Source organism: Citrobacter meridianamericanus, assembly GCF_041320245.1.
Classification (GTDB): domain Bacteria; phylum Pseudomonadota; class Gammaproteobacteria; order Enterobacterales; family Enterobacteriaceae; genus Citrobacter; species Citrobacter meridianamericanus.
This window is the reverse complement of the sequence record NZ_CP101036.1, coordinates 4,417,250-4,647,935: the sequence shown is the minus strand read 5'-3', so window position 1 is coordinate 4,647,935 and position 230,686 is coordinate 4,417,250. Positions and strand designations below refer to the sequence as shown.

200 protein-coding genes, 4 tRNA genes, 7 pseudogenes, 1 riboswitch and 1 other annotated feature (2 of these 213 cut by a window edge) are annotated in these 230,686 nt (G+C 52.1%); of the genes and pseudogenes, 119 read left to right on the top strand and 92 right to left on the bottom strand.

What is annotated here, in order from left to right; translation table 11 throughout:
• From idnT to idnD, 3 genes are all read right to left on the bottom strand, one after another.
• Nucleotides 1-1,189, bottom strand: partial view of a gnt-II system L-idonate transporter gene (idnT, locus tag NMD08_RS22610; protein WP_370619123.1) — the 5' portion only. 131 nt of this gene lie to the left of the window's left edge; only the first 1,189 of its 1,320 coding nucleotides appear in the window; its start codon is at nt 1,187-1,189; the stop codon falls past the left edge of the window.
• 76 nt (nt 1,190-1,265) lie between these two features.
• Nucleotides 1,266-2,030: a gluconate 5-dehydrogenase gene (idnO, locus tag NMD08_RS22605; RefSeq protein WP_151217473.1), complete on the bottom strand. Its 765-nt coding sequence runs from the start codon at nt 2,028-2,030 to the stop codon at nt 1,266-1,268.
• A gap of 11 nt (nt 2,031-2,041) precedes the next feature.
• Entirely contained in the window at nt 2,042-3,085 is a 1,044-nt protein-coding gene (idnD, locus tag NMD08_RS22600) for an L-idonate 5-dehydrogenase (RefSeq protein ID WP_286540878.1), read from the bottom strand.
• A 217-nt stretch (nt 3,086-3,302) separates the two neighbouring features.
• On the opposite strand from idnD, the gene idnK reads away from it, so the two are divergent.
• Entirely contained in the window at nt 3,303-3,824 is a 522-nt protein-coding gene (idnK, locus tag NMD08_RS22595; protein ID WP_151217477.1) for a gluconokinase, read from the top strand.
• 30 nt (nt 3,825-3,854) lie between these two features.
• Here the strand turns inward: idnK and NMD08_RS22590 are convergent, their stop codons facing one another.
• Nucleotides 3,855-4,874, bottom strand: coding sequence for an NAD(P)-dependent alcohol dehydrogenase (locus NMD08_RS22590; RefSeq protein ID WP_370619121.1), 1,020 nt, complete (start codon nt 4,872-4,874; stop codon nt 3,855-3,857).
• A 220-nt stretch (nt 4,875-5,094) separates the two neighbouring features.
• Between NMD08_RS22590 and NMD08_RS22585 the strand changes: the two genes are divergently transcribed.
• Together NMD08_RS22585 and NMD08_RS22580 are read left to right on the top strand one after the other, a co-directional pair.
• A tRNA-Leu gene (locus NMD08_RS22585) sits at nt 5,095-5,179 on the top strand.
• Nucleotides 5,180-5,377: 198 nt separating this feature from the next.
• Nucleotides 5,378-6,643, top strand: coding sequence for a tyrosine-type recombinase/integrase (locus NMD08_RS22580; protein ID WP_370619119.1), 1,266 nt, complete (start codon nt 5,378-5,380; stop codon nt 6,641-6,643).
• Nucleotides 6,644-6,912: 269 nt separating this feature from the next.
• Here NMD08_RS22580 and NMD08_RS22575 read toward each other — a convergent pair whose 3' ends face one another.
• The 8 genes from NMD08_RS22575 to NMD08_RS22540 form a co-directional block, all read right to left on the bottom strand.
• Nucleotides 6,913-8,004 (bottom strand): hypothetical protein, encoded by a 1,092-nt coding sequence (locus tag NMD08_RS22575; RefSeq protein WP_370619117.1) that lies wholly within the window; start codon nt 8,002-8,004, stop codon nt 6,913-6,915.
• 38 nt (nt 8,005-8,042) lie between these two features.
• Nucleotides 8,043-10,127, bottom strand: coding sequence for a protease Lon-related BREX system protein BrxL (brxL, locus tag NMD08_RS22570; protein ID WP_370619115.1), 2,085 nt, complete (start codon nt 10,125-10,127; stop codon nt 8,043-8,045).
• A 10-nt stretch (nt 10,128-10,137) separates the two neighbouring features.
• Nucleotides 10,138-12,735 (bottom strand): BREX-1 system phosphatase PglZ type A, encoded by a 2,598-nt coding sequence (pglZ, locus tag NMD08_RS22565; protein ID WP_370620222.1) that lies wholly within the window; start codon nt 12,733-12,735, stop codon nt 10,138-10,140.
• A gap of 190 nt (nt 12,736-12,925) precedes the next feature.
• On the bottom strand, nt 12,926-16,576 hold the full coding sequence (gene pglX, locus NMD08_RS22560; protein ID WP_370619113.1) for a BREX-1 system adenine-specific DNA-methyltransferase PglX: 3,651 nt from the start codon (nt 16,574-16,576) through the stop codon (nt 12,926-12,928).
• 45 nt (nt 16,577-16,621) lie between these two features.
• The gene (gene brxC / locus NMD08_RS22555; protein ID WP_370619111.1) at nt 16,622-20,263 is read right to left on the bottom strand and encodes a BREX system P-loop protein BrxC; all 3,642 of its coding nucleotides are present in this window, start codon (nt 20,261-20,263) and stop codon (nt 16,622-16,624) included.
• Nucleotides 20,264-20,274: 11 nt separating this feature from the next.
• On the bottom strand, nt 20,275-20,877 hold the full coding sequence (locus NMD08_RS22550) for a DUF1788 domain-containing protein (protein ID WP_014837242.1): 603 nt from the start codon (nt 20,875-20,877) through the stop codon (nt 20,275-20,277).
• On the bottom strand, nt 20,874-21,476 hold the full coding sequence (locus NMD08_RS22545; protein ID WP_370620221.1) for a DUF1819 family protein: 603 nt from the start codon (nt 21,474-21,476) through the stop codon (nt 20,874-20,876). The genes NMD08_RS22550 and NMD08_RS22545 overlap by 4 nt, the downstream gene beginning before the upstream one ends.
• A 378-nt stretch (nt 21,477-21,854) precedes the next feature.
• Complete coding sequence (locus NMD08_RS22540) at nt 21,855-22,850, bottom strand: hypothetical protein (RefSeq protein WP_370619109.1); 996 nt, start codon at nt 22,848-22,850, stop codon at nt 21,855-21,857.
• A gap of 252 nt (nt 22,851-23,102) precedes the next feature.
• Here NMD08_RS22540 and NMD08_RS22535 point away from each other — a divergent pair.
• Nucleotides 23,103-23,327 (top strand): annotated as a pseudogene (locus NMD08_RS22535) (FosA family fosfomycin resistance glutathione transferase); the annotation flags it as partial.
• 133 nt (nt 23,328-23,460) lie between these two features.
• Here the strand turns inward: NMD08_RS22535 and NMD08_RS22530 are convergent.
• Entirely contained in the window at nt 23,461-24,333 is an 873-nt protein-coding gene (locus NMD08_RS22530; protein ID WP_370619107.1) for a phosphorothioated DNA-binding restriction endonuclease, read from the bottom strand.
• 196 nt (nt 24,334-24,529) lie between these two features.
• On the opposite strand from NMD08_RS22530, the gene NMD08_RS22525 reads away from it, so the two are divergent.
• Nucleotides 24,530-24,856: a DUF1493 family protein gene (locus NMD08_RS22525; RefSeq protein ID WP_370619105.1), complete on the top strand. Its 327-nt coding sequence runs from the start codon at nt 24,530-24,532 to the stop codon at nt 24,854-24,856.
• A 232-nt stretch (nt 24,857-25,088) separates the two neighbouring features.
• Here the strand turns inward: NMD08_RS22525 and NMD08_RS22520 are convergent.
• From NMD08_RS22520 to NMD08_RS22505, 4 genes and pseudogenes are all read right to left on the bottom strand, one after another.
• Nucleotides 25,089-25,433 (bottom strand): annotated as a pseudogene (locus NMD08_RS22520) (Hcp family type VI secretion system effector); the annotation flags it as partial.
• A gap of 2 nt (nt 25,434-25,435) precedes the next feature.
• Nucleotides 25,436-25,783 (bottom strand): hypothetical protein, encoded by a 348-nt coding sequence (locus NMD08_RS22515; protein ID WP_370619103.1) that lies wholly within the window; start codon nt 25,781-25,783, stop codon nt 25,436-25,438.
• Nucleotide 25,784: 1 nt separating this feature from the next.
• The gene (locus NMD08_RS22510) at nt 25,785-25,958 is read right to left on the bottom strand and encodes a hypothetical protein (protein WP_370619101.1); all 174 of its coding nucleotides are present in this window, start codon (nt 25,956-25,958) and stop codon (nt 25,785-25,787) included.
• Nucleotides 25,959-26,200: 242 nt separating this feature from the next.
• Nucleotides 26,201-26,426 (bottom strand): annotated as a pseudogene (locus NMD08_RS22505) (hypothetical protein).
• A 778-nt stretch (nt 26,427-27,204) separates the two neighbouring features.
• Here NMD08_RS22505 and NMD08_RS22500 point away from each other — a divergent pair.
• The 3 genes from NMD08_RS22500 to NMD08_RS22490 all read left to right on the top strand — a co-directional run bounded on the left by NMD08_RS22500 (nt 27,205) and on the right by NMD08_RS22490 (nt 30,177).
• The gene (locus NMD08_RS22500) at nt 27,205-28,575 is read left to right on the top strand and encodes a tyrosine phenol-lyase (RefSeq protein WP_151216629.1); all 1,371 of its coding nucleotides are present in this window, start codon (nt 27,205-27,207) and stop codon (nt 28,573-28,575) included.
• 189 nt (nt 28,576-28,764) lie between these two features.
• Nucleotides 28,765-30,030, top strand: a complete 1,266-nt coding sequence (locus tag NMD08_RS22495) for an aromatic amino acid transporter (RefSeq protein WP_370619099.1) — start codon at nt 28,765-28,767, stop codon at nt 30,028-30,030.
• 12 nt (nt 30,031-30,042) lie between these two features.
• Nucleotides 30,043-30,177, top strand: a complete 135-nt coding sequence (locus tag NMD08_RS22490; protein ID WP_256484194.1) for a hypothetical protein — start codon at nt 30,043-30,045, stop codon at nt 30,175-30,177.
• Between the two features lie 250 nt (nt 30,178-30,427).
• Here NMD08_RS22490 and NMD08_RS22485 read toward each other — a convergent pair whose 3' ends face one another.
• A complete protein-coding gene (locus tag NMD08_RS22485) occupies nt 30,428-31,981 on the bottom strand; it encodes an L-lactate permease (protein WP_151224503.1) in 1,554 nt (517 codons plus the stop codon).
• Nucleotides 31,982-32,537: 556 nt separating this feature from the next.
• Here NMD08_RS22485 and NMD08_RS22480 point away from each other — a divergent pair.
• Genes NMD08_RS22480 through NMD08_RS22470 form a run of 3 tightly spaced genes read left to right on the top strand, consistent with a single transcriptional unit; the run spans nt 32,538 to nt 35,380 of the window.
• Complete coding sequence (locus tag NMD08_RS22480; protein ID WP_151216632.1) at nt 32,538-33,257, top strand: (Fe-S)-binding protein; 720 nt, start codon at nt 32,538-32,540, stop codon at nt 33,255-33,257.
• Nucleotides 33,258-33,267: 10 nt separating this feature from the next.
• Nucleotides 33,268-34,695, top strand: a complete 1,428-nt coding sequence (locus NMD08_RS22475; RefSeq protein WP_187259159.1) for a LutB/LldF family L-lactate oxidation iron-sulfur protein — start codon at nt 33,268-33,270, stop codon at nt 34,693-34,695.
• Nucleotides 34,688-35,380: a lactate utilization protein C gene (locus NMD08_RS22470; RefSeq protein WP_151216633.1), complete on the top strand. Its 693-nt coding sequence runs from the start codon at nt 34,688-34,690 to the stop codon at nt 35,378-35,380. Before NMD08_RS22475 ends, NMD08_RS22470 begins: the two co-directional genes overlap by 8 nt.
• A gap of 49 nt (nt 35,381-35,429) precedes the next feature.
• Here the strand turns inward: NMD08_RS22470 and NMD08_RS22465 are convergent.
• Nucleotides 35,430-36,028, bottom strand: a pseudogene (locus NMD08_RS22465) (gluconate permease); the annotation flags it as partial.
• Between the two features lie 243 nt (nt 36,029-36,271).
• Here NMD08_RS22465 and uxuA point away from each other — a divergent pair.
• The 4 genes from uxuA to NMD08_RS22445 all read left to right on the top strand — a co-directional run bounded on the left by uxuA (nt 36,272) and on the right by NMD08_RS22445 (nt 40,769).
• On the top strand, nt 36,272-37,456 hold the full coding sequence (gene uxuA / locus NMD08_RS22460) for a mannonate dehydratase (protein ID WP_370619097.1): 1,185 nt from the start codon (nt 36,272-36,274) through the stop codon (nt 37,454-37,456).
• 78 nt (nt 37,457-37,534) lie between these two features.
• Entirely contained in the window at nt 37,535-39,010 is a 1,476-nt protein-coding gene (locus NMD08_RS22455) for a fructuronate reductase (RefSeq protein WP_370619095.1), read from the top strand.
• A 132-nt stretch (nt 39,011-39,142) separates the two neighbouring features.
• Nucleotides 39,143-39,916, top strand: a complete 774-nt coding sequence (gene uxuR / locus NMD08_RS22450; protein WP_003033268.1) for a Uxu operon transcriptional regulator — start codon at nt 39,143-39,145, stop codon at nt 39,914-39,916.
• 649 nt (nt 39,917-40,565) lie between these two features.
• Entirely contained in the window at nt 40,566-40,769 is a 204-nt protein-coding gene (locus tag NMD08_RS22445) for a hypothetical protein (protein WP_151216636.1), read from the top strand.
• 206 nt (nt 40,770-40,975) lie between these two features.
• Here NMD08_RS22445 and NMD08_RS22440 read toward each other — a convergent pair whose 3' ends face one another.
• The 3 genes from NMD08_RS22440 to NMD08_RS22430 all read right to left on the bottom strand — a co-directional run bounded on the left by NMD08_RS22440 (nt 40,976) and on the right by NMD08_RS22430 (nt 44,545).
• The gene (locus NMD08_RS22440) at nt 40,976-42,163 is read right to left on the bottom strand and encodes an MFS transporter (protein WP_370619093.1); all 1,188 of its coding nucleotides are present in this window, start codon (nt 42,161-42,163) and stop codon (nt 40,976-40,978) included.
• Between the two features lie 99 nt (nt 42,164-42,262).
• The gene (locus NMD08_RS22435; RefSeq protein ID WP_151216638.1) at nt 42,263-43,543 is read right to left on the bottom strand and encodes a DUF445 domain-containing protein; all 1,281 of its coding nucleotides are present in this window, start codon (nt 43,541-43,543) and stop codon (nt 42,263-42,265) included.
• Between the two features lie 75 nt (nt 43,544-43,618).
• Nucleotides 43,619-44,545: a LysR family transcriptional regulator gene (locus NMD08_RS22430; RefSeq protein WP_370619091.1), complete on the bottom strand. Its 927-nt coding sequence runs from the start codon at nt 44,543-44,545 to the stop codon at nt 43,619-43,621.
• Nucleotides 44,546-44,764: 219 nt separating this feature from the next.
• Here NMD08_RS22430 and NMD08_RS22425 point away from each other — a divergent pair, with 219 nt between their 5' ends.
• Complete coding sequence (locus NMD08_RS22425; protein WP_151216639.1) at nt 44,765-45,997, top strand: dicarboxylate/amino acid:cation symporter; 1,233 nt, start codon at nt 44,765-44,767, stop codon at nt 45,995-45,997.
• A 31-nt stretch (nt 45,998-46,028) separates the two neighbouring features.
• On the top strand, nt 46,029-47,219 hold the full coding sequence (gene metC / locus NMD08_RS22420; RefSeq protein WP_210904392.1) for a cystathionine beta-lyase: 1,191 nt from the start codon (nt 46,029-46,031) through the stop codon (nt 47,217-47,219).
• Nucleotides 47,220-47,311: 92 nt separating this feature from the next.
• On the opposite strand, the gene mdtM is transcribed toward metC, so the two are convergent.
• The 3 genes from mdtM to NMD08_RS22405 all read right to left on the bottom strand — a co-directional run bounded on the left by mdtM (nt 47,312) and on the right by NMD08_RS22405 (nt 50,391).
• Entirely contained in the window at nt 47,312-48,553 is a 1,242-nt protein-coding gene (gene mdtM, locus NMD08_RS22415; RefSeq protein WP_370619088.1) for a multidrug efflux MFS transporter MdtM, read from the bottom strand.
• A 323-nt stretch (nt 48,554-48,876) separates the two neighbouring features.
• The gene (locus NMD08_RS22410; protein WP_370619086.1) at nt 48,877-49,527 is read right to left on the bottom strand and encodes a LysE family translocator; all 651 of its coding nucleotides are present in this window, start codon (nt 49,525-49,527) and stop codon (nt 48,877-48,879) included.
• Nucleotides 49,528-49,575: 48 nt separating this feature from the next.
• Entirely contained in the window at nt 49,576-50,391 is an 816-nt protein-coding gene (locus NMD08_RS22405) for an AraC family transcriptional regulator (protein ID WP_187253677.1), read from the bottom strand.
• 231 nt (nt 50,392-50,622) lie between these two features.
• On the opposite strand from NMD08_RS22405, the pseudogene NMD08_RS22400 reads away from it, so the two are divergent.
• Nucleotides 50,623-51,585, top strand: a pseudogene (locus NMD08_RS22400) (Rpn family recombination-promoting nuclease/putative transposase).
• Between the two features lie 26 nt (nt 51,586-51,611).
• Here the strand turns inward: NMD08_RS22400 and NMD08_RS22395 are convergent.
• Complete coding sequence (locus NMD08_RS22395) at nt 51,612-53,024, bottom strand: PLP-dependent aminotransferase family protein (RefSeq protein ID WP_187253678.1); 1,413 nt, start codon at nt 53,022-53,024, stop codon at nt 51,612-51,614.
• Nucleotides 53,025-53,201: 177 nt separating this feature from the next.
• Here NMD08_RS22395 and NMD08_RS22390 point away from each other — a divergent pair, with 177 nt between their 5' ends.
• From NMD08_RS22390 to NMD08_RS22355, 8 genes are all read left to right on the top strand, one after another.
• Nucleotides 53,202-53,366, top strand: coding sequence for a DUF1127 domain-containing protein (locus tag NMD08_RS22390; RefSeq protein ID WP_151224510.1), 165 nt, complete (start codon nt 53,202-53,204; stop codon nt 53,364-53,366).
• 146 nt (nt 53,367-53,512) lie between these two features.
• The gene (locus NMD08_RS22385) at nt 53,513-53,977 is read left to right on the top strand and encodes a MarR family winged helix-turn-helix transcriptional regulator (protein ID WP_151224511.1); all 465 of its coding nucleotides are present in this window, start codon (nt 53,513-53,515) and stop codon (nt 53,975-53,977) included.
• 6 nt (nt 53,978-53,983) lie between these two features.
• Nucleotides 53,984-55,051 carry an HlyD family secretion protein gene (locus NMD08_RS22380; protein WP_151216647.1) on the top strand — a complete coding sequence of 356 codons (1,068 nt, stop codon included), beginning with the start codon at nt 53,984-53,986 and terminating at the stop codon, nt 55,049-55,051.
• Nucleotides 55,041-56,105, top strand: coding sequence for a DUF2955 domain-containing protein (locus tag NMD08_RS22375; RefSeq protein WP_370619084.1), 1,065 nt, complete (start codon nt 55,041-55,043; stop codon nt 56,103-56,105). Before NMD08_RS22380 ends, NMD08_RS22375 begins: the two co-directional genes overlap by 11 nt.
• Before the next feature lie 257 nt (nt 56,106-56,362).
• Nucleotides 56,363-56,725, top strand: a complete 363-nt coding sequence (locus NMD08_RS22370) for a tlde1 domain-containing protein (protein WP_061067169.1) — start codon at nt 56,363-56,365, stop codon at nt 56,723-56,725.
• Nucleotides 56,725-57,231, top strand: a complete 507-nt coding sequence (locus NMD08_RS22365; protein ID WP_370619082.1) for a hypothetical protein — start codon at nt 56,725-56,727, stop codon at nt 57,229-57,231. The genes NMD08_RS22370 and NMD08_RS22365 overlap by 1 nt, the downstream gene beginning before the upstream one ends.
• A complete protein-coding gene (gene tssD, locus NMD08_RS22360) occupies nt 57,232-57,723 on the top strand; it encodes a type VI secretion system tube protein TssD (RefSeq protein WP_370619080.1) in 492 nt (163 codons plus the stop codon).
• A gap of 676 nt (nt 57,724-58,399) precedes the next feature.
• Complete coding sequence (locus NMD08_RS22355) at nt 58,400-58,702, top strand: BrnA antitoxin family protein (RefSeq protein ID WP_252838438.1); 303 nt, start codon at nt 58,400-58,402, stop codon at nt 58,700-58,702.
• Nucleotides 58,703-58,765: 63 nt separating this feature from the next.
• On the opposite strand, the gene yjiA is transcribed toward NMD08_RS22355, so the two are convergent.
• From yjiA to NMD08_RS22335, 4 genes are all read right to left on the bottom strand, one after another.
• On the bottom strand, nt 58,766-59,722 hold the full coding sequence (yjiA, locus tag NMD08_RS22350) for a GTPase (RefSeq protein ID WP_116360619.1): 957 nt from the start codon (nt 59,720-59,722) through the stop codon (nt 58,766-58,768).
• Nucleotides 59,723-59,734: 12 nt separating this feature from the next.
• A complete protein-coding gene (locus NMD08_RS22345) occupies nt 59,735-59,929 on the bottom strand; it encodes a YbdD/YjiX family protein (RefSeq protein ID WP_003830038.1) in 195 nt (64 codons plus the stop codon).
• Between the two features lie 50 nt (nt 59,930-59,979).
• Complete coding sequence (gene btsT, locus NMD08_RS22340) at nt 59,980-62,130, bottom strand: pyruvate/proton symporter BtsT (protein WP_151216653.1); 2,151 nt, start codon at nt 62,128-62,130, stop codon at nt 59,980-59,982.
• 289 nt (nt 62,131-62,419) lie between these two features.
• Nucleotides 62,420-62,962 carry a hypothetical protein gene (locus NMD08_RS22335; RefSeq protein ID WP_370619077.1) on the bottom strand — a complete coding sequence of 181 codons (543 nt, stop codon included), beginning with the start codon at nt 62,960-62,962 and terminating at the stop codon, nt 62,420-62,422.
• A 191-nt stretch (nt 62,963-63,153) separates the two neighbouring features.
• Here NMD08_RS22335 and tsr point away from each other — a divergent pair, with 191 nt between their 5' ends.
• Nucleotides 63,154-64,815 (top strand): methyl-accepting chemotaxis protein, encoded by a 1,662-nt coding sequence (gene tsr, locus NMD08_RS22330; RefSeq protein ID WP_187253681.1) that lies wholly within the window; start codon nt 63,154-63,156, stop codon nt 64,813-64,815.
• On the opposite strand, the gene NMD08_RS22325 is transcribed toward tsr, so the two are convergent.
• From NMD08_RS22325 to NMD08_RS22315, 3 genes are all read right to left on the bottom strand, one after another.
• Complete coding sequence (locus NMD08_RS22325; protein WP_370619075.1) at nt 64,812-65,327, bottom strand: GNAT family N-acetyltransferase; 516 nt, start codon at nt 65,325-65,327, stop codon at nt 64,812-64,814. The two genes, tsr and NMD08_RS22325, sit on opposite strands and share 4 nt — an antisense overlap.
• A gap of 52 nt (nt 65,328-65,379) precedes the next feature.
• Entirely contained in the window at nt 65,380-66,741 is a 1,362-nt protein-coding gene (locus tag NMD08_RS22320; protein WP_151216654.1) for an MFS transporter, read from the bottom strand.
• 213 nt (nt 66,742-66,954) lie between these two features.
• Nucleotides 66,955-67,869: a GntR family transcriptional regulator gene (locus NMD08_RS22315; protein WP_086550806.1), complete on the bottom strand. Its 915-nt coding sequence runs from the start codon at nt 67,867-67,869 to the stop codon at nt 66,955-66,957.
• Nucleotides 67,870-68,006: 137 nt separating this feature from the next.
• On the opposite strand from NMD08_RS22315, the gene NMD08_RS22310 reads away from it, so the two are divergent.
• Nucleotides 68,007-69,029 carry a zinc-binding alcohol dehydrogenase family protein gene (locus NMD08_RS22310; protein ID WP_370619073.1) on the top strand — a complete coding sequence of 341 codons (1,023 nt, stop codon included), beginning with the start codon at nt 68,007-68,009 and terminating at the stop codon, nt 69,027-69,029.
• A 13-nt stretch (nt 69,030-69,042) separates the two neighbouring features.
• Entirely contained in the window at nt 69,043-70,488 is a 1,446-nt protein-coding gene (locus NMD08_RS22305; protein WP_370619071.1) for a tagaturonate reductase, read from the top strand.
• Nucleotides 70,489-70,530: 42 nt separating this feature from the next.
• Here the strand turns inward: NMD08_RS22305 and opgB are convergent, their stop codons facing one another.
• The 6 genes from opgB to NMD08_RS22275 form a co-directional block, all read right to left on the bottom strand.
• The gene (opgB, locus tag NMD08_RS22300; protein ID WP_187259137.1) at nt 70,531-72,822 is read right to left on the bottom strand and encodes a phosphatidylglycerol--membrane-oligosaccharide glycerophosphotransferase; all 2,292 of its coding nucleotides are present in this window, start codon (nt 72,820-72,822) and stop codon (nt 70,531-70,533) included.
• A 229-nt stretch (nt 72,823-73,051) separates the two neighbouring features.
• Nucleotides 73,052-73,543 (bottom strand): DUF2501 domain-containing protein, encoded by a 492-nt coding sequence (locus NMD08_RS22295; protein ID WP_151216658.1) that lies wholly within the window; start codon nt 73,541-73,543, stop codon nt 73,052-73,054.
• A 69-nt stretch (nt 73,544-73,612) separates the two neighbouring features.
• Nucleotides 73,613-74,350, bottom strand: coding sequence for a DNA replication protein DnaC (gene dnaC, locus NMD08_RS22290; RefSeq protein WP_061067183.1), 738 nt, complete (start codon nt 74,348-74,350; stop codon nt 73,613-73,615).
• A gap of 2 nt (nt 74,351-74,352) precedes the next feature.
• Nucleotides 74,353-74,892 carry a primosomal protein DnaT gene (gene dnaT / locus NMD08_RS22285; protein ID WP_151216660.1) on the bottom strand — a complete coding sequence of 180 codons (540 nt, stop codon included), beginning with the start codon at nt 74,890-74,892 and terminating at the stop codon, nt 74,353-74,355.
• A 103-nt stretch (nt 74,893-74,995) separates the two neighbouring features.
• Nucleotides 74,996-75,469, bottom strand: coding sequence for a threonine/serine exporter (locus NMD08_RS22280; protein ID WP_151216661.1), 474 nt, complete (start codon nt 75,467-75,469; stop codon nt 74,996-74,998).
• Nucleotides 75,460-76,236 carry a threonine/serine exporter ThrE family protein gene (locus NMD08_RS22275; protein WP_187253686.1) on the bottom strand — a complete coding sequence of 259 codons (777 nt, stop codon included), beginning with the start codon at nt 76,234-76,236 and terminating at the stop codon, nt 75,460-75,462. The genes NMD08_RS22280 and NMD08_RS22275 overlap by 10 nt, the downstream gene beginning before the upstream one ends.
• A gap of 464 nt (nt 76,237-76,700) precedes the next feature.
• Here NMD08_RS22275 and NMD08_RS22270 point away from each other — a divergent pair, with 464 nt between their 5' ends.
• Complete coding sequence (locus NMD08_RS22270; RefSeq protein WP_151216662.1) at nt 76,701-77,426, top strand: response regulator transcription factor; 726 nt, start codon at nt 76,701-76,703, stop codon at nt 77,424-77,426.
• A complete protein-coding gene (gene bglJ, locus NMD08_RS22265) occupies nt 77,387-78,064 on the top strand; it encodes a DNA-binding transcriptional activator BglJ (protein ID WP_151216663.1) in 678 nt (225 codons plus the stop codon). The genes NMD08_RS22270 and bglJ overlap by 40 nt, the downstream gene beginning before the upstream one ends.
• Before the next feature lie 44 nt (nt 78,065-78,108).
• On the opposite strand, the gene NMD08_RS22260 is transcribed toward bglJ, so the two are convergent.
• On the bottom strand, nt 78,109-78,567 hold the full coding sequence (locus tag NMD08_RS22260; RefSeq protein WP_151216664.1) for a YbaK/EbsC family protein: 459 nt from the start codon (nt 78,565-78,567) through the stop codon (nt 78,109-78,111).
• A 365-nt stretch (nt 78,568-78,932) separates the two neighbouring features.
• Here NMD08_RS22260 and NMD08_RS22255 point away from each other — a divergent pair, with 365 nt between their 5' ends.
• Nucleotides 78,933-80,276: a PTS sugar transporter subunit IIC gene (locus tag NMD08_RS22255; protein ID WP_151216665.1), complete on the top strand. Its 1,344-nt coding sequence runs from the start codon at nt 78,933-78,935 to the stop codon at nt 80,274-80,276.
• Nucleotides 80,277-80,305: 29 nt separating this feature from the next.
• Here NMD08_RS22255 and fhuF read toward each other — a convergent pair whose 3' ends face one another.
• Nucleotides 80,306-81,094, bottom strand: a complete 789-nt coding sequence (gene fhuF, locus NMD08_RS22250; protein ID WP_151216666.1) for a siderophore-iron reductase FhuF — start codon at nt 81,092-81,094, stop codon at nt 80,306-80,308.
• A gap of 108 nt (nt 81,095-81,202) precedes the next feature.
• Nucleotides 81,203-82,279 (bottom strand): diguanylate cyclase, encoded by a 1,077-nt coding sequence (locus NMD08_RS22245; protein ID WP_151216667.1) that lies wholly within the window; start codon nt 82,277-82,279, stop codon nt 81,203-81,205.
• A 255-nt stretch (nt 82,280-82,534) separates the two neighbouring features.
• On the opposite strand from NMD08_RS22245, the gene NMD08_RS22240 reads away from it, so the two are divergent.
• A complete protein-coding gene (locus NMD08_RS22240; RefSeq protein WP_151216668.1) occupies nt 82,535-82,771 on the top strand; it encodes a DUF1435 domain-containing protein in 237 nt (78 codons plus the stop codon).
• 39 nt (nt 82,772-82,810) lie between these two features.
• Here the strand turns inward: NMD08_RS22240 and NMD08_RS22235 are convergent.
• From NMD08_RS22235 to rsmC, 4 genes are all read right to left on the bottom strand, one after another.
• A tRNA-Leu gene (locus tag NMD08_RS22235) sits at nt 82,811-82,896 on the bottom strand.
• Between the two features lie 31 nt (nt 82,897-82,927).
• Nucleotides 82,928-83,011, bottom strand: a tRNA-Leu gene (locus NMD08_RS22230).
• 28 nt (nt 83,012-83,039) lie between these two features.
• A tRNA-Leu gene (locus tag NMD08_RS22225) sits at nt 83,040-83,126 on the bottom strand.
• A gap of 139 nt (nt 83,127-83,265) precedes the next feature.
• A complete protein-coding gene (gene rsmC, locus NMD08_RS22220) occupies nt 83,266-84,297 on the bottom strand; it encodes a 16S rRNA (guanine(1207)-N(2))-methyltransferase RsmC (protein WP_370619069.1) in 1,032 nt (343 codons plus the stop codon).
• A gap of 102 nt (nt 84,298-84,399) precedes the next feature.
• Between rsmC and holD the strand changes: the two genes are divergently transcribed.
• The 8 genes from holD to NMD08_RS22180 all read left to right on the top strand — a co-directional run bounded on the left by holD (nt 84,400) and on the right by NMD08_RS22180 (nt 90,799).
• Nucleotides 84,400-84,813, top strand: a complete 414-nt coding sequence (holD, locus tag NMD08_RS22215) for a DNA polymerase III subunit psi (protein WP_005123886.1) — start codon at nt 84,400-84,402, stop codon at nt 84,811-84,813.
• Nucleotides 84,782-85,228 (top strand): ribosomal protein S18-alanine N-acetyltransferase, encoded by a 447-nt coding sequence (gene rimI / locus NMD08_RS22210; RefSeq protein WP_151216670.1) that lies wholly within the window; start codon nt 84,782-84,784, stop codon nt 85,226-85,228. Before holD ends, rimI begins: the two co-directional genes overlap by 32 nt.
• Nucleotides 85,229-85,242: 14 nt before the next feature.
• Nucleotides 85,243-85,923 carry a pyrimidine 5'-nucleotidase gene (yjjG, locus tag NMD08_RS22205; RefSeq protein WP_061067189.1) on the top strand — a complete coding sequence of 227 codons (681 nt, stop codon included), beginning with the start codon at nt 85,243-85,245 and terminating at the stop codon, nt 85,921-85,923.
• Nucleotides 85,924-86,015: 92 nt separating this feature from the next.
• Nucleotides 86,016-87,605, top strand: a complete 1,590-nt coding sequence (prfC, locus tag NMD08_RS22200) for a peptide chain release factor 3 (protein WP_191234222.1) — start codon at nt 86,016-86,018, stop codon at nt 87,603-87,605.
• A 307-nt stretch (nt 87,606-87,912) separates the two neighbouring features.
• Nucleotides 87,913-88,530, top strand: a complete 618-nt coding sequence (gene osmY / locus NMD08_RS22195; RefSeq protein ID WP_151216671.1) for a molecular chaperone OsmY — start codon at nt 87,913-87,915, stop codon at nt 88,528-88,530.
• 127 nt (nt 88,531-88,657) lie between these two features.
• Entirely contained in the window at nt 88,658-88,819 is a 162-nt protein-coding gene (locus tag NMD08_RS22190; RefSeq protein WP_003019081.1) for a DUF1328 domain-containing protein, read from the top strand.
• 133 nt (nt 88,820-88,952) lie between these two features.
• Nucleotides 88,953-90,026 (top strand): patatin family protein, encoded by a 1,074-nt coding sequence (locus tag NMD08_RS22185; RefSeq protein WP_187259132.1) that lies wholly within the window; start codon nt 88,953-88,955, stop codon nt 90,024-90,026.
• On the top strand, nt 90,023-90,799 hold the full coding sequence (locus NMD08_RS22180) for a metal-dependent hydrolase (protein WP_252838433.1): 777 nt from the start codon (nt 90,023-90,025) through the stop codon (nt 90,797-90,799). The genes NMD08_RS22185 and NMD08_RS22180 overlap by 4 nt, the downstream gene beginning before the upstream one ends.
• 37 nt (nt 90,800-90,836) lie before the next feature.
• Here the strand turns inward: NMD08_RS22180 and NMD08_RS22175 are convergent, their stop codons facing one another.
• Together NMD08_RS22175 and NMD08_RS22170 are read right to left on the bottom strand one after the other, a co-directional pair.
• Nucleotides 90,837-91,700, bottom strand: coding sequence for a YjjW family glycine radical enzyme activase (locus NMD08_RS22175; RefSeq protein WP_151224524.1), 864 nt, complete (start codon nt 91,698-91,700; stop codon nt 90,837-90,839).
• Complete coding sequence (locus NMD08_RS22170; RefSeq protein ID WP_187253695.1) at nt 91,672-93,222, bottom strand: YjjI family glycine radical enzyme; 1,551 nt, start codon at nt 93,220-93,222, stop codon at nt 91,672-91,674. Before NMD08_RS22170 ends, NMD08_RS22175 begins: the two co-directional genes overlap by 29 nt.
• Nucleotides 93,223-93,483: 261 nt before the next feature.
• On the opposite strand from NMD08_RS22170, the gene deoC reads away from it, so the two are divergent.
• The 4 genes from deoC to deoD all read left to right on the top strand — a co-directional run bounded on the left by deoC (nt 93,484) and on the right by deoD (nt 97,841).
• Entirely contained in the window at nt 93,484-94,263 is a 780-nt protein-coding gene (gene deoC, locus NMD08_RS22165) for a deoxyribose-phosphate aldolase (protein ID WP_137376109.1), read from the top strand.
• 107 nt (nt 94,264-94,370) lie between these two features.
• On the top strand, nt 94,371-95,693 hold the full coding sequence (deoA, locus tag NMD08_RS22160) for a thymidine phosphorylase (RefSeq protein ID WP_187253697.1): 1,323 nt from the start codon (nt 94,371-94,373) through the stop codon (nt 95,691-95,693).
• Between the two features lie 51 nt (nt 95,694-95,744).
• Nucleotides 95,745-96,968, top strand: a complete 1,224-nt coding sequence (gene deoB, locus NMD08_RS22155; RefSeq protein ID WP_003019037.1) for a phosphopentomutase — start codon at nt 95,745-95,747, stop codon at nt 96,966-96,968.
• 153 nt (nt 96,969-97,121) lie between these two features.
• Nucleotides 97,122-97,841, top strand: a complete 720-nt coding sequence (gene deoD / locus NMD08_RS22150) for a purine-nucleoside phosphorylase (RefSeq protein WP_000224864.1) — start codon at nt 97,122-97,124, stop codon at nt 97,839-97,841.
• Nucleotides 97,842-97,939: 98 nt separating this feature from the next.
• On the opposite strand, the gene lplA is transcribed toward deoD, so the two are convergent.
• Both lplA and NMD08_RS22140 read right to left on the bottom strand, forming a co-directional pair.
• A complete protein-coding gene (gene lplA / locus NMD08_RS22145; RefSeq protein ID WP_151216675.1) occupies nt 97,940-98,956 on the bottom strand; it encodes a lipoate--protein ligase LplA in 1,017 nt (338 codons plus the stop codon).
• A gap of 18 nt (nt 98,957-98,974) precedes the next feature.
• Nucleotides 98,975-99,607, bottom strand: coding sequence for a YtjB family periplasmic protein (locus NMD08_RS22140; protein ID WP_151216676.1), 633 nt, complete (start codon nt 99,605-99,607; stop codon nt 98,975-98,977).
• A 115-nt stretch (nt 99,608-99,722) separates the two neighbouring features.
• On the opposite strand from NMD08_RS22140, the gene serB reads away from it, so the two are divergent.
• The 3 genes from serB (at nt 99,723) to nadR (ending at nt 103,380) form a co-directional block, all read left to right on the top strand.
• Nucleotides 99,723-100,691 (top strand): phosphoserine phosphatase, encoded by a 969-nt coding sequence (serB, locus tag NMD08_RS22135; RefSeq protein WP_003019027.1) that lies wholly within the window; start codon nt 99,723-99,725, stop codon nt 100,689-100,691.
• An 11-nt stretch (nt 100,692-100,702) separates the two neighbouring features.
• Nucleotides 100,703-102,085 (top strand): DNA repair protein RadA, encoded by a 1,383-nt coding sequence (radA, locus tag NMD08_RS22130; RefSeq protein WP_001728171.1) that lies wholly within the window; start codon nt 100,703-100,705, stop codon nt 102,083-102,085.
• A gap of 65 nt (nt 102,086-102,150) precedes the next feature.
• A complete protein-coding gene (gene nadR / locus NMD08_RS22125) occupies nt 102,151-103,380 on the top strand; it encodes a multifunctional transcriptional regulator/nicotinamide-nucleotide adenylyltransferase/ribosylnicotinamide kinase NadR (RefSeq protein ID WP_126319332.1) in 1,230 nt (409 codons plus the stop codon).
• Between the two features lie 99 nt (nt 103,381-103,479).
• Here the strand turns inward: nadR and ettA are convergent, their stop codons facing one another.
• Nucleotides 103,480-105,147 (bottom strand): energy-dependent translational throttle protein EttA, encoded by a 1,668-nt coding sequence (gene ettA / locus NMD08_RS22120; RefSeq protein WP_003019019.1) that lies wholly within the window; start codon nt 105,145-105,147, stop codon nt 103,480-103,482.
• A gap of 331 nt (nt 105,148-105,478) precedes the next feature.
• Here ettA and sltY point away from each other — a divergent pair, with 331 nt between their 5' ends.
• Together sltY and trpR are read left to right on the top strand one after the other, a co-directional pair.
• The gene (gene sltY / locus NMD08_RS22115; RefSeq protein WP_187259128.1) at nt 105,479-107,416 is read left to right on the top strand and encodes a murein transglycosylase; all 1,938 of its coding nucleotides are present in this window, start codon (nt 105,479-105,481) and stop codon (nt 107,414-107,416) included.
• Nucleotides 107,417-107,505: 89 nt separating this feature from the next.
• Nucleotides 107,506-107,832: a trp operon repressor gene (gene trpR / locus NMD08_RS22110; protein ID WP_005123945.1), complete on the top strand. Its 327-nt coding sequence runs from the start codon at nt 107,506-107,508 to the stop codon at nt 107,830-107,832.
• A 55-nt stretch (nt 107,833-107,887) separates the two neighbouring features.
• Here trpR and yjjX read toward each other — a convergent pair whose 3' ends face one another.
• The gene (yjjX, locus tag NMD08_RS22105; RefSeq protein ID WP_038637026.1) at nt 107,888-108,403 is read right to left on the bottom strand and encodes an inosine/xanthosine triphosphatase; all 516 of its coding nucleotides are present in this window, start codon (nt 108,401-108,403) and stop codon (nt 107,888-107,890) included.
• Nucleotides 108,404-108,455: 52 nt separating this feature from the next.
• On the opposite strand from yjjX, the gene gpmB reads away from it, so the two are divergent.
• Nucleotides 108,456-109,103, top strand: a complete 648-nt coding sequence (gpmB, locus tag NMD08_RS22100) for a 2,3-diphosphoglycerate-dependent phosphoglycerate mutase GpmB (protein WP_151216678.1) — start codon at nt 108,456-108,458, stop codon at nt 109,101-109,103.
• On the opposite strand, the gene robA is transcribed toward gpmB, so the two are convergent.
• A complete protein-coding gene (gene robA / locus NMD08_RS22095) occupies nt 109,100-109,969 on the bottom strand; it encodes an MDR efflux pump AcrAB transcriptional activator RobA (protein ID WP_151216679.1) in 870 nt (289 codons plus the stop codon). The two genes, gpmB and robA, sit on opposite strands and share 4 nt — an antisense overlap.
• A 211-nt stretch (nt 109,970-110,180) precedes the next feature.
• Here robA and creA point away from each other — a divergent pair, with 211 nt between their 5' ends.
• The 4 genes from creA to creD are packed head-to-tail and all read left to right on the top strand — an operon-like array spanning nt 110,181 to nt 114,202.
• Nucleotides 110,181-110,654, top strand: coding sequence for a protein CreA (gene creA, locus NMD08_RS22090; RefSeq protein ID WP_151216680.1), 474 nt, complete (start codon nt 110,181-110,183; stop codon nt 110,652-110,654).
• A gap of 12 nt (nt 110,655-110,666) precedes the next feature.
• Nucleotides 110,667-111,356, top strand: coding sequence for a two-component system response regulator CreB (creB, locus tag NMD08_RS22085; protein WP_151216681.1), 690 nt, complete (start codon nt 110,667-110,669; stop codon nt 111,354-111,356).
• Complete coding sequence (creC, locus tag NMD08_RS22080) at nt 111,356-112,780, top strand: two-component system sensor histidine kinase CreC (protein WP_151216682.1); 1,425 nt, start codon at nt 111,356-111,358, stop codon at nt 112,778-112,780. Before creB ends, creC begins: the two co-directional genes overlap by 1 nt.
• Nucleotides 112,781-112,837: 57 nt before the next feature.
• Nucleotides 112,838-114,202 (top strand): cell envelope integrity protein CreD, encoded by a 1,365-nt coding sequence (gene creD, locus NMD08_RS22075; RefSeq protein WP_151216683.1) that lies wholly within the window; start codon nt 112,838-112,840, stop codon nt 114,200-114,202.
• A 67-nt stretch (nt 114,203-114,269) separates the two neighbouring features.
• On the opposite strand, the gene arcA is transcribed toward creD, so the two are convergent.
• The gene (arcA, locus tag NMD08_RS22070; protein ID WP_001194359.1) at nt 114,270-114,986 is read right to left on the bottom strand and encodes a two-component system response regulator ArcA; all 717 of its coding nucleotides are present in this window, start codon (nt 114,984-114,986) and stop codon (nt 114,270-114,272) included.
• A 95-nt stretch (nt 114,987-115,081) separates the two neighbouring features.
• Here arcA and yjjY point away from each other — a divergent pair, with 95 nt between their 5' ends.
• From yjjY to thrC, 6 genes are all read left to right on the top strand, one after another.
• Entirely contained in the window at nt 115,082-115,222 is a 141-nt protein-coding gene (gene yjjY / locus NMD08_RS22065; RefSeq protein ID WP_042998021.1) for a protein YjjY, read from the top strand.
• A 398-nt stretch (nt 115,223-115,620) separates the two neighbouring features.
• The gene (locus NMD08_RS22060) at nt 115,621-116,307 is read left to right on the top strand and encodes a tRNA/rRNA methyltransferase (protein ID WP_151224530.1); all 687 of its coding nucleotides are present in this window, start codon (nt 115,621-115,623) and stop codon (nt 116,305-116,307) included.
• A 206-nt stretch (nt 116,308-116,513) separates the two neighbouring features.
• Nucleotides 116,514-116,640, top strand: a sequence feature (Thr leader region).
• On the top strand, nt 116,519-116,584 hold the full coding sequence (gene thrL, locus NMD08_RS22055; protein WP_032337689.1) for a thr operon leader peptide: 66 nt from the start codon (nt 116,519-116,521) through the stop codon (nt 116,582-116,584). It overlaps the preceding feature by 66 nt.
• A gap of 23 nt (nt 116,641-116,663) precedes the next feature.
• The gene (thrA, locus tag NMD08_RS22050) at nt 116,664-119,126 is read left to right on the top strand and encodes a bifunctional aspartate kinase/homoserine dehydrogenase I (protein WP_187259125.1); all 2,463 of its coding nucleotides are present in this window, start codon (nt 116,664-116,666) and stop codon (nt 119,124-119,126) included.
• A 1-nt stretch (nt 119,127) separates the two neighbouring features.
• Nucleotides 119,128-120,057 carry a homoserine kinase gene (thrB, locus tag NMD08_RS22045; RefSeq protein ID WP_370619065.1) on the top strand — a complete coding sequence of 310 codons (930 nt, stop codon included), beginning with the start codon at nt 119,128-119,130 and terminating at the stop codon, nt 120,055-120,057.
• Nucleotides 120,058-120,060: 3 nt separating this feature from the next.
• Complete coding sequence (gene thrC, locus NMD08_RS22040) at nt 120,061-121,347, top strand: threonine synthase (protein ID WP_151224531.1); 1,287 nt, start codon at nt 120,061-120,063, stop codon at nt 121,345-121,347.
• 43 nt (nt 121,348-121,390) lie between these two features.
• On the opposite strand, the gene yaaA is transcribed toward thrC, so the two are convergent.
• Both yaaA and NMD08_RS22030 read right to left on the bottom strand, forming a co-directional pair.
• Complete coding sequence (yaaA, locus tag NMD08_RS22035; RefSeq protein ID WP_370619063.1) at nt 121,391-122,164, bottom strand: peroxide stress protein YaaA; 774 nt, start codon at nt 122,162-122,164, stop codon at nt 121,391-121,393.
• Between the two features lie 77 nt (nt 122,165-122,241).
• Nucleotides 122,242-123,672, bottom strand: a complete 1,431-nt coding sequence (locus NMD08_RS22030; protein WP_151216686.1) for a sodium:alanine symporter family protein — start codon at nt 123,670-123,672, stop codon at nt 122,242-122,244.
• Nucleotides 123,673-123,946: 274 nt separating this feature from the next.
• Here NMD08_RS22030 and tal point away from each other — a divergent pair, with 274 nt between their 5' ends.
• The 3 genes from tal (at nt 123,947) to NMD08_RS22015 (ending at nt 127,030) form a co-directional block, all read left to right on the top strand.
• Complete coding sequence (gene tal, locus NMD08_RS22025; protein WP_370619061.1) at nt 123,947-124,900, top strand: transaldolase; 954 nt, start codon at nt 123,947-123,949, stop codon at nt 124,898-124,900.
• A 110-nt stretch (nt 124,901-125,010) separates the two neighbouring features.
• On the top strand, nt 125,011-125,598 hold the full coding sequence (mog, locus tag NMD08_RS22020) for a molybdopterin adenylyltransferase (RefSeq protein ID WP_278238272.1): 588 nt from the start codon (nt 125,011-125,013) through the stop codon (nt 125,596-125,598).
• Between the two features lie 124 nt (nt 125,599-125,722).
• Nucleotides 125,723-127,030 carry an MFS transporter gene (locus NMD08_RS22015; RefSeq protein WP_370619059.1) on the top strand — a complete coding sequence of 436 codons (1,308 nt, stop codon included), beginning with the start codon at nt 125,723-125,725 and terminating at the stop codon, nt 127,028-127,030.
• Between the two features lie 34 nt (nt 127,031-127,064).
• On the opposite strand, the gene satP is transcribed toward NMD08_RS22015, so the two are convergent.
• The 3 genes and pseudogenes from satP to NMD08_RS22000 all read right to left on the bottom strand — a co-directional run bounded on the left by satP (nt 127,065) and on the right by NMD08_RS22000 (nt 128,443).
• Entirely contained in the window at nt 127,065-127,631 is a 567-nt protein-coding gene (gene satP / locus NMD08_RS22010; RefSeq protein ID WP_187253704.1) for an acetate uptake transporter, read from the bottom strand.
• A 148-nt stretch (nt 127,632-127,779) separates the two neighbouring features.
• Nucleotides 127,780-127,966, bottom strand: a pseudogene (locus tag NMD08_RS22005) (hypothetical protein); the annotation flags it as partial.
• A gap of 72 nt (nt 127,967-128,038) precedes the next feature.
• The gene (locus NMD08_RS22000; protein ID WP_151216691.1) at nt 128,039-128,443 is read right to left on the bottom strand and encodes a DUF2541 family protein; all 405 of its coding nucleotides are present in this window, start codon (nt 128,441-128,443) and stop codon (nt 128,039-128,041) included.
• 383 nt (nt 128,444-128,826) lie between these two features.
• Here NMD08_RS22000 and dnaK point away from each other — a divergent pair, with 383 nt between their 5' ends.
• The 8 genes from dnaK (at nt 128,827) to nhaR (ending at nt 139,507) form a co-directional block, all read left to right on the top strand.
• On the top strand, nt 128,827-130,749 hold the full coding sequence (dnaK, locus tag NMD08_RS21995; RefSeq protein ID WP_151216692.1) for a molecular chaperone DnaK: 1,923 nt from the start codon (nt 128,827-128,829) through the stop codon (nt 130,747-130,749).
• An 87-nt stretch (nt 130,750-130,836) separates the two neighbouring features.
• On the top strand, nt 130,837-131,970 hold the full coding sequence (dnaJ, locus tag NMD08_RS21990) for a molecular chaperone DnaJ (RefSeq protein ID WP_008786151.1): 1,134 nt from the start codon (nt 130,837-130,839) through the stop codon (nt 131,968-131,970).
• A gap of 442 nt (nt 131,971-132,412) precedes the next feature.
• Nucleotides 132,413-133,177: an outer membrane protein OmpK gene (locus tag NMD08_RS21985; protein ID WP_370619057.1), complete on the top strand. Its 765-nt coding sequence runs from the start codon at nt 132,413-132,415 to the stop codon at nt 133,175-133,177.
• A gap of 20 nt (nt 133,178-133,197) precedes the next feature.
• Nucleotides 133,198-134,691, top strand: a complete 1,494-nt coding sequence (locus NMD08_RS21980; protein ID WP_187259121.1) for a sulfatase-like hydrolase/transferase — start codon at nt 133,198-133,200, stop codon at nt 134,689-134,691.
• Nucleotides 134,692-134,794: 103 nt separating this feature from the next.
• Nucleotides 134,795-135,991 (top strand): anaerobic sulfatase maturase, encoded by a 1,197-nt coding sequence (locus NMD08_RS21975; RefSeq protein WP_370619055.1) that lies wholly within the window; start codon nt 134,795-134,797, stop codon nt 135,989-135,991.
• Between the two features lie 26 nt (nt 135,992-136,017).
• Nucleotides 136,018-137,277 carry an IS1 family transposase gene (locus NMD08_RS21970; protein WP_187259119.1) on the top strand — a complete coding sequence of 420 codons (1,260 nt, stop codon included), beginning with the start codon at nt 136,018-136,020 and terminating at the stop codon, nt 137,275-137,277.
• Nucleotides 137,278-137,410: 133 nt separating this feature from the next.
• Complete coding sequence (gene nhaA, locus NMD08_RS21965; RefSeq protein WP_187253705.1) at nt 137,411-138,577, top strand: Na+/H+ antiporter NhaA; 1,167 nt, start codon at nt 137,411-137,413, stop codon at nt 138,575-138,577.
• A gap of 36 nt (nt 138,578-138,613) precedes the next feature.
• Complete coding sequence (gene nhaR, locus NMD08_RS21960) at nt 138,614-139,507, top strand: transcriptional activator NhaR (RefSeq protein WP_151216694.1); 894 nt, start codon at nt 138,614-138,616, stop codon at nt 139,505-139,507.
• 159 nt (nt 139,508-139,666) lie between these two features.
• Here nhaR and rpsT read toward each other — a convergent pair whose 3' ends face one another.
• On the bottom strand, nt 139,667-139,930 hold the full coding sequence (gene rpsT / locus NMD08_RS21955; protein WP_038637070.1) for a 30S ribosomal protein S20: 264 nt from the start codon (nt 139,928-139,930) through the stop codon (nt 139,667-139,669).
• 117 nt (nt 139,931-140,047) lie between these two features.
• Between rpsT and NMD08_RS21950 the strand changes: the two are divergent.
• From NMD08_RS21950 to NMD08_RS21910, 9 genes and pseudogenes are all read left to right on the top strand, one after another.
• Nucleotides 140,048-140,251 (top strand): annotated as a pseudogene (locus NMD08_RS21950) (DUF2575 domain-containing protein).
• A 7-nt stretch (nt 140,252-140,258) separates the two neighbouring features.
• Nucleotides 140,259-141,197: a bifunctional riboflavin kinase/FAD synthetase gene (gene ribF, locus NMD08_RS21945; RefSeq protein WP_151216695.1), complete on the top strand. Its 939-nt coding sequence runs from the start codon at nt 140,259-140,261 to the stop codon at nt 141,195-141,197.
• Nucleotides 141,198-141,234: 37 nt separating this feature from the next.
• On the top strand, nt 141,235-144,051 hold the full coding sequence (gene ileS, locus NMD08_RS21940) for an isoleucine--tRNA ligase (protein ID WP_370619053.1): 2,817 nt from the start codon (nt 141,235-141,237) through the stop codon (nt 144,049-144,051).
• Nucleotides 144,051-144,548: a signal peptidase II gene (gene lspA / locus NMD08_RS21935; protein WP_003018932.1), complete on the top strand. Its 498-nt coding sequence runs from the start codon at nt 144,051-144,053 to the stop codon at nt 144,546-144,548. The genes ileS and lspA overlap by 1 nt, the downstream gene beginning before the upstream one ends.
• Nucleotides 144,549-144,665: 117 nt before the next feature.
• Nucleotides 144,666-145,115: an FKBP-type peptidyl-prolyl cis-trans isomerase gene (fkpB, locus tag NMD08_RS21930; protein ID WP_003018929.1), complete on the top strand. Its 450-nt coding sequence runs from the start codon at nt 144,666-144,668 to the stop codon at nt 145,113-145,115.
• A 1-nt stretch (nt 145,116) separates the two neighbouring features.
• The gene (gene ispH / locus NMD08_RS21925; protein ID WP_151216696.1) at nt 145,117-146,067 is read left to right on the top strand and encodes a 4-hydroxy-3-methylbut-2-enyl diphosphate reductase; all 951 of its coding nucleotides are present in this window, start codon (nt 145,117-145,119) and stop codon (nt 146,065-146,067) included.
• Between the two features lie 66 nt (nt 146,068-146,133).
• Nucleotides 146,134-147,048: a ribonucleoside hydrolase RihC gene (gene rihC / locus NMD08_RS21920; protein WP_151216697.1), complete on the top strand. Its 915-nt coding sequence runs from the start codon at nt 146,134-146,136 to the stop codon at nt 147,046-147,048.
• A gap of 97 nt (nt 147,049-147,145) precedes the next feature.
• Nucleotides 147,146-147,709 carry a glucose-6-phosphate isomerase family protein gene (locus tag NMD08_RS21915; RefSeq protein WP_187253707.1) on the top strand — a complete coding sequence of 188 codons (564 nt, stop codon included), beginning with the start codon at nt 147,146-147,148 and terminating at the stop codon, nt 147,707-147,709.
• A complete protein-coding gene (locus NMD08_RS21910; RefSeq protein WP_151216699.1) occupies nt 147,702-148,484 on the top strand; it encodes a glucose-6-phosphate isomerase family protein in 783 nt (260 codons plus the stop codon). The genes NMD08_RS21915 and NMD08_RS21910 overlap by 8 nt, the downstream gene beginning before the upstream one ends.
• 40 nt (nt 148,485-148,524) lie before the next feature.
• Here NMD08_RS21910 and NMD08_RS21905 read toward each other — a convergent pair whose 3' ends face one another.
• Genes NMD08_RS21905 through NMD08_RS21885 form a run of 5 tightly spaced genes read right to left on the bottom strand, consistent with a single transcriptional unit; the run spans nt 148,525 to nt 152,838 of the window.
• Nucleotides 148,525-149,343 carry a PTS system mannose/fructose/sorbose family transporter subunit IID gene (locus NMD08_RS21905; RefSeq protein WP_151216700.1) on the bottom strand — a complete coding sequence of 273 codons (819 nt, stop codon included), beginning with the start codon at nt 149,341-149,343 and terminating at the stop codon, nt 148,525-148,527.
• Nucleotides 149,343-150,143, bottom strand: a complete 801-nt coding sequence (locus NMD08_RS21900; RefSeq protein WP_370619050.1) for a PTS mannose/fructose/sorbose/N-acetylgalactosamine transporter subunit IIC — start codon at nt 150,141-150,143, stop codon at nt 149,343-149,345. Before NMD08_RS21900 ends, NMD08_RS21905 begins: the two co-directional genes overlap by 1 nt.
• 10 nt (nt 150,144-150,153) lie before the next feature.
• Nucleotides 150,154-150,648, bottom strand: a complete 495-nt coding sequence (locus tag NMD08_RS21895; protein WP_151216702.1) for a PTS sugar transporter subunit IIB — start codon at nt 150,646-150,648, stop codon at nt 150,154-150,156.
• Between the two features lie 11 nt (nt 150,649-150,659).
• The gene (locus NMD08_RS21890) at nt 150,660-151,088 is read right to left on the bottom strand and encodes a PTS sugar transporter subunit IIA (protein WP_151216703.1); all 429 of its coding nucleotides are present in this window, start codon (nt 151,086-151,088) and stop codon (nt 150,660-150,662) included.
• 4 nt (nt 151,089-151,092) lie between these two features.
• Complete coding sequence (locus tag NMD08_RS21885) at nt 151,093-152,838, bottom strand: class I mannose-6-phosphate isomerase (protein WP_151216704.1); 1,746 nt, start codon at nt 152,836-152,838, stop codon at nt 151,093-151,095.
• A 187-nt stretch (nt 152,839-153,025) separates the two neighbouring features.
• Between NMD08_RS21885 and NMD08_RS21880 the strand changes: the two genes are divergently transcribed.
• The 5 genes from NMD08_RS21880 to caiF all read left to right on the top strand — a co-directional run bounded on the left by NMD08_RS21880 (nt 153,026) and on the right by caiF (nt 160,505).
• Entirely contained in the window at nt 153,026-154,033 is a 1,008-nt protein-coding gene (locus NMD08_RS21880; RefSeq protein ID WP_151216705.1) for a LacI family DNA-binding transcriptional regulator, read from the top strand.
• A 133-nt stretch (nt 154,034-154,166) separates the two neighbouring features.
• A complete protein-coding gene (gene dapB, locus NMD08_RS21875; protein WP_151224536.1) occupies nt 154,167-154,988 on the top strand; it encodes a 4-hydroxy-tetrahydrodipicolinate reductase in 822 nt (273 codons plus the stop codon).
• Nucleotides 154,989-155,443: 455 nt separating this feature from the next.
• Nucleotides 155,444-156,592 (top strand): glutamine-hydrolyzing carbamoyl-phosphate synthase small subunit, encoded by a 1,149-nt coding sequence (gene carA / locus NMD08_RS21870; RefSeq protein WP_370619048.1) that lies wholly within the window; start codon nt 155,444-155,446, stop codon nt 156,590-156,592.
• Between the two features lie 17 nt (nt 156,593-156,609).
• Nucleotides 156,610-159,837, top strand: coding sequence for a carbamoyl-phosphate synthase large subunit (gene carB, locus NMD08_RS21865; protein ID WP_151216707.1), 3,228 nt, complete (start codon nt 156,610-156,612; stop codon nt 159,835-159,837).
• 272 nt (nt 159,838-160,109) lie between these two features.
• The gene (caiF, locus tag NMD08_RS21860) at nt 160,110-160,505 is read left to right on the top strand and encodes a carnitine metabolism transcriptional regulator CaiF (protein ID WP_151216708.1); all 396 of its coding nucleotides are present in this window, start codon (nt 160,110-160,112) and stop codon (nt 160,503-160,505) included.
• A gap of 76 nt (nt 160,506-160,581) precedes the next feature.
• Here the strand turns inward: caiF and caiE are convergent, their stop codons facing one another.
• From caiE to caiT, 6 genes are all read right to left on the bottom strand, one after another.
• Nucleotides 160,582-161,178, bottom strand: coding sequence for a carnitine operon protein CaiE (caiE, locus tag NMD08_RS21855; RefSeq protein WP_151216709.1), 597 nt, complete (start codon nt 161,176-161,178; stop codon nt 160,582-160,584).
• A 6-nt stretch (nt 161,179-161,184) separates the two neighbouring features.
• A complete protein-coding gene (gene caiD, locus NMD08_RS21850; RefSeq protein WP_116360653.1) occupies nt 161,185-161,970 on the bottom strand; it encodes a crotonobetainyl-CoA hydratase in 786 nt (261 codons plus the stop codon).
• 54 nt (nt 161,971-162,024) lie between these two features.
• A complete protein-coding gene (caiC, locus tag NMD08_RS21845; protein ID WP_370619046.1) occupies nt 162,025-163,578 on the bottom strand; it encodes a crotonobetaine/carnitine-CoA ligase in 1,554 nt (517 codons plus the stop codon).
• A gap of 62 nt (nt 163,579-163,640) precedes the next feature.
• Complete coding sequence (gene caiB / locus NMD08_RS21840; protein ID WP_370619044.1) at nt 163,641-164,858, bottom strand: L-carnitine CoA-transferase; 1,218 nt, start codon at nt 164,856-164,858, stop codon at nt 163,641-163,643.
• Between the two features lie 105 nt (nt 164,859-164,963).
• The gene (caiA, locus tag NMD08_RS21835; protein WP_005124373.1) at nt 164,964-166,106 is read right to left on the bottom strand and encodes a crotonobetainyl-CoA dehydrogenase; all 1,143 of its coding nucleotides are present in this window, start codon (nt 166,104-166,106) and stop codon (nt 164,964-164,966) included.
• A gap of 34 nt (nt 166,107-166,140) precedes the next feature.
• Nucleotides 166,141-167,658, bottom strand: coding sequence for an L-carnitine/gamma-butyrobetaine antiporter (gene caiT / locus NMD08_RS21830; protein ID WP_151216712.1), 1,518 nt, complete (start codon nt 167,656-167,658; stop codon nt 166,141-166,143).
• 481 nt (nt 167,659-168,139) lie between these two features.
• Here caiT and NMD08_RS21825 point away from each other — a divergent pair, with 481 nt between their 5' ends.
• The 9 genes from NMD08_RS21825 to folA all read left to right on the top strand — a co-directional run bounded on the left by NMD08_RS21825 (nt 168,140) and on the right by folA (nt 176,426).
• Nucleotides 168,140-168,910 (top strand): electron transfer flavoprotein FixA, encoded by a 771-nt coding sequence (locus NMD08_RS21825; RefSeq protein ID WP_151216713.1) that lies wholly within the window; start codon nt 168,140-168,142, stop codon nt 168,908-168,910.
• 15 nt (nt 168,911-168,925) lie between these two features.
• Nucleotides 168,926-169,867: an electron transfer flavoprotein subunit alpha/FixB family protein gene (locus tag NMD08_RS21820; protein WP_151216714.1), complete on the top strand. Its 942-nt coding sequence runs from the start codon at nt 168,926-168,928 to the stop codon at nt 169,865-169,867.
• Nucleotides 169,868-169,916: 49 nt separating this feature from the next.
• Nucleotides 169,917-171,203, top strand: a complete 1,287-nt coding sequence (locus tag NMD08_RS21815) for an FAD-dependent oxidoreductase (protein ID WP_286541071.1) — start codon at nt 169,917-169,919, stop codon at nt 171,201-171,203.
• Entirely contained in the window at nt 171,200-171,487 is a 288-nt protein-coding gene (fixX, locus tag NMD08_RS21810) for a ferredoxin-like protein FixX (RefSeq protein ID WP_000203736.1), read from the top strand. Before NMD08_RS21815 ends, fixX begins: the two co-directional genes overlap by 4 nt.
• Before the next feature lie 104 nt (nt 171,488-171,591).
• Nucleotides 171,592-172,935 (top strand): MFS transporter, encoded by a 1,344-nt coding sequence (locus NMD08_RS21805; RefSeq protein ID WP_151216715.1) that lies wholly within the window; start codon nt 171,592-171,594, stop codon nt 172,933-172,935.
• A 90-nt stretch (nt 172,936-173,025) separates the two neighbouring features.
• The gene (locus NMD08_RS21800; RefSeq protein ID WP_003018880.1) at nt 173,026-173,259 is read left to right on the top strand and encodes a YgdI/YgdR family lipoprotein; all 234 of its coding nucleotides are present in this window, start codon (nt 173,026-173,028) and stop codon (nt 173,257-173,259) included.
• 103 nt (nt 173,260-173,362) lie between these two features.
• Nucleotides 173,363-173,893: a glutathione-regulated potassium-efflux system oxidoreductase KefF gene (kefF, locus tag NMD08_RS21795; RefSeq protein ID WP_370619042.1), complete on the top strand. Its 531-nt coding sequence runs from the start codon at nt 173,363-173,365 to the stop codon at nt 173,891-173,893.
• Entirely contained in the window at nt 173,886-175,748 is a 1,863-nt protein-coding gene (gene kefC / locus NMD08_RS21790; RefSeq protein WP_151216717.1) for a glutathione-regulated potassium-efflux system protein KefC, read from the top strand. The genes kefF and kefC overlap by 8 nt, the downstream gene beginning before the upstream one ends.
• 198 nt (nt 175,749-175,946) lie before the next feature.
• Nucleotides 175,947-176,426 (top strand): type 3 dihydrofolate reductase, encoded by a 480-nt coding sequence (gene folA, locus NMD08_RS21785; protein ID WP_003018873.1) that lies wholly within the window; start codon nt 175,947-175,949, stop codon nt 176,424-176,426.
• Nucleotides 176,427-176,496: 70 nt separating this feature from the next.
• On the opposite strand, the gene apaH is transcribed toward folA, so the two are convergent.
• Genes apaH through lptD form a run of 6 tightly spaced genes read right to left on the bottom strand, consistent with a single transcriptional unit; the run spans nt 176,497 to nt 183,243 of the window.
• The gene (apaH, locus tag NMD08_RS21780) at nt 176,497-177,345 is read right to left on the bottom strand and encodes a bis(5'-nucleosyl)-tetraphosphatase (symmetrical) ApaH (RefSeq protein ID WP_151216718.1); all 849 of its coding nucleotides are present in this window, start codon (nt 177,343-177,345) and stop codon (nt 176,497-176,499) included.
• Between the two features lie 10 nt (nt 177,346-177,355).
• On the bottom strand, nt 177,356-177,733 hold the full coding sequence (gene apaG / locus NMD08_RS21775; RefSeq protein WP_003018867.1) for a Co2+/Mg2+ efflux protein ApaG: 378 nt from the start codon (nt 177,731-177,733) through the stop codon (nt 177,356-177,358).
• Nucleotides 177,734-177,735: 2 nt separating this feature from the next.
• Complete coding sequence (gene rsmA, locus NMD08_RS21770; protein ID WP_187253710.1) at nt 177,736-178,557, bottom strand: 16S rRNA (adenine(1518)-N(6)/adenine(1519)-N(6))-dimethyltransferase RsmA; 822 nt, start codon at nt 178,555-178,557, stop codon at nt 177,736-177,738.
• On the bottom strand, nt 178,550-179,542 hold the full coding sequence (pdxA, locus tag NMD08_RS21765; protein WP_370619040.1) for a 4-hydroxythreonine-4-phosphate dehydrogenase PdxA: 993 nt from the start codon (nt 179,540-179,542) through the stop codon (nt 178,550-178,552). Before pdxA ends, rsmA begins: the two co-directional genes overlap by 8 nt.
• The gene (gene surA, locus NMD08_RS21760) at nt 179,542-180,828 is read right to left on the bottom strand and encodes a peptidylprolyl isomerase SurA (RefSeq protein WP_187253711.1); all 1,287 of its coding nucleotides are present in this window, start codon (nt 180,826-180,828) and stop codon (nt 179,542-179,544) included. The genes pdxA and surA overlap by 1 nt, the downstream gene beginning before the upstream one ends.
• A gap of 54 nt (nt 180,829-180,882) precedes the next feature.
• Nucleotides 180,883-183,243 (bottom strand): LPS assembly protein LptD, encoded by a 2,361-nt coding sequence (gene lptD / locus NMD08_RS21755; RefSeq protein ID WP_370619038.1) that lies wholly within the window; start codon nt 183,241-183,243, stop codon nt 180,883-180,885.
• A 254-nt stretch (nt 183,244-183,497) separates the two neighbouring features.
• On the opposite strand from lptD, the gene djlA reads away from it, so the two are divergent.
• Entirely contained in the window at nt 183,498-184,313 is an 816-nt protein-coding gene (djlA, locus tag NMD08_RS21750) for a co-chaperone DjlA (protein WP_005124510.1), read from the top strand.
• Between the two features lie 159 nt (nt 184,314-184,472).
• Here djlA and rluA read toward each other — a convergent pair whose 3' ends face one another.
• The 6 genes from rluA to araB all read right to left on the bottom strand — a co-directional run bounded on the left by rluA (nt 184,473) and on the right by araB (nt 194,640).
• Complete coding sequence (rluA, locus tag NMD08_RS21745; protein ID WP_370619036.1) at nt 184,473-185,132, bottom strand: bifunctional tRNA pseudouridine(32) synthase/23S rRNA pseudouridine(746) synthase RluA; 660 nt, start codon at nt 185,130-185,132, stop codon at nt 184,473-184,475.
• A gap of 11 nt (nt 185,133-185,143) precedes the next feature.
• Nucleotides 185,144-188,050, bottom strand: a complete 2,907-nt coding sequence (gene rapA / locus NMD08_RS21740) for an RNA polymerase-associated protein RapA (protein ID WP_151224541.1) — start codon at nt 188,048-188,050, stop codon at nt 185,144-185,146.
• A gap of 131 nt (nt 188,051-188,181) precedes the next feature.
• Nucleotides 188,182-190,533, bottom strand: coding sequence for a DNA polymerase II (gene polB / locus NMD08_RS21735; RefSeq protein WP_286541062.1), 2,352 nt, complete (start codon nt 190,531-190,533; stop codon nt 188,182-188,184).
• A 91-nt stretch (nt 190,534-190,624) separates the two neighbouring features.
• Nucleotides 190,625-191,320, bottom strand: coding sequence for an L-ribulose-5-phosphate 4-epimerase (araD, locus tag NMD08_RS21730; protein WP_151216723.1), 696 nt, complete (start codon nt 191,318-191,320; stop codon nt 190,625-190,627).
• A gap of 97 nt (nt 191,321-191,417) precedes the next feature.
• Nucleotides 191,418-192,920, bottom strand: a complete 1,503-nt coding sequence (gene araA / locus NMD08_RS21725) for an L-arabinose isomerase (RefSeq protein WP_151224542.1) — start codon at nt 192,918-192,920, stop codon at nt 191,418-191,420.
• Nucleotides 192,921-192,930: 10 nt separating this feature from the next.
• The gene (araB, locus tag NMD08_RS21720) at nt 192,931-194,640 is read right to left on the bottom strand and encodes a ribulokinase (RefSeq protein ID WP_187253714.1); all 1,710 of its coding nucleotides are present in this window, start codon (nt 194,638-194,640) and stop codon (nt 192,931-192,933) included.
• A gap of 340 nt (nt 194,641-194,980) precedes the next feature.
• Here araB and araC point away from each other — a divergent pair, with 340 nt between their 5' ends.
• Together araC and NMD08_RS21710 are read left to right on the top strand one after the other, a co-directional pair.
• Nucleotides 194,981-195,826, top strand: a complete 846-nt coding sequence (araC, locus tag NMD08_RS21715) for an arabinose operon transcriptional regulator AraC (protein WP_151216725.1) — start codon at nt 194,981-194,983, stop codon at nt 195,824-195,826.
• A 119-nt stretch (nt 195,827-195,945) separates the two neighbouring features.
• On the top strand, nt 195,946-196,713 hold the full coding sequence (locus NMD08_RS21710; RefSeq protein WP_151224543.1) for a DedA family protein: 768 nt from the start codon (nt 195,946-195,948) through the stop codon (nt 196,711-196,713).
• 57 nt (nt 196,714-196,770) lie between these two features.
• On the opposite strand, the gene thiQ is transcribed toward NMD08_RS21710, so the two are convergent.
• From thiQ to sgrR, 4 genes are all read right to left on the bottom strand, one after another.
• Nucleotides 196,771-197,472 carry a thiamine ABC transporter ATP-binding protein ThiQ gene (gene thiQ, locus NMD08_RS21705; protein ID WP_286541058.1) on the bottom strand — a complete coding sequence of 234 codons (702 nt, stop codon included), beginning with the start codon at nt 197,470-197,472 and terminating at the stop codon, nt 196,771-196,773.
• Nucleotides 197,456-199,066: a thiamine/thiamine pyrophosphate ABC transporter permease ThiP gene (gene thiP / locus NMD08_RS21700; protein ID WP_370619033.1), complete on the bottom strand. Its 1,611-nt coding sequence runs from the start codon at nt 199,064-199,066 to the stop codon at nt 197,456-197,458. The genes thiQ and thiP overlap by 17 nt, the downstream gene beginning before the upstream one ends.
• Nucleotides 199,042-200,025, bottom strand: coding sequence for a thiamine ABC transporter substrate binding subunit (gene thiB / locus NMD08_RS21695; RefSeq protein WP_151216729.1), 984 nt, complete (start codon nt 200,023-200,025; stop codon nt 199,042-199,044). The genes thiP and thiB overlap by 25 nt, the downstream gene beginning before the upstream one ends.
• A gap of 30 nt (nt 200,026-200,055) precedes the next feature.
• A riboswitch (TPP riboswitch) is annotated at nt 200,056-200,179 on the bottom strand.
• Between the two features lie 33 nt (nt 200,180-200,212).
• Nucleotides 200,213-201,868 (bottom strand): HTH-type transcriptional regulator SgrR, encoded by a 1,656-nt coding sequence (sgrR, locus tag NMD08_RS21690; protein ID WP_151224546.1) that lies wholly within the window; start codon nt 201,866-201,868, stop codon nt 200,213-200,215.
• Nucleotides 201,869-201,967: 99 nt separating this feature from the next.
• On the opposite strand from sgrR, the gene sgrT reads away from it, so the two are divergent.
• Both sgrT and NMD08_RS21680 read left to right on the top strand, forming a co-directional pair.
• Nucleotides 201,968-202,096 carry a glucose uptake inhibitor SgrT gene (gene sgrT, locus NMD08_RS21685; protein ID WP_003018817.1) on the top strand — a complete coding sequence of 43 codons (129 nt, stop codon included), beginning with the start codon at nt 201,968-201,970 and terminating at the stop codon, nt 202,094-202,096.
• A 108-nt stretch (nt 202,097-202,204) separates the two neighbouring features.
• Nucleotides 202,205-203,383, top strand: coding sequence for a sugar efflux transporter (locus NMD08_RS21680; RefSeq protein WP_252838418.1), 1,179 nt, complete (start codon nt 202,205-202,207; stop codon nt 203,381-203,383).
• 42 nt (nt 203,384-203,425) lie between these two features.
• Here NMD08_RS21680 and leuD read toward each other — a convergent pair whose 3' ends face one another.
• From leuD to leuL, 5 genes are all read right to left on the bottom strand, one after another.
• Nucleotides 203,426-204,031 (bottom strand): 3-isopropylmalate dehydratase small subunit, encoded by a 606-nt coding sequence (gene leuD / locus NMD08_RS21675; RefSeq protein ID WP_151224548.1) that lies wholly within the window; start codon nt 204,029-204,031, stop codon nt 203,426-203,428.
• Between the two features lie 10 nt (nt 204,032-204,041).
• Nucleotides 204,042-205,442 (bottom strand): 3-isopropylmalate dehydratase large subunit, encoded by a 1,401-nt coding sequence (gene leuC / locus NMD08_RS21670; protein ID WP_370619030.1) that lies wholly within the window; start codon nt 205,440-205,442, stop codon nt 204,042-204,044.
• A 2-nt stretch (nt 205,443-205,444) separates the two neighbouring features.
• Nucleotides 205,445-206,536: a 3-isopropylmalate dehydrogenase gene (leuB, locus tag NMD08_RS21665; RefSeq protein ID WP_003845728.1), complete on the bottom strand. Its 1,092-nt coding sequence runs from the start codon at nt 206,534-206,536 to the stop codon at nt 205,445-205,447.
• Nucleotides 206,536-208,107, bottom strand: coding sequence for a 2-isopropylmalate synthase (gene leuA, locus NMD08_RS21660; protein ID WP_048212702.1), 1,572 nt, complete (start codon nt 208,105-208,107; stop codon nt 206,536-206,538). Before leuA ends, leuB begins: the two co-directional genes overlap by 1 nt.
• Before the next feature lie 89 nt (nt 208,108-208,196).
• Complete coding sequence (gene leuL / locus NMD08_RS21655; protein WP_048998978.1) at nt 208,197-208,283, bottom strand: leu operon leader peptide; 87 nt, start codon at nt 208,281-208,283, stop codon at nt 208,197-208,199.
• Between the two features lie 657 nt (nt 208,284-208,940).
• On the opposite strand from leuL, the gene leuO reads away from it, so the two are divergent.
• The 19 genes from leuO to ftsZ all read left to right on the top strand — a co-directional run.
• A complete protein-coding gene (gene leuO, locus NMD08_RS21650) occupies nt 208,941-209,888 on the top strand; it encodes a transcriptional regulator LeuO (protein WP_151216734.1) in 948 nt (315 codons plus the stop codon).
• Between the two features lie 318 nt (nt 209,889-210,206).
• Complete coding sequence (ilvI, locus tag NMD08_RS21645; RefSeq protein WP_370619028.1) at nt 210,207-211,931, top strand: acetolactate synthase 3 large subunit; 1,725 nt, start codon at nt 210,207-210,209, stop codon at nt 211,929-211,931.
• Nucleotides 211,932-211,933: 2 nt separating this feature from the next.
• Nucleotides 211,934-212,425, top strand: coding sequence for an acetolactate synthase small subunit (gene ilvN, locus NMD08_RS21640; protein ID WP_003829566.1), 492 nt, complete (start codon nt 211,934-211,936; stop codon nt 212,423-212,425).
• 180 nt (nt 212,426-212,605) lie between these two features.
• Nucleotides 212,606-213,610, top strand: coding sequence for a catabolite repressor/activator (gene cra, locus NMD08_RS21635; RefSeq protein WP_003018794.1), 1,005 nt, complete (start codon nt 212,606-212,608; stop codon nt 213,608-213,610).
• A 610-nt stretch (nt 213,611-214,220) separates the two neighbouring features.
• Nucleotides 214,221-214,679 carry a division/cell wall cluster transcriptional repressor MraZ gene (gene mraZ / locus NMD08_RS21630; protein ID WP_005124560.1) on the top strand — a complete coding sequence of 153 codons (459 nt, stop codon included), beginning with the start codon at nt 214,221-214,223 and terminating at the stop codon, nt 214,677-214,679.
• A gap of 1 nt (nt 214,680) precedes the next feature.
• Nucleotides 214,681-215,622, top strand: coding sequence for a 16S rRNA (cytosine(1402)-N(4))-methyltransferase RsmH (gene rsmH / locus NMD08_RS21625; RefSeq protein WP_042312345.1), 942 nt, complete (start codon nt 214,681-214,683; stop codon nt 215,620-215,622).
• On the top strand, nt 215,619-215,984 hold the full coding sequence (ftsL, locus tag NMD08_RS21620; protein ID WP_370619026.1) for a cell division protein FtsL: 366 nt from the start codon (nt 215,619-215,621) through the stop codon (nt 215,982-215,984). The genes rsmH and ftsL overlap by 4 nt, the downstream gene beginning before the upstream one ends.
• A 15-nt stretch (nt 215,985-215,999) precedes the next feature.
• Nucleotides 216,000-217,766 carry a peptidoglycan glycosyltransferase FtsI gene (ftsI, locus tag NMD08_RS21615; protein ID WP_370619024.1) on the top strand — a complete coding sequence of 589 codons (1,767 nt, stop codon included), beginning with the start codon at nt 216,000-216,002 and terminating at the stop codon, nt 217,764-217,766.
• Nucleotides 217,753-219,240, top strand: coding sequence for a UDP-N-acetylmuramoyl-L-alanyl-D-glutamate--2,6-diaminopimelate ligase (murE, locus tag NMD08_RS21610; RefSeq protein ID WP_151216737.1), 1,488 nt, complete (start codon nt 217,753-217,755; stop codon nt 219,238-219,240). The genes ftsI and murE overlap by 14 nt, the downstream gene beginning before the upstream one ends.
• Nucleotides 219,237-220,595, top strand: a complete 1,359-nt coding sequence (murF, locus tag NMD08_RS21605) for a UDP-N-acetylmuramoyl-tripeptide--D-alanyl-D-alanine ligase (protein ID WP_187259103.1) — start codon at nt 219,237-219,239, stop codon at nt 220,593-220,595. The genes murE and murF overlap by 4 nt, the downstream gene beginning before the upstream one ends.
• The gene (gene mraY / locus NMD08_RS21600; protein ID WP_045439803.1) at nt 220,589-221,671 is read left to right on the top strand and encodes a phospho-N-acetylmuramoyl-pentapeptide-transferase; all 1,083 of its coding nucleotides are present in this window, start codon (nt 220,589-220,591) and stop codon (nt 221,669-221,671) included. Before murF ends, mraY begins: the two co-directional genes overlap by 7 nt.
• A 2-nt stretch (nt 221,672-221,673) precedes the next feature.
• Nucleotides 221,674-222,990 carry a UDP-N-acetylmuramoyl-L-alanine--D-glutamate ligase gene (gene murD / locus NMD08_RS21595; protein WP_151216738.1) on the top strand — a complete coding sequence of 439 codons (1,317 nt, stop codon included), beginning with the start codon at nt 221,674-221,676 and terminating at the stop codon, nt 222,988-222,990.
• The gene (gene ftsW, locus NMD08_RS21590) at nt 222,990-224,234 is read left to right on the top strand and encodes a cell division protein FtsW (protein ID WP_149691212.1); all 1,245 of its coding nucleotides are present in this window, start codon (nt 222,990-222,992) and stop codon (nt 224,232-224,234) included. The genes murD and ftsW overlap by 1 nt, the downstream gene beginning before the upstream one ends.
• Nucleotides 224,231-225,298, top strand: a complete 1,068-nt coding sequence (gene murG, locus NMD08_RS21585) for an undecaprenyldiphospho-muramoylpentapeptide beta-N-acetylglucosaminyltransferase (RefSeq protein ID WP_278238263.1) — start codon at nt 224,231-224,233, stop codon at nt 225,296-225,298. The genes ftsW and murG overlap by 4 nt, the downstream gene beginning before the upstream one ends.
• 51 nt (nt 225,299-225,349) lie before the next feature.
• A complete protein-coding gene (gene murC, locus NMD08_RS21580) occupies nt 225,350-226,825 on the top strand; it encodes a UDP-N-acetylmuramate--L-alanine ligase (protein WP_151216741.1) in 1,476 nt (491 codons plus the stop codon).
• A complete protein-coding gene (locus NMD08_RS21575; RefSeq protein WP_210904431.1) occupies nt 226,818-227,738 on the top strand; it encodes a D-alanine--D-alanine ligase in 921 nt (306 codons plus the stop codon). Before murC ends, NMD08_RS21575 begins: the two co-directional genes overlap by 8 nt.
• 1 nt (nt 227,739) lies before the next feature.
• Nucleotides 227,740-228,573: a cell division protein FtsQ gene (ftsQ, locus tag NMD08_RS21570; protein ID WP_003018758.1), complete on the top strand. Its 834-nt coding sequence runs from the start codon at nt 227,740-227,742 to the stop codon at nt 228,571-228,573.
• Nucleotides 228,570-229,832 carry a cell division protein FtsA gene (gene ftsA, locus NMD08_RS21565; protein WP_003018755.1) on the top strand — a complete coding sequence of 421 codons (1,263 nt, stop codon included), beginning with the start codon at nt 228,570-228,572 and terminating at the stop codon, nt 229,830-229,832. Before ftsQ ends, ftsA begins: the two co-directional genes overlap by 4 nt.
• Nucleotides 229,833-229,894: 62 nt before the next feature.
• Nucleotides 229,895-230,686, top strand: partial view of a cell division protein FtsZ gene (gene ftsZ, locus NMD08_RS21560; RefSeq protein ID WP_003018753.1) — the 5' portion only. Its footprint extends 360 nt past the window's final position; only the first 792 of its 1,152 coding nucleotides appear in the window; the start codon lies at nt 229,895-229,897; its stop codon lies off the right edge, out of view.

Sequence of the window (230,686 nt, the reverse complement as noted above, 5' to 3'; positions counted from 1 at the left end):
CCGGATCGTTAACGTGGGAGGCAATCACACTGCCCGCGCCGGTAGCCAGCACCATCAGCGCCGGGTCGGCATGAGTGACGTTGATAATCGGCAGTACCACACCTGCGGTAGTGATAGCCGCCACGGTGGCTGAACCGAGCGCGATGCGCAGCAAAGCGGCAACCGTCCAGCACATCAGCAACGGAGAAAGCGACGTGCCGGTCATCAGGTGTGAGATATATTGTCCCACGCCGCTGTCGACCAGAACCTGCTTAAATGCACCGCCCCCGGCGATGATAAACACAATCATCGCGATCGCGCCGATAGAGTCACCAATGATATCCATAATTTGCTCGGTCGTACGTCCGTTACGTCGACCAAGGGTAAAAATGGCGAGCACGATAGCAATAAATAACGCGACCGCAGGGTTACCGATAAACTCAAAGAACACCCGCACGCTGTTGGTCTTTGGCAGTGTAATTTCGCACACCGCGGCGACCGCCATCAGTATGACCGGGATTACCGCCGCAAAGATACTGTTCCAGAACGACGGCATCTCTTCTTCGGTGAACAGATGCGGGTTGAACAACCCTTCCGGCGGTGCTTTCTCAAAGCGGGTCAGCAGCTTAGAAAACAGCGGCCCGGCGACAATCACCGTCGGGATAGTAATAATAAATCCGTACAGCAGAGTGGTACCGAGATTGGCCTCGAAAATGGTGGCAATCGCGGTGGGTCCCGGATGCGGCGGCAGAAAACAGTGGGTCACGGACAGCGCGGCGACCATCGGTACGCCGACATACAGCAGCGGCAGGCCGGACGAGGCCACCACCGTAAATACCAGCGGCAGCAGCAGAACAAAGCCGACTTCGAAGAACATCGCCAGACCGACGACCAGACCGGTGATCACCAACGCCCACTGCACGCGTTTCTTACCAAACGTGCCAATCAGCGTGGTGGCGATGCGCTGAGCCGCACCGGTATCGGAAATCAGCTTACCGAGCATTGCGCCGAAGCCGAGGATCATCGCCAGCCCGCCGAGCGTGCCGCCGATCCCATTTTGTATTGAGTGCAGAACGGCCTGGGCATCCATCCCTTCGGCAAAACCAACGACCGCCGCCACCAGGACCAGAGCAATAAAGCCGTTAACTTTAAAGCCAATCATCAGGACCAGGAGCAGCGCGACGCCTGCCGCAATTATTATTAATGGCATAATCGTTTCTCTTTAAATTATTTAGAGTGGTGTGCCAAAAATGCAGCGCCTGGGCGCTGCGTGATGTTGCGTTGTATCAGACGGCGACGAGCATGCCGCCATCGACAAACAACAGGTGCCCGTTAACAAAATCGGATGCTTTAGAAGAGAGGAATACCGCCGCGCCGATCAGCTCCTGCGGATCGCCCCAGCGTGCGGCTGGCGTACGTTTGCACAGCCAGGAAGTGAAGGCTTCATCCTCGACCAGCGCTTTGGTCATTTCGGTTTTAAAGTAGCCCGGGGCGATACCGTTGACCTGGATATTATGGCGCGCCAGCTCAACGCACATTCCGCGGGTGAGCATTTTTACCGCGCCTTTAGAGGCGGCGTACGGCGTGATGGTGTCGCGGCCCAGCTCGCTCTGCATGGAGCAGATGTTGATGACCTTCCCGGCCTGACGTTCCACCATGCGACGCGTTACCGCCTGCGAGACCAGGAATACCGCCGTCTGGTTAACGGCAATCACATCGTTCCAGTCCTGTTCCGGGAATTCGGTAAACGGATGGCGACGCTGGATACCGGCGTTATTCACCAGCACATCAATTTGGCCAATGTCTTTTTCGATATGCTCGATGGCGACATCAATGTCCTGTTTATGCGTAACATTGAACGGCGCGGCAACGGCGCGGATCCCTTCCTGCTGCAGTTTAGTGACGGCGGCTTCCGCGCGCTCCGGTGTAATATCATTGACGATAATCTGCGCGCCATATTTACCCAGACCGGTCGCCAGTAAATAACCAATGCCCTGAGCCGAACCGGTGATCAGAATGTTTTTGCCGTCCAGTGAAAAAAGATCGTTCATCATGCTATTCCTTATTTTATGTCTTCGAAAACAAGCTGGACTTTCGCTGCCTGGGTTTTGTCCCCGGCGAAGTTCAGCGCCTGTTCAAGCTCGGTAAACGGATATTCGGCGCTGAGTAACGGCAGTGGATCGATAACATTATTCGCCAGCCACGACACCGCGGTGTTGAACTCGGTGGTAAAGCGGAACGAACCTTTGAGCGCGATCTCTTTGCCGATCAACATCATCATCGGGAAGTCCGGCACCGCGCCGCCCATGCCGACCTGCACCATCACGCCTTTCGCGCGGGTCACTTCCAGACAGGTGGTGATTGAGGACGGATGGCCGGAGACCTCGAAGCTGACGTCGAAGTAGCCTTTCTCTTTTTTCCACTCGTCGAGCGAGTCCTGCTGCGGGTTAATCAGCGTGTCGGCTCCCATTTGTTGCGCCAGCGAGAGCGAACGTGAGCTGATATCCGCACAGACAATCTCTGCCGCGCCGAGCGTTTTCACCGCGCTGACAATCAGACAGCCGATAGGCCCAACGCCGGAGATAAACACGCGCTTGCCCTGCAGGTCGCCCGCTTCATGTGCGGCGTGGATCGCGACCGCCAACGGTTCGGCAAAGGCCATGACTTTTTCATCCGCCTCTTGAGGGTAGGGGACGCACTGCGCAGTATCGACGGTTTTATACTGAGTAAAGCCGCCGTCGACGTGGGGAAAATACATGGCGCTGCCAAAAAAGCGCATTTCCGTACACTGGTTTTCTTCATGCTGAAGACAGTATTTACAGTGGCCGCAGGGCTTCGACGGATTAATCGCCACTGACTGATCTTCAGGTAATTCTTTTGAATCGCTGTGCACTACTTTACCAATAACTTCATGGCCTAAAATCATCGGCGCTTTAACGGTAAAATTACCGACTTTTCCTTCCTGATAATAATGTAAATCGGAACCACAAATACCGCCTCGGGTAATTTTTACCAGCGTCCCTTTATTATTCCATTCTATATTTTGGTCGGTAATGGCAACAGTTTTCTTCCCCGCGACAACGCAGGATTGGGTTTTGACTTGCATAAATGCCTCACTGGTCAGGTAGTAACCTCGGCAGCATTTAAACGGTTTTAATTGTTATTATTTGTGATGCAGGTCACGCTGAGAAATTGTTACACTACAATGTTACGCATAACGTGATGCGCCCTGTAAATCTGTTCAGTCGCGGCGAAAAAAGGTGAATTCTGCAATGTGGAAGGCGTAGTATCGCGCCATGGAATATGAATCAGGAGTTTTTTCAATGGCCGGGGAAAGTTATATTTTGATGGGCGTTTCGGGTAGCGGTAAATCTTTAATTGGTAGCAAAATTGCCGCAGTGTTATCGGCTAAATTTATTGATGGTGACGATCTCCATCCGGCTAAAAATATTGATAAAATGTCTGAAGGTATTCCATTAACCGATGAAGACCGATTGCCGTGGCTAGCGCGATTAAATGACGCCTCATACAGTTTATATAAAAAGAACGAGACCGGGTTTATTGTCTGCTCGTCATTAAAAAAACAGTATCGCGATATATTGCGTCAGGGGAGCCCGAATGTGCATTTTTTGTGGCTGGACGGCGACTACGAGACTATTCTGGCGCGTATGCAGCGTCGGGCAGGGCATTTTATGCCGGTGGGATTACTCAAAAGTCAGTTCGACGCGCTGGAGTGCCCACAGGACGATGAGAAAGATATTGCCCGCATCGATGTAAACCATGACATCGAGCATGTGACGGAACAGTGCCGCCAGGCGGTGCTCGCGTTTCGTCACGGGCAATAAGCCCAGCTCCTTGCGGGACTGAGCCCTGCATCAGAAGTCGGCTTTCAGCACCACGCGATAGCGGGCCTTGCCATCACGCACGTGCTGGATAGCTGCGTTAATTTGCGACATCGGGTACAGCTCGGTGGTAGGCGACACCTTGCTGCGCCCGGCAAACTTCATCAGCTTGCGCAGCTCAAATGGCGTCCCGGTCGCCGAACCGGAGATGCTGCGATCCCCGGCAATTAAGGTAAATGCCGGCACCGGCAGCGGCTTCAGCACTGCGCCGACGGTATGGAAGTTACCGCCGTAGGCCAGCGCTTCAAAATAGGGCTGCCAGTCGAGATCGACGTTAACCGTGTTAATGATGAGATCGAACTGGCCCGCCAGCGCTTTTAGCGCATCCGGATCGCGGCTGTTGACCACTTTATCCGCCCCCATCGCCAGCACTTCCTGTTCTTTCGCCGGATTGGAGCTGAATGCGGTCACTTCACAACCCATCGCGTGTAACAGCTTAATGGCGATATGTCCCAGGCCGCCGATGCCGATCACCCCAACGCGGCTGGTGGCAGTGATATGGTGCATCAGCAGCGGTTTGAACACCGTGATGCCGCCACACAGCAAGGGACCAGCTGCCGCCAGGTCGATGCTCTCCGGCAAGGGGATCACCCACTGCCAGTCGGCTCGCAGCTTCTCGGCAAAGCCGCCGCGATTGAGAATAGTGGGAACGGACCCTTCCAGGCAGTTGATCTGATTGCCGCTGATACAGGCGTCACAATGTCCGCAACTGCGCGCCGTCCAGCCAATCCCAACGCGCTGACCAACCTTCAGACCCTTATCCTGCGCCGCACTGCCGAGCGCTGCCACGCGACCAATCACCTCATGCCCGGCAACCAGCGGATACTGAGAGAATCCCCATTCGTTGTCGATCATCGACAAATCGGAATGGCAGATACCGCAGTAATCGACCTGGACTTCGACATCTTCCGGCTTGAGCTCGCCCGCATCATATTCATAGAGTTCGAGTTCGCTGCCCGCCGCTTTTGCGGCGTAGCTTTTTATCATCGACATCGTGTTTCCCTCAGTGTGGTGTTGAACTGGAAGTGTAGAGCATGGGGAAACGGGACGCTTCGCAGAAGGGGGGATTAAGAAGAGGGCAAACTGTGATGAGGGTTGCAGGTGGGAAAGGTAATGCTGAAATTTTCAACACTTAGCAGGCCAGATACACGCTGGCGCTTGCATGGTGGCGCACGACAGGTATAATTCACAACGTTTTCCGCATCCCTTCCGTGCCGGAGTGGCGAAATCGGTAGACGCAGTTGATTCAAAATCAACCGTAGAAATACGTGCCGGTTCGAGTCCGGCCTTCGGCACCATCGGAACATCAATAGACGTCAACGGACGTCTTTTTTTGTGCCTGAAATCCAGTATCCGCAAGGCTTTCCTCGCTTTTTCACTCAACCTAAGTCAACCTGATTCAATCTACATCAACTTACTGATGCGGGTACAACTGCGGGTATATCCCGGTTCGATAATGTTTGTACCCACACAGAACCCTTGAAAGGATACTTATCATGGCTCTGAGTGATGTGAAGGTTCGTTCGGCAAAGCCTGAAGAAAAAGCCTATAAACTAACTGACGGTGATGGCATGGTTTTGCTGGTTCACCCTAACGGCTCCAAATACTGGCGACTGCGTTATCGCTTTGGCGGTAAGGAGAAGATGCTGGCGCTGGGGAAATATCCTGAAGTGTCGCTGGCGGATGCCCGGGCACGCCGGGATGAAGCCCGTAAGCTGTTAGCTAATGGCGTCGATCCCAGTGAGAACAAGAAAGCCGTTAAGGTAGAGCAGGAGCAAGAGGCGATAACGTTTGAAGTAGTTGCCAGAGACTGGCATGCCAGTAATCAGAAATGGTCTTCAACGCATAGCGCTCGTGTATTAAAAAGCCTTGAGGATAATCTCTTTACTGTTATCGGTAAGCGGAACATTGCTGAACTGAAAACTCGGGATCTGCTTGTCCCCATCAAAGCTGTGGAATCATCCGGACGACTCGAAGTCGCCGCCCGTTTACAGCAGCGGACTACCGCGATTATGCGCTTTGCCGTTCAGAGCGGCTTAATCGACTACAACCCCGCGCAGGAGATCGCTGGAGCGGTTGCTACAGCAAAGCGGCAACATCGCGCTGCGTTAGAACTTAATCGCATTCCTGAATTACTTCATCGCATTGATCATTACTCCGGCAGGCCGTTAACTAGGTTGGCCGTGGAGCTCACCTTGTTAGTTTTCATCCGATCTAGTGAGCTACGCTTTGCTCGCTGGTCAGAAGTTGATTTCGAAACTGCTATGTGGACGATTCCAGGTGAGCGTGAACCGCTGGGAGGTGTTAAACATTCTCAGCGTGGTTCGAAGATGCGGACTCCACATCTTGTTCCTTTGTCGCGGCAGGCTCTGGCTATTTTGGAAAAGATCAAAAGCATGAATGGGAACCTTGACCTGATCTTCGTAGGAGATCACGATCCGCGTAAACCCATGAGTGAGAACACGGTGAACAAGGCTCTACGAGTGATGGGCTATGACACGAAAACGGAAGTCTGTGGGCATGGTTTCAGGACAATGGCCTGTAGCTCATTGATTGAATCGGGTCTATGGTCGAGGGATGCCGTAGAGCGGCAGATGAGCCATCAGGAGCGTAGCTCTGTTAGGGCTGCCTACATCCATAAAGCGGAACATCTGGGGGAGCGCAGGTTGATGCTGCAGTGGTGGGCGGATTATCTGGATGCGAATCGGGAGAAGGGGGTGAGTCCTTTTGAATTTGGGAAAGGGGAGTTCTCCAGAGATTAACTGGCTGAGTTAGTATGACTTTGTGATGCAGGCTTAAGTATTCCGTTAGGGTCTGTCAGTTTGTTGTGGCAAACTGACAGACCGAATTTAGTGACCTACGATAGTAAGGCTTACAACATGCGAATGGTGAGACATGGTTTTCCCACGCGATGAGTGCCATCCTGCATCCGTAGCCTATGTTAGACCAAGATTAAGATACAATTCTGAAAATCACCTGGTCGCTTAAAGCTAAGAAGGAACTGAAACGTATTATTTCGATAATGATAACTTTAGGTGTCTTTTGTTAAAAAATAATTATGTAAATCATTTTCGATTTTTTCTACAGCCAAATCAATCAAATTGGTAATATTAGGATTTGGTTTCTTTTTTGAATGTTTACGGGATAAAAGTACAGATTGTGAAATACTATCAACAAATTCCCAGTATTGAAATGCAGTCATCTCATCTTCTCTACAGGAACTCAACGCCTTCATCGTTGAACCCTCATAGTAAATATGATGAATATCTTGTGAGATATAATATAATTTTTTGTCGTTTGTTCCAACCCAATGTTCAGTCTCAAACTTTACACCATTTATAGTGATGAAGGAACCTATATCTTCTGAAAAATTAGCTCCCGTAAGCCAGTGTAAATCCATCGCTGCATCAAATGCATACCATCGACATTTATCAAGATTGCTTCCGTTCTTATAAAAATTCTCTTTTATATATTTTCGACGCGTATGTATACTCTCTGGCAGCTGATTAATGGTGTTTGAGTCAAGATCCCAAAAAGCATATTTTGCTATTTCTAAATCATACGCACTAATCATGTCAATGAAGCTTATCATGCTATAAAGATATACTTCGAATCTTTTTTCAGGCGTGAGATGAGAATAGTTTAATTTTATATTTTGAATTTGAAGCATAGATATATAATGAAGACCATATACCGTCCTTGCTTCAACGGAAAGTTCCTGAAAATTAATTTTCTTTTTTTCAGAGTCTGGGGTGTATTCCCTGAAAGTCGCCTCGGGATCGTCAATATGACCAGGCCAGAATCGGTGGCAAAAGTTCTGATAGGCCGTCATTGATTTCTCAACCCATATATCAGGCATTTCATTAACACCAATTGCGGTTAAACATACATTTCCTGATTGTAATAGATTTACTAACGGCAATAGGCCAACTCGTTTTACATCCTCCAGAGTTGATGTCGATGATAATTCCTCCATTCTTTGTAAAGAGCAATTATCTAAGTTTATCTGAACCACTTTTTTCTGCGTCAAACACTGCAAAGCATAAGCTGGGGTCAATACCTTATTATTTTCATATATGGAGAGGCAAGGTCTTATGAATTTAATTTCAGAGCGTTTTCCCATTTGTAGCCTCTTCAATTTTTAAAAAATTGGTTTTAATTCTAATTGACACCCAGCGCCTTATACACCGCATCTACAGGTTCAGAGTAAAAACTGACCTGGAATTTGGTAAACAACTCGGCTGGTACAGTCGGAATATCTACCGCAGAAGACATCGGCAGAAGGACCTTCTTCGCGCCGCTATCGAAAGCAAGTTGTAAGCTAGCCGCCAGATCCTGAACAGGGTTGATTACACCACCGAGCGTCATGCTACCTAACACGACCATTTGTTCCTGAACGGGTTTCGCCAGTAAAACGGAACACAGGGCAATAAGTGCCGCAAGGCTAGTCGCAGTACTTGGTCCGGTATTGTACAATTCGACTACGTGCAGGTGGTACTCATGTTCAGAAAATTTCGCTGTTGCGCTAACGCGGTTGAGGTTGCCTTTGAAATAGTCAAATCCAACCCGGATAGCTTCCTTAGCAGAGGTACTTGATCCCAGACCAGAAACGCTATGCTTACCATTACCAGCGGTCATCTGAGTTTCGAAGCGGTACAGACCCGTCATGCCACTTTCCGCTTGCGTAACCAAATGCACTACGCCTGGCTTTGGCATGCCAGCAGGAATTAATTCGCTGCCGCCCTGTTCTGGCACGCTGACGAAGAATTCTTCCAGCGTCTCGTTATCGATGTAGCTGAAATTCACATCGAAGAACTCCAGACCGCCCAGCTTTTTAAGCTGTTCTTTGACTCGACGACGGGCTTCCATGGCGTAGGTCAGGCAAACACGGACGTCCTCTTTGCTGTAACAGCCATTGGGATGAAGAAGTTTCAATAGACCAGAAACCGTGCGCCTTACCGCGATAACATCTCGCTGGTTGAGGTTATTACCCAGCTTATAGAACTTATCAATCGCATCGGAGAAGCTGCGTTTGCGCATTTCCCGCATGTATTCGGCGAGATAATCTGTGATAAGGCCGTAGCGGTTGGTAAAGAATTCCGGGCGCATTTTCGGGATTTCCCAGCCGGGTATATAGGCATGGAAGCGGTCGAAAAACGCCGTGTCGATCATCGCGGCAGGGAAGGGGGCTAACAGATGGCTGGTTTTGACTAACGTCTCAACGCTCTGATTGATGTTGCCGACGAACACCATCGACGCTTTGCCTTCAATCGAATCTCTGCCGCGTGAAAACGAGCCAGACGCCATGTAATCCTTCATGATTTGCACGCCGTCTTTGTCTTTGAAAGTGATCCCTGCCACTTCATCAAACGCGACCACATCCCACATGCCGACCAGGCCAATCTGGCGGCTGGCCATGTTGTAAAACAGGTTTGCTACCGTGGTTTGTCCGCCGGAAACTAGCAGCGAGTTTGGCGAACATTCTTTATAGACGTGGCTTTTACCGGTACCGCGTGGGCCCAGTTCGCAGACGTTATAGTTATTTTCCACGAAAGGGATCATGCGGGTGATCAGGTGCCATTTAGTTCGCTGCTCAATGTTGGCAGGTTCCATACCCACGGAACGTAGCAGGACATCAATCCACTGGTCGCGGTTGAAGTGCGTACGTGCGGTAAATACCTCTTCCATGTCCATATTGGGCATCTGGATAGGTTTAAGCGTCATCAGAGAAAAGGGGGACGTTTTCTGTCCTTCCTCAAAGAAGTAGTTCACGGTGATCATGCACCAGATGCCACCGGTCAACAGCTTCTCGTTGTCCTTGACCATCTGCGGTGGAACCAATGCATCTTTAATACCGAGGTTGGAGAGCTGAGCTTCGTAAACGTCTTTCTTCTGATTGAGCTTGACCGACACTTTATCGATGATCTTGTAGGATCCTCGCTCACGAATGAGCGATTTCACCTTCTCTGCTTCATCAGGGCGGACGTAGTTATCAGCCAGAATACGCTTAACGTTCTGCAACCCTTGCTCGACGATCTGGTCATCGTCGGAAGCGCAGTACATACCGAGCAGATACTCCAGCACATAGACCGGGACGTTAGCCCCTTCCTTGAGCTGCTTGGTAAGATCTTTACGCACCACCCGACCGCGAAAATGCTGATTCAGTAAGGCGTCCAGATCGTAACCTTCTGCGACGAGTTCCCCTTCGGAGACGGCTGGAACGGGTAAGTCATGATGGGTTTGCATATCGCCTCACTTAAAAGAAATCATCCTGAAATGCCAGATCGATAATCACAGGGTACTTCTGGTAACCCGTTTCCGTTTGTGCATCTTCCAGTATCAGCCAGTACTCATTACGGCGATTGAAATTCGCGCCAATCAGCTTCAGCGTAACGTCACGCACGCGTTTTTCCATTGTGTTGTTATCGCTGTCAAAGCAGATTCGCTCTTTACCGGATACCACATTATTGGCGTTGTCGACGATGAAGATATTCAGGGTACGCGGTTCGTATAACTCACCTACCGGATGGGTTTGCAGCAGGCTGACTTTATCAATGTTATTGACGAGTTTGATCAGCGGATGGTAATTCACGATGTCTACCGGACGACGCTGAGGTTGCTTCTCGGCAGCGGTTTTCTGCAGCGCTTTCACCTGCAATACGGGAACGCAGACCTCCTGTAGCATGGCACCACCATGCACAAATCGCGCGCCGCCCGAGAAATGGAAACGCTGGATCCCTTTCGGAATCAGGAACTCGCTGTTATCGCTGACGCCTGCGGTATCCGCCACTTTTCCTTTCCAACAAAAATCATCGGCAGGAAGCTGGTGGCCGATAATAAAGCGTTTATGGTTTTTAATCGTATTGTCCGGCTTGATCTGCAGCGTAGTTTTATCCTGCCCGGAAAGGGGCTGCTGCTGGAACAAGAAACCGTGGTCCGCCGTGACGATAATGCGTGTACCATGCAGACGGTTAATCACACGGGTCACTAAATCCTTCAGTTCAACCACCGCGTTGCGACACGCTTCGAAGGTCTTCTCCTCCGTAGATGCGCTGTCACCCATGGCATCAATGGTGTTATGCCAAATATAGATGACTTCGTAATCGCGAATAAGATCCCGTCCTTGCTGATTTTTCCATTTCAGAAGATCGTCCGATTTTACTGCCATCCCTTTATATTTCTTCAGAATGGTATCGCGGTTAGGCGTACCTGAGGTGGATAACCCGTCCGCATAAACGATGTCACCACTACCCGATTGGTAGCATATCTTGTCATGTGGCAGCAATGCCGCCATTCCCAGCTGGGTATAGCTGGGTAACACGCCCAACTGGGAACGCAGTTCGGCAGTAAAGCGTTTCTCGGTATTGATCTGGTTGCCCAGCTCTTCTGCCACTTCATAACGCAGCGCATCGGAGATAATCACGAACACACGCTTGATTTGTGGATTGTTAAACTGTGGCTTAACCACATCATTGTAGAAGTTCTGCTGCCGTGGAACGCCCGCAATATGCCACTCCTGCATACGGTTTTCGGCTTCCAGAACCTTATTCCAGCTCCGGCTTAATTCTGCCAGGTACCAGTTGGAATACAGCGCTTCGATATAGTCATCCAGGCTTTTCAGGATCATTGCGCCTTTGCTATGAACCAACAGCGCGTATTCGTTAAACAAGCGGTAGGCCTGGTCAAAGCGGAACAGCTCTTCGCAGTAAGCTTTCCAGAACGTTGCGCTGTCCTGATAGTGGAAACCGTCAACATGACGATTACGCAGATTCAGCAGTCGTTCAGCCTGACGCAGCGCGTCATAGATGGCGTAGTATTCCTGACGCGTCTGACACCAGTATTTGCTCTGGCGTTCAGACAGAAGCTTTTTGAAGGCTTCACGGTCAAGCGTGGTGCTCTCTTCCAGAAGCTGCGTCACTAGCGCATGAATAATGGTCTGTTCAATGCTCAGCGTGGTTTCGCACTCGTGCAGATCATACGGCGAGCTGAGGCGGTACTGATCTTCTGGTCGCAGCGCATCCTGCATCTGTTGTGCGCAATAATCATAAGCGTCTTTGTAGCGACGGTCGGTACGCCAGGTGACCATAAAGGCCAGCGCGGATGCTCTTCCTGAAGCTGTGGTCAGTACGTTTTTTTCCAGCCATTCGCGTTTCTGCGGGTTAGCTTGCGCGGAGAGATCGGTACAGAACAGCTTGAGGATCAGGTTTTCCAGGGTCGGATGTTCGGCCTGATAGCCCATTTCCTGATTCAGAATGTCCCACAACACACCTTCCAGATCGTGGCGTTTCAGCATCGTCAGCGTGTTTTCCAGGTCGCTGTCATCATCTTTCTGTTGATTAACGTATTGGGTAATCAGGCTGAACAGAATCTCTTCCGTTTTTGCTGTTTTCACGCCAGCGATGACCGCAACCATCTTCTTATCAAGGGAGGCTTCGTTTTCCTGTTCAGTCACCAGGCCTTTTAAGGCAGCAAGACGTTTAGTGCTGAAAAATGCCTTCCGGCGTTGGATATGCTCGCGTAGGCCAAGCTGCGGAATGCCTAACGTATTCAACGTGATGGCGGCGAAATCGGCGTGGAACTCCGTACTATAAAGACGAATATCCAGCAGCCAGTCGAACTCTTTGGGGGGCACATCGTGGGGGAACCACAGCAAAAACTGCTGTTCAGGCTCATCAATTTCAATACGCTTTTTAACCGCCAACTGCGACTGATCGGTCATGTCGAGCAGCGTGATATTCTCCAGTTCGAGATTACCCAGCTCTTCGAGGAAACGCTTATCGGGATCGTGCCAGAAAATGATGCGATGTTCGGCGAATTTTGCTTTAAGGCCGGCAATAAATTCCTGATTTTGCAAGGTCACAATCCCATGTTGGTTCTGTAAATTCGAAGATGCCTGAACGCCTGGAAACCATGTTCCGCGTTCTGACATAAAGCCGCATTTTATCATGAACTGGAGGTGACGGATGCCTGAATAAGGCAGGTTTCCCGTATTGAGATCACCACCGGGCTGAAGCCCGGTGGGGTGGGAAGGTATGTTATCTGACTTACATCACCTCAGGCGCACTGCCGGTAATGGCTTTCACATCCGCCAGCAGATCGCCAAACTTACCGTAGTTAACCTTAACGCCGTCGTCGAGATCAATACTGATTCTCATATCAGCATAGTGGCGTAAGCGATCGTCGAAGCTGCGCAGCTCATTGAATTTTTTGCTCAGATTGTCGCGATCGCGCTTCAGACGGGTGGCTTCGCCGCCGGAGGCAGCATCGACCTGTTCGTTCAAGCGATCGATATTGGCCTGGTAGCGCGCCAGCAGCGGCACCACATATTCGGTACGCATTCTCGCCAGCGTCGCGTCGTTGTAGCGATGCAGATAGACCAGACACTCAAACGCTTTCTCTTTACCGGAGCTGAACAGCCAGTAGATCGGGCGCTTTTTATACATCTTCAGATGATCTTTCCAGAACTGGTTGGAAAGATAGCGACGGATGGTATCCAGCGCAGATTCGGCTTTTTTAGGCTTGACCGCGTATAAACAGAGACTTTCGGCGATAAATTCGAGATTTTCCTGCAAATGTTCTTCGCCCCAGACGGTGCGGACAAACTCTTTGACGCGAGAGGTGACGTCATCGTCAAACCACTCGTCATCCATCAGCGGCAGGATACCGTCATTGTCCGCAGGGAAGGTTTTGTACGCGCCTTCGGTGACTAGTTCTGTGAAGCCTTTATTACCTTCGTGAGCGTAGACGAGGCCTTCGCGATCGAGTGAGTAGCGGCCCATCATGCAGCCGATGGAATAGGAAAGTAATTCAGAAAATGAATCGGATTTAAGTCTATTATGCGAATTTTCTGACGTTAGCTCACCGTAACGATAAACGGGGTTTCCATAAAGCGTTATTTCTTTTAAAGGGTGCTCGATAGTTAATTCGTCACTAATGCTAAATAGATTAATGAAATATTTATTTATTTCAGATTCAATGGATATCATTTCCGAAATTTTTACATTCCAGTAATCTAAGAGAATATGTAAAGATTGTTTTATACGTGATGCATTTCCATTTGCTAATTTATTGGATTTGAAATCAACAGATGTTTCTTGCGAATCCCAGTTCTCTTTTGATATTTCTATAGCAGAGGATACTATTCTTACAATATGCTCTTTATCATTTTGTGAAATAATAGGTAATGGCAATGATGCAATATTGCCTACTTGGAAATTTAGTGTCGGGTTGATTTTTTTTACCAAGTAAGTTGCAACTTTCGAACACAAGAAACCAAGCACAACCCTATTGTTCTCAATATTATTGGAAAATACAGCAGGACTCCCAGAATCAAAAAGAACGTTATCTGGAAGATATCTTACACCAAAATAGCTGCTAGATAACTTGGACCAAGTTACACCTTCAGAGAAATAGTTCTTCTTTCCCTGAAAGCCCGAACTTGGATGTTGAGCTATAATATCACCATTACCTTCCCAATTTATAACATAATCTATGTTGCCGTACCATCTTCTGTACTCTCCACCTTTATGGTAAAGAACCCATTTTTTACCGCCATTTACCTTGTGGTTAGTTTTACTATAGGATACCTCTGTCCAAGATCTTAGAAACATTTCATTATCACCTGTTTTTACACCCTCGGTGACATCTGAAATGTCAGAGATTGAATTTTTATTTCTAAATATTGAAATGAGATTTTCATTAAGAGAAAATAGAAAAGCATAATTAGGAAAAACTTCAAAGATAGATGTCTTTCTTTCTGATTTTTGTTTGTGTTCTTTTTTGTTTATAATTTCAAGAAGGTTTGGTGCTTGGATAGATGCTCCGTAATAAGGTGCAAGATCTATAAAAACGCCATAACTATCTGTTGAACTTGCTCTAAGACTAAATGCGCAGATAGGAACGTAAGCTGACTCGAAAAAAGAATGATACTCTGGTTGAACTAACGATATGATTTCGGAGTTATCACAGATAAACTTTCTTAATTTGTCAAAAGATTTAATCGTTAACCAAGTAAATGGTGTCATCAATGATATTATACTGTTTTTATTTGTGAAGCTAAAGCATCGTAACATAAAAATAGAATATAGATCTGCCTTGCCAATACTAAAATTAACATTAGCTATCTCTTTGATTATGCTAGGAATGTATGAGTTCCCCATATATGGCGGATTCGCCACTACCGCATCATATCGTTGTGCCAGTATCCACGCCTGCTGAATATACGGAATAAACGCTTTCGTGGCAGTCTTCTGCTGGAAATCGCCTTCCTGCTCCAGGCGATACAGCGCGCCGAGAAACGCCTTCAGTTCCGCTTCTTCTTCCTGCGGCACCTGAATCAGCGAGCCCAGCGTTTTGGCATTCACAAAGCGCTTCAGCGTGCGCATCAGCAGCTGATATTCGGCACTGTCGGTATGCGCTAATGCTGTATTTTCGGCAAACATATCGCCCATGCTGCCGGTCTGGTTCTGCTGGTGGAAGTTCAGCTGTTGCCACAGCTTAGCAATATCCAGATGCAGGCTCTCCTGCAGGGAGACAATATTCAGGCGCACGTCGCGGGTGAATATCCGGCGGTCATCCTGTCTAGCCATCATTAATAAGGCAAAGCCGGAAAGCTGTGCGGCACGGTCATCGATGTCGAGACCAAAAATATTATTTTCCAGAATCAGCTGTGGAATATCGCGGGCGCGATAGCCACGCTCTTCGTAGATATTTTTCAGCACGTTATAGGCTTCAATCAGAATATGGCCGGAGCCGCAGGCCGGGTCGAGAACCTTGATGCTTTCCGGTTCAATGCTGGCAGGCGTAATGGCTGCCAGTTGCGCCTGCACTTCTGGCGTCTGTTCGGCTGGCTCAATGTAATAGTCCATTTTGCCTTTCAGCGGCGAATCCGGGTAGGTCTGCAACCACTGGCGACCGACGGAGTTCTGCACCAAATACTGCACTATCCAATTTGGGGTGAACAACTGGGTGGCGGCAGGAATATCTTCGCTCTTTACCACCTTGCCGATAACGGCATCTTTTTTCTCAGAGATATAGAACTGATACAGCCAGCCGATAACTTCAACGTCTTCCCAGTCTTCAGGCGGAATGCCGTCTACCAGACCGCGTAGAATAGAGTCAGTACGGGTCAGGTTATCCGGCAGCAGCAGTTCAGCTTCATCATCGACTGCTTCAAACAGGAACGGCATCGCGCGGTGCAGGGCGTGGCACTGCGCTAGCAGTAGTTCACGGTATAGCGTTTCGTCCTTGTTACCGGACAGCTTCATTTCAACCAGCTGTGCCTTTTTCTCCGGCAGCAGCGCTTCCGCCACTTCCGGCACATGGTCCAGCACTTCAAAGCCGGTTGGGTTATCCGGGTGCGAGAGCATGCGGAAACCGTGGTCAAGATAACCCTGGATCTCCATATAGCGAATGGCGCACAGGCGGTTGAACCAGGTATAGGCACAGTGCTCAACCAGCACGTCAAAGCCCTGCTCGCGGGCGCGTTTTACCAGGCGATCGCGGCGGGTGAGGGTGGACTTGGGGTAGTCAAACTGACCATAGCGCACGGTTTCGCCGACGATCTCGGCATCAGCAATCTGCAAAGTGCCTTTTTTATCGACGGAAATCCCCAACGTGGTCAGCTTCTGGATCACCGCATCGCGGAACTGGTTACGGGCCTGTGGAGCGTATTTTTTGATGTTATTGGTATTCATAGAAAATCCTGCAAAGGGCAGCAGAGCGCTGCCCTGAAATGGGGGTTACTGAAGACGAATCCGGTCACCTGCCTCAATGGCTGTCAGTAGCGCAGAGCGAAGCTTATCAAGCGCTTTTTCCACCTGCTCGGCGGTTTCCAGCACTTCACTACCGGTGGCTTTGCGCATCTCGCTGGCGACATTCACCAGATGCGTTTTTTTCGGTACCGGTTGGATTACGGGCTTTTCTACCACAACATAGGTCTGTTGTGACTCTGCCGCATGTTTAGCTTCACTCGTTGCCCGAAGTTGGGCTTCCTGTTTTTTACGCAGCTCGTCGATCCACTGGTTAATCTTCTTCTCGGCATCCGTTTGCAGCGCCATTGTCTCTTGCTGTTCCGCCAGAATTTCCGGGATCGACTGGCTGACCTCGGCACGTTTTCTGGCTTTTTGCATCGGCAGCAGAACGCTGTTTTGCAGCTCTGACGTGGAGTGCGCTTCCTGCAAGCGTTGGCGACTCTCTTCGATACGGGCGTCAATACGCTCCAGGGCGTGCTGGCGGTGTTGTTCGACTAACTGATGGTTGACGTTTTGGACCTGTTCAATCAGCGGCGTGATGCGATTGAGGTGCTTATAAGGCTCCGGCATCTGCCAGATGCTTTCCAGCTCACCCAGCGCTTTTACCGCCACGGCGTCTTTTTCCAGCGCGCTGCGGTTGGATTTAAAGCTGCCATTCAGCGCAGCCCCCAGCTTTTGCCAGGTGGCGAACTGCTTGCGGTAGAAATCGACCAAATCTTCACGATCTTCACTGAAATCCAGAAGCTCATTGGCCTGACTGGTGACTTTCTCAATCAGGGCAAAATCTTCTTTTTCGCTGAGAATGGAATTCAGCAGGCGCAGGCCTGACTCAATCTCTTCTTTTCCTGGATTGTTTCCACCTTCCGCTTTCGCTCTGAAGACATTCAGCTCTTGCTTCCAGTCGTCGAAGACCTGACGGATATGTTCGACCAGTGCGGGTTCTTCACGTTCGCTAAACGGCTGTTGGGCAATCTCCGCCATGGTTTGTGCGGCTTTGCGAATTTGTGATTCGTCGTGACGACGAATTTTGTGCAGACGTAGCTCGCTGTGGCGACGGCTGTTATTGAACAGCTCCCAAACTTGCTTACGCTCGATATTGTTATTCTGCTGGCTAAAGCTGAATTTGCCTTTACGTGCCAGGCGAGCAACCAACAGCTTCACTTCTTCTTCTGGCCATCCATAAGGTCGACGAGCAAAGTGGTTCAGGACATCGCGTAAATAGACCGGTTTATTGTACTCGATGTTCATACTGACCCAGGTTTCCACTTCCCGCATCGCCTCGGGATTAGATTCCTCCAGCTCGCCAAGATCCAGCTCTGTATCATTCTCTACTGTAAGCAGCGCATGGATTTCACGTGCGATATCGCCGTTGAACGGCTTCAGCATTTTTAGCTTGGCAAACGTGTTTTCAATCACATAGCGGCAGGCTTCATCCACGATGCTGGACGGCGTCGAAGATTTCTTCGGTAAACGCTCGCCAATCGCCCAGACGTCTGCTTCGGCAATAAGCGACTCTAGCTGGACGCGCAGCATTTTTTCGCGAACGCTGTTCTCGCGGGCTTTTTCTGAAAGTAGGCTGGCCTGTTCCGGGCGTTGTCCGGCGTTGTCCTTGAGGAATTTTTCGGTCTGAACGACTAAATCAATGTCGGTCCAGGTGCGCCCCTCCTCTGGGAGGCGAATCAAAATACAGCCATCACCTTCCGAAGTATAAGGACGGCAGGCGGCATCGCTGTTATAGAACGTATAGGTCGGATCTTTGGGGGTAAGAATTTTTACCACCAGATCGTTAAGCATTGCGCCGTCTAACGGGTGTCCGTTCAGGAAGCGGCTGATGTCGAAGTCCTGCTTATTTGCCGGATAGCGATATTTGCGGTTTTTCAGAATGTCATCAAAGATGATCGAAGCCAGTTTTTTGTTGATCGCAGAGAAGTCGACTTCAACATTGCGGATCTCGTTCTCGATCTCTTTTTCTTCGTTGGTCAGGAACACGTATTTGTCTTCGACACGTGCAATCAACATTTCCCGTTCCAGCTTGTTCAAGCTTGTTTCAACGCGACGGCGCAGATCGACTTTATCAGCATCGATTTTATCAATGGAAAGGGTGACCAGATTATCGAGTGTACTTTTCAGCACATCGACATAGCGGATCAGGAACAGCGTTTTCAATAAGTTGCCATCGAACTCATCAAGAATGCCATTCTGACAGGCCTGAGTGATGGTGCGGCTGACGGCCGGTTCCAGGAAGCTCTCAATCGCGGCATAAAAACGCCAGAACGGCACCAGAGAATCCAGACCTTGCGGGGCGATTTGCTGTGCCGCAGTCTGGAATGCTTCTAACTGCGAGCGTTCACCCATGGCTAACTGTTTACCGGCGGCACCTTTGGTCCGGATAGACTCAAAAACCTTCTGCAGAATCTGGTAGTGCCACGGGACAAACGGGTAGTTATCAATAAATTCTTCTTCACTGGTGTAGGGGCGCAAAGAAGCGGTGGTTGTAGGATCAAAAGCGAGCTGGTTACGCAGAATGTCGCCTTTTTCCTGCCAGACTTTAGCCAGCGTGGGTTTTGCAGCATCGGTTTTCACCAGCAAACGTTTTTGGATAACTTCGGATGTGTTGGAGCTTGAAAGCTGCAGGCGAGTTGAAAAGCGGCCCTGGATTTTAGAGAAGTCTTGTCCATCGCGGCTGCTCATCCCACCAATGGCCGCATTGATATCTGCCTGGGAGGTAACAATAACCCATGCGCGTCCACCGCAGATCACACCCAGGTTTTCAGTGATAGTCTGTAGCTTCAACATCATCTGCGTATTTTTACCGATGAACTGACCGACCTCATCCACCATGAAGAGGATGTTTTTGCCGTTTTCATCCAGCCACTCTTTGATCCACTGGCAAAAATTATTGATATCTAATGGGAAGTTCTTATCCAGCTGTTCCACCCATTGACGCGAGGCGTCAACGCTTTGACCTGTGGCCTGACTTAGGGCTTCTGCCATTTCATCGCTGATGAAATAGTAGGAATCGCGCTCTTTTTCCCAGCTTGAACCAGTGATAGTGGAGAATGCGGTCTTAAACGCGTCGTATTGGCCGCGTTTAGCCAGTTCACGCTCCAGATGGGCAATGTGTGGAAAATCAGCACAGTAGCCAACCCGTTCGTTAAACACCTTCAGGAAGACTTTAAGGATGGCGTCTTCTTTGTCATCAACATTAGCACGAGAATCAATATTGAACAGAATCACTTCCGTCGGATGATGGACCGCTTTGTTGATATCAGCGAGGAACAGAGCATCTTTGATTTTGTCTTCAAAGAAGGAGTATGCATTACGTTCCGTACCGTTATGGCTGACTTTGCGGTTAGACAATAGATACGACAGAATCTTGATAAAGTGCGACTTACCAGAGCCAAAGAACCCAGACACCCATACGCCAATTTTGTTTTCCATGCGTAAACGCTCCGGACCGGTTGCCGGAACATAAGATTCGAAGAAATGGCGAAGATGTCCTTCCAGTTCCCGGGTGATGACGTATTCATCAAGCTCAATCCAGGCACTGGCATCGTCCGTCTGTTCGGCTTTCACAACGCCATTGATGTTTCGGTCCAGACGTTTCTCAAAGATCTGTTCAATATTCATTGCTGTGCTCTTTAACGAGGATTCAATGTCGCCGCAGGCCCGCTTTCTGGTACCAGCCTGAAGGCGCGATAATAATTTCGGGAATCAATACCCGCCAGGGGAGAGAGATCGTGTCCGCTATATGTTCCCGGATAAAACATCAACAGAGGGGTAAAACCCATCACGTCCTGCAAGGCGCTCATCAGCTCATGGCCACGAACCAGCGGCCAGGCATTACCCATGCCTGTCAGGATGACAAATTCTTGATTCTGAAGATCGACTTTTTTTGCTATGTAATCCGCGATCTTTTTCTGATTCAACAAGCCAACGAGTTGTTTTTTCAGCGCTTCGGTACCGACTTTCACTTCCTGCTGACAGACGCGCTCAAATAGCCCACGTTCGGTGAGCATGTCGATAATGATCTGAAAGATGTTGAGGTGCGCGAACTTGTGGTCCTTTTCCAGGTTACGGAACAGATATTTCAGATGTTCACGCACCTGCAGCTCATTCTGAGCGGGATAATCAAAAATCCAGAACCCAATCTCATTACCGGAGCCGTTATTTTTGAGGAAGCGTTCTTCGCTAATGCGGCTCTGAACTTGTGACAGGCGGTATTCAAGCACGGGATCGATCACCGTTGCCCCTCCAGAATAGAAACCAGTTCTTGTTGTCCAAGGCGCTGCAAGGTTGCTTGGGTTTCTGGTAAAAGAAAGACTGACTGTAGATTGCGTCGGCGAGGCGTATCCAGATAACCCGCTTCAGCCAGCGCTTTGACCAGGTTGTTACCCATTTTTTTGATGGATGAATCTGAGTAACTGGTGAGTACGGGCTGCTGGCGAAGATGGCTGGTTACAAATTCATCCCAGCTATCCATAGGGAGCTTTTCTTTAAACTGTCGGCGCAGATCGTTTACCACTTCAGCCAGAAAGTCTTTAACAACCGGTGAATGGAGTACCAGAGCGACAAATAGCAATTGCTGACGCTCGCGCTCGCTCCCTTCCGCAATAAGTGACCACGCGGCTTTATCAAGCGTATTCAGGCGTAGTTTTATCGTTGTGGCATAGCGCTTTGCAGTATTGGCAGAGGAAGCTTGGAGAATGTTATGACCCACGATCTGCTCTTGCCAGGTCTGTTCATCGGGAGCGGTAAGCATGAGCTCAGCGATGATTCGACTTTCCCTGCTCATCAGCGGCCCGCCTAGCAGGTCTCCAATCCATGCCTTGCCGTTTTTCATCGTCATATCTACCCTCTGAAGACTGCTATGCAGCTCGCAAAAAAACAAACGATGATTGTAATGGGGGAAGGGGCCGGATGCCATGAGAAATGGCAATTTGTGAGAGGGTAAGGCTTGAAGGATTCTCATGAGCCCGAGCATTGATGCTTACCATCGCCTGAGTAGCCAGTTTGAAACCGCTTATTAGAGATTTAATACTCATTTTACTAGTATTATTCTTACGGTCAGCCACAACATTCTGAGTCAGATGAGATTCAAGTTCCATAGAAAGACATGCTTAAGTTAAATGTTTGATTAAATATATTAAGATCCTGTCTTAATACTTCCTGATTACCTATAAAAAGGCGGTGCATACCGCTTAATATCATCAGTCAAATTTTATTTTCCCATTTTAATAACATTACCAAGTATGTTAGTTTCTGTAACGCCATCGCTTAAGGTAAAGAAACCAAGTCTCTCCTCTTCATCAGATAAATTAAATGCAGCAATATGATGATAACGGGATTTAATTTTATCAGAATATAATCTGAAAGGTGATGGGCTCAATTCGATTTCTACTGATAAACCAGAAAAATCGAGCGCAAAACAACCTGAAAGTATCTTCTGATCTGAAGCAGGAAAACTTTCTTTATAAATGGCATTATATTTAGGTTGGAAATATCTTATTAACCCTGCCTCGGCTAAGCAAATTACTTCTTTTTGGGATAAATGATTGTCTATTATGCTTTTGAGACGAATATTGTCTTCTTCACCGGTAATACTAGTTTTGTCTCGTCCATCGAAAGAAGTTAAAAGTATATAATCATCGTATACCAAATTAAAAATAAATACTTGGTCATCTGGATAGTCACTCATAGTTTCAGCAAGAATTTTCTGAAGTGTAGAATGACTTTTTAACCGGTCAATTGCAGTTCTCTTTCCTTCAGCAAATGCTTGACCTACATATAAAACCTCAAAGTTACGATAAATATCATTTCCAGTATATAAAGCCAATACGTCGCTCGGCCAATATCTTTCCCATAAGCCATCAGACTTGTACGTCTGAATTTTTTTATGTGGGTAATCTGCTACATTCAAACTAACCTCATTATCTTCAAATTCAAATGGAAAAGTATATTCAGAAACTATTTCTTTACCTTTGACCCGACTAGACACTTTACCGGAAACAAGGCCATTGTGGATTATAGGTTGCTCGTTACAACATGTTGCTTTTGGCTTTTTACAGATGAGATATATATGGCTATTGTCAGCAACTTCTTGGAGCTCATCATTCATCTTACCATCAGCATGCAGCTGATCAGGAGTGAACATCAGCCATCCTTTAGAAGTAATGCTCACTGAAAATTCAGATACGAATTTTCTTTTACCAACCATGATTTCCCCCAAAATTCATTCTAGGCATCAAGCAAATACTGCTTGATATGTTATGAAACAATCCCATACCTATTCTAATGACATATCTCCGAAAAATATTGCACTTTTGCAGTAGTTTATTTCTCCGCATATGAGTGCGGTAGCAACTATTTGTGCATTAATTTTTTGCCTTATCCTCCACCATGTCTTACTAATCACCCTGTACACAGTTTACTCATGTCTTACCATAGAACGGCAGTTTAGCGACTTCACCACTGCGCATTCAACATCGCGCCAGAAGATTTTGAGCCGTTCTCATATAAGCTGAAACTGGCGGGAGTGACGGTCTGGAAAGACAATAAAAGCGAAGGGCAATCTTTCTATTTTCTTGACCCGGATGGCCACAAGCTGGAGCTGCATGTGGGAGATTTAGCATCCCGACTGGCGCAATGCCGTGAGAAGCCTTACTCTGGAATGCGTTTCGGTACTGGAAAATAATCACCCAACTTTGTGATCTTCCACGCAGTATTCAATTTTTTGTCCCATTCTGGGGCCAAATCCCCAAAGTAAAACCTCACAACTCATTTATTTTCAACAAATTAAACCAAAAGGCGAGTCCGGCCTTCCGCACTCACCCTCTAAACACCTCCTTCCTGTGCCACTCCATAAACCCTTCTTTTGGGTAATTCTCGCGCATCATCGGTAGCGCTATCGATTTACCGTCGAAATCCCAGAACAGTCTGCCCACTATGCTGCTGCCATTCACTGCGGGAGATACCTGAATCCGCATACGCTCATCCAGCCCAATCGAACCTTTATCAAAGGCTTTATGGTGAATTGCACACAACGCCAGTCCGTTTGAAATTTCGCACGGGCCGCCGTGCTGTTTCCATTTGATATGGGCGGCTTCCAGGGCGACTGAGGTGCTGTCGTGGCGCATATTGAAGCCACAAATGGCGCATTCATAGTTATAGGCACGCAGAACCTGCTGGCGGAACAATGGGTCCCGCTGTTTACGGATTTGCAGGATATCAAATCCCAGTTCATCCGCGATCTCTTCCTGAATGCTTTCGGTGAAGTGCGCCTCGAGCATTTGCTGGGCCAGGGAATTAATGAGGTTTTTGTTCTTTTTCAGCAGGGAAAAATGTTGTTCATCAAAACCTCCGGCAACGTTGTGCGTTACCAGTTCCCCGGCAGGGGGCTGTTTGCTGCTGCCGGATGTTGAACAGTGCTCGGCGTTTTGTAGCTCCCAGAACCCATCTCCCTGTAAGCGCCAGAAGGGCATATCCGGGCGGTATTGCGCGCGCTGTGGTCCAAATCGCTCCAGCAGACTATGCAACGGGTCGCGAACTTCCGAACCGTAGTCAAACAGGCGACCGTGACCCTGCTGATAACCCGCCAGCACATGAAGCAGCAGCAGAGGCTTGTGCGGAGCACGCTGCTCGCCTTTACGCCAGATGGTGATGTCGGCAATTGCCTGTTGCAGGTTTTTACTGGAAGTCATTGATTTCATTATCAGGTAAATAATTGCGATGATGCTCGCAAAATATCACCTGATCAAGCAAAGACGGGTTGATGCGCTACCAACATCACTTTTATGTTTTCTGAAAAACACATACGCCATGGCGGTTACCGTCCCCCAAACTGGAGACGCAGGAGTACAATAAGTAAGCAAATTATTGCATATCGAAGGATCTTTGATGGTGAAGGATAACGAGGTATTAGAATTTTTTCGGGGAGAGTTATCTCTCGCGGTAACGTTTACTTTCAAGCCTATCCCGATTGAACTTGATACTCCGCTGCAAGGTTACGCTGAATGGGATGAATTACCGTATGCCATTGAAGATTTTGGAGAGAAATATAACGTTGATGTTTCAGTAATTGATTTTGAGGCCTATTACCCGTGGGAAAGAGAAGCGATCTATCGAAAGTGGTTTACGAAAGAACCCATCAAACAAGTGTCAAAACCGCTTACTGTGCGTATGTTCGCAGAATCAGCCAGAGCAGGTTACTGGTTATATGATTGACTGTATGCTTACAGAGGATACTGACGCAATTAGATGTTGATTGCATCGACAAAATCTGGGAAATAATTGTACGAAGAATCATGGCAGTATCAGTTTACTCAAAAGTTTTGGTGGTGTATCTCGCTGTTTATTAGAGAGGAATGACCTCGTTTGTTCATAAAACGTATGCTTTCACCACCAGCACATTCTTTCTGTGCTGGTGAAATACTCAATGGCAGTTACGAAATTACTCTGTGATTCCTGTCACTTTTACATTTTCTAAAATGATATTAAAATATTCACTTTCAATACCAACCTCCAGAATTTGATACATTTTTATTGTGGCTGATTTTAATGTCTGGCTTTCACTTAACGCTTTATACAAAAGGGGCATTGTTTTATTAAACTCCTTCTGTATTGCAATCGGCGCGTGCACACGCGTTCCTGTCAGTCTACCTGTATTTCCATCTACAGGGACAGACAGGTGATGAGTGACTGCTTTCAGTTCAATAGCACCAATGCGTCCAGCAACTTGTGAGCTTCCCATTACGGGGGAGCCATTTACATCGGTTAACCACAGATAGGCTGGGTTTGACATGATTAGTCCTTATCTATATTTATACGGGAAGGGAAATAAAGCATGATGAGAATCCAAACTAATGTTCCAATAATTTTTACGGGCCAGGGTTCAAGAAAAGCGAAACAAGCGAGGCCTCCTGCGATTAGTAATGGACCGGATAATAGATCAAGAACTCCCCCCATCAGGTGTATCTTTGTTGGCAAGAACCTGTTGGCTATAAAGGCGATAATATAAGCGCTTCCAACGATGATAATAATGGCAAGGATTTTATCCTGCCATGAATCGAATTCGATGAGAGAAATTAAACAAAGGGTGGCAACATACCCGCAAAACAATGAGTTTATTATTAGTGTGATAAGTTTTTTCATGTTACCAGTCCTTAGACTTACCGTTTAAATGTTCTCCCACTAACTCAATTGTTTTTATAAAAAAAGGCTTGTCTTCTGTATGTCCAGTATGTATAGAATCAACAAAAGATTGTACTGTATCAGGTGGAATGATAATGTTATAGATCCTTCTTGCAATGCCTTCTGTCTCGGCCATGGCAATCCTTTAATAAAGTAAGATAGCTAGAAATGAGAGCATGTAAATAACAAAAATTGATGGTGAAATAGTTGACTTGAGTAACAGTTTCTCAAATGACATTAAGAATATCGATATGGATTATTAATTAGAGGTATTTATTCTTGAAATAAATATTCTGGTGGTAATATAAAAAATCACATGAAAATTCGTCACCAATAAAGGCGCCCGCAGGCGCCTCAATTACAATGACAATCACACACTCACCCCTTCAATGCTTTCCCCGCAATCCCCCCGATAAACTCCAGCACCTGCTTTTGCTTGCGCGCGGAGAGCTTTTCCACGGCGCGCAGGGATTTCATTAGTTCTGACTCTTCGGGTTCGGCTGTAATCAGGATAACGGCTCGCATAACCCACCTTCAGGCGACGGTTATCTGCGGCGTGGACTTCTGGATCAAATGAAACTGCAATACAATGCGTATCAGTCATGGTGACTATTCTCCTATAATAGTTACTGCGATCAGCGATGCGGAGGTGTTGGCGCACCTTCACATCGCGCTAGTAAAACCCCTGTAAATTACGCCAGTATCCTGGGGGAAGTCCAGATGTAAATAAGATGAAATAAGCGCGAATTGCACGCTTTCGGAATAAATAGAAAACCTCTCTATCCCAATAAATCCGGTATTATTCACCGTATAAATTCATTCTCATTCAATCCACCAGATACCTACCATTTCCAGAAAACAACGCCCCTCTGTATCAGGCCAAAAATGCGATCTCACTCACTGAAGCAAATAGCAAACTCTGAAACAACACCGTTTTGTACACTTTACTTTACACTTTTGGTGATGTGAATCACAAATATAACCCCGTGAAGTGATCCGACTCTCACAAAATGGGGTGTACTCATTCACGAATACATTATGCGCACAGCCTGGAAAGTTAAGTTTTCAGTATTTCCCCCCTCAGTGGGCGCACTACCGCGAATGGCAAATCAATACGCAAAAAAAAACTTGTTGAATATGAACGGGTAAAAAAACGACGTGTGATTTACATCACTCACATTTACAGCTTTTTAAATTATTGCCAGTGATTAATGTTGACCGGACTATTTCCATAATCAATTAAATCTTGCATAGTGCCTCCACATTATTTCTCCCCCTGGCCCAGGAGGCGAATAGTTATATTTCATCAGACTTTATTGATGAACCCGATATGCTTTACGTCACATTAATACGTACATGACCACTGTTACTGGAGAAACAAAATGAATTATCCGGCAGAACCCTTCCGTATTAAAAGCGTTGAAACTGTATCTATGATCCCGCGTGATGAACGCCTGATAAAAATGCAAGAAGCGGGTTACAATACTTTCCTGTTAAATTCGAAAGATATCTATATTGATCTGCTGACAGACAGCGGCACCAACGCCATGAGCGACAAGCAGTGGGCCGGAATGATGATGGGTGATGAAGCGTACGCGGGCAGCGAAAACTTCTATCATCTGGAAAGAACCGTGCAGGAACTGTTTGGCTTTAAACATATTGTTCCGACTCACCAGGGGCGCGGCGCAGAAAACCTGTTATCTCAGCTGGCAATTAAACCCGGGCAATATGTTGCCGGGAATATGTATTTCACCACCACTCGTTATCACCAGGAAAAGAATGGTGCAGTGTTTGTCGATATCGTTCGTGACGAAGCACACGACGCCGGTCTGAATATTGCGTTTAAAGGTGATATTGATCTTAAAAAATTACAAAAGCTGATTGATGAAAAAGGCGCAGAAAATATTGCCTATATCTGCCTGGCTGTGACGGTTAACCTCGCGGGCGGCCAGCCGGTCTCGATGGCGAACATGCGTGCGGTGCGTGAACTGACACAAGCGCACGGCATTAAAGTGTTCTACGACGCCACCCGCTGCGTTGAAAACGCCTACTTTATCAAAGAGCAAGAGCAGGGCTTTGAGAACAAGAGCATCGCCGAGATCGTGCATGAGATGTTCAGCTATGCCGACGGTTGTACCATGAGCGGTAAAAAAGACTGTCTGGTGAATATCGGCGGCTTCCTGTGCATGAATGATGACGAAATGTTCTCTGCCGCCAAAGAGTTAGTCGTGGTGTACGAAGGCATGCCATCCTACGGCGGCCTGGCCGGACGCGACATGGAAGCGATGGCGATTGGCCTGCGCGAAGCCATGCAGTATGAGTACATTGAGCACCGCGTGAAGCAGGTTCGCTACCTGGGCGACAAGCTGAAGGCCGCTGGTGTACCGATTGTTGAACCGGTAGGTGGTCACGCGGTATTCCTCGATGCGCGTCGCTTCTGCGAGCATCTGACGCAGGACGAGTTCCCGGCGCAAAGCCTGGCGGCGAGCATTTATGTGGAAACAGGCGTGCGCAGTATGGAACGCGGAATAATCTCTGCAGGCCGTAATAACGTGACCGGTGAACACCACCGACCGAAACTGGAAACCGTGCGTCTGACTATTCCACGCCGCGTTTATACCTACGCGCATATGGATGTCGTGGCTGACGGCATTATTAAACTTTACCAGCACAAAGAAGATATTCGCGGGCTGAAGTTTATTTACGAGCCGAAGCAGTTGCGTTTCTTTACTGCGCGCTTTGATTATATCTAAATAATCATTATGGCCCCATCTCAGGATGGGGCTTTTTTGTATTCCTTTTCTATGAACAGGAAGCCTTTGCGGTGCCCGTTACCGTGGCATAACTAAAAAAAGTAAACCCTGACTCCGACATTTTTATTATCCGCATGATGTACAAATGACAGCTGTAATTATAACGAATAGTCTACAGGAACATTTATCATGGATATTAATGCCATTGAGCGACAGAGTTGTACCCCCGGACTGATTAGCGGAACCATGTTGGTTATCGCAACCGTAGTGGGTGGCGGGATGTTTTCCCTGCCGATTGCGATGGCCGGCGTATGGTTTCCCGGTGCCTCTGTTATTCTTCTGTTTATCGCCATCATGATGTTATTAACCGGTCTGATGCTGGTCGAAGTTAACCTGCATTATGGTGCCGGTGCCAGTTTTAATACCTTTACTCAGGATTTATTAGGCCGAAAGTGGAATATCGTGGTCGGTATCGCTTTCGGCTTTGTGCTGTATATTCTGACCTATGCCTATATCTCCGGTTCGTCGGCGGTGATGGCGCAAACCGTGTTCAAATACAGCGGCGTGCGCTTTCCGGCGAATATTTCGGTGGTGATCGTCAGTATGTTGGTAGGGGCGATTGCCTGGTACAGCTCCCTGCTGGTTGGACGCATCACTACCGTGCTGATTATCGGTAAGTTTGTGGCGTTCTTTGCCACGTTCTCCGGGCTGATTGGCCATATCGAAGTGGCAAAACTTATCGACAGCGTGGCGGTGGCGTTGCCCAATTCGCAGTATTTGCCCTATATCCTGATGACGCTGCCGTTCTGCATCATCTCGTTTGGTTTTCACGGTAACGTACCGAGCCTGGTCAAGCTGTATGGCACGAGGGGGATCTCGAATATTACGCGTTCGATTATCATCGGCACGCTGTTTGCCCTGCTGTTATATATTTTCTGGCTGGGTGTGACGATGGGTAATATCAGCCGTGCCTCATTCCCGCCGATTATCGCCAAAGGCGGCAATATCGACGTGTTTGTCGAGGCTATCAGCGGGCTGTTCACCAGCCGTTATATGGATCTGATCCTGACCTTCTTCGGCAACTTCGCGGTAGCCAGCTCACTGCTGGCGGCAACGCTTGGTCTGTTCGATTATATCGCCGACCTGTTCCACTTCCCGGATGACGGTATAGGCCGTCTGAAAACCGCGCTGGTGACCTATTTCCCACCTGCTGCTGTGTGCTTCTTCTTCCCGAATGGTTTCGTGCATGCGATTGGCTATGCCGGTCTGGCCTTTACCATCTGGAGCGTGATCCTGCCGCCGTTCCTGGTGAAAGCCGCGCGAAAACGTTTTCCGACTGCCAGCTATACCGCGCCGTGTAATAACACCGTGCTCAATCTGGTAATAATCTGCGGGGCGATTGTCTATCTGACGGTTGTTCTGGATGTATTTGGTCTGCTGCCAACGTTTCGTTAGTGCGGGGGAGTTATGTTTCTGACATTGCTACGATTTCAGCATCCGCTGGTTTATCGCTTTGCGTGGCTGCGCTTGCGGGTGGTGGTGTTAAGAACGTGCGGGCTGCGTAAGAAAAAAGCGGGAAATAAGACTCAGGCCTGTCGCTGACAGGCCTGCCTGGCATTACACCCGGAAGTAGCGTGGTGGGATCAACGCGGAAAAGGCGTCGAACTTCTTCACCATCTTTTTCCAGAACAACATAACAACAATCCTCGATTTGAAACATTGGCGCTATTGTAGTCAGCGCCGACAAATCGTAAAGCCAGTGACATCGTTCCGATTCCGGGGCGGTGTAAACCTTTTAGTTCACCATTGCGTCAAATACGATTGCCGCGAATTTGACGGGGTTGACAATGGGTTACGCCATAAACCAGTAATAAAAGAGACCGACTTTCAGGCCGAGGATTACGATGTAGGCACAGCAGTATTTCATGGTGCCAGACATAATCTGGTTGGCCTGGCCGTCCATTTTAGTGGCTGAAACCGCAATGGCGATACTCTGCGGCGAAATCATTTTCCCTCCTGTTGCGCCAGAGGTGTTGGCCGCCGCCAGCCAGTTGGGATCGATATGCAGTTTACTGGCGGCAATGGTTTGCAGTTTGCCGAACAGAATGTTCGAATTGGTATCGCTGCCGGTAACGAACGTACCCAGCGCACCAATCACCGGGGCGAGGAAGACGTACGAGCTGCCGGTCAGATCGACAATCGACTGGGCCAACGTGGAGATAATCCCGCTGAGATCCATCACCGTGGCCAGTGCGACGATCGCCATAATCGCCACAATGGAATTTTTAAGCTGGAAAATGGTTTTGATAAACACTTCCAGCATCCCGCGCGCGGACGCCCCCTGAATAAAACCGCCGATAATGGTCGCAAAGATGATCAGCATCCCCGGCGTGGTCACCCATTCAACCTTGAGCGCCAGCGTTTTGCCGTCAGCAAGCGTGAAATGCAGCACCGAGGCCAGTTGTGAGGCTGCGCCTTTTATCGTCGGGAATAGCGGCGAACACAACAGGATAAAGACAAATATGAACAGATAGATAGAACCCACGCGGAACAATACTTTTGCCGAACGCGGCGTGGTTTCGCGGTTATGGCTGACTTCAATTCGCCACTCGGGATCGGTTTTCCCATTGCGCAGACGGCTAACCATCGCCACGGCAAACAGGCTGACCAGGCTACCGGCAAAGGCGGGTAATTCAGCACCGAGATGAATAGCGACAAAATACTGCGGAACCAGCGTGGTAATACCGCAAATCAGCGTAATTAAAAATACGCCGCGAATGGCTCTCAGGCCGCCGCCAATAATGCAGATAATCACAAATGGCAGCAGGATATTAAACAGCGCAAGCTGCAGAATAATGGTTCCGCCCAGGGTATAAACCGGCAGGTTAACCTGTTCCGCCAGAATAGAAACTGGGATCCCGACTGCGCCGAATGCGGTGGGAACGGTATTTGCCACCAGAGAGGCTATTGCCGCCTTCAGTGGGTTGAAACCCAGTGCGATAAGTATACCGATCGGAATGGCGACCGCTGTACCATAACCCGCCGCGGCTTCAAGAAATCCACCAAAGCACCATGAAATCAGCAGCACCTGAATACGCTTATCTTCACTAATGCTGGCGAGGATATCGCGCAGAATATCCAGCGCTTTGGTTGCCTGCATGACGTTATAACTGAAGATAGCGCCGAGGATCACAATCACAATCGGCCATAATCCCTTCAGCGCACCATAGCCTATCGCGGCTTTGAGATTCTGTACGGGCATCTCCCAGAACAGAGCCGATAGCGCAGCAGTGAATACTAAAGAGATCAGTACGGAATAATGGATAGGCATTTTCAATTTTAATATTAAAAATACCATCAGTAGTAAAGGAGAAAGTGCCAGGGCAAACATAAAATATTCGTTCATTGCTATTCCTGATTGGTTTATTAAACCTGATTTATATTTATGTCGGGAAGGCTATATTGCTGTATAAATAAAAGATGCAAACTGAATCGCTTCAGTGAATAAAGTAATTATGATTAATGGTTTTGTAACTATTGTAATCTTTTAATTAAAATTCAATGCCAGGTAAATATACTAAAGAGCAAGTTGAATACCTATAAATAGTTATTTGATAACTCTTTTAATAATGGTAGTGACAGGAATAATTATCACCTGAAACTATTTTTAACCGACTCATAACACGGTGATTTTCAATATAAAAATGTGAGCGAGGCCGAAAGAAATAAACCAGGGTATTGCATGTACGAGTTGATTGGAGGATTATTTGGTTTTGTCATACAAATGAAAATACAGGTATTTAAGATGATCCTGATATAAGAAGCGGAGAGCGGCCATCTCAGGAGTATGATCCGACAAACACCATGAACCCAGACATCGACAAAACCAGCAAACAGAAGACTGGGCGTGATATAGCGATATCAAGCGCAATAAACAGAAATGAAGCAATGGAGTAGTTATTGTGAATGTAAATTTCTTTGTTACCTGTATTGGTGACGCCCTGAAATCACGGATGGCACGAGACTCCGTATTGCTACTGGAAAAACTGGGCTGTCACGTTAATTTCCCCGAGAAGCAAGGGTGTTGTGGTCAGCCAGCCATCAACAGCGGTTACATCAAAGAGGCGATCCCCGGAATGAAAAACCTGATCGCCGCCCTGGAAGACAACGACGATCCGATTATCTCTCCGGCAGGCTCCTGCACCTACGCGGTAAAAAGCTACCCGACGTATCTGGCGGATGAACCTGAATGGGCGCTGCGCGCCGAGAAGGTTGCCGGACGTATGCAGGATCTCACTTCTTTTATCGTCAACAAACTGGGCGTGGTGGATGTCGGTGCCAGCCTGCAGGGCCGTGCGGTATATCATCCTTCCTGTAGCCTGACTCGCAAGCTGGGGGTGAAGGAAGAGCCGCTGACGCTGCTGAAAAACGTGCGCGGGCTGGAGCTGATGACATTTGCCGATCAGGACACCTGCTGCGGCTTTGGCGGGACATTCTCGGTCAAGATGGCCGAGATATCTGGTGAGATGGTGAAAGAGAAAGTCTTACATCTGATGGATGCGAAGCCGGAATATTTGATTGGCGCGGACGTCAGCTGCTTGCTGAATATTGGCGGTCGGCTGCAACGTGAGGGCCAGCCGGTCAAAGTGATGCATATTGCTGAAGTGCTGATGAGCCGCTGAGGGGAAAGAGATGTCGATAAAAACCAGCGATGTAGAGTTTAAACTGCGCATTCGTCAGCAGATCGAAGATCCGATCATGCGCAAAGCCGTGGCCAACGCGCAGGAGCGTATTGGTGCGAATCGGCAGAGAATGGTTGATGAGCTAGGCCACTGGGAAGACTGGCGCGATCGTGCCAGCCAGATCCGCGATCACGTTCTGAGTAACCTCGACGCTTACCTGTATCAACTCTCCGAGAAAGTGACGCAAAACGGCGGCCACGTCTATTTCGCAAAGACCAAAGAAGACGCTACCCGCTACATTTTGCAGGTTGCGCAGCGTAAAAACGCGAAGAAAGTGGTGAAGTCCAAGTCGATGGTGACCGAAGAGATCGGCGTCAACCATGTGCTGCAGGATGCCGGAATTCAGGTGATCGAAACCGATCTCGGCGAATATATCCTGCAGTTGGATCAGGATCCGCCTTCGCACGTTGTGGTCCCGGCTATTCATAAAGATCGTTATCAGATCCGCCGCGTGCTGCACGAGCGTCTGGGTTACGACGGCCCGGAAACCCCGGAAGCCATGACCTTATTTATCCGTCAGAAGATCCGCGAGGATTTTCTCAGTGCTGAAATCGGTATTACCGGCTGTAACTTTGCTGTGGCGGAAACCGGCTCTGTTTGCCTGGTGACCAACGAAGGCAACGCACGGATGTGCACCACGCTGCCAAAAACACACATTGCGGTGATGGGCATGGAACGTATCGCGCCGACCTTTGCCGATGTGGATGTATTGATCACCATGCTGGCGCGTAGCGCCGTGGGCGCGCGTCTGACGGGCTACAACACCTGGCTGACCGGCCCGCGTGAGGCGGATAATGTCGACGGTCCGGAAGAGTTTCACCTGGTGATTGTCGATAATGGCCGCTCGCAGGTGCTGGGTTCGGCGTTTCGCGATGTGCTGCGCTGCATCCGCTGCGGGGCCTGTATGAACACCTGCCCGGCGTACCGTCACATTGGCGGACACGGCTATGGTTCTATCTATCCCGGCCCTATCGGCGCGGTGATCTCTCCGCTGCTCGGCGGCTATAAAGATTTTAAAGATCTGCCTTACGCCTGTTCATTATGCACGGCCTGCGACAGCGTTTGTCCGGTAAAGATTCCGCTGTCAAAACTGATCCTGCGGCATCGTCGGGTGATGGCCGAGGAAGGCATCACCCCGAAAGCCGAGCGTCGGGCGATAAAAATGTTCGCGTATGCCAATAGCCATCCGGGGCTGTGGAAAGTCGGGATGATGGCGGGCGCACATGCGGCGAGCTGGTTTATCAATGGTGGCAAAACTCCGCTTAAGGTTGGCGCGATTGGTGACTGGATGGAGGCGCGCGATCTTCCTGATGCCGACGGTGAGAGCTTCCGCAGCTGGTTTAAGAAACATCAGGCGCAGGAGAAAAAGAATGGATAACCGTACCGCGTTTTTAAACACTATCGCCCAGGCGCTGGGCCGCCCTCTACGTTTTGAGCCGCAAGCGGATGCCGCGCCGGTGAACAACTATGCCAACGAGCGCCTGACCGAGCTGAGCCCGCAACAGCGTTGCGATGCGTTTACCCAGTTTGCCAGCGAGGTGATGCTGGCCCGCTGCGAACTGACCCGCGAGGAACAGGCCGCAGAAGCCGCGCGACGCCTGTGCGAAGAGTTGGGTCAGCCGGTGGTTATCAGCGGCGACAGTCGACTGGTGGAACTGGGCATCACGGAACGTCTGCAGCAGGAATGCAACGCCGTGGTCTGGGACCCGGCGCGAGGCAGCGAAAATATTGCCGAGGCTGAGCAGGCGAAAGTGGGGGTGGTGTATGCCGAGTATGGCCTGACCGAGTCCGGCGGCGTGGTGCTGTTTTCCGCGCCGGAGCGCGGGCGTTCAATTAGCCTGCTGCCGGAGTCCTCGATTTTCGTGCTGCGCAAAAGCACTATCCTGCCGCGCGTTGCCCAGTTGGCAGAGAAACTGCATCAGAAGGCGCAGGCCGGTGAGCGTATGCCGTCGTGCATTAACATTATCAGTGGACCCAGTTCGACGGCAGATATTGAGCTTATCAAGGTGGTTGGGGTGCATGGCCCGGTGAAGGCGGTATATCTGATTATTGAGGATTGTTGAGGCAGGATTCAGAACCGCTCTGGCGTGAAGAGCCAGAGCGGTATCGACGTTATGCAATCAAGCTGATGATCAATACGATAATCAGGTCAATAACGGAGTTCACCAGCTCCAGTAACGCCGGGTCGACGCCAACCAGTTGACCGGTTGCCAGACGAATAAGCACGGTTATCAACCACGCCATGATGTACGGAGAGATATTGCCGTGCGACATCAGCATGCCGATGGTATCGCCAATGCCGGTATCAATAATGGTCTGCTTCAGTACGCCGCCTGTGCCGATGATCAGGATCACCATGGCGATGCTTTTCACTGCGTTTTCAAAGGCATTCATCACCCACTGCATGTCGTGACCACGCGCGGTACCAGAATAGACACGCCGAAGGAGGGCAGATTGTTCTGGTCAACCAGTACGTCGGCTTTCATGAACGACGGCGTTGGGCGATCGAGGTTGCCGAGGAACTTTGGCAGGATAAGCCCGGCGCAGCTCACGCTCGGAATCATCACCAGAATGCCATAGATGTAGACCATGCCCATGCCCATGCCCATGCCCATGTCCGCGCCGTAGGCGTTAACCAGCGCAACCGGCCCCGGCTGTGGCGGGAACAACGAGTGAGTGGTGGCGGCGGTAACGGCGGGGATCGCCAGCTTGGTTGAACTATTATGATTTTTGGTTGAGATGCTACCTATATTGGTTAACCATTGATGCGATGAATGTCATATTGCGTTACATATTTACAGTCTTACCGAACTGAATGGCCTTAATTAGGCGATCTAATCGGCATAAACCGTGATTTGGTTAACCAATTTATCGTTTCAGGTTGACATGTCATACCAAAAGGGGGAATTTATATGCCATATCGTCGAGTCCATAACGTAAACGAGGAATAAAACATGGAACAGACATGGCGCTGGTATGGTCCTAACGATCCGGTCACCTTAGCGGATGTTCGTCAGGCGGGTGCCACAGGCGTTGTCACCGCTTTGCACCATATCCCTAACGGGGAGGTGTGGACGGTTGATGAAATCCTGAAGCGCAAAACTATTGTTGAGCAGGCGGGCCTGGTCTGGTCGGTCGTCGAAAGCGTGCCGATCCACGAAGACATTAAAACCCGTTCCGGCAACTATCTGCAGTGGATCACCAACTACCAGCAAAGCCTGCGTAACCTGGCCCAGTGCGGCATTCGTACCGTGTGCTACAACTTCATGCCTGTTCTCGACTGGACCCGTACCGACCTGGAATACGTCCTGCCGGACGGCTCCAAAGCGCTGCGTTTTGACCAGATTGAATTTGCCGCCTTTGAGCTGCATATCCTCCAGCGTCCGGGCGCGGAAGCAGACTACACCGCCGAAGAGATTGCTCAGGCAAATGAACGCTTCGCCACCATGAGCGATGAAGACAAAGCGCGCCTGACCCGCAACATCATTGCCGGTCTGCCGGGGGCAGAAGAGGGCTACACGCTCGACCAGTTCCGCCAGCATCTTGCGCGCTATAAAGATATCGATAAAGCCGCGCTACGTGAGAATTTCGCCGTCTTCCTGAAGGCGATTATTCCGGTGGCGGAAGAAGCTGGCGTACGCATGGCAGTTCACCCGGACGATCCGCCGCGCCCGATCCTCGGCCTGCCGCGCATTGTTTCCACGGTGGAAGACATGCAGTGGATGGTCGATACGGTTAACAGCATGGCGAATGGTTTCACTATGTGCGCCGGTTCCTACGGCGTGCGGGCGGATAACGATCTGGTCGACATGATTAAACAGTTTGGCCCACGCATTTACTTCACCCATCTGCGCTCCACGCTGCGTGAAGATAATCCGAAAACCTTTCATGAGGCGGCGCATCTTAATGGCGACGTCGACATGTACGAAGTGGTGAAAGCGATCGTTGAAGAAGAGCAACGCCGTAAAGCGGAAGGGAAGGAAGATTTGATCCCGATGCGTCCGGACCATGGCCACCAAATGCTGGACGATCTGAAAAAGAAAACCAACCCAGGCTACTCCGCGATTGGTCGCCTGAAAGGGCTGGCGGAAGTGCGCGGCGTTGAGATGGCTATCCAGCGCGCTTTCTTCAGCCGCTAAAGCGAGTTGCCGGCCACCTGTCTGGCCGGCTTTTTCTTTTCTCATCCGTTGGTCTTTCAACGGGTTCTGGAGTTCACGATGACAACGACAATTGCCAATAGCGACCTGCCGGTTGCGCGCCCTGCATGGGACAGCTCGCGCCTGCAATCCCGCATTGTTCACCTGGGATGCGGCGCTTTTCACCGCGCGCATCAGGCGCTGTACACCCATCATTTGCTGGAAACCACCGACAGCGACTGGGGGATCAGTGAAGTTAACCTGATGCCGGGTAACGACTGCGTACTGATTGAAAATCTGCGCAAGCAGCAACTGCTGTATACCGTGGCGGAAAAAGGCGCGGACAACACCGTGCTGAAAGTGATCGGATCAATGAAAGAAGCGCTGCACCCGGACCTTGACGGCTGTGACGGTATTTTACAGGCTATGGCGCGCCCGCAGACGGCAATTGTTTCGCTGACGGTCACCGAAAAAGGCTACTGCACCGATGCGGCCAGCGGTCAGTTAGATCTCAATAACCCGCTGATTAAACACGATCTGGCGAATCCTACCGCGCCGAAATCGGCGATTGGTTACATCGTACAAGCGCTGTACCTGCGTCGTGAGCAGGGGCTGGCTGCCTTCACCGTGATGTCCTGCGATAACGTGCGTGAAAATGGGCATGTGGCGAAAGTCGCGGTGCTGGGGCTGGCGCAGGCGCGCGACCCGCAGCTGGCGCAGTGGATTGAAGCTAATGCCACTTTCCCGTGCACCATGGTCGACCGCATTGTTCCGGCAGCGACGCCGGAAACGTTACAGGAGATTGCCGACCAGTTGGGCGTTTACGATCCGTGTGCTATCGCCTGCGAGCCGTTCCGTCAGTGGGTAATTGAAGACAATTTTGTCAACGGTCGTCCTGACTGGGACAAGGTTGGCGCACAGTTCGTGGCCGACGTGGTGCCGTTTGAAATGATGAAACTGCGCATGCTCAACGGCAGCCACTCTTTCCTCGCGTATCTGGGCTATCTCGGCGGCTATGAAACTATCGCCGATACCATGACGAATCCGGCGTACCGCAAAGCGGCGTTTGCGCTGATGATGCAGGAGCAGGCGCCGACGCTCTCGATGCCGGAAGGCACCGATCTCAACGCTTACGCGACCCTGCTGATCGAGCGTTTTAGCAACCCGTCTCTGCGCCACCGTACCTGGCAAATTGCGATGGACGGTAGCCAGAAACTGCCGCAGCGCCTGCTTGATCCGGTGCGTCTGCACTTGCAAAACGCCAGCGGCTGGCGTCACCTGGCGCTGGGCGTGGCGGGCTGGATGCGCTACACCCACGGTGTGGATGAGCAGGGGCAGGCCATTGATGTTGTCGACCCAATGCTGGCTGAATTCCAGCGCATTAACCGACAGTACCAGGGGGCCGAACGCGTGACGGCGCTGCTGGGGCTGTCTGGCATTTTTGGTTATGACCTGGCGGAAAACGCCGACTTTGTGGAGACCATTATTGCGGTGTATCAACAGTTATGTGAACACGGCGCACGTGAGTGCGTTGCGGCATTAAGCGCTGACGCATAACCTCCGAACTATGACGGGTCAATCAAAATATTGGTTTGGTTGACCCGTTTTCTGTTTTTGGCTTCCCGCAAATGCTATAGTTCGGTACTTATTCACCGTATCTGATTACACGCATCTGACGGACATAACACGATGAAATCGAACACTTCTCAGCAAAGACCCTACCAAGAAGTGGGTGCCATGATCCGCGATCTGATTGTTCAGACGCCGTACCAGCCCGGTGAACGCTTACCACCAGAGCGTGAAATTGCCGAGATGCTCAATGTCACTCGCACGGTGGTTCGCGAAGCGTTAATCATGCTGGAAATTAAAGGCCTGGTGGACGTGCGGCGCGGGGCCGGGATCTACGTGCTCGATAATGCGGATGCGCAGACCATCGACAGTACGGATGCAAATCATTGCAATGATGCGGGGCCGTTTGAGCTGCTGCAGGCGCGGCAGCTGCTGGAAAGCAATATCGCTGAATTTGCCGCGCTGCAGGCTACCCGCGAAGATATCGTCAAAATGCGCCAGGCGTTGCAGCTCGAAGAGCGGGAGCTGGCGTCCAGCGAGCCAAACGGTTCTGAAAGCGGCGACATGCAGTTCCATCTCGCCATCGCCGAAGCCACGCATAACAGCATGCTGGTGGAGCTGTTTCGCCAGTCATGGCAGTGGCGTGAGAACAACCCGATGTGGATCCAGCTCCATAGCCACCTCGACGACACTCATTACCGCAAAGAATGGATGGGCGACCATAAACAGATCCTTGCGGCATTAATCAAAAAAGATGCTCGCGCGGCCAAGCTTGCCATGTGGCAGCATCTGGAAAATGTCAAACAGCGCCTGCTGGAGTTTTCAAATGTAGATGACATTGATTTTGATGGTTATCTGTTTGATTCCTGGCCGCTGGATAAAGTTAATGCCTGATTTTCCTTCCTCTCATAAGCGGGCTATTGCGGCCCGCACCGCACTTTTACGTATCCTTATTCATTGTCCTACCAGGTCGATATTCACGTTTTGAATGACACGTAAAAAATTGTTTCCATCGCCTCAAATGATCATTTTTCCGCCGTCTTTGTGCGATGGAAATTGATTTATATCAATTAAAAACAACTTATTTTCGCGTGCAAAAAAATGCGTTATTTACCTTATTTTTACCTTTCCGTGCTTATTTTTAGACAAAACGGATCTGGGTAAAGTGAGAATCAACGCGATCCCTGCAGTTATCAGGATAAGGCATATCGGCATAACTACGCATAAAAACAAGCGTTTCGCGTAAATGTATACATTAATGAGGGTGTGTAACTTATTGGCCATTATGATGTTTTGAGTTGTGGTATGTCTAACGTAAATTTCTCATGTTTTTTTAATCAAATGAATAAAATCGAATAAGCGTAAAGTTAACATTACATATTGTTCCATAAACATGTCATCTTTCACTTGAAACATTGTTCCATTTTTCTGCTTTTTATTAACAGTTTCATTACTATTATGACTGTATTTTGCCGTTGACATGTTTTTACACTAACTGCATATTTCATAACCATAAGCGTGTCATTACGTTCAGGAGTTGAAAATGCCATCTCGAGACTATCCCGATATTCGAAAACCCAGAGGGACCCGATCAAAAGATATGGTTCTTTTAAGTGCCCGTGTCGATACCTCTTTATGGGAATATGTGCGAACGCTGGCATTTGAAACACGAAAAAGCAAACAAGATATTATTGCTGAAGCATTAATGTTACATCGCTCTGTTAATAAGAGTGAAAGTTTAGAGTAATGACTCTCTGTCCGGGTTTTGTTTAAAACCCAAGAATGAAATATGTCTTGCTACTTCACTTTGAAAGTCAGTTTGATGGCGTAAATCGGGAAGATATTTATAGCCATTTTTCATCAAGTGTGTTTAATCTGACAAAGTTATTAGCTTACGGGATACTTTTTAAACCGTGACAGGTATTTACCTGGATATATTGTTGCTGCTTAAGATTATATTCTTTTAGCGGTGATGAATCGCTGTTTGTATAATTGTGCGGCGCTAATTAACGCGGCGAAAAGCAGCGCTGCCGCACCACACAGTGTGGCGTTGATGATGGCAACTGCGCCGCTTCCCAGCAGGCTGGTTAATAGCGGTCCGAGAATTTGTCCAATGCCGTATGTCAGGGTGACCAGACCCAGCAGATTAATATTGCGCGGCACGCTAAGTTGACGGGCGAGCGGCATCACCAGCGACGTGGTGCCCATAAACGTTGCACCAAAACCGACGCTGCTTATCACCAGCAGCGGCAAGGAATCGCTGGCGAGCGTCATGACCACGCAGGCGCTTTGTATCAGCAAATTCGCCGTCAGGCATTGCAATACTCCCCAGCGTCGGGCGGCCCACAGCCAGGCGAAACACCCCGGAATAATCGATATGCCAACCAGCGACCAGAGATGAGCCGTCAGCAGATGCGAACCGGCGCTTTTCGCCATCAGTGGCAGGTAGGTGGCGACAATGATGTAACCAAATCCGGCCAGCCCGTACAGCAGCGCCAGCAGCCACCAGGACATCGGCTGATGCTCTGTTTTTACCGGGGGCGCGGCGGGGAGCGTATGGTCGCGAGAGGGCAGAAGCATAACCAGTAGCACAAAGAACAGAGCCGAGGCTGCCGCTGCCCCTAACCACAACGTGTGTGATGACAGCGCAAAGTGCAGACCACTGATGACATATTCATTACCCATCAAAATGCCAGCGCCAACGCCGGAGAACAACGCGGCGATCACGAAGGGATGACGGGTATGATGCAGAACGATCATCGAGCCAAAGATCATCATACCGGCACTGGCGACGCCCGCCAGAAAGCGGATCAGCATGACCAGCACAGGCTGTGTAAAGCTGGCCATCGCCAGAATCAGTCCGGCGGTGGCGAGTGCAGAAATTAACAGCATCGGGCGTAAGCGTGAGGGAAGGTGGAAGAGCCCGAAGGAGAAGAGCAGGCTTCCCGCCAGATATCCGGCGTAGTTGGCGCTGGCAATCCACGAGAGCTGGTCAAACGTAAATTGACCTTCCGACAGCAGTACCGGCAGCATTGGGGTATACAGAAAGCGCCCAATCCCCATGCCCAGCGTTAAGACCAGCATGCCAAAGAGTGCGACGCTGATGGCATGGCGATTTGAATCTGGACTTCCCTGAGACATACGCACCTTGATTTCACACAGTGAGTCGGGTGATTGTTATATTACATGTGTAAATGATAATGAAAAGTAAAAAAATAAACGACGCAAAAACCTTTCTCCTTAAAAATTCGCCAGCGTCAGCAGGGACGGAATTTGTGACAACAGATATAACACCAGCCCAATAGAACCGCCGACCAGCGTGCCGTTAACGCGGATAAACTGCAAATCTTTGCCAATGTTTAACTCAATTTGCTGTGACATATCGCGTGCATCCCAACTTTTCACTGTGTCGCTGATATGGCGTGTCAGGAAGGAGGCAAACTCCGGGGCAACTTTATGCGCGGCCTGCTCCAGATGCCCATTGAGTGAGGCACGCAAGGCGCTGTCAGCAACCAGCGTTTCGCCAAACCACTGCCCGGCGCTGGCAATGCGCTGCTTCACGCGGGAATCGTCGGCGTTAATATCTGTTTTCACCCACTGGCGCAGATCTGCCCACAGTTCGCCAAGATAACGGTTGAAGGCTTCGTCTTCCTTCAGATAGCTTTTCATGCTTTCGGCCCGCACTGCCATCTCAGGATCGTTTTTGAGCTTGTCGATGAGCTTAAACGTGGCGCGATCGAACGCGTGGCGGATCTGATGCGCTTGATCGTGGCTGATGTCATCCAACAAGGAGTTAACGGCTTCCGATACCAGCTCGGCGCTGTGTTCGCCCAGCCATTCGGTCGGCAGGATCTTTGCTTTCAGCGGATGCTCGGTCTCCAGCCAGTGCACTATCTGTCGGGCGATAAATGTCCGCGAACTGTCGCGCTGGAGCAGGGCAATAAGCTGGGCAATGAGCGTGTCGAGCAGTACCTGATGGCGATTGTTTTTGGTCATGCTTTCCAGCATCAGAGCACTGGTTCCGGAGAGATCGACCTTATCGATGGCTTTGTGCACCGCCCGCTTGATCAGCCGCTGGATGCGAGCGTCGTCGGTCAGCTCCAGAAAGCCGCTCATGATCTGCAGCAGATGTTGACCAATACGCTGGGCGTTTTCCGGCTGGCTGAACCAGTTGCCGATTAGAAGCGCCGGTTCATGGCGGCGGATCAGAGCTACCAGAGATTGGGTATCGAGGAATTTCTCTTGCACAAACTGCCCGAGATTTTCGCCGATCCGATCCTTATTGCGAGGGATAATCGCCGTATGTTGCGAAATAAACGGGATCGGCACCCGACGAAAAAGCGCCACCACAGCGAACCAGTCCGCCAGCGCGCCTACCATCGCTGCTTCAGCGATCGCCTTGGTCCCGAGAACCCAGAAATTAGGCGGCAGAAACAGCGTGATGACGAAGGTGGCGGCCGCAATCAGCAGCAATGAGAGCGCCAGTCGCTTGGCGCGTTTGAGTTCAGCAATTTTATTCATAGGCTTAAGGATAGAGCCAGACGGGGGGATCGCGCAAAAAATGTGGTGCGTGTCCCATTTTCCGGCGGAGAGACCTTACTTCGGGATCCAGTTGTCCCAGGCGGGTAAGGGGCCGAGTTCTGCCACCAGAAAATCGATAAACGAACGCACTTTCGGGTTGCTGTACTTGCTGGGAAAGTACAGTGCATACAGGGTGTGAGTTTCACAGGTGATGGTGCCGTCGAGCATTAGCGGCGTGATCTCTTCTTTTTGAATATGATCGCCAATCAGATAAGTGGGCAAATACGCCACCCCCTGATCTTCTAACACCGATTTCAACAGCACCAGACTGCTGTTGGCCTGGATCGGCATATGCAGTTTTAACTGATGCAGTCGATCCTGTTCATCTGCCACCTTCAGCACCGGCGTGAGGCCCGGGTAGACCAGGCAATCATGATCTACCAGATCGCTCCGGCGCTGGGGCATGCCTTTTTTGGCAAGGTAGCCGGGTGAGGCACAGTACGCCCAGCGAACAGGTACCAGCTTGCGCATCGCATAGTTTTGCGGCGGTGCGGTGGAAATTCGCAGGGCAATGTCGAAATCCGTTTCGTTCAGGTTCACGAAGTTATCGTTGAGATCGATATACAGATTCACATCCGGGAACTGGGAGCGATATTTATCCACCAGGTTCACCAGTCGGGAATAACCAAACGCAATGGAGCAGGTTATACGTAATTCACCCTGCGGGTTATGGTAATAACCGGAAGTAGTGTTCAGTGTTTCATCGAATTCTTTCAACAGCTTGTTAGCGCGATTAAAGAGATATTGCCCGGCATCGGTCAGGGTAATACTGCGGGTGGTGCGTTTAATTAATGTCGTGCCTAACGTATCTTCCATCGCCGCCAGGCTTTTGCTGACCGCAGACGGCGAGACGTTGAGCTGCGCCGCGGCTTCTGACAATCCTCCGCAGTCGACGATTTTAGTAAAAAATTCAAGATGCTTAAGTGAAATCGTCGTACTCATAATTTCCTTAAATTCACAAGTGATTTGCAAAAACGGTACGAATAGGCCGTTACATTCATCTTTTAAACATGCAACTATTGAATCACAGGAAACAACTTGCTGGCAAAATGAAAAAATAACAACTTAGGTGAGTTACGTCACAAAATTAAAGGAGGCGAAACGGAAACTCATCACATTGTGAATTTAATCTCATTAATTATTATTCTAAAGGTACCGATTATGTGGTCACGACTCGAACCCTACAGATCGTCGATTATTTTATTAGTTGCTTTGGTGATTGGCGGCTTATTAGGCATTTATGCCCCATCGTTTGCAGGTAAACTCCAGCCTATAGGTCAGATATTCCTGAACCTGTTATTTATGATTATTGTGCCGCTGGTGGGGATCAGCGTCATGTCGTCCATCGCCAGTATGACCGACCTGAAAAGGTTAGGGCGCATCATGGCAATAATCTTTATTGTTTCGATCGCGATGGCCTTTATTCCGGCGGCCGGGATCGTCGCGCTGGCGCTATGGTATAACCCGGCGCAGGGCGTCACTATCGATCTCTCGCAGTCGGTGCAGGCGGGCAGTGGCAAGATGGATTTTGTCAGCATGATCACCACCAGCGACTTTATCGGACTGTTTTCTAAGTCCAATATTCTGGCGCTGATCGTAATGGCGATCATCGCCGGAGTGGCGATTGGGCAATCAGATCAGGCCGGTAAACGCATTGCGTCGCTGCTGGAAGATGCTAATACCGTGATCATGAAGATCGTCTCGATCATTATGAAGGTGGCACCGGTTGGTCTGGGCTGTTATTTCGCGGCCACCATGGCCAGTCAGGACTCTGCACTGCTGTTAACCTTTGCCCGTGCTATCGGCCTGTTTATGGTCGCCACGTTGGTCTACTTTGTTTTTGGCTCGATTATCTATTCGTACATTGGCGGCGGTGTTCCTGCAGTCAAAGCCTTCTGGCGAAACGCGATTGAACCCTCCGCGACCGCGCTGGGAACCTGCTCTTCGCTGGGGACGCTCCCGGTGACCCTGCGTGCCGGTAAGGCGATGGGGATTAACCCGGAAATCGTTGATGTTTCCATTCCGCTGCTGGTTAACCTGAACAAAGGCGGCGTGGCGATGATTGCCGCGCTGAAAATTGTCTTTATCTATTCCGTACTGGGCATGGAGTTCACTACCGAAACCTTCTTCCTGACGATGCTGATTGCGGTGCTCTCCGCCATTATCGTCGGCGGCGTGCCGGGCGGGGCGTTCCTCGGTGAAATCTTTATCGTCACCACGCTGGGTCTGCCAATGGAAGCGATCCCGATGCTGGTGGTGCTGGGCACCATTACCGATGCGCCAGCCACGTTGATTAACGTAATCCATGATTTGAATGCGGCGCAGATTGTTGAACGGTTCGCTGGAAAAAAGCAGATCAACACTGAAATAAACTCTACTGCTACGGTGGTATAGGTTTTCACACGGATTAAGAACAGGAGATGTTATGAAAGACGCAATGAAGCTTGAGACGCACCTGGTTGTTGCGGGTCGCGACAAACGTTATACCCAGGGAGCGGTGAATCCGGTGATCCAACGCGCCTCTTCGCTGGTGTTTGATACCGTGAAGGACAAGAAATTTGCCACCGCCAATCGTGCGAACGGCGAACTGTTTTACGGTCGTCGCGGCACATACACGCACTTTGCTTTCCAGAAGGCCATGAGCGAGCTGGAAGGCGGCGTTGGTTGCGCGCTTTACCCGTGCGGTGCGGCGGCGGTCACTAATGCGATTCTGGCGTTTGTTCAAAGCGGCGACCATATCCTGATGACCGGCGCGGCCTATGAACCAACCCAGGATTTTTGTAATAAGATCCTGAGTAAATTCAACGTTGAAACCACCTATTACGATCCGCTGATCGGCCCGGGTATTGTCGATCTTCTGCGTCCTGAAACGAAAGTGGTATTCCTGGAATCCCCCAGTTCAATCACCATGGAAGTGCAGGACGTGCCGGGAATGGTGAAGGCGATCCGCGCGGTGAACCCGGAGATTGTCATTATGATCGACAATACCTGGGCAGCGGGTGTGCTGTTTAAAGCGTTGGATTATGGCGTGGATATTTCCATTCAGGCGGGAACGAAGTACACCATTGGTCATTCGGACGGCATGTTAGGCACGGCGGTGTCCAACGCCCGTTGCTGGGATCGCCTGCGTGAAAATTCCTATCTGATGGGACAAACGCTGGATGCCGATACGGCCTACAACGGCAGCCGTGGATTGCGCACCCTGGCGGTACGCCTGAAGCAGCATCAGGAAAGCAGCATCCATATTGCCCGTTGGTTGTCGGCCAGACCGGAAGTGGCGCGGGTGAATCATCCGGCCTTACCAGAGTGTCCGGGGCACGAGTATTTTCAGCGTGACTTTACCGGAAGCTCAGGTCTGTTCTCGTTCGTGCTGAAAAAGAGACTTACCGACGAGCAGATGGCGAATTTCCTCGATAACTTCTCGCTGTTCCATATGGCTTATTCGTGGGGCGGGTTTGAGTCGCTCATTCTGGCGAATCAGCCGGAGGAACTGAACAGCATTCGCCCGGCAGGAGAGGTGGATTTCAGCGGCACGCTGGTCAGGGTGCATATCGGCCTTGAGGATATCGACGATCTGATTGCCGATCTCGAAGCGGGATTTGCGCGCATTGCTTAAGGTGATGTGAGTTGTGTCGGATGTGGCGCAAACGTCATATCCGGCCTGCTGCAACTATGCAGGCCAGATAAGCGTAAGCGCCATCCGGCATGTTAGCTCTCTGTGGCTAACGTCGTCGCCTCATGCTGGCGCACCCGTTTGAGCAAGGCTGCCAGCGTGAACACGACAGCGATCCCCGCCACAACCGCCAGCAGATGAAACGAGATCCTGCCACCGTTAAACCACAGCCAACGCCCGATTTCGACAGAAACCGCCATCACCGTCAGGATCACCATATTCAGTGACGCGGAAACAGTGCCCTTCGGTAAGTTGTTGGAAAAAAGCGTAAAACGAAACAGCGTTGGGAAGATCATTCCAATGCCAAACGCATACATGCTGGTTCCCAGCACCGACCACAGCCAGACGTGCGGCCACAGCAAATTACCCGCGATCAGCACCGCTAACCCGCTCAGCTGAACAGGCACGGCGCGCCAGATAAAACTGGGTTGGGTTGGATCCTTCACAAAACGAACCACCACCATATTGGCGACGATCACCGCACCAAATACCGGCGCCTGCGCCCAGGCAAACTGCGATGTGGTCATGCCGCCCGCATCAATCAGGATCACGGGTGAGACTGCCACCCAGCTCATCATCGGGATATAGCTTAGCGACAGCGTGGCTGCGCCAAACAGGAATACCCGGTTGCGGAAAACGTCGCGGAAATCGCGCAGCACGCCACGCGCGCTGAACGGCACCGCGCCGCGCTGGACGGTTTCCGGCATTGCCAGTAGCAGGCCAACGAAGGCGATAAGCCCCATGACGGCAATAATGGCAAACAGAAACTTCCAGTGGACAAAGTGCATTAGCGCAGCCCCGGAGAGTGGGCCAATAACCGGCGCAACCAGCACAATGGAGGTGATTACCGCCATCAGCTTAATGGCCTTCGTTTGCCCAAACGCCTCCTGCACCGTGACATAACCCACAGTGGCGATAAAGCAGATGCTGGTGCCCTGCACAAAACGCGCAACCAGAAATTGCGTCATTGAGGTGGTGAACAGCGTGGCCGCGCAGGCGAGCGTAAAGATTAACGCACCCGCAATCAGCACCGGTCGACGACCAATCCGGTCTGAAAGCGGGCCTAACAGCCATTGCAGCGCCATGCCGCCTGCCAGATAAAGGCTCACTGCAGCCGGTGCCAGGCTGACATCGGCGTTGAAATCGCGCACGACATTAATGATGCCGGGTTGGATCAGGTCCGTCGACAGATAGGCGGCGAAGTCGTACAGAATCAACGCGATGGGGAAAAATAGCGTCGTGGCGCGTTGGGAGAAAAACGCGAAAATCCGTTGCATAAAACAGCTCCTTGTCGGGAGAAAACCCTCAACGGGAATAGCGAAATTCAATACCGTCTTTTAGACGTCAGGCCGATGACAGAAAAATGCAGACTGCAAATGTACTGAATTTCATGTAATCAAAAACGCTGCCCGCGCAAGGCGCAAGCAGGAGAAACGTTTTCAGACTCGGGTCAGAAAACGTAACGATTACAGGTAACAATCAGCACATCGCACCTCGGGAAGAATTAGTTGAATGGATAATAGCCACCCAAAGTGTAATGCGGATTGGATATTAATTAAACGAGTTTATCCGCTTTATTTGCAGAAATTCATCTCGCTTATCAGAAAGTGATGCTCTGCAGAAAACGCAGCGCGATCGCACCGCCGAAGACAATCAGTACGCCCCCGGCGATATGCTCTACCCACAATATTCCTCTGGTTAACCGTCGCTGGATCTGCGGTAAACCTATGAACATAACGATCAACAGATCCCACACCAGCACCACGCTGGTCATCCAGATCCCGCTCACGGCTTGTTGCAGCAGCGTCACCGATGGGCCGAGCAGTGCGGTCATCAGCGCCAGATAAAACAGCGCATTTTTGGGGTTGAGCAACGACGAACCTAACCCCAGCAGCAGCTGTTTGCTAAATCCCGGGCAGGTAGACGGGGCGTCTGCTCCGGACAGGGTTTGCGGGCGGCTGCGTATTAGCAGGCTGCCTATCCACAATAAATAGAGCGCGCCCACAAGCTCAATAACCGTAAACAGCAGGGGACGTTGGCGCAGGATCCCCCAACCGATAATCGCCAGCAGGATATACAGCCCATTGCCTATGGCGATACCCACACACAGCCCGGTGCTACCGCGCATCCGGTAACGGGCGGCGTAACCGACCAGTAAAAAGAAGTCCGGCCCGGGGCTTAGCAGAGCGACAAAATGTGCCAGCGCCAGTGCGGGAAAAACCGATGGAAAAAGTACAGAAAGCAGTGACATAGCGACCTCAGAGAATGAACCTGCGATCACCCTACGCCTGGCATAACGCTATTTATTGTCTGAAATTGATCGTCCCAACGCGTACTGGCGCGGTGTTGCTGCGGTGTAGCGGACAAAGGTGCGGTGGAAATGACTCTGGTCGGCAAAACCGCTCTGATAGCCGACATCGGCAATCTCGTCCCCGGCACGAAGCCGCTGGCGGGCATAGTCAATCCGCAAGATATTCAGATAACTTGCAGGCGTGAGTCCTGTGTCCTGCTTAAAGGTACGGATCAGTGTTTCTTTACGCATGCCGCACTCTTGCGCCAGATTGTCCAGCGAGGGCGGAGCCAGCAGATTGGTCTGCAACCGTTCACGCAGATACTGGCTGGCGGTGCTTTGGTTTTCCGGTGTTACCGATTGCAATGGCAGCGAGCGCAGCAATGCTTGTGCGGCATCCGTTATCTGCGTCGTTTGCCGTTGCTGCATAAGCGCCACGAGGTTCATATAGTGCTGGAATAATTGCGGGTCGCGAATAACGGGATCGCGCGAGCAAAGCATTTGATTGTTGTTGAGCGCAGGCAGATGGACAAGACACCACCGGACATCAAGATAAAGCATGTGATAGCTGCGAAACAGTCCGTTCACGGGATTACAGCTGTGTGGCACCAATGGCGGGATCACAATCAGATCGCCCACTTTCAGGTGATAATCTTTTCCATCGCACTGGCTGCATGTTTCCCCCTCAAGAATCGCCCCAATCGAGAGCTGAGAGTGGTTATGACGCTTATAGGCCTGCTGGCTTTGCCAGGTGCTGCGTAGTTCCAGCCACGGGAGCTGTTCGTCTCGCCAGAACGATTGTGGAATATCCCGGGTATGCGTCACATCGTGTCCTCCCTGAAAGTGATGGTTTGTTATAACACAGGCCGTGCGGTCAAAAAGCGGGAATGCGCATTGAAATAGTGATTCTGCGTGATGCGTTCCAGACAATTGCAGACGTTACAACGGGACGTTTTTATCTCTGAAAACGTCTCGCAAAGAGAGAAAGTTGCAGGTGAGGGGGGCGGTTTTGCGGCGCTACAGTCACAGCATCTTATTCCCAGGTGACGGATCGCCATGAACAAAACACCGACTTCCACGCCGCATGATGCGGTCTTTAAAACGTTTTTGCATCACCCTGAAACCGCTCGGGATTTTCTCCAAATACATCTTCCCGCTTCGCTGTGTGAACTTTGTGATTTTCAGACGCTGAAACTCGAGACAGACAGTTTCATTGAAGAGGAATTACGTGCGTACTATTCCGATGTGCTGTGGTCTGTGAAAACGACGGATGGGGATGGGTATATTTATGTCGTGATTGAACACCAGAGTACACCGAATGCGCATATGGCATTCAGGTTGATGCGCTATGCGGTTGCGGCCATGCAGAAGCATTTAGATGCCGGGCATCAGCAGTTGCCGCTGGTGGTGCCGATGTTGTTTTATCACGGCGCTAAAAGCCCGTATCCCTACTCGCTGTGCTGGCTGGATGAATTTGCCAGTCCGAAATTGGCTCGTCAGTTGTATGCTGCGGCATTTCCGCTGGTGGATATTACGGTTATTCCGGACGATGAGATTGTGCAACATCGGCGTATGGCGTTGCTAGAGCTAATATAAAAACATATCCGCCAGCGCGATCTTATGGGACTGGTTGAGCAAATTGTTTCTCTGTTAGTTACCGGACTGACTAATGACAGTCAGATAAAGACGCTGTTTAATTATATTTTGCGTACAGGCGATGCACCTCGATTCAGGGAGTTTATTCGTGGGGTTGCCGAACGTTCACCGCAGCATAAGGAGCATTTGATGACGATTGCGGACAGATTGCATGAGGCTGGATTTCAAAAAGGGTGGGTCGAAGGTCAGCAGGAAGGCCAGCAAAAAGGTAAACAAGAAGGTAAACAAGAAGGTCTAATTGAGGGGCAGCGAGCTGAGGCGCTCCGTATTGCACGCACCATGCTGGCAGACGGTATCGATATCAACACGGTACAAAGAATTACCCGACTTTCTGCTGAGGATATCCAGGGATTAAGCCACTAGACAGAGGCGAAACCGGGCGTACCGATTTACTCCATCGCCACCTTCACTGCTTCTCCGAGTTTTTGCATCACTTCCCGATGCTTCTCATCAGGCGGCAATGCGCAGTTGATGCGCACACAGTTGCGATACTTTCCGGATGCGGAGAACAGCGATCCCGGAGCGACCTGTATTTTCAACCGACAGAGCTGCTTAGCCACGCAGACCATATCAACCTGCAATGGCAGTTCGACCCAAAGCATAAAGCCACCTTTTGGTCGTGTAACGCAGATTCCACAGGGGAAGTATTCGCGCACCCAGCAGGTGTAGATTTCCATATTACGCTGATAAATCTGGCGCATACGCCGGACATGGCGATGATAGTGGCCTTCGCGCACAAAGGTTGCCGCTGCCAGCTGCGTGGCGGGAACATTGGTGCCGATAACGGCGTATTTTTTATGCAGAAGTTTGTCATGATAGCGGCCAGGAACAACCCAACCCACGCGCAGACCCGGTGCAACGGATTTGGTAAACGAACTGCACAACAGCACCCGACCGTCGATATCCCAGGAGTGGATGGTGCGCGGGCGCGGGTATTCTGTTGCCAGTTCGCCATACACATCGTCTTCAAAAATAACAATATCGTGCCGTTGGGCGAGGGCGAGCACAGCGCGTTTACGTGCATCCGGCATAATAAATCCGAGGGGATTATTGCAGTTGGGGACCAGGATCACGCCTTTGATGGGCCACTGATCCAGCGCTAATTCCAGTGCTTCAATACTGATGCCGGTATCCGGATCGGTTGGGATCTCAATAACCTTAATCCCTAAGCCGCGCAGTAGCTGCATCGTGCCGTAATAGGCGGGCGATTCTACGGCGACGATATCTCCTGGCTGGCAGACCGACAATAGTGCCAGCGACATTCCACTCTGGCTGCCGCTGGTGATCACGATATCATCCGCAGCCACCACCGATCCGCCGTCCAGCATCAGACGGGCAATCTGATTGCGCAGTTCACGGCATCCAGCCAGTTCGTCGTAGCCCAGCACCGCACCTAAATTGTGTTGCACCACGCGACTTAACTCGCGCCAGAGCGGTTTCAGGCTGGGTTGATTGATATCAGGGACGCCGCTGCTGAAAGGGATTATCGATTTATCTGCATGACCTGCCAGCATGCTCAGCACCTGATCCCACTGGGTTATCTCCACCGGACGCTGGACCGGGCGCGACATCAGCGGCACCGGCGGCTGCGCTTTTTGCGGCGCGACAAAGTAGCCCGAACGTGGCTGCGGGGTGATCAACTGCCGCTGTTCCAGCATCTGATACGCCTGCTGCACGGTGCTGATGCTCACCCCGTGTTCCTGGCTCAGGCTGCGCACCGACGGCAATTTCTCGCCATGGCGATACAGCCCCTGCTCAATGCGTTCGGCCAGCAGTGTGGCCAGATGTTGGTAACGCGTCATGCTGTATCCCTCGTTATTGCCATACAGATTGATAAACCAATACAGAACGGTGGAAAAAACCGTGTGCAGATACTGTTTTAATCAATCTGTATGTTAAATAAAAGTACTTTTTGAATCTGTATTGTCAGGCAGTAAATCCGAGAAGATAAAGCCTCTGACAAGGTGAGGAGGTGGGGTATGGAATTTCACGAGAACCACGCAAAACAGCCGTTTATTGGGTTGGTGCAGATCTGGCGGGCATACAAGGCATGGCGGCTGCGAGCGCAAACGCGGCGCGTATTGCAACAGATGAGCGACGAGCGGCTGCGGGACGTCGGGCTGCGACGCGATCAGGTGGAGTGATTTCTTTCATCGACAGAGGCTGGGGTTATCGCCCCGGTCTCTTTTGTATTCACGGCATTTATCAATTCATGCTTCTGAATGATGTGTTTCTTGATACTTACTCTGATAAGTATTATTTTCTTCTCAGTGATGAAGGGAAAATAAGCATGACTGAAGATGAACTGTTTGCCCGCCGCCCGATGGGAATGCGCATGGCGATGGTGGTGCGGCAGTGGCGGGCTATTATTGATGCAGCTATTACTGACACAGGCCTGACGCAGTCAAGCTGGACGGTACTGATGCAGTTGTATCAACTGGGAGATAACGTCTCGGTCAGTGAACTGGCCCAGGTGCAGGGTATTGAACTGCCGCCGCTGATGCGCACTCTCTCACAGCTGGAAAAGCACGGCTATCTGCTGCGTTCTACATCGCCTTATGACAAACGCATTCGCCTGCTCACGCTGACCGCGCAAGGCCGAGCAAGGCTGGAAGAACTCAACCGGGTGATTGAGAACTACCAACATCGCGTCACGTGTACCATCCCAGAAGCGGAGCTTGCCGCCTTCAGCGCGACCTTAAATCAACTCGCCTGCAATTTGCGGACAATCCGCGAAGAAGACAATCAACACTAAAAAACTATGATGACCCCAGAACAAAAATTTGCCCGTTGGGTAAGGGTGAGTATTGCCGCTTTCCTGGTAATATTCGCCTGGTTTATCGTTGCCGATATCTGGATCCCGCTGACGCCGGACTCCACGGTGATGCGCGTGGTAACGCCTGTTTCCTCACGCGTATCCGGCTACGTCTCGCAGGTACATGTCCATAACAATAGCCCGGTGAAAAAGGGCGACTTGCTGTACGAACTGGATCCGACGCCGTTTATCAATAAGGTCGAGGCTGCGCAAATCGCCCTTGAGCAGGCAAAGCTGAGCAACCAACAGCTGGATGCGCAGATCGCCTCTGCGCGTGCCAATCTGCGCACCGCGCAATTTAACGCCCGGAACGACAAGACCACCTTTGACCGCTATCAGCGCCTGAGCGCCATGCAGAACGTGTCGCAAGCCGATCTCGATAAGGTGCGCACCGCCTGGCAAACCAGCGAGCAGTCGGTGTCGGCGCTCAATGCCAATATTCAGAACCTGCTGATCCAACGCGGCGAGCGCGATGAAAACCGCAACGTGACGCTGCAAAAATACCGTAATGCACTGGAAGAGGCACAACTGAACCTCGGCTGGAGCAAAGTGTATGCACAGACCGATGGCACGGTGAGCAACCTCCAGCTTAGCCCCGGACTGTACGCCACCGCCGCCACGCCGCTGCTGGCGCTGGTCAGCCACCAGACTGATATCGTGGCCGACTTTCGTGAAAAAAGCCTGCGCCACACTCGCGTGGATACCGATGCCGCCGTGGTGTTCGACGCCATGCCGGGCAAAGTTTTCTCTGCCCGCGTCACCAGCAGCGATGCCGGTATTCTGGCAGGACAGGAGCTGGTTAATGGCCAGCTGTCGCAGCCGGAACAGTCCACCCGCTGGGTGCGCGATGCCCAGCGGATGCGTATTCACGTCGCGCTGAACGAACCGCTCGACTCGCCGTTGCCGACCGGGGCGCGCGCCACGGTGCAGTTGTATAACAGCGAGGGGATGTTCGCCCGCACTTTTGCCGGGGCGCAGATCCACCTCGTTAGCTGGCTGCACTATGTCTATTAACACGCTGGCCCACGTCTTTACGCCGCACGGGAATATTGTCTACACCGCCAATGATTTTCACCAGACTCTGCGTATTGCCGTTGCCGGAACGATAGCGCTGAGTATCTCGACCTTCTACAACGTGCAGTACGGCGTGTTCTTTGTGGTTTATCCGCTGATGTTGTTATCGCTGGTGCCGGTGTTCAACCGCCATGTGGCAAAACAGTTTGTGTTCAGCGCGGCGGTGAACTGCGTTGAAATGGTGCTGATTGTCGGCTATCTCCCACAATGGCCGCTGATTATGACGCTGGTGGTATTTGGCCTGTACGTGATGCGTTTTCGTTTGATGAGTAAAGGGCCGCTGTTTCTGTTCGGCTCAATGGGCGTGGTGTGCCAGAGCACGATGCTCAATTTTATGAGCTATCCCACCACCAACTGGCATACGCTGATGTTCTCCAATATGGAAGCCTGCGTCATGGCGGTGGCGCTGAGTGCGTTGTTGTATTATCTGATCCCGGACGTGGAGCCCCGCCAGCCGCCGCCGCGCATTGAAAAAGATGACGCCCGGGTTCGCCACGAGTCGCTGCTTTCCGGTTCGGTGGCGACAATGATTTTTGTGGTTTTCCAGATCTGTGACTTGAGTGATTCGCTGTCGGCGCTGATGGCGGGCATTTTGATCCTGTTTCCTATGCACTATCGCGGCGCGGTGTTGAGCTCTCTCTGGCGCGTGGTCGGCGTGGTCCTGGCTTGTCTGTACATTCTGCTGGTGCAACTGCTGGTGTATGATTTCAGCAATCATATGCTGTTGATGATGCCGCTGATTGGCCTTGGACTGGCGTTCAGCGCCCGCCTGCATGTAATGGAAAAAGTCGGTGCGGGCGTGGGTTTTGCCAGTATCACCACCATCGGCATTATGTTCGGGCAGAACCTGCATCCGGATCAGGACCTGGTATTCAGCGATCTCTACCGCATCACTTCCGTTACCGTCGCGCTGCTGGCCACGTTAACGATGGTATTTCTGGTGCACCGGGTTTTGAACTGCTTTGCGGCGACACGATTTGTGATCACCGAGTGAGTGGGGTTGTGAGTGCAGGATGGCGGCGTAAACGCCTTATGCTACCTACGAGAAAACGCTATTTCCAGGCCCGGTCACATCGCGTCACCGGGCAATTCAGATTGCCTGCTGCTTCACCGTTATCTAATTATTCAGAATAAGAGTTATTTGTTCGAAAAATAAAAATATATGAGTTATAAGTATTCTGAATTTTAATAATTGTGACCTTATGAACAAATTTAATTTTACGATTAAATTTTTAAAGGGGGTAAAATCATATGACATGGGAATATAAAGTATCGACAGGTATACTGAGCCATAACGGTGAGTTAATTGCTTATTGCTACAGTGGTGCCGGTGAATCAAAGGATAAACCAAACTGTGAACACATACGTAACAAGGGCCCCATTCCTCGAGGTATTTATTTTATTGCGGGATGGAATAATCACAAAAGCCCCTCCGCTATCATCCTTGAACCTATTGCAGGGACCAATACTTTTGGCAGAGATCATTTCGAAATTCATGGCGATAAAAAAGGGCTGCCACCTGGAACGGCATCTGCAGGGTGTATCATTATGAATGGACAAGATAAGCGCCAAACCATTTACGATTCGGGTGATACAATTTTGGTGGTAAGATAATGAAATTTATTATTATCTTCTTTCTGTTTATGCTTTCGGGTGCCTCCTGCGCTGCAGAGCATACTGCACCTCAGCTTCTGCAGATGATAAATGAAAAAGGAGCAAATGCTGTTGTACACACACTTTATAATGACAATGAATCAGAATGGTGGAACCATATTATTCCTGAAATTAGCAAAGGTAATAATGACTGGTTAACGGTGGCCAGTGCTCTGGAATCAGGAGTAGATGCTAGCACTGCGGAAGATTTGCAGGGGGCGGTATCTGAAGCCATTCCACATAACCCCGCCGGTGTTCTGGCTATTCTCAACGATAAGAGACCATTGCTGACTATTGAGCAGATATGTGCATTTGCCTCTTTCCCTGAGTCAGAAGAAGAAATGAATAAGCTATTTGTTAATTCCATCAGGGAAATGTATAAGATCAAAACGGCAGAAGGGAAACGGTGTATTGCGGTTATGATCAATACTGTCGAAAATTCTGTTCCATTTAATAAGTATTCATAAATGGCTATCCCTGGATATATGTCACTAATCGATGATGCTGGTAATGTTATCAAAGGTAGTGTGATGGTAAAAGACCGTGAAAATCAGATCGAGGTTTTAGGTTTGTATCATAATGTGAGTTACAACTCTGACTTGCATAATGGAAGGGTGTTGAGTAAACGTCAACATCGTCCATTTTTAATTGAAAAGGAAATTGATGCTTCTAGTGTGCTTTTGTATAAAGCATTAAGTACCGGAGAAACATTAAGGAAAGCGGCTATTGATCTCTATCGAATAAATGATGCTGGTCAGGAAGAGGTCTATTTCACGATAATCCTGGAAGATGTGAAAGTCGTTACGATTTTTTCACTGATGCACGATGTTAAAGATCCTTATTACGAAAAACAGACCCATCTTGAACTTGCTCAGTACCACTACAAGAAGATTACCTGGCACTATCATGATGGGAATATAGTCCACTCTGATGATTGGGATTATCGCTTAGGGTCTTGAGTAAATGGCTCTGGATAAAATGATGTCACGCAATCAATACACGGCGCTTATACTCCTGAGCGCCGCCTGGCATCTTAGAAGTTATCCCTGCTTGCGCGACTTCGCCGAAATTACGTCGATAAACTCCTGCACCTGCCGTTGCTTACGCGCGGACAGCTTGCACACCCGACGCAGCGACTGCAGTAACGCGGGCTCTTCCGGCTCCGGCAGTCTTCAAAGCCTTTCTTTGCTTTGGCTTTTTTCGTTGGTGCTTTGACCATGATGAACTCAATCAGGAAAAATTTGGGGGCTATTGTAGCGATAAAAGCGGCGAAATTCGCCCCCCTCACTCAATCTCCAGCTCATCAAACAGCGGTAAATCCACATTCTGCAACGCTTAACACGGATCGCTTTTTCGTGCCGGTGGCGCTTTTCCTGGCCTGGTTTGTCCGGCATCGGTGATGCGATAGCTCATGCCTTTACGGTTAACCATCCTCTGCCGGATGGCGGCTGCGCCTTATCCGGCCTACTAAAGTTCATCCTATCAACAGCAAAATGTGATGTTATTTCCAACAATTTCGCTATCATCATAAGATGATTGTAGATACATTTTTGTATATACAATTAGGGATGAAATACATGCCAATGGAGTTTGAATGGGATGCATACAAGGCACAAAGTAACCTGAGGAATCATTATGAACATGGTTAAGCATAAACGCGGCAGCGTATCCGCTCTGAGTGCTCAGCATGAGGCTGAACTGAAGGCGCTGGCGAATAAACCGGACGATGATATCGATTACAGCGACATTCCCGTGACCGAAGATAAGCAGTGGTCAGAGGCCACTCGCGGTCAGTTTTTCCGTCCGTTAAAAACGCAGGCCTCGGTGCGTATTGATGCCGATGTGATGGAGTGGCTGAAGCGCCCAGGAAAGGGGTATCAGACGCGTCTCAATGCCATTTTGCGCGAAGCGATGCTGCGCGAGCAAAATAAGAAATAGTCAGAATATACTGGGGCAGTGAGTGCCGGATGGCGGCTGCGCCTTATCCGGCCTACAAAAAATCTACTTCTTCAATCCCGCAAACGCGGCTCTGATCTCGTCTTCCGGCAGGTTAATGCCGATAAACACCAGCAGGCTGTGTGGTTGTTCGTCGCCCCACGGCCGGTCCCAGTCGGCGCTGTACAGGCGCTGGACGCCCTGGAACAGCAGGCGGTTTGGCTCGCCTTCAATCCACAGCATGCCTTTGTAGCGCAGCAGCTTCTCGGCGGATTCCAGCAGCAGGTTTTCCATCACTCGGGACACGTCGCTGATGTTTACCGGGTAATCCAGCTCGACGACGATCGAGGAGATATCGTTTTGTTTGTCGGCAATAAAGTGGAAGCGCGGTTTGGCGCTGACCACGTTCTCTTCCAGCATAAAACCGTTGGTGTCGAACAGCAGAGAGAGGTCGATATCGCCATGCGTGACGGTATACACCGGGGCGCGGGCGTTGATGCGCGCCAGGCGTTCACGCAGCTTTTCGCTTTCACCGGCTACGTCGGTTTTGGTCAGCAGGATGCGGTCGGCGTAGCCGACCTGCGACTGGGCGATGGTGAACTGGTTCATCTGCTCGTCGGCATGCACCGCGTCAACCAGCGCAATCACGCCGTCCAGCAGGTAGCGTTCGCAAATTACTTCATGGGAGAAAAAGGTCTGAATAATCGGGCCGGGATCGGCCATGCCGGTGCATTCGATCACCAGACGGTCAAAATTGATGGTGCCTTTGTCGAGGTTGTCGAGCAGATCGAGCAACGCGTCTTCCAGTTCGCTGGAACGGGTGCAACAGATGCAGCCGTTGGTCAGGGTTTTGATCTGCGTAGCGCGATCGCCAATCAGCTGATCGTCCACCGAGACTTCACCGAATTCGTTTTCGATAACGGCAATCTTGTAACCGTGCTGCTCGTTGAGAATATGGCGTAGCAGGGTGGTTTTACCCGCGCCAAGAAAACCGGTGAGTAGGGTAACTGCAATCGGGGTCATTCACTTCTCCTTCTAACAGCAACTGCTTCCGCCGCTACCGTAGCGGGCTTCCTGGCGCTCGCGGAAGAATTCTTCGTAGGTCATGTACGGCTTATCGGGATGGTTGGTCTTCATGTGCTCGACGTAGTTGTCGTAGTCCGGGATACCAATCAGCATCTTCGCCGCCTGACCGAGATATTTTTTAGCTTGCCCTAAAGTACCAAACATAAACAATCCTGATAAGCGAAAAGCCCCGCCGGAGCGGGGCTGATTACATCTTAGTGGTGTGAAGAGGTCTTCACGCCGCCTTCCGGCACCGGTACATACGGTGTCTCTTTATCAGAGCGACCGTTGATGGTGCGGGCTTTCTGCCAGGTACGGAACCCGTAGAAAATGATGCTGTACACCACCACCAGGAACAGAATACTTAAGCCCGCGTTGGTGTAGTTGTTGATGACGATATGGTTCATGTTGGCAATCTGCTGAGCGGTCAGTTCGCCGCCGTTAGCAATCTTCTCTTTGTACTGATTCGCCATGAAGAAGAAGCCTTCCATCTGCGGGTTGGTGCTGAACAGTTTCAGACCCAGCGCCCAGGTGGTGCAGATCAGCAGCCATACTGCCGGAACCACGGTAACCCAGATATATTTGGTACGCTGCATTTTAACCAGCACCACGGTGCCCAGAACCAGGGCCACGGCAGCCAGCATCTGGTTAGAGATACCGAACAGCGGCCACAGGCTCTTCACGCCGCCCAGCGGGTCAACCACGCCTTGATACAGCAGGTAACCCCACAGGCCTACGCAGCCCGCAGTACCAATGATACCCGCAACCAGAGAGTCGGTTTTCTTCAGGAACGGAACGAAGTTACCCAGTAAATCCTGCAGCATAAAGCGGCCAGAACGGGTACCCGCATCCAGTGCAGTCAGGATGAACAGCGCTTCGAACAGAATACCGAAGTGGTACCAGAAGCCCATGTCAGCCATCGGCAGCACTTTGTGGAACACGTGAGCGATACCCACAGCCAGCGTCGGTGCGCCACCTGCGCGGTTCAGAACGGACGGTTCACCGATGTCTTTCGCGGTTTGCAGGATCTGCTCAGGCGAAATCACGAAGCCCCAGGAGCTGACGGTTGCCGCCGCGTGTGCGGTGACGTCTTTCAACTGCGCCATAATCAGCGGCGCGTTCTCGCCACCCATTTCATGCAGGTTCGGCATGGTGATGCCAAGACCCGCAGGCGGGGTGTTCATTGCGAAGTACAGACCCGGTTCGATAATGGACGCAGCAACCAGCGCCATAATCGCCACGAAGGATTCCATCAGCATCGCGCCGTAACCAATGAAACGCGCGTCGGTTTCACAAGCCAGCAGCTTCGGTGTAGTACCGGAGGCGATCAGCGCATGGAAGCCAGATACCGCACCACACGCGATGGTGATGAACAGGAACGGGAACAGAGCGCCTTTCCACAGCGGGCCAGTACCATCAACGTACTGGGTCATTGCCGGCATTTTCAGTTCCGGGTTGAGGATAACAATCCCCACCGCCAGACCAACGATAACGCCGATTTTCAGGAAGGTAGCCAGATAGTCGCGCGGAGCGAGGATCAGCCATACCGGCAGCAGCGCAGAGATAAACGCGTAGCCGATCAGGGTAAAGGTAATAGTGGTGTCTTTAAAGGTCAGGGCCGGGCCCCAGAATGGGTCGTGCGCAATCACGCCGCCGAAGTAGATGGAGGCAACCAGCAGCACAATACCAATCACCGACACTTCACCCACACGTCCTGGTCGCAGGAATCGCATGTAGATACCCATGAACAGTGCGATAGGTACGGTTGAGCAGACGGTGAACACACCCCACGGGCTTTCCGCCAGCGCTTTTACCACGATCAGCGCCAGTACTGCGAGGATGATGATCATGATTAAGAAGCAACCGAACAGCGCAATGGTTCCCGGCACCGGGCCCATCTCTTCTTTGATCATCTCACCCAGAGATGCGCCGTTACGGCGAGAAGAGATAAACAGCACCATGAAGTCTTGCACCGCACCGGCCAGCACGACGCCCGCCAGCAGCCACAGCGTACCAGGCAGGTAGCCCATCTGCGCAGCCAGTACCGGTCCAACCAGCGGACCGGCACCTGCGATAGCGGCAAAGTGGTGACCAAACAATACGTTACGGTTGGTTGGAACGTAGTTCAGACCATCATTATTGATGACCGCCGGCGTGGCGCGCGTCGGGTCAAGTTTCATCACCTTTTGGGCGATGTACAAACTGTAGTAACGATAAGCCACCAGATAAACAGAAACTGAGGCGACCACGATCCACAGGGCACTGATGTGCTCACCCCGACGTAATGCCACTACCGAGAGGCAGAATGCACCGATGATTCCGAGAATCACCCAGGGTATGTGCTTGAATATCTTTTTCGTATCCATAGTAAAACCTGGTATCTAATTAATAATTGGCCGAAGCCGCGTGGGTTTGATCTTGTGTTTGAGGAGGTAAATTGACTGCTATGTTGGGTGGATCTTGCCAGATAATTACGCGCGTAAAGTAAGGTAAATAAGTGAGCGGTTATATGTCAGCTTAAGCGGTCCCAAGTGTCAGCGAGCGGTAAGCTGTTGGGATTAATGGAGGGTTTTTTGTGATTGAGATCACGGCATTATAGTGTCCGCTTGCTGATATGCCATGTTTTTCCACTGACAGAGCATTTCATTGAGAGACTCAGATTAAGATATAACAATAAGGCGTTTGTTCGATGTCTCTGAGCAACACATGTTTCTTACGTGATTTAGTCAGGTAATATTTTTCATCCAAATAGTAGTCAATAAGTTCATTGAGGCGCTCTTTATCTATCCGGGGCGTTACTCCCAGCGTCCAGAAGCTACGCAGCGCTAATTCCGAACGTTTGATTTTGGCGCTTTTAACCAAATCAGCAATCATATTTCTGACGCAGCTTGTCGGATCCTGGTTCTGCTTGAGTTCAAGTGCAATGTAGCTGTCCAGCGTCCAGCCTTTTTTCCGCAACAAAAAATCTGCACGTACAGACAATCGCTGTGGATTTTTTCGCAGATCGCAAGCGAGGGTTTGTTCACGCCACCATTCATGACCCGTCGAAGCCAACAGATTAGCGAATTCTATCTGCATCCAGACTTCCCAACCGGAGATGTTGTACTGATCAATGATATTGAGCTTTTGGCGAATATCTTCGCGTTCAAAAAAGTGGTGCGCGAGGGTGGATAGGTGATCAAAATCGCGATTTAACATAGAGGCATCCTTTCCTTAAAAAACGGGAATCCTACACCTAAGGCGCAACGGAACGACTAATTTTTTACGTAATTTGTCATAGGGAACGGTATTTAATGCGAAAACGATAATTCTGTGGCAATTGCTGACACCATAAAGTTTTCTCTTTCCAGGCCGAAAACCAGAGTATCTGTCTAGCGGAAAGAGAAAACATGTTAAAACGAATGAAGATTGTTACCAGCTTACTGCTGGTATTGGCGCTGTTTGGCCTTTTACAGCTCGCCTCGGGCGGCCTGTTCTTTAACTCACTTAAGAATGACAAAGAGAACTTTACCGTTCTGCAAACCATTCGCCAGCAACAGTCTGCGCTGAACGCCACCTGGGTTGAGCTGCTGCAAACGCGTAATACTTTGAACCGGGCGGGTATTCGCTACATGATGGATCAGAGCAATATTGGCAGCGGTGCGACCGTTGCTGAGCTGATGCAAGTAGCCAGCACCGCGCTGAAACTGACGGAAAAAAACTGGGCGCTTTACGAGTCGCTGCCACGCGATCCGCGCCAAAGCGAAGCTGCATTCCAGGAAATCAACCGCACTTACGACATCTATCATGGTGCGTTGGCGGAACTGATCCAGTTACTGGGTGACGGGAAGATCAACGCGTTCTTCGATCAACCGACTCAGAGCTATCAGGATGGTTTTGAGAAAGCCTATATCAACTATATGCAGCAGAACGATCGTCTGTATGACATCGCAGTGGCTGATAACAACAGTTCTTACAGCCAGGCGATGTGGGTGCTGGTCTGCGTGCTGATTACTGTACTGGCGGCAATCATTGCGGTCTGGTTTGGTATCAAACTGACCCTTATTTCCCCAATGAACCGTCTGATCGACAGCATTCGCCATATCGCCAGCGGCGACCTGGTGAAGCGCATTGACGTGGAAGGTTCCAACGAGATTGGACAGTTGGCGGAAAGCCTGCGCCATATGCAGGGTGAGCTGATGAACACCGTGGGGGATGTGCGTAATGGTGCCAACGCGATTTACAGCGGTGCCAGCGAGATTGCCATGGGCAATAATGATCTCTCCTCGCGTACCGAACAGCAGGCGGCTTCTCTTGAGGAAACCGCAGCCAGCATGGAACAGCTGACGGCAACCGTGAAGCAGAACGCCGAAAACGCGCGCCAGGCCAGCCATCTGGCGCTGAGTGCTTCGGAAACCGCGCAGAAAGGCGGCAAAGTGGTGGATAACGTCGTGCAAACTATGCGTGACATCGCTTCCAGTTCGCAGAAAATCGCCGACATTATTAGCGTCATCGACGGCATTGCTTTCCAAACTAACATTCTGGCGCTCAACGCCGCGGTAGAAGCCGCGCGTGCGGGTGAACAGGGGCGTGGTTTTGCGGTGGTTGCGGGTGAAGTTCGTAATCTGGCCCAGCGTAGTGCGCAGGCCGCGCGCGAGATCAAGAGCCTGATTGAAGACTCGGTCAGCCGCGTAGATGTCGGTTCAACGCTGGTTGAAAGCGCCGGTGAAACCATGGATGAGATTGTCAATGCAGTGACCCGCGTGACCGATATTATGGGTGAAATCGCCTCCGCTTCTGACGAGCAGAGCCGCGGGATCGACCAGGTCGGTCTGGCTGTTGCCGAGATGGATCGTGTCACGCAGCAGAACGCCTCGTTGGTGGAAGAATCCGCCGCCGCCGCCGCCGCGCTGGAAGAACAGGCCAGCCGTCTGACTCAGGCCGTTGCCGTGTTCCGTATTCAGCATGACCAGCAACGCGCACGTGACGTTGCCGCTGCCAAGCCGGTGTCAACGGTCCAGCCGCGTAAAGCTGCGGTAACGGATGCCGGGGATAACTGGGAAACGTTCTAAGTAAGCATCAGGCGCATGGCGCAGCGTGATTCATACGCCAGGCCATGCGCCGCTTCCTCTTCTCTTTTCTGGCGCAGTAATACAGGAAGCGTCTCATCAGCCAGTAGCTCAAAACCCAGTCGCGCGTACAATGGCGCATTCCACGGCACATCGCGGAAGGTGGTCAGCGTGAGCGACGTATAACCTTTCGCACGCGCCTGCCCGGCAACATAGCTAAGCAATCTGCGGCCAATGCCTTTTCCCTGCCACGCCTGATGCAGCGACAGTTCCGCAATAAACAGCGATGAATCCAGTTCTTCGGCGACTAAAAAACCGACCGGATGCTCATCGGCCTGCGCCAGCCAGCTCAAGCCAGCGGCAGCAAATGCGCGATGCCGGGCAGCCGGCATAATCTGGTCGTCAGCAATCCATGCCAGTTCCGGGATGTGTAAAAAACGTTGCCCCGCCGATCGTTCGATCGCGGGAAGCGCAGCGGTGTCTGCCAGCGTGGTGGAACGTAAGATGATGTTCATTTGTCGAGCATAACATGCCCGATAAGCGCGGTGTTATCGGGCATCGTGAGGATTAATCTTTACGCGGATCGCTGATGGGCTGGCGCACCAGGAAGATGTAGGCGAGAGCGCCCACCATGGTGACGCAGCCGCAGATGATCAGCGCCAGACGGAAAGAGTTGGTGGTATCAACAATAAATCCGGTGACGATCGGTGCGAATGACGCGCAGATGAAGCTGGCGAAGTTCTGGATACTGCCCACGGAGGCGGTCATGCGTGAAGCCACCGCCACGTGGATCAGACCCCAGCAGGATGTTCCGGCGAAGTGGATACAGAACAGCGCCATGCCGATCAGTAACACCGCAGCCATTGACGTTGTGGCCTGTGGTACGACGAAGGTGAAGGCCGCAGAACAGAACATCCCGGCGATAATACAAATCTTACGGCTCTTAATCGGCGCCATACCGCCTTTCACCAGCCAGTCGGTGACAAAACCATTAATCAGCATGCCGGCTGCACCAAACAGGAACGGGATCGCCGCCATTAATCCAGTGCTTTTTAAATCCAGATTGTAGGAGGTTTGCAGGTAGCCCGGCAGCCAGGCCAGATATAACCATGCGGTGTAGTTGATGCCGCTAAAGCCCAGCATCATGCCCCACATGGTACGGTTGCGGAACAGGCTACGCCATTCGGCAAAGCTCAGGGGATCGCGGCGGGCATTGACGCTGCCAGCGTTCAGGTAAGCCTGTTCAGTGGCGCTCAGCGCAATCTGCTCACGGTTGCGATACAGCATGTACCAGCCGATGGCGAGGAAAATGCCCAGCACGCCGATGGTAATAAACATCCAGCGCCAGCCCATCACCAGCATCATGGCAGCCAGAATCGGCGGGCTAATGGCTACACCGATGGTGGAAGCGGCGTTGAATAATCCCATCGGGCGGCCGCGCTCTTTGATGTTAAACCAGTCGTTGATGACCTTTACGCCGCACGGGTTCATTGGCGCTTCGCCGATCCCCATCCCGATACGCACCAGCACAAACTGAGTGAAGCTGTGTACCATGCCGGACATCGCCTGAAACAGCGACCAGAAGAACATCCCCAGTCCGAGCATAATGCGCGGACCTTTGCGATCCAGAAGTGGGCCGCAGGGGAGCTGGGCAATACCGTAAGCGAGCGAAAATACCGACAGCAGCACGCCGATTTGCGTGGCGCTCAACCCCAGCTCTTCACGAATCGTTAAGTTAGCAACCGACAGAGAACTGCGGTCGAGATAATTAATTACCGCAGCAAAAAATAATAAAATCATTGCCGTGGTCTGAATGCGTTTTATTCGGCTACTGCGTTGCACCATGCCTTCAGAAGGAACATTTATATCCGCAGATGACGACGTGCCAAACGAAGAACTCGGGTCGAGGGTAATATTATTTTTTTCCACGCCGGACTCCTGAACCTCAATAATTTATTATTCACACAGCCGGGCTGTGCAGTATTGAAAAAATACCAGTGATGAAAAAATTTACTCATCACCGCTCACAAAAGTTTTTAATGCAGTCGACTTAGCGTGAGCATAGGCAAGAGGTATTTTTCCGGCGTTTTTATTTTTATAAAATCGTGCTCCCGGTAATAGTTTGCTGTTTTTTATCGGTACTTAATGTGCGGCGCGATGACTTTGGTTGATGGAACGAATCATCGATTGTTTAGCTGAATTCAAATGGTTACATAGCGCCAGCGTGGCATCCAGGTCGCTGCGGCAAATCAGCGCGCTGAGGATGGTCATATGCTCATCGATGGCAATGATGTTGCGTTGTTTGAGGTCGCTCTCATCCCACTGATAGTGGAAGTGGAAAATCACGGAGATGATTTCAAGTGATTGATTAAAAAATATATTGTCGGCAGCGGAGAGCAGTAAAGCATGAAACTCACGGTCTAACTGCGAGAACATACGAAAGCTGCTGCCGATGCTGTCGCGCAGGATCCGGTGGCGCTCAAGCAGCGTTTTCGCCTGCAGCCAGCGTGGGTCATCGTCGGGCAGATTGAGAAAATGCTGCAGGGAATGGGTTTCCAGCATTTCTCTGAGTTCAAACAGTTGTTCCGCATAGGCCTGATCGAACTGCTTCATGCTCCACTGACCGCGTTTTTCGTTTTTAATCAGGTTGTAACGTTCGAATTTTAAAAGATATTCCCGTACCACTACCGGGCTTACCCCCGCGGCTCTGGCAAGCTGCAGTTCGGAAAAACTCTCGCCCGCGCGCAGCTGGCGCTGGTTGATCATAGTGAAAAAAGCCTGCTCAAAAATCCGGTTTTGCTCGGTCATGGAGGCGGTGGTGCAGGCAAAACCGTCATCATGGTCAGGTTTACGCACGATGACATAGTGGCTACCGACCTGGGTTAGCACCCCGCACTCGCCTAGGTGGCTCAGCATATGGCGCACGGTAGTGCGGCTGATGTTGTACATCTCCGCCAGCGCACTTTGCGAAGGAAGTGGGGAAGGGATATGACCCCGCGCCATATCATCGATTATCTGGTTAATCACATTGTGGCGTAAGTTTTGTGAACGGCTCATGGCTTCTCCTTTTTGCCTATTAAAACCCGATTTAAAACATTTTTATGCGCTGGAATTCACAGATTGTGTTTCTGTTTTCTCCGGCTTTTTTATTTTCGTTGATATCTGAGGCAACAGAAAAACAGGAGAGCAGAATCATGTCTACGATGAATACCTTGATTTGCCAGGAGCCTAAAAAATTAGTCTGGAAAGAGCGCGAAATACCTATTCCGGGTGAGGGCGAAGCATTAATAAAAATTAAATCGGTAGGGATTTGTGGTACCGATATTCATGCCTGGGGCGGCAACCAACCTTTTTTCAGTTACCCACGAGTGTTAGGTCATGAAATATGTGGGGAAATTGTTGGGCTGGGAAAAAATATACAGAATCTGAAAAATGGGCAGCAGGTGGCGGTTATTCCTTACGTGGCCTGCCAGCAGTGTCCGGCATGCCTGAGCGGGCGTACCAACTGCTGCGAGAAGATTTCAGTGATCGGCGTGCATCAGGATGGCGGTTTCAGTGAATATCTGTCCGTTCCGGTGACCAACTTACTGGACGCGCAGGGGATTGACCCGCAGGCGGCGGCGCTGATTGAGCCTTACGCCATCAGCGCGCATGCGGTACGTCGGGCGGCGGTGGCGCCAGGTGAGCAGGTGCTGGTGGTTGGCGCCGGTCCGATTGGTCTGGGCGCTGCGGCGATTGCCAAAGCCGATGGCGCACAGGTGGTGGTCGCCGATACCAGTCCGGCACGCAGAGAGCATGTGGTTTCCCGCCTGGGGCTCCCGGTTATCGATCCGTCCGCTGACGATTTTGATGTGCAGCTGCGTGATCAGTTTGGCGGTTCGCTGGCGCAAAAGGTGATTGATGCCACGGGGAATCAGCATGCGATGAACAATACGGTGAATTTGATTCGCCATGGCGGCAGCATCGTTTTTGTTGGGTTGTTCAAAGGTGATTTGCAGTTATCTGACCCTGAATTCCACAAGAAAGAAACCACCATGATGGGCAGTCGCAACGCCACACCGGAAGATTTCGCCAAAGTCGGCCGCCTGATGTCGGAAGGCAAATTGACCGCCGACATGATGCTCACGCACCGTTACGCCTTTGCCACACTGGCAGAAATCTACGAGCGGGATGTGATCAACAACCGTGAACTGATTAAAGGCGTGATTACGTTCTGAGAGGGAAAACAGGATGAATACATTGAATCGACGTGATTTTGCGGGGGCCAGCTACCCAACGCGCGTGATCCAGTTTGGAGAAGGTAACTTTCTGCGGGCGTTTGTCGACTGGCAACTGGATATTCTCAACGAATACACCGATTTGAACGCGGGCGTGACCATTGTTAGGCCAATTAATACCAATTTCCCGCCGTCGCTGAATACCCAGGACGGGCTGTATACCACGCTTATTCGCGGGCTAAACGAGCAGGGTGAGACGGTGAGCGAGGCGCGGCTTATCCGGTCGGTGAATAACGAAATCAATCCGTATGAGGACTTCGCGGCGTATCTGGCGCTGGCGCACAATGCGGATATCCGCTTTGTGTTTTCGAATACCACCGAAGCCGGAATAAGCTATCACCCGGCAGACCGCGTGGATGATGCGCCGCCGGTGAGCTTTCCAGCCAAACTGACGCGCCTGCTGCTCGAGCGCTTTAATCAGTTTGCCGGGGCGGCGGATAAGGGCTGGGTAATTATCCCGTGTGAGCTTATCGACTATAACGGTGAGGCGCTCAAATCCCTGGTGCTGCGGTATGCGCAGGAGTGGCATCTTCCTCCGGCGTTTGCCGACTGGGTGGAGACGGCAAACACGTTCTGTTCCACGCTGGTCGACCGCATTGTCACCGGCTACCCGCGAGAAGAAGCCGCCGCGCTGGAAGCTGCGCTTGGCTATCACGATGCGTTTCTCGATACCGCGGAGCATTTTTACCTGTTTGTGATCCAGGGGCCGCAGTGGCTGGCAGAGGAGCTGAAGCTGGCGCAGTGTCCGCTGAATATCCGTGTAGTGAGCGATATCAAACCGTACAAAGAGCGCAAGGTCGCCATTCTCAATGGCGCGCATACGGCGCTGGTACCTGTAGCATGGCTGTGCGGGCTGGAGACCGTCGGCGAGGCGATGCAGGATGCCGATGTCCGCCGTTTTGTTGAACAGGCGATTAGCGAGGAAATTATACCGGTATTGGATCTTCCGGCGGATGAACTGCGTGAGTTTGCCAGCGCGGTGAACGGGCGTTTTCGAAACCCCTACATTCGTCACCAGTTGCTTTCCATTGCGCTTAACGGGATGACCAAATTCCGCACCCGAATTTTGCCGCAACTGCTGGCGGGTGAGAAAAATGGGCGTTGGCCCGTGCGGTTAACGTTTGCCTTTGCTGCGCTGCTGGCGTTTTATCGCGCAGAGCGTAACGGGGAACGCTATCCGATCCAGGATGACGAGCAGTGGGTCAGTCTGTATGCCAGCCTGTGGCCGCGAGTTGGCAGTGATTTAACGCTGCGTGAGCTGGTCGATGCCGTGCTCGGAGATGCGGCGCACTGGGGAGATGATTTGACGTTGTTGCCTGGGCTTGCCGGACAGGTAACGGCCAACCTGGAGATGATTCTGGCGCAGGGGATGCGCCAGGCAGTGAAAAGTCTGGAATAAGGTTGCCATGCAGCGCCCGGTGTAGTGTTGGGCGCTGTTTTTTTACCCCTGAGCAGCCACTACTTTGATTTCAACCATCCCGATCCCCAGCTTTCGCGGCGAGTGGCCGAGAATATTGCCCTCGTTGGTGGCAACCGGATCGGGCGGGACAATCACCAGCGTATCGGCATCCGCCGGGTTTTCAAAATGTAAGGTGGTGGTGGTGACATCGTGGCCTAACACCAGCGTCTGTTCCTCGTTGCCAACACGCACGGGAATAGGGCGATTAGCGTTGTCGCCGAAAGCTTTCGCGGTGATGACCAGATCGAATTTCTTCGGCAGCGGGGCCTTGTATTCGATGGTTACCTCTTTGCTGAGCTGCGCATTGGACCAGCGCCCCCAGGATTCGGGTCGTGATATACCGCTAAACTGTTTCACCTCTTCCGGTGCGCCCGCCACGTTGAAGACGAAACTATCGGCTTTGTAACGGATGTCGTTATCGACAATTTTCAGCGTATCGACGTTACCTTTGTAGCGCTCTATGTCGATCACCGTGTCTTTAAATACGGTTTTACTTTTCCATTTGGCTTTGTCGACGTGCTGCACAATTTGCTGCCCACCTAACTGACCCTGTGAAACGCACCAGTCGGTAGAGAGCGCCAGCTCCGGCGCCCACAGCTGCGCCATTTTGTAGCAGCGATCGACCCAGACAAAGTTATCGCGCGGGGCAAAATCAGCCAGTTGGAAGCGCAGCGGGGCAGAGTATTCGCTTTCCGGTAGCGGCTCGACGCGTTTGTCCGATACCCGCAAAAGCAGCGGCAGGCGGAAATGGCTGCCGGAGAAAGAGATCATGTTTTTGTCCTGGTCGACGGTGAACTCTTTCATCTCTTTCGGGAAATTCCACAGGCGAATGATATCGGGTTTCCACGCCAGCATTTTTTCTTTGATGTTCATGAACACTTCCGATACGGATTCGCTCGACAGGCTGCTGCGGCCAAGGCCGATAAAGTTATCGCCGCCGAGAATATCCAGTACCGTTGCCCCGTTATCCATGGTATTACGCTTCACCGCCAGCGTATCCTGCTGCGGCTGGTCGCCGCGCAGCACGAAGAACAGGTTGTTGCGATCCTGCTTGTTCAGGTACTTCCATGCAGTGTTGTTCATCGCCAGATGATCAGAAGACACTACGATCACGGTGTCTTTAAACCACGGAGAGGCTTTAATTTTATTGATAAATTCAGCGATATTTTCCTGACTGCAGCTGACTGCGCTGAACGACTGGTTGGCCTTCCCGTCGATGTCATAACGTTTACGGTTACAGCTACGTGAGATAAATCCATCCGGATGATGGGTATCCACAGTCAGGGTAAACAGTGAAAAGCGCTGGCCCGAGCGCGAAAGTTCTTCGAATTTTTTCCACGCTTCGTCCAGCACGGTGTCGTCGTAGAAACCCCAGTCGTTACGATAGGCCGGATCCGCCACCACGCTTTTTAACTCTTCCGCGCCGTACAGATGGTCAAAGCCGTGAGATTTCAGGAACACGTCTTTGCCGGCAAAACGCAGGTTGGCACCCTGCACGAAGTAATTCTGATAGCCGGAGTTTTTCAGGATATCGCCCAGACAGATATTGTTGGGGAAGAAGCTGGAGACCGACGCCGAGGCGTTGCCTTCAAACGGCGCAAACAGCGGAATACCGCACTGGGAGGCGACCATCCCGGCGATAGTGTAATCGGTACCCGGCAGCTGCATGGTATTGCTGAAATCCAGACCTTCGTTTTGCAACGCGCCGAGTTCCGGGGTCAGATCCGGGAAGGCATCGTTGTTAAAATAGGTGCGCTCAAGACTTTCGCCGTAGATATAAACCAGGTTCAGCTTCGGATTGGGAATGGTTTTCGACGGCTCTTTATAATACGTCGCGAAATCCGGATCGCCATCGCGCGATTGCGACTTAACCAGCTCGGTTATCTGGTGAAACGCCGGGCTGGCGTCGACGGAAGCCAGTGCCAGCAGCAGGGCCAGCAGACTGTAACCCACATGATGCGGGTGATGGCGACGGCGGCGCAGGATCCAGCCGAGCGCGACAAAAACGGTCGTCAGCACCAGCGCGATGCCGACGCCCGGCAAAATATATTTTCCAATCCCCGCGCCGGTCAGGCTGTTGGTCAACGTGTACAGAACCGCGTCATTGATCCCGTCACCGGTGAAATAGTCACTGGCGTACAGCGTGATATTCAGGACAATAAAAATCCCCAGCACCGTTAACGTGGCAGCAAACCACCAGGTGTTGCGACCCGCTTTCCAGGCGTAAATCAGCACTGAAGCGAGAAACAGAGTAATGGAGATTAATTCTGACAACGGTCGATCCTCAGTAAACCAGGCACATGCCTTGCAGGCTAATCATTCGGGGAAAGCACAATGTAATAGCGATGTAACATTGCTGCAATTGTAGTGACATTAAATTACGTTGTTATTCAGAATTGGTTTAGATATGCGTATTTTTTGCGGGGAAAAACTAGTTATTTGATACGTGAATGTTTTGGCGTAAGGAATGATGCCGCGCAGGCTGTACGCGGCAATTCAGGCATCAGGAAATGAAGTTCATCCCCTGTTTTAACACCAGATCGCAGGCTTTGGTTTTTACCTGCTTCGCCAGAGAGCTGTTACCGATGGTATTCAGGTCCAACTGTTGACCATCTTTGGCGTTGAGCAGACCCTGAATACCGTCCATATAGTTGGTGTCTTGTTTTTGCTCAGGCGCGCTGAGGCCCAGTTTATCCAGCACCTGGTTTTTGACGTTTTGCGTGTCGGTGACCGAGGCCAGTTTCTGTTTCGCGCAATATTCCAGGATCCCGGCGGCATTATTCATGCTGCTGGAAGTCAGCGACTGATTGCTGCCATTCAGCAGGCTGGTCAGGGAAGAGAGCGACGAGCTGCTCTGCGAGCCTGAACTTTGTTTGCTCAGTTCGCTGGCCGCGCTGGAGAGCGAATCCTGCCAGGAGGCGGCAAAAACGCTGGTGGAGATAAGCGTGCTGGCGGCAAGCGCACAGCACAGCAGACGTTGGTGTGTTTTCATCATGATAAGCAACTCGTGTTATGCCTTTCAGCGCAGTATAGCGCTGGCTGTCTTAAGAGTGGTCCTAATACGTTAATACTCTTTACCGGTTACGCGACTACGGTAGCTTTCCCAGTTAAAGATGACCCACAGGCTGTTGCCAAGGCGCATACGGTCCATTACGCGCTCACCCAGCAGTTTGTTCATTTCATCCATATTACTGTTAGTCAACATACCGGTCGGGCGTTTTGAAGACGAGCGGCGATCGACGATCTGGTTGATGATCACTTTTTCGTAGCGGGATTCAGTTTGCATGCCGATCTCATCGATCACCAACAGATCCACGTTGCTCAGATCGTTAAGCAACTGTTCTTCGCTGGTTTCACGATTACTGAAGGTTTCTTTCATCGCCGACATAATATCGGCGACGGTAATGATCAGTACCGACTTGCCGCGCAGCAGCAGTTCGTTGCAGATGGCAGCGGCCAGATGGTTTTTGCCCGTGCCGGGCTTGCCGGAGAAAATAAAGCTGGCGATGTTGCCGTCAAACTCTTCAACGTACTGGCGGGCTTTGCTCAACGCATTCATCTGACCTTCGCACTCCACCCGATAGTTATCGAACGAACAGTTCTGATGCAGCGGACGGATACCGGAACGGTTGAAAGTGCGCTGCATTTTCATGGCCCGGTTTTCACGGGCCAGCGCGGCGGCGCGAATTTCACCTTGCTCTTTTTGCCATGCCAGCAGTTCTTCGCCCGTTTTAAATGCGGGCTCGACATTAGGCGGCATCATTTTTTGCAGACGTTTCATCAGGTCGCCAACGTTTTTCATCGTTATCCTCTAAAACCCGGTGGAATATGGCTGTCAGGCTCGCTGACATTGTTCACATCGCGCTTCGGCATTCCGCCATTGCTGGCCCGGCCAATCTGGATGCTGCGCGCCAGTTTTTGCTGCCACTGAATATGGTGAAAGACTTTGCCTTCGGCCTGCCAGTACGCGACGAATGAGGCCAGTTCCTCGGCGGTGACGGGTTCTCTTAGCGCCACGCCCCACAGGGCAGCCTGGCGCTGAAAGTCGGCATCGGGCTGCCAGTCAGCGTACATCGCAAATTTCCCCATTGGCACCGCAACGGGGACGGCCTGCGGCTCTTCATAAAATTGTGCATCCAGCGTCACATCGCTTCCCGGGCGTGACAGCCTCTCTTCAAGCGCCAACAACTCAGCCAGTCGTGCAGGCGTCACCGCGTAAAACGCTGGCGCGTTATTGGCAAATACGGCTACGGCGCCGCCCGTTGATTTGGCCAGCACTGCGTGGTGATCGTGTAGTAAGGCGTCAATGCTAGTGACGTCCGGCGTCAAAATTTTGCAGGGCATAATGTTTCTCAATACTGAACAACAACCGAGAAGGGAACTGCTTTTATAGTAACACAGAAGAGAGAGAGCAGCAGATGAGGGGAGATTCCCCTCTGTGGCGTGCTTAAACGCGCGGGCGTTTGCGATACAGCCATAATCCCGGTACGGACAGGCCGATGGAGAGCGCGCCGACAATCGATGAGGCTTTCAGGAAATTGGTTAACAAGGTGATCATCAACGCTTCGCTGTAGCCAAAATGGCCGATTTTTACCGCCGAGATCATCGCGGTGTAGGCGGAGATCCCTGGAAACATGGGGATCACCGCCGCGACGGTGAAGACTTTTGGATGCGCCAGATACCAACGTGACCACTGGATCCCAATGCAGCCGACCAGTAGCGAGGCCATAAAGGTCGACCATTCAATATTAAGTCCTGCGCTCATCATCACCATGCGTGAACCATGTCCGAGTGCGCCGAGTAACGCGCACCAGGGTAGCGCCCGATGCGGTACGTTAAAGACCATAGCAAAGCCAAGCGCCGGGATCGCCGCCAGGATCATGTCTTGCATCAGCGCCAAAATGAAATCGATCACGCCCATCCGCGTAGCCCCCATAAGGTCATCGACATGACCACGCCAATGCAGGTTGCCAGTGTCAGTAGGCTGGCAATAGCCCAGCGGGCGAGTCCAGTATTAATGTGTCCTTTAAACATATCCGCGACGGAGTTGATCAACGGAAACCCCGGAACCAGCAGCAGCACGCTGGCGGCCATGGCGATGTTTGGGGTGTGGTTAAACGTCGGCAACGTCAGCAGCAGACCTGAAATCGTTGTCGCCACAAAAGCCGTGATGCAGAAGTTAATTTGTGGGTGTAAATGCCGGGACGCCAGAATCTGGCGGATATACATCGCCACCATACTGGCGAAAAAGGTGATCACCGCGCCATCCCATCCGCCGTTATTGAGTTTACAAAAGCAGGCGCAGGATAAACCGACCATCAAGGCGACCAACCATCTTGGATAGCGCAGCGGCTTAATTTGGCTAAAGCGCTTCTCTACGCCTTTAACATCCAGCAGTTTGTGTTCCGCCAAAATTACGATGTGCTGCACTTCCGTGACGACGTGCATGTTAATCCCGCGATCCTGATTTTTTCGCGTTGATGTCAGACACTGCCCGTCTTGAATGGTAGTCAGGACGATAGCGTTAGAAGAGATGGCGCTTTCTACACTGTCCATGCCAAGTGCCAGTCCAAGCCGGGTGGATAGCTCGTCAACCAGCGCGCTTTCTGCCCCATGCTGAAGTAAAAAAAGACCGCATTGAATACACAACCGTGTAACTGTCCGCTGTGACGACTGCTCTGTTTGCATGGCTCGCTCTGGCTGAAAAGGATCTCATGGAGTGATGAATGTTTACTTTTATCATGAAGCATGAGCTTGTTGGCTCTGCTAAGATCAATTTTTGTGTTGAAAAAAGACGCAGGCCGCGTGCCTGAGCCATTTGAACATCTCATCAGCTTATCAATAAAGAAGTCTCTCACCGAAATGTAACGTTATTCATCCAGATAGCAAATACATAAGCCAAGCTAACGATCTATTGTAGTACTTTTAATTGTACAGATAATATTTTTATAGGTAATTGTGTAATAATGGTTCGATAGATTGACGCTATTTGGATTATAGCGCCAAAGTGTCTGTTTAATTAAATCATAAAGCCAAGGATAAACAATTCACCCCGTTTATTGTTCGGAGTATTTTCCTGTGGATTAATTTTATTAATTCATCAAGGAATTTTGAATAAGTGCGATTACGGACTGGTGAGTGGTGGAGGGGATATGTTGCCAGGACGCTGCAAAAACGCAATTATTATTAGTAAATTACCTATTATACAAACTGGGTTAAAAGGTGTAATGCAGGCACAGTTTGCCGATTACGAGCTGACCTACTGCCGCTCCGTCGAAGAACTGACTTTGCTGCAGCTGCGTTGTGCCAATCTGGTTATTGCTGATTTAACCGGAGACTGTAATCATCCTCGTTCAGTCTGCGAACAATATTATTCTTTATTATCCCAATACCGTGATATCCACTGGGTATTTCTTGTATCTCGTCATTTTTATCCTCTGGCCATTGAACTGCTAATGTGCCCTGTTAGTTCGCTGTTATCTGACGCCGAACCGATTGAAAGTTTAGTAAATGTCATCCACGCGGGGAATACCCGTGCGGAGAGAATCAGCAAGGCGTTGCTCTCTCCGCCAGCTATACCGCAATTAATGGATAACAACGTGCGGTCAATTGTTCTCACCCTTTCTGAAAGGAAAGTGTTGCGGCTCTTAGGGAAAGGATGGGGAATTAACCAGATTGCGACGTTGCTAAAGAAAAGCAATAAAACAATCAGCGCTCAAAAGAACAGTGCTATGCGTCGTTTGTCGATTCATAGTAACGCAGAAATGTACGCCTGGATAAACAGTTCTCAAGGATCGCGAGAACTGAATTTACCTTCAGTCTATGGAGAAACCACGGAATGGAAAGCAGAAACATCAAAAGAAACGTCGCGCTGGTAGAGAAGTGCGCAATGAGTAGTGTCGGTATTAAGAGTTTGTTTAATACCATGTCGGATGACCAATACAAACTTCATATCTTTTCGAGCCAACCTGCATTTAGTCAGGCAATGTTAAAAACGTCGTTTTCGGCGGTTATTTTTTCCCTCTCTGCAATCAGAACTGACCGCAGGGCCGGTTTAGCTTATATGATGGAACTGGCGGAAAAATTTCCGCGTATTCGCCGGGTGGTAATTGTTGATGATGACGTAGAGGCGCGATTAATCGGCTCTTTGTCGCCCTTGCCGTTAGATGGGGTAGTGAGCAAATCGTCTTCGTTAACGGTGCTGCAGGATGCGCTATTCACGGCATTGAATGCTCCCTGTCGGGGATCCGAAGGTGCAAAAAACCATTGGTATATCAATCAAAGCCGTATGCTCAGTCCAACAGAACGAGAAATACTGCGCTTTATGTCGAATGGTTATTCAATGCCGCAGATTGCCGTTCAGTTGGAACGAAATATTAAAACCATCCGGGCACATAAATTTAATGTGATGTCCAAACTGGGTGTGAGCTCAGATGCCGGACTGCTCGATGCTGCAGATATTCTGTTGTATCTGCGCGCAGGTGAGTCTGCACCATTTCTACAGACGGCTTCTTAACTCGTTACGTGCTGGGGTGAACAACCGGCACGGGCCGTATAACTTTACTGACAGACATCCACCCAGGTGGCTGAAGTTAGTTGAGCCATTCTTTCAGGCGTGATGCGAACCGCGCTGTGGATGGCCCCTGCAGCGGGCAGCACTTCTGCATAGTGTTTCAGGGAGACATCGCAGTATACCGAAATCGGCGTTTCCAGCCCGAAAGGACATACGCCGCCAACGGGATGACCTGTCGCATTCACTACTTCATCGCTACTCAGCATACGGGCTTTGGCGCCAAAGGTACTTTTAAGCTTTTTGTTATCCAGTCGGGCATCACCTTTGGCGACTACCAGAATAATGTCGTTCTTCACCTTTAGTGAAAGTGTTTTCGCAATCTGGCCTGGTTCGACGTTATGGGCTTTTGCTGCCAACTCGACGGTGGCTGTGCTCTGATCTAATTCGATAATCTCAATATCTGGCGCATGTTGCGCTAAAAATTGGCGTACTGATTGCAAACTCATTCTTCTCTCCAAATAGCCTACAGGCAGCTCCGTACAGCAAAAAACCGCATGGCGTAATTTGTCATAGGGTAAACCTCGCTGTAAATATTTAAATGTAACAATACGGCAACATTGGTAGTTTTTCGATCGTCTTCACAATCAAAGAAACCGGTTACAGTAACCGGTTGCAGAATGCTGAAATGGCGATTAATACTGATGTTGTCACTTCCTCTGTATCACATAATAAGAGCCATCTATGAAACTTAACTCAAAAAGCGGTAAGGCTGGTTTTTCTCCTGGCACGGTTGCGAATAGTAGGAATGGGTTTTACGTGGTGGTGTTGAAACCAGCACGGTTGCAGGGGTTAGCACAACGGGAGAACGGCAATGTCTACTAACCATGCGGTATTTAATGCGATTTTCCGCTTTGTTGAAAATTACGTCAGCCCCGTCGCGGGGCGTATTTCTTCACAGCGTCATGTCATGGCAATTCGTGACGGTTTTATCTCGGCGATGCCTTTTATGATTGTAGGCTCGTTTCTGTTGGTTTTCGCCTACCCGCCTTTTTCTCCGGATACCACCTGGGGATTTGCCCGTGCATGGCTGGATTTGGCTAAACAGTTTGAAGGGCAGATACTTACACCGTTTGATATGACGATGGGGATTATGTCGGTCTACATATGTGCTGCTATTGCTTATAACCTGGGCAAGCACTATGTGAAGTCACATCAGTTAGATCCGTTTATGTGCGCGATGTTGTCGATCATGGCATTTCTGTTGATTGCTGCGCCAAAAACTAAAGGCACGATGCCAGTTGATAGCCTGGGCGGTACGGGGATTTTCACCGCCATCCTGGTGGCTATTTACTGCGTTGAAATGATGCGTTTTCTGAAGGCGCATAACATCGGCATTCGTTTGCCCGATCAAGTGCCGCCGATGATCAAAAACTCCTTCGATCTGCTGATCCCGGTGCTGGTGGTGGTGCTGACGCTATACCCGCTGAGCCTGGTCATACAGTCACAGTTTGACATGTTGATCCCGCAGGCCATCATGGCCATCTTTAAACCACTGGTATCCGCCGCCGATTCTCTGCCGGCGATACTGCTGGCAGTACTGATCGGCCATCTGCTGTGGTTTGCCGGTATTCACGGCGCCGCGATTGTGTCGGGAATGCTGCAAATGTTCTGGCTCACCAATCTCGGGATGAACCAGTCGGCGCTGGCTCAGGGTACACCTTTACCACATATCTTTATGGAAGCGTTCTGGACGTTCTTTATCGTGGTTGGCGGTTCCGGCGCGACGATGGGGCTGGTAATTTGCTATCTGCGCAGTCGTTCGGCCCATCTACGCTCGATTGGGCGGTTGAGTGTGGTCCCCAGCATTTTTAATATTAATGAACCGGTGATTTTCGGTACGCCGATTGTCATGAATCCGGTGTTCTTTATTCCCTTCCTTCTGGCCCCAATGGTGAACGCCGTGCTGGCCTGGGCGGCGATGAAACTGGATTTAATTGGGCGGGTGATTTCAGTGGTTCCCTGGACCGCACCGGCACCCGTTGGCGCGGCATGGGCGTTAGGTTGGGATTATCGTGCGGCGCTCCTGGTTGTCCTGCTGGCGCTGGTGTCGGCTGTTATCTACTTCCCGTTCTTTAAGGTTTACGAAAAGCAGCTATTAGCGCAAGAAAATGAAGAAGCACAGCGTATAGAAGAGGAAAATCAGCAGGTTGCATAAAGTGTAGGTGGGGGGCTACGGCTCCTCGCTTACTTCAGCGTGCAGTCGCCGCATTGCTGAACATCGGGCAGACGATAGCGCTGGCAGCAGGTTCTGCGTACTAACAGTCCCTCGCGTAGAACAACGGTACGCCATAAAGGGTTATCCTGGCCGCAGGGGAGTTGTTTCTCAAAAAAGCAGGTCTGACGCAGCGTGTTCAGCAATTCTTCACCTAACAACGGCTTCATTTCCGTTAAGTACCAGTGAATTAAGTACCCCGTGTTGCTCCAGATAAGCTTCGCGTTGATCTCGCCTGTCGCTTCCAGTGCCTGCACAACCGGCGTTAGCGCTGAGAGAATCAGCGTTTCCATACGCTGTTGGGGAGACTGAGCCGTGGCCTGATGATCCTGATGCACGTCGATCCAGAAACAGGCTGCACGACCCGATTCGTGAAACTCTACGTGCATATGTTCTGGCGAGACGTCGATAGCCTCTTTTTGCGTCAGCAGGGCCACCATCAGTGGAGGCATCATCAGACCGATATACCACTGCGCCCAGAGAGAAATCAGCGGCTTATTTTCGCGGGGCAGCATGGGCTGATTGCGATAAATATGGTCTGAATAAACCGCGAGCAATGAACTTAGCGTCGTTGGTTGCGTCCATTCATGCAGCGTCATTGCTCCTGGCACTGGCGTTTCGTCCAGACGAATGAAATCCAGCAGGTGTTCTCGGGTTTTGGCTATCGTTGCGCGGACGGCAACAGCCAGCGAGGGCATCTTTGCAGGGAGATGACTACGCCAGATGACATCTTCAACGATCGGAGCGGAACGATAAGCCATGTTGATATAAGGATGTTAATCTAAATGATAATGATTTCTAATCCTATAATTGACACTGAACGATGGCAAGATCTTTGTCGCCATCCGGAGCGGTATCGCACAGATCGCTCAGGCAGAAGGGCAGTTTACCCTTAGCTCATCGCTGACCAGCGTGCTGTTGCGTCCAAGGTGCTTGGCTTCATAAAGCGCTTTATCCGCTTGAGCAATCGCGGCTTCAATATCCTGCTCAACCAGAGGCGCAATGCCGATACTGATAGTTACGTTGGTTGCCACGCTCTCATTAAACATGTGGGGAATTTTAAGGTCGTACACTTTCTGGCGAATGCGCTCGGCGGCAGCCTGAGCCTGTTGGGGATCGACCGCGGTCAGCAAAACCATAAACTCTTCGCCGCCAAAGCGCGCCACCACGTCCCGGGAACGCACGGAGTCACGAATCGCGGCCGAGACGCGGATTAGCGCCTGATCGCCCATCATATGACCGTAATGGTCGTTATAGGCTTTGAAATGGTCGATATCCAGCAGCAGGACGTAGTGCTTCGAGTTGCTCAGGGCCAATAGTGTATCGAGTCTGTGTTGCAGCCCCCGGCGATTGTACAAACCGGTTAGCGGGTCGAGCATGCTGAGACCGTTCAGGGTTTCCCGTTCTTCCAGTAGTTTGTGCATCAGTTGCTGGGCGAAGCCGTCGTAGCGCTTTTGTATCACATGCTGGATGGCGATCCCGGCCATGGGCAACGCCATAAAATAGAAAATTCGCAAACCATGCTCGCTGCCGTTCAGCCATAAACAGACGGCGACGGAAGGCAATGAGTGAAGCGTAAACGCGATGATATTATTGGCAAAAGCGATAGATCCAATAAACAAAACGCTGAGAAGCGCGATTAACAGAAAATAATAATCATTATGGCCTAGCGCGTTATATTTCAGGAAAATATGTAATGCCCAAAGCAAGCCAAAAACGATTGAAATAAAAGGAAGATTAATTCTTTTATCCGCATATTTGCCATGCCATGCCAGTAACAAAGTACTCATCACAAGTATCAGCAAAGCCGGTGCTGACAAAGCTTTGACGGCAAACAGGGGGAAAAAAAGCGTAAACAGCGCGGAGACTGCATTGAGTAACAGGAACAGTCGTAAAGAAAGTTGGTATTTTTTGGTGCGCAGAGTTCGCCAGGATTGTACTGTCATAGGTAAATATTGTTAGTTATCTGCAATGTACGAAGGTGAGTTGGTAAATAAAACAAATAACGAACGGGGTTTCATTCGCAGAGGTTTTTATTGTTTTTAGTTGAAAAGCTAACCGGCGAGCAATTTATCACCTTAAATTATTGATGTCATCAATCGTTAAGTAAAACTCATATAATTGATAGTGCCACATAGCTGACAAATGAGAAAATTTATCATATGATATTGGTTATCATTATCAGTGTGATAGGTGGTACCATGTTGCAACGTACGCTGGGCAGTGGTTGGGGTGTTCTGCTGCCAGGAATGCTTATTGCCGGGATGGCATTTAGTGACCTGTCGGTCTACGTATGGAAGGCGATGATTGTATTAGGATTACTACTGACTTCACTCATGTTATACCATGAGCGTTTACGGCACTTTGTTTTATTACCGTCATGCGCAGCACTGATCGGCGGCATTGTTCTGGTAATGATGAACTGGAATCAGGGATGAACAAAACAGGGAAGAAAATTGAGAAGGAAATAAGATAATTGGTGCGAGGGGGGGGACTCGAACCCCCACATCCTAAGGACACTAACACCTGAAGCTAGCGCGTCTACCAATTCCGCCACCTTCGCACAGTCATCTTATTTTTTGATATCGCCTCGTTGGTGCGAGGGGGGACTCGAACCCCCACATCCTAAGGACACTAACACCTGAAGCTAGCGCGTCTACCAATTCCGCCACCTTCGCCCAGTGCGAGCAATATCAACGTGGATTATGGTGCGAGGGGGGGGACTTGAACCCCCACGTCCGAAAGGACACTAACACCTGAAGCTAGCGCGTCTACCAATTCCGCCACCTTCGCATACCATCGACACTCAAAAAGTATCGTTACCACGGAGGCGCATTCTAGTTGTTTTCAACTTTTCGTCAATAGTTAATTGTACAGGCTGGGTCGATTGATGCAAAAACGGCCACGTGAATGACCGTTCGCTGCGAGACAATTACGCTTTTTTCGCCTGACGCGTCATGACGGTGCGATAGACCTTAAAGCGCCCGGTCTGCGCGATAACTTCGTGGAAGCCAAACACTTCATCCAGTACTTTCGGATAAGGCAGGAAGGCGTTGGCTACAATACGCAGTTCGCCACCGCTGTTGAGGTGACGCACCGCGCCTCGAATCAGCGTTTGCGCGGCATCCAGGCTGGTCTGCATGCCGTCGTGGAACGGCGGGTTGGAGATGATCATATCAAAGCGACCCGTCACGTCAGAAAAGACGTTACTGGCGATAACGTCACCTTCAATACCGTTGGTGGCAAGCGTTGCGCGGCTGGCTTCAACAGCGGCTGCGCTAACATCGCACAGGGTTAAGCGCACTTTTGGCGAGTGGCTGGCAAGTGCGACGGAGAGAACACCCGCGCCACAACCGACATCCAAAACTTTGCCTTTAGTGTGCGGCGTCAGCGTAGAGAGTAGCAGTTGGCTGCCAACATCCAGGCCGTCACGGCTGAATACGCCCGGCAGCGTTTTAATGATCAGATTGTCGGTCTGGTATTCGTCCCAGTATTTTTCAGCATCAAAGACCGGTTGCTTTTCCAGACGACCGTGGTACAGGCCACAGCGACGTGCGCTGTCGACTTTGTTTAGCGGTGCGTATTCGGCCAACATCTGCTCGGCGCTACGCACGCCGCTGCGGTTTTCACCAACAACAAAAATATCGCTGCCCACCGGTAACAGCGACAGAAGGTTCATCAACTGGAACTGAGCCTCAGGTTTATTCTTCGGCCAGTAGTAGATCAGCGTATCGCTATCGCCGACGTCATCGGCTTGAGCGACGAGGCTGAAGCGGACGTTGTCGCCCATCTGGCGGTGAAGCACCTGCCAGTGGTGAAGCTGCTGAGTGTGCGCACGGCTGGCGGCGCTTTCAAAATGAGCAGGCAGGTCATCCTGCAAATCACCGGCAAACAGAATACGGCTTTGTTCGAAATCATCACTGTGGCGCAGCAAGACTTCACTTGCCGGGGTAAAAGCAGACATGGAGTGCTCCTTAAATTGTACAGCGGGGGATTATAGTTGTTTGATGGCACGGATTCGACAAATTTGCTATATTTGCGCCCCTGATTACAGGAGCGTTTCGCTATGACATCCCGACGAGACTGGCAGTTACAGCAACTGGGCATTACGCAGTGGTCGTTGCGTCGTCCTGGCGCACTGCAGGGCGAAATCGCGATTTCCATTCCTGCGCATGTCCGTTTGGTGATGGTTGCTGCACAGTTACCCGCGCTAACCGAACCATTGATGAGCGATATTTTACGCGCATTAACCGTCAGCCCGGATCAGGTTTTACAACTGACGCCTGACCGTGTCGCCATGCTGCCGCAAGGCAGTCGCTGTAATAGCTGGCGGCTGGGAACCGAAGAGCCGCTGCTGCTGGAGGGCGCTCAGGTCGCGAGTCCTGCGTTTAATGAATTACGGGAAAACCCCGCGGCCCGCGCCGCGTTATGGCAACAAATCTGCGCATATGAACACGATTTCTTCCCTCGAACCGACTGATTTACCTACAGCATTTCAGATTGAAAAACGCGCCCACGCTTTTCCGTGGAGTGAAAAAACATTTGCCAGCAACCAGGGCGATCGTTACCTCAATTTTCAGTTGAGGGTTGATGACGTGATGGCGGCCTTTGCGATTACGCAGGTCGTGCTGGATGAAGCTACGCTGTTCAATATTGCCGTCGATCCTGACTTTCAGCGCAGGGGGCTGGGGCGTGAGCTGCTGGAGCATCTGATCGATGAGCTGGAAAAGCGTGGCATTTTGACGCTGTGGCTTGAAGTGCGCGCCTCAAACGCAGCCGCTATCGCGCTGTATGAAAACCTGGGCTTTAACGAGGCGACGATCCGGCGCAATTACTATCCGACGGCCGATGGTCATGAAGACGCCATTATCATGGCATTGCCAATCAGCATGTAAGACAAGGTGTAATGATGAAGAAGTGGGACTGGATTTTCTTTGATGCCGACGAAACGCTGTTTACGTTTGACTCGTTTACCGGCTTACAGCGGATGTTTCTCGACTATAGCATTACCTTTACCGCTGAAGATTTTCAGGACTACCAGGCCGTGAATAAACCGCTGTGGGTGGATTATCAAAACGGCGCGATTACCTCATTACAGCTGCAGCACGCCCGTTTCCAGAGCTGGGCTGAACGCCTGAAGGTTGAACCTGGCCAGCTTAATGACGCATTTATCAATGCGATGGCGGAGATCTGCTCGCCGTTGCCAGGGGCAGTTTCACTGCTTAATGCAATTCGTGATAAAACGAAAATCGGCATTATTACCAACGGCTTCACGGCGTTGCAGCAAATCCGCCTTGAACGGACGGGACTGCGCGATTATTTCGATCTGCTGGTGATTTCTGAGCAGGTTGGCGTGGCGAAACCCGATCCCCGTATTTTTGACCATGCGCTGGAGCAGGCGGGCAATCCTGACCGTTCCCGCGTGCTGATGGTGGGCGACACCGCAGAGTCCGATATCCTTGGCGGCATTAATGCTGGGCTCTCCACCTGCTGGCTCAATACGCATCATCGCGAGCAGCCAGCGGGCATTCAGCCGACCTGGACGGTGACGTCATTAAGCGAACTGGAGCAGCTCCTGTGTAAACACTGATTGCCTCCCCCCCGTTGATGGGTAAAATAGCCGCAATTTTTCGTATTCAACTTGCACGGCCCGTTGCCGTGCTTACCTAAGAAGATTTGACTATGACGTTGTCTCCTTATTTGCAAGAGGTGGCCAAACGCCGCACTTTTGCCATTATTTCTCACCCGGATGCCGGTAAAACGACCATTACTGAAAAGGTTCTGTTATTCGGACAGGCGATTCAGACCGCCGGTACGGTAAAAGGCCGTGGCTCCAGCCAGCATGCGAAGTCTGACTGGATGGAAATGGAAAAGCAGCGTGGGATCTCCATTACCACCTCCGTGATGCAGTTCCCGTATCATGACTGCCTGGTGAACCTACTGGATACCCCGGGGCACGAAGACTTCTCCGAAGATACCTATCGTACCCTGACGGCGGTGGACTGCTGTCTGATGGTTATTGACGCCGCGAAAGGCGTCGAGGATCGTACCCGCAAGCTGATGGAAGTTACCCGTCTGCGCGATACGCCGATCCTGACCTTTATGAACAAACTCGACCGTGACATCCGTGACCCGATGGAGCTGCTGGATGAAGTCGAGAACGAACTGAAAATCGGCTGCGCACCGATCACCTGGCCGATTGGCTGCGGGAAGTTGTTTAAGGGTGTCTATCACCTTTATAAAGACGAAACTTATCTGTATCAGACAGGTAAAGGTCACACCATTCAGGAAGTGCGCATTGTTAAAGGTCTGAACAACCCGGAGCTCGATGCTGCCGTGGGTGAAGACCTGGCGCAGCAGCTGCGCGACGAGCTGGAACTGGTGCAGGGTGCGTCCAACGAGTTCGATCATGAGCTGTTCCTCGCGGGCGAAATCACCCCGGTCTTCTTCGGTACCGCGTTGGGTAACTTCGGCGTCGATCATATGCTGGATGGCTTAGTGGAGTGGGCGCCTGCGCCGATGCCGCGTAAAACCGATACCCGCATCGTTGAAGCCTCTGAAGAGAAGTTCACTGGCTTCGTGTTTAAAATTCAGGCCAACATGGATCCGAAACACCGTGACCGCGTGGCGTTCATGCGCGTGGTGTCCGGCAAGTACGAGAAAGGCATGAAAATGCGCCAGGTGCGCATTGGTAAAGACGTGGTGATCTCCGATGCGCTGACCTTTATGGCCGGTGACCGTTCTCACGTCGAAGAAGCGTATCCGGGCGATATTCTTGGCCTGCACAACCACGGCACAATCCAGATTGGCGATACCTTTACCCAGGGCGAAATGATGAAGTTCACCGGTATTCCGAACTTCGCACCGGAGCTGTTCCGTCGTATTCGCCTCAAGGATCCGTTGAAGCAGAAACAGCTGCTGAAAGGACTGGTTCAGCTTTCAGAAGAAGGCGCCGTGCAGGTATTCCGTCCGATCGCCAATAACGACCTGATCGTGGGAGCTGTCGGTGTGCTGCAGTTCGACGTGGTGGTTTCTCGTCTGAAGAGCGAATACAACGTTGAAGCGATTTATGAATCGGTCAACGTGGCGACTGCGCGTTGGGTAGAGTGTTCTGACGTGAAGAAATTTGAAGAATTTAAGCGTAAAAACGAAATTCAGCTGGCGCTGGATGGCGGCGATAATCTTACTTATATTGCACCAACCATGGTTAACCTGAATCTCACCCAGGAACGTTACCCTGACGTTCAGTTCCGCAAAACGCGCGAACACTAATCGACCTTTCCGGGCACGGTATTCGTCGTGCCCGGCAACTTTTCCTGTCTTTTAAATCCCTTACGGAATGTTCTTAAATCCTCTCATTTTTTCTTTGTTTGTCTGTTTTTTAGCCAATTCGGGCTGCGATCACGAAATCGTGAACTATATTTAACAATGTGATGACATGAATGTCGGTTTTTAATGCTTCTTAAGCTGCCTGTTGCAGCCTCTATAACTGACATTCATCTCACTTACAAAATTTGTCTCTGGTTCAGGCCGTTTAATGCCAGAGCATCGCTTAAGAAAAACATACAGGAATACATCGATGACAATGACAGGACTTAAGATTTCTAAAACGCTGCTGGCCGTGATGCTGACCTCCGCTGTTGCAACGGGTTCTGCTTATGCAGAAAACGCCACGACGGATAAAGCGCAATCCGGCGTCGAAAGTGCGGGGCAGAAAGTCGATAGCTCTATGAACAAAGTCGGTAATTTCATGGATGACAGCACCATCACCGCGAAAGTGAAAGCCGCGCTGGTGGACCACGATAGCATTAAGAGCACCGATATTTCCGTCAAAACAGATCAAAAAGTAGTGACGTTAAGCGGGTTTGTTGAAAGCCAGGCACAGGCCGAAGAGGCGGTGAAAGTGGCGAAAGGCGTTGAGGGTGTGACCTCCGTTAGCGACAAACTGCACGTGCGTGATAGCAAAGACTCTTCCGTAAAAGGCTATGCAGGCGATACGGCAATCACCAGTGAGGTAAAAGCCAAGCTGCTGGCCGATGATATTGTCCCATCCCGCAAAGTGAAAGTTGAAACCACCGATGGTGTGGTACAGCTTTCAGGAACCGTTGAATCGCAGGCTCAAAGCGATCGCGCTGAGAGCATCGCCAAAGCGATTGATGGCGTGAAAAGCGTTAAAAACGATCTCAAAACTCACTAATTAGACTTAATTCGTCCTCCTGGCGTTTGTCGGGAGGCGTATTGTGCACCACACTGAAAATATCGCCGATGGGCAGCCTGAGTGCTCATATCAAGCGGTGACATTAACTATGGTAAAGGAGAAGCATATGTTTCGATGGGGCATCATATTTCTGGTTATCGCGTTAATTGCCGCTGCACTGGGTTTTGGTGGACTGGCGGGGACCGCTGCAGGCGCAGCGAAAATTGTATTTGTAGTGGGGATCATTCTGTTTTTGGTCAGCCTGTTTACCGGTCGTAAACGACCCTAGCATGTAACTGCAAAGAAAAACCGTAAAGATAACTTGCTACTCAGCCAGTCCACCGGACTGGCTTTTACGGTTTTAGCGTCAGGCAATTTGCGTTACTTTGTTGTTCTATTACAAAAACAACAGGAAGGCAGAGGTGGGGCAGAGAATACCCGTCACGCTCGGCAATATTGCGCCGTTATCGTTACGTCCGTTTCAACCAGGCAGTATGGCGCTGGTGTGTGAGGGCGGCGGACAAAGAGGCATCTTCACCGCTGGCGTGCTGGATGAGTTCATGCGCGCCCAGTTTAATCCTTTTGATCTCTTCTACGGAACGTCTGCGGGCGCGCAAAACCTATCAGCCTATCTCTGTAACCAGCCTGGTTACGGGCGAAAAGTCATCATGCGTTACACCACCCGACGTGAGTTTTTTGACCCGGTACGCTTTGTGCGAGGGGGAAACTTAATCGACCTCGACTGGCTGGTAGATTCGACCTCGTCCCAAATGCCGCTGGCAATGGATAACGCCGAGCGCCTGTTTGCCGCAGGAAAATCGTTTTATATGTGCGCCTGTCGGGGTGATGACTACACACCGGGCTATTTTTCACCGAACCGGCAAAACTGGCTCGATCTTATTCGTGCCTCCAGTGCGATTCCCGGGTTCTACCGCACAGGGGTTGCGCTGGATGGGGTTAATTACCTGGATGGGGGCGTCAGCGACGCCATTCCCGTGCAGGAAGCGGCGAAGCAGGGGGCAAAAACGCTGGTGGTTATTCGTACCGTGCCTTCGCAAATGTACTACACCCCGCAGTGGTTCAAGCGTATGGAACGTTGGCTGGGCGAAAGCAGCCTACAACCGCTGTTGAATCTGGTGCAGCACCATGAAGCCACCTATCACGCGATTCAGAGCTTTATTGAGAAACCGCCGGGCAAGCTGCGTATCTTTGAGATCTACCCGCCCAAACCGCTCCATAGTATGGCACTGGGAAGTCGTATTCCGGCGCTGCGAGAAGACTATAAAACCGGACGCCTCTGCGGTCGTTACTTCCTGGCTACCGTCGGCAAACTGCTGGGGAAAAACGTGCCGCTGCCTCGTCAGACGCCGAAGATTTTGGTGCCGGGACCGGTGGTGGTTCCTCCCGCGCCGGTGGCCAACGACGCCCACGCCCCTGTGGTGACCAATGCGCCTCAGGCTAATGACACCACGTTTGATAATGAGGATTTGGCGTGAGTTTTCGCTTTATCGATACGCATTGTCACTTTGATTTTCCGCCGTTTACTGGCGACGAGTCCGCCAGCCTGCAGCGCGCCAGTGAAGCCGGTGTGGACAGTATTATTGTCCCGGCCACCCAGGCGGCGAATTTTTCCCGCGTGCTGGCGTTGGCGGATAATCACCCCTCGCTGTTTGCCGCGCTGGGCCTGCATCCCATTGTGATTGAACACCACAGCGACGACTGTCTGGACCAACTGCAGCAGGCGCTGGATAAGCGTCCGCAAAAGCTGGTGGCAGTAGGTGAGATTGGATTGGATCTGTATCGGGACGATCCGCAATTTGACAAGCAAGAGTGGATTCTGGAGGCGCAGCTTAAGCTGGCGAAGCGTTACGAACTGCCAGTGATCCTGCATTCACGGCGCACGCATGACAAGCTGGCGATGCACCTGAAATACCATGCTTTACCGCGAACCGGCGTGGTGCATGGATTTTCCGGGAGTTTTCAGCAGGCTGAACGCTTTGTACAACTGGGCTACAAAATTGGCGTGGGTGGCACCATTACCTATCCACGCGCCAGCAAAACCCGCGAGGTAATGGCGCGATTGCCGCTGGAGTCACTGCTGCTGGAAACCGACGCGCCAGATATGCCGCTCAGCGGGTTTCAGGGACAGCCCAATCGACCGGAGCAGGTAGTCAGAGTGTTTGACGTCTTATGCGAGCTGCGCCCGGAACCTGCGGACGTGATTGCTGACGCGCTGTATCGCAATACGACGACGTTGTTTGATTTTTGATTTCCGGATGTGACGCTTTTGCATCGCATCCGGCATTTCACAGATACAAAGCCGGGAAAATCAAATTTTCCACCCCGCGCTCGCGCAATTTTTGCGCGAGGATCTCCACATCCTCCGGCGTGGCGCTCGGCCAGTCTTTTGCTTCGCCGTATACCCCGTGCGCATGAAAGGCATTCAGTCGCACCGGTACGTCACCTGAACGTATGATAAACGCCGCCAGCGCATCGATATGCTGGAGATAATCCACCTGACCAGGAATAATCAGCAGGCGCAGTTCCGCAAGTTTTCCTTGCCCGGACAGAAAGGTAATGCTTTGTTTAATCAGCGTGTTATCGCGACCAGTCAACTGACGATGACATGCGCTATCCCAGGCTTTTAAATCGAGCATCACGCCGTCGCACACCGGTAGCAATCTTTGCCAGCCGGTTTCGCTCAGCATGCCGTTGCTGTCTACCATGCAGGTCAGGTGTTGCAACTGCGGATCGGTTTTGATCGCGCTAAACAGCGCCACAATAAACGGTAGCTGGGTCGTCGCTTCGCCGCCGCTGACCGTAATTCCCTCAATAAACAGTGCTGCCTTGCGAATAGACTGCAGCACCTCATCAATGCTCATGGTCTGCGCCATCGGCGTAGCCTGCTGTGGGCACATGTGCAGGCAGGTGTCACACTGCTGGCATACGTCGGACTGCCACCACACTTTTCCTGCACTCAGGCTGAGTGCCTCATGCGGGCAATGCAGGACACACTCCCCGCAGTCATTGCAGCGTCCCATCGTCCACGGATTGTGGCAATTTTTACAGCGCAGATTGCACCCCTGCAGAAACAGAGCCAGGCGACTGCCCGGCCCGTCGACGCAGGAGAAAGGGATAATCTTACTTACCGAAGCGCATCTGCTGTTCATGGCTAATCACGCGAGGTTGTCGTTCCAGAATGCGCGTATTGCGCGCGGCTTCTTCGCCCAGCCAGGTTGTGTTGGTGCGAGAACCTGCGGCGCGATATTTTTCCAGATCCGACAGGCGCACCATATAACCGGTGACGCGAACCAGATCGTTACCGCTCACGTTAGCGGTAAATTCACGCATCCCGGCTTTAAACGCGCCGAGGCATAATTGCACTAACGCCTGGGGATTACGCTTGATGGTTTCATCCAGCGTGAGAATGTCGCTGATACCGGCGTGATAATACGCGTGATGCGGCGCAACGGTCTGCAGGTGAGTGATCGGGTCCGGTTCATCGCCGTAGGGCAGACGTGCGCCCGGCGTGGTGCCGATGTCAGAACTGATCCCCGACTGTGCATGCAGCATCGCGCGCTGATTCCAGCCATATTTCACTGGCGTGCTTTCTACAAATTCCGCCAGTTGGGCGCTAATGCGATAGCCAAGCTGATTGGCAAACTCATCTTTCCCGTAACGCGCGCATTGCCCTGCTTTTTCACACAGCAGATTTACCGCCTCCGCCAGGCCATACATACCGAACATAGGCACAAAACGTTTGGGATCAATCAACCCTTCCTGCACCAGGAAGCTATTCTCAAAGAAATGTGATTTTTCATAGAGGAATTCACATCGTGCATCAATGATGGCGATTTGCTGCTGGCAGTAGTGCGGTAGGGTGCACGTAAAGAAGTCATCGACAGAGGTGCTGCGCTCTGCGATGGCTTTCAGATTGAGCCTGACCAGCGTACTTCCGCCGCCAGCCAGCGGCAGTGAGTTGTAACAACTGACGACGCCGTAGTGGCCTTTTGTGAAAATTTTATCATTTTCAGGGCCGTTGGAAATGTGTGGTTTACTGCATTCACAGATATTTTTCGCCACGTTAAGCAGCAGATCGTCAGGGGTGATTTGCGGATCATAAATAAAAGTAAGATTAGGTGAAACCTGCTTTAACTCTGCATCTGCGCGTAAAATTGCGCGTGTAATCGGCGTGTCGACTGGACCAATGTTGGCATGCATAAAGGCATCTGGCAGGGTGCGGTCGAGATAACGCCAAAAACGTTTTATTCGAATATCGATCTCATCTTGTGTTAGAATTCTAACATATGGTTGCAGTAGAGCATCGAGCTGACCGAGATAGACCGGCATCGACGTTACTGACGGAACGTGATGGTACAGGATGGTGAGTAAGGATAACGCGTCATCAAGATCCTTTGCTCCTTCCAGCTCCAGCCATGATGAACCGTTGGCCAGAAAACGCGCGTAGTCGGGTAAAACATAACGCGGTTTGAACGGGGCATGGCCTTCGTACATATCGCAGATCACCCCGTCATCCAGCGCCTGGCGTGCTTCAGCAGGCAGTTGCGGGTAAGGCAGTGCGTTTTCAGCCTCCAGCGCCAGAAAGTGGCGTTTCTGCTCAGGGCTGAGCACCGGACTGGTCACGATTTGTTGGCAACGCTGTTGCAGCGCGAGTTCGCTTGAAGTGGGCATCGTTGATTCCTTTTTATCCCGAAGGTGTAACGCCATTGTAGAAAGCAACGTCGCTACAACCTTTGATCCGGATGCGCTTGATGCCACCGCATTCCCTCTGGAAAGGTGATTTATTTGAAGTGGATCTCATTAGAGTAATGCAAATCTGTATGTGGTTTTCATTAACTGTGATGTATATCGAAGTGTAATCGCGAGCGGATGTTAGAATACTAACAAACTCGCAAGGTGAAATTTTATACGGCGACGCCGTTGGAGAATGTTATGACCGATTTAACAGCAAGCAGCCTGCGCGCACTGAAACTGATGGACCTGACCACCCTGAATGACGACGACACCAATGAAAAAGTGATCGCGCTGTGTCATCAGGCGAAGACCCCGGTTGGCAACACTGCCGCAATCTGCATCTATCCGCGTTTCATCCCTATTGCGCGTAAGACTCTGAAAGAGCAGGGTACGCCGGACATCCGTATTGCCACCGTCACCAACTTCCCGCACGGCAACGACGACATCGAGATTGCGCTGGCTGAAACCCGCGCGGCGATTGCCTACGGCGCGGATGAAGTTGACGTGGTGTTCCCGTACCGTGCGCTGATCGCCGGTAATGAGCAAGTTGGTTTCGATCTGGTTAAAGCGTGTAAAGACGCGTGTGCGGCGGCAAATGTGCTGCTGAAAGTGATCATCGAAACCGGTGAGCTGAAAGAAGAAGCCCTTATCCGTAAAGCGTCTGAAATCTCCATCAAAGCCGGTGCTGATTTCATCAAAACGTCTACCGGTAAAGTACCGGTCAATGCGACGCCGGAAAGCGCACGCATCATGATGGAAGTGATCCGTGATATGGGCGTTTCTAAAACCGTTGGTTTCAAACCCGCTGGCGGCGTGCGTACGGCAGAAGATGCACAGCAGTTCCTGGCGATTGCTGACGAACTGTTTGGCGCTGACTGGGCAGATTCCCGCCATTACCGCTTTGGCGCATCCAGCCTGCTGGCGAGCCTGCTCAAAGCGCTGGGTCACGGCGACGGTAAGAGCGCAAGCAGCTACTAAGTTTGAATTGCCCATCGTAGGCCGGATAAGGCGTAAGCCGCCATCCGGCATCAATACGACTAGCCGGGGAGCGCACTGCTTACCCGGCCCATAATCGGGAGGTTACCGTGTTTCTCGCACAAGAAATTATTCGTAAAAAACGTGATGGTCATGCGCTGAGCGATGAAGAGATTCGTTTCTTTATCAATGGGATCCGTGACAACACCATCTCTGAGGGGCAAATCGCCGCCCTGGCGATGACCATTTTCTTCCACGATATGACAATGCCTGAGCGTGTTTCGCTGACTATGGCAATGCGTGATTCAGGAACCGTGCTGGACTGGAAAAGCCTGCAACTGAACGGCCCGATTGTGGATAAACACTCTACCGGCGGCGTGGGTGACGTAACGTCACTGATGTTAGGCCCAATGGTCGCCGCATGCGGCGGTTATATTCCGATGATCTCCGGGCGTGGCCTGGGACATACCGGCGGCACGCTCGATAAACTGGAAGCCATTCCAGGATTTGACATTTTTCCGGACGACGCCCGTTTCCGTGAAATTATTAAAGACGTGGGTGTGGCGATTATTGGGCAAACCAGCTCGCTCGCACCGGCGGATAAACGTTTTTATGCTACTCGCGATATTACTGCGACGGTGGATTCCATCCCGCTGATTACTGGCTCCATCCTGGCGAAAAAGCTGGCGGAAGGGCTGGATGCGCTGGTGATGGATGTGAAAGTAGGCAGCGGCGCCTTTATGCCGACCTACGAGCTCTCTGAAGCCCTTGCCGAAGCGATTGTCGGCGTGGCGAATGGCGCGGGTGTACGTACCACCGCGCTGTTAACCGATATGAATCAGGTGCTGGCTTCCAGCGCGGGTAATGCGGTAGAAGTTCGCGAAGCGGTGCAGTTCCTGACAGGTGAATACCGCAATCCACGTCTGTTAGACGTCACCATGGCGCTGTGCGTGGAAATGCTGATCTCCGGCAAGCTGGCGAAAGACGATGCCGAAGCTCGCGCGAAATTACAGGCGGTGCTGGATAACGGTAAAGCGGCAGAGATTTTTGGTCGCATGGTTGCAGCGCAGAAAGGCCCGACCGATTTCGTCGAGAATTATTCGAAGTACCTGCCAACGGCAATGCTCAGCAAAGCGGTATATGCTGATACCGAAGGTTTTGTCAGCGCGATGGATACCCGTGCGCTGGGTATGGCGGTCGTTTCCATGGGCGGCGGTCGCCGTCAGGCCTCGGACACCATTGATTACAGCGTTGGCTTCAGCGACATGGCGCGTCTGGGCGACAGCGTAGACGGACAGCGCCCGCTGGCGGTGATCCACGCCAAAGATGAAGCCAGCTGGCAGGAAGCGGCGAAAGCGGTCAAAGCGGCAATTAGCCTTGACGATAAAGCGCCAGAAATTACGCCGACAGTCTATCGTCGTATTACCGAATAACTGTATACTGATCTGATCGCTTTTTTGCGGCGCAGATGTATGGAGAACAAGATGAAACGTGCATTTATTATGGTGCTGGACTCCTTTGGTATTGGTGCGACTGAAGATGCGGATCGCTTTGGCGACGTAGGCTCAGACACTATGGGACACATTGCAGAAGCCTGTGCGAAAGGTGAAGCTGACAATGGTCGCAAAGGTCCACTGAATCTGCCTAACCTGACCCGTCTGGGCCTGGTGAAAGCTCACGAAGGCTCTACAGGTAAAATTGCTGCCGGCATGGACGGTAATGCGGAAGTGATTGGTGCTTACGCCTGGGCGCATGAACTCTCTTCCGGAAAAGACACGCCGTCCGGCCACTGGGAAATCGCCGGTGTACCGGTTCTGTTTGACTGGGGTTACTTCTCCGATCATGAAAACAGCTTCCCGCAGGAACTGCTGGATAAGCTGGTAAAACGTGCCAACCTGCCGGGCTACCTCGGTAACTGCCACTCTTCCGGTACCGTGATTCTGGATCAGCTGGGTGAAGAGCATATGAAAACCGGCAAGCCGATTTTCTATACCTCCGCTGACTCAGTGTTCCAGATTGCCTGTCACGAAGAGACTTTTGGCCTGGATAAACTCTACGAACTGTGCGAAATCGCCCGTGAAGAGCTGACCGAAGGTGGTTACAACATCGGTCGTGTTATTGCGCGTCCGTTTATTGGTGATAAAGCCGGTAATTTCCAGCGTACCGGTAACCGTCACGACCTGGCCGTTGAGCCGCCAGCACCGACCGTGCTGCAGAAACTGGTCGACGAGAAAGACGGCCACGTGGTTTCCGTTGGTAAAATCGCGGATATCTATGCGAACTGCGGCATCACCAAAAAAGTGAAAGCTACCGGTCTGGACGCGCTGTTCGACGCCACCATCAAAGAGATGAAAGAAGCGGGTGATAAGACCATCGTCTTTACTAACTTCGTTGATTTCGATTCTTCCTGGGGCCACCGTCGCGATATCGCCGGTTATGCCGCAGGTCTGGAACTGTTCGACCGCCGTCTGCCTGAGCTGATGGAGCTGGTGGGTGAAGATGACATTCTGATCCTGACTGCTGACCATGGCTGCGACCCGAGCTGGACCGGAACAGACCACACCCGTGAACACATTCCGGTACTGGTTTACGGCCCGAAAGTGAAACCCGGTTCTTTAGGTCACCGTGAAACCTTCGCGGATATCGGCCAGACGCTGGCGAGCTACTTTGGTACGTCGCCGATGGACTACGGTAAAAACATGCTGTGATACCCGTTGTCTTTCGCGCTGTAGATGCGTTGACTTTGTTCGCTCACCCCGGTCACATAGTTAATCTATGCTTCCGGGGATTCACGAATTCGTCGCCTTCCTACAACGCGAAATCCTTTGGGTATTCTTCTCAATTTTAATAAGGATAAATTGATGGCAACTCCACATATTAATGCAGAAATGGGTGATTTCGCTGACGTCGTATTGATGCCGGGCGACCCGCTGCGTGCGAAGCATATTGCTGAAACTTTCCTCGAAGATGTCCGTGAAGTGAACAACGTTCGCGGCATGTTAGGTTTCACTGGTACCTACAAAGGCCGTAAGATCTCCGTAATGGGCCACGGTATGGGTATCCCATCCTGCTCCATCTACACCAAAGAGCTGATCACCGATTTCGGCGTGAAGAAAATCATTCGCGTAGGCTCCTGTGGCGCCGTGCGTATGGACGTCAAACTGCGTGACGTGGTTATCGGTATGGGTGCCTGCACCGATTCCAAAGTTAACCGTATCCGCTTTAAAGATCATGATTTCGCTGCTATCGCTGACTTCGACATGGTGCGTAACGCTGTTGATGCAGCAAAAGCGCTGGGCGTAGACGCGCGCGTGGGTAACCTGTTCTCCGCTGACCTGTTCTACTCTCCGGACGGCGAAATGTTCGACGTCATGGAAAAATACGGCGTGCTGGGCGTGGAAATGGAAGCGGCGGGCATTTATGGCGTTGCGGCTGAATTTGGTGCGAAAGCGCTGACTATCTGCACCGTGTCCGACCATATCCGTACTCACGAGCAGACCACTGCCGCTGAACGTCAGACGACCTTCAATGACATGATCAAAATCGCGCTGGAATCCGTTCTGCTGGGCGATAAAGAGTAATGTTGTTTGTGCCCGGTGGCGCTGCGCTGACCGGGCTTAACATTGTTCTCGCAGGCCGGATAAGGCGTCGCCGCCATCCGGCATTTTCAGGCCTGCGCTTAACGCACCGCGCCGGCAATCCATGCCGACAGCTCGCGTAACTCTTTTTCTTGCTCCGGGAAATCAACCAGCAGCGCCTCGCACTCCTGTTGCAGCATATCCGCACGGTACAAGCATCCTTGCAGACGACCCGCCAGCGCTTCTAACGGCGCGGGATTGAGACTGTCGGTAAACACCTGCGTACGCGTGATATGCCCTTTTTCAACGTCGAAATGCAGTTCAACGCCGCCCCAGGTGAAACGCTCGTCCAACAGGTGCGAGAAGGCTGGCGCCTGACCAAAGTTCCACTCCCAACTGCTCTGGCGGGCAAAGGTTTCGGCAAAGTTCGGCAGATCCGGCGCTTTGTCCGGGGAGATAATCTCGGCTTCTACGCGTTCGCCGTAGTGGGCGAAAAAGGCCTCCGTGATGGCCTGACAAACCTGTTGATGAGTGATGCCCGGTAATAGCTCGGTCAAATTTGCCACGCGCGAGCGAACTGAAGTGATGCCTTTGGCGGCAAGTTTCTTTTTATCGGGATTGAGATAGTTTGCCAGGCGACTGAGATCGGCATTCAGCAATAGCGTGCCGTGGTGGAATCCACGGTCTTTCGTTTCACGATAAGCAGAACCAGAGACTTTACGATCGCCGTCCGGCGTTTTCACCACCAGATCGTTACGCCCGGAGGCTTCAGCTTCTACGCCCAGCATATTCAGCGCATTGAGGACTATCGCGGTGGAGATAGTTTTGTCGTATTCCGGTTTTCCGGCCATAAAGGTAAAGCAGGTATTACCTAAGTCATGGAACACCGCGCCGCCGCCGCTGCTGCGACGGGCGAGTCGCACGTTATCTTCCTCCATCCGGCGGGTGTTGCACTCTTTCCACGGGTTTTGCGCCCGGCCAATCACCACCGTATCGGCGTTCCGCCATAAGAACAGGACGCGCTGCGTGGCGGGCATCTGGCGAAAAATGCACTCTTCAACCGCCAGGTTAAACCATGGATCGTAAGAATCGGAGATAAGCAGGCGTAGTGTGGACATAGCGATTTCCTTTTCTGATTAATCTTTATCTTCGTCCTGCACCGGTTTGTTAGCGGTCAGCAGGAAAGGGGATTGCTGCCAGCGAGTACGCTTGCCTTGCAATAAAGTACGGGTGAGCACCACGCCAATTGCCAGTGACAGAAGCAGCATCAGGCGCAAGATGTTGGTGGTGTTATCTACCTGCTTGGCTTCAGTGGCAAGCGTATGGGTATCCAGCGTCAGGCGCAGATAGCCCAGTGGTCCATTTTTTCCCTGAATGGGTTCGACAATTTGCTGGTTAAAATAGCCCCCGGCTTTTTTACCGTCGAGCGCCAGTCGGTCACGAACGTTGACACTCTCACCGGTGCGCGTGATCAGGTCTCCCTGCTCATCGTACACGCCCGCATCCAGAATACGGCTACTCTCCGTCAACTGGGTGAGCACCGTTTTAATGCGCTTTTCATCCGGCGTTTCGGTACGCATCAGCGGGGCGACGTTTAACGCGACCTGGCGAGCCAGCGTGCGGGCCAGCTCTTCAAGCTGCGGATTACGCTGCTGCTGGTGGCTTTGACTGAACCAGGATGCGCCTTGCATCAGCGCGACGAGCAGCGCAAGGCAGGACAATACAATCACTGCACGATGAAGTCGGAATTTCAGTTTTGTGCGAGCCATATTCCACCTGCTGAAAATTTGAGACTTAATGTTGCCAGAAGCGCTGGTTACAGGGTAGCCTCATGCGTTATTTTCCCCTGATGATTCCGACCCGAACGATTTTACAGGAGCTTTAATGCCTAACATTACCTGGTGCGATCTACCTGAAGATGTCTCTCTGTGGCCAGGTCTGCCTCTCTCTTTAAGCGGTGATGAAGTCATGCCGCTGGATTACCACGCAGGCCGCAGTGGCTGGCTGCTGTACGGTCGTGGGCTGGATAAACAGCGTTTAACGCAATACCAGAGCAAACTGGGCGCGGCGATGGTGATCGTAGCGGCGTGGTGCGTTGAGGATTATCAGGTGATTCGTCTGGCAGGCTCGTTAACGCCGCGTGCGGCAAAACTGGCGCATGATGCCAAACTGGATGTTGCCCCGCTGGGCAAAATTCCGCATTTGCGCACGCCGGGTTTGCTGGTGATGGACATGGATTCAACGGCTATCCAGATCGAATGCATTGATGAAATTGCCAAACTGGCCGGGACCGGTGAAATGGTTGCCGAAGTCACCGAACGCGCGATGCGCGGCGAGCTTGATTTCACCGCCAGCCTGCGCAGCCGCGTGGCGACGCTGAAGGGGGCTGATGCCAACATTTTGCACCAGGTGCGAGAAACATTGCCGCTGATGCCTGGCCTGACTCAGCTGGTGTTAAAACTGGAAACGCTTGGCTGGAAAGTGGCTATTGCTTCCGGCGGGTTTACTTTCTTTGCCGATTATCTGCGTAACAAGCTGCGCCTGACGGCAGCTGTGGCGAATGAGCTGGAGATCATGGACGGTAAATTCACTGGCAACGTGATCGGCGATATCGTCGATGCGCAGTATAAAGCCAGTACGCTGACCCGCCTGGCGCAAGAATATGAGATCCCGATGGCGCAGACGGTGGCGATCGGCGACGGTGCCAACGATCTGCCGATGATCAAAACGGCCGGGCTGGGCATTGCGTATCATGCGAAACCCAAAGTGAATGAAAAGACGGAGATTACTATCCGTCACGCTGACCTGATGGGCGTGTTCTGCATTCTCTCTGGCAGCATGAATCAGAAATAATGAGGTAAAACGTGGCAAAAGCTCCTAAACGCGCCTTTGTTTGTAATGAATGCGGGGCCGATTACCCGCGTTGGCAGGGGCAATGCAGCGCCTGTCAGGCCTGGAACACCATAACCGAGGTGCGTCTTGCCGCGTCGCCAACGGTGGCGCGCAACGAGCGACTCAGCGGCTATGCCGGAAATGCAGGCGTCGCAAAAGTGCAGAAGCTCTCTGACATCAGCCTTGAGGAACTGCCGCGTTTTTCTACCGGATTCAAAGAGTTCGACCGCGTACTCGGCGGTGGTGTGGTGCCCGGCAGCGCCATACTGATTGGCGGTAACCCCGGCGCGGGCAAATCAACGCTGCTGCTGCAAACGCTGTGCAGGCTTGCCGAGCAGATGAAAACCCTGTACGTCACCGGCGAAGAGTCGCTGCAACAGGTGGCGATGCGCGCGCATCGACTTGGCCTGCCGACAGCGAACCTGAACATGCTGTCGGAAACCAGTATCGAACAAATTTGCCTGATCGCTGAAGAAGAACAGCCGAAGCTGATGGTGATCGACTCCATTCAGGTGATGCATATGGCGGACATTCAGTCTTCGCCGGGCAGCGTGGCGCAGGTGCGTGAAACCGCAGCTTACCTGACGCGCTTCGCCAAAACGCGCGGCGTGGCGATTGTGATGGTCGGCCACGTCACCAAAGACGGTTCTCTGGCCGGGCCGAAGGTGCTGGAGCACTGTATTGACTGCTCAGTGTTGCTCGACGGTGACGCCGATTCGCGTTTCCGCACTCTGCGTAGCCATAAAAACCGTTTTGGCGCGGTGAATGAGCTGGGCGTCTTTGCCATGACCGAACAGGGGCTGCGCGAAGTTAGCAATCCCTCTGCAATCTTTTTAAGCCGTGGCGATGAAGTCACTTCCGGTAGTTCGGTGATGGTGGTCTGGGAAGGCACGCGCCCGCTGCTGGTAGAGATTCAGGCGCTGGTCGATCACTCAATGATGGCAAACCCGCGCCGCGTGGCGGTTGGTCTGGAACAAAACCGTCTGGCGATTTTGCTGGCGGTGTTGCATCGTCATGGCGGCTTGCAGATGGCGGATCAGGACGTGTTTGTCAACGTGGTCGGCGGCGTAAAGGTTACGGAAACCAGCGCCGACCTGGCACTGCTGTTGGCAATGGTGTCCAGCCTGCGCGACAGGCCGTTGCCGCAGGATCTGGTGGTCTTTGGTGAAGTGGGTCTGGCGGGAGAAATCCGCCCTGTGCCCAGCGGTCAGGAGCGTATTTCAGAAGCGGCGAAGCACGGCTTTCGTCGGGCGATTGTTCCCGCCGCCAACGTACCGAAAAAAGTGCCGGAAGGGATGCAGGTCTTTGGCGTTAAGAAGCTTGCAGATGCGTTAAGCGTGTTTGACGACCTATAATAAAATACCCGCCGTCTTTCCGGCGGCATTGGGTATAACGTTTATTTTTTCAGCAGGAGGCTCTTGTGTCATTTGATTATCTGAAAACCGCCATTAAGCAAAAGGGCTGTACCCTGCAACAGGTGGCGGATGCCAGTGGCATGACCAAGGGATATCTAAGCCAACTGTTGAATGCCAAAATTAAAAGCCCCAGCGCGCAAAAGCTGGAGGCGTTGCACCGTTTTCTCGGGCTGGAGTTTCCACGCCAGCAGAAAAATATCGGTGTGGTATTCGGAAAGTTTTATCCGCTGCATACCGGCCATATCTATCTTATCCAGCGCGCCTGCAGTCAGGTTGATGAACTGCATATCATCATGGGCTATGACGACACGCGCGATAGAAGCTTGTTTGAAGACAGCGCCATGTCGCAACAGCCCACGGTGCCTGATCGTCTACGCTGGCTGCTACAAACCTTTAAGTATCAGAAAAATATTCGAATTCATGCCTTCAACGAAGAGGGCATGGAGCCGTATCCACACGGGTGGGATGTGTGGAGCAACGGGATAAAAACGTTTATGCAGGAGAAAGGGATCCAGCCAAACTGGATCTACACCTCTGAAGAGTCAGATGCTCCGCAGTACCTCGAACATTTGGGGATCGAAACCGTGCTGGTGGATCCCAAGCGGACGTTTATGAGCATCAGCGGCGGGCAAATCCGTGAGAACCCGTTTCGCTACTGGGAGTATATTCCCACCGAAGTGAAGCCGTTTTTCGTGCGCACCGTGGCGATCCTCGGCGGGGAGTCGAGCGGAAAATCGACGCTGGTAAACAAGCTTGCCAACATTTTTAACACCACCAGTGCGTGGGAATATGGGCGTGATTACGTTTTCTCCCATTTGGGCGGCGATGAGATGGCGTTGCAGTATTCCGACTACGATAAAATCGCTCTGGGACAAGCGCAATACATTGATTTTGCTGTTAAGTATGCCAATAAAGTGGCTTTCATCGACACCGATTTCGTGACTACTCAGGCCTTCTGCAAAAAGTACGAAGGGCGTGAACACCCGTTTGTGCAGGCGCTGATTGACGAGTATCGCTTTGACCTGGTGATCCTGCTGGAAAACAACACCCCATGGGTGGCAGATGGTTTGCGCAGCCTTGGCAGCTCGGTTGACAGAAAAGCGTTTCAGACGCTGTTGGTCGAGATGCTGCAGGAGAACAATATCAATTTTGTGCACGTTCAGGAGCCGGACTACGATGGTCGCTTCCTGCGCTGCGTGGAGTTGGTGAAAGAGTTGATGGGCGAGCAGAGATAGTTTAAATGCCGGATGGGGCCGCGCTTATCCAGCCTACAAGTCGCACTAACCTCGTAGGCCTGATAAGGCATCACGCCGCCATCCGGCGCTTAACGGTAATTACTTCGAAATACGTTTGTACTTAATACGCTTCGGCTCCAGCGCATCCGCGCCCAGCGTGCGTTTCTTGTACTCTTCGTATTCGGTAAAGTTACCTTCGAAGAATTCCACCTTACCTTCATCCTGATAATCCAGGATATGGGTCGCGATACGGTCAAGGAACCAACGGTCGTGCGAGATAACCATTGCACAGCCCGGGAACTCCAGCAGGGCGTTTTCCAGCGCGCGCAGGGTTTCGATATCCAGGTCGTTAGTTGGTTCATCGAGCAGCAGCATGTTGCCGCCAACCTGCAGCAGCTTCGCCAGGTGCAGACGACCACGCTCACCGCCGGACAATTCGCCGACGCGTTTACCCTGATCCACACCTTTGAAGTTGAAGCGGCCCACATAGGCACGGCTTGGCATTTCGGTGTTGCCGATCTTCATGATATCCAGCCCGCCGGACACTTCTTCCCACACGGTTTTGCTGTTGTCCATGGCGTCACGGAACTGGTCAACGGAGGCCAGCTTAACGGTTTCACCCAGCGTGATGGTGCCGCTGTCAGGCTGTTCCTGACCGGACATCATACGGAACAGGGTTGATTTACCCGCGCCGTTCGGACCGATGATGCCGACGATAGCGCCTTTCGGTACCGAGAAGCTCAGGTCGTCAATCAACACACGATCGCCGTAGGATTTACGCAGATTGGTGACTTCAACGACTTTATCGCCCAGACGTGCTCCAGGTGGGATAAACAGCTCGTTGGTTTCGTTACGTTTCTGGTATTCAGTGTTGTTCAGCTCTTCAAAGCGTGCCAGACGGGCTTTGCCCTTAGACTGACGTCCTTTCGCGCCCTGACGAACCCACTCCAGTTCTTTCTCAATGGATTTACGGCGAGCCGCTTCCTGAGAGGCTTCCTGGGCCAGACGCTGATCTTTCTGCTCCAGCCAGGAGGAGTAGTTGCCTTCCCATGGAATACCTTCACCGCGGTCAAGTTCCAGAATCCAACCAGCTACGTTGTCGAGGAAGTAACGGTCGTGGGTAATGGCCACCACGGTGCCTTCGAAGTCGTGCAGGAAGCGTTCCAGCCACGCGACGGATTCGGCGTCCAGGTGGTTAGTCGGTTCGTCGAGCAGCAGCATGTCTGGTTTTTCCAGCAGCAGGCGGCACAGCGCGACGCGGCGGCGTTCACCACCGGAAAGATTTTCAATTTTGGCATCCCAGTCCGGCAGACGCAGAGCGTCAGCGGCACGCTCAAGCTGCACGTTCAGGTTATGACCGTCGTGCGCCTGAATAATCTCTTCAAACTTGCCCTGTTGCGCGGCCAGCTTATCGAAGTCAGCGTCCGGTTCGGCGTACTTCGCGTACACTTCATCCAGGCCTTTCAGCGCGTTAACCACTTCAGCAACCGCTTCTTCAACGGATTCGCGAACGGTATGTTCCGGGTTCAGTTTCGGTTCCTGCGGCAGGTAACCGATTTTAATGCCTGGCTGTGGGCGAGCTTCCCCTTCGATATCGGTATCAATGCCGGCCATGATGCGCAGCAGAGTAGATTTACCTGCGCCGTTCAGACCGAGTACACCGATTTTGGCGCCAGGGAAGAAGCTCAGTGAGATGTTTTTAAGAATATGACGTTTCGGCGGAACGACTTTGCCGACACGATGCATGGTATAAACGAATTGGGCCACGTTGGACTCGCCTCTATGTTTATCCCGTCATACTTCAAGCCGCAAATACGTTGGCTGTGTCGTTCACCCCAGTCACGTACTTTTGTACGCTCAGGGGATTCACTTGCTCGCCGCCTTGCTGCAACTTGAATTATTTAGGGCTAATTATTGGTAAATAGTTATCAAAGGCGAAGTGTAGCCTTTTTCATTGTCCAATCCCAGCCAGCAGATCTCACTCGCAACAAAAGTAAAAAAGTGTCCGTGACGTGGCGCATTCTGCAATGTCTGGTTAGCATGAATGAATTAAGCGGCATGATGCTGCACAGACGTAACATGAGAAGAGGAAGAGCTTGTGGACAAAGCCAAACAATTTACCTGGCGCCTGCTGGCTGCCAGCGTATGTCTGCTGACGGTCAGTCAAGTAGCGCGAGCGGATTCCCTGGATGAGCAGCGCAATCGCTATGCGCAAATTAAGCAGGCCTGGGATAACCGACAGATGGATGTCGTAGAACAGATGATGCCAGGCCTGAAGAACTATCCTCTGTATCCGTATCTGGAATATCGCCAGATCACTGACGATCTGATGAATCAGCCCACCATTACCGTCACCAATTTTGTGCGCGCCAACCCGACACTGCCGCCCGCGCGTACTCTGCAATCGCGTTTCGTGAATGAACTGGCGCGCCGCGAAGACTGGCGTGGGTTGCTGGCGTTCAGCCCAGAAAAACCGGGCACCACCGAAGCGCAATGTAACTATTACTTCGCGAAATGGAGTACCGGACAAACTGAAGAAGCCTGGCAGGGGGCGAAAGAACTGTGGCTGAGCGGAAAAAGTCAGCCGAACGCCTGTGACAAATTATTCGGCGTATGGCGTGCCTCAGGCACCCAGGATCCGCTGGCGTATCTGGAGCGTATTCGTCTGGCGATGAAAGCCGGGAATACCGGACTGGTCACGGCGTTGGCCGGACAGATGCCCGCAGAATATCAAACCATCGCTTCAGCGATCATCGCGCTGGCCAACGATCCGAATTCGGTAATGACTTTTGCTCGCACCACTGGAGCCACTGATTTTACCCGCCAGATGGCGGCGGTTGCCTTTGCAAGCGTGGCGCGTCAGGATGCGGAAAATGCCCGCCTGATGATCCCCTCGCTGGTGCAGGCGCAGCAGTTGAATGACGAGCAAACCCAGGAGCTGCGCGATATTGTTGCCTGGCGGCTGATGGGCAATGACGTTACCGACGAGCAGGCAAAATGGCGCGATGATGCCATTATGCGCTCGAATTCCACGACGCTTGTGGAGCGCCGCGTGCGCATGGCGCTGGGAACCGGCGATCGCCGTGGCCTGAATACCTGGCTGGCGCGCCTGCCAATGGAAGCCAAAGAAAAAGATGAATGGCGCTACTGGCAGGCGGATCTGTTGCTGGAGCGCGGACGTGAAGCGGAAGCCAAAGAGATCCTGCACCAGCTCATGCAGCAGCGCGGTTTCTATCCAATGGTTGCGGCACAGCGTCTGGGCGAAGAGTACGCGCTGAAAGTGGATAAAGCGCCAGACAAAGTTGACTCTGCGCTAACTCAGGGACCGGAAATGGCGCGCGTACGCGAGCTTATGTACTGGAACATGGATAATACTGCACGCAGTGAATGGGCGAATCTGGTCACCAGCCGCACGAAGTCCGAGCAGGCTCAACTGGCGCGCTACGCGTTCAACAATCACTGGTGGGATCTAAGCGTACAGGCCACGATCGCCGGTAAGTTGTGGGATCATCTGGAAGAGCGTTTCCCATTGGCCTACAAGGATCTGTTTACCCGCTATACCAGCGGCAAGGATATTACGCCAAGCTATGCGATGGCGATAGCGCGTCAGGAGAGCGCCTGGAACCCGAAAGTGAAATCGCCGGTTGGCGCCAGCGGGTTGATGCAGATTATGCCGGGCACGGCGACGCATACGGTGAAAATGTTCTCGATTCCGGGTTACAGCAGCCCGAGCCAGCTACTGGATCCTGATACCAACATCAACATTGGTACCAGCTATTTACAGTATGTGTATCAGCAATTCGGCAATAACCGCATTTTTGCGTCGGCGGCTTATAACGCCGGTCCGGGGCGCGTTCGTACCTGGCTTGGCAATAGCGCGGGCCGTATCGATGCGGTCGCGTTTGTCGAGAGCATTCCATTCTCAGAAACGCGGGGCTACGTGAAGAACGTACTGGCTTATGATGCGTACTATCGCTATTTCCTCGGCGATAAACCGGAGTTGATGAGCGACGCAGAATGGCAACGTCGTTACTGATCGCGTAGGTTGTGTTATGCTATTGTACTCGTTAAAGAGTACAAAGGGGGAGGCAAGCTCGCTTCCCCCCGCAACGATGGCGATAACTTATGACTCAGCAATCACCCTATTCAGCAGAGATGGCAGAACAGCGTCACCAGGAGTGGTTACGTTTTGTCGATCTGCTTAAACACGCCTATGAACAAGACTTACACCTGCCGCTGCTCAACTTGATGTTAACGCCGGATGAGCGCGAAGCGTTGGGCACGCGCGTGCGGATCATAGAAGAGTTGCTGCGCGGTGAGATGAGCCAGCGCGAGTTGAAAAATGAGCTTGGGGCGGGGATTGCCACCATTACGCGGGGTTCGAATAGCCTCAAATCCGCACCGGTGGATCTGCGTCATTGGCTGGAGCAGGTATTGCTCGGTAAAAATTGATCCGCCGGATGCAGCTTTGCTTTACCCGGCCTACGATTGAACATCCGGCACAATGCTATAAATACACCGCGTTATGAAACGGACTGAGCGCCAGAATCACCGCCTGGTGGTAGACGCTTGAGCGCGTCAGCTTGCCGGCGGTAAAGACGCCGATTGCACCCTCTTTACGGCCAATCTCGTCAATGCCCGTGTACTGCGACATTACCGGGCCGAGCGCTTCACCCTGGCGTACTCTGTCGAGAATGACAGCAGGCAATGGCAACGTGGCTGAACGGGCTTCGCCGCGCTGGACGCCGTTATCAATCACCACCCAACTGAAGGTGGCGTCATCGTCGATTCCCGCTTCAATAGCGACCCAGAAATCAGCCTGCGGGTGCAGGCGACGCGCGTTATCAACGCGATTTCGTGCGCCAGTGCGCGTTTCCTGGCTTCCGAAAGGCTGTTCCGGTACGCCACTCTCGACGGCGACGGGTTCAATATGGCAGGATCCTTCCCCGAAAATCTCTTCAAATGCCCGCAGAATTGCCTGAATTTTGGCAGGATTGGTGGTCGCAGAGATAACCTTGTGCATAATTAAGCTCAGTTTGAAAATTCATCGCATCGCAGTATAACGGAAAAAAAGCATGTTACAGGTATACCTTGTTCGCCATGGCGAAACGCAGTGGAACGCCGAGCGACGTATTCAAGGCCAGTCAGACAGCCCACTGACCGCTAAAGGTGAGCAGCAAGCCATGCAGGTGGGTGAACGCGCCCGCTCGTTTGGTATTACGCATGTCATCAGTAGCGATTTAGGTCGTACACGACGCACCGCAGAAATCATCGCCCAGGCCTGCGGCTGTGATATCGCCTATGACTCCCGCCTGCGCGAACTGAATATGGGCGTGCTGGAGCAACGTCATATCGATACGCTGACGCCGGAGGAAGAGGGTTGGCGTCGCCAGTTGGTGAACGGTACTGTTGATGGTCGTATTCCGGAGGGGGAATCGATGCAGGAACTGAGCGATCGCGTTAACGCGGCGCTGGCATCCTGTCTGGAACTGCCGCCGGGGAGTCGTCCGTTGCTGGTCAGTCACGGTATCGCGCTGGGTTGCCTGGTGAGTACGATTCTGGGATTACCGGCATGGGCTGAACGTCGCCTGCGTCTGCGCAACTGTTCTATTTCTCGTGTCGATTACCAGGAAAGTTTGTGGCTGGCGCCGGGATGGGTAGTTGAAACGGCAGGGGACATCTCTCATCTTGACGCCCCTGCTTTGGATGAACTGCAGCGTTAGCGGCGAATTGGAATCAGGAATTCGCAGCGCAGGTTGATCGGGCGATCTCCCGCTTTGGCATCTTCTGCCGGGTAGTATCGCTCGATATCCTGCCCTTTACGGCGCGTCAGGTTCAGCATCGGCATGCATGTGCCATACACCGTCAGGATAAACTCCTGCACGCCGGTCCCCAGCCCTTCATAGGTGAACATCACGTACTCGCCGCCCTGTAACAGAATAGGCTGCGCCGATGGCACATAGCCATTGGCCTGTTCCGGCGTTAGCGCAGTGGTGTAAAACACTTCCTGCTCGTCATCTTTTTCAATGCTCGGACGCGTTTCGTTTAGCCCGTACAGCACCGGAGGGATCGCAGGAGCCTGACTGAGGAAATCGCGCCAGAACTGAATACGCATTTCATGACGGAAATCCGAAATCTGTTCCAGCGAGCAGGAATAGCTTTGTGTGGTGCCAAGCAGTTGCGTATCTTCCAGCGTGACGAACTCATGCGCCGGCATAGCAAATTCACCCAGTCGCATTGGTGGGCGAATACCGAACGCGCTCCAGTCCGGCGAGCGACGATACAGCGCAGGCGTCTGGGAAAACTGTTTCTTGAACGCGCGGGTAAAGGTTTGTTGAGAGTCGAAGCGATATTGCAGGGCAATATCCAGAATCGGACGCGCAGTCAGGCGTAGCGCCACTGCGGATTTCGATAAACGACGGGCGCGGATATAGGCGCCAATAGCATGGCCCGTCACGTCCTTAAACATTCTCTGCAGGTGCCACTTGGAATAGCCTGCTTTTGCCGCCACATTGTCAAGCGACAAAGGCTGATCCAGATGACCTTCCAGCCAGATTAACAGGTCGCGAATAATGCCAGCCTGATCCATATAATATCCTCATCCTTTCAACAACGAGTACCTGACGTCAGGTATGTGGATAATAGCATTTTTTGTTGTTTTAGCATTCAGTGTTTTTTTTGCTCATAAATGCTTTTTTCGGACATACGAAAACGTAATTATTGTAATCCTGTGATCTGTATACGTTTTATCTTAGAATGTCGAATTATTACACAGTGCAACATTTAAGAATGGTAACAATATGAAATATAAGAGCTTAATCATTTCCTCAATTCTGCTGATGTTGACGCAGGCCGCCCATGCGGAGCAGATTGGATCGGTTGATACGGTATTCAAAATGTTTGGCCCGGATCATAAAATTGTGGTCGAAGCGTTTGACGATCCGGATGTGACCAATGTGACCTGCTATGTGAGTCGTGCGAAGACCGGCGGCATCAAAGGTGGATTGGGGCTGGCGGAAGATACCTCTGATGCCGCGATCTCCTGTCAGCAGGTGGGGCCGGTAGAACTGAGCGACAGAATCAAGAACGGCAAAGCGCAGGGCGAAGTGGTATTTAAAAAACGGACATCGCTGGTGTTTAAATCTTTACAGGTTGTGCGTTTTTACGACGCAAAACGTAATGCGCTGGCCTATCTGGCCTATTCAGATAAAGTGGTCGATGGATCGCCCAAAAATGCCATCAGCGCGGTACCGATTATGCCGTGGCGGCAATAACAAGGAAGCAAAATGCAACAGCCGTTGATCTGGTTGGTGGAGGATGAGCAGGGCATCGCCGATACGCTTATCTACATGCTGCAACAGGAAGGCTTTAGCGTCGAAGCGTTTGAGCGCGGGTTACCCGTGCTGGAAAAATCTCGCCAGCGATGCCCTGATGCGATCGTTCTGGATGTCGGACTGCCGGATATCAGCGGTTTTGAACTGTGCCGACGCCTGTTGGAACGCCATCCGGCGCTACCGATTCTCTTTTTGACTGCGCGCAGTGATGAAGTTGATCGCCTGCTGGGGCTGGAAATTGGTGCGGATGACTATGTTGCCAAGCCTTTTTCGCCGCGCGAAGTGTGCGCACGTGTGCGTACGCTGCTGCGGAGGGTGCAAAAATTCTCCGTGCCTTCATCGACGACGCGCTGTGGGGATTTTGAACTTAATGAGCTGGCCGCGCAGATCAGTTGGTTCGGTATGCCGTTAAACCTGACGCGCTATGAATTTCTGTTGCTAAAAACCTTGCTGATGTCGCCAGGTCGCATCTACTCTCGCCAGCAGTTGATGGATTTAGTCTGGGCCGATGCGCAGGATACCTTTGACAGAACGGTTGATACCCACATCAAAACGCTGCGCGCCAAGCTGCGGGCCATCAACCCCGAGCTTTCCCCCATCAATACGCATCGCGGTATGGGATACAGCCTGAGGAGCGTCTGATGCGCATTGGTATGCGTTTGCTGCTCGGCTATTTTCTGATTGTCGCCGTCGCCGCCTGGTTCGTTTTGTCGATCTTTGTACAGGAAATTAAGCCAGGCGTTCGCCGGGCGACCGAAGGTACTTTAATTGATACCGCCACGCTGCTGGCCGCGCTGGCACGTGATGACTTACTCTCTGACTCACCTACCAACGGCAAGCTGGCGCAGGCCTTTTCACAGCTGCATAACCGCCCATTCCGCGCCAATATCAGCGGCATTAACAAAGTACGTAATGAATACCATGTCTACATGACGGACGCGCAGGGCAAGGTGGTGTTTGATTCAGCTAACCAGGCCGTCGGTCAGGACTACTCCCGCTGGAACGACGTGTGGTTAACGCTACGCGGGCAATACGGCGCTCGTAGCACGCCGCAAAACCCGGATGATCCGGAAAGTTCAGTGATGTACGTTGCCGCACCGATCGTGGACGGCGGGCGTATTATCGGGGTGCTGAGCGTAGGTAAGCCGAATGCGGCAATGGCACCGGTGATTAAACGCAGTGAACGGCGGATGCTGTGGGCCAGCGCCGTATTGCTGGGCATTGCCTTAGTGATTGGCTTTGGGATGGTGTGGTGGATAAACCGCTCCATTGCCCGACTGGCGCGCTATGCCGACTCTGTCACCGAAAATCGCCCCGTCCCGCTGCCAGATTTAGGTAGTAGTGAGCTACGTAAACTGGCGCAGGCGTTGGAAAGTATGCGTTTGAAGCTGGAGGGCAAGAATTATATTGAGCAATATGTGTATGCGTTGACGCATGAACTGAAAAGCCCGCTGGCGGCCATTCGCGGTGCGGCTGAGATTTTGCGCGAAGGCCCGCCGCCAAACGTGGTTGCGCGCTTTACTGATAATATTCTGACGCAAAATGCGCGCATGCAGGCGCTGGTTGAAACCTTGCTACGGCAGGCGCGACTGGAGAATCGACAGGACATTACGTTGACGCCAGTGGCGGTAGATGCGCTTTTTACCCAGCTTAAAGAGGCGCGTAGCGTGCAGCTGGCGGCAAAAAACATCACGTTAACCATTATGCCTTCATCTCTTAGCGTCGCTGCCGATCTTGCGTTGCTGGAGCAGGCTCTGGGGAATTTGCTCGACAACGCTATCGACTTCACGCCACAGGATGGGGTAATTACGCTGAGCGCGCATCAGCAGGAGGATCAGGTCACGTTGCGGGTCATCGACAGCGGCAGCGGCATCCCTGACTTTGCGTTACCGCGTATTTTTGAGCGCTTCTACTCGTTGCCCCGTGAGAATGGGCACAAGAGCAGCGGGTTGGGACTGGCGTTTGTCAGCGAAGTTGCGCGACTGCATGCAGGTACGGTGACATTATGCAACCGACCTGAAGGTGGCGCACAGGCCTCGTTTACACTTCACCGTCACTTCACATAACTTCAAATTCTGCGCACATAGCTGTTCTACCTTGCTGAAATTGCAAAGGAGAACGCTATGTTTAAATCACCCCTGTTTTGGAAAGTTGTCACCTTAGGTGGCGCAATATTGCTGCTGTTAATTCCACTCACGATGGTCAGGCAGATAATCGTTGAGCGATCCGATTATCGTGATGACGTTGAAGATGCAATCCGCCAGAGCACCAGCGGACCGCAAAAGATGGTCGGCCCGTTGATAGCCATTCCGGTCACAGAGCTTTATACCTCGCTGGAGGATGGCAAAGAGATCCAGCGTAAGCGAAGCTATATCCATTTCTGGCTGCCGGAGTCGTTGGTGGTTGAGGGGAATCAGAACGTTGCAGCGCGTAAAATCGGTATTTATGAGGGGCAGGTCTGGCACAATGACCTCTCGGTGAAGGCCGAGTTTAACGCCGAACGGTTGAGTGATTTAAACCATCCCAATGTCAGCGTCGGCAAACCGTTTATTGTGGTTAGCGTGGGGGATGCGCGCGGGATTGGTGTGGTAAATACGCCGCAGGTCAATGGAACGCCGCTGGCGGTTGAACCGGGGACGGGGCTGGATGGACGTGCGCAAGGGATCCACATTCCGTTACCCGACGTGAGCTGGGCGGAGAAAAATCTGAGCATGACGCTGTCGCTCAATTTGAGCGGAACAGGAAATTTCTCGGTCGTTCCGGTGGGGCGTAATAGTGAAATGACCTTAACCAGCAACTGGCCGCATCCCAGTTTTCTTGGTGACTTTCTCCCGGCTAAGCGTGAAATCAGCGAATCCGGATTCAAGGCCCAGTGGCAAAGCAGTTGGTTCGCGAATAACCTCGGTGAGCGCTTTGACGACGAAAAGATTGGCTGGCTGGGCATGCCGGCGTTTAGCGTCGCCGTCGCCACGCCTGCAGATCAGTATCAGTTAACGGACAGGGCAACAAAATATGCCATTTTACTGATTGTGCTGACCTTCATGTTTTTCTTCGTGCTTGAAAGTATGACCAGCCTGCGTTTGCACCCTATGCAGTATCTGCTGGTGGGGCTGTCGCTGGTGATGTTTTATCTGCTGCTGCTGGCGCTGTCGGAACACATTGGTTTTACCGCCGCGTGGATCACTGCAAGCCTGGTGGGGGCGTTGATGAACGGCGTGTACCTTCAGGCGATACTGGGATGGCGTAACAGTATGTTGTTCACCGTGGCGTTGCTGGCGCTGGATGGTGTGATGTGGGTGCTGCTCCGTTCACAGGACAGCTCTTTACTGCTGGGAACAGGCGTGTTGTTGCTCGCGCTGTGCGGAGTGATGTTTCTGACGCGTCATCTTGACTGGCACTCGTTGGCGCAGCCAAAACCTAGGGCAAAGTCTACAGAACTTCCGGAGCCTCAGCCTGCGAAGAGCGACGAGTTTCGCTTGTGGAAATAGGGCGCTGGGGAAACGAAAAATGAAAAACGGCGCATAAAGCGCCGTTTTTTTACCTGTGAGGATTGAATTAATCCTGCAGGTCGCCGCAGAAACGGTAGCCTTCACCGTGAATAGTGGCGATGATTTCTGGCGTATCCGGCGTTGATTCGAAATGTTTACGAATGCGGCGGATAGTCACGTCAACGGTACGGTCATGCGGCTTCAGTTCGCGACCGGTCATTTTTTTCAGCAGCTCTGCGCGAGACTGGATCTTGCCCGGATTCTCACAGAAGTGAAGCATGGCACGGAATTCGCTGCGTGGCAGTTTATACTGCTCGCCGTCAGGACCAATCAGAGAGCGGCTGTTGATGTCCAGCTCCCAGCCATTGAACTTGTAGCTTTCGACGCTACGGCGTTCTTCGCTGACAGTACCTAGGTTCATGGTACGGGACAGCAGGTTACGAGCACGGATAGTCAGCTCGCGCGGGTTAAACGGCTTAGTGATGTAATCGTCTGCGCCGATTTCGAGGCCGAGAATTTTATCGACTTCGTTATCACGGCCCGTCAGGAACATCAGCGCAACGTTAGCTTGTTCGCGGAGTTCGCGCGCTAACAGCAGGCCATTTTTCCCAGGCAGATTGATATCCATAATCACAAGGTTGATGTCATATTCAGAGAGAATCTGATGCATTTCCGCGCCATCTGTCGCTTCGAATACATCATAGCCTTCTGCTTCGAAAATGCTTTTCAACGTGTTGCGTGTTACTAACTCGTCTTCAACGATAAGAATGTGCGGGGTCTGCATGTTTGCTACCTAAATTGCCAACTAAATCGAAACAGGAAGTACAAAAGTCCCTGACCTGCCTGATGCATGCCGTAAATTAACATGATCGGCGTAACATGACTAAAGTACGTAATTGCGTTCTTGATGCACTTTCCATCAACGTCAACAACATCATTAGCTTGGTCGTGGGTAGTTTCCCTCTGGACCCGACAGTGTCAAAAACGGCTGTCATCCTAACCATTTTAACAGCAACATAACAGGCTAAGACATGCCGGACACCCAATAAAACTACGCTTCGTTGACATATATCAAGTTCAATTGTAGCACGTTAACAGTTTGATGAAATCAACGTATCCAAATGTTTGCTTTCATCACAAAATTTCAATATTACAACTAGTTGCACGCGCTAATTAATAAATGTAATGAATCCAACCAATGCGAACCATTTTAAATTAAATTATCATGGATAAACAGAAGGATATGCAACTTTTGTTAACATATAAGGCAATAGTGCAGCCTGGAAATAGTTTAGCATTTTTTACTGAACGCGAAATGCTTTTTCAGTGACTTCTGTTAAAAATATGTAAATTCGCGATGCGTAATATGTTGATGTGCGTCACATTATTACCTGTACACAGGCCAAAAGAGTATCGAAATGCGTTTAACAATTATTCTGGTTGCCCCCGCCAGAGCGGAAAATATTGGTGCGGCTGCCCGTGCAATGAAGACCATGGGATTCACCCAGATGCGGATCGTTGACAGTGAGGCCCATCTGGAACCCGCCACGCGATGGGTTGCGCATGGTTCTGGCGATATTATTGATAATATTAATGTTTTTCCAACGTTAGCGGAGGCGCTTCACGACGTTGATTTTACCGTTGCGACCACGGCGCGTAGCCGGGCGAAGTTTCATTATTACGCCACACCGGTCGAACTGGTTCCCCTGTTGCAGGAAAAATCAACGTGGATGGATCATGCCGCACTGGTTTTTGGCCGTGAAGATTCGGGGCTGACCAACGAAGAATTGGCTCTGGCGGATGTACTCACCGGGGTACCTATGGTAGCTGACTACCCTTCACTCAATTTGGGGCAGGCGGTGATGGTGTATTGCTATCAATTAGCAGGTTTAATACAACAACCGGCCAGAAACATTGAGGTAACGGATGAGCATCAGCTACAGGCATTGCGCGAACGAGTTTTGCGTTTATTAGCCACGCTGAACGTTTCTGACGACATTAAGTTGACGGACTGGCTGCAACAGCGAATGGGTCTGTTAGAGCAGCGAGACACCGCAATGTTGCACCGTTTTTTACATGACATAGAAAAAAATCTTACAAAATAAAGTGCTGTAAATATTTTTATTTCTGGTTTTTTATTCTGGATTCAAGTAGGCGAGACATGCTGTATTGGTTGAAAGTAAAAGGGCAAGCAGTCGCTCGTGAACAAGTTTCGGAATGTGATCAATTTAAAAATTTATTGACTTAGGTCAGCAGATACTTTAACCCTAAAAGAATACAGGACAGATAATAAATAATTACAGAGCACACAACATCATGAAACGCATCAGCATCACTATTACCACAACCATCACCATTACCACAGGTAACGGTGCGGGCTGACGCGTACAGGAAACACAAGAAAAAGCCCGCACCTAAACAGTGCGGGCTTTTTTTTCGACCAAAGGCAATGAGGTAAACCATGCGAGTGTTGAAGTTCGGCGGTACATCAGTGGCAAATGCAGAGCGCTTTCTGCGGGTTGCCGATATTCTGGAAAGCAATGCCAGACAGGGGCAGGTTGCGACCGTGCTCTCTGCCCCCGCAAAAATTACCAACCATCTGGTGGCGATGATTGAGAAGACCATCGGTGGTCAGGATGCTTTAGCCAATATCAGCGACGCCGAACGTATTTTCTCTGAGCTGTTGGTGGGGTTGGCCGCCGCACAACCGGGCTTCCCGCTGGCTCCGCTTAAAGCCTTTGTTGAACAAGAATTTGCTCAGATTAAGCACGTCCTGCATGGCATCAGCCTGTTGGGACAGTGCCCGGACAGCATCAATGCCGCGCTTATCTGCCGTGGCGAAAAAATGTCGATCGCCATCATGGCAGGCCTGTTGGAAGCGCGTGGGCACAACGTGACGGTCATCGACCCGGTCGAGAAATTACTGGCGGTAGGCCATTACCTTGAATCTACCGTTGATATTGCTGAATCTACGCGTCGTATTGCCGCCAGCCGTATTCCTGCGGACCACATGATTCTGATGGCCGGATTTACCGCCGGGAATGAGAAAGGTGAGTTAGTGGTGCTGGGACGTAATGGCTCCGACTACTCTGCCGCCGTACTGGCCGCCTGTTTGCGTGCTGATTGTTGTGAAATCTGGACCGATGTTGATGGCGTATATACCTGCGATCCGCGCCAGGTTCCCGACGCCCGATTGCTGAAATCGATGTCTTATCAGGAAGCGATGGAGCTTTCTTACTTCGGCGCCAAAGTTCTGCACCCACGCACCATTACCCCTATTGCCCAGTTTCAGATCCCCTGTCTGATAAAAAATACCGGCAATCCGCAAGCGCCGGGTACGCTGATCGGCGCCAGCAGTGATGAAGACGATTTGCCGGTCAAAGGTATTTCTAACCTCAATAACATGGCGATGTTTAGCGTCTCCGGCCCAGGAATGAAAGGCATGGTAGGCATGGCGGCGCGCGTTTTTGCCGCGATGTCGCGTGCGGGCATCTCAGTGGTGCTGATCACGCAATCCTCTTCTGAATACAGTATTAGCTTCTGCGTCCCGCAGGGCGACTGCGCGCGTGCGCAACGCGCAATGCAGGATGAATTCTATCTCGAACTGAAAGAAGGCCTGCTGGAGCCGCTGGCGGTGACTGAGCGTCTGGCGATCATCTCAGTTGTGGGCGATGGTATGCGCACGTTGCGTGGCATCTCAGCGAAATTCTTTGCCGCGCTGGCTCGCGCTAACATCAATATCGTGGCTATCGCCCAGGGCTCGTCTGAGCGTTCTATTTCGGTGGTGGTGAATAACGACGATGCCACCACTGGTGTGCGCGTAACCCATCAGATGCTGTTCAACACCGACCAGGTGATTGAAGTGTTTGTGATTGGCGTAGGCGGGGTGGGTGGTGCATTGCTGGAGCAGCTTAAACGCCAGCAAACCTGGCTTAAAAAGAAGCATATCGATCTGCGCGTGTGCGGCGTGGCAAATTCGAAGGCCCTGCTGACCAACGTCCACGGTTTGAATCTGGAAAACTGGCAGGCTGAGCTGGAAAACGCGAAAGAGCCATTCAACCTTGGGCGCTTAATTCGTCTGGTGAAAGAATATCATCTGCTCAATCCGGTGATTGTCGACTGTACATCAAGCCAGGCGGTGGCGGATCAGTACGCTGATTTTCTGCGTGAAGGCTTCCATGTGGTTACGCCGAACAAAAAGGCTAACACCTCGTCGATGGATTACTACCATCAGCTGCGTTTTGCTGCGGCGAAGTCCCGGCGTAAATTCCTTTACGACACCAACGTGGGCGCGGGCTTACCAGTTATTGAAAACTTGCAAAATCTGCTTAGCGCAGGTGATGAATTGCAGCGTTTCTCCGGCATTCTTTCCGGCTCGCTGTCATTTATTTTCGGCAAGCTGGATGAGGGGATGAGCTTTTCCAGGGCCACCACTCTGGCGCGGGAACTGGGCTACACCGAGCCCGACCCACGTGACGATCTTTCCGGTACGGACGTGGCGCGTAAGCTGCTGATCCTCGCCCGTGAAACCGGTCGTGAGCTGGAGCTTTCAGACATTGTTATTGAGCCTGTCCTGCCAAAAGAGTTTGATGATTCCGGTGATGTTTCCGCATTTATGGCGAAATTACCGCAGCTGGATGACGCCTTTGCCGCGCGCGTGGCGAAAGCCCGTGATGAGGGGAAAGTATTGCGCTATGTTGGCAATATTGAAGAGGACGGCGTCTGCCGCGTGAAAATAGAGGCAGTAGACGGCAACGATCCGCTGTTCAAAGTGAAAAACGGTGAAAACGCGTTGGCGTTTTACAGCCACTATTATCAGCCGTTACCGTTAGTTCTGCGCGGATACGGTGCGGGTAACGACGTGACGGCGGCGGGCGTATTCGCCGACCTGCTACGTACCCTTTCATGGAAGTTAGGAGTCTGACATGGTGAGAGTTTATGCCCCGGCTTCCAGTGCCAATATGAGCGTCGGGTTTGATGTGCTCGGGGCGGCGGTTACCCCGATAGATGGCTCGTTGTTGGGCGATGTGGTGTCCGTTGAGGCGGCCGACCATTTCAGCCTGAACAACCTCGGGCGCTTTGCTAATAAGCTGCCGTCTGAGCCGCGAGAAAATATCGTCTACCAGTGCTGGGAGCGTTTCTGCCAGGAACTGGGTAAAAGCGTTCCGGTGGCGATGACGCTGGAAAAAAATATGCCGATTGGCTCTGGGTTAGGCTCCAGCGCCTGTTCCGTTGTGGCAGCGCTGGTCGCGATGAATGAACACTGCGGTAAGCCGCTCAACGATACGCGCCTGTTGGCAATAATGGGCGAGCTGGAAGGGCGTATCTCCGGCAGTATTCATTACGATAACGTTGCCCCGTGCTTTTTGGGCGGCATGCAGTTAATGATTGAAGAAAACGGCATTATCAGCCAGCAGGTGCCAAGCTTTGATGAGTGGCTATGGGTGCTGGCATATCCGGGGATTAAAGTATCGACGGCAGAAGCGCGGGCGATTTTACCTGCGCAGTATCGCCGACAAGACTGTATTGCCCACGGGCGGCATTTGGCTGGGTTTATCCATGCCTGCTATTCCCGTCAGCCAGCGCTTGCCGCGAAGCTGATGAAAGATGTCATTGCTGAGCCGTACCGTACCCGTTTGCTGCCAGGCTTTAGCCAGGCACGTCAGGCGGTAGCGGAAATCGGCGCGCTGGCCAGTGGTATCTCCGGGTCAGGACCGACGCTGTTCGCTTTATGCGACAAGCCGGATACGGCGCAGCGTGTCGCAGACTGGCTGGATAAAAATTACCTGCAAAATCAGGAAGGCTTTGTTCATATTTGCCGGCTGGACACGGCGGGCGCACGGGTACTGGGATAATCAATGAAACTGTATAATCTGAAAGATCACAACGAGCAGGTCAGCTTTGCGCAGGCCGTCACGCAAGGGCTTGGCAAGAATCAGGGATTGTTTTTTCCGCACGATTTGCCGGAATTCAATCTGACAGAAATCGATGAGATGCTGAACCAGGATTTCGTTAGCCGCAGCGCTAAGATCCTTTCCGCATTTATTGGTGATGAGATCCCACAGGAAGTCCTTGCAGATCGCGTACGTGCGGCGTTTGCCTTCCCTGCGCCGGTGGCTCAGGTTGCCGCGGATGTCGGCTGTCTTGAACTATTCCATGGTCCTACGCTGGCATTTAAAGATTTTGGCGGACGCTTTATGGCGCAGATGCTGACGCATATTAGCGGCGATAAACCGGTCACGATTCTGACTGCCACCTCTGGGGATACCGGGGCGGCGGTTGCACATGCCTTTTATGGCCTGAAAAACGTGCGAGTGGTGATCCTTTATCCGAATGGCAAGATCAGCCCATTACAGGAAAAATTGTTCTGTACGCTGGGCGGCAATATTGAAACTGTCGCCATCGACGGTGATTTTGATGCCTGTCAGGCGCTGGTTAAACAGGCGTTTGATGATGACGAGCTGAAGGTGGCTTTGGGGCTGAATTCGGCTAACTCAATCAACATCAGCCGTCTGCTGGCGCAAATTTGTTACTACTTTGAGGCCGTGGCGCAACTGCCGCAAGAGGCGCGAAATCAGCTGGTTATTTCCGTTCCCAGCGGTAACTTTGGCGATTTGACCGCCGGGTTGTTGGCGAAATCACTGGGCCTGCCGGTGAAGCGTTTTATCGCCGCGACCAACGTCAACGATACGGTTCCACGCTTCCTTGCACAAGGCGAGTGGGCACCGAAAGCAACCCAGGCGACGTTGTCGAATGCGATGGATGTCAGTCAGCCGAACAACTGGCCGCGCGTGGAAGAACTGTTCCGCCGTAAAATCTGGCGTCTGAATGAGCTGGGTTACGCCGCCGTTGACGATGTCACGACACAGGAAACGATGCGCGAGCTGCATGAGTTAGGCTACACCTCTGAACCGCATGCGGCGGTGGCTTACCGTGCGCTGCGTGATCAGCTAAACCCTGGCGAGTATGGTCTGTTCCTCGGTACTGCGCATCCGGCGAAGTTTAAAGAAAGCGTTGAGGAGATTCTTGATCTGAAGCTGGCTCTGCCAAAAGAGCTGGCGGAACGCGCAGACTTGCCGCTGCTTTCGCATCATCTGCCAGCTGATTTTGCGCAACTGCGTAAGCTGATGATGACCCGCGGGTAATTCTTGTGCCGGATGAGGCGTTAGCCGTCATCCGGCATGTACACTACTGCTCGTGACGCTTGAACACCAGTTCACCTTTCCCTGACGATTCTTCATCAAAGAAATAGCCTTCGCTGTTAAAAGCGGTCAACTGTTCTGGCTGCGTTAAGCGGTTTTCAATGATGTAGCGGCTCATCAGGCCGCGCGCTTTTTTGGCATAGAAGCTGATGACTTTGAACTTGCCGTTCTTCTCGTCAAGGAAGACCGGTTTGATCAGTTCTGCATTAAGCTTTTTCGGCTTCACCGATTTAAAATACTCATCCGAAGCGAGGTTAATCACCACGCTGTCGCCTTGCGCTTCAAGTGCTTCGTTAAGTTTATCGGTGATGGTATCTCCCCAGAACTGGTAGAGATCTTTACCTTTCGCATTGGCCAGACGAATGCCCATCTCCAGACGGTAAGGTTGCATCAAATCCAGCGGACGTAGCACGCCGTAAAGTCCGGACAACATCCGTAAATGCTGCTGAGCGAAGTCGAAATCCGCCTCGCTGAAGGTTTCAGCCTGCAGTCCGGTATACACGTCGCCCTTAAACGCCAGAATGGCCTGGCGCGCATTTTCCGGGGTGAAGTCAGGCTGCCAGTCATGGAAACGCGTGGCATTCAAATCCGCCAGTTTGTCGCTAATCCCCATCAGCTTGCCAATCTGCGGCGCAGAAAGCTGGCGCGCCACGTGGATAAGCTGCTGGGAGAAATCCAGCAGTTCGGGTAGCGTATGGCGTGTCGTTGCCAGCGGACTTTGGTAGTCGAGCGTTTTTGCAGGTGAAATCAGAATCAGCATATCCAGTCCTTGCAGGAGATTTATTGCGACTTTAGCAAAAAAAACGACAGAATTGATCGATGGTTGTGATTGCCGCGCTATCCGCGCGGCGTTTCATCCCAGCTTTCGGGGGCAAGTTGTTGTCTGATATCAGGATAACGGTGCGGATCAAATTCCGGTCGTACGCCAAGTTTACGCTGGCGCAGATAGTCGCTGGCGATGGTATGCACAACCGGAGAAAGCAGCAGAATCGCCGTCAGGTTTGTGATGGCCATACAAGCCATAATAATATCGGCCAACTGCCAGACCAGCGGAAAGCTGACAAACGTTCCGCCGATAACGGTGCAAACGGTGGCGATGCGCAATAGCCAGATGACGCGGATATTGTCCAGTTTCAGGAAGACGAGATTGTTTTCCGCATAAATGTAGTTGGCGACGATCGAGCTAAAGGCAAACAGAATCACAATAAAAGCCACATATCCTGCTCCCCACTCCCCCGCGAGCGTTACCATTGCTTTCTGGAGTAACTGGATGCCTTCCATAGGGACATAGCTGGTGCTATTGCCTGCCAACAGAATAATCATCGCGCTGGCCGTACAGACAACGAGAGTGTCGCCTAATACCCCAATCATTTGCACAATGCCTTGTGCCGCAGGATGCGGTGGCCAGGATGCGGCCGATGCGGCTGCATTCGGCGTAGATCCCATTCCGGCTTCGTTAGAAAACATGCCGCGCTGAAAACCGTTGGCAATAGCCTGGCTTAGCGTATATCCGGCCGCACCCGCTGCGGCTTCCTGCCAGCCAAAGGCGCTTTTTATAATGGTGATGATAATGTCGGGAAGCTGCTCGATATGCCACAGACAGATGATGATGCTACCTCCGACCCACAGCAGTGCCATCATCGGAACGAACCATTGCATCAGGCGAGCTACGCCTTTGATGCCACCGACGATGACAATTAATGACGTGATTGCCAGTGCGAAACCGGAGACGAGGGGAGGAATATCAAAAGCAAAAGTCAGCGCACGCGAAACGGAATTTGCCTGAACGCTGTTAAAAATCAGTCCATAGGCAATAAGTAAAAAAATGGCAAAAAGGACGCCCATCCAGCGCATGCCCAGCCCACGTGCCATATACCATGCAGGGCCACCGCGAAACTGTCCATTGCTATCGCGTTCTTTATACAGTTGGGCAAGTGAGCACTCGGCGAATGACGTTGCCATACCAATGACCGCTGAAACCCACATCCAGAAAACGGCTCCAGGGCCGCCAGCGGCGATCGCCAATGCTACGCCGGCCAGGTTCCCGCTACCGATACGCGCGGCAAGACTGGTGCACAGAGCCTGAAAGGAAGTTAAACCGCCCGGCTGCGGGCTAATGCTGTTTTTAAGACTTGTGCCAAATTGGCGAAGGTAGCGGAACTGCACGAACCCTGTACGCCAGGTGAACCAACATCCTGCGCCAAGCAGGAGGTAGATCATCACCGATCCCCAGAGTATTTCATTAATAAATGAGAAAAAATCAGGCATTAACATCCCTCTTGTTGATGCCGGTAAGCGCGAAGATTTCCGTGTAAGCGCTACCAATAATCGACCAGTATATACCTTGTCATGAGAGTGATTGCGGGAGTTTATCATAACAATCGTTATATCCCGCAATTGCGCATCACAGGCTTTGAGATGCGTAATCAGGACTGAGCGGCTGGTCGGACAATCCAGGCGGTTGCGCTGAGAGTGCGTCGTGCTATCATCAGGGAAGATCGGTTACATCCCCCTAACAAGCTGTTTAAAGAGAATCGCTATCATGACGGACAAATTGACCTCCCTTCGTCAGTTCACCACAGTAGTGGCCGACACCGGAGACATCGCGGCAATGAAGCTGTATCAGCCTCAGGATGCCACAACCAACCCTTCTCTCATTCTTAACGCAGCGCAGATCCCGGAATACCGCAAGCTGATTGATGACGCTGTAGCCTGGGCTAAGCAGCAGAGTAACGACCGCGCACAACAGGTCGTCGACGCGACCGACAAACTGGCAGTCAATATCGGTCTGGAGATCCTGAAACTGGTCCCGGGTCGTATCTCCACTGAAGTCGATGCTCGTCTGTCCTACGACACCGAAGCATCCATCGCGAAAGCAAAACGTCTGATCAAAATGTACAACGACGCTGGCATCAGCAACGATCGCATTCTGATTAAACTGGCTTCAACCTGGCAGGGCATCCGTGCCGCTGAGCAGCTGGAAAAAGAAGGCATCAACTGTAACCTGACTCTGCTGTTCTCCTTCGCGCAGGCACGTGCATGTGCAGAAGCTGGTGTATACCTGATTTCTCCGTTCGTTGGTCGTATTCTTGACTGGTACAAAGCCAACACCGACAAGAAAGAGTATGCACCGGCGGAAGATCCGGGTGTGGTTTCCGTAACGGAAATCTACGAGTACTACAAACAGCACGGTTACGAAACCGTGGTAATGGGCGCGAGCTTCCGTAACATCGGCGAAATCATTGAGCTGGCAGGCTGCGATCGTCTGACGATTGCTCCGACACTGCTGAAAGAGCTGGCGGAAAGCGAAGGCGCTATCGAACGTAAACTGTCCTTCTCCGGCGAAGTGAAAGCGCGTCCTGCACGCATCACCGAAGCTGAGTTCCTGTGGCAGCACAACCAGGATCCGATGGCTGTAGACAAACTGGCGGACGGTATCCGTAAGTTTGCTGTAGACCAGGGTAAACTGGAAAAAATGATTGGCGATCTGCTGTAATCATTTAAGCGTGGCCCGGATATGGGTCACGCTACCTCTTCTGAAACCTGTCTGTCCTTCCTTTCGCAGTGTATCATTCTGTTTAACGAGACTGTTTAAACGGAATAATCATGAATACTTTACGCATTGGCCTGGTGTCCATTTCTGACCGTGCTTCCAGCGGTGTTTACCAGGATAAAGGTATCCCGGCCCTGGAAGAGTGGCTGGCGTCTGCCCTTACCACCCCCTTTGAACTGCAAACGCGGTTGATCCCGGATGAACAGGCGATCATCGAACAGACCTTATGCGAGCTGGTTGATGAAATGAGCTGCCATCTGGTGCTGACAACTGGCGGGACGGGTCCGGCACGTCGCGACGTGACGCCTGATGCTACGCTTGCCGTCGCTGACCGTCAGATGCCAGGCTTTGGCGAACAGATGCGCCAGATAAGTCTGCACTTTGTGCCAACGGCGATCCTCTCCCGTCAGGTCGGCGTAATTCGTAAACAGGCGCTGATCCTGAATCTGCCTGGACAGCCGAAATCGATCAAAGAAACGCTGGAAGGCGTGAAAGAGGCTGACGGTAAGGTTGTCGTGCCCGGCATTTTTGCTAGTGTACCGTATTGTATACAGCTATTAGATGGACCGTATGTCGAAACCACACCGGCTGTTGTAGCATCTTTTCGTCCAAAAAGTGCAATACGCGATACAAACGCCTAAAAGTAGCCCGATCGCGGCATAAGTGCCAATGACAGTGGAGTATTGAATTGTTTACGATATAGTAATTTTTGCTTTACATATATCGACAGACAGATTCAATAACTCCACTGACTGATGGTTTGCTATGTCACAACACAATCGACCGCTGAATCGCCAGGATTATAAAACCCTAACGCTTGCTGCTCTTGGCGGTGCGCTTGAGTTTTATGATTTCATTATCTTTGTCTTCTTTGCCGCTGTTGTTGGCGAACTCTTCTTTCCTGCAGATATTCCTGAATGGCTACGTCAGGTGCAAACCTTCGGCATCTTTGCCGCCGGATATCTGGCGCGTCCACTGGGTGGCATCATCATGGCGCATTTTGGTGATCTGGTCGGGCGTAAGAAAATGTTCACGCTGAGTATTTTACTGATGGCAATACCAACGCTGGCGATTGGACTGCTGCCTGATTACGCCTCAATTGGGATCCTGGCGCCGCTGCTGTTACTGCTGATGCGCATTTTGCAGGGCGCAGCCATTGGGGGGGAAGTACCAGGTGCGTGGGTATTCGTGGCCGAACATGTACCAGAGCGTCGCATCGGCATCGCCTGCGGAACGTTGACCGCTGGGCTAACGGTGGGAATTCTGCTGGGGTCGGTGGTTGCGACGTTAGTGAACACCAGTTTTACGCAGCAAGCGGTGCATGACTATGGTTGGCGTATCCCTTTCCTGCTGGGGGGCGCGTTTGGGTTGGTGGCAATGTATCTACGCCGTTGGCTGCAGGAGACGCCCATCTTCCTCGAAATGCAGCAGCGTAAAGCGTTGGCGCAAGAGCTACCAGTGAAATCGGTGGTGAGCAAACATAAAAAAGCAGTGGTGGTGTCAATGCTACTCACCTGGCTGCTCTCTGCCGGGATTGTGGTAGTGATCCTGATGTCGCCAGTCTGGTTGCAGAAGCAATATGGCTTTGCGCCGGCGCTGACGTTACAAGCTAACAGCGTCGCCACAATTATGCTGTGCATCGGTTGTTTACTGGCGGGGTTTATTGCCGACCAGGTTGGTGCCAGCAAAACTTTTATTGTCGGTAGCCTGCTGCTGGCCTGTTCGAGCTGGTTTTTCTATCACCTGACCGGCAGTCATCCCGAATACCTGTTTGGGTTGTACGGCCTGGTAGGGTTATGCGTTGGCGTCGTGGGGGCAGTGCCTTACGTGATGGTGCGGGCGTTTCCGGCAGAAGTCCGTTTTACCGGTATTTCCTTTTCCTATAACGTCTCGTATGCCATTTTCGGTGGGCTAACACCCATCGCAGTAACGGTGTTGATGAGCGTGTCGCCAATGGCTCCGGCCTGGTATGTACTGGCGTTATCGCTGGTAGGGCTTGGTTTGGGAATTTGGCTGCGACAGGATATTTATCATCGCGATTCGAACGTACAGGCAGAGTTACAGCAGTTGTAAGAACTATCCCCCCGGAAGGGGGGATAGTATCAGATTAATGTGCTTCACCAATCGGCAGGATGGTGCGGCCAAACTGTTCGTTCAGCACTTCACCCATCGCCAGGTAAATGGCGCTTGCGCCGCACACTAAGCCAACCCATCCAGCAATGTGAATGATTGCTTCGTTACCTGCAATGTTGCCAACGGCCAGCAGGGCGAACAGCACTGTCAGGCTCAGGAACACGAACTGCAGCATGCGCGCGGCTTTCAGCGTACCGAAGAACATGAACAGAGTGAACACACCCCACAGACCCAGGTAAGCGCCCAGGAACTGACCATTGGTTGCATCCGCGAGGCCCATTTTCGGCATCAGCAGGATCGCAACCAGCGTCAGCCAGAACGAACCGTAGGAAGTAAAGGCGGTTAAACCGAAGGTGTTGCCTTTTTTATATTCCAGCAGACCGGCAAAAATTTGCGCGATACCGCCGTAGAAAATGCCCATCGCCAGAATAATAACGTCTAAAGCGAAGAAACCCGCATTATGCAGGTTAAGCAGAATGGTGGTCATGCCAAAGCCCATCAGGCCCAGCGGTGCCGGATTAGCCAACTTAGTGTTGCCCATAATTCCTCAAAATCATCATTGATTGAATGGTGAAATAGTTTCCCCGAATAACGATCACTGTCTTCGGGGCGCGGCATAATAATCAGGGGAGAGAGCACTGTCTATGATCTAACGAAGGGAAAACGAATTATTTTCCCTGTGATGGGCATCACGTTTGTGTGTGGTTGAGCATTCTGCGCAGGCAGGCGATGTGGAGTACCGCTGGGATCGTCACGCGATAGGCGCTGCCGCTTACCGCTTTAACCTCGTTTTAGGCCGCCAAGTCCGGCTCCGCGCAGTAATCCGTGCCCGATTACGCCGACGGCGGCGTGGGTTCGCAGAATTTTGGTTAACTCTCTATCAGCTTTTAGCTTCATCAAATAGGTGACATTCATGTTTCTGAGGCATCTGAATAAAAGTATGGCGAATTAGTCGTCGCCGATGATTTTCAGCGTCGCCATATCAGAAGAGTTCACCGTATGACCGGAGAAGGTTATTTTTTTCACGCAGCGCTTATTGTCGTTGTCGCTATTGATGTTGATCCAATTGGTTGTTTGCCCTTCTTTGATGGAGGAAGGCACGTTCAGACTCTGGCTGGACATGTGGGCAGCCTTGAAGTAAACCGATGCACCACTGAGCTGTAAATCACCATGATCGGCCGTCAGTTGAATACGTTTCACCACGCGGCAAACGGGTAGTTTCAGCGTCAGATCGGTGGTTTCATTACGGGGCATGGCGATCACACCGAGGACTTTATGATCGTTAGCGTGTGCGGCGCTGCTCAGCAGCAGGCCCATAAGCAGGCTGGCGGAAAGGGTTAATACGGATTTCATGGAATTTCTCTTTGACGGCTGTAAAAGTGTGTCGTTTCAGACCATCTTACCGCTGTCAGAATCATGATTCATGCTTGTAATATTTTCTTTTTATTACAATTTTTATGTGAATGGCTGTGCTGAATTTATCTGTTTTATGAATTAGTTTTGATTTGAGACTATTCATTTTTTAATCTTTTAGCCTTTTTTCTGCGATTTTATTGCCACAAGGCTAAAAAAAATTTTCATGCCCCCCTTGATGACGTGGGTTACGACCCCATCTTGTAAGCAACCGCAGTGGTGAGTCTGAAAAAAAACGATTCAGGGTAGTTGAAACCGCACGTTTCGCCCTTATTACAGATTCACAACCACATGATGACCGAATTTTTAGTGGAGACGTTTAGATGGGTAAAATTATTGGTATCGACCTGGGTACTACCAACTCTTGTGTAGCGATTATGGATGGCACTACTGCACGTGTGCTGGAGAACGCCGAGGGCGATCGCACCACGCCTTCTATCATTGCTTATACCCAGGATGGTGAAACTCTGGTTGGTCAGCCGGCTAAACGTCAGGCAGTGACAAACCCGCAAAACACCCTGTTTGCGATTAAACGCCTGATTGGCCGCCGCTTCCAGGACGAAGAAGTACAGCGTGATGAAGCCATCATGCCGTACAAAATCATCGGTGCTGACAACGGTGATGCATGGATTGACGTTAAAGGTCAGAAACTGGCACCGCCGCAGATTTCTGCTGAAGTGCTGAAAAAAATGAAGAAAACGGCTGAAGATTACCTGGGTGAACCAGTAACTGAAGCTGTTATCACCGTACCTGCATACTTTAACGATGCTCAGCGTCAGGCAACCAAAGATGCTGGCCGTATCGCAGGTCTGGAAGTAAAACGTATCATCAACGAACCAACCGCAGCTGCGCTGGCTTACGGTCTGGATAAAGAAGTCGGCAACCGTACTATCGCGGTATATGACCTCGGTGGTGGTACTTTCGATATCTCTATTATCGAAATCGACGAAGTTGACGGCGAAAAAACCTTCGAAGTTCTGGCAACCAACGGTGATACCCACCTGGGTGGTGAAGACTTCGACAGCCGTATGATCAACTACCTGGTTGACGAGTTTAAGAAAGATCAGGGTATCGACCTGCGTAATGACCCGCTGGCGATGCAGCGTCTGAAAGAAGCTGCAGAAAAAGCGAAGATCGAGCTGTCCTCTGCGCAGCAGACCGACGTGAACCTGCCGTACATCACTGCAGACGCGACTGGTCCTAAACACATGAACATCAAAGTGACCCGTGCGAAACTGGAAAGCCTGGTTGAAGACCTGGTTAACCGTTCTATCGAGCCACTGAAAGTTGCTCTGCAGGATGCTGGCCTGTCCGTATCTGATATCAACGACGTTATCCTCGTTGGTGGTCAGACGCGTATGCCGATGGTGCAGAAGAAAGTCGCTGAGTTCTTCGGTAAAGAGCCGCGTAAAGATGTTAACCCGGACGAAGCCGTAGCAATCGGTGCAGCTGTTCAGGGTGGTGTATTGACCGGTGATGTTAAAGACGTGCTGCTGCTGGACGTTACCCCGCTGTCTCTGGGTATCGAAACCATGGGTGGCGTAATGACTCCGCTGATCGCGAAGAACACCACCATCCCGACCAAGCACAGCCAGGTGTTCTCTACCGCTGAAGACAACCAGTCTGCGGTAACCATCCATGTGCTGCAGGGTGAACGTAAACGTGCTGCTGATAACAAAGATCTGGGTCAGTTTAACCTGGATGGTATCAGTCCGGCTCCGCGCGGTATGCCGCAGATCGAAGTTACTTTTGACATCGATGCCGACGGTATTCTGCACGTTTCCGCGAAAGACAAAAACAGCGGTAAAGAGCAGAAGATCACCATCAAGGCTTCTTCTGGTCTGAACGAAGAAGAAATTCAGAAAATGGTTCGCGAAGCAGAAGCGAACGCAGAATCTGACCGTAAGTTTGAAGAGCTGGTTCAGACCCGTAACCAGGCTGATCATCTGCTGCACAGCACTCGCAAGCAGGTTGAAGAAGCAGGCGACAAACTGCCGGCTGACGACAAAACTGCCATCGAGTCTGCACTGACCGCGCTGGAAACTTCTCTGAAAGGCGAAGACAAAGCGGATATCGAAGCGAAGATGCAGGCGCTGGCACAGGTTTCCCAGAAACTGATGGAAATCGCTCAGCAGCAGCACGCCCAGCAGCAGGCTGGTGCAGCAGGCGCTGATGCTTCTGCAAACAACGCGAAAGATGACGACGTTGTCGACGCTGAGTTTGAAGAAGTGAAAGACAAAAAATAATCGCCCTGATGCAGGGTAGTTAATCGGCACGGGCGTAGAGGTTTCCTCTTCGCCCGTGCTCGTATGTTAAGGGGCTTAAAAAAACCAATGGCAAAGCAAGACTATTACGAGATTTTAGGCGTTTCCAAATCAGCGGAAGAGCGTGAAATCAAGAAGGCCTACAAGCGCCTGGCCATGAAATATCACCCGGACCGCAATCAGGGTGATAAAGAGGCCGAAGCCAAGTTTAAAGAGATCAAAGAAGCGTACGAGATCCTGACCGATGCGCAAAAACGTGCGGCTTACGATCAGTACGGCCATGCAGCGTTTGAGCAAGGTGGTATGGGCGGCGGCGGCGGTTTTGGCGGCGGGGCAGACTTCAGCGATATCTTTGGTGACGTGTTTGGCGATATCTTTGGCGGCGGTCGTGGTCGTCAGCGCGCCTCACGTGGGGCTGATTTACGTTACAACATGGATCTCACTCTGGAAGAAGCCGTGCGTGGCGTCACCAAAGAGATCCGCATCCCTACGCTGGAAGAGTGTGACGTCTGCCACGGCAGTGGCGCGAAGGCGGGCACACAACCGCAGACCTGTCCAACCTGTCACGGTTCCGGTCAGGTGCAGATGCGCCAGGGTTTCTTCGCCGTACAGCAGACATGTCCACACTGTCAGGGTCGCGGTACGCTGATCAAAGACCCGTGCAACAAATGCCACGGGCATGGTCGCGTTGAGAAGAGCAAAACGCTGTCTGTTAAGATCCCTGCAGGGGTTGATACCGGCGACCGTATTCGTTTAGCGGGTGAAGGCGAAGCCGGTGAGCATGGCGCGCCAGCGGGTGATTTGTACGTGCAGGTGCAGGTAAAACAGCACCCAATTTTCGAACGTGAAGGCAATAACCTGTACTGCGAAGTGCCGATTAACTTTGCGATGGCAGCCCTGGGCGGTGAGATTGAAGTCCCGACGCTGGACGGTCGCGTGAAGTTAAAAATTCCGGGTGAAACGCAGACCGGTAAACTGTTCCGCATGCGTGGTAAAGGCGTTAAGTCTGTACGCGGCGGCGCACAGGGCGATCTGCTGTGCCGTGTGGTTGTTGAAACCCCGGTTGGCCTCAACGACAAGCAGAAACAGCTGCTGAAAGACCTGCAGGATAGCTTTGGTGGTCCTACCGGCGAGCAAAACAGCCCGCGTTCCAAAAGCTTCTTCGACGGCGTGAAGAAATTCTTTGACGATCTGACGCGCTAAAATAAAAGTAGAGAAAAGGCCATTTCAGCGATGAGATGGCTTTTTTTTACCTGGCAGACGGATATCCAGACCCTTACTGGCAGCGGACATATTATCCCAATCTTGTTGGGATAGTATGATGTGTGGATCAGTTCTACGGTTTTAGAACTAACATCTTTTTTTTGTTATTCACAGCTGCATACCTGGTTGATGTGATTGTTTTAACATCAATAAATAATCGTGGCCAACCTAATTCAAAAGGCAACTACAGTCATATTTCTGGCAAAATAATTACTTATCTCCTCTCAAGCAACATATTCTGACACACTACCAGTAATAACGATTCACCTTCCTTGATGTGAGATTTACATCACTATCCTGTCATTATATTTCATTATTATTCGTCACCGCGGGAATACAATATTCATTGATGGATTAATTATAATTATGGGGAATACATTCAATGCCTCGGATAAAAAATGGACTATTAGCTTGTCTTATACTTATAGTGCCTTCTCTTTTTAGCCATGCAGCACAAGCTCTGGAGTATAAAAATTCTTTTGGGTCGATTAATGCCGGTTATGCCGACTGGAATAGCGGGTTCGTCAATGTACACCGTGGCGAGGTTTGGAAAGCAACAGCTGATTTTGGTGTCAATTTCCGAGAAGCCGAGTTCTATTCATTTATTGAAAATAATGTTTTAAATCATGCTGTTGCCGGTCGAAATCATACGGTGTCGGCGATGACCCATGTGCTTTTTTTTGATTCTGATTATACCTTCTTTGGCAAGATTTATGGCCAGTGGGATAACTCCTGGGGCGACGATCTGGATATGTTTTATGGGCTGGGTTATCTCGGCTGGAGCGGAGATTGGGGGTTTTTAAAACCCTATATAGGTTTGCATAACCAATCTGGTGATTATGTATCACAACGATATGGACAAACCAGCGGCTGGAATGGCTACGTTATTGGCTGGACTGCGGCTTACAATTTTACTTTATTTGGTGAGAAATTTGTTTTGTCTGACTGGAATGAAATTGAGCTTGATAGGAATGATGCTTATGCGGAACAGCAATTTGGCCGGAATGGATTAAATGGCGGATTAACACTGGCCTGGAAATTTTATCCACGATGGAAAGCTACGGTAACGTATCGTTATTTTGAAAACAAATTGGGGTATGACGGTTACGGGGACCAGATGATTTATATGATTGGGTATTCATTTTAAATAAAACCAAAGGATCGGAAATGAAAAAAACAGTCGTGGCGAGTTTGGTTGGACTAGCATTATGTGCCGGGAGCACATTACAAACAACATATGCAGCTTCAGCGAAACAGCCTAATTTAGTGATTATTATGGCTGATGATTTGGGCTATGGCGATCTCGCGACTTATGGTCATCAAATCGTCAAAACGCCTAATATCGACAAGCTGGCGCAGGAAGGGGTGAAATTTACCGACTACTATGCGCCCGCGCCGCTGTGCTCTCCTTCTCGTGCTGGTTTATTAACGGGACGTATGCCATTCCGTACAGGGATCCGTTCCTGGATCCCTGAAGGCAAAGATGTCGCGTTGGGACGGAATGAACTGACGATTGCCAACCTGTTAAAGCAACAGGGGTATGACACGGCGATGATGGGGAAATTGCACCTGAATGCCGGTGGCGATCGCACCGATCAACCGCAGGCGAAGGACATGGGTTTTGACTACACCCTGGTAAACCCGTCGGGATTCGTCACGGATGCTACACTTGATAACGCAAAAGAACGTCCCCGCTATGGCATGGTGCATCCCACTGGCTGGATCCGTAATGGACAGCATATTGGTCGTGCGGACACCATGAGCGGCGAGCTTGTCAGTTCTGAAGTCGTCAACTGGCTGGATAACAAGAAAGACGACAAACCGTTCTTCTTATATGTCGCGTTCACGGAAGTTCACAGCCCGCTGGCCTCGCCGAAAAAGTACCTCGACATGTATTCGCAATATATGAGCGCTTACCAGAAACAGCATCCGGATCTGTTTTATGGCGACTGGGCGGATAAGCCGTGGCGCGGAACGGGTGAATACTACGCGAACATCAGCTATATGGATGCTCAGGTTGGTAAAGTAATGGATAAGATCAAGGCAATGGGTGAAGAAGATAACACCATTGTCATTTTCACCAGTGATAACGGCCCAGTGACACGCGAGGCTCGCAAAGTATATGAACTGAATCTGGCGGGTGAAACGGATGGGCTTCGCGGTCGTAAAGATAACCTTTGGGAAGGCGGTATCCGTGTTCCGGCAATCATCAAGTACGGTAAACATATTCCGCAGGGGATGGTAACGGATACGCCAGTTTATGGCCTTGATTGGGTGCCGACGTTAGCAAACATGATGAATTTTAAACTGCCAGCAGATCGTACCTACGATGGGCAGTCTCTGGTTCCATTACTGGAACAGAAAACGTTAGCACGTCAGAAACCACTCATCTTTGGCATTGATATGCCGTTCCAGGACGATCCAACTGACGAATGGGCGCTCCGTGATGGCGACTGGAAGATGATTATCGATCGTGAAAATAAACCGAAATACCTCTACAACCTGAAAAAAGATCGCTTTGAAACCATTAACCAGATTGGGAAACAACCTGAAATCGAGAAACAACTGTATGGCAAGTTCCTGAAATATAAACAGGACATTGACAACGATTCGCTGATGAAAGCTCGCGGTGACAAGCCAACGCCAGTCACCTGGGGCTAACTGAAAAATTATAAGAAACATAAGGTATGCCACTTAGGGCTATGCCCGCCTGGTTCAGTATTTTTATGCTGAGCCGGGTTCTTTTATTTATGGAGCTATCGCGATGCAGACAAAAAGTTGTCAGGTCATGATTAAACCGACTGGCTCGGTATGTAATCTGGACTGTAAATACTGTTTTTATCTGGAAAAGGAGATGCTTTATCCGGATAGAAAAGCGAATTACAGAATGTCAGATGACATGCTTGAGTTATTCATCAAACAGCATATTGCCGCGCAGGATGTGAATGACGTGATTTTTGCGTGGCAGGGGGGAGAACCTACGCTGATGGGGCTGGCATTTTATCGGCGAGCGCTAGCATTGCAGCAGCGTTATTCTGGCAGTAAAACGATTATAAATACCTTCCAGACTAACGGTATATTGATTGACGACGAATGGGCTATTTTTTTTAAGCAGCATGCCTTCCTGGTGGGAGTTTCTATTGATGGTGATGCCGCGTTACATGATGAATGGCGGGTTACTCGTTCGGGTAAACCGACGCATGGAAAAGTTGAACAGGCCGTTAAATGCCTGGTACGTCACTGTGTAGAATTTAATACGCTGACGGTGGTGAATAGCACGAATATGAATCACCCGGTGCGAGTATATGACTATCTGAAAAGCATTGGCAGTCGCTATATGCAATTTATTCCGCTCATCGAAAGAAGCGCTGAAGAGGGCGGTATTGGTCTGGCACAGCCTGAAGACGAACAAACGAGAATGATGCCGTGGTCGGTTGATTCATTGCAATTTGGCCATTTCCTCAACGCTATTTTTGACGTCTGGGTCCGTAACGATATTGGCGATATCGGCATACAAATGTTTGAGCAGACACTCGCGGCGTGGTGTAGGTTACCGCCACAGGTCTGCGTGTTTGCGCCAACCTGCGGTAGTGCATTCGCAATGGAAATGAACGGTGATGTGTATAACTGCGATCACTTTGTGTATCCAAAATATAAGTTGGGGAACATTCAAGATTCGCCGCTGCGCGCGATGAACAATAGCGAAAAAAACCGGCAGTTTGGCGAGGATAAGCGACGCACAATGGCACAAGAATGTGACTCCTGCTCATGGCAGTTCGCCTGTTATGGCGGTTGTCCTAAGCACCGTTTTTTGCCGTCAATATCAGGTAAAAGAAATCACAACTATTTGTGCGCGGGATATAAGGCGTTTTTTTCACATACCGCAATGACGATGAATGCCATGAAAACACTCTACGAAAATGGTTTTTCACCTGTAGAGATAAAATCAGTATTTGCTTGAACGTATCGTATTCGCAGGGAGTGAATATGTTTTCTTGGATTAATGTCGATAGTTGTAAAACGCCTGGTTGCAAAAATGTGGGCATATTGAACAGCCCGGATTACCAAAACCAAGGGAAAAATATACTATGCCGGGCTTGCGGTTTTCTCTTCCCCGTTATTTCGGAACGATCGCTCAACCGTTTTCGTCAGTCGGTCAATCAGGCCTGGAAAGGATTGATTAAATCCTGCCCCAATTGCGGTGGGATTTCACTCAAAAAGTACGGTTTTTCCGCGCAAGGAGAACCGCGTATTTACTGTCAGCGCTGCCATAAAACATTTATTTCTCCTGCCATGCAGAAAACAGATGCACGTCAGGATTATCTCGCCACGCTGATTCAGGAAGGTGCGACACTGGCGGATATTCGCACCGCGCTCATGCTGGATAGCACCGGGTTGAATCGGGAGTTACAGAAGCTCTCTCGCAGTGCAAATCTGGCTGAACGCGAATTTACCTTTCCTACGTTTGATATCGCCATGAGCACGCGCGCCTTTCGGATCAAATTTAACGGTGGTGATAATTTTCTGTATGCGCTGGTCACCGCAGAAGAAAATACCGGTCGAATTGTTGCCGTGACCACAAATTACTCGGCTCATCCCGTAGAAGCCGAGTATCAGTATCATTCTGACTATGAAGAACGCCTGCCTCCCGGTACGCTGGCGCATATTGTGCAACGTAAAGAAGTGATAACGATGCGGCGGGAGACGCTTTTTGATGTGGATTACGGCCCCGCAATATTGCACAAAAATGATCCTGGGATGTTAGTTAAACCCGTTTTACCAGCTTATCGCCATTTCGAGTTAGTTAAAATGCTCACGGATGAACGCTCTCTCAATATTCAGCATTATCTCGATCAGGAATGCTTTATCCTGGGAGGATGCATGATGGCGAATATACAGCATGTTCAGCAAGGGCGTTGCCATATTGCTTTTGTGAGAGAGCGCGGAGAATCAGCACCGCAAAAAGATATCCCGCCAAGACTGTTCCTGAGTGGCGGTATCCGTAATAACGTTTGGCGAACATTCTCCACGCGTGACTACGCGCTGGCAGTGTGTAACCTGACGCAGAACCGAAAAACGAGTATGCAGCGCAGCGCCACGCTTGCGAGTGCGACCCGTTTTATCCATTTTATCGATACACATCCTTTTCTGGCACACCTCAACCGTATGTCTCCGGCAAATGTGACGGCAACGCTTGACCATCTCAGATACGCGTTTAATGGGAGGCATCACGCCGATGCAGACTAACTAATCCTGTGTTCTCTCATTAGATAATGCTCGGGAAATACGATCTATTCATCATAAATAATCTAATTTTAACGAGCTTTCTGAGGGTGTAAGATAGTAATTACGAAGTATTCACCCAATAGAGAGAATAAAAGTGAAACATCTGCACCGTTTTTTTAGTAGCGACGCCTCGGGAGGTATCATTCTGATCATCGCTGCCGCAGTCGCTATGATGATGGCAAATATCGGGGTTACCAGTGGATGGTACCACGCCTTTCTGGAAACACCTGTCCAACTGCGGGTTGGCGCGCTTGAGATCAACAAAAATATGCTGCTGTGGATCAACGACGCGTTGATGGCGGTGTTTTTCCTGTTGATTGGTCTGGAAGTGAAGCGTGAGTTAATGCAGGGTTCGCTTGCCAGCCTGCGTCAGGCGGCGTTTCCGATCATTGCCGCGATCGGGGGCATGATTGTCCCGGCGTTGCTGTATCTGGCATTCAACTATGCCGACCCTATCACTCGTGAAGGATGGGCAATTCCGGCAGCAACGGATATCGCTTTTGCATTAGGCGTGTTGGCGCTGTTGGGCAGTCGTGTTCCGCTGGCGTTGAAAATCTTCCTGATGGCGCTGGCGATTATCGATGACCTCGGCGCCATCGTGATCATCGCGTTGTTCTACACCAGCGATCTCTCTTTGTTGTCTCTGGGCGTCGCCGCGTGCGCAATTCTCGTCCTGGCGGCATTGAATCTGTGTGGTGTGAGACGTACCGGTATTTATATTCTGGTTGGCGTCGTGTTGTGGACGGCAGTGCTGAAGTCCGGCGTGCATGCCACTCTGGCAGGGGTGATCGTCGGTTTCTTTATTCCGTTGAAGGAAAAACATGGGCGTTCACCCGCGAAGCGATTGGAGCATGTCCTGCATCCGTGGGTGGCCTATCTGATCCTGCCGCTGTTTGCTTTTGCTAATGCGGGTGTTTCACTGCAGGGCGTGACGATGGACGGGTTGACCTCCATCCTGCCGCTGGGGATTATTGCCGGCCTGCTTATCGGTAAGCCACTGGGGATCAGCCTGTTCTGCTGGCTGGCATTACGGCTCAAGGTAGCGCAGCTGCCTGAAGGTACGAATTTCCAGCAAATTATGGCGGTCGGTATTCTGTGCGGCATTGGCTTTACGATGTCGATTTTCATCGCCAGCCTGGCGTTTGGTAACGTTGATCCAGAGCTGATTAACTGGGCAAAACTGGGGATCCTGATCGGCTCTCTGCTGTCGGCAGTTATCGGTTATAGCTGGCTGCGTACCCGGTTGAATACGTCAGCCTGAGCAGATAACTCTTGGTGACAATTTCAGGGAGAGAGTATGTCTCATATAAATTACAACCACCTGTATTACTTCTGGCATGTGTATAAAGAAGGATCGGTGGTAGGTGCCGCAGAAGCGCTTTATCTGACACCACAAACTATTACCGGGCAGATCAAAGCGCTTGAGGAACGCTTACAAGGGAAGTTGTTTAAGCGTAAGGGGCGCGGGCTGGAACCCAGTGAACTGGGGGAATTAGTCTTTCGGTATGCAGACAAAATGTTCACCTTAAGCCAGGAAATGCTGGATATCGTGAACTATCGCAAAGAGTCGAATTTGCTGTTTGATGTCGGTGTGGCGGATGCATTGTCCAAACAACTGGTCAGCAGCGTGCTGGATGCCGCGGTGGTTGAGAATGAGCAAATCCACCTGCGTTGTTTTGAATCAACGCACGAGATGCTGCTGGAGCAACTCAGCCAGCATAAGCTGGACATGATCATTTCCGATTGTCCGATCGACTCAACGCAGCAGGAAGGGCTGTTCTCGGTGCGGATAGGCGAATGCAGCGTGAGTTTTTGGTGTACCAAGCCGCTGCCTGAGAAACCGTTTCCGGCCTGTCTGGAAGAGCGTCGATTGCTGATCCCTGGACGTCGTTCGATGCTCGGACGTAAGCTGTTGAACTGGATTAACTCACAAGGACTGAACGTTGAAATCCTTGGCGAGTTTGATGACGCCGCGCTGATGAAAGCGTTTGGCGCAACGCATAACGCTATTTTCGTTGCGCCTACGCTGTATTCGCATAATTTCTATGCTGATGATTCTATTGTTGAAATTGGACGTGTAGAGAATGTGATGGAGGAGTATCACGCCATATTTGCGGAGAGGATGATCCAGCATCCGGCTGTGCAGCGTATTTGTAATGCGGACTACTCGACATTATTTAAGCCGCAGTAATCAAGAAAGCCGTCATGATTCCGGCTGCGGTATGTTCCCGCAGCCGGAATCATTCTACATCTGCGGATCGCGGTTGCCTTCGAAGTTGGTTGCACAAACAACAGGCATAAAAAAACCCGCTTTCGCGGGTTTTTTCACAAAGCGACAACAGACGGGCGATTAAGCCAGTTTGTTGATCTGTGCAGTCAGGTTTGCTTTATGACGTGCAGCTTTGTTTTTGTGGATCAGACCTTTAGCAGCCTGACGGTCCACGAGTGGTTGCATTTCGTTAAATGCTTTCAGTGCAGTAGCTTTGTCGCCAGCTTCAATAGCTGCGTATACTTTCTTGATGAAAGTACGCATCATAGAGCGACGGCTAGCGTTGTGCTTGCGGGCCTTTTCAGACTGAACGGCGCGCTTCTTAGCTGATTTGATATTAGCCAAGGTCCAACTCCCAAATGTGTTCTATATGGACAATTCAAAGGCCGAGGAATATGCCCTTTTAGCCTTCTTTTGTCAATGGATTTGTGCAAATAAGCGCCGTTTAAATTCCAGCACTCGTTGCGTAGTGATGGCGCAGGATTCTACCAGCTTGCGTGGCGTGAATACAGCTTTTCCACGAGAAAAATTGCATTGGTGTGCCCGTGAAGGGCGTCAATTTGATTCATAACAATGAAAACCATCCTCTTTCTGTTTCGTAGAAACAATCGCCGGTTAACGTTGACCGCGGTACAGGGTATACTTTCACGATTTTCACTGTTTTGAGCCAGACATGAAGCTGATACGAGGCATACATAATCTCAGTCAGGCCCCGCATGGGTGTGTGCTGACTATTGGTAATTTCGACGGCGTGCACCGGGGCCACCGTGCGTTACTGCAGGGGTTACGGGAAGAAGGGCGCAAGCGCAATTTACCGGTAATGGTGATGATTTTCGAGCCGCAGCCGCTGGAGCTGTTTGCGACAGACAAGTCGCCTGCGCGCCTTACTCGTCTGCGGGAAAAACTGCGTTATCTGGCGGAATGTGGCGTGGATTACGTACTGTGCGTGCGTTTTGACAGGCGTTTTGCCGCATTAACGGCGCAGACCTTTATCAGCGATCTGCTGGTTAATCGCCTTGGTGTACAATTTCTTGCCGTTGGTGATGATTTCCGCTTTGGCGCTAGCCGTGCGGGCGATTTCTTGTTATTACAGGAAGCGGGCGCTGAGTATGGTTTTGATATCACCAGCACCCAAACCTTCTGTGAGGGCGGTGTGCGCATCAGCAGCACCGCGGTCCGTCAGGCACTGGCAGAAGATAACCTGCAACTGGCCGAAAGTCTGCTTGGGCATCCTTTTACTATCTCAGGACGTGTAGTTCATGGTGACGAGTTAGGGCGCACGATCGGTTTTCCGACGGCAAACTTACCGCTTCGTCGCCAGGTTTCTCCAGTGAAAGGGGTTTATGCGGTTGAAGTGATGGGACTGGGTGACAAACCTTTCCCCGGCGTCGCCAACATCGGCACCCGTCCGACGGTAGCAGGCGTACGCCAACAGTTGGAAGTGCATCTGTTGGATGTTGTAATGGACCTGTATGGTCGCCATATAGATGTAGTGCTGCGTAAAAAAATACGCAGCGAACAGCGATTTGCCTCGCTGGATGAACTAAAAGCGCAGATTGCGCGTGATGAGTTGACTGCCCGCGAATTTTTTGGGCTAACAAAACCGGCTTAATGCCTATACGAGTTTTAAATACGGAACCGAGAATCTGATGAGTGACTATAAATCAACCCTGAATTTGCCGGAAACAGGGTTCCCGATGCGCGGCGATCTCGCCAAGCGTGAACCGGGAATGCTGGCGCGTTGGACTGATGATGACCTGTACGGCATCATTCGTGCGGCCAAAAAAGGCAAAAAAACCTTCATTCTGCATGATGGCCCTCCTTATGCGAATGGCAGCATTCATATTGGTCACTCGGTTAACAAGATTCTGAAAGACATTATCGTGAAGTCCAAAGGACTCACGGGCTATGACTCGCCGTACGTTCCGGGCTGGGACTGCCACGGTCTGCCTATCGAGCTCAAAGTAGAGCAGGAATATGGCAAGCCGGGCGAGAAGTTCACCGCCGCTGAGTTCCGCGCCAAGTGCCGTGAATACGCCGCTACGCAGGTTGACGGACAGCGTAAAGACTTTATCCGTCTTGGCGTGCTGGGCGACTGGTCACATCCGTACCTGACCATGGACTTCAAAACTGAAGCCAACATCATTCGCGCGCTGGGTAAGATCATCGGTAACGGTCATCTGCATAAAGGTGCGAAGCCGGTTCACTGGTGCGTTGACTGCCGTTCCGCGCTGGCGGAAGCGGAAGTTGAGTATTACGACAAAACCTCCCCGTCCATCGACGTGGCGTTCCACGCTGTCGATCAGGATGCGGTGAAAGCGAAATTTGGCGTTTCTGACGTCAACGGCCCGATCTCACTGGTTATCTGGACTACCACCCCGTGGACGTTACCAGCGAACCGCGCAATCTCCCTGGCACCTGATTTTGACTATGCGCTGGTACAGATTGACGGTCAGGCCGTGATTCTGGCGAAAGATCTGGTTGAAAGCGTCATGCAGCGTATTGGCGCGGCTGAATACACCATTCTCGGCACCGTGAAAGGCGCTGAGCTGGAACTGCTGCGCTTTACCCACCCGTTTATGGGTTTTGACGTGCCGGCGATCCTGGGCGATCACGTGACGCTGGATGCGGGTACCGGGGCGGTACATACCGCGCCTGGCCACGGCCCGGACGACTATATCATCGGTCAAAAATACGGTCTGGAAGTGGCGAACCCGGTGGGTCCGGATGGCGCTTACCTGGCGGGAACCTACCCGACCCTGGACGGTGTGAACGTTTTTAAAGCCAACGATATTGTTGTCGCTCTGCTGAGCGAAAAAGGCGCGCTGCTGCACGTTGAAAAAATGCAGCACAGCTACCCATGCTGCTGGCGCCACAAATCGCCGATCATCTTCCGTGCAACGCCGCAGTGGTTTGTTAGCATGGATCAGAAAGGCCTGCGCGCGCAGTCGCTAAAAGAGATCAAAGGCGTGCAGTGGATCCCGGACTGGGGCCAGGCGCGTATTGAATCGATGGTTGCCAACCGTCCTGACTGGTGTATCTCCCGTCAGCGTACGTGGGGTGTGCCGATGTCTCTGTTTGTCCACAAAGACACCGAAGAACTGCATCCGCGCGCTATCGAACTGATGGAAGAAGTGGCCAAACGCGTTGAAGTTGACGGCATCCAGGCGTGGTGGGATCTCGATCCGAAAGATATTCTCGGCGACGAAGCTGACCAGTATGTCAAAGTCCCGGATACGCTGGACGTATGGTTCGATTCTGGTTCAACCCACTCATCCGTCGTAGACGTGCGTCCTGAGTTTGCAGGGCATGCGGCAGATATGTATCTGGAAGGTTCTGACCAGCATCGCGGCTGGTTCATGTCATCTCTGATGATCTCCACCGCCATGAAAGGCAAAGCGCCATACCGTCAGGTACTGACCCACGGTTTCACCGTTGATGGGCAGGGGCGCAAAATGTCCAAGTCTATCGGCAATACCGTTTCTCCGCAGGACGTGATGAACAAACTGGGCGCGGATATTCTGCGTCTATGGGTCGCTTCAACCGACTACACCGGCGAAATGGCCGTTTCTGACGAAATCCTGAAACGTGCTGCCGACAGCTATCGTCGTATCCGTAACACCGCGCGCTTCCTGCTGGCGAACCTGAACGGGTTCGATCCGGTAAAAGATATGGTGAAACCGGAAGATATGGTGGTGCTGGATCGCTGGGCGGTAGGTTGCGCGCAAGCGGCGCAGGAAGAGATCCTGAAAGCTTACGAAGCCTATGACTTCCACGAAGTGGTACAGCGCCTGATGCGCTTCTGCTCCGTAGAAATGGGTTCGTTCTACCTCGACATCATTAAAGACCGCCAGTACACCGCGAAAGCCGACAGTGTGGCGCGTCGTAGCTGCCAGACCGCGCTGTTCCATATTGCAGAAGCCCTGGTTCGCTGGATGGCGCCGATCATGTCCTTCACCGCAGATGAAATCTGGGGTTACCTGCCAGGCGAGCGTGAGAAGTACGTCTTTACCGGTGAGTGGTATGAAGGCCTGTTTGGCTTAGGCGAAACCGAAGCGATGAACGATGCCTACTGGGACGAACTGCTGAAAGTGCGTGGCGAAGTGAACAAGGTCATCGAGCAGGCGCGTGCGGATAAGAAAGTCGGCGGTTCTCTGGAAGCGGCAGTGACCCTGTACGCTGAACCTGAACTGGCGGCGAAACTGACCGCATTGGGCGAAGAGTTGCGCTTTGTTCTGCTGACCTCTGGTGCGACGGTTGCGGATTTTGCAGCGGCTCCTGCTGATGCTCAGCAGAGCGAACTGCTCAAAGGTCTGAAAATCGTACTGAGCAAAGCCGAAGGTGAGAAATGTCCGCGCTGCTGGCATTACACTACCGACGTCGGCCAGGTGGCGGAACATGCAGATATCTGCGGACGCTGTGTCAGCAACATCGCCGGTGATGGCGAACAACGTAAGTTTGCCTGATGAGTAAGCCTCTTTGTTCAACAGGACTACGCTGGCTGTGGCTGGTGGTAGTCGTGCTGATTATCGATTTAGGCAGCAAATACCTGATCCTCCAGAACTTTGCTCTGGGGGATACGGTGTCGCTGTTTCCATCGCTTAATCTGCACTATGCGCGTAACTATGGCGCGGCGTTTAGCTTCTTAGCTGACAGCGGTGGCTGGCAACGTTGGTTCTTTGCCGGTATCGCTATCGGAATTTGTGTCATTCTGATGGTGATGATGTATCGCTCAAAGGCGACGCAGAAGCTAAATAACATCGCGTATGCGTTAATCATTGGCGGTGCGCTGGGCAATCTGTTTGATCGCCTGTGGCACGGTTTCGTGGTTGATATGATTGACTTTTACGTTGGTGACTGGCATTTCGCGACATTCAACCTTGCCGATACGGCGATCTGTATCGGTGCGGCATTGATTGTTCTGGAAGGCTTCTTACCGTCGAAAGAGAAAAAAGCCGCATAAAAAAATGCCGGATGGCGCTATGCTAATCCGGCCGACAATTTACTGCGATCCTTGTAGGCCCGGTAAGCGTAGCGCCACCGGGCAGACAGGCGGCAGCAATTTTAAAGAGCAACCTGCATGTCTAAATCAGTACAGAGTAACAGTGCGGTGCTGGTGCACTTCACCCTTAAGCTCGACGATGGCTCCACCGCAGAGTCAACCCGCAATAACGGCAAGCCTGCGCTGTTTCGCCTGGGCGACGGTTCTCTGTCTGAAGGGCTGGAGCAACATCTGCTGGGGCTAAAAGAAGGCGATAAAACCACTTTTGCTCTGGAGCCGGATGCCGCCTTTGGCGTGTCAAGTCCGGACTTAATTCAGTATTTCTCGCGTCGGGAATTTATGGACGCGGGTGAGCCAGAAATTGGCGCTATCATGCTCTTTACCGCAATGGACGGCAGTGAGATGCCAGGCGTGATCCGCGAAATCAATGGTGACTCGATCACGGTCGATTTCAACCATCCGCTGGCTGGGCATACCGTTCATTTTGATATTGAAGTGCTGGAAGTCGAACCGGCACTGGAGGCGTAAAATGCAGATCCTGTTGGCCAACCCGCGCGGTTTTTGCGCTGGCGTAGACCGCGCTATCAGCATTGTCGAAAACGCGTTGGCTATTTACGGCGCGCCGATTTATGTCCGTCATGAAGTGGTACATAACCGCTATGTGGTGGATAGCCTGCGCGAGCGCGGGGCCATTTTTATTGAGCAAATCAGCGAAGTGCCGGATGGCGCGATCCTGATCTTCTCTGCCCACGGCGTGTCTCAGGCGGTGCGTAACGAAGCCAAAGGCCGCGACCTCACGGTTTTTGATGCAACCTGTCCGCTGGTAACGAAAGTGCATATGGAAGTTGCCCGCGCCAGCCGTCGTGGCGAAGAGTCGATTCTGATTGGTCATGCCGGTCACCCGGAAGTCGAAGGCACGATGGGGCAGTACAGTAACCCGCAAGGGGGAATGTACCTGGTTGAATCACCGGAAGACGTGCTGAAACTGAATGTGAAAAATGAAGGCAAATTATCCTTCATGACGCAGACCACACTCTCCGTTGATGACACCTCTGACGTCATTGACGCACTGCGCCAACGTTTCCCGAAAATTGTCGGGCCGCGCAAAGATGATATCTGTTATGCCACCACCAACCGTCAGGAAGCGGTCCGTGCGCTGGCGGAACAGGCCGATGTGGTGCTGGTGGTCGGCTCGAAAAACTCCTCTAACTCCAACCGTCTGGCTGAACTGGCCCAGCGAATGGGGAAAGCGGCGTATTTGATTGACGATGCGACCGATATCCAGGAAGCATGGGTGAAAGAAGCCAGGTGCGTGGGCGTGACGGCTGGAGCCTCAGCGCCGGATATCCTGGTGCAAAACGTGATTGCTCGTCTGCAGGAGCTTGGCGGTGGGGAAGCTATTCCGCTGGAAGGCCGTGAAGAAAACATCGTTTTCGAAGTGCCGAAAGAGCTGCGTGTGGATGTTCGTGAAGTAGAGTAAGTCTTTCAGGTTACGATTATGAGAAGATGCCAGACTTAACGTCTGGCATTTTTTTATGGAGAAACCATGCGCTTACCGATCATTCTTGATACCGATCCCGGCATTGATGATGCCGCCGCTATTGCCGCTGCGCTGTTTGCCCCTGAGCTGGATCTGCAACTGATGACTACTGTCGCAGGCAATGTGTCGGTGGAAAAAACTACCCGTAATGCGCTGCAACTGCTGCACTTTTGGAATGCGGATATTCCGCTGGCGCAGGGGGCATCAATGCCTTTGGTGCGACCGCTGCGTGATGCCGCTTCCGTACACGGTGAGTCCGGTATGGAAGGGTATGATTTTGTCGAGCACGACCGCCACGCGATGGCAAAACCCGCCTTCCAGGCCATTCGCGATGTGCTGATGCACGCCTCACAGCCCATGACGCTGGTGGCAATTGGCCCCCTGACAAATATTGCGCTGCTGCTGACTCATTATCCTGAATGCGTGTTCAACATTAAGCGCCTGGTGATTATGGGCGGTTCTGCCGGGCGCGGAAACTTCACGCCAAACGCCGAGTTTAATATTGCTATCGATCCCGAGGCCGCCGCGAAAGTCTTCCAGAGCGGGCTGGAGATTGTGATGTGTGGGCTGGATGTCACTAATCAGGCCATGCTCGCCCCGGACTACCTGGCTACGTTGCCTCAGCTTAACCAGACGGGAAAAATGCTGCACGCGCTGTTCAGCCATTATCGTAGTGGCAGTATGAATACGGGGCTGCGCATGCACGATCTGTGCGCTATTGCCTGGCTGGTGCGCCCGGAGCTGTTTACCCTGCAACCATGCTTCGTGGCGGTTGAAACCCAGGGCGAGTATACCTCGGGTACGACGGTGGTGGACATTGAAGGACGTTTAGGTCATCAGGCAAATGCGCAGGTCGCGCTGGGGCTGGACGTTGAGGGATTTCAGCAGTGGGTGGCAGAGGTACTGGCGCTGGCCCCGTGAGGTTGTGATCCGGTCCGCAATATGCGGACAGAATTAGCAGGTTAATCGATTAATCTGCTAATCTGATGCTGTTGTTCTCCTCGGGCCGGAGACACATATGAACCTTTCTTTTATCCAGCCACCGCAGGTGGCGTGGGCAAGCGGCGCTTTAGCCGATGGCCCATTATTGCGTAAATCCACCCGTATTCAGGATCTTACTGACGTTTTTGCCGATGAAATCGCCCGTCAACAGTTGACCGGCGAGCAGGTTGTGTATGACGTTGAAATGCTGGATACGTCTCCCGCTGAAGGCGAACTCTATACCGGCGTTACTCATCTTTATCCTGGCCGGGTTGGTTGCGAATATTTTATGACTCGCGGGCATTTCCATGCGCGCCGCGAACAGGGGGAAGTCTATTTTGGCCTGCGTGGCAAGGGCCTGCTGTTGCTGCAGACTGAACAGGGCGACGCGCGGTTGGAAAAGGTATTCGCCGGATCTGTCCACATCATCCCCGGTTTTACCGCGCACCGGTTAATCAACACCGGGGAAGAGGTGCTGTCGGCGCTCGCCGTATGGCCAGGAATTGCGGGTCATGATTATGCGGCGCTCACCAGGGGCTTCAGAATAAGAGTCTTTGAGGAGAATAAGACGGTCCAGGCGAAGGAGGTACAGAATGGCTGACTTAGCACATTCTTACGGCCTGGATATGACGGTCCATCATCACCCACTTGGTTTTAGCTATGGGGACGACGTTACCGGACCGATGCCAGAGATTCGTCAACTCGATCACATTCGTGCCTCGCTGCGCGATCCGCACTGTGAAGGACCGCAGGAGGTGTATGCCATTGCGATGGATGTTGCGCGAATGCAGGATCGCGAAGAATTGAAAAAGCGGATGCTGCTGTTTGGCGTGGTGACCTATGCAGCGGGAAGGTTGGGGAAAGAACCGGTGCGTAGTCAGGGACATGTTCATCGTATCAGTCAGCACAGTGGCTGGTCTCCGCCGGAGCTTTACGAAATCTGGCAGGGAAAAGCGATCATTTATATGCAGGAATATGTTGAGGATGACCCTGGCCGGTGTTTTGCAGTCATTGCCGGACCGGGAGAGAAAGTGCTGGTACCGCCCGGCTGGGGACATGCGACCATCTCCGCAGACCCGGATGTACCATTAACCTTTGGCGCGTGGTGCGATCGTGAATATGGTTTTGAGTACGACGCCGTGCGTGCACATAAAGGATTGGCATGGTATCCGCTACTGCAGGGCAACAACATTATCTGGCAGCATAATCCCCGTTATATTCCCGGACGACTGCAGGCCGTAACGCCCCGGCAATATACGGAGTTCTCGATTACTTCCGCGCCTGTTTACCAGCAATTCATCGAAGATCCAGCGCGCTTTCAATTTATTTCGCGTCCGGACAAACACCCCGAGCTGTGGCAAAACTTTCATCCATAAAAAACCGGGGCATCGCCCCGGTTGTAATGTTTTCTGTGTATTAACCCGCAAACAGGCCCGTAGCGACGCCAAGAGCGGCCAGAATCAGCAGTAAAATCATCGCTTTCACTGGTGATACACCGCGCTTGGCCATCAGATACCAGGTGCCAAGCACCACAACCAGCGGCAGTAACTGCGGGAAGATACCGTCCAGCATCTGCTGAACGTGAATGTTCACCCCATCTTTAGTGATAAATTCCAGCCCGGTGCCAAGCTTCACGTAGCTTGCCGCTACGCCTCCCATGACAAATACTCCCAGCAGCGATAACGCTTCACGCAGACGGGCAGATTTGCTACTCACCAGCATTTCCACCGAGCCAGATCCCATTTTGTAACCTTTCAGGAACAGGAACCACGAACCAGGAATGATGATGGCCAGCCAGGCAACGGTATAAAACAGCGGTCCCAGAATGTTACCGCCGGCCGCCAGGGCCATGCCGATACTGAGCAGGATAGGGATCAACATCCCAGGGATCATGGAATCGCCGATCCCGGCGATCGGGCCCATCAGGCCAACCTTCAGGGTATTAATGGTCTCGCCATCGATCGGCTCACCGTTCGCTTTTTTCTCCTCCAGCCCCAGCACCATACCATTTACGATTGCGCCAATCTGAGGTTCCGTATTATAGAACGAGGCGTGGCGGCGCAGCATTTCAGTACGTTGGGCTGGATCGGGATAGAGTTTTTTTGCCACCGGAAGCATGCTCAGACAAAAGCCAAAAGATTCCAGACGTTCAAAGCTCATCGATGACAAGTTGTGCATCATCCATGCACGCCAGCAGCGGCGAAGATCTTTACGCGTAAGTGTACGTTCTTCCATCAGAATTCATCCTCATCATCATCCACAACCGACTTTGCATTCGCGGTCTGCTGTGGTTCCGGTTTGTAGTTGTAATGGATCAACGCCAACAGCGAACCGACGATCACCAGCGCGACCATGTTGAGTTTTAAAAAGACGATGCAGACAAAACCCACGAGAAAGTAGATCAACATGGTGTAGTTTTTGATGATCTGTTTCAGCAAAATCGCGATCCCGACGGCGGGTAAAATGCCGCCCAGTACGTTCATCGTCGACAAGACAATTTTCGGCAAACTGTCCATAAAACCGCTGATGTATTGCGCCCCAAAGTAGACTGCAATAAAGGTCGGTACAAAACGCAGGACAAAGTTTGTTACCTGTGGCCAGATGGCGCTGTTCAGGTAAATACCGCGTTCGTCGCCTCGTTCCAGCGCCACATCTGCCCGGTGATTCCAGAAGGAATTCAGTACCATCATCACGTTAAACAAAATGGTTCCGGCGATACCGATGGTGGCTGCCAGCGCGACCGCAACCTCGGGGCCTTTTCCTGAAAGGATACCTAAAGCAATTGCCGGGTAAGCAACAAAGTTGAGATCGGCCGGCATCGAACCGCCGGGCGTTACCATCGCGATATACACTGCCTGAACCGCGACGCCAATCATGATTCCGGTTTTAATGTCGCCGAGGATAATCCCGACCAACATTCCGGAAATCAGTGGGCGGGTGATCAGATACCAGCCGCCGGTCAGTCCCAGAAGCCAGGGGCTGCTGAGGGCGCCGAGATAGCAAAGTATGCCAATCAACGTAGCTTCGATAATCATCGTACGCTCCTTATTTCAGCTTCTGGCGTGCGTCCTGCCAGCTGTAGCTACTGGCATCAGGAACCAGGCGAAACTCAACCAGATGTCCATGCTGCGTCAGCCAGTCAAAGGCGGCAATTTCATCCCCGTTGACCGACTGATTCGGGCCGATGGTGGTAGTATCAGCACGAGCACTCATTGGACCCACATTAATCTTGCCGTTGGCATTTTTCAGGCTGATACCCGCTTCTTCAATGCGCTTGAGCGTGACGGGAGATTTGCCAATGACGAAATAACGCTTTTCGCTGGCAATGACTTTCGGCAATTTTTCAATCGCGGTAGCCGTATCAAATAACCAGACTTTAGTGTCCTGTACGGCGCCTTTCATCACCGAGGAGAGCAGAGGGTCGGCCGCGACGGCGTCGTCTATAGCGACAATCCCGTCACAGGGCAGCTCTTTGGCCCAACGTGTCACGAGCTGCCCATGAATTACGCGGTCATCGATACGTACAAAAGAAATACTCATAATGGTTTCCTTTAAAAATCGTCGGACTGAACGGATAAAACCGGGGCGGCTTTAATCAGCGTGGGTACTGTTAACGCCAACAGCTCGACGGCTGCGGCATGAACATCCGTTAAATGGCAGATCTCCTCACTTTGTAACAGCATCGGGAAATTAACGCCCGCGACGACAGCAACGGGAGGAACCGTTTGTGCAGAAAACGCATGATGGCAGGCGACATTCCACGGCGTACCGCTTTGCATGTCACACAGCACCAGAACGCCGTCAGCGTCTTTTCCCGCACTCGCGAGAACCTGAGTGAACGTCTGTTTAAACCCTTCGATACCCGCCTGTTCACTCAGCGTGACGGGGAAAACGTGCGGTAATTCTCCATAAACCATACGACCGCTGGCGAGAAGCGCTTCCGCCAGGGGACCATGGGTGGCAACAATAACGTTAATCATGCGCTTATCCTCTAACCCAGGCTTTAATCGTGGCGAGCTGTTGACCGATGCCTTTGCCAAAAGGCGAAATGCGATACTCTCCTACGGCGGCTGGGATGATAAAGGTCTCTGCATAGTTGACGACGAACGGGGGAAATGCGCCGTTCGGGCTTTCGACAACGGCCTGCGCGCCTTCGACCAGGTTCAGGACGTTGACGCCGCCATGGGTATGGTGAGTGACGGGCGCCGTAAACCAGTGGCGACGCGTTTCGATAAATTCGCGTTCGTGCATCCCGGTTCTTTCTTCCCGCCAACCGTCACCTTCAGCGATGGGTTCAATACGGTTGATCAGGTTGTCGTGCACCCATTGCGTGTCGCGCTGCCAGTCAATAACCTGCTGACCGTGATCAAGATGCACTGGGCGCGGTAAGCCGTCTAAGCCTAAACGACCCCAGTCCCACAGCTTGAAGGTGAAAATATAAGGTGTTGCGCTGATCTCCAGCACCATGGTTCCTGCTCCCGAGCAATGTACGGTGCCGGCGGGGATCAGGAAGTGATCATGTTTATGCGCGGGGATCTGATTCACGAATCGCTCATCATCAAAGATTTTTTCGCCACGTCCTGCGGCCCGGAGATCGTCGAGCATATCCTGCGGTGCGATCCCGGTTTTTGTCCCGAGATACACCACGGCCCCCGGTTCGGCTTCGAGAATGTAATAGCTCTCATCCTGGGTATAGTGCATACCAAACTGCTGCTGTATGTATTCGGTGAGCGGATGAACCTGGAAGCTCAAATTCTGCCCGCCAATGGTGTCAAGGAAGTCAAAACGGATCGGGAATTCCGCGCCAAAGCGCGCGTGAACTTTTTCACCCAGCAGGGGGCGCGGATAAGTTAATACCAGGTCCTGAGAAGGGATCTCGATCCGCACGTTGCCAAAACGCAGTAACAGGCTGTTTTCCTCGGGCACGCAATCAAAACACCACGCGTAATTGGGGGCTGAGGGATCGAGATCGAAGTGTTGTTTCATCCATTGGCCGCCCCAGACGCCAGGGTCAAAGAAAGGGGCAACGCGAAACGGTTGTTCGGTTGTTTGTTGCAGGCCAGCGCGTAGCGCGTCACCGCTGACCATCGCGGGATTACTTTCTACCGTGGTATCAAGCAAATAATCGGCGCGTTTGAGTAACGGTGTTTTGTGTCTGTCGAATACCCGCCATTCAATGAAAAAAGCACGTTTGTAACGACGAAGAATATCTTCATCCTGGTTTTCTGCCCCCCAGTTTCCCAGCCCGTCATGGCGCATACGCTGTTGAATTTCCCAACGGGGAAGATCGGCATAAACCAGTATGTCACCAGAATGTGCCAACGCAGCGCCAGAGCCGTACACCACGACAAGCCCTTCGGTAACGGCATCAATTTGTTGGCGGAGCTGGCGGAGTTTATTGCTATCAAAAAACTCATCCAGATGGTGGCAGGAGAGAACACCAAATACGCGATCGTCGGTCAGGTTGCGCGCCAGTAAATGATGCAGGGCCTGCTCATCGCGGCGGGCGGATTCAATATTCAGTACCAGTGCGGCATCTAACGTCGTAACGAGCTGTTGCTCCAGCTCGTCAAGCCGCACGCCCGGATAGCAATCGACGATCAATACGGTTTTTGCTGCATCAGAAACTCTGGCGTTAAGCACTGAATGGATCGACGACCACCCCTGCCAGGCGTGGTTGTCATAGCCCTGAACGGTAACCTCAGGGAATTTATTATAAGTTGTATGCATTTTCTGTCTCCGTGTTGGCTTATTTAAGATTAATCGATTAACCTTATTTTCATAGTGTGGTTAACGCGATTAACCCGCCATAATCTGAAACCAGTGCGATGAAAAGCACGCTGGCGTGATGTGAATCACACGTAAAAAGGCATTATTTCGGTTATTCGATTAACCTTTGAAAAAAACAGGAGAAGTCATGACCACAGTCACGCTGGCGCAGGTTGCTGAACGCGCGGGAGTGTCCACGGCAACCGTTTCAATGGTGCTGCGTAACCGGGGACGCATTTCTCAGGCAACACGTGACCGGGTACTTAAAGCGCTGGACGATGCTGGCTACGTTTATAATCAAACCGCTGCTAATCTGCGTAACCGGAGCAGTAATCAGGTTGGATTGTTGTTACACGACATCACTAACCCTTTTTATGGTGAGATGACAGCAGGGCTAAGCCATGAGATGGAGCGGCATGACCTGCTGTTGTTTCTGGCAAACAGCGAAGAGTCAGGAGAACGGCAGCAAAAATTTGTCGACTCATTAATGCGCAATAATGCCTGCGGGATGGTGCTCTGCGCGGCGCGCGAAACACCGACATCCTTTTTTGAAGCACTGAAAAGGCGCAATATTCCTGCCATCATGGTGGTCCGCCCCCTCAGCGATCCTGATTTTGATTTTGTGGGAACGGATAACTTTCTTGGTACGCAAATGGCCACTACTCATTTAGTCAGAATGGGGCATAAGAATATTGCGTTTATTGGGGGGAGCCCAAGTTCAGGTAGCCGGGCACAGCGTATCGGTGGCTTCACCAGCACGTTGCTGGAGCAGGGGATATCACCGAATCCGGAATGGATAGTCGCCACGCAGGCCAGCCAAATTGACGGCGCAAAAGCGGCGGAGTCTCTTTTTCTGCGTTTCCCGCAAATTACCGCCGCCGTTTGTTATCAGGACATCGTAGCGCTTGGGGTCATGCAGGCATTACGTAAAATGGGGCGTGAACCGGGGCGCGATTTTGCGCTGGTGGGATTCGATGACATCACCGAAGCGGCGCTGGTGCAACCAGCGCTTACTACCGTCTCAGTGGCCGCAAAAGAGATTGGTCGCAAGGCTGGAGAGCTGCTTTATAGCCGCATTCAGGGAAATGACGAACCACCGAAACGCATTATTCTGCCACCTGCGCTGGTAGTCAGAGAATCATGTGGTTTTTGCTGATCGTCATGCCTTTTACTGATATCTCTGCCTGTTTATCATTAAATTCTAATTATCGACGTTTTGGGCTGGCGGCGCAGCGATGCGCTGGTTAATCTGAAAACGATTTACGTAAAATTAACAAAAGAGAATAGCTATGCATGATGCACAAATCCGCGTTGCCATCGCGGGAGCCGGAGGACGCATGGGGCGTCAGTTGATTCAGGCCACTCTCGGCATGGATGGCGTACAGCTCGGCGCGGCGCTGGAGCGTGACGGTTCTTCCTTATTAGGAAGCGATGCAGGAGAGTTGGCGGGAGCCGGGAAAACGGGCGTAACCGTACAAAGTAGCCTTGAAGCGGTGAAAGATGATTTCGATGTTTTCATCGATTTTACCCGCCCGGAAGGCACGCTGGCGCATCTGGCGTTTTGCCGCCAGCACGGTAAAGGGATGGTGATTGGCACCACCGGCTTTGATGACACAGGTAAACAGGCTATTCGCGATGCCGCGCAGGAGATTGCTATTGTTTTCGCCGCGAACTTTAGCGTGGGTGTGAATGTCATGCTGAAGCTACTGGAGAAGGCGGCGAAAGTGATGGGTGATTACACCGATATTGAGATTATCGAAGCGCACCACCGCCACAAGGTGGATGCGCCGTCAGGCACTGCGCTGGCCATGGGCGAGGCGATTGCTGGGGCGCTGGATAAAGATCTGAAAGACTGCGCAGTCTATTCCCGTGAGGGTTACACTGGCGAGCGCGTACCGGGCACGATCGGTTTTGCCACGGTACGAGCGGGGGATATCGTCGGGGAACACACCGCGATGTTCGCCGATATTGGCGAGCGTATTGAGATTACGCACAAGGCGTCCAGTCGCATGACCTTTGCTAACGGTGCGGTGAGATCGGCAATTTGGCTGAAATCAAAGTCAAATGGTCTTTTTGATATGAAAGATGTGCTTAATTTACGTAATTTATAGCTTTTACTACCCTTCGTGATGTGGTTATTGTAATCATAATTAATTGATTACATGGGGCAATATTTTATTGCCCTTTAATTTTTAGTGTTTGAGTATTGTTTTTCATTTAAATGCGATTTTACCAGTTTTTTGTGGTGGTATTTTGTTATCTGAATGTGAATTTTGACCAAATGGTCCACTTTTTACTATCGCACTTCCTGTTTTTACACTCTTTATCTGCCGCAAGCGTTTTCCATCCCAAGTTAGCTGATCTTTTTGCCTGTTAAATCGTGTGATTTATCCCAGTGGCGTAAAATAATAATAAAAAATGTCCTTTTGGGTAGACTTTTACGTGGGCTGTCTCTAGAATGCCGCCGTTTGCCAGAAATCCATAGGTAAGCAAATTTGCATTGATTCATGATGTGTAAATGAATTAATATGCAAATAAAGTGAGTGAATATTCTCTGGAGGGTGTTTTGATTAAGTCAGCGCTATTGGTTCTGGAAGACGGAACCCAGTTTCACGGTCGGGCCATAGGGGCAACAGGTTCGGCGGTTGGGGAAGTCGTTTTCAATACTTCAATGACCGGTTATCAAGAAATCCTCACTGATCCTTCCTATTCCCGCCAAATCGTCACTCTTACTTATCCTCATATCGGTAATGTCGGCACCAATGAAGCCGATGCTGAATCTTCTCAGGTACATGCGCAAGGCCTGGTCATCCGCGACCTGCCGCTGATTGCCAGCAACTTCCGCGATACCGAAGACCTCTCTTCCTACCTCAAGCGCCATAACATTGTGGCGATTGCTGATATTGATACCCGTAAGTTGACGCGTTTGCTGCGTGAAAAAGGCGCACAAAACGGTTGCATCATTGCGGGCGATAACCCGGATGCCGCGCTGGCGCTGGAAAAAGCGAAAGCATTCCCGGGCCTCAATGGTATGGACCTTGCGAAAGAAGTCACCACCGCGGAGCCGTATAGCTGGACGCAAGGTAGTTGGACGCTGGCCGGTGACCTGCCGGAAGCCAAATCTACCGATGAACTGCCGTTCCACGTTGTGGCGTACGATTACGGCGCTAAACGTAACATTCTGCGTATGTTAGCGGACCGCGGCTGCCGCCTGACGGTGGTTCCAGCGAAAACCTCCGCTGAAGACGTTCTGAAGATGAATCCGGACGGTATCTTCCTGTCTAACGGCCCTGGTGACCCGGCACCGTGTGATTACGCGATCACGGCAATTCAAAAGTTCCTCGAAACCGATATTCCGGTATTTGGCATCTGCCTCGGCCATCAGTTGCTGGCGCTGGCGAGCGGTGCGAAGACCATCAAGATGAAGTTCGGCCATCACGGCGGTAACCACCCGGTAAAAGACATTGATAAAAATGTGGTGATGATTACCGCGCAGAACCACGGTTTTGCGGTTGATGAAACCACGCTGCCGGCTAACCTGCGCGTGACCCACAAGTCGCTGTTCGACGGCACCCTGCAAGGGATTCATCGCACCGACAAACCGGCGTTCAGTTTCCAGGGGCACCCGGAAGCGAGCCCGGGTCCGCACGATGCCGCACCGCTGTTCGACCACTTTATCGAGTTAATTGAGCAATACCGTCAGTCCGCGAAATAATCAGGAGTAAAAGAGCCATGCCAAAACGTACAGACATAAAAAGTATCCTGATTCTGGGCGCGGGTCCGATTGTTATCGGTCAGGCGTGTGAGTTTGACTATTCCGGCGCACAGGCGTGTAAAGCCCTGCGTGAAGAGGGTTACCGCGTTATTCTGGTGAACTCTAACCCGGCAACCATCATGACCGACCCGGAAATGGCCGATGCCACCTATATCGAGCCGATTCATTGGGAAGTGGTACGCAAAATTATTGAGAAAGAGCGCCCGGATGCGGTGCTGCCAACCATGGGCGGCCAGACAGCGCTGAACTGCGCGCTGGAGTTGGAGCGCCAGGGCGTACTGGCTGAGTTCGGTGTGACCATGATTGGCGCAACGGCGGATGCCATTGATAAAGCGGAAGACCGTCGTCGCTTCGATATCGCGATGAAGAAGATTGGTCTCGACACCGCGCGTTCAGGCATCGCTCACACCATGGAAGAAGCGCTGGCAGTTGCCGCTGACGTTGGCTTCCCGTGCATTATCCGTCCTAGCTTCACCATGGGTGGCACTGGCGGCGGTATCGCCTACAACCGTGAAGAGTTCGAAGAAATCTGTGAACGCGGTCTGGACCTTTCCCCAACCAACGAATTGCTGATTGATGAATCGCTGATTGGCTGGAAAGAGTACGAGATGGAAGTGGTTCGTGATAAAAACGACAACTGCATCATCGTCTGCTCCATCGAAAACTTCGACGCGATGGGCATCCATACCGGTGACTCCATCACTGTGGCGCCAGCCCAGACGTTAACCGACAAAGAATATCAAATCATGCGTAACGCCTCGATGGCGGTACTGCGTGAAATCGGCGTGGAAACCGGCGGCTCTAACGTCCAGTTTGCGGTAAACCCGAAAAACGGTCGTCTGATTGTTATTGAGATGAACCCGCGCGTGTCCCGCTCCTCAGCGCTGGCGTCCAAAGCAACCGGCTTCCCGATTGCTAAAGTCGCTGCCAAGCTGGCGGTAGGTTACACACTCGACGAGCTGATGAACGACATCACTGGCGGCCGCACTCCGGCTTCGTTTGAGCCGTCCATCGACTACGTTGTGACGAAAATTCCCCGTTTCAACTTCGAGAAATTCGTTGGCGCTAACGACCGTCTGACCACGCAGATGAAATCTGTCGGTGAAGTGATGGCGATTGGCCGTACCCAGCAGGAATCGCTGCAGAAAGCGCTGCGTGGTCTGGAAGTGGGCGCGACCGGCTTCGACCCGAAAGTAAGCCTGGACGATCCTGAAGCGCTGACCAAAATTCGCCGCGAGCTGAAAGACGCGGGCGCAGAGCGTATCTGGTATATCGCCGATGCCTTCCGCGCGGGCCTGTCAGTCGACGGCGTGTTCAACCTGACCAACATCGACCGCTGGTTCCTGGTGCAAATTGAAGAACTGGTACGCCTGGAAGAAAAAGTAGCCGACCTTGGCATCAACGGCCTCGACGCTGACTTCCTGCGCATGCTGAAACGTAAAGGTTTCGCCGATGCGCGTCTGGCGAAACTGGCCGGCGTTCGCGAAGCGGAAATTCGCAAACTGCGTGACCAGTACAATCTGCATCCGGTCTACAAGCGCGTGGATACCTGCGCAGCAGAATTTGCCACCGACACCGCCTACATGTACTCCACTTATGAAGATGAGTGTGAAGCAAATCCGTCCGTCGACCGCGATAAAATCATGGTGCTGGGCGGCGGTCCAAACCGTATCGGTCAGGGCATCGAGTTTGACTACTGCTGCGTACACGCCTCGCTGGCACTGCGCGAAGATGGTTTTGAGACCATCATGGTCAACTGTAACCCGGAAACCGTTTCTACCGACTACGACACCTCCGACCGTCTGTACTTCGAGCCGGTAACGTTGGAAGACGTACTGGAAATCGTGCGCATCGAGAAGCCGAAAGGCGTTATTGTGCAGTACGGTGGCCAGACTCCGCTGAAGCTGGCGCGCGCGCTGGAAGCAGCAGGAGTGCCGGTAATCGGTACCAGCCCGGATGCCATTGACCGTGCGGAAGACCGTGAGCGCTTCCAGCACGCGGTTGACCGTCTGAAGCTGAAACAACCGGCGAACGCCACCGTGACGGCCATTGAACAGGCTGTTGAGAAGGCGAAAGAGATTGGTTACCCGCTGGTGGTGCGCCCGTCCTACGTTCTCGGTGGTCGCGCGATGGAAATCGTCTATGACGAAGCCGACCTGCGTCGCTACTTCCAGACTGCGGTCAGCGTGTCTAACGATGCACCGGTGCTGCTGGACCGTTTCCTTGATGATGCGGTTGAAGTGGACGTGGATGCTATCTGCGACGGCGAAATGGTGCTGATTGGCGGCATCATGGAGCACATCGAACAGGCGGGCGTACACTCTGGTGACTCCGCATGTTCTCTGCCTGCGTACACGCTGAGCCAGGAAATTCAGGATGTAATGCGCCAGCAGGTGCAGAAACTGGCCTTCGAACTGCAGGTTCGCGGTCTGATGAACGTCCAGTTTGCGGTGAAGAATAACGAAGTTTACCTGATTGAAGTCAACCCGCGTGCGGCACGTACCGTTCCATTCGTCTCCAAAGCAACGGGTGTACCGTTGGCGAAAGTCGCGGCGCGCGTAATGGTCGGAAAAACGCTGGCACAGCAGGGCGTCACCAAAGAAGTTATCCCGCCATACTACTCGGTAAAAGAAGTGGTGTTGCCGTTCAACAAGTTCCCGGGCGTTGACCCGCTGTTAGGGCCTGAAATGCGCTCTACCGGGGAAGTGATGGGCGTGGGTCGTACCTTCGCAGAAGCGTTCGCCAAGGCACAGCTGGGCAGCAGCTCCACCATGAAAAAACAGGGTCGTGCACTGCTCTCCGTTCGCGAAGGCGATAAAGAGCGCGTGGTTGACCTGGCGGCGAAGCTGCTGAAGTTTGGTTTTGAGCTGGATGCAACGCACGGCACGGCAATTGTGCTGGGCGAAGCGGGTATCAACCCACGTCTGGTGAACAAGGTGCATGAAGGGCGTCCGCACATTCAGGATCGTATCAAGAATGGCGAGTACACTTACATCATCAACACCACCGAAGGTCGTCAGGCGATTGAAGACTCTAAGCTGATTCGCCGCAGCGCGCTGCAGTACAAAGTGCATTATGACACCACTTTGAACGGCGGTTTCGCGACGGCGATGGCGCTGAATGCCGATGCCACTGAGAAGGTGACCTCGGTGCAGGAAATGCACGCGCAGATCAAAAAGGCATAAGCAAAGGGGCCGGTGATAATTGCGTTAACCGGACCTGTAATATTATCTTGAAAGGGTTTCTGTAAAGAAACCCTTTTTTACCTCTCGTAAGGTCATTCCTGGCCAAATGCAGTTTCATAACCACATTTTCAATGTAATAAGCACGATATTGCTCACACTAATCAACATTCAAGTCGCATACTATCTTTTATATCCACAATTTTAATATGGCTTAGTTTTTATTAATTTGGACAGGCCGTAGCCAGATTTTTAATTTGTGAAATGGTGTGCTTATGTGTGAAAAATATGTTGAAAGACCGCTTTATTTGTTAATTGCTGACTGGATGATGGCTGAAGATCGTTGGATCACCGCAAAGGAAATTTCCCGCCATTTTGATATTGAACACTGCAAGGCAATTAATACGCTCTCTTATATTTTGTCGGAAGTGGGAGAAATTGTTTGTGAAGTTAAGATGATCCCTAATCAGATTGCAGGCCGGGGCTGCCAGTGCCAGCGTCTGGTGAAAGTCATCAGTATTGATTCCCACCTCTACAACCGATTGAGCCACAATTTGCAGGAAAAAAAGGTGAGTGTGGCGAAAACGCCGCGACTGTCTGGCGTTCCGCCAACAGAGCTCAACCGTGAGCAGAAATGGCAGATGATGCTGTCAAAAAGTATGCGTCGCTAATGATTCGCTTACCTGATGGTAGCGTTAACGGTGATTGATTCGTAGGCCGGATAAGCGTTAGCGCATCCGGCATAGATTACTGGGCTGATTTGGGTTTCACGTCCGTCGTGCCTTTCAGGCGCGGCCGGTTTTCTTCGACCTGCGTTAATGGCTGCGTTTCACGTAAACCTGCCCGGCAGCGGACCGCAAGGTCCTGATACTCTTTAGTGTTCAGTCGCTTCCAGTGCAGTTCCTGGTCAGTGACTTCACGCAGTACGCGAGCAGGTGAACCGACCAGCAGTTGCCTTGCTTCCCCCTGAAATCCGGCTTTGACAAAGCTCATGGCGGCGACAATGCTCTCTTCGCCAATCACCGCGCCGTCCATAATTACGCTGTTCATGCCGATCAGCGCGTCCCTGCCCACCACGCAACCGTGCAGGATTGCACCGTGGCCGATGTGCCCATTTTCATGCACGATGGTGTCAGTGTCGCAATAACCATGCATGATGCAGCCATCCTGCAAGTTAGAACCCGCCTCCAGAATCAGGCGACCATAGTCACCGCGCAGTGAGGCGTGTGGGCCGACGTAGACGCCAGCTCCCACGATCACATCACCAATCAACACGGCGCTGGGATGAACATACGCCTCTGGATGCACTACCGGAATCAGGCCTTCAAAGGCGTAATAGCTCATCGGTTATCAGCGTCCTTTCCACACCGGATCGCGTTTTTCTGCAAATGCCTGAGGTCCTTCGAGCGCATCTTCTGAGTGCAGCACCGACGGATAGTGCTTCAGTACTCCGCTGCGGATGTAACGGTAGCCTTCTTCTACCGGCATTTCACTGGTCGCACGATAAATTTCTTTCAGTGCGGCGATAGCCAGCGGGGCGCTATTCACCAACTGCTGCGCCAGTTCGCGCGCGCTATCCATCAGCTCGCTCTGGCTGACAACGCGGTTGACGATACCCCAACGCAGCGCTTCTTCTGCGCTCATTCGTCTGCCTGTCATCACCATTTCGTTGACGATAGCCGGTGGCAGCAGTTTAGGCAGACGCAGTACGCCGCCGCTGTCAGGTACGATCCCCAGTTTGGCTTCTGGTAGCGCAAAGCTGGCATTTTCCGCACAGACGATAAAATCCGCTGCCAGCGCCAGCTCAAAACCGCCACCAAACGCATAGCCGTTAACTGCGGCGATAACCGGCTTATCGAGGTCGAAAATTTCGGTTAAACCAGCAAAACCGCCGGGGCCAAAGTCGGCATCAGGCGCTTCACCTTCGGCCGCTGCTTTTAAGTCCCAGCCCGCAGAAAAGAATTTCTCACCGCCGCCGGTGATAATCGCGACGCGTAATTCCGGGTCGTCACGAAAATGAAGAAAAGCTTCCCCCATGGCAAAACTGGTTTTTGCGTCAATAGCGTTGGCTTTAGGACGATCGAGAGTAATTTCCAGGATCGGGCCATTACGGGTCAGATGTAATGATTCACTCATAGTTCATCTCCAGATAAATAAATTTCCCGGCAGGAGGAATTCCAGCCGGAAGGGTTATTTCAGATTTTTTTTGATTATTTTTCCTGAACAATTGCGTGGCAGGTCGGTTCTGATCTCCATAAACGAGGGAACCTTGAATTTCGCCATATTGTTTTCGCAGAAGCTAAAGAACTCAGCTTCGCTTAATGTTTCACCTTCATTGAGCACGATAAATGCTTTAATGGCTTCATCACGGATCGAATCTTTTATACCGACAACCACAATGTCCTGAATTTTCGGGTGCGCAGAAATAATATTTTCCAGCTCGACGCAGGAGACATTTTCCCCGCCGCGTTTAATCATGTTGCAGCGCCTGTCGACGAAATAAAAAAATCCGTCCGCATCCTGGTAACCCGAATCTCCGGTATGTAACCAACCCTCAGGTTCCAGCGCTTTGGCGGTAGCCTCCGGCTGCGCATAGTACTCTTTGAAGATAGTTTTGCCCGGCACGCCTTTAATGCAGATTTCGCCAATTTCTCCGGCGGGCAGGGGACGGTTTTGATCGTCACGGATTTCGGCTTCATAGCTAAAACCCACGCGACCTATAGAGGGCCAACGCCGTTTGTCTCCTGGGCGATCGCCAATAATGCCAACGATGGTTTCGGTCATACCGTAGGACGTCAGCAACCTGACGCCAAAGCGTTCGGTAAAGGCGTCTTTTTCCTGCTCGGATAAATTGAGATAGAACATCACTTCGCGCAGGCGATGCTGTCTGTCCGTTGGAGCCGCGGGTTGTACCATCAGGGTTCTGATCATCATCGGAATGCATTCGGTGACCGTCGCCTGGTATCTACGTACCTGATCCCAGAACGCCCTGGCGCTGTACTTCTCCAACAGCACAAAGGTGCTGCCTGCAGAGAATGCCGCCATGGCTGCCGTACACTGACAGTCGATATGAAAAGCGGGCATCACCGTCATGTAGACGTCGTCATCACGCAGGGCGATTTGCCAGGAGGTGTAATAGCCGGCAAATCGCAGGTTGTAGTGGGTAATGACAACCCCTTTAGGTCGTGAGGTGGTGCCAGAGGTAAACAGAATTTCTGCCGTATCATCAGTGGATAACGCGGGCGTATAACACAGCGTAGTCGACTGGCGGGCTTGCAGTTGGGTAAAGTGGCTCACGCCGTCGTCAACCGGAAGTTGCTCGCCAATCAGGCAAATATGATTAAGCGGAGTCGTATTTTCCAGCCGTATCTGGCGGTACATAGGATAAAACTGGGCACTGGTGACTAACAGGCTTACATGGCTGTTTTGCAGGATCCAGGCGCTTTCTTCGCCCAGTAATCGGGCATTAATCGGCACCATAATGGCGCCAATTTTTGCCAGCCCAAACCAGCAAAAGATGAATTCCGGACAGTTATCAAGATGCAACGCGACCTTGTCGCCTTTGCGGATCCCTAAGGAATGGAAAAGGTTCGCCGTGCGGTTAATCTCTTCATTGAGCGAGGCATAGCTAAACTGCCGAATGTTTCCTTCGCAGGATTCGAAAATTAACGCCGTTTTATCTTCGTACACCCCGGCCAGGTCGTCCCACATCTGACGTAAGTTTTGTCCGCCAACGATATCCATATTGCTTTATCCACTGAAATCAGGCGTGAGCGCTAACCCACTCGCGGGTCAGCGCGTCACGTTTATTCCTCAACTCTGGCCAGGCCTTTGCCGACCAGCTCATTTATGTCTGCTTCGCTATAACCAATGTTTTTCAGAATGGCGGCGGTATCCATGCCATGTGACGGCATGCCACGCCAGATTTTCCCCGGGTTGTTTTTAAATTTCGGCATGATATTCGGTCCTTTGCAGGTGCGACCATCCATCGTTTGCCACTGAGTAATAGATTCACGAGCAACGTACTGCGGGTTGCCTTCCAGTTCCGGAATGGTCAGTACCTTCGCGCAGGCGATATTCAGCTCTGCAAAGCGCGCCTGCACTTCGGCGATGGTGTGCGCTGCCAACCACGCATCCAGTTTCTCTTCCACGAGCGGGCCATAAGGGCATTCCACGCGATGGATAAGCTGGGTACCTTCCGGGACTTCTGTCGTACCAAGAATATGGGCGAGGCCGATATCTTTGAAGCATTCATTGATTTGTGTGATGCCTACCAGCTCCATGACGATATAACCATCGGCGCATTTATACAGGCCGCAGCCAGCGTAATACGGGTCTTTGCCTTTGGTCATGCGTGGGCAAATTTCGCCGCCGTTAAAGTAATCCATCATGAAGTACTGACCCATACGCAGCATGACTTCGTACATGGCGATATCAATGCTTTCACCTTTGCCCGTTTCGCGTACTTTGTGCAGGGCAGCCAGCGCCGCTGTCGTTGCGGTCATTCCTGAGAAGTAATCGGCGGTGTACGGGAAAGCAGGCATCGGCTGATCAACGTCGCCGTTTTGGATCAGATAGCCGCTGAACGCCTGCGCGATAGTGTTATATGCCGGAAGATTAGTGTACTCATCGGTCCCAAACTGGCCGAAGCCGGAAAGGTGGGCGATTACCAGTTTCGGGTTATGTTCCCACAGCACTTCATCAGTAATTCCGCGACGAGCAAAGGCCGGGCCTTTACTGGCTTCAATGAAGATATCGGTGGTTTCCATTAGCTTCAGAAATGCTTCCCGACCTTCATCTTTGAAAATATTCAGCGACAGGGCGTGTAGGTTACGACGTGAGAGCTGCGGATAGTTAGGCTGTACGCGGATGGTATCGGCCCACGCAACGTTTTCAATCCAGATAACCTCAGCACCCCATTCGGCGAACATCTGTCCGGCGAACGGACCGGCAATCTCGATCCCTGAAAATACAACTCGTACCCCGGCAAGTGGGCCAAAGGTTGGCATTGGTAAGTGATCCATAATTTTGCTCCTGGCATTTTTTTGTATGCCCGGTAAGCACAGCTCCACCGGGCATATTGCCGGATGGCGGCGTTAACGCCTTATCCGACCTACGAAACGAACGAATCAACGGTATTGCTTCAATACCGCACGACCCAACGTCAGGATCTGCATTTCGTCAGAACCACCAGAAACACGGTCAACGCGCAGGTCACGCCAGAAGCGCGTGATGCGATGATTGCCCGCGATACCCACTCCGCCCAGCACCTGCATGGCGGTGTCTACCACTTCAAATGCCGCGTTGGCGCAGAAGTATTTGCACATTGCCGCGTCACCCGAGGTAATGGTGCCGTTATCCGCTTTCCAGGCAGCTTCCAGCAGCATGTTTTTCATGGAGTTCAGTTTGATCGCCATATGCGCAAACTTCTCCTGAATCAGCTGGAAACGGCCGATAGCTTCGCCAAACTGCACGCGCTGATTGGCGTAGCGCGCCGCATCTTCAAACGCGCACATTGCCGTACCGTAGTTGGTCAGTGCGACGAGGAAGCGTTCATGGTCAAACTCTTCTTTCACGCGATTGAAACCGTTACCTTCCCGACCGAACATGTCTTTCTCGTCCAGCTCAACGTCGTCAAAGGTGATTTCACAGCAGCTATCCATGCGCAGACCGAGTTTCTCCAGTTTGTTGACCTTGATGCCCGCTTTGCTCATGTCAACGAACCACTCGGTGTAAACAGGTTTATCCGGCGATGCGCCATCTCTCGCCATTACCACGATGTAAGGGGTATAGGCACTACTGGTGATAAAGCACTTACTGCCATTAAGATAAACCTTACCATTTTTACGTGTATAAGTGGTTTTCAGGCTGCCAACATCCGATCCCGCTCCCGGTTCGGTGATCGCAGAGTTCCACATCTGCTTACCGGTTCCCTGGAACGCCATAATTTTATCGATTTGTTCCTGGGTCCCTTCACGCAGGAAGGTGTTAAAACCCCCCGGTAACTGGTACAGCACATAGGTTGGCGCGCCCAGGCGGCCGAGTTCCATCCAGACGGCGGCCACGGTGACAAAACCCGCTTCCAGTCCACCGTGTTCTTCCGGAATCAACAGGCTATCGATGCCCATATCCGCCAGCGCTTTAACAAAACGCTCAGGGTAGACGCTGTCGCGATCGCACTCGGCAAAATAAGCTTCCCAGTTCTCACTGGCCATCAGTTCACGAATACCGGCGACAAACAGCTCCTGCTCGTCATTTAAGTTGAAATCCATCTTTCAGCCTCTTGATCAATTGGGTTAATAAGAATTACTTGTCTTTCCAGTGCACTTTGGCGTCTTTAATAAAGGACAGCGTCACCATGATATTGACGAAGAACAGCGGGCATCCTCCGGCGATAATCGCGGTCTGTATTGGCTTCAGCCCGCCCAGCGCCAGTAGAACGATACCGATGATGCCGACCAGCACGGACCAGCCGATACGCACTAACAGCGGTGGTTCTTCACCATCGCGGACTTCGCGACAGGTGGACATCGCCAGGGTATAAGAGCAGGCGTTAATCAGCGTGACGGTGGCAATAAAACAAAGGATGAAGAAGCCCCACATGGTGGCGGTGCTGAATGGCAAGGCGGCCCAGGTTTCGATAATGGCGCGCGCCACGCCGTGTTGTTCAATCAGCTGTGGGATGTTGAGAATGTTTTTATCCATCAGCAGCAGGGTATTGCTGCCAAGGACTGTCCACAGGATCCAGGTAGAAGCGGTCAGGCCCAGCACCATCCCAAAGCACAGTTCACGTACGGTACGACCACGAGAAATACGTGCCAGGAAGATGCTCATCTGGATGGCGTAAATGACCCACCATGCCCAGTAGAAGACGGTCCAACCCTGCGGGAAGCCGCCTTTGCCGATGGCATCGGTATAGAACAGCATGCGCGGCAGATACATCAGCAGCATGCCGACCGAGTCGGTAAAGTAGTTCATGATGAAGCTGGCGCCGCTGACGATAAACACCCAGCCCAGCATCAGGAAGCTCAGGTAGCTACGTACGTCGCTGGCGATTCTGACTCCTTTTTGCAGGCCGCAGGCTACGCAAATGGCGTTCAGAATGATCCAGCAGGTAATGATGATGGCATCTAATTGCAGTGTATGCGGAATACCGAACAGCCATTGCATACACTCGGTTACCAGCGGTGTCGCCAGACCGAGGCTGGTACCCATCGCAAAAATCAGCGCTACCAGGTAGAAGTTATCAACGATGGTGCCGAACAGCCCTTTCGCATGCTTTTCGCCCACTAATGGTACCAGCGTGGAGCTAGGACGGATGACGTCCATCTTGCGCACAAAGAAGAAGTAGGCGAAGGCCACGGAAAGGAAGCTGTAGGTTGCCCATGGCAGCGGTCCCCAGTGGAACAGGCTGTACGCCAGACCTATCTCTTTCGCACCCGTGGAATTGGGTTCCAGGGCGAACGGTGGGGTGGAGATATAGTAGTAGATCTCGATGGAGCCCCAGAACAGTACCGCTGCTGAAGTACAGGAGGCGAACATCATAAAGATCCAGCTGGCGGTACTAAACTCCGGTTTTTCGTCGCCTAATTTCTTTTTGGCATACGGGCCAAAAACCAACCAGAACCAACCGAAGAGCATGACGACCATATACCATTCAAATGCCCAGCCCCAGACACTGGTGACATAACTGAATACCGCATTAATAACGACGTTAGCGGCATCGAGATCTCTTACTGTTAGCCAACAAAGTATTCCAACTATTATTAATGGCGGAAAAAAAACCTTCGGTTCAATTCCCGACTTTCTCTTTTCATTTTTCATAAGTGAATTCCAGTGTGAAAACGAAATTTATTTAGCGTGCCCGTGTGTGATCGTTTGTTTATTTATTATTAATGATTTGTTGATAACTTTTTAACCTCTGGGGGCGCCTCAGTGAGTAACTCATAATGAGTATTCATTTCGGGTGATTCTGTTATATGTGTCACACTTTTTTACGCTGGTTAATTTGCTTAAATTCATACTATTTTTTGTTGTTAATCAGTGTGTTATCTGTGGTTTTTTAACTTTTTTAAGTGGCTGGCGTTCAATATTGTTGAACCCGCAGACAATATTGAAAATTTTTATATTTGTCGTAATTCTTTCAATATTGGTGAGGTACGTAACACTATTGAAAGTTACGAATTTCAATGTGTGACATTTTCAATATTGGTGATTAAGGTTTTATTTCCGAATTAAAGAGCGTGATATCTGTATTTAACACCGCCGATATAAATACGTTTCCTTCATGATTTCTGGAGATGCAATGAAGATAATTACTTGCTACAAATGCGTACCTGATGAACAGGATATTGCGATTAATAATGCTGATGGTTCACTCGATTTCAGCAAAGCGGATAGCAAAATCAGCCAGTACGACCTGAATGCGATCGAAGCAGCTTGCCAGTTAAAACAACAGGCAGGCGAGGCCCAGGTTGTGGCCATGAGCGTCGGCGGCAAAGCGCTGACCAATGCAAAAGGGCGCAAAGATGTGCTCTCCCGTGGTCCTGATGAACTGATTGTTGTGATTGACGATCAATTTGAACAGGCGCTGCCACAACAAACGGCTACCGTGTTGGCTGCCGCCGCGCAAAAAGCCGGTTTCGATCTAATTATCTGTGGTGACGGTTCTTCCGATCTCTATGCTCAGCAGGTTGGCCTGCTGGTGGGCGAAGCACTGAACGTTCCCACGATTAACGGCGTGAGTAAAATCCTCTCTCTTACCGACAGCACGCTGACGGTAGAGCGTGAACTGGAAGATGAAGTCGAAACACTGAGCATCCCGCTTCCGGCGGTCATCGCGGTCTCAACGGATATCAACACCCCACAAATCCCTTCCATGAAAGCCATTCTTGGCGCGGCGAAAAAACCGGTTCAGGTTTGGTCGCCTGCAGACATTGGACTGAACAGCGTGCAGGCGTATTCCGCACAGCAGGTTGCTGCGCCGAAGCAGCGCGAGCGTCAGCGCGTTGTGATTGAAGGTGACGGTGAAGAACAGATTGCCGCGTTTGTCGAGAATCTTCGCAAAATCATTTAATTATCAGGGGATGTTATGAACAAATTTTCCAGTATCTGGGTATTCAGCGATACCCCTTCTCGTCTGCCGGAACTGATGAAAGGTGCGCAGGCTTTAGGTGAAAAAGTTAACACGTTTGTACTGAGCGATGCAGATAGCGCGACGGCATGTCATTTGGGGGCAGATCATGTCTGGTTGCTCAGCGGTAAACCAGAAGAGCGTATGGTCGAAGACTACGCCGATGTGATGGCCCAGACCATTCGTCAGCACAGCGAGGACGGCGCAGTACTGCTGCCCAATACGCGTCGGGGCAAGTTGCTAGCGGCAAAACTGGGCTTTCGCTTGTCAGCTGCAGTTTCAAACGATGCCAGCGCAGTCGTCGTACAGGATGGTAAAGCGGCGGTCAAACATATGGTCTACGGCGGCCTGGCGATAGGGGCGGAAACAATCGCTTCGCCGTTTGCCGTGATTACACTCAGCAGCGGGACGTTTGACGCGCAGCAACCCGATGCTACCCGCAGCGGCGAGATGCATACCGTACAGTGGCAGGCTCCGGCCGTTGCCGTGACCCGTACGGCAACTCAGGCACGTCAGAGCAACAGCGTCGACCTCGACAAGGCTCGCCTGGTGGTCAGCGTGGGACGTGGTATCGGCAGCAAAGAAAATATCTCGCTGGCCGAAGCGCTGTGCCAGACGATTGGCGCTGAGCTGGCCTGTTCCCGTCCGGTGGCGGAAAACGAGAAGTGGATGGAGCACGAACGCTACGTCGGTATCTCCAACCTGATGCTCAAGCCTGAACTGTATCTGGCGGTGGGGATTTCCGGGCAGATCCAACATATGGTCGGCGCCAACGGCGCACAGACGATTTTCGCCATTAACAAAGATAAAAATGCGCCGATATTCCAGTATGCGGATTACGGCATTGTTGGCGATGCGCTGAAGATCCTGCCTGCGCTGACGGCTGCCTTAGCGCGTTAAACCATTTCGGGCAGGATGCGAAGGTGTCCTGCCGCTGACAGGAGTACGTATGTCCGAAGATATCTTTGATGCCATCATCGTGGGTGCAGGTCTGGCTGGTTCGGTTGCGGCGCTGGTGCTGGCTCGGGAAGGCGCACAGGTGCTGGTTATCGAGCGCGGCAATTCTGCTGGCGCGAAGAATGTCACCGGTGGGCGCATGTATGCGCATAGCCTGGAGCGCATCATTCCCGGTTTTGCTGAGCAGGCCCCCATTGAACGCGTCATCACCCACGAGAAACTCGCCTTTATGACCGATAAAGGGGCGATGTCCATTGATTATTGCAACGGCGAAGACGCCACATCGTCGCAGGTTTCTTATTCCGTCTTACGCAGCAAATTTGATGCCTGGCTGATGGAACAGGCCGAGGAGGCGGGCGCTCAGCTCATCACCGGTATTCGCGTGGATAACGTTGTGCAGCGCGAGGGTAAAGTCGTGGGCGTGGAAGCCGATGGCGATATTCTGGAGGCCAGGGTAGTGATCCTTGCTGATGGCGTAAACTCTCTGTTGGCTGAAAAGTTGGGTATGGCAAAGCGCGTCGAGGCATCGCATGTTGCCGTCGGCGTAAAAGAGCTGATCGAATTGCCGAAATCAGTGATTGAAGATCGTTTCCAGTTACAGGGGAACGAAGGCGCAGCCTGTCTGTTTGCCGGATCGCCAACCGATGGATTGATGGGCGGTGGCTTTCTCTATACGAATGAAACAACCCTTTCTCTGGGACTGGTCTGCGGTCTTCATCATCTGAAAGACGCGAAAAAATCGGTCCCACAAATGCTGGAAGATTTCAAACAGCATCCGGCAGTTGCCCCGCTGATCGCCGGTGGCAAGCTGGTGGAATATGCCGCGCACGTTGTACCTGAAGCCGGTATCAACATGCAGCCAGAACTGGTGGGTGACGGCGTACTGATTGCCGGTGACTCTGCCGGAATGTGTATGAACCTCGGCTTTACTATTCGCGGTATGGATTTGGCCATCGCCGCAGGCGAAGCGGCGGCGAAAACGGTGCTTTCAGCCATGAAGCGTGACGACTTTAGCAAGCAGTCGCTGGGTGAATACCGTCAGCATCTGGACGACGGCCCGATGCGTGATATGCGTATGTATCAAAAGCTGCCCGCTTTTCTTGATAACCCGCGCATGTTTACCGCTTATCCCGAAATGGCGGTCAGTATCGCACGCGACCTGTTCACCGTAGATGGTTCCGCCCCGGTGCCAATGCGTAAAAAAATCCTGCGCCATGCGAAGAAAGTGGGCTTCATCAACCTGATGAAAGATGGCCTGAAAGGAGTGACCGTATTATGACTTCTCCCGTCAATGTGGACGTAAAACTGGGCGTCAATAAGTTCAATGTCGATGAAGACAGCCCACACATCATTCTCAAAACCGATCCTGATAAACAGGCGCTGGAGGTGCTGATTAAGGCCTGCCCGGCTGGACTGTATAAAAAGCAGGACGACGGCAGCGTACGCTTTGATTACGCCGGATGCCTCGAGTGTGGGACGTGTCGAATTCTTGGACTCGATACAGCGCTGGAAAAATGGGAATACCCGCGCGGGACGTTTGGCGTGGAGTTCCGCTATGGCTAAACCTGGTGCCGGATGGCGGCTTCGCCTTATCCGGCTTACAGGTACGGTTCATAGGCCTGATAGGCGTTATCAGGCATTAAGTTAAAATAAAACAGGATATAGCCATGCAGCAGCCCAGGAACTTTGATGACATCAAATTTACCTCTATTCACCGCCGGATAATGCTGTGGGGAAGCGGTGGGCCGTTTCTGGATGGTTATGTGCTGGTGATGATTGGCGTGGCGCTCGAACAGCTCACGCCAGCGTTGAAACTGGATGCCGAGTGGATTGGTCTGCTGGGGGCTGGTACGCTCGCCGGTTTGTTTGTCGGGACGTCGCTGTTTGGCTACATTTCCGATAAGGTCGGGCGCCGTAAAATGTTTATCATCGATATTATCGCCATTGGCGTGATATCGGCGGCAACCATGTTTGTCTCCTCGCCCGTTGAGTTGTTGGTGATGCGGGTGCTGATCGGGGTGGTGATTGGGGCTGATTACCCGATCGCAACCTCAATGATTACCGAGTTCTCCAATACCCGCCAGCGCGCTTTCTCCATCGGTTTTATCGCGGCGATGTGGTATGTCGGCGCCACCTGTGCCGATCTGGTCGGTTACTTTTTGTATGATGTTGAGGGCGGATGGCGCTGGATGTTGGGCAGCGCGGTGATCCCCTGCATTTTGATCCTGATTGGGCGTTTCGATCTTCCTGAATCGCCACGCTGGTTGCTGCGTAAAGGTCGGGTGAAAGAGTGCGAGGAGATGATGATCAAACTGTTTGGCGAACCGGTGGTATTCGACGAAGAAGCACCCCAGCAGACGCGTTTCCTTCAGTTGTTTAATCGCCGACATTTCCCGTTTGTCCTGTTTGTTGCCGCCATCTGGACCTGTCAAGTGATCCCGATGTTTGCCATTTATACCTTTGGTCCGCAGATTGTTGGGCTACTGGGGCTCGGCGCCGGGAAAAGCGCCGCGTTGGGCAATGTGGTGATCAGCCTGTGCTTTATGCTGGGGTGTATTCCTCCCATGTTCTGGCTCAATAGCGCGGGCCGTCGACCGCTGTTAATTGGCAGCTTTATTATGATGACGCTGGCGCTGGCTGTGCTGGGGCTAATCCCTGATATGGGCGCATGGCTGGTGGTGCTGGCGTTTGCCGTGTACGCGTTTTTCTCGGGGGGGCCGGGAAACCTGCAATGGCTATACCCAAACGAACTGTTTCCCACCGATATTCGTGCCTCTGCAGTCGGGGTGATTATGTCGTTAAGCCGTATCGGCACCATTGTGTCAACCTGGGCGCTGCCGGTGTTCATCACCAAATACGGGATCAGTAATGTGATGCTGATGGGCGCGGGAATTTCGCTGGTAGGCCTGCTCGTGTCCATCGCTTTCGCCCCGGAAACGCGAGGTCTGACGCTGGCGCAAACCAGCCAAATGACGATTCGTAGTAAGCCGGTGGTCAGGGCAGGCTATTAAGAGTGTTCTGTATTTTCCCTGCAACTCAGTCAGTTAGCCTACAGTTAACGGATATATCACTGAAAACGACTGAAAAGCAGGGAGAACACCATGCAGAAACATATTCTGATCACTTCCATTTTTACCGCAGCAGCACTGTTTACCGTAGCCGGTTGCTCCTCAAATCAGGCGGTGAAAACCACCGATGGTAAAACCATCGTCACCGACGGCAAACCGCAGGTTGATGATGATACCGGCCTGGTGTCGTACAAAAACGCGCAAACAGGTAAGACGGAACAAATTAACCGCGATCAGGTTAAGGATATGAGCGAACTGGATAACTAGCTCAGATTTTTCCATTTATCTGCTCAATAATATTGACTGTTAGCCTGTGGATTAACTGACTAAACTCACTGTTATTACAATAATGCAGTGATACAGGCTAATCATGATTCTCATCATTTATGCGCATCCCTATCCTCAGCATTCGCATGCGAATAAGCGGATGCTTGAACAGGCAAAGACGCTGGAGGGCGTGGAGATCCGCTCGCTCTACCAGCTCTACCCCGACTTTAATATCGATATTGCCGCTGAACAGGAAGCCCTGGCGCGCGCAGAGTTGATTATCTGGCAGCATCCTATGCAGTGGTATAGCACACCTCCGTTACTCAAGCTGTGGATGGATAAGGTCCTTGCACACGGTTGGGCATACGGTCACGACGGTACTGCGCTGCACGGTAAGCATCTCATGTGGGCTGTGACCACCGGCGGCGGTGAAAACCACTTTAATATCGGCTCCCATCCAGGCTTTGATGTGCTTTCCCAACCTTTGCAGGCCACGGCATTATATTGTGGTCTCAAATGGCTGCCGCCATTTGCGATGCACTGTACGTTTATCTGTGATGACGAGACGCTGCAGGCGCAAGCGCGTCATTATAAACAGCGTCTGCTCGAGTGGCAGGAGGTTCATCATGGATAGTCATACGCTGATTCAGGCGCTGATTTATCTTGGATCGGCGGCGCTGATTGTCCCCATCGCCGTGCGGCTGGGGCTAGGGTCGGTGTTGGGGTATCTCATCGCCGGGTGCATTATCGGACCATGGGGTCTGAGGCTGGTGACGGACGCCGAATCAATCCTGCATTTTGCCGAGATCGGCGTGGTGCTGATGCTGTTTGTCATCGGCCTGGAGCTGGATCCGCAGCGTTTGTGGAAACTGCGGGCTTCGGTGTTCGGCGGCGGTGCGCTACAGATGGTGGTTTGCGGCGGTTTGATTGGTTTGTTCTGTATGTTCCTTGGCCTGCGCTGGCAGGTGGCGGAGCTGATCGGCATGACGCTGGCGCTTTCCTCGACGGCCATCGCGATGCAGGCGATGAATGAACGTAACCTGATGGTGTCGCAACTGGGGCGTAGCGCATTTGCCGTGCTGCTGTTCCAGGATATCGCCGCTATTCCTCTGGTGGCAATGATTCCCTTACTGGCGGCAAGCGGCGCATCGACCACGCTTGGGGCATTTGCATTGTCAGCCCTTAAGGTAGCTGGCGCGCTGGTGCTGGTGGTGCTGTTAGGGCGTTATGTTACCCGTCCTGCCTTGCGTTTTGTTGCGCGCTCAGGCCTGCGGGAAGTTTTCAGCGCCGTCGCGCTGTTCCTCGTTTTCGGTTTTGGTCTGCTGTTGGAAGAAGTTGGTCTTTCGATGGCGATGGGGGCGTTCCTGGCCGGCGTGTTGCTGGCGAGTTCTGAGTATCGCCACGCGTTGGAAAGCGATATTGAGCCGTTTAAAGGGCTGCTGCTGGGGCTGTTCTTCATCGGCGTGGGGATGTCTATCGACTTTGGTACGCTGATTGATAATCCTTTGCGCATCATCATTCTGCTGGTTGGTTTCCTGGTGATTAAAACCGTCATGCTATGGCTGATAGCGAAACCGTTACAGGTGCCGAACAAGCAGCGCAGATGGTTTGCCGTATTACTTGGGCAGGGCAGTGAGTTTGCTTTCGTGGTGTTTGGCGCGGCACAAATGGCAAACGTGCTTGATCCTGACTGGGCGAAATCGCTGACGCTGGCAGTCGCGTTGTCGATGGCAGCGACGCCGATTTTACTGGTGATTCTTACGCGTCTGGAAAAATCGGCGACTGGTGAAGCGCGGGAAGCGGATGAAATCGATGAGGAGCAACCGCGGGTGATCATCGCTGGATTTGGGCGATTTGGCCAGATAACCGGTCGTTTGCTGTTGTCGAGTGGGGTCAAAATGGTGGTTCTGGATCATGACCCGGACCATATCGAAACGCTGCGTAAATTCGGCATGAAGGTTTTCTATGGCGATGCGACCCGGATGGATCTGCTGGAGTCAGCCGGAGCGGCTAAAGCAGAGGTGATTATTAATGCCATTGACGATCCCCAAACCAGCCTGCAACTGACCGAAATGGTGAAAGAGCATTTCCCACATCTACAAATTATTGCCCGCGCGCGCGACGTGGATCATTACATCCGTCTACGTCAGGCGGGCGTGGACATGCCTGAACGTGAGACCTTTGAAGGCGCGCTGAAAACCGGACGCCTGGCGCTGGAAGGGCTCGGGCTTGGGCGCTATGAAGCGCGTGAGCGGGCCGATGTCTTCCGCCGCTTCAATACGTTAATGGTTGAGGAGATGGTGAAAGGGGAAAATGACGCAATTTCCCGCGCGGCGGTTTATAAGCGCACCAGTGCAATGCTAAGTGAAATTATTGCGGAAGATCGTCAGCACTTATCATTGATTCAACGCCATGGCTGGCAAGGCACGGATGAAGGTAAACATACGGGCGATGTCGCCGATGAACCGGAAGTGAAACCGTCAGCATAGGGTAAAAAATGTGATGTTCTGCAAACTTTACTGCTAATTGGCTGTTTTTGAACTACTGTAATGCTGGGAGTCCACTCAGAAGTCGCGGACTCGCCAGCAGAACAGAAAATTTTCATGCACATCTTCCTTTGGCTAGTCGACGAAAGATTGCGCTTTCCGTATAGTGGCGACAATTTTTTTGTATCCGGGAAATATTCAATGATCAGTCTGATTGCGGCGTTAGCGGTAGATCGCGTCATCGGTATGGAAAACGCCATGCCGTGGAACCTACCTGCCGATCTCGCCTGGTTTAAACGTAATACCTTAAACAAGCCGGTCGTCATGGGGCGCCACACTTGGGAATCAATCGGGCGACCGTTGCCGGGGCGTAAAAATATCGTCATCAGCAGCAAGCCCGGCACCGACGATCGTGTGCAGTGGGTGAAGTCTGTTGATGAAGCCATTGCGGCCTGTGGCGATGAGCCTGAAATTATGGTGATTGGCGGTGGGCGTGTGTATGAGCAGTTCCTGCCGAAAGCGCAGAAGCTGTATCTGACACACATTGATGCGGAAGTGGAGGGAGATACCCATTTCCCGGACTACGAACCGGACGACTGGGAATCTGTTTTCAGCGAATTCCACGATGCCGACGCGCAAAACTCTCACAGCTACTGCTTCGAGATTCTGGAACGTCGTTAATACTGTAAGTGCCCGATGTAGGCCTGATAAGCTTAGCGCCATCAGGCCTGAACCTCTCAGCAGACGATTATCAGGCGTTGACCGCTTCGCCGGGATCCATATTCAGATGGCGATTTGATGGCTGCACAAAGTAGCGTTTGTCTTCCCAGCGCAGACAGGTGAGATCGCCTCCCCAGCAACACCCCGTATCCAACGCGTAAATACCTTCTGGCGTGCCTTTGCCCTCCAGCGATGCCCAGTGCCCGAATGCAATGCTATAGGCGTCACTAACGGGGCCTGGAATGGCAAACCACGGCTTCAGCGGAGCTGGCGCATCTTCTGGCGACTCTTTGCTGTACATATCAAGTTGACCGTTGGGGAAGCAGTAACGCATGCGGGTGAACGCGTTGGTAATAAAACGCAGGCGGGCCAGCCCCGTCAGCTCCGGGGTCCAGTTATTAGGCATGTCACCGTACATTGCATCGAGGAAAAACGGATACGAGTCGCTCGACAACACGGCTTCAACATCGCGTGCACAGTCCTTCGCCGTCTGTAGGTCCCACTGTGGGGTAATCCCTGCATGCGCCATCACCAGCTTCTTCTCTTCATCAATCTGCAACAGCGGCTGGCGACGCAGCCAGTTAAGCAGTGCATCAGCATCCGGAGCTTCAAGCAGCGGTGTGAGTCGGTCTTTCGGTTTATTACGGCTAATGCCGGCAAACACGGCCAGCAGGTGTAAATCGTGATTACCGAGAACTAACCGCACGCTATCGCCCAGCGATTTAACGTAGCGTAAAACGTCTAACGAGCCTGGCCCTCGCGCAACCAGATCGCCGGTGAGCCATAAGGTGTCTTGCTCGGGATTAAAGTCTACCTGGTGCAGCAAGGCTATCAGTTCATCGTAACAACCGTGAACGTCGCCAATGAGGTATGTTGCCATAGCTATTGTTTTAATGAATGAGTGTAGGAACGGCGAGTCTGAACACGGGAATGTCGATGGTAAAGGCGATCCCTTGTTCATCGATCATTTCGTAATGACCCTGCATGGTGCCAAGCGGCGTTTCAATCACCGCGCCGCTGGTGTACTGGTACTCTTCGCCAGGTTCGATGTGGGGCTGAACGCCAACCACACCTTCGCCCTGAACTTCGGTTTCACGGCCATGACCATTGGTGATCAACCAATAACGCCCCAATAGCTGCACAGGCGCTCGCCCCAAATTGCGGATAGTCACGGTATAAGCAAAAACGTAACGTTCATCATCAGGTGAGGATTGCGCTTCAATGTAGACGCTTTGTACCTGAATGCACACTCGGGGCGAATTGATCATGTTTAACTCTCCTTCGATGGCGCGTTTTCCGACAGATAGTTAGCCATCCGGCAGTATTGCGCGACAGAGATATTTTCCGCTCGCATCGCCGGATCAACGCCCAGCTCTGTCAGTACTTCAACGCTAAACAAATTGCCGAGGCTGTTACGTACCGTTTTACGACGCTGATTAAACGCTTCAGTGGTAATACGGCTCAGCACACGAACATCTTTAACCGGATACGGCATTGTTGCGTGAGGGACCAGACGCACAACGGCAGAATCGACTTTAGGCGCTGGCGTAAATGCGGATGGCGGCACTTCAAGTACCGGGATCACATTGCAGTAATACTGCGCCATGACGCTTAATCGACCATACGCTTTACTGTTTGGCCCTGCAACCAGACGGTTTACCACCTCTTTTTGCAACATGAAATGCATGTCGGCAATGGCATCAGTATAGGTAAAAAGATGGAACATCAGCGGCGTGGAGATGTTGTACGGCAGGTTACCGAATACGCGCAGCGGTTGCCCCATTGTTTGGGCGAGTTCGCCGAAGTTCATGGTCATGGCGTCTTGCTGATAAATCGTCAGCTTCGGCCCTAAAAACGGGTGCGTTTGCAGGCGCGCGGCGAGATCGCGGTCTAACTCAATGACCGTGAGCTGGTCCAGGCGTTCGCCTACTGGCTCGGTTAGCGCAGCCAGGCCTGGGCCGATTTCGACCATAGCCTGACCCTTCTGCGGGTTGATTGCAGAGACAATACTTTCGATCACAAACTGATCGTTGAGGAAGTTTTGCCCGAAACGTTTACGGGCTAAGTGGCCCTGATGGACTCGATTATTCATTGGTATTAACAATCATTTTGATGGCGAGATTAAGCGCCGTAATAAAACTGCCGACATCTGCTTGTCCACGTCCCGCAAGTTCAAGCGCGGTACCGTGATCGACGGATGTGCGAATAAAGGGCAGGCCCAGCGTGATGTTCACACCGCGACCAAATCCCTGGTATTTTAGCACGGGGAGACCCTGATCGTGGTACATTGCCAGCACGGCATCCGCGTGGTCGAGATACTTGGGCTGAAACAGCGTATCTGCGGGCAGCGGGCCATTCAATTTCATCCCCTGCGCACGCAGTTCATCGAGAACCGGAATGATAGTTTCTATCTCTTCCGTTCCCATATGACCGCCTTCACCGGCATGCGGGTTAAGACCGCACACCAGAATATGCGGATCGGCAATGCCGAACTTAGTGCGCAAATCATGATGCAGAATACCGATCACTTCCTGAAGCAGAGCGGGCGTAATGGCATCAGCAACGGCTCTGAGCGGCAGATGCGTGGTTGCCACGGCAACGCGCAGCTCTTCGGTTGCCAGCATCATGACAACTTTCTTCGCCTGTGATCGCTCTTCAAAGAACTCGGTGTGCCCGGTAAACGGGACGCCAGCGTCATTGATTACGCCCTTGTGAACCGGACCGGTAATCAATGCCGCAAACTCCCCTCGCAGACAACCATCGCAGGCGCGAGCCAGCGTATCCACCACATATTGCCCGTTTTCTACCGCCAACTGACCCGCGACTACAGGTGTTCGCAGCGCAATCGGTAACAGCGTCAGCGTGCCTGCTGATTGCGGTCGGGCTGAGGTATCTGGAGTGTAGGGGAGGAGTGAAAGCGGTAAACCGAGCATTGCTGCCCGGTCACTGAGGAGTGCTGCATCCGCACAGACAACGAGTTCTACAGGCCACTCACGCTGCGCGAGTTGAACCACCAGATCGGGGCCAATCCCGGCGGGTTCGCCGGGAGTGATAACAATGCGTTGAGTACGAGTCATTAGTTGCTCAGAACTTTAACGTAGGCGCTGGCGCGCTGTTCCTGCATCCAGGTTGCCGCTTCTTCCGAGAATTTACGGTTCATCAGCATACGATAAGCTCTGTCTTTCTGCGCGGCGTCAGTTTTATCAACGTTACGCGTGTCCAGCAGCTCGATCAGATGCCAGCCGAAAGAGGAGTGCACTGGGGTGCTCATCTGGCCTTTGTGAAGTTTGGTCAGCGCATCGCGGAAAGCCGGATCGAAAATATCCGCTGCAGCCCAGCCCAGATCGCCGCCCTGGTTAGCAGAACCCGGATCCTGAGAAAACTCTTTAGCTGCTGCCGCGAAGGTGGTTTTACCGCTCTTAATATCTGCCGCGATTTGTTCCAGTTTCAGACGCGCCTGTTGGTCGGTCATGATCGGCGACGGTTTGAGCAGAATATGGCGGGCATGAACTTCAGTCACGGAAATGCTTTGGCTCTGACCACGCATATCGTTGACTTTCAGAATATGGAAGCCGACTCCAGAGCGAATTGGACCAATGATATCGCCTTTTTTCGCGGTGCTTAACGCCTGGGCAAAGATGCCCGGCAGTTCCTGAATGCGTCCCCAACCCATCTGGCCGCCTTTCAACGCCTGCTGATCGGCGGAATAAGTGATGGCCAGTTTGCCAAAATCGCTACCGTTACGTGCTTCATCAACTACTGAACGCGCCTGGCTTTCCGCTTCGTTTACCTGATCGGAAGTTGGGTTTTCCGGCAGTGGGATCAGAATGTGGCTCAGGTTCAGTTCGGTGCTGGCATCATTTTGGTTGCCGACCTGCTTCGCCAGGGCATCCACTTCCTGTGGCAATATGGTAACGCGACGGCGAACTTCGTTGTTACGCACTTCAGAGATAGTCATCTCTTTGCGGATCTGGTTACGATAAGTGGAATAGTTTAAACCATCCTGTGCCAGACGGCTGCGCATCTGATCCAGCGTCATGTTGTTTTGCCTGGCGATATTGGCGATAGCCTGATCCAACTGCTCGTCAGAGATTTTTACACCCATCTTCTGACCCATCTGCAGGAGAATTTGATCCATGATCAAACGTTCCAGGATCTGATGACGCAGCGTGGCATCGTCCGGTAACTGTTGACCCGCCTGACCCGCATTTAGTTTTACTGACTGCATTAAGCCATCGACGTCGCTTTCCAGAACGACGCCGTTATTGACGACGGCTGCGACTTTATCGACCACCTGTGGGGCAGCGAAACTGGTATTCGCGATCATGGCGATACCGAGAAGCAGCGTTTTCCAGTTCTTCATACTTTTTCCATTATCAATTAACCGCAATGCGGATTACGTTGTAAATCAATCAGATCATAAAGAGCTTTGATACGGCAGAATGTTCGAACGCAGCATTTGGTTAGTGCCCAGACCATAGTTGGAACTCAGGCCGCGCAGTTCGATATTAAAGCCGATCGTGTTGTCATAAATCGCGTGTTTCTGGGTGTTATCCCAGCCGTTCAGCTTACGTTCGTAGCCGAAGCGAATGGCGTAACAGCAGGAGTTGTACTGCAGTCCCAGCATTGAATCTGCTTCTTTGTTCACGTTGGTATCGAAGTAGTAAGCGCCAACAATCGACCAACGGTCAGCGATTGGGAAGCTTGCCACCGCGCCTACCTGTGAGATCCCGTTTTTATACTGCTCTGCCGTAGAGTAGTAAGACGGCAGGGTAGCCTGGATATACTCCGAGCTGGCATAACGGTAGTTCAACTGCAGTATACGGTTTTCGTCGCGGCGGTATTCGATACTGCTGCTACTGGTTGCGACGCTGTCCAGACGTGTGTCGTACTGGATCCCACTGCGTAAACCCCAGCGATCGGAGATGCGCCAGTAGGTGTCGCCAGCCCATACCAGTGAGCCCGTTTTGTCGTCATTCTCCCATTTTATGTTGTCATCGCCAGTGCGAGACTCGGTGAAATAGTAGATTTGACCCACGGAAATATTAAAACGTTCAACCGCCGCATCATCATAAACACGAGATGTGACCCCGGTCGTCACCTGGTTGGCTGAGGCGATACGGTCCAGGCCGCCATAAGTACGGTCACGGAACAGGCCGCTGTAGTCAGATTGCAGCAGGGAAGAGTCATAGTTATAGATATGACTTTGGTCACGATACGGTACGTAAAGATACTGCGCGCGCGGCTCCAGCGTTTGGGTATAGCCCGGCGCCAGCATTTGCATGTCACGCTCGAACACCAGCTTGCCGTCAACTTTAAACTGCGGCATGACGCGGTTGGCTGAATCATCGAGTTTGTTAACGTTACTCGGGTTATTGTTGTACCAATCGAGATTAGTCTGCTGATAGTGTGTTGCCAGCAGTTTTGCTTCGGTATTGATACTTCCCCAGTTGTTCGACAACGGCAGGTTGATGGTCGGTTCAAGATGAACGCGCGTGGCTTCCGGCATGTTGTCGTTAGTGTTAACGAAATGAACCGCCTGGCCATAAATACGGGTATCAAACGGCCCGACGTCATTCTGGTAATAGTTGACGTCTAACTGCGGCTGCGCAGAATAGCTGTTACTGTTTTGCGCGTCGAAGACCTGGAATTGCTTGGTCGAAACCGTCGCGTCAAAGTTTTGTACCGCGTAGCCAACGCTGAATTTTTGCGTGGCATAGCCGTCGGTACTGGAACCGTATTTATTGTCAAAATCATTAAAGTAGCTGGTATCGCTGACCTTGGTGTAATCGACGTTGAAACGCCACACCTGGTCCATCACGCCAGCGTGCTGCCAGTAGAACAGCCAGCGACGAGAATTGTCATCCTTCGGATGCTCATCCTCGTACACTTTATCTGAGTTCAGATAGTCGAACTCCATCAGGCCAGCGCCCGCCTGAGTCAGGTAGCGGAATTCGTTCTCCCACATAACACCGCCACGACGGTGCATATAATGCGGCGTAATGGTGGCGTCCATGTTGGGCGCAATGTTCCAGTAATACGGCAGGTAGAACTCAAAATAGTTCGTGGTGGAGTATTTTGCGTTCGGGATCAGGAAACCGGAACGGCGCTTATCGCCGACGGGTAACTGCAAATAAGGACTATAAAAGACCGGAACTGGACCCAGTTTAAAACGGGCGTTCCAGATCTCTGCGACCTGTTCTTCACGGTCGTGGATCACTTCACTACCCACGACGCTCCAGGTATCGGAACCCGGCAGACAGGAGGTGAAGCTACCGTTTTCCAGAATAGTGTAACGGTTTTCGCCTCGCTGTTTCATCAGGTCGGCTTTTCCGCGCCCCTGACGACCTACCATCTGATAATCACCTTCCCAGATGTTAGTATCTTTAGTATTCAGATTAGACCAGCCTTTCGGCCCCTTCAGAATAACCTGGTTGTCATCATAATGAACGTTGCCCAGCGCATCGACGGTACGTACTGGCTCAGGCTGGCCTTCAGCCTGCTTCTGATGAAGCTGCACTTCGTCGGCCTGCAGGCGGCTGTTACCCTGCGCAATATCCACGTTGCCGGTAAACACCGCATCATCCGGGTAATTCCCTTTTGCGTTGTCGGCATTGATAGTGACGGGTAATTCATTGGTCTCGCCCTGCACCAGAGGACGGTTATAGCTTGGCACGCCTAACATGCACTGTGAGGCGAGATCGGCTGCCAGACCCTGTTGGCTATAAAGGGCGCTGGCAATCATGGTGGCCAGAAGAGTGGGAATACGTTTTTTCATACGTTGTATTTATTGTTCCATCATCAGTAGCGTCGCGCGTGACAAACGGTCACAGCCTAACTTATCTCATCTTCACTGCGCTAGTGTTAATCCTGCCGATTAAGGCTCCGTGGTGTTAGGCACGGCATTGAATGACAGGTATGATAATGCAAATTATAGGCGATGTCCCACAATTGACCGCTGCCATAAATCGGTAAAAGCACCTTATATTGTGGGACATAGCCTGGCTGAGAGCAGAAAGATTTGGGGAGTCTATGCAGTATTGGGGAAAGATAATTGGCGTAGCCGTGGCTTTAATGATGGGCGGCGGCTTCTGGGGTGTGGTCCTGGGCCTGTTAGTTGGCCACATGTTCGACAAAGCCCGCATGCGCAAAATGGCGTGGTTTGCCAACCAACGTGAACGCCAGGCGCTGTTTTTTGCTACCACTTTTGAGGTGATGGGGCATCTGACCAAATCCAAAGGCCGTGTCACGGAAGCCGATATTCATATCGCCAGCCAGCTGATGGACCGGATGAATTTGCACGGCGACTCGCGTACGGCCGCACAACATGCTTTCCGGGTGGGAAAATCGGATAATTACCCATTACGTGAAAAAATGCGTCAGTTTCGTAGCGTCTGTTTTGGTCGATTCGATCTGATCCGCATGTTCCTGGAGATTCAGATTCAGGCGGCATTTGCCGATGGATCATTGCATCCTAATGAGCGTGAAGTGCTGTATGTGATTGCTGAAGAGTTGGGTATCTCACGGACCCAATTTGATCAGTTCCTGCGCATGATGCAGGGCGGCGCGCAGTTTGGCGGTGGATATCAGCAGCAGTCCGGCGGCGGTGGCTGGCAGCAGGCGCAACGTGGCCCGACGCTGGAAGACGCCTGCAATGTGCTGGGGGTGAAAGCGACCGATGATGCGACTACCATTAAGCGCGCATACCGCAAGCTGATGAGCGAGCACCATCCGGACAAACTGGTTGCGAAAGGTCTGCCGCCAGAAATGATGGAAATGGCGAAGCAAAAAGCGCAGGAAATTCAAAAGGCTTATGAGCTAATCAAAGAACAGAAAGGCTTCAAGTAAATATACACGGCATCCTTCAGGCTGCCTCTTTGTTGGCTGAACTGTGAAACCCCAGTCGCATAGTTATCTGTGCTCCTGGGGATTTCTTCGTTTGCCGCCTCGATGCATCTCGAATGATTTGTATTAATAAGTAAAAACGAAATGTGTCACAGCAACGTTTTAAAAATCCGCCGGGACTTTAAACGTCATACTGTTGCCGTATTCGGGATGCGTGATGGTTAGCATTTCGGCGTGCAGCAGCAGACGGGGTGCCAACGCCAGTGCTTCGGGCGGAGCATAGAAGCGATCGCCGAGGATGGGATGCCCTAATGCCAGCATATGCACACGCAGCTGGTGGGAGCGTCCGGTAATCGGTTTCAGTACGACCCTCGCGGTGTTATCTGCTGCAAACTTCACCACCTCATACTCGGTTTGCGCCGATTTCCCGGTTTCATAACATACTTTCTGCTTTGGCCGATTTGGCCAGTCGCAAATTAGCGGTAAATCAACCAGACCTTCGGCAGGAGCAGGATGTCCCCACACGCGCGCGACATACTGTTTCTTCGGCTCACGTTCGCGAAACTGGCGTTTTAGCTCGCGCTCTGCCGCTTTCGTTAGCGCCACTACAATCACGCCGCTGGTGGCCATATCCAGACGATGGACGGATTCAGCCTGCGGATAGTCGCGCTGAATACGCGTCATCACGCTGTCTTTGTGTTCATCCAGACGACCCGGTACGGACAACAAGCCGCTCGGCTTGTTGACTACCATAATGTGTTCATCCTGATACAGGATAACCAGCCAAGGTTCCTGCGGCGGATTGTAGTTTTCCATCCCCATGTATGGCTCCGTTACTGATGCGTCACGACGATCAGACGCAGGGCATCAAGACGCCATCCCGCCTGGTCCAGGCTTTCCATCACCTGCTGACGGTTACTTTCAATTGCGCTGAGTTCGTCATCACGGATGTTCGGGTTAACGGCGCGCAGTGCTTCCAGACGGGAGAGTTCCGCCGTCAGTTTTTCGTCCGCTTCTTTACGTGCCGCGTCGATCAGCGCACGAGCCGATTTTTCCACCTGCGCCTCACCGAGTTGCAGAATGGCATGAACGTCCTGCTGCACGGCGTTGACCAGTTTACTGCCGGTATGGCGGTTAACAGCGCTGAGTTGGCGGTTAAAGGTTTCGAATTCAACCTGCGCGGCAAGGTTATTGCCGTTTTTATCAAGCAGCATACGTACCGGCGTTGGCGGCAGGAAACGGTTTAACTGCAGCTGTTTCGGCGCTTGCGCTTCAACCACATACACCAGCTCAACCAACAGGGTGCCAACCGGTAATGCTTTGTTTTTCAACAGAGATATTGTGCTGCTACCCGTGTCGCCGGAGAGGATAAGATCCAGACCATTACGGATTAACGGATGCTCCCAGGTAATAAACTGTGCGTCTTCACGCGACAGGGCGACATCACGTTCGAACGTAATGGTGCAGCCATCTTCCGGCAGTCCTGGGAAATCAGGCACCAGCATATGATCGGACGGCGTCAGCACGATTAAATTGTCACCACGGTCATCCTGATTAATACCAACGATATCAAACAGGTTCATGGCGAAGGCGATCAGGCTGGTATCGTCGTCCTGCTCTTCAATACTCTCAGCCAGTGCCAGCGCTTTTTCGCCGCCGTTAGAGTGGATCTCCAACAGGCGATCTCGACCTTGTTCCAGTTGCGCTTTCAACGCGTCATGCTGTTCGCGGCAGGTTTTGATTAGATCATCAAAGCCATCGGTATTTTCTGGCTCAGCCAGGTAGCCGATCAGGTTGTTATATACCGTGTCATAGATAGTACGTCCGGTCGGGCAGGTGTGCTCGAACGCATCCAGACCTTCGTGGTACCAGCGCACCAGTACGGATTGCGCGGTTTTTTCTAAGTAAGGCACGTGAATCTGAATATCATGCGCCTGACCAATACGGTCCAGACGACCAATACGCTGTTCCAGCAGATCCGGGTTGAACGGCAGGTCAAACATCACCAGATTGCTGGCGAACTGGAAGTTACGCCCCTCGGAGCCGATCTCAGAGCACAGCATCACCTGGGCGCCGCTATCTTCTTCGCTAAACCAGGCCGCAGCGCGGTCACGTTCAATGATCGACATGCCCTCATGGAACACGGCGGCGCGGATACCTTCGCGCTCGCGCAGCACCTGCTCCAGCTGTAGCGCGGTGGTGGCTTTCGCACAAATAACGAGTACTTTTTGCGAGCGGTGGCTGGTCAGGTAGCCCATCAGCCATTCCACGCGCGGATCAAAATTCCACCAGGTGCCGGTGTCGCCTTCGAATTCCTGATAAATCTGTTCCGGATAGAGCATGTCGCGCGCCCGGTCTTCCGCACTCTTACGCGCGCCCATGATGCCGGAGACTTTAATCGCCGTCTGGTATTGGGTTGGCAAGGGTAGCTTGATGGTATGCAGCTCGCGTTTCGGGAAGCCTTTCACGCCGTTACGGGTGTTACGAAACAGCACGCGGCTGGTGCCGTGTCTGTCCATTAGCATTGAAACCAGCTCCTGACGCGCGCTCTGGGCGTCTTCGCTGTCGCTGTTTGCCGCCTGCAATAACGGTTCAATGTCCTGTTCGCCAATCATGTCACCTAACATGTTCAGCTCATTGTTGCTTAGCTGGTTGCCTGCCAGCAGCATGGCGACGGCATCGGCGACCGGACGGTAATTTTTTTGTTCTTCAACAAACTGGGCGAAATCGTGGAAGCGACTTGGGTCCAGCAGGCGCAGGCGCGCAAAGTGGCTTTCCAGGCCCAACTGTTCCGGTGTTGCGGTCAGCAGCAGGATGCCCGGTACGCGTTCTGCCAGTTGTTCAACGGCCATATATTCACGGCTGGGCGCGTCTTCGCTCCACACCAGGTGATGGGCTTCATCGACAATAAGCAGATCCCATTCGGCGTCACACAGATGCTCCAGGCGCTGTTTACTGCGACGGGCAAAGTCCAGCGAACAGATAACTAACTGTTCGGTTTCAAACGGATTGTAGGCGTCGTGCTGCGCCTCTGCATAACGCTCATCATCAAACAGCGCAAAGCGCAGGTTAAAACGACGCAGCATTTCGACCAGCCATTGGTGCTGTAACGTCTCCGGAACGATGATCAATACACGCTCTGCTGCGCCTGACAGCAGCTGTTGATGCAGGATCATCCCGGCTTCAATGGTTTTACCTAAACCCACTTCGTCAGCCAGCAATACGCGAGGAGCATGACGACGACCGACGTCATGAGCAATGTTGAGCTGGTGAGGGATCAGGCTGGTACGTTGACCACGCAAACCACTCCACGGCATACGATACTGCTCGCTCTGAAATTTACGTGCGCGATAGCGCAGTGCAAAGCGGTCCATACGGTCAATCTGACCGGCAAACAGGCGATCCTGTGGTTTGCTGAAGACCAGCTTGCTGTCGAGCAGCACTTCACGCAGCGTGACACCGGTTTCTTCGGTATCAAGGCGAGTTCCGATATAGGAAAGCAGGCCGTTTTCTTCTTTTACTTCATCGACATGCAGTTGCCAGCCTTCATGGCTCGTTATCGTATCACCAGGATTGAACATCACGCGGGTCACGGGGGAATCACTGCGCGCATACAGACGGTTTTCGCCCGTCGAAGAGAAAAGTAATGTGACGGTTCGTGCATCCATGGCGACAACGGTACCAAGTCCCAATTCGCTTTCTGTATCGCTGATCCAGCGTTGACCAAGTGTAAAAGGCATATATGTTCGGCTCTATATCTTTAGTTGCAGGCAATACTCACCCTCTGCCAGAGTAAAGGGGCAGCAAGTGTATTGGGGTCCAGGAATGGAAAGGGCGCTATGGTACTGGATGGCGACGGTTTCGTCACGCGTCAAAATAACCCCAGTTGCCCTGTAAGTAGTGTAGCAAAGTTATCATCGATAAAGGGAAGTATTCCCTCGGCAACTGGCTGGATCTGCCGGGTCAAATAGTGCTCATAGTCAAGAGCAGAAAGCTGATAATCCACGGGTTCTGGACCATTTATCGTCCAGACATATTTAATGGTACCGCGATTCTGATACTGCGGCGGACGTCCCAGCTTTACATTTTGCTCATCGGCGAGGCGCGCGGCGCGCACGTGTGGCGGCACATTGCGCTGGTATTCGCTTAACGGGCGACGCAGGCGTTTGCGATACACCAGTTGGTCGTCCAGTTCACCCGCCATCAGACGGTCGATAGTCTCGCGAATAAACTCCTGATAAGGTTGGTTACGAAAAATTCGTAGGTACAGCTCTTGCTGAAACTGTTGAGCCAGCGGCGTCCAGTCAGTTCGTACCGTTTCCAGGCCCTTAAACACCATGCGTTGCTCTGCGCCTGTCTGAATCATCCCGGCGTAGCGTTTTTTGCTACCGGTATCTGCGCCGCGAATGGTCGGCATCAGAAAGCGACAAAAATGGGTTTCAAATTCCAGCTCCAGCGCGCTGGTCAGTTTTTGCTGCTTCAGCGACTGCGCCCACCAGTCATTGACGTAACTCACCAGCTCCTGACCAATCCGGGCTGCATCATCCTCTGAGTGTGCTTTTTTAAGCCAGACAAAAGTGGAGTCGGTATCGCCATAGATGACATCGTAGCCCTGAGCTTCAATCAGCGCTTTGGTCTGACGCATGATCGCGTGGCCACGCATGGTGATGGACGAAGCCAGCCTCGGGTCGAAAAAGCGGCAGGCGGTGGTTCCCAGCACGCCGTAAAACGCGTTCATGATGATTTTCAGTGCCTGTGAGAGCGGCTTATTCCCGTGGCGTTTTGCTTCATCGCGCCCGTGCCAGATCTGGGTCACGATTTCGGGTAGGCAGTGCTTTTCGCGTGAGAACCAGGCGTCAAGGAACCCTTCGGTACTGTGCTCCCGATCCGGATGCGCCATCCCTTCGATAAGCCCCACCGGATCGATCAAGAAAGTACGAATAATTGACGGGTACAGGCTTTTGTAATCCAGCACCAGCACGGAATCGTACAGACCCGGGCGTGAGTCCATCACGTAACCGCCGGGGCTGGCGTGCGCAGGGATTTCACCCAGATTCGGTGCAACGTAGCCCGCCCGGTGCATTCGCGGCAGGTAGAGATGGCCAAACGCGGCGACTGAACCGCCGTGCCTGTCGACCGGCAAGCCGTTAACCGTTGAACGCTCCAGCAGAAATGGCATGATCTCGGTTTTATGAAAAATGCGGGTGACCAGTTCACAGTCTTTGAGATTGTAGGTGGCAAGCGCGGGCTTATCGTGGGCAAACCGGCGATCGATTTCGTCCATTCTGTCCCACGGGTTATCAATCGACTTCCCCTCACCCAGCAACTCTTGCGACACTGTTTCCAGTGAGAATGATGAGAAATTCCAGAATGCGGATTTGAGCGCCTCAATGCCGTCAATAATCAGACGACCTTTAGCCTGTGCGAAGAAGACGCCATTTTTGAAGCCATGCTCGCGCCACTCCAGTTCGCTGTTATCGCGGCCAAAACGCAGGGGAATGCGGTAACGCTCGGCATGTTTTTGCAAAACGCGAAGATCGAACTGCACCACGTTCCAGCCGATGATGACATCAGGATCGTGCCGGGTAAGCCAGTCATTGAGCTTCTCCAGTAACTGCGGGCGACTCGTCACATACTCAAGCTGAAAGTCGAGCGCGGAGGCATCGCCATTCGCCGGACCGAGCATATAAACAATTCGCTGCCCGCAGCCTTCAAGGCCGATGCAGTACAGTTCACCGTGGCGGGTGGTTTCGATATCCAGAGAGACCCACTTCAGCGGAGGCCGGTAATCTGCGTGCGGCTTCAGGCGAGCATTAACGATAGCGCCATTACGCAGGTCGCCATCCACCCAAACGGGAGAGGTGATAAAGCGCTCCATCAAATACCGCTCCGGCGGACGTACATCGGCCTCGTAGACCGTTACACCATTTTCGCGCAGCAGTTTTTCCAGCCGCATAAGCTGGCGATGTGAGTGGCAATACAGGCCAGAAACGGGCTGACGATGAAAGTCTTGCAGCTGAAGCGGCGTCAGGCGATAACCTTTTTCGGTACGTAACAGTGTGGTGACGCGGGGTGTCTGGTTGGTGGGGATAAAAGCGACCGACTCCTGCGGCGCAAGCGTGACCTGCAATGGCCCGCTGTCTGTTGCCAGCCAGAATGAAACCTCTGTCCCCTGCGGGGTATCCCGCCAGTGCCGAGTTAAGATAAAGCCTGCCTGCGCCACGCTGTGTATCCATTAAAAAACCAGGCATGATTATAGCCTGGTTCTGATAGATTTGCTGTGGTTTTATACAGTTGTCCTGTGCCGGCAGAGACTACTGTCCGTAATAGGCTTTTGCGCCGTGTTTGCGCAGGTAGTGTTTATCTAACAGGGTTTGCTGCATATCCGGCAACTGCGGCGCGAGCTGGCGGCAGAAAATCCCCATGTAGGCGACTTCTTCCAGCACGATGGCGTTGTGTACGGCATCTTCGGCATCTTTTCCCCAGGCGAACGGACCGTGAGAGTGCACCAGCACGCCTGGCATCTGCGAAGCATCAATGCCTTGTTGCTCAAAAGCTTCCACGATCACGTTACCGGTTTCCCACTCATATTCGCCGTTGATTTCTTCCTCGGTCATTTTCCGTGTGCAGGGAATCGTGCCGTAGAAATAGTCCGCATGAGTGGTCCCCGTGGCGGGAATAGACTGACCCGCCTGCGCCCAGATGGTTGCATGACGGGAATGGGTGTGAACAATGCCGCCAATGGTGGGGAAAGCCTGATACAGCAGGCGGTGCGTTGGGGTATCGGAGGAGGGCTTTTTATTACCTTCCACCACTTCACCGGTTGCAATACTGACAACGACCATATCGCCGGCAGTCATTACGCTGTAATCGACACCGGAGGGTTTAATCACAAACACGCCGCGCTCGCGATCGACAGCGCTAACGTTTCCCCAGGTCAGCGTCACCAGGTTGTGCTTTGGCAGCGCCAGATTCGCTTCCAGTACCTGACGTTTAAGATCTTCTAGCATGTTAACTCCTGAATGCCGGATGGCGCTTCGCTTATCCGGCCTACGGTGATTTGTAGGCCCGGTAAATGAAATGCCACCGGGCAATTCGTTTCGACAATTAACGTTTGAACCCGTAATACACGTCGTTCCAGCGTAGCGAGTCTTTAAAGGCTGGCAGGCGGGTATCGTTGTCGATCACGGCGATCTCGATATCGTGCATTTCTGCGAACTGACGCATATCGTTCAGATCCAGCGCGTGACTGAAGACGGTGTGGTGCGCGCCGCCGGCAAGGATCCAGGCTTCAGATGCGGTCGGCAGATCGGGCTGAGCCTTCCACAATGCGTTGGCCACCGGCAGTTTCGGTAGGGAGTGCGGCGTTTGTACCGTGTCGATGCAGTTAACCAGCAGGCGAAAACGATCGCCGAGATCGATCAGGCTGGCAACCACGGCCGGGCCGGTTTTGGTGTTGAAGATCAGACGGGCAGGATCATCTTTACCGCCAATACCGAGGTGCTGAACGTCGAGGATTGGTTTCTCTTCCACCGCGATGGACGGGCACACTTCCAGCATGTGAGAACCGAGTACCAGATCGTTGCCTTTCTCGAAGTGGTAGGTGTAATCCTCCATAAATGAGGTGCCGCCCTGCAGACCGGTTGACATCACCTTCATGATGCGAAGCAGAGCGGCGGTTTTCCAGTCGCCTTCGCCCGCAAAGCCGTAGCCTTGCTGCATCAGACGCTGTACGGCCAGACCCGGGAGCTGTTTCAGGCCGTGTAAATCTTCAAATGTGGTAGTGAAGGCGTGGAATCCTCCCTGTTCCAGGAAGCGCTTCATCCCCAGTTCAATACGTGCCGCTTCCAGTACGTTCTGACGTTTTTCACCGTGGACTTGTGTGGCCGCCGTCATGGTGTAAGTGCTTTCATACTCATCGATTAGGGCATTGATTTCGCCGTCGCTAATTGCGTTCACGACCTGTACCAGGTCGCCTACGGCCCAGGTGTTGACCGAGAAACCGAACTTGATCTGCGCGGCAACTTTATCGCCGTCAGTGACCGCAACTTCGCGCATGTTGTCGCCAAAACGGCAGACTTTCAGATGGCGAGTATCCTGTTTGGACACGGCCTGGCGCATCCAGGAGCCGATGCGTTCGTGCGCCTGTTTGTCCTGCCAATGACCGGTGACCACGGCGTGTTGCTGACGCATACGTGCGCCGATGAAGCCGAACTCACGACCGCCGTGCGCGGTTTGGTTCAGGTTCATAAAGTCCATGTCAATGCTGTCCCACGGCAGGGCAGCGTTGAACTGGGTGTGGAACTGAAGTAGCGGTTTGTTGAGAATCGTCAGGCCGTTGATCCACATTTTCGCTGGCGAGAAGGTGTGGAGCCACACCACCATTCCTGCGCATTTGTCGTCGTAGTTGGCGTCGCGACAGAGGTTGGTGATTTCATCCGGACGCGTGCCCAGCGGTTTTAATACCAGCTTACAGGGCAGTTTGGCTTCAGTATTCAGTGCGTTAACGACGTGCTCCGCATGTTGGGTTACCTGACGCAGGGTTTCAGGGCCATACAGATGCTGGCTACCAATCACAAACCACACTTCATAGTTATCAAAAATCGTCATTGTCGTGTCCTTAATGTGTCAGGGTTGCCAGGTCTACCGGGGCTTGTTGCGCCGGAGCGGCAGTCGGAAGGTATTGTTGTTCAGCGCTAATCGCCCACTGTTGGTAGCGGCGGTAAAGCTGTTCAAAACGTTGAGCCTGTTCTGGGCGAGGTTGCAGTGTGTTTTCCACGGCACTCGCCATTTTTTGCTGAGCGGCCGGGATATCGGCATGTACTTTCGCGGCAACGGCGGCGAAGATAGCCGCGCCGAGTGCGCAGCACTGGTCGGAGGCGACAATTTGTAGCGGACGGTTTAGCACGTCACAGCAGGCCTGCATGATGACCGGATTTTTACGGGCGATGCCGCCTAACGCCATCACGTTATTAACTGCAATGCCCTGTTCGGTGAAGCATTCCTGAATGGCACGCGCGCCAAAGGCCGTGGCGGCAATCAGCCCACCGAACAGCGCGGGTGCGTCGGTGGCCAGATTGAGATCGGTAATCACCCCTTTCAAACGCTGATTGGCATTGGGCGTACGGCGACCGTTAAACCAGTCGAGCACCACCGGCAGGTGATCCAGTGACGGATTTTTTGCCCAGGCTTCGGTGAGTGCTGGCAGCAGTTGTTTTTGGCTGGTTTTAATCTGGGTCTTAAGCTCCGGATGCTGCGCCGCAAGCTGCTCCAGCGGCCAGCTCAGCACGCGGCTAAACCAGGCATAGATATCGCCGAATGCGGACTGTCCCGCTTCGAGGCCAATAAAATCAGGCACTACGCTGCCATCAACCTGACCGCATATGCCTTTCACCGCGCGTTCGCCGACGCTGTGTTTGTCGGCAATCAGAATGTCGCAGGTCGACGTGCCGATGACTTTTACCAGCGTATTGGGCTGTGCGCCCGCGCCGACCGCCCCCATATGGCAGTCAAAAGCGCCGCCTGCAATCACCACGCTTTCCGGTAGCCCCAGACGCTGCGCCCACTCGGCGCACAAGGTGCCAACCGGCAGGTCGGCCGTGAAGGTATCGGTAAACATTGGGTATGGCAGATGGCGGTTAAGGATGGGGTCGAGCTCATCAAAGAAACTGGCTGGCGGTAGGCCGCCCCAGCTTTCATGCCACAGGGATTTGTGTCCGGCGCTGCAGCGTCCGCGGCGAATATCCTGCGGACGTACGGTATTAGAGAGCAGGGCCGGAACCCAGTCGCACAACTCAATCCACGAAACCGCGGCCTCTGCGACCGCGTCATCCTGGCGGGTCACATGCAGGATTTTGGCCCAGAACCATTCGCTGGAATAAATACCGCCGATATAGCGGGAGTAATCGATCTTGCCTGGCGTGTGGCACAGACGGGTAATCTCTTCCGCTTCTTCGACTGAGGTGTGATCTTTCCACAGGACAAACATTGCATTCGGGTTTTCAGCGAACTCCGGACGCAGCGCCAGTACGTTGCCCTCGGCATCGATAGGCGCCGGGGTTGAGCCGGTACTGTCAACGCCAATCCCGACCACTTCCGCGCGCTGTTCAACACTCAGTTCGGCCAACACGGTTTTCAGCGCCGTTTCCATTGACTCAATATAGTCGCGCGGATGATGGCGAAACTGGTTGTTCGGGCCGTCGCAATACAGACCTTCCTGCCAACGTGGGTACCATTCTACGCTGGTGGCGATCTCTTCACCGGTGGCACACTCCACTGCCAACGCGCGTACTGAATCACTACCAAAATCGAGGCCAATTGTTATCGCCATCGTCTTACTCCATCCAAAAATACGGGTATGGATAAACAGTAGTGACAAGGGATAAAAACCGTCAGGCAGGATCCGCTAATCTTATGGATTAAAATGCTGTGGCATCACAAAGTGTGACGCCGTGCAAATAATCAATGTGGACATTTCTGCCGTAGTTATAGACACTTTTGTTAGCCGGTTTTGACGTTGGCTTGGTACATATTTTTTCACAAAGTGCTTTTCACAAGCGGGGTTGATGGTCCATTACCGCAGACACAGCGCCCCGCAGGGGCGATGGTGATGATGTCTGGCGTAATATGGACAAATTGTTTCTTAGCAGAACATAGGGAGTATTGAAATTATGGCTGAAACGCAAAACGATCCCCTGCTGCCGGGCTATTCGTTTAACGCGCATTTGGTGGCTGGATTAACCCCCATTGAGGCGAACGGATACCTGGATTTTTTTATCGACAGGCCGTTGGGTATGAAGGGCTATATCCTCAATCTTACCATCCGTGGCGAAGGGGTTATCAATAATCAGGGTCAGCAGTTTGTCTGCCGTCCCGGGGATATTTTGCTGTTTCCTCCTGGAGAAATTCACCACTATGGACGACACCCCAACGCCAGTGAGTGGTATCACCAGTGGGTTTACTTTCGCCCGCGCGCCTATTGGCAGGAGTGGCTGACCTGGCCGGCCATTTTCGCCCAGACTGGCTTTTTTCGTCCGGACGAAGCGCATCAGCCGCATTTTAACGAACTGTTTGGGCAGATAATCAACGCCGGGCAGGGAGAAGGCCGCTATTCCGAGCTGCTGGCGATTAATTTACTGGAGCAGTTATTACTGCGACGTATGGAAGCCATTAATGAATCGCTGCACCCACCTATGGACAACCGCGTGCGCGATGCCTGCCAGTACATCAGCGATCACCTGGCGGACAGTAATTTTGATATTGCCAGCGTCGCACAACACGTCTGCCTGTCGCCTTCCCGTTTGTCGCATCTGTTCCGCCAACAGTTGGGCATCAGCGTATTAAGCTGGCGCGAGGATCAGCGTATCAGCCAGGCCAAGCTATTGTTAAGTACGACGCGTATGCCCATTGCTACGGTGGGTCGCAATGTTGGTTTCGACGACCAACTCTATTTCTCGCGCGTTTTCAAAAAATGTACCGGCGCCAGTCCGAGCGAGTTTCGCGCTGGATGTGAATAAAAAGTGAATGATGTGTCCTGAAAGTTGTCATAACTCGCAATCTATTCAGACAATTGATGGCTTGACGAAGTTGAGAAGGGTTAGCAGAATCCCTGCTTCGTAAATCTGACGGACACATTATGCAAGCATTGCTGGAACACTTTATTCTCCAGTCCGCCCTGTACTCTCTGATCGCCGTACTTTTGGTGGCCTTTCTGGAGTCGCTGGCGCTGGTTGGCCTGATTCTGCCCGGTACCGTGATGATGGCGGGGCTGGGGGCGCTGATTGGTAGTGGCGAACTGAACTTCTGGCATGCCTGGCTTGTGGGCATCATTGGTTGCTTATTGGGAGACTGGATCTCCTTCTGGCTGGGCTGGCGTTTTAAAAAGCCGCTGCACCGTTGGTCGTTCATGAAAAAGAACAAGGCGTTGCTGGATAAAACCGAGCACGCGCTGCATCAGCACAGCATGTTTACCATCCTGGTGGGGCGCTTTGTTGGCCCGACGCGGCCTTTGGTGCCGATGGTGGCGGGCATGCTGGATCTACCTGTCGCGAAATTTATTGTGCCCAATATCATCGGCTGTGTGTTGTGGCCACCGTTCTATTTTCTGCCGGGTATCCTGGCGGGGGCAGCAATCGATATTCCTGCTGATATGCAGAGCGGGGATTTCAAATGGTTGCTGCTGGCGACGGCGCTGCTGCTGTGGGTAGGCGGTTGGTTTTGCTGGCGATTGTGGCGCAGCGGCAAAGCGGCTGTCGATCGCTTAACCGCGTATTTCCCCCGCAGCCGTTTGTTGTATCTGGCGCCGTTGACGCTCGGCATCGGCGTGGTTGCGTTGGTGGCGTTGCTGCGACATCCACTGATGCCGGTGTATATCGATATTCTGCGTAAAGTCGTGGGTTACTGACGAATCTTTTGCCGGATGGCGCTAATGCTTATCCGGCCTGGGAAATCTGCCAACTTGTCATCCGGTTTTAATGCCCAATAGCGCCGAGGCGCTAGCGTTGCCGCTTAACAGATCGTCCGTATCGCCCTGCCAGGCGATGCGCCCGTCGGCGACCACAATCGAGCGGGGCGCAATTCGCGCCGCATCTTCTACGCTGTGGGAAACCATCAGTAACGTCAGTTGCTTCTCGCGACAGACTTCGGCCACCAGCGTTAACATCTCCTGGCGCAGCGCAGGGTCTAGTGCAGAAAAAGGTTCATCAAGCAGCAAAATGGGTTGTTCGCGTACCAGACAACGCGCCAGCGCCACGCGCTGTCGTTGCCCGCCGGAAAGCTCTCCGGGCAGTCGCTCCAGCAGTGAGTCAATTCCCATTTGCCGGGCGATGAAGTGCATTTTCTCCCGTTGCGATGCGTTCAGCTTCAATCCAGGATTAAGGCCCAGGCCGATATTTTGCTGCACGTTCAGATGACTGAACAGGTTGTTTTCCTGAAACAGCATCGAAACGGGGCGACGAGAGGGCGGTGTGGTGGTGTGATCTTCACCTGCAATCATCATGGTGCCGCTGGCTGGCGTGAGAAAGCCGGCTATCAGATTCAGCAGCGTGCTTTTCCCGGCGCCGCTTGGCCCGAGTATCGCTACCTGCTCACCGCGCGCGATTGACAACGTAAAGCGCATTGGCAAATGGTGATAAAGCCATGTGATATCAATCAGTTTTAACATTTCGCCCCGGCAATTTCTCAATAACAGTAAACAGTGTAAAGCACAGGATCAGCAGCAAAAACGCCGTCACCGCGCCATCCTGACTGCGATAAGATCCAATCTGCTGATATAAATAAAACGGCAGGGTGCGGAAATCCTCGTTGCCAAATAACGCCACTACGCCAAAATCACCAATCGACAGCACACAGGCAAATGCCATCGCCTGCGCCAGCGGGCGCTTCAGGGCGCGAAGTTCAACCATTTTCAGGCGCGACCATCCCTCGATTCCTAACGACTGGCACAACATACTGTAACGCGCGGTCACGTCACGCATTGGGTTTTCCAGCACCTTCAATGCGTAGGGGATCGCCATGAGTGCATTGGTAAAAATGACAATGCCGTCAGCGGATTCGGGGAGCCCAACAGTATTATTGAGCAGCAGAAAGAAGCCGGTTGCCAGCACGATGCCTGGCATAGCGAGGATCATCATGCCGCTCAGCTCCAGCATTTGTCCTGCCAGCATCTGTTGGCGGGCACGCAGTTCACGACTACTCCATAACAGCATCATGGTGAGTATGACGCACAACGCACCTGCCGCCAGCGCGATGCGCAGTGAGGTTCCCAACGCCTGCCATAGTGCTGGCTGCGTAAGCACATCCAGTACCTGACGGTTAAGACCATCGACAATCACCGCCAGCAGCGGCGGTAGCAACAGCAGCAGGGCCAGAATAATCAGCAGCGAGTCGGCCAGACGGCTGTGCAAACGATCGTCTGGATCGCGCCAGCCCTGAACCAGTGTGGTGCCCGGCGCAATAGCACGGCTCAGGCGTTGGCTGAGTAGCACCAGCGCTAAACAACACAGCATCTGGATCAACGCCAGCATGGCGGCGCGGGCAGGATCGTAATCAAAATTCAGCGCCTGATAGATAGCCAGTTCGATAGTGGTGGCCTGTGGCCCGCCGCCCAGCGACAGAACGGTGGCGAAGCTGGCGAAGCACAGCATAAAGATGAGCGCTGCGACGGGAAGGATTTGCCGACGAAGCCACGGCCATTCAACAAAACGGAAGAAATGCCAGCCGCGCATCCCGAGTTGAGCGGCTAACTGTCGCTGTTCGCCGGGAATATTCTCCAGCGACTGCAACAGCAGACGGCTGGCCATCGGCAGATTGAAAAAGACGTGCGCCAGCAGAATGCCCTGCAAACCGTAAGGCGAAAAGGTCCATTCCAGCCCTAAGGCATGCCAGAGCGAGGCCAACCAGCCCTGACGACCATAGACGCTAAGAATACCGAATACCGCGACCAGCACCGGCAGGATTAACGTCATGGCGCACAGGCGCAGCAGCGCCAGACGTCCTGGAAAACGGCGACGATAGAGCGCCCGGGCAAGGAAAATCGCCGGGATAACCGACAACACAGCGGATAGAAAAGCCTGCCAGAAAGAAAAGCGCACCACATGCCACAGGTAGTCATCTTGCCACAGCGAGGACCACTCTCCCTGCGGGGCGTTAAACCACAGCGCCAGAAACGCGGCCAGGGCCACGGTCACCATCAGCGTGGCGGCGGTAAGCCCTGGAACCAGCCAGCCGGGAATTAACGGCTGACGGCGCGTTGCCATTCGCTAATCCATGCCTGACGTTGAGCCGCAACCTGCTGCGGGGTAAATTCGAGCGCAGTGGCTGGTTTTTCCAATTGCTCAAATCCTGACGGTAGGGCGACCTGCGTCACCGGATACATCCAGTTGCCGGTTGGAATCGCATTCTGGAATGCCGTAGACACCATAAACTTGAGGAACTTCTCGGCCAGTTCCGGCTGCTTGCTGGCCGCAGTACGCGCGGCGACTTCCACCTGCAAATAATGGCCTTCGCTAAAGTTAGCGGCGGCGTAGTTGTCTTTTTTCTCGGCGATGATGTGATAAGCCGGAGAGGTGGTATAGCTGAGTACCAGATCGCTTTCACCTTTCAGGAACAGGCCGTAGGCTTCACTCCAGCCCTTGGTGACGGTGACGGTTTTTGCCGCCAGTTTCTGCCAGGCCTCTGGCGCTTTATCGCCATAGACTTTCTGCATCCATAGCAGCAGACCCAGCCCCGGCGTGCTGGTACGCGGATCCTGATAAATGACGCGCCATTTTTGGTCGCTTTCAACCAGTTCCTTCAGGCTTTTAGGCGGATTCGTCAGCTTGTTTTTATCATAAACGAAGGCGAAATAACCGTAGTCAAACGGAACGAAGGTATCGTTTTTCCAGCCACCGGGCACGTTAACGGCGTCACTTGCTACGCCACTTTTGGCGAACAGGTTAGTTTGTGTAGCGGCTTCCAGAAGATTGTTATCCAGGCCCAGCACAACGTCGGCTTTGCTGTTTTTTCCTTCCATGCGCAGGCGGTTAAGCAGCGAAACGCCATCTTCCAGCGCGACCAGTTTCAATTCACAGTTGCAGTCAGCTTCAAACGCTTTTTTGATTGTCGGACCCGGCCCCCAGTCAGCAGCGAACGAGTCGTAGGTATAGACGGTCAGTACAGGTTTGGCGAAGACAGGCGCTGCGCACAGCAGTAAAAGCGGAAGACATTTTTTAAACACTTTGCACCTCAAGAGTTGGGTGGCAAAGGACTTGAGATAAGCCTCAAATCCCTTCGCCGGCATTATCCGGATCAGGTTCGACGGGTATCTCTCAGCCCATACGCAGATCGAATGATTTTGTGTATGTTTTTATTTAGCACCCCGTTGAGAACGGCGTTAGTGTAATGATTTTGTTGCTTAGCAGCAATTAAGGATCCGGCGGAGCAAACCACGCCGATTTAAAATCAAACCAGCCGAGAGTATTCATACGCAGTCCGCGCATACTGCGCTGCCCCTGAATGATCAGCCAGTGGTGGATTAACGGCACAATGGCCTTTGTGGCGAGCAGCTGTTGGCACCATGCAGCCAGGCTCATTTCGCCCGTTCGCCAGCGGGCCGCATCGTTTTCCCAGTCACGCGAGATACAGTTTTGCAGTAACGGGACTTCGCACAAATGGGCGAACAGTGAGAAGTCGAGCGGTAGGGTAAAGTTGGCGCTGTTAAGCCAGATATCGCTGACGATTTCTCCTGCATGCCATTGATCGTAGTCGATCTCCTGAATAGTCAACTGCACCTGATGCTGCGCCAGCAACGTCTTCATGATCTGCGCAATAATCCGATGTTCGATGTGATCGCGATAGTAGGTGATCGTCAGCGTTTCCAGCCCGGCGGGTTTTTCACCATGGCCGGGTTTTGCGTGATGCCAGCGGGGGAGTAAACCATACGCGGGAAACCACAGTCGCTGGTACTGTTCGTCGGCGTGGCAGATTAAATTGGTCGGCGAGAGAATGCGGCTTACCCATTCGCGGACCTCCTGGTTAGCTCCACGGTGGCTACGCGCATCAAACAGCAGGTAGTAGCAACCTTCTTCGAGGCGGCTTTCGATCGCCTTTTCATCCTCGGTGGGACCTTGTAGCGTCAAACCGCCGCCTGGCTCTTCGCCGATGTCAGGTAATACCCAAACGTTAACTTCGTCGATCAGGGCCCGGTAGCCAAAGTAATCATCAAATGCATGAATTTTCAGTTGGTTATTGGTGTTTCGTATTACCGCATACGGACCGGTACCAATCGGGTGACTGGAGAAGTTGTTTAGCGTTTCCCATTCTCGCGGCAGGATCATGGCGGGGACCTGCCCCAATAGCCAGGGAAGCCAGCGGTCTGGCTGGGCCAGATGGATATCCAGCGTCCAGGCCGTGGGAGAGACGATCTGCGTGATGTGTGAGTACAGCGGCAGGCTGTTAATGCGCATCAGTGAGGCGATAACATCTGCCATTTCCAGTTCGCGGCCATGATGAAAATGGATCCCCGGACGCAGGAAAAATCGCCAGTGTAAAGGTGAAATTTGCTGCCAGTGATGGGCAATGTCCGCTTCCAGTTCCCCATTTTCCTCATTTACCCGAATTAAGGCGCTGAAGATTTGCCGGGCGATATGGGTTTCGGAGCGGCGTAATGCCGTGCCGGGCAGCAGGTTGTGCATGGGGCGATAATAGAGAACGCGCATGATATGCCGACCCTGGCGAAAGCTGCGACCCAGATGGGAGACCAGCATTTGCCGTACGGCCGTTTTGTCACCGACCAGTTGCACCAGTTGATCGATGCGATCCTGTTCCAGTAGGTCTTCCGCGCGCTGCTGCTGGAGCGCCAGCCCGGTATAGAGGAATGTCAGTCGCGAGCGTTTACCTCGTCCAACTTCAGCTTCCCACGTTAACCAGCCGCGATCTTGCATGGTATTAAGCAGCGTACGCATATGGCGGCGCGAGCAGCTTAGCAGTTCCGCCAGCTCGTTCAGCGTCGTGTCTTGCGTTTTGCCGTCACAGCATTGCCACAGACGGATGAACTGTTGTTGCAAACGACCAGAAGACATAAAAGGGGAACTCCTGCGGAAAACTCAGCAATTTTATAATCCCTATATTAAGCCAATAATAGATTCCGATGAAGCGATGAGACAACGAAGGGGTCATCTATGCGTCAGTTCTGGTTGAAGTACTTTACCACGACAGAAAAATCGTCCTGGTTGGCTTGCCTGAGCGCACCGCAGCGCTTAAAGATGCTCGAAGAGCTGATGCAGTGGGAGATGACATCTGACTCCTGAATTGGAAATTGCAGACATCATGTGTGACTGAGTATTGGTGTTAATCGCCGCGCCAGCAGGTATTATCTGCTGGCTTTTTTCGTTTCAGCTGCGCTTAAAAGGAAAGATATGCTCTGGATTATGACCATGGGACGGCGCCTCAACGGCGTTTACGCGGCATTTATGCTGGTCGCTTTTATGATGGGCGTGGCGGGGGCATTGCAGGCACCCACTCTGAGTCTGTTCCTGAGCCGTGAAGTCGGAGTGCAGCCATTTTGGGTCGGGCTGTTTTACACCGTCAATGCGATTGTCGGGATCGTCGTCAGCCTTGGCCTCGCGAAACGATCCGACAGCCAGGGCGATCGGCGTAAGCTGATCATGTTCTGCTGCCTGATGGCGATTGGCAACGCGCTGCTGTTTGCCTTCAATCGCCATTATCTCACGTTGATCACCTGTGGTGTGCTGTTGGCCTCGCTGGCGAATACAGCCATGCCGCAGTTGTTTGCGTTGGCGAGGGAATATGCGGATAACTCCGCGCGTGAAGTAGTGATGTTTAGTTCGGTGATGCGTGCGCAGCTTTCGCTGGCCTGGGTGATCGGACCGCCGCTGGCCTTCATGCTGGCGCTGAATTACGGCTTCACGGCAATGTTTTCTATTGCCGCAGGGATTTTTGCCATTAGCCTGGTGCTGATTGCGCTGATTCTGCCGTCTGTCGCTCGGGTGGAGCAGCCCGTTGACGTGCCGTTGGAACAAACCGGCGGTTGGCAGGACAAAAATGTGCGTATGCTATTTGTTGCCTCCACGCTGATGTGGACCTGCAACACCATGTACATCATCGATATGCCGCTGTGGATAAGCCTTGAGCTGGGTTTGCCGGACAAGCTGGCCGGGATCCTGATGGGGACGGCGGCCGGGCTGGAAATTCCGGCGATGATTCTGGCGGGCTACTACGTGAAGCGCTTTGGTAAACGGCGAATGATGATCGCCGCCGTCGCGGCAGGTGTGCTGTTTTACCTTGGGCTGATCTTCTTTCATAGCCGGACAGCACTGCTGGTGCTGCAACTGTTTAACGCGATCTTCATCGGTATTATTGCCGGGATAGGCATGCTGTGGTTTCAGGATCTAATGCCCGGACGTGCGGGTTCAGCGACCACATTATTTACCAACAGTATTTCGACCGGCGTCATCCTCGCGGGAGTGATTCAGGGTGCTGTTGCGCAAAGTTACGGGCATTTTGCCGTTTATTGGGTGATTGCGGCGATTTCTATGGTCACGCTTATGATGACCGGGCGGGTGAAGGACGTGTAATGACGTTGCCGGATGCAATATGCGCATCCGGCATAACAAGGTCTAGCGCATAAACGCCGGCTGCTTGTCTTCGTACTCAGTGATGGCCGCTTCATGCTGCAGCGTCAGCCCGATGCTGTCGAGACCATTCAGCATGCAATGACGGCGGAAGTCGTCGATTTTAAAGCGATAGGACTTCTCGCCCGCTTTCACTTCCTGCGTCTGGAGATCCACTTCAAATTTAATCCCCGGATTGGCTTTTACCAGATCGAACAGTTCATCAACCTGCGCATCGCTCAGGGTGACCGGCAGCAGTTGGTTATTGAAGCTGTTGCCGTAGAAGATGTCGGCGAAGCTTGGGGCGATCACCACTTTAAAGCCATAATCGGTCAGCGCCCACGGCGCATGTTCGCGAGATGAGCCGCAGCCAAAGTTTTCCCGCGCGAGCAGAATTGACGCACCTTTATATTCCGGGAAGTTCAGCACGAAGTCAGGATTAGGTTGTTGGCCTTTTTCGTCCAGAAAACGCCAGTCGTTGAACAGATGAGCGCCAAAACCGGTGCGGGTAACCTTCTGCAAAAACTGTTTGGGAATAATAGCGTCGGTATCAACGTTGGCGGCATCCAGTGGGACAACCAGGCCGGTATGCTGGGTAAATTTCTCTGCCATGGTAGTTTCCTTATTTGATGCTGCGAATGTCGGCAAAATGACCAGTAACGGCGGCAGCGGCGGCCATGGCCGGGCTGACTAAGTGTGTGCGACCACCGCGGCCCTGACGGCCTTCAAAGTTGCGGTTGCTGGTGGAGGCACAGCGCTCGCCTGGGTTCAGGCGGTCATTGTTCATCGCCAGACACATCGAACAGCCCGGTAAACGCCATTCAAACCCAGCTTCGATGAAGATCTTGTCCAGACCCTCCGCTTCCGCCTGCGCTTTCACCGGACCAGAACCCGGCACTACCAGCGCCTGTACGCCCGGCGCGACTTTGCGCCCTTTGGCGATTTCTGCCGCTGCGCGTAAATCTTCAATACGCGAGTTGGTGCAGGAACCGATGAACACTTTATCAATAGCGACTTCTGTTAAGGGAATGCCCGGTTTTAATCCCATGTAAGCCAACGCTTTCTCAGCCGATGCGCGCTCTACCGGATCGGAAAATGACGCCGGGTCGGGAATATTATCGTTCACTGAGATGACCTGACCCGGATTCGTTCCCCAGGTAACCTGCGGCGCAATCTCTTCTGCCTGCAGGGTGACGACGGTATCAAAGGTTGCGTTGTCGTCGGTTTTCAGTGTGTTCCAGTACTCAACCGCGTGGGTAAAATCTTCGCCCTTCGGAGCGTGTAAACGCCCTTGCACATAGTTAAAGGTGGTTTCATCCGGTGCGACCAGACCCGCTTTGGCACCCATTTCAATGGCCATGTTACACAGGGTCATTCGGCCTTCCATACTCAACGCGCGGATGGCTTCGCCACAAAACTCAACCACGTGTCCAGTACCGCCTGCGCTACCGGTTTTACCGATAATCGCCAGCACGATATCTTTGGCAGTAATGCCTGGGGCTGCTTTGCCATTGACTTCAATCTTCATGGTTTTAGCGCGCCCTTGTTTCAGGGTTTGCGTCGCCAGCACGTGTTCAACTTCAGAGGTGCCAATACCAAAGGCCAACGCGCCAAACGCGCCGTGTGTAGCGGTGTGGGAATCGCCGCAGACGATGGTCATTCCCGGCAACGTCACGCCTTGTTCAGGCCCCATTACATGGACGATCCCCTGATACGGATGGTTCAGATCGTACAATTCGACACCAAATTCATTGCAGTTTTTGATCAATTCCTGCATCTGAATACGCGCCATTTCGCCGGAGGCGTTAATGTCTTTGGTCTGTGTGGAGACGTTGTGGTCCATGGTGGCAAAGGTTTTACCTGGCTGGCGAACTTGACGTCCATGCGCGCGCAGCCCATCAAATGCCTGCGGAGAGGTCACTTCATGCACCAGATGTCTGTCGATATACAACAGCGGGGTTTCGTTTTGCACCTCATAGACGACGTGCGCATCAAACAATTTTTCGTATAACGTTTTGGCCATGATTACACCCCTTCTGCGACATAACGGGCAATAATGTCACCCATTTCATCGGTACCGACTGCGGCAGCGCCACGGGCTAAGTCACCGGTGCGAATACCTTCTTCTAATGCGCGGTTGATGGCGCTCTCAATTGCGGTTGCCGCATCATTGGCGTCCAGGCTGTAGCGCAGCAGCAGCGCCAGTGACAGGATTTGCGCGATCGGGTTGGCAATGTTTTTTCCGGCGATGTCCGGGGCGGAGCCGCCAGCGGGCTCGTACAGGCCAAAACCCTGATCATTCAGGCTGGCGGACGGTAACATGCCCATTGAACCGGTGATCATGGCGCACTCGTCAGACAGAATATCGCCAAACAGGTTGGAACACAGCAGCACGTCGAACTGCGAGGGATCTTTGATCAACTGCATTGTCGCGTTGTCGATGTACATATGCGCCAGTTCAACGTCCGGATATTCATTCGCAATTTCATTGACGATTTCGCGCCACAGAATCGATGTTTGCAGTACGTTTGCTTTATCAATCGACGTGACTTTACGGCGACGCTGGCGAGCGGATTCAAACGCGATACGCGCAATACGTTCGATCTCGAAACGGTGATAAACCTCGGTATCAAACGCTTTTTCATGCTGTCCGCTGCCTTCGCGGCCTTTTGGCTGACCGAAGTAGATCCCGCCGGTCAGTTCGCGCACGCACAGGATGTCGAAACCGTTGGCGGCAATATCTGCACGCAGAGGGCAAAATGCTTCCAGTCCCTGGTACAGCTTAGCCGGACGCAGGTTGCTGAATAATTTAAAGTGCTTACGCAATGGCAGCAGCGCGCCGCGTTCAGGTTGCTGGTTTGGCGGCAGGTTTTCCCATTTCGGGCCGCCAACGGAGCCAAACAAAATGGCGTCAGCTTGCTCACAGCCTTCAACCGTCGCAGGCGGCAACGGCTGGCCGTGGTTATCAATGGCCGCACCACCCACGTCGTAGTGGCTGGTGGTAATGCGCATGTTAAAACGGTTGCGGATTGCGTCCAGTACCTTCAAGGCTTGCGCCATCACTTCCGGGCCAATACCGTCACCCGGCAAAACAGCAATATGATAATTCTTCGACATCACACGGTTTCCTTGTTGTTCTCGTTGTTCTGAGCTTTGCGTTGCAATTCTTTTTCGACTTCTTCAGCGCGCCAGATGTTGTTCAGCACATGAACCATCGCTTTTGCGGAAGATTCGACGATATCCGTTGCCAGACCGACGCCATGGAAGCGACGACCGTTATAGTTGGCAACGATATCCACCTGACCCAGCGCATCTTTACCGTGCCCTTTGGCGGTCAGACTGTATTTCACCAGTTCGATGTTATATTCGGTGACACGGTTGATGGCCTGATAGATGGCATCGACTGGACCGTTACCGTTCGCCGCTTCGGCTTTAACTTCTTCACCGCAGGCCAGTTTGACGGAGGCGGTGGCGATGTCATTTGAGCCGGACTGCACGCTGAAGTAATCCAGACGGAAATGCTCTGGCTCTTCTTGCTGTTTGTTAATAAAGGCCAGCGCTTCCAGGTCGTAATCAAATACCTGACCTTTTTTATCCGCCAGTTTCAGGAAAGCGTCGTACAGGTTGTCCAGGTTGTATTCATTTTCTTTATATCCCATCTCGTCCATACGGTGTTTTACCGCAGCGCGTCCGGAACGAGAGGTCAGGTTCAACTGTACCTGGTTCAGGCCGATGGATTCAGGGGTCATGATTTCGTAGTTTTCACGATTTTTCAGCACACCATCCTGATGGATACCAGAAGAGTGGGCAAACGCGCCGCTACCAACAATCGCTTTGTTGGCCGGGATAGGCATGTTGCAGATTTGGCTGACTAACTGACTGGTACGCCAGATTTCCTGGTGATTAATGCGGGTCTGTACGTTCAAAATATCTTTGCGTACTTTGATTGCCATGATCACCTCTTCCAGTGAGCAGTTACCGGCGCGTTCGCCGATACCGTTCATTGCGCCTTCCACCTGGCGAGCACCTGCGTGAACGGCTGCCAGTGCGTTGCCAACGCCCAGACCTAAATCATCATGGGTGTGCACGGAGATAATGGCTTTATCGATATTCGGTACGCGCTCATACAGGCCGGAAATAATTCCGCCAAACTCAAATGGCATGGTGTAACCGACGGTATCGGGGATATTGATGGTTTTTGCACCTGCGTTAATCGCGGCTTCTACCACGCGGGCCAGATCGGCGATAGGAGTACGTCCCGCATCTTCACATGAGAACTCCACGTCATCCGTATAATTACGCGCACGCTTAACCATGTAGATTGCTCGTTCGATCACTTCATCCAATGTGCTGCGTAATTTCGTCGCGATATGCATCGGTGAGGTGGCGATAAACGTATGAATACGAAAAGCTTCTGCGACCTTCAGCGATTCCGCTGCAACGTCGATATCTTTTTCTACGCAGCGGGCTAAGGCGCACACGCGGCTGTTCTTAACCTGACGAGCGATGGTTTGTACGGATTCAAAGTCACCTGGAGAAGAAACCGGGAAACCCACTTCCATCACGTCAACGCCCATACGCTCGAGGGCCAGCGCAATCTGCAGTTTTTCTTTCACACTCAGGCTCGCCTGTAACGCCTGTTCACCGTCGCGTAAGGTGGTATCGAAAATAATGACTTGCTGGCTCATGGTTTTGGTCCTTGGTCTTTAGGGCGCCTTGCTTCGAGCATAAAAAAACCCGCGCAACGGCGCGGGTTTTTGTCTTAACTGGAGCTGACTTAATGCTGAATGTCGTCCACCAGTCTACCGCGCAATGAAGATGCGTTTAGTAGTAGTAGACCGTTAAAACGAGCAATGTAAGTCATCAATCTGGCTCCAGGCGAATGCGATATGCTTTTAGTGGTACTGGATATGAGGTCTGATGTCAACCCCATGCCTCGTAAATGCCCTGCTTAAGGGATAAAGTTTCAACAAAACTTAAGCGAATTGTGCTGAATTTTTCTGGGTATATAAAATTAATTCACTGAGGGCTGAACACAGTTTTCACGGTTTGACATATTTGAGCATACTTATTTGCATTTATTGTAACGATGAGCTAGAGATATCATCCCGATTGGGATTTTATATCTTTATGATTTATCTATTTTTATAGTAACTATGAATGGGTATGACCAGTGTACCACCCCAAAATTGATAAATTAATGTTAACTTTTAATGTATTAATAATATAAACATTTAATTAAAACTTAAATACGTATTCATGAAGCGTATGATTGTTTATTCGCCATGCTTATGGTTATATTGCTTTTGAAATTTAAACATATGAATCATCGCGCAATGACTTCTTCCGCGCGGCGTTTGTAGTGTTTTTTTGCACATTCAGATTTGTGCCTTTATGTTTTCCTAATTTTAATGTTTTCTCTTTTTCTCATTTTATATGCATGGTAAATCATATTAACGGAGGTTATTTCTTCACTCCGTCTGGGATTAAAAGGGAGTTTAGAGTGACAGTGGAGTTAAATATGCCAGAAGTAAAAATAATAGATAAACCAAATCTTATAGAGATGGGGAAGCCACAGCTTCGCATGGTTGATCTAAATTTATTAACCGTCTTTGATGCGGTGATGCAGGAACAAAACATTACTCGTGCTGCCCATTCGTTGGGGATGTCGCAACCTGCAGTCAGTAATGCGGTTGCGCGCCTGAAGGTCATGTTCAACGATGAACTTTTTGTGCGTTATGGTCGCGGGATCCAGCCGACTGCCAGGGCCTTCCAGCTATTTGGTTCCGTTCGCCAGGCGTTGCAATTAGTACAGAACGAACTGCCAGGTTCGGGCTTTGAACCTGGCAGCAGCGAGCGTGTATTCAATCTTTGCGTATGCAGTCCGTTAGATAATATCCTTACTTCGATGATTTATAATCGGGTTGAACAAGTCGCGCCAAACATTAATGTCGTATTTAAATCTTCGCTCAACCAGAATACAGAACATCAATTACGTTATCAGGAAACTGAGTTTGTTATTAGCTATGAAGACTTCCGTCGTCCGGAATTCACCAGTATTCCGTTATTCAATGACGAAATGGTGTTAGTGGCGAGCAAAAAGCATCCGCGCATTAGTGGTCCGCTGCTGGAAAGCGATCTCTATAATGAACAGCATGCCGTGGTTTCGCTCGATCGCTTCGCTTCATTCAGTCAACCGTGGTACGACACCCCGGATAAACAATCCTGCGTGGCCTATCAGGGCATGGCATTAATTAGCGTTCTTAATATTGTATCGCAAACGCATCTGGTCTCTATAGCGCCACGTTGGTTGGCAGAGGAATTTGCCGATTCTTTAGAGCTGCAGGTATTGCCTTTACCTTTAAAATTGAACAGCCGCACATGTTATCTTTCCTGGCATGAAGCTGCGGGGCGCGATAAAGGACATCAATGGATGGAAGAACTGTTAGTCTCTGTCTGTAAACAGTAGCCACTGGCAGAATAAACTGGATAGCTCATCTGGTTTATTCTGCTTTTCGATTTATATCTGAAATTTTATGCTGAACTCTGGTTTTTACGCTTACCTGAAAGTGTAAAAAAATAGACTAATTGCTGTAAGTCCCCCTTTTTAAGCGATTATTTATCATATCAATTGCTTATGCTGGTTTAATTCTCCATATATTCGATTCTTTCCTTCATTTTATTCTTATTTACTCCGGTGTCACCCCTTCGGAGTCAATTGCCATGCGTCATCGTCAGCGGTTAATGTGTTGTTAAACCGTTATTCATTATAAGAGTGAGGCAAGCCATGGAGATGTTGTCTGGAGCCGAGATGGTCGTCCGATCGCTCATCGATCAGGGTGTGAAGCAGGTATTCGGTTATCCCGGGGGGGCCGTCCTCGATATTTATGATGCGTTGCATACAGTCGGCGGTATTGATCATGTGCTGGTTCGTCATGAGCAAGCCGCAGTACATATGGCTGATGGTTTGGCGCGTGCCACGGGAGAGGTGGGCGTCGTTTTAGTCACTTCCGGACCGGGGGCAACCAATGCGATCACCGGTATTGCAACAGCCTATATGGATTCCATTCCGTTGGTGATCCTCTCCGGGCAGGTCGCTACTTCACTGATTGGTTACGATGCCTTTCAGGAGTGTGACATGGTGGGCATATCCCGTCCGGTGGTAAAGCACAGCTTTCTGGTTAAACAAACGGAAGACATCCCGCAGGTGCTGAAAAAAGCCTTCTGGCTGGCGGCAAGCGGTCGTCCGGGACCTGTGGTGGTGGATTTACCGAAAGATATTCTGAATCCCGCGAAGAAACTGCCATACAGCTGGCCAGAGTCAGTGAGTATGCGTTCGTATAATCCGACGACGACCGGGCACAAAGGACAGATAAAACGGGCTTTGCAGACGCTGGTCGCAGCGAAGAAACCGGTTGTGTATGTGGGAGGCGGGGCGGTGAATGCTGCCTGCCACGAACAGCTGAGGCAGATGGCTGAAGCACTTAATCTGCCAGTTGTCTCCTCGCTAATGGGCTTAGGTGCGTTCCCGGCAACGCATCGCCAGGCGCTGGGCATGTTGGGTATGCATGGTACTTACGAAGCCAATATGACCATGCATCATTCCGATGTGATCTTTGCCGTCGGCGTTCGCTTCGATGATCGCACGACCAATAACCTGGCAAAATATTGCCCGAATGCGACCGTGCTGCATATCGACATCGATCCGACCTCTATTTCAAAAACTGTCACGGCAGATATTCCGATTGTGGGCGATGCTCGCCTGGTGTTGGATCAGATGCTTGAACTGCTGGAGCAGGAGAAGTCGCTGCAGCCGCTGGATGATAACCGTGACTGGTGGCAACACATCGAGCACTGGCGTGCCCGTCAATGCCTGAAATACGACACGCAAAGCGAAAGTATTAAACCGCAGGCGGTGATCGAAACCATCTGGCGCCTGACGAAAGGGGATGCGTATGTGACCTCTGACGTTGGCCAGCATCAGATGTTTGCCGCACTATACTATCCGTTTGATAAACCGCGGCGCTGGATCAACTCAGGCGGCCTCGGCACCATGGGATTTGGTTTGCCCGCGGCGTTAGGCGTGAAAATGGCGCTGCCGGATGAAACGGTGGTCTGCGTCACCGGAGATGGCAGCATTCAGATGAACATTCAGGAGCTGTCGACGGCGCTGCAATATGAGCTGCCTGTGCTGGTACTCAACCTTAACAACCGTTATCTCGGCATGGTCAAACAGTGGCAGGACATGATCTATTCTGGGCGTCATTCCCAATCTTACATGCAGTCGCTACCCGATTTTGTGCGCCTGTCTGAGGCTTATGGGCATATCGGTATCCAGATTAATCGGCCTGATGAACTGGAGAGCAAGCTGGGCGAAGCGCTGGAACATGTGCGTAACCACCGTCTGGTGTTTGTCGATGTTACCGTCGACGGTAGTGAACATGTCTACCCGATGCAGATTCGTGGAGGCGGGATGGATGAAATGTGGTTAAGCAAAACGGAGAGGACCTGATTATGCGCCGGATATTATCAGTATTGCTGGAAAACGAGTCGGGTGCATTATCGCGTGTTATTGGCCTCTTCGCCCAGCGTGGATACAACATTGAAAGCCTGACCGTCGCGCCGACTGACGATCCGACCTTATCGCGGATGACGATCCAGACGGTTGGAGATGAGAAAGTCCTGGAGCAGATCGAAAAGCAGCTTCACAAACTGGTGGACGTTTTGCGCGTCAGCGAACTGGGGCAGGGTGCTCACGTTGAACGAGAAATTATGCTGGTGAAAATTCAGGCCAGCGGTTATGGCCGGGAAGAGGTGAAACGCAACACGGAGATTTTCCGCGGGCAAATTATCGACGTTACGCCGTCTATCTACACCGTACAACTGGCGGGCACCAGCGATAAGCTGGATGCGTTTCTGGCAACGCTGCGTGAAGTCGCTAAAATTGTGGAAGTCGCTCGTTCCGGCGTGGTGGGGCTTTCCCGCGGCGATAAAATCATGCGCTAATCATGATCGGGTTCTTAATTCGCAAGCCCAACGACTCAGGTTGGGCTTTTTTTTGCGAAATCAGCGGTAACCAGAGACAAAAGCGGTTGCCGGAGTCATTATTCTGCGCTTAGATGTTAATAAATTTAACCCATGCCATCTCAAAGGTTATGGTTTGTACATTTTACGCAAGGGGCAATTGTGAAACTGGATGAAATCGCTCGGTTGGCCGGCGTTTCGCGAACGACTGCAAGCTACGTTATTAACGGTAAAGCAAAGCAATATCGCGTAAGCGACAAAACGGTTGAAAAAGTCATGGCGGTGGTGCGCGAGCATAATTACCACCCTAATGCCGTGGCGGCCGGGCTGCGTGCTGGACGCACACGTTCTATTGGGCTTGTGATCCCGGATCTCGAGAACACGAGCTATACCCGGATCGCAAACTATCTGGAGCGTCAGGCGCGTCAGCGCGGATATCAATTGCTGATTGCCTGCTCTGAAGATCAGCCGGATAACGAAATGCGCTGTATTGAGCATCTTTTACAACGCCAGGTTGATGCCATTATCGTGTCGACCTCCTTGCCGCCTGAACATCCGTTCTATCAGCGTTGGGCGAACAGTTCATTCCCAATTGTGGCGCTGGACCGCGCGCTGGATCGCGAACACTTTACCAGCGTCGTGGGCGCAGACCAGGATGATGCGGAAATGTTGGCGGAGGAACTGCGTAAATTCCCTGCTGAAACCGTGCTCTATCTGGGGGCGCTCCCTGAATTATCCGTCAGTTTCCTGCGCGAACAGGGTTTCCGTACCGCGTGGAAGGACGATCCGCGTGAAGTGCATTTCCTGTATGCCAACAGCTACGAGCGGGAAGCGGCCGCGCAATTGTTTGATAAATGGCTGGAAACGCATCCCATGCCTCAGGCGCTGTTTACCACGTCGTTTGCCCTGCTGCAGGGAGTGATGGATGTGACCCTGCGTCGCGATGGTCAATTACCGTCTGATTTAGCGATTGCGACGTTTGGCGATCACGAACTGCTCGACTTCCTGCAGTGCCCGGTACTGGCGGTGGCGCAGCGCCATCGTGATGTTGCAGAACGCGTGCTGGAGATTGTATTGGCAAGCCTTGACGAGCCACGTAAACCAAAACCAGGTTTAACGCGTATACGGCGTAATCTGTACCGTCGCGGTATTCTCAGCCGTAACTAAGTCCTCTCTATTGATGACGTCGACAGGATATCTCTGGCGTCATCAAATTTGCCATTATCAGAAATAACCGCATTATAATTAAGAATATTCTTTAGAATTATCTTAATTTCATCTTAAATAATGGCGAATTAAAAAAGCAACTAACCATTTTCGGGTTATTGATACGTAACTGCGCGTTACGGTTGTATTATTTTGTTACATGCTTGTATGGAATTGACGAATTAACAAACACTTCGCTGCCGTACTGCGACAATCTCGCCCCTGCCTCACTCCTGTGCGGTGTACAGACTGATTAACTGGTACTGTTAACTCGCTGCATATTGTCCTAAAATGCCGCTCGCGTCGCAAACTGACACTTTATATTTTCTTCTGATGATATTCAGTTGTTTTAAACAATGATGAGTTGTTGGATTTTTTTCTTACAAATATTCATGACGTTAATTTGCTTCGTTTGCTGTACGGAATTTGCTCAACGCAGATATTAGCCGTAAACAATGGGTTTTTTGCTCCGCTAAGCGCCGTGACTTGCTTGACAAGGTTTTCCTCCGCTCCGTAAACTCCTTTAAGTGGGAATTTGTGGGATAAAGTGGTAATCGGGGGTGAGACTGGCATGTTCCGGGGAGCAACGTTAGTTAATCTCGACAGTAAAGGGCGCTTATCGGTGCCTACCCGTTATCGGGATCAACTGCTCGAGAGCGCTACCGGTCAAATGGTTTGTACCATTGACATCCATCACCCGTGCCTGCTGCTGTACCCCCTGCCTGAATGGGAAATTATCGAGCAGAAGTTATCGCGTCTGTCGAGCATGAATCCAGTTGAGCGTCGCGTACAGCGCTTATTGCTGGGTCATGCCAGCGAATGTCAGATGGATAGCGCTGGTCGATTATTGATAGCGCCCATTCTGCGGCAACACGCAGGGCTAACGAAAGAAGTGATGCTGGTTGGGCAGTTCAATAAGTTTGAGCTGTGGGATGAAACGACCTGGTATCAACAGGTCAAGGAAGATATCGACGCTGAGCAGTCTGTTACCGGCGCGCTGTCGGAACGATTGCAGGATTTGTCTCTATAAAATGATGGAAAACTATAAACATACAACGGTGTTGTTGGATGAAGCCGTAAACGGCCTGAATATTCGTCCAGACGGCATCTACATTGACGGGACATTTGGTCGCGGCGGTCACTCACGTCTGATCCTCTCACAGCTTGGCGAAGAAGGACGTTTACTGGCTATCGATCGCGATCCACAGGCGATTGCCGTTGCACAGACGATTACCGATCCCCGTTTTTCCATCGTACATGGACCTTTTTCTGCGCTGGCTGACTATGTCGCTGAACGCGGACTGACCGGTAAGATCGACGGGATTCTTCTCGATCTTGGGGTTTCTTCTCCGCAGCTTGATGACGCGGAACGCGGATTCTCATTTATGCGTGACGGTCCATTAGATATGCGTATGGACCCAACACGTGGTCAGTCAGCAGCTGAATGGCTGCAAACCGCCGATGAAGCAGACATTGCCTGGGTGATTAAAACCTTTGGCGAAGAGCGCTTCGGCAAACGCATTGCTCGCGCCATCGTAGAGCGCAATCGCATCGAACCGATGACCCGCACCAAAGAGCTGGCGGAAGTGATTGCGGCGGCAATGCCGGTGAAAGACAAATTCAAACATCCCGCGACCCGTACCTTCCAGGCGGTGCGCATTTGGGTGAACAGTGAACTGGAGGAGATAGAGCAGGCGCTAAAAAGCTCGCTCAGCGTGCTGGCACCAGGAGGTCGCCTTTCGATAATCAGTTTCCATTCGCTTGAAGATCGCATTGTGAAACGCTTTATGCGTGAACAAAGCCGTGGTCCTCAGGTTCCGGCTGGAATACCGATGACCGAAGCGCAGATCAAAAAGCTGGGCGGCCGTGAGTTAAGAGCACTAGGCAAGATGATGCCGGGCGAAGAAGAGGTTGCTGAAAATCCTCGTGCCCGTAGTTCAGTTCTGCGTATTGCAGAGAGGACGAACGCATGATCGGCAGAGTGACAGAAGCCCTCAGCAAAGTTAAGGGATCGATAGGAGGCAACGAGCGCCATGCCTTGCCTGGCGTGATCGGTGACGATCTTTTGCGGTATGGGAAGCTGCCACTCTGCCTGTTCATTTGCATTATTTTGACGGCGGTTACCGTCGTGACCACAGCACACCATACGCGGTTACTGACCGCGCAGCGTGAGCAACTGGTTCTGGAGCGAGATGCGTTAGATATCGAATGGCGCAACTTGATCCTTGAGGAGAATGCGCTCGGTGATCATAGCCGTGTTGAACGGATCGCAACGGAAAAGCTGCAAATGCAGCATGTTGATCCCTCACAAGAAAACATCGTAGTACAAAAATAAGGATAAACGCGACGCATGAAAGCAGCGGCAAAAACGCACAAACCAAAACGCCAGGAAGAACAAGCCAACTTTATCAGTTGGCGTTTTGCGTTACTGTGCGGCTGTATTTTGCTGGCACTGGGTTTTCTGCTGGGGCGCGTTGCCTGGCTGCAAATCATCGCGCCGGACATGCTGGTACGTCAGGGCGATATGCGCTCTCTGCGCGTCCAGGAAGTGTCCACCTCGCGCGGAATGATTACCGACCGTTCAGGACGTCCGCTGGCGGTGAGCGTACCGGTGAAGGCGATTTGGGCCGATCCGAAAGAGGTGCATGATGCAGGCGGCGTGAGCGTTGGCGAGCGCTGGCGAGCGCTGTCGACGGCCCTGAATATCCCGCTTGATCAACTGGCTTCCCGCATTAACGCCAACCCGAAAGGACGCTTTATCTATCTGGCACGTCAGGTAAACCCTGACATGGCTGACTACATCAAAAAACTCAAGCTGCCAGGGATTAACCTGCGTGAAGAGTCCCGCCGTTACTATCCTTCCGGAGAAGTGACCGCTCACCTCATCGGTTTTACTAACGTCGACAGTCAGGGGATTGAAGGCGTTGAGAAAAGCTTCGACAAATGGCTCACCGGACAACCGGGTGAGCGTATTGTACGTAAAGACCGTTATGGCCGCGTCATTGAGGATATTTCCTCTACCGACAGCCAGGCGGCGCATAACCTTGCGCTGAGTATTGATGAGCGTTTACAGGCACTGGTCTACCGTGAACTGAATAACGCTGTGGCCTTTAACAAGGCGGAATCAGGCAGTGCGGTGCTGGTGGATGTAAATACTGGTGAAGTGCTGGCGATGGCGAACAGCCCGTCTTACAACCCAAACAATCTCACCGGTACGCCGAAAGACGCTATGCGCAACCGTACCATTACCGACGTGTTTGAACCGGGTTCTACCGTTAAGCCGATGGTGGTGATGACGGCGCTGCAGCGTGGCGTAGTACGCGAAAACACCGTGCTCAACACTATCCCTTACCGAATTAATGGCCACGAAATCAAAGACGTGGCGCGTTATAGCGAATTGACCCTCACCGGGGTTTTGCAGAAGTCGAGTAACGTCGGTGTTTCCAAGCTGGCGTTAGCGATGCCGTCCTCAGCGTTAGTAGACACTTACTCACGTTTTGGGCTGGGAAAAGCGACCAATTTGGGGTTGGTCGGAGAACGCAGTGGCTTATATCCTCAAAAACAACGGTGGTCTGACATAGAGAGGGCCACCTTCTCTTTCGGCTACGGGCTGATGGTAACGCCGTTACAGTTAGCGCGAGTCTACGCAACGATCGGCAGCTATGGCGTTTATCGCCCGCTGTCGATTACCAAAGTTGATCCTCCCGTTCCGGGCGAGCGTATCTTCCCGGAAGCGACCGTACGCACCGTGGTGCACATGATGGAAAGCGTGGCGCTGCCCGGTGGCGGCGGCGTGAAGGCGGCGATTAAAGGCTATCGTATCGCCATTAAAACCGGTACGGCGAAAAAAGTGGGGCCGGATGGCCGCTACATCAACAAATACATTGCTTATACCGCAGGCGTTGCGCCTGCGAGTCAGCCGCGCTTCGCGCTGGTTGTTGTTATCAACGATCCGCAGGCGGGTAAATACTACGGTGGCGCCGTTTCCGCGCCGGTCTTTGGTGCCATCATGGGCGGCGTTCTGCGCACCATGAACATCGAGCCGGATGCGCTGACAACGGGCGATAAAAATGAATTTGTGAATAATCAAGGCGAGGCAACAGGTGGCAGATCGTAATTTGCGCGACCTTCTTGCTCCATGGGTGCCGGGTGCACCGGAGCGAGCACTGCGGGAGATGACGCTCGACAGCCGTGTGGCTGCATCAGGCGATCTCTTTGTCGCAGTATTGGGTCATCAGGCGGACGGGCGTCGGTATATCCCGCAGGCGATAGCGCAAGGTGTGGCTGCCATTATTGCAGAAGCAAAAGATGAAGCTGCTGACGGTGAAATCCGCGAAATGCACGGTGTACCGGTTATCTATCTGAGCCAGCTTAACGAACGCTTATCTGCACTGGCAGGCCGTTTTTACCACGAGCCTTCTGAGAAAATGCGTCTGGTCGGCGTGACCGGGACGAACGGTAAAACCACCACCACCCAATTGCTGGCACAGTGGAGCCAACTGCTTGGTGAAACCAGCGCGGTAATGGGCACGGTAGGCAATGGCCTGTTGGGTAAAGTGATCCCAACGGAAAACACCACCGGTTCAGCCGTTGATGTCCAGCATGTGCTGGCAGGGCTGGTTGCGCAGGGTGCCACGGTGGGCGCGATGGAAGTCTCCTCGCACGGTCTGGTGCAACATCGTGTGGCGGCGCTGAAGTTTGCCGCCTCGGTATTCACCAACCTGAGCCGCGATCATCTGGATTACCACGGCGATATGGAGCACTACGAAGCCGCGAAATGGCTGCTGTATTCCACGCACCATTGCGGTCAGGCTATTGTCAATGCGGATGATGAAGTCGGTCGTCGCTGGCTGGCAAAATTGCCGGATGCGGTTGCTGTGTCGATGGAAGGCCATATCAACCCGAACTGTCACGGTCGTTGGTTAAAAGCGATTGACGTGGATTATCACGACAGCGGCGCGACGATTCGATTTTCCTCCTCATGGGGCGACGGCGAAATTGAAAGCCGCCTGATGGGGGCGTTTAACGTCAGCAATCTGCTGCTGGCGCTGGCAACGCTGCTGGCGCTGGGGTATCCGTTAGCTGATTTACTGAAAACGGCGGCACAATTACAGCCGGTTTGCGGGCGTATGGAAGTGTTCAGCGCACCGGGTAAAACCACCGTGGTGGTTGATTACGCCCATACGCCAGATGCGCTGGAAAAAGCGCTGCAGGCAGCGCGTTTGCACTGCACTGGCAAACTGTGGTGCGTCTTTGGCTGCGGCGGGGATCGCGATAAAGGCAAACGTCCGTTGATGGGCGCAATTGCCGAGCAGTTTGCAGATGTTGTTGTGGTGACCGATGACAACCCGCGTACCGAAGAGCCGCGCGCCATTATTAACGATATTCTGGCGGGGATGCTGGATGCCGGGCAGGCGAAGGTGATGGAAGGTCGCGCAGAAGCGGTGACAAACGCCATTATGCAGGCGAAGGAAAACGACGTGGTGCTGGTGGCCGGGAAAGGTCACGAAGACTACCAGATCGTCGGCGCACAGCGCCTTGACTATTCTGACCGCGTAACGGCAGCGCGCCTGCTGGGGGTAATCGCATGATTAGCGTAACGCTCAGCCAACTGGCTGAGATCCTCCGTGGCGAACTGAAAGGGGCCGATCTGACCCTTGATGCGGTGACAACCGATACGCGTAAAGTGACGCCAGGCTGCCTGTTTGTGGCACTGAAAGGCGAACGTTTTGACGCTCATGATTTTGCCGACAAGGCACAAGAGAGCGGGGCGGGCGCGCTGTTGGTCAGCCGTCCTCTGGACACCGATCTGCCGCAGTTGATTGTTAACGATACGCGTCTGGCGTTTGGTGAACTGGCAGCGTGGGTACGCGCCCAGGTTCCGGCGCGTGTTGTCGCGTTGACCGGCTCTTCTGGTAAAACGTCAGTCAAAGAGATGACGGCCTCCATTTTGAGTAAGTGTGGCAACACGTTATATACCGCGGGAAACCTGAATAACGACATCGGCGTTCCGATGACGCTGCTGCGCTTAAACAACGATTACGACTATGCCGTGATTGAGCTCGGCGCCAATCATCAGGGTGAAATCGCCTGGACCGTTGGCCTGACTCGCCCGGAAGCCGCGCTGGTGAACAACCTTGCCGCCGCGCATCTGGAAGGTTTCGGCTCTCTGGCGGGCGTAGCGAAGGCAAAAGGTGAGATTTTTACCGGCCTGTCAGCGAACGGTATCGCCATTATGAATGCCGACAACAACGACTGGCTGAACTGGCAGAACATTATCGGCAATCGCAAAGTCTGGCGTTTTTCGCCGAATGCGGCTAACAGCGACTTTTCGGCGGCCAACGTACATGTGACCTCACACGGCACGGAATTTACGCTGCAAACGCCAACCGGAAGCATTGATGTTCTGCTACCGCTGCCGGGTCGCCATAACATTGCTAACGCCCTGGCGGCGGCGGCGCTCGCTATGGCGGTAGGCGCGACACACGATGCGATCAAAGCGGGTCTGAAGGATTTGCAAGCGGTACCGGGGCGTCTGTTCCCGATTCAACTGGCAGAAAACCAACTGCTGCTGGACGACTCCTATAACGCTAACGTCGGATCCATGACCGCAGCGGTACAGGTGCTGTCTGAAATGCCAGGCTATCGCGTGCTGGTGGTTGGCGATATGGCAGAGCTTGGCGCGGAAAGCGAAGCATGTCACGTGCAGGTGGGTATCGCTGCGAAGGCGGCGGGTATCGACCGTGTGCTGAGTACAGGGAAACTGAGTCAGGCAATTAGCCATGCCAGCGGCGTTGGTGAGCATTTTGCGGATAAAACCGCGCTGACCGCGCATCTTAAAGCATTGATTGCAGAACATCAGGTCATGACGATTTTAGTGAAGGGTTCACGTAGTGCCGCCATGGAAGAGGTAGTACGCGCATTACAGGAGAATGGGACATGTTAGTTTGGCTGGCCGAACATTTGGTCAAATATTATTCCGGCTTTAACGTCTTTTCCTATCTGACGTTTCGCGCCATCGTCAGCCTGCTGACCGCGCTGTTCATCTCTTTGTGGATGGGCCCGCGCATGATCGCCCGCTTGCAAAAAATGTCCTTCGGACAGGTCGTGCGTAACGACGGTCCGGAATCGCACTTCAGTAAACGCGGTACGCCTACCATGGGCGGGATTATGATCCTCACCGCAATTGTTATCTCTGTTCTGTTGTGGGCATACCCGTCGAACCCGTACGTCTGGTGCGTGCTGGTGGTTCTGATCGGTTACGGCATTATCGGTTTTGTCGATGACTACCGCAAAGTAGTACGCAAAGACACCAAAGGCCTGATTGCGCGCTGGAAATATTTCTGGATGTCGGTGATTGCGCTGGGCGTGGCCTTTGCGCTGTATCTGGCCGGTAAAGATACTCCGGCGACCGAGTTGGTGGTGCCGTTCTTTAAAGACGTGATGCCGCAACTGGGTCTGTTCTATGTTCTGCTGGCGTACTTCGTGATTGTGGGGACCGGCAACGCGGTCAATCTCACCGACGGTCTGGATGGCCTTGCCATTATGCCGACTGTGTTCGTCGCCGCAGGTTTTGCGCTGGTGGCGTGGGCGACCGGTAACATGAACTTCGCCAGCTATCTGCACATTCCCTATTTACGTCATGCGGGTGAGCTGGTGATCGTCTGTACGGCGATTGTCGGCGCGGGCCTGGGCTTCCTGTGGTTTAACACCTATCCGGCGCAGGTCTTTATGGGCGACGTCGGATCGCTGGCGCTGGGCGGCGCGCTGGGCATTATTGCCGTGCTGCTGCGTCAGGAGTTCCTGCTGGTGATCATGGGCGGCGTATTTGTTGTAGAAACGCTGTCGGTCATTCTGCAGGTTGGCTCATTTAAGCTGCGCGGACAGCGCATCTTCCGTATGGCGCCGATTCACCACCACTATGAACTGAAGGGCTGGCCGGAACCGCGCGTCATTGTGCGCTTCTGGATTATTTCGCTGATGCTGGTGCTGATTGGCCTGGCAACGCTGAAGGTACGTTAATCATGGCTGATTACCAGGGTAAAAAAGTCGTCATTATCGGTCTGGGGTTGACCGGACTGTCCTGCGTGGATTTCTTCCTGGCGCGTGGCGTGACGCCGCGCGTGATGGATACCCGTGCGACGCCGCCTGGTCTGGATAAATTACCGGAAGCGGTTGAGCGTCATGTTGGTAGCCTGAATGATGACTGGCTGCTGGCTGCCGATCTCATCGTCGCCAGCCCTGGTATTGCCCTGGCGCACCCTTCGTTGAGCGCTGCTGCTGATGCCGGGATTGAAATTGTTGGCGACATTGAGCTGTTTTGTCGCGAAGCTCAGGCGCCGATCGTCGCGATCACCGGGTCCAACGGGAAAAGTACCGTCACTACGCTGGTCGGCGAGATGGCGAAAGCTGCCGGTGTGAATGTGGGGGTTGGCGGTAATATTGGCCTGCCTGCGCTGATGCTGCTGGACGACGAACGCGAGCTGTATGTTCTCGAGCTGTCGAGCTTCCAACTGGAAACAACCTCCAGTTTACAGGCCGTGGCGGCCACCATTTTGAACGTCACCGAAGATCATATGGACAGGTATCCGTTTGGCCTGCAGCAGTACCGTGCGGCCAAACTGCGCGTCTATGAGAACGCGAAAGTATGTGTGGTCAACGCCGATGATGCGCTGACCATGCCGATTCGCGGGGCGGATGAGCGCTGCGTGAGCTTTGGCGTCAATATGGGGGACTATCACCTGAATCGTCAGCAGGGCGAAACCTGGCTGCGGGTGAAAGGGGAAAAAGTCCTCAACGTGAAAGAGATGACGCTTTCAGGTCAGCATAACTATACCAACGCCCTGGCTGCGCTGGCGCTGGCGGATGCCGCAGGTTTACCACGGGCGTCGAGTCTGAAAGCGCTGACCACCTTTACCGGTCTGGCGCACCGTTTTCAGTTGGTGCTGAACCATAACGGCGTACGCTGGATTAACGATTCTAAAGCCACCAACGTCGGCAGCACTGAAGCCGCACTGAATGGCCTGCACGTTGACGGCACGCTGCACCTGCTGCTGGGCGGCGACGGGAAATCCGCTGACTTTATGCCGCTGCAGCGTTACCTGACCGGCAATAACATTCGTCTGTACTGCTTTGGCCGCGATGGCGCGCAACTCGCCGCTCTGCGACCTGAGATTGCGGAACAAACTGAAACTATGGAGCAGGCTATGCGTCTGCTTGCGCCGCGCGTGAAGTCGGGCGATATGGTGCTGCTGTCGCCAGCCTGCGCCAGCCTCGATCAGTTCAAGAACTTTGAGCAACGCGGTGATGTCTTTGCCCGTCTGGCGAAGGAGTTGGGTTGATGCGCTTATCTCTCCCTCGTCTGAGACTGCCGCGCTTACCAGGACTGGGTGTCCTGGCGTGGATCTTCGCGGCGCTTAAAGGCTGGGTGATGGCTTCGCGTGATAAAGACGCCGACAGCCTGATCATGTATGACCGCATGCTGCTGTGGCTAACCTTTGGTTTGGCGGCTATCGGCTTCGTGATGGTGACATCGGCATCGATGCCCGTAGGGCAACGCCTGGCGGGTGATCCTTTCCTGTTTGCTAAGCGTGACGCGTTGTACATCTTCCTCGCGTTTTGTCTGGCGATGGTGACGCTGCGTCTGCCGATGGAGTTCTGGCAAAAGTACAGTACGACGATGCTGATAGCCTCAATCATCATGCTGCTGATCGTGCTGGTGGTGGGTAGCTCCGTTAACGGGGCGTCGCGCTGGATTGCGTTGGGTCCGCTGCGTATTCAGCCAGCAGAATTTACCAAGCTGTCGCTGTTCTGTTATCTCGCCAATTACCTGGTGCGTAAAGTGGATGAGGTGCGTAACAACCTGCGCGGCTTCTTAAAACCGATGGGCGTGATCCTGGTGCTGGCTATTTTACTGCTGGCGCAGCCTGACCTTGGTACGGTGGTGGTGCTGTTTGTTACTACTTTGGCGATGCTGTTTCTCGCCGGCGCGAAACTGTGGCAGTTCATCGCCATCATCGGCATGGGGATTTCGGCGGTCGTACTGCTGATCCTTGCCGAGCCGTATCGTATTCGCCGCGTAACTTCTTTCTGGAACCCGTGGGAAGATCCGTTCGGCAGCGGTTACCAGCTGACACAATCTCTGATGGCTTTTGGTCGCGGTGAGGTTTGGGGACAAGGCTTAGGTAATTCAGTACAAAAACTGGAGTATTTACCGGAAGCGCACACCGACTTCATCTTCGCCATCATTGGGGAGGAGCTGGGTTATATCGGTGTGGTATTGGCACTTTTAATGGTATTCTTCGTCGCTTTTCGCGCGATGTCGATTGGTCGTAAAGCGCTGGAAATTGATCACCGTTTTTCAGGCTTTTTAGCCTGCTCCATCGGGATCTGGTTTAGCTTTCAGGCGCTGGTAAATGTCGGTGCGGCGGCAGGTATGCTGCCAACCAAAGGTCTGACGTTGCCGCTGATCAGTTATGGTGGTTCCAGTTTGTTGATTATGTCGACGGCCATCATGTTTTTGTTACGTATTGATTATGAAACGCGTCTGGAAAAAGCCCAGGCGTTTACACGAGGTGCACGATGAGTGGTCAACCGAAGCGGTTAATGGTGATGGCGGGCGGTACCGGCGGGCATGTGTTCCCGGGGCTGGCGGTCGCGCACCATTTAATGGCGCAGGGCTGGCAGGTTCGTTGGCTGGGCACCGCCGATCGTATGGAAGCGGACTTAGTGCCGAAACATGGCATTGAAATTGACTTTATTCGCATCTCCGGTTTGCGTGGCAAAGGCATTAACGCACTGCTTGCCGCGCCCGTGCGTATTTTTAATGCCTGGCGTCAGGCGCGCGCCATCATGAAGCAGTTTAAGCCTGATGTGGTGCTGGGTATGGGCGGCTACGTGTCTGGCCCTGGCGGTCTGGCGGCCTGGTCATTAGGCATTCCGGTGGTTCTGCATGAGCAGAACGGCATTGCTGGATTAACCAACAAATGGCTGGCGAAGATTGCAACGAAGGTGATGCAAGCCTTTCCTGGCGCATTCCCAAATGCAGATGTGGTGGGCAACCCGGTACGTACTGACGTGCTGGCGCTGCCATTACCTGAAGCGCGTCTGGCTGGACGTGAAGGTCCGGTTCGCGTGCTGGTCGTCGGTGGTTCTCAGGGCGCACGCGTGCTTAACCAGACGATGCCGCAGGTTGCCGCCAGGCTTGGTGATGCGGTGACTATCTGGCATCAGAGCGGTAAAGGTGCGCAGCAAACCGTTGAGCAGGCTTATGTCGACGCGGGACAACCGCAACACAAGGTCACTGAGTTTATTGATGATATGGCGGCAGCTTACGCGTGGGCGGATGTCGTGGTCTGTCGCTCAGGTGCGCTGACGGTGAGCGAAATTGCCGCCGCAGGTTTGCCTGCGCTGTTTGTACCGTTCCAGCACAAAGACAGACAGCAATACTGGAATGCGCTGCCGCTGGAGAAAGCGGGCGCGGCCAAAATTCTTGAGCAGCCGCAGTTTACTGTGGATGCCGTCGCCAGCACCCTTGCCGGGTGGTCGCGAGAAACCTTATTAACCATGGCAGAACGTGCGCGCGCCGCATCCATACCGGATGCCACAGAGCGTGTTGCAAACGAAGTGAGCCGGGCTGCCCGGGCGTAATTGTGGTGATGCCTTTTGCATCGCATGAACTAAGAAGTTAATGGCTAAAGAATGAATACACAACAACTGGCAAAACTGCGTTCCATCGTGCCCGAAATGCGTCGCGTTCGGCACATTCACTTTGTCGGCATCGGTGGTGCTGGTATGGGCGGTATTGCCGAAGTTTTGGCCAATGAAGGTTATCAGATCAGCGGTTCTGACTTAGCGCCGAATCCGGTGACGCAGCAGTTGACGAATCTGGGCGCCACGATTTTCTTTAATCACCGCCCGGAAAACGTGCGTGATGCGAGCGTGGTGGTGGTATCCAGCGCTATTTCTGCAGATAACCCGGAAATTGTTGCGGCGCATGAAGCGCGCATTCCGGTGATCCGTCGTGCTGAAATGCTGGCGGAGTTAATGCGTTTTCGTCACGGTATCGCCATTGCCGGGACGCACGGTAAAACCACGACCACGGCGATGGTCTCCAGCATCTATGCGGAAGCGGGTCTGGATCCGACTTTCGTCAACGGTGGTCTGGTGAAAGCAGCAGGCGTCCATGCGCGTCTGGGTCATAGCCGTTATTTGATTGCCGAAGCGGATGAGAGCGACGCATCATTCCTGCATTTGCAGCCGATGGTGGCGATTGTCACCAATATCGAAGCTGACCATATGGATACCTACCATGGCGACTTCGAAAATTTAAAGCAGACGTTTATAAATTTCCTGCATAACTTGCCGTTTTATGGTCGTGCGGTGATGTGTGTTGACGATCCGGTGATCCGCGAACTGTTACCGCGAGTCGGCCGTCAAACCACAACCTATGGTTTTAGCGACGATGCCGATGTGCGCGTTGAAGATTACCAGCAGATCGGCCCACAAGGGCACTTTACGCTGCTGCGCCAGGGGATGGCTGATTTACGCGTTACGTTAAACGCGCCGGGTCGCCACAATGCCCTGAATGCGGCGGCGGCGGTGGCGGTCGCGACAGAAGAAGGTATTGAAGACGAGGCTATTTTACGTGCGCTGGAAAGTTTCCAGGGGACCGGGCGTCGTTTTGACTTCCTCGGTGAATTCCCGCTTGAGCCGGTGAACGGTAAAACCGGGACTGCGATGCTGGTTGATGATTATGGTCATCACCCAACGGAAGTTGACGCCACGATCAAAGCTGCGCGCGCGGGCTGGCCGGACAAAAATTTGGTGATGCTGTTCCAGCCGCACCGGTTCACACGTACGCGCGATTTATACGACGACTTTGCCAACGTGCTGACCCAGGTCGATGCGCTGCTGATGCTGGATGTGTATGCCGCAGGCGAAGCCGCGATTCCGGGTGCTGACAGCCGCTCGCTGTGCCGTACTATTCGCAGTCGCGGTAAGATCGATCCGATTCTGGTCTCCGATCCGGCCCTGGCGGCTGAAATGTTGGCCCCCGTATTAACCGGCAACGATCTGATTTTGGTGCAAGGCGCTGGAAATATCGGCAAAATCGCGCGTTCCTTAGCTGAAATCAAACTGAAGCCGCAAAACCCGGAGGAAGGACAACATGGCTGATAAAATCGCGGTCCTGTTAGGGGGAACCTCCGCAGAGCGTGAAGTATCGCTGAATTCCGGCGCGGCCGTGCTGGCTGGGTTACGTGAGGGTGGTGTGGATGCCCATCCGATTGACCCAAAAGAGGTTGATGTCACTCTTCTGAAATCAATGGGTTTTCAGAAGGCGTTTATTGCGCTGCATGGTCGTGGTGGTGAAGATGGCACGTTGCAGGGCATGCTGGAGCTGATTGGCCTGCCGTATACCGGCAGCGGCGTCATGGCTTCCGCGATTTCGATGGACAAACTGCGCAGCAAGTTGCTGTGGCAGGGCGCAGGTTTACCCGTCGCACCTTGGGTTGCGCTGACCCGCGCTGAGTTCGAAAAAGGTCTTAGCGATGAAGTGGTTACAAAAATTTCTGCGTTAGGCCTGCCGCTAATTGTGAAGCCAAGCCGTGAAGGCTCTAGCGTAGGGATGTCAAAAGTTGAAGAAGAAAATGCTTTGCATGGTGCATTAGCATTGGCTTTTCAGCATGATGAAGAAGTACTGATTGAAAAATGGCTCAGTGGCTCGGAATTTACAGTTGCGATGCTCGGCGAAGAAATTTTACCGTCAATACGTATCCAACCCGCGGGAACCTTCTATGATTATGAGGCGAAGTATCTCTCTGATGAGACACAATATTTCTGCCCAGCAGGTCTGGAAGTCGAACAAGAGGCCCGTTTGCAGGAATTAGTCCTGAAAGCATGGACCGCATTGGGCTGTAAAGGTTGGGGCCGTATTGACGTCATGCTGGACAGCGATGACCAGTTTTATCTGCTGGAAGCCAATACCTCTCCGGGTATGACCAGCCACAGCCTGGTGCCGATGGCGGCGCGTCAGGCGGGTTTGAGCTTCTCGCAGTTGGTGGTACGAATTCTGGAGTTGGCGGACTGATATGTCGCAGGCTGCGCTGAACACACGAAACGGTGATGAAGAAGAAGTAAACTCCTCACGCCGCAATAATGGAACGCGTCTTGCAGGAATACTGTTTCTGTTGACAGTGCTGTGCACCGTGTTTGTCAGCGGCTGGGTAGTATTGGGATGGATGGAAGATGCGCAGCGTTTGCCATTGTCAAAACTGGTGTTAACCGGTGAACGGCATTACACGCGCAATGACGATATCCGTCAGTCCATCCTGGCGCTGGGCGCTCCGGGAACCTTTATGACTCAGGATGTGAACATCATCCAGAGCCAGATTGAACGTCTCCCCTGGATCAAACAGGCGAGCGTCAGAAAGCAATGGCCTGATGAATTGAAGATTCATCTGGTTGAATATGTGCCAATAGCGCGTTGGAATGACCAACATATGGTGGATGCCGAAGGAAATACGTTCAGCGTCCCAACCGGTCGGGCCAATAAGCAGGTATTACCCATGTTGTACGGGCCGGAAGGCAGCGCGAGTGAAGTGTTGCAAGGGTTCCGTGACATGGGGCAGGTGCTGGCTAAGGATAGATTCACCCTGAAGGAAGCGGCAATGACCGCTCGTCGTTCCTGGCAGTTGACGCTGAATAACGATATTAAGCTGAATCTGGGCAGGGGCGATACGATAAAACGTTTGGCTCGCTTTGTGGAACTCTACCCGGTTTTACAGCAGCAGGCGCAAACCGATGGCAAACGGATTAGCTACGTTGATTTGCGTTATGACTCAGGAGCGGCAGTAGGCTGGGTTCCCTTGCCTCCTGAGGAATCTAATCAGCAACAGAATCAGGCACAGGCAGAACAACAATGATCAAGGCGACGGACAGAAAACTGGTAGTTGGACTGGAGATTGGCACCGCGAAGGTAGCCGCTTTAGTAGGGGAAGTTCTGCCCGACGGTATGGTCAATATCATTGGCGTGGGCAGTTGCCCATCGCGAGGTATGGATAAAGGCGGGGTGAACGACCTTGAGTCTGTGGTGAAGTGCGTACAGCGCGCCATTGACCAGGCTGAGCTGATGGCAGATTGCCAGATCTCCTCTGTGTATCTGGCGCTTTCCGGTAAACACATTAGCTGTCAGAATGAAATTGGTATGGTGCCCATTTCCGAAGAGGAAGTGACGCAGGAAGATGTGGAAAACGTGGTTCATACGGCAAAGTCCGTACGTGTTCGCGATGAACATCGCGTTCTGCACGTTATTCCGCAGGAATACGCCATTGACTACCAGGAAGGTATCAAAAATCCGGTAGGTCTTTCCGGCGTGCGTATGCAGGCAAAAGTCCACCTTATAACCTGCCACAACGACATGGCGAAGAACATCGTCAAAGCTGTTGAACGTTGTGGTCTGAAAGTTGACCAACTGATTTTTGCTGGGTTGGCAGCCAGTTATTCCGTCTTGACGGAAGATGAACGTGAGCTGGGTGTCTGCGTGGTCGATATTGGTGGTGGTACAATGGACATCGCCGTTTATACTGGCGGGGCGTTGCGCCACACTAAAGTTATCCCTTATGCAGGGAATGTCGTGACCAGCGATATCGCGTATGCCTTTGGTACGCCGCCAAGCGATGCCGAAGCCATCAAAGTGCGTCATGGTTGCGCACTGGGTTCCATCGTGGGTAAAGACGAGAGCGTTGAAGTGCCAAGCGTGGGGGGGCGTCCACCGCGTAGCCTGCAACGTCAGACTCTGGCAGAGGTCATTGAGCCGCGTTATACCGAGCTGCTCAACCTGGTCAACGAAGAAATTTTGCAATTACAAGAACAGCTTCGTCAGCAGGGTGTGAAACATCATCTGGCGGCGGGGATTGTGTTAACCGGCGGTGCTGCGCAAATTGAAGGCCTTGCGGCCTGCGCACAGCGTGTGTTCCATACGCAAGTGCGTATTGGCGCACCGCTGAATATTACTGGTCTGACGGATTATGCTCAGGAGCCGTATTATTCAACGGCGGTGGGGCTGCTTCACTACGGGAAAGAATCCCATTTGAGTGGTGAGGCTGAAGTAGAAAAACGCGTAACGGCATCAGTTGGCTCGTGGATCAAACGACTCAATAGCTGGCTGAGAAAAGAGTTTTAATTTTTAAAGAGACCGACGCACATTAACGGTCTCAGGCGACAGGCACAACGGAGAGAGAAACTATGTTTGAACCTATGGAACTTACCAATGACGCGGTGATTAAAGTCATCGGCGTCGGCGGCGGTGGCGGTAATGCCGTTGAACACATGGTGCGCGAGCGCATCGAAGGTGTTGAATTCTTCGCGGTGAATACCGACGCGCAGGCGTTGCGTAAGACGGCGGTAGGACAGACCATTCAGATTGGTAGCGGCATCACCAAAGGTCTGGGCGCGGGTGCAAACCCGGAAGTCGGTCGCAATGCGGCAGATGAAGATCGTGAAGCTCTGCGTGCAGCGCTTGACGGTGCAGACATGGTGTTTATCGCCGCTGGCATGGGCGGCGGTACCGGTACTGGTGCAGCGCCAGTAGTGGCTGAAGTGGCAAAAGATTTAGGTATCCTGACCGTTGCTGTCGTGACCAAGCCTTTCAACTTTGAAGGCAAGAAGCGTATGGCATTCGCGGAGCAGGGTATCACTGAGCTGTCCAAACACGTGGACTCTCTGATCACTATCCCGAATGACAAACTGTTGAAAGTGCTGGGTCGCGGGATCTCCCTGCTGGATGCGTTTGGCGCAGCGAATGACGTGCTGAAAGGCGCAGTACAGGGTATCGCTGAACTGATTACCCGTCCGGGTCTGATGAACGTCGACTTTGCAGACGTGCGTACCGTGATGTCTGAAATGGGCTACGCAATGATGGGTTCTGGCGTGGCGAGCGGTGAAGATCGTGCAGAAGAAGCGGCTGAAATGGCAATTTCTTCTCCGCTGTTGGAAGACATCGATCTGTCCGGCGCACGTGGCGTGCTGGTCAACATT

Bases quoted from the DNA above. Each gene is read 5' to 3' on its own strand.
- yjjX (WP_038637026.1), bottom strand. From the start codon at position 108,403: ATGCACAAGGTTATCTCTGCGACCACCAATCCTGCCAAAATTCAGGCA.
- lptD (WP_370619038.1), bottom strand. From the start codon at position 183,243: ATGAAAAAACGTATTCCCACTCTTCTGGCCACCATGATTGCCAGCGCC.
- NMD08_RS22335 (WP_370619077.1), bottom strand. From the start codon at position 62,962: ATGTTAAATCGCGATTTTGATCACCTATCCACCCTCGCGCACCACTTT.
- kefC (WP_151216717.1), top strand. From the start codon at position 173,886: ATGGATAGTCATACGCTGATTCAGGCGCTGATTTATCTTGGATCGGCG.
- araA (WP_151224542.1), bottom strand. From the start codon at position 192,920: ATGACGATTTTTGATAACTATGAAGTGTGGTTTGTGATTGGTAGCCAG.
- NMD08_RS22345 (WP_003830038.1), bottom strand. From the start codon at position 59,929: ATGTTTGGTACTTTAGGGCAAGCTAAAAAATATCTCGGTCAGGCGGCG.
- NMD08_RS22495 (WP_370619099.1), top strand. From the start codon at position 28,765: ATGGATATTAATGCCATTGAGCGACAGAGTTGTACCCCCGGACTGATT.
- brxL (WP_370619115.1), bottom strand. From the start codon at position 10,127: ATGCAAACCCATCATGACTTACCCGTTCCAGCCGTCTCCGAAGGGGAA.
- NMD08_RS22515 (WP_370619103.1), bottom strand. From the start codon at position 25,783: ATGAAAAAACTTATCACACTAATAATAAACTCATTGTTTTGCGGGTAT.
- ftsQ (WP_003018758.1), top strand. From the start codon at position 227,740: ATGTCGCAGGCTGCGCTGAACACACGAAACGGTGATGAAGAAGAAGTA.
- NMD08_RS22140 (WP_151216676.1), bottom strand. From the start codon at position 99,607: ATGGCTCGCACAAAACTGAAATTCCGACTTCATCGTGCAGTGATTGTA.
- caiF (WP_151216708.1), top strand. From the start codon at position 160,110: ATGTGTGAAAAATATGTTGAAAGACCGCTTTATTTGTTAATTGCTGAC.
- NMD08_RS22395 (WP_187253678.1), bottom strand. From the start codon at position 53,024: ATGACGCGTTACCAACATCTGGCCACACTGCTGGCCGAACGCATTGAG.
- NMD08_RS21680 (WP_252838418.1), top strand. From the start codon at position 202,205: ATGCTCTGGATTATGACCATGGGACGGCGCCTCAACGGCGTTTACGCG.
- creB (WP_151216681.1), top strand. From the start codon at position 110,667: ATGCAACAGCCGTTGATCTGGTTGGTGGAGGATGAGCAGGGCATCGCC.
- dnaJ (WP_008786151.1), top strand. From the start codon at position 130,837: ATGGCAAAGCAAGACTATTACGAGATTTTAGGCGTTTCCAAATCAGCG.
- holD (WP_005123886.1), top strand. From the start codon at position 84,400: ATGACATCCCGACGAGACTGGCAGTTACAGCAACTGGGCATTACGCAG.
- ileS (WP_370619053.1), top strand. From the start codon at position 141,235: ATGAGTGACTATAAATCAACCCTGAATTTGCCGGAAACAGGGTTCCCG.
- NMD08_RS22355 (WP_252838438.1), top strand. From the start codon at position 58,400: ATGAACATGGTTAAGCATAAACGCGGCAGCGTATCCGCTCTGAGTGCT.
- brxC (WP_370619111.1), bottom strand. From the start codon at position 20,263: ATGAATATTGAACAGATCTTTGAGAAACGTCTGGACCGAAACATCAAT.
- NMD08_RS22015 (WP_370619059.1), top strand. From the start codon at position 125,723: ATGTCACAACACAATCGACCGCTGAATCGCCAGGATTATAAAACCCTA.
- ftsW (WP_149691212.1), top strand. From the start codon at position 222,990: ATGCGCTTATCTCTCCCTCGTCTGAGACTGCCGCGCTTACCAGGACTG.
- NMD08_RS22240 (WP_151216668.1), top strand. From the start codon at position 82,535: ATGTTGCAACGTACGCTGGGCAGTGGTTGGGGTGTTCTGCTGCCAGGA.
- rsmH (WP_042312345.1), top strand. From the start codon at position 214,681: ATGATGGAAAACTATAAACATACAACGGTGTTGTTGGATGAAGCCGTA.
- NMD08_RS22365 (WP_370619082.1), top strand. From the start codon at position 56,725: ATGAAATTTATTATTATCTTCTTTCTGTTTATGCTTTCGGGTGCCTCC.
- NMD08_RS22305 (WP_370619071.1), top strand. From the start codon at position 69,043: ATGAATACATTGAATCGACGTGATTTTGCGGGGGCCAGCTACCCAACG.
- NMD08_RS22455 (WP_370619095.1), top strand. From the start codon at position 37,535: ATGACAACGACAATTGCCAATAGCGACCTGCCGGTTGCGCGCCCTGCA.
- NMD08_RS22310 (WP_370619073.1), top strand. From the start codon at position 68,007: ATGTCTACGATGAATACCTTGATTTGCCAGGAGCCTAAAAAATTAGTC.
- dnaT (WP_151216660.1), bottom strand. From the start codon at position 74,892: ATGCCCTGCAAAATTTTGACGCCGGACGTCACTAGCATTGACGCCTTA.
- NMD08_RS22435 (WP_151216638.1), bottom strand. From the start codon at position 43,543: ATGAATAAAATTGCTGAACTCAAACGCGCCAAGCGACTGGCGCTCTCA.
- yjjY (WP_042998021.1), top strand. From the start codon at position 115,082: ATGACTAAAGTACGTAATTGCGTTCTTGATGCACTTTCCATCAACGTC.
- fixX (WP_000203736.1), top strand. From the start codon at position 171,200: ATGACTTCTCCCGTCAATGTGGACGTAAAACTGGGCGTCAATAAGTTC.
- nhaR (WP_151216694.1), top strand. From the start codon at position 138,614: ATGTCTCATATAAATTACAACCACCTGTATTACTTCTGGCATGTGTAT.
- NMD08_RS22190 (WP_003019081.1), top strand. From the start codon at position 88,658: ATGTTTCGATGGGGCATCATATTTCTGGTTATCGCGTTAATTGCCGCT.
- yjjG (WP_061067189.1), top strand. From the start codon at position 85,243: ATGAAGAAGTGGGACTGGATTTTCTTTGATGCCGACGAAACGCTGTTT.
- yjiA (WP_116360619.1), bottom strand. From the start codon at position 59,722: ATGACCCCGATTGCAGTTACCCTACTCACCGGTTTTCTTGGCGCGGGT.
- deoC (WP_137376109.1), top strand. From the start codon at position 93,484: ATGACCGATTTAACAGCAAGCAGCCTGCGCGCACTGAAACTGATGGAC.
- ispH (WP_151216696.1), top strand. From the start codon at position 145,117: ATGCAGATCCTGTTGGCCAACCCGCGCGGTTTTTGCGCTGGCGTAGAC.
- NMD08_RS22245 (WP_151216667.1), bottom strand. From the start codon at position 82,279: ATGACAGTACAATCCTGGCGAACTCTGCGCACCAAAAAATACCAACTT.
- serB (WP_003019027.1), top strand. From the start codon at position 99,723: ATGCCTAACATTACCTGGTGCGATCTACCTGAAGATGTCTCTCTGTGG.
- thrA (WP_187259125.1), top strand. From the start codon at position 116,664: ATGCGAGTGTTGAAGTTCGGCGGTACATCAGTGGCAAATGCAGAGCGC.
- yaaA (WP_370619063.1), bottom strand. From the start codon at position 122,164: ATGCTGATTCTGATTTCACCTGCAAAAACGCTCGACTACCAAAGTCCG.
- NMD08_RS22315 (WP_086550806.1), bottom strand. From the start codon at position 67,869: ATGAGCCGTTCACAAAACTTACGCCACAATGTGATTAACCAGATAATC.
- NMD08_RS21880 (WP_151216705.1), top strand. From the start codon at position 153,026: ATGACCACAGTCACGCTGGCGCAGGTTGCTGAACGCGCGGGAGTGTCC.
- NMD08_RS22580 (WP_370619119.1), top strand. From the start codon at position 5,378: ATGGCTCTGAGTGATGTGAAGGTTCGTTCGGCAAAGCCTGAAGAAAAA.
- NMD08_RS22440 (WP_370619093.1), bottom strand. From the start codon at position 42,163: ATGTCTCAGGGAAGTCCAGATTCAAATCGCCATGCCATCAGCGTCGCA.
- lspA (WP_003018932.1), top strand. From the start codon at position 144,051: ATGAGTAAGCCTCTTTGTTCAACAGGACTACGCTGGCTGTGGCTGGTG.
- NMD08_RS21815 (WP_286541071.1), top strand. From the start codon at position 169,917: ATGTCCGAAGATATCTTTGATGCCATCATCGTGGGTGCAGGTCTGGCT.
- dapB (WP_151224536.1), top strand. From the start codon at position 154,167: ATGCATGATGCACAAATCCGCGTTGCCATCGCGGGAGCCGGAGGACGC.
- NMD08_RS22000 (WP_151216691.1), bottom strand. From the start codon at position 128,443: ATGAAATCCGTATTAACCCTTTCCGCCAGCCTGCTTATGGGCCTGCTG.
- NMD08_RS21825 (WP_151216713.1), top strand. From the start codon at position 168,140: ATGAAGATAATTACTTGCTACAAATGCGTACCTGATGAACAGGATATT.
- araC (WP_151216725.1), top strand. From the start codon at position 194,981: ATGGCTGAAACGCAAAACGATCCCCTGCTGCCGGGCTATTCGTTTAAC.
- NMD08_RS21890 (WP_151216703.1), bottom strand. From the start codon at position 151,088: ATGATTAACGTTATTGTTGCCACCCATGGTCCCCTGGCGGAAGCGCTT.
- NMD08_RS22540 (WP_370619109.1), bottom strand. From the start codon at position 22,850: ATGGTTGGTAAAAGAAAATTCGTATCTGAATTTTCAGTGAGCATTACT.
- djlA (WP_005124510.1), top strand. From the start codon at position 183,498: ATGCAGTATTGGGGAAAGATAATTGGCGTAGCCGTGGCTTTAATGATG.
- NMD08_RS22325 (WP_370619075.1), bottom strand. From the start codon at position 65,327: ATGAACATCATCTTACGTTCCACCACGCTGGCAGACACCGCTGCGCTT.
- leuL (WP_048998978.1), bottom strand. From the start codon at position 208,283: ATGACTTACATTGCTCGTTTTAACGGTCTACTACTACTAAACGCATCT.
- uxuR (WP_003033268.1), top strand. From the start codon at position 39,143: ATGAAATCGAACACTTCTCAGCAAAGACCCTACCAAGAAGTGGGTGCC.
- arcA (WP_001194359.1), bottom strand. From the start codon at position 114,986: ATGCAGACCCCGCACATTCTTATCGTTGAAGACGAGTTAGTAACACGC.
- NMD08_RS22175 (WP_151224524.1), bottom strand. From the start codon at position 91,700: ATGAACAGCAGATGCGCTTCGGTAAGTAAGATTATCCCTTTCTCCTGC.
- apaH (WP_151216718.1), bottom strand. From the start codon at position 177,345: ATGGCAACATACCTCATTGGCGACGTTCACGGTTGTTACGATGAACTG.
- thiQ (WP_286541058.1), bottom strand. From the start codon at position 197,472: ATGTTAAAACTGATTGATATCACATGGCTTTATCACCATTTGCCAATG.
- NMD08_RS21885 (WP_151216704.1), bottom strand. From the start codon at position 152,838: ATGCATACAACTTATAATAAATTCCCTGAGGTTACCGTTCAGGGCTAT.
- NMD08_RS22295 (WP_151216658.1), bottom strand. From the start codon at position 73,543: ATGATGAAAACACACCAACGTCTGCTGTGCTGTGCGCTTGCCGCCAGC.
- carB (WP_151216707.1), top strand. From the start codon at position 156,610: ATGCCAAAACGTACAGACATAAAAAGTATCCTGATTCTGGGCGCGGGT.
- caiD (WP_116360653.1), bottom strand. From the start codon at position 161,970: ATGAGTGAATCATTACATCTGACCCGTAATGGCCCGATCCTGGAAATT.
- NMD08_RS21980 (WP_187259121.1), top strand. From the start codon at position 133,198: ATGAAAAAAACAGTCGTGGCGAGTTTGGTTGGACTAGCATTATGTGCC.
- rihC (WP_151216697.1), top strand. From the start codon at position 146,134: ATGCGCTTACCGATCATTCTTGATACCGATCCCGGCATTGATGATGCC.
- NMD08_RS22530 (WP_370619107.1), bottom strand. From the start codon at position 24,333: ATGACTTCCAGTAAAAACCTGCAACAGGCAATTGCCGACATCACCATC.
- NMD08_RS21915 (WP_187253707.1), top strand. From the start codon at position 147,146: ATGAACCTTTCTTTTATCCAGCCACCGCAGGTGGCGTGGGCAAGCGGC.
- NMD08_RS22590 (WP_370619121.1), bottom strand. From the start codon at position 4,874: ATGTCGATGATAAAAAGCTACGCCGCAAAAGCGGCGGGCAGCGAACTC.
- leuO (WP_151216734.1), top strand. From the start codon at position 208,941: ATGCCAGAAGTAAAAATAATAGATAAACCAAATCTTATAGAGATGGGG.
- NMD08_RS21905 (WP_151216700.1), bottom strand. From the start codon at position 149,343: ATGGAAGAACGTACACTTACGCGTAAAGATCTTCGCCGCTGCTGGCGT.
- NMD08_RS22375 (WP_370619084.1), top strand. From the start codon at position 55,041: ATGTCTATTAACACGCTGGCCCACGTCTTTACGCCGCACGGGAATATT.
- lplA (WP_151216675.1), bottom strand. From the start codon at position 98,956: ATGTCCACACTACGCCTGCTTATCTCCGATTCTTACGATCCATGGTTT.
- NMD08_RS22485 (WP_151224503.1), bottom strand. From the start codon at position 31,981: ATGAACGAATATTTTATGTTTGCCCTGGCACTTTCTCCTTTACTACTG.
- idnD (WP_286540878.1), bottom strand. From the start codon at position 3,085: ATGCAAGTCAAAACCCAATCCTGCGTTGTCGCGGGGAAGAAAACTGTT.
- murF (WP_187259103.1), top strand. From the start codon at position 219,237: ATGATTAGCGTAACGCTCAGCCAACTGGCTGAGATCCTCCGTGGCGAA.
- NMD08_RS22380 (WP_151216647.1), top strand. From the start codon at position 53,984: ATGATGACCCCAGAACAAAAATTTGCCCGTTGGGTAAGGGTGAGTATT.
- caiE (WP_151216709.1), bottom strand. From the start codon at position 161,178: ATGAGCTATTACGCCTTTGAAGGCCTGATTCCGGTAGTGCATCCAGAG.
- ribF (WP_151216695.1), top strand. From the start codon at position 140,259: ATGAAGCTGATACGAGGCATACATAATCTCAGTCAGGCCCCGCATGGG.
- ftsA (WP_003018755.1), top strand. From the start codon at position 228,570: ATGATCAAGGCGACGGACAGAAAACTGGTAGTTGGACTGGAGATTGGC.
- folA (WP_003018873.1), top strand. From the start codon at position 175,947: ATGATCAGTCTGATTGCGGCGTTAGCGGTAGATCGCGTCATCGGTATG.
- thrB (WP_370619065.1), top strand. From the start codon at position 119,128: ATGGTGAGAGTTTATGCCCCGGCTTCCAGTGCCAATATGAGCGTCGGG.
- NMD08_RS21910 (WP_151216699.1), top strand. From the start codon at position 147,702: ATGGCTGACTTAGCACATTCTTACGGCCTGGATATGACGGTCCATCAT.
- murC (WP_151216741.1), top strand. From the start codon at position 225,350: ATGAATACACAACAACTGGCAAAACTGCGTTCCATCGTGCCCGAAATG.
- creD (WP_151216683.1), top strand. From the start codon at position 112,838: ATGTTTAAATCACCCCTGTTTTGGAAAGTTGTCACCTTAGGTGGCGCA.
- gpmB (WP_151216678.1), top strand. From the start codon at position 108,456: ATGTTACAGGTATACCTTGTTCGCCATGGCGAAACGCAGTGGAACGCC.
- ftsL (WP_370619026.1), top strand. From the start codon at position 215,619: ATGATCGGCAGAGTGACAGAAGCCCTCAGCAAAGTTAAGGGATCGATA.
- rsmA (WP_187253710.1), bottom strand. From the start codon at position 178,557: ATGAATAATCGAGTCCATCAGGGCCACTTAGCCCGTAAACGTTTCGGG.
- rluA (WP_370619036.1), bottom strand. From the start codon at position 185,132: ATGGGGATGGAAAACTACAATCCGCCGCAGGAACCTTGGCTGGTTATC.
- NMD08_RS22275 (WP_187253686.1), bottom strand. From the start codon at position 76,236: ATGCAAACAGAGCAGTCGTCACAGCGGACAGTTACACGGTTGTGTATT.
- NMD08_RS22445 (WP_151216636.1), top strand. From the start codon at position 40,566: ATGCCATCTCGAGACTATCCCGATATTCGAAAACCCAGAGGGACCCGA.
- sgrR (WP_151224546.1), bottom strand. From the start codon at position 201,868: ATGTCTTCTGGTCGTTTGCAACAACAGTTCATCCGTCTGTGGCAATGC.
- caiT (WP_151216712.1), bottom strand. From the start codon at position 167,658: ATGAAAAATGAAAAGAGAAAGTCGGGAATTGAACCGAAGGTTTTTTTT.
- dnaC (WP_061067183.1), bottom strand. From the start codon at position 74,350: ATGAAAAACGTTGGCGACCTGATGAAACGTCTGCAAAAAATGATGCCG.
- mdtM (WP_370619088.1), bottom strand. From the start codon at position 48,553: ATGCAACGGATTTTCGCGTTTTTCTCCCAACGCGCCACGACGCTATTT.
- rapA (WP_151224541.1), bottom strand. From the start codon at position 188,050: ATGCCTTTTACACTTGGTCAACGCTGGATCAGCGATACAGAAAGCGAA.
- tsr (WP_187253681.1), top strand. From the start codon at position 63,154: ATGTTAAAACGAATGAAGATTGTTACCAGCTTACTGCTGGTATTGGCG.
- leuB (WP_003845728.1), bottom strand. From the start codon at position 206,536: ATGTCGAAGAATTATCATATTGCTGTTTTGCCGGGTGACGGTATTGGC.
- metC (WP_210904392.1), top strand. From the start codon at position 46,029: ATGAAAGACGCAATGAAGCTTGAGACGCACCTGGTTGTTGCGGGTCGC.
- leuC (WP_370619030.1), bottom strand. From the start codon at position 205,442: ATGGCCAAAACGTTATACGAAAAATTGTTTGATGCGCACGTCGTCTAT.
- NMD08_RS21710 (WP_151224543.1), top strand. From the start codon at position 195,946: ATGCAAGCATTGCTGGAACACTTTATTCTCCAGTCCGCCCTGTACTCT.
- NMD08_RS22410 (WP_370619086.1), bottom strand. From the start codon at position 49,527: ATGTCACTGCTTTCTGTACTTTTTCCATCGGTTTTTCCCGCACTGGCG.
- satP (WP_187253704.1), bottom strand. From the start codon at position 127,631: ATGGGCAACACTAAGTTGGCTAATCCGGCACCGCTGGGCCTGATGGGC.
- bglJ (WP_151216663.1), top strand. From the start codon at position 77,387: ATGGAAAGCAGAAACATCAAAAGAAACGTCGCGCTGGTAGAGAAGTGC.
- NMD08_RS22370 (WP_061067169.1), top strand. From the start codon at position 56,363: ATGACATGGGAATATAAAGTATCGACAGGTATACTGAGCCATAACGGT.
- idnO (WP_151217473.1), bottom strand. From the start codon at position 2,030: ATGAACGATCTTTTTTCACTGGACGGCAAAAACATTCTGATCACCGGT.
- NMD08_RS22270 (WP_151216662.1), top strand. From the start codon at position 76,701: ATGTTGCCAGGACGCTGCAAAAACGCAATTATTATTAGTAAATTACCT.
- NMD08_RS22475 (WP_187259159.1), top strand. From the start codon at position 33,268: ATGTCGATAAAAACCAGCGATGTAGAGTTTAAACTGCGCATTCGTCAG.
- tssD (WP_370619080.1), top strand. From the start codon at position 57,232: ATGGCTATCCCTGGATATATGTCACTAATCGATGATGCTGGTAATGTT.
- mraZ (WP_005124560.1), top strand. From the start codon at position 214,221: ATGTTCCGGGGAGCAACGTTAGTTAATCTCGACAGTAAAGGGCGCTTA.
- rsmC (WP_370619069.1), bottom strand. From the start codon at position 84,297: ATGTCTGCTTTTACCCCGGCAAGTGAAGTCTTGCTGCGCCACAGTGAT.
- caiC (WP_370619046.1), bottom strand. From the start codon at position 163,578: ATGGATATCGTTGGCGGACAAAACTTACGTCAGATGTGGGACGACCTG.
- mog (WP_278238272.1), top strand. From the start codon at position 125,011: ATGAATACTTTACGCATTGGCCTGGTGTCCATTTCTGACCGTGCTTCC.
- NMD08_RS22170 (WP_187253695.1), bottom strand. From the start codon at position 93,222: ATGCCCACTTCAAGCGAACTCGCGCTGCAACAGCGTTGCCAACAAATC.
- murG (WP_278238263.1), top strand. From the start codon at position 224,231: ATGAGTGGTCAACCGAAGCGGTTAATGGTGATGGCGGGCGGTACCGGC.
- NMD08_RS22255 (WP_151216665.1), top strand. From the start codon at position 78,933: ATGTCTACTAACCATGCGGTATTTAATGCGATTTTCCGCTTTGTTGAA.
- kefF (WP_370619042.1), top strand. From the start codon at position 173,363: ATGATTCTCATCATTTATGCGCATCCCTATCCTCAGCATTCGCATGCG.
- btsT (WP_151216653.1), bottom strand. From the start codon at position 62,130: ATGGATACGAAAAAGATATTCAAGCACATACCCTGGGTGATTCTCGGA.
- NMD08_RS22510 (WP_370619101.1), bottom strand. From the start codon at position 25,958: ATGGCCGAGACAGAAGGCATTGCAAGAAGGATCTATAACATTATCATT.
- NMD08_RS21820 (WP_151216714.1), top strand. From the start codon at position 168,926: ATGAACAAATTTTCCAGTATCTGGGTATTCAGCGATACCCCTTCTCGT.
- uxuA (WP_370619097.1), top strand. From the start codon at position 36,272: ATGGAACAGACATGGCGCTGGTATGGTCCTAACGATCCGGTCACCTTA.
- idnK (WP_151217477.1), top strand. From the start codon at position 3,303: ATGGCCGGGGAAAGTTATATTTTGATGGGCGTTTCGGGTAGCGGTAAA.
- fkpB (WP_003018929.1), top strand. From the start codon at position 144,666: ATGTCTAAATCAGTACAGAGTAACAGTGCGGTGCTGGTGCACTTCACC.
- NMD08_RS22280 (WP_151216661.1), bottom strand. From the start codon at position 75,469: ATGGGCGTGATCGATTTCATTTTGGCGCTGATGCAAGACATGATCCTG.
- caiA (WP_005124373.1), bottom strand. From the start codon at position 166,106: ATGGATTTCAACTTAAATGACGAGCAGGAGCTGTTTGTCGCCGGTATT.
- sgrT (WP_003018817.1), top strand. From the start codon at position 201,968: ATGCGTCAGTTCTGGTTGAAGTACTTTACCACGACAGAAAAATCGTCC.
- ftsI (WP_370619024.1), top strand. From the start codon at position 216,000: ATGAAAGCAGCGGCAAAAACGCACAAACCAAAACGCCAGGAAGAACAA.
- NMD08_RS22575 (WP_370619117.1), bottom strand. From the start codon at position 8,004: ATGGGAAAACGCTCTGAAATTAAATTCATAAGACCTTGCCTCTCCATA.
- NMD08_RS21985 (WP_370619057.1), top strand. From the start codon at position 132,413: ATGCCTCGGATAAAAAATGGACTATTAGCTTGTCTTATACTTATAGTG.
- NMD08_RS22430 (WP_370619091.1), bottom strand. From the start codon at position 44,545: ATGAGTACGACGATTTCACTTAAGCATCTTGAATTTTTTACTAAAATC.
- tal (WP_370619061.1), top strand. From the start codon at position 123,947: ATGACGGACAAATTGACCTCCCTTCGTCAGTTCACCACAGTAGTGGCC.
- fhuF (WP_151216666.1), bottom strand. From the start codon at position 81,094: ATGGCTTATCGTTCCGCTCCGATCGTTGAAGATGTCATCTGGCGTAGT.
- NMD08_RS22030 (WP_151216686.1), bottom strand. From the start codon at position 123,672: ATGCCTGATTTTTTCTCATTTATTAATGAAATACTCTGGGGATCGGTG.
- NMD08_RS21975 (WP_370619055.1), top strand. From the start codon at position 134,795: ATGCAGACAAAAAGTTGTCAGGTCATGATTAAACCGACTGGCTCGGTA.
- NMD08_RS22060 (WP_151224530.1), top strand. From the start codon at position 115,621: ATGCGTTTAACAATTATTCTGGTTGCCCCCGCCAGAGCGGAAAATATT.
- leuA (WP_048212702.1), bottom strand. From the start codon at position 208,107: ATGAGCCAGCAAGTCATTATTTTCGATACCACCTTACGCGACGGTGAA.
- rimI (WP_151216670.1), top strand. From the start codon at position 84,782: ATGAACACGATTTCTTCCCTCGAACCGACTGATTTACCTACAGCATTT.
- NMD08_RS22260 (WP_151216664.1), bottom strand. From the start codon at position 78,567: ATGAGTTTGCAATCAGTACGCCAATTTTTAGCGCAACATGCGCCAGAT.
- thiP (WP_370619033.1), bottom strand. From the start codon at position 199,066: ATGGCAACGCGCCGTCAGCCGTTAATTCCCGGCTGGCTGGTTCCAGGG.
- NMD08_RS21970 (WP_187259119.1), top strand. From the start codon at position 136,018: ATGTTTTCTTGGATTAATGTCGATAGTTGTAAAACGCCTGGTTGCAAA.
- pglX (WP_370619113.1), bottom strand. From the start codon at position 16,576: ATGAATACCAATAACATCAAAAAATACGCTCCACAGGCCCGTAACCAG.
- NMD08_RS21895 (WP_151216702.1), bottom strand. From the start codon at position 150,648: ATGAGTATTTCTTTTGTACGTATCGATGACCGCGTAATTCATGGGCAG.
- dnaK (WP_151216692.1), top strand. From the start codon at position 128,827: ATGGGTAAAATTATTGGTATCGACCTGGGTACTACCAACTCTTGTGTA.
- deoB (WP_003019037.1), top strand. From the start codon at position 95,745: ATGAAACGTGCATTTATTATGGTGCTGGACTCCTTTGGTATTGGTGCG.
- osmY (WP_151216671.1), top strand. From the start codon at position 87,913: ATGACAATGACAGGACTTAAGATTTCTAAAACGCTGCTGGCCGTGATG.
- ilvN (WP_003829566.1), top strand. From the start codon at position 211,934: ATGCGCCGGATATTATCAGTATTGCTGGAAAACGAGTCGGGTGCATTA.
- caiB (WP_370619044.1), bottom strand. From the start codon at position 164,858: ATGGATCACTTACCAATGCCAACCTTTGGCCCACTTGCCGGGGTACGA.
- NMD08_RS22425 (WP_151216639.1), top strand. From the start codon at position 44,765: ATGTGGTCACGACTCGAACCCTACAGATCGTCGATTATTTTATTAGTT.
- thrC (WP_151224531.1), top strand. From the start codon at position 120,061: ATGAAACTGTATAATCTGAAAGATCACAACGAGCAGGTCAGCTTTGCG.
- NMD08_RS22525 (WP_370619105.1), top strand. From the start codon at position 24,530: ATGGTGAAGGATAACGAGGTATTAGAATTTTTTCGGGGAGAGTTATCT.
- NMD08_RS22545 (WP_370620221.1), bottom strand. From the start codon at position 21,476: ATGAAAAACGGCAAGGCATGGATTGGAGACCTGCTAGGCGGGCCGCTG.
- NMD08_RS22385 (WP_151224511.1), top strand. From the start codon at position 53,513: ATGACTGAAGATGAACTGTTTGCCCGCCGCCCGATGGGAATGCGCATG.
- NMD08_RS22490 (WP_256484194.1), top strand. From the start codon at position 30,043: ATGTTTCTGACATTGCTACGATTTCAGCATCCGCTGGTTTATCGCTTT.
- NMD08_RS22470 (WP_151216633.1), top strand. From the start codon at position 34,688: ATGGATAACCGTACCGCGTTTTTAAACACTATCGCCCAGGCGCTGGGC.
- NMD08_RS21575 (WP_210904431.1), top strand. From the start codon at position 226,818: ATGGCTGATAAAATCGCGGTCCTGTTAGGGGGAACCTCCGCAGAGCGT.
- araD (WP_151216723.1), bottom strand. From the start codon at position 191,320: ATGCTAGAAGATCTTAAACGTCAGGTACTGGAAGCGAATCTGGCGCTG.
- murD (WP_151216738.1), top strand. From the start codon at position 221,674: ATGGCTGATTACCAGGGTAAAAAAGTCGTCATTATCGGTCTGGGGTTG.
- trpR (WP_005123945.1), top strand. From the start codon at position 107,506: ATGACTCAGCAATCACCCTATTCAGCAGAGATGGCAGAACAGCGTCAC.
- creA (WP_151216680.1), top strand. From the start codon at position 110,181: ATGAAATATAAGAGCTTAATCATTTCCTCAATTCTGCTGATGTTGACG.
- NMD08_RS21900 (WP_370619050.1), bottom strand. From the start codon at position 150,143: ATGATTATCGAAGCTACGTTGATTGGCATACTTTGCTATCTCGGCGCC.
- araB (WP_187253714.1), bottom strand. From the start codon at position 194,640: ATGGCGATAACAATTGGCCTCGATTTTGGTAGTGATTCAGTACGCGCG.
- mraY (WP_045439803.1), top strand. From the start codon at position 220,589: ATGTTAGTTTGGCTGGCCGAACATTTGGTCAAATATTATTCCGGCTTT.
- NMD08_RS22500 (WP_151216629.1), top strand. From the start codon at position 27,205: ATGAATTATCCGGCAGAACCCTTCCGTATTAAAAGCGTTGAAACTGTA.
- prfC (WP_191234222.1), top strand. From the start codon at position 86,016: ATGACGTTGTCTCCTTATTTGCAAGAGGTGGCCAAACGCCGCACTTTT.
- pdxA (WP_370619040.1), bottom strand. From the start codon at position 179,542: ATGACTCGTACTCAACGCATTGTTATCACTCCCGGCGAACCCGCCGGG.
- apaG (WP_003018867.1), bottom strand. From the start codon at position 177,733: ATGATCAATTCGCCCCGAGTGTGCATTCAGGTACAAAGCGTCTACATT.
- NMD08_RS21805 (WP_151216715.1), top strand. From the start codon at position 171,592: ATGCAGCAGCCCAGGAACTTTGATGACATCAAATTTACCTCTATTCAC.
- deoD (WP_000224864.1), top strand. From the start codon at position 97,122: ATGGCAACTCCACATATTAATGCAGAAATGGGTGATTTCGCTGACGTC.
- NMD08_RS22390 (WP_151224510.1), top strand. From the start codon at position 53,202: ATGGAATTTCACGAGAACCACGCAAAACAGCCGTTTATTGGGTTGGTG.
- leuD (WP_151224548.1), bottom strand. From the start codon at position 204,031: ATGGCAGAGAAATTTACCCAGCATACCGGCCTGGTTGTCCCACTGGAT.
- surA (WP_187253711.1), bottom strand. From the start codon at position 180,828: ATGAAGAACTGGAAAACGCTGCTTCTCGGTATCGCCATGATCGCGAAT.
- ilvI (WP_370619028.1), top strand. From the start codon at position 210,207: ATGGAGATGTTGTCTGGAGCCGAGATGGTCGTCCGATCGCTCATCGAT.
- creC (WP_151216682.1), top strand. From the start codon at position 111,356: ATGCGCATTGGTATGCGTTTGCTGCTCGGCTATTTTCTGATTGTCGCC.
- NMD08_RS21800 (WP_003018880.1), top strand. From the start codon at position 173,026: ATGCAGAAACATATTCTGATCACTTCCATTTTTACCGCAGCAGCACTG.
- robA (WP_151216679.1), bottom strand. From the start codon at position 109,969: ATGGATCAGGCTGGCATTATTCGCGACCTGTTAATCTGGCTGGAAGGT.